This is a genomic window from Pontibacter chitinilyticus, from assembly GCF_039748935.1.
GTDB lineage: Bacteria > Bacteroidota > Bacteroidia > Cytophagales > Hymenobacteraceae > Pontibacter > Pontibacter chitinilyticus.
The window spans coordinates 519,043-749,728 of sequence record NZ_JBDIZJ010000001.1; the positions used below are offsets into that span (position 1 = coordinate 519,043).

The 230,686-nt window shown below is 49.9% G+C and carries 207 protein-coding genes and 1 tRNA gene (1 of these 208 cut by a window edge); 103 read left to right on the forward strand and 105 right to left on the reverse strand.

Annotated features, from left to right (window positions below; genetic code table 11):
• Together ABDW72_RS02185 and ABDW72_RS02190 are read right to left on the reverse strand one after the other, a co-directional pair.
• Positions 1-178, reverse strand: the 5' portion of a protein-coding gene (locus ABDW72_RS02185; protein WP_347156814.1) for a hypothetical protein. 86 nt of this gene lie to the left of the window's left edge; only the first 178 of its 264 coding nucleotides appear in the window; the start codon lies at positions 176-178; its stop codon lies off the left edge, out of view.
• Positions 179-447: 269 nt separating this feature from the next.
• Positions 448-1,476, reverse strand: a complete 1,029-nt coding sequence (locus ABDW72_RS02190; protein ID WP_347156815.1) for an LLM class flavin-dependent oxidoreductase — start codon at positions 1,474-1,476, stop codon at positions 448-450.
• Between the two features lie 232 nt (positions 1,477-1,708).
• Between ABDW72_RS02190 and ABDW72_RS02195 the strand changes: the two genes are divergently transcribed.
• The 13 genes from ABDW72_RS02195 (at position 1,709) to ABDW72_RS02255 (ending at position 14,584) form a co-directional block, all read left to right on the forward strand.
• A complete protein-coding gene (locus ABDW72_RS02195) occupies positions 1,709-2,578 on the forward strand; it encodes an aldo/keto reductase (protein WP_347156816.1) in 870 nt (289 codons plus the stop codon).
• Positions 2,579-2,792: 214 nt separating this feature from the next.
• The gene (locus tag ABDW72_RS02200) at positions 2,793-3,566 is read left to right on the forward strand and encodes an SDR family NAD(P)-dependent oxidoreductase (protein ID WP_347156817.1); all 774 of its coding nucleotides are present in this window, start codon (positions 2,793-2,795) and stop codon (positions 3,564-3,566) included.
• A 322-nt stretch (positions 3,567-3,888) separates the two neighbouring features.
• A complete protein-coding gene (gene paaE, locus ABDW72_RS02205; RefSeq protein ID WP_347156818.1) occupies positions 3,889-4,965 on the forward strand; it encodes a 1,2-phenylacetyl-CoA epoxidase subunit PaaE in 1,077 nt (358 codons plus the stop codon).
• Between the two features lie 50 nt (positions 4,966-5,015).
• On the forward strand, positions 5,016-5,978 hold the full coding sequence (gene paaA / locus ABDW72_RS02210) for a 1,2-phenylacetyl-CoA epoxidase subunit PaaA (RefSeq protein WP_347156819.1): 963 nt from the start codon (positions 5,016-5,018) through the stop codon (positions 5,976-5,978).
• Between the two features lie 202 nt (positions 5,979-6,180).
• Positions 6,181-6,468, forward strand: a complete 288-nt coding sequence (gene paaB / locus ABDW72_RS02215; protein ID WP_347156820.1) for a 1,2-phenylacetyl-CoA epoxidase subunit PaaB — start codon at positions 6,181-6,183, stop codon at positions 6,466-6,468.
• A 2-nt stretch (positions 6,469-6,470) separates the two neighbouring features.
• Positions 6,471-7,301, forward strand: coding sequence for a 1,2-phenylacetyl-CoA epoxidase subunit PaaC (paaC, locus tag ABDW72_RS02220; RefSeq protein ID WP_347156821.1), 831 nt, complete (start codon positions 6,471-6,473; stop codon positions 7,299-7,301).
• A 5-nt stretch (positions 7,302-7,306) separates the two neighbouring features.
• Positions 7,307-7,801, forward strand: a complete 495-nt coding sequence (gene paaD, locus ABDW72_RS02225) for a 1,2-phenylacetyl-CoA epoxidase subunit PaaD (RefSeq protein ID WP_347156822.1) — start codon at positions 7,307-7,309, stop codon at positions 7,799-7,801.
• A 3-nt stretch (positions 7,802-7,804) separates the two neighbouring features.
• Entirely contained in the window at positions 7,805-8,590 is a 786-nt protein-coding gene (locus ABDW72_RS02230) for an enoyl-CoA hydratase-related protein (RefSeq protein ID WP_347156823.1), read from the forward strand.
• On the forward strand, positions 8,587-9,756 hold the full coding sequence (locus tag ABDW72_RS02235) for a 3-hydroxyacyl-CoA dehydrogenase NAD-binding domain-containing protein (RefSeq protein ID WP_347156824.1): 1,170 nt from the start codon (positions 8,587-8,589) through the stop codon (positions 9,754-9,756). Before ABDW72_RS02230 ends, ABDW72_RS02235 begins: the two co-directional genes overlap by 4 nt.
• Positions 9,743-10,174 (forward strand): hydroxyphenylacetyl-CoA thioesterase PaaI, encoded by a 432-nt coding sequence (gene paaI / locus ABDW72_RS02240; protein ID WP_347156825.1) that lies wholly within the window; start codon positions 9,743-9,745, stop codon positions 10,172-10,174. Before ABDW72_RS02235 ends, paaI begins: the two co-directional genes overlap by 14 nt.
• 164 nt (positions 10,175-10,338) lie before the next feature.
• Positions 10,339-11,544, forward strand: a complete 1,206-nt coding sequence (gene pcaF / locus ABDW72_RS02245) for a 3-oxoadipyl-CoA thiolase (protein ID WP_347156826.1) — start codon at positions 10,339-10,341, stop codon at positions 11,542-11,544.
• An 87-nt stretch (positions 11,545-11,631) separates the two neighbouring features.
• Positions 11,632-13,683: a phenylacetic acid degradation bifunctional protein PaaZ gene (paaZ, locus tag ABDW72_RS02250; RefSeq protein WP_347156827.1), complete on the forward strand. Its 2,052-nt coding sequence runs from the start codon at positions 11,632-11,634 to the stop codon at positions 13,681-13,683.
• Between the two features lie 121 nt (positions 13,684-13,804).
• Positions 13,805-14,584 carry an enoyl-CoA hydratase/isomerase family protein gene (locus ABDW72_RS02255; RefSeq protein WP_347156828.1) on the forward strand — a complete coding sequence of 260 codons (780 nt, stop codon included), beginning with the start codon at positions 13,805-13,807 and terminating at the stop codon, positions 14,582-14,584.
• A gap of 78 nt (positions 14,585-14,662) precedes the next feature.
• Here ABDW72_RS02255 and ABDW72_RS02260 read toward each other — a convergent pair whose 3' ends face one another.
• Both ABDW72_RS02260 and ABDW72_RS02265 read right to left on the reverse strand, forming a co-directional pair.
• Positions 14,663-15,181: a DsbA family protein gene (locus tag ABDW72_RS02260; RefSeq protein WP_347156829.1), complete on the reverse strand. Its 519-nt coding sequence runs from the start codon at positions 15,179-15,181 to the stop codon at positions 14,663-14,665.
• Positions 15,182-15,184: 3 nt separating this feature from the next.
• Positions 15,185-15,661, reverse strand: a complete 477-nt coding sequence (locus ABDW72_RS02265; RefSeq protein WP_347156830.1) for a redoxin domain-containing protein — start codon at positions 15,659-15,661, stop codon at positions 15,185-15,187.
• 364 nt (positions 15,662-16,025) lie between these two features.
• Here ABDW72_RS02265 and ABDW72_RS02270 point away from each other — a divergent pair, with 364 nt between their 5' ends.
• The 6 genes from ABDW72_RS02270 to ABDW72_RS02295 all read left to right on the forward strand — a co-directional run bounded on the left by ABDW72_RS02270 (position 16,026) and on the right by ABDW72_RS02295 (position 25,329).
• On the forward strand, positions 16,026-18,797 hold the full coding sequence (locus tag ABDW72_RS02270) for a TonB-dependent receptor (protein WP_347156831.1): 2,772 nt from the start codon (positions 16,026-16,028) through the stop codon (positions 18,795-18,797).
• A 305-nt stretch (positions 18,798-19,102) separates the two neighbouring features.
• Complete coding sequence (locus tag ABDW72_RS02275) at positions 19,103-20,446, forward strand: APC family permease (protein WP_347156832.1); 1,344 nt, start codon at positions 19,103-19,105, stop codon at positions 20,444-20,446.
• Between the two features lie 88 nt (positions 20,447-20,534).
• On the forward strand, positions 20,535-20,849 hold the full coding sequence (locus tag ABDW72_RS02280) for a DUF6660 family protein (RefSeq protein ID WP_347156833.1): 315 nt from the start codon (positions 20,535-20,537) through the stop codon (positions 20,847-20,849).
• A 93-nt stretch (positions 20,850-20,942) separates the two neighbouring features.
• The gene (locus tag ABDW72_RS02285; protein ID WP_347156834.1) at positions 20,943-23,108 is read left to right on the forward strand and encodes a TonB-dependent receptor; all 2,166 of its coding nucleotides are present in this window, start codon (positions 20,943-20,945) and stop codon (positions 23,106-23,108) included.
• Positions 23,109-23,256: 148 nt separating this feature from the next.
• A complete protein-coding gene (locus tag ABDW72_RS02290; protein ID WP_347156835.1) occupies positions 23,257-23,583 on the forward strand; it encodes a DUF7009 family protein in 327 nt (108 codons plus the stop codon).
• A gap of 231 nt (positions 23,584-23,814) precedes the next feature.
• Positions 23,815-25,329: an ATP-binding cassette domain-containing protein gene (locus tag ABDW72_RS02295; RefSeq protein WP_347156836.1), complete on the forward strand. Its 1,515-nt coding sequence runs from the start codon at positions 23,815-23,817 to the stop codon at positions 25,327-25,329.
• 93 nt (positions 25,330-25,422) lie between these two features.
• Here ABDW72_RS02295 and ABDW72_RS02300 read toward each other — a convergent pair whose 3' ends face one another.
• Together ABDW72_RS02300 and ABDW72_RS02305 are read right to left on the reverse strand one after the other, a co-directional pair.
• Complete coding sequence (locus ABDW72_RS02300; protein ID WP_347156837.1) at positions 25,423-26,025, reverse strand: sensor histidine kinase; 603 nt, start codon at positions 26,023-26,025, stop codon at positions 25,423-25,425.
• Positions 25,923-29,354, reverse strand: a complete 3,432-nt coding sequence (locus ABDW72_RS02305; protein WP_347156838.1) for a CheR family methyltransferase — start codon at positions 29,352-29,354, stop codon at positions 25,923-25,925. The genes ABDW72_RS02300 and ABDW72_RS02305 overlap by 103 nt, the downstream gene beginning before the upstream one ends.
• 232 nt (positions 29,355-29,586) lie before the next feature.
• Between ABDW72_RS02305 and ABDW72_RS02310 the strand changes: the two genes are divergently transcribed.
• Both ABDW72_RS02310 and ABDW72_RS02315 read left to right on the forward strand, forming a co-directional pair.
• Positions 29,587-29,838, forward strand: coding sequence for a chemotaxis protein CheB (locus ABDW72_RS02310; protein WP_347157072.1), 252 nt, complete (start codon positions 29,587-29,589; stop codon positions 29,836-29,838).
• 122 nt (positions 29,839-29,960) lie between these two features.
• Positions 29,961-30,356, forward strand: a complete 396-nt coding sequence (locus ABDW72_RS02315; protein WP_347156839.1) for a hypothetical protein — start codon at positions 29,961-29,963, stop codon at positions 30,354-30,356.
• A gap of 129 nt (positions 30,357-30,485) precedes the next feature.
• On the opposite strand, the gene ABDW72_RS02320 is transcribed toward ABDW72_RS02315, so the two are convergent.
• The 7 genes from ABDW72_RS02320 to ABDW72_RS02350 are packed head-to-tail and all read right to left on the reverse strand — an operon-like array spanning position 30,486 to position 36,452.
• Positions 30,486-30,797: a metal-sulfur cluster assembly factor gene (locus ABDW72_RS02320; protein ID WP_347156840.1), complete on the reverse strand. Its 312-nt coding sequence runs from the start codon at positions 30,795-30,797 to the stop codon at positions 30,486-30,488.
• A gap of 3 nt (positions 30,798-30,800) precedes the next feature.
• Entirely contained in the window at positions 30,801-31,232 is a 432-nt protein-coding gene (locus tag ABDW72_RS02325; RefSeq protein ID WP_347156841.1) for a SufE family protein, read from the reverse strand.
• An 11-nt stretch (positions 31,233-31,243) separates the two neighbouring features.
• On the reverse strand, positions 31,244-32,494 hold the full coding sequence (locus ABDW72_RS02330; protein ID WP_347156842.1) for an aminotransferase class V-fold PLP-dependent enzyme: 1,251 nt from the start codon (positions 32,492-32,494) through the stop codon (positions 31,244-31,246).
• 7 nt (positions 32,495-32,501) lie between these two features.
• Positions 32,502-33,848 (reverse strand): Fe-S cluster assembly protein SufD, encoded by a 1,347-nt coding sequence (gene sufD / locus ABDW72_RS02335; RefSeq protein WP_347156843.1) that lies wholly within the window; start codon positions 33,846-33,848, stop codon positions 32,502-32,504.
• 3 nt (positions 33,849-33,851) lie between these two features.
• Positions 33,852-34,619 (reverse strand): Fe-S cluster assembly ATPase SufC, encoded by a 768-nt coding sequence (gene sufC / locus ABDW72_RS02340; RefSeq protein WP_347156844.1) that lies wholly within the window; start codon positions 34,617-34,619, stop codon positions 33,852-33,854.
• 17 nt (positions 34,620-34,636) lie between these two features.
• Positions 34,637-36,091 carry a Fe-S cluster assembly protein SufB gene (gene sufB / locus ABDW72_RS02345; protein ID WP_347156845.1) on the reverse strand — a complete coding sequence of 485 codons (1,455 nt, stop codon included), beginning with the start codon at positions 36,089-36,091 and terminating at the stop codon, positions 34,637-34,639.
• 34 nt (positions 36,092-36,125) lie between these two features.
• Positions 36,126-36,452, reverse strand: coding sequence for a HesB/IscA family protein (locus ABDW72_RS02350; protein ID WP_347156846.1), 327 nt, complete (start codon positions 36,450-36,452; stop codon positions 36,126-36,128).
• Positions 36,453-36,980: 528 nt separating this feature from the next.
• Here ABDW72_RS02350 and ABDW72_RS02355 point away from each other — a divergent pair.
• The 11 genes from ABDW72_RS02355 to ABDW72_RS02405 all read left to right on the forward strand — a co-directional run bounded on the left by ABDW72_RS02355 (position 36,981) and on the right by ABDW72_RS02405 (position 48,660).
• Entirely contained in the window at positions 36,981-37,655 is a 675-nt protein-coding gene (locus ABDW72_RS02355) for a TetR/AcrR family transcriptional regulator (RefSeq protein WP_347156847.1), read from the forward strand.
• Between the two features lie 394 nt (positions 37,656-38,049).
• Positions 38,050-39,294, forward strand: coding sequence for a serine palmitoyltransferase (gene spt, locus ABDW72_RS02360; RefSeq protein WP_347156848.1), 1,245 nt, complete (start codon positions 38,050-38,052; stop codon positions 39,292-39,294).
• Between the two features lie 10 nt (positions 39,295-39,304).
• Positions 39,305-40,393, forward strand: a complete 1,089-nt coding sequence (locus tag ABDW72_RS02365) for a GNAT family N-acetyltransferase (RefSeq protein ID WP_347156849.1) — start codon at positions 39,305-39,307, stop codon at positions 40,391-40,393.
• Positions 40,390-41,382, forward strand: coding sequence for an NAD-dependent epimerase/dehydratase family protein (locus ABDW72_RS02370; protein ID WP_347156850.1), 993 nt, complete (start codon positions 40,390-40,392; stop codon positions 41,380-41,382). The genes ABDW72_RS02365 and ABDW72_RS02370 overlap by 4 nt, the downstream gene beginning before the upstream one ends.
• Before the next feature lie 35 nt (positions 41,383-41,417).
• A complete protein-coding gene (locus ABDW72_RS02375; RefSeq protein WP_347156851.1) occupies positions 41,418-42,746 on the forward strand; it encodes an inositol-3-phosphate synthase in 1,329 nt (442 codons plus the stop codon).
• A gap of 9 nt (positions 42,747-42,755) precedes the next feature.
• Positions 42,756-43,217 carry a phosphatidylglycerophosphatase A family protein gene (locus ABDW72_RS02380; protein ID WP_347156852.1) on the forward strand — a complete coding sequence of 154 codons (462 nt, stop codon included), beginning with the start codon at positions 42,756-42,758 and terminating at the stop codon, positions 43,215-43,217.
• Positions 43,218-43,589, forward strand: coding sequence for a GtrA family protein (locus ABDW72_RS02385; protein ID WP_347156853.1), 372 nt, complete (start codon positions 43,218-43,220; stop codon positions 43,587-43,589).
• Positions 43,590-43,680: 91 nt separating this feature from the next.
• Positions 43,681-46,179 (forward strand): DUF5686 and carboxypeptidase-like regulatory domain-containing protein, encoded by a 2,499-nt coding sequence (locus ABDW72_RS02390; RefSeq protein WP_347156854.1) that lies wholly within the window; start codon positions 43,681-43,683, stop codon positions 46,177-46,179.
• A gap of 17 nt (positions 46,180-46,196) precedes the next feature.
• Positions 46,197-46,913, forward strand: coding sequence for a CDP-alcohol phosphatidyltransferase family protein (locus tag ABDW72_RS02395; protein WP_347156855.1), 717 nt, complete (start codon positions 46,197-46,199; stop codon positions 46,911-46,913).
• Between the two features lie 73 nt (positions 46,914-46,986).
• Complete coding sequence (locus ABDW72_RS02400) at positions 46,987-47,490, forward strand: DUF4833 domain-containing protein (protein ID WP_347156856.1); 504 nt, start codon at positions 46,987-46,989, stop codon at positions 47,488-47,490.
• 222 nt (positions 47,491-47,712) lie between these two features.
• A complete protein-coding gene (locus ABDW72_RS02405; RefSeq protein ID WP_347156857.1) occupies positions 47,713-48,660 on the forward strand; it encodes a phosphatase PAP2 family protein in 948 nt (315 codons plus the stop codon).
• A 114-nt stretch (positions 48,661-48,774) separates the two neighbouring features.
• Here the strand turns inward: ABDW72_RS02405 and ABDW72_RS02410 are convergent, their stop codons facing one another.
• Positions 48,775-49,629, reverse strand: coding sequence for a metallophosphoesterase (locus tag ABDW72_RS02410; RefSeq protein ID WP_347156858.1), 855 nt, complete (start codon positions 49,627-49,629; stop codon positions 48,775-48,777).
• 285 nt (positions 49,630-49,914) lie between these two features.
• Here ABDW72_RS02410 and ABDW72_RS02415 point away from each other — a divergent pair.
• Both ABDW72_RS02415 and cphA read left to right on the forward strand, forming a co-directional pair.
• Positions 49,915-49,988: transfer RNA gene (locus tag ABDW72_RS02415), tRNA-Cys, on the forward strand.
• A 320-nt stretch (positions 49,989-50,308) separates the two neighbouring features.
• Positions 50,309-52,939, forward strand: a complete 2,631-nt coding sequence (cphA, locus tag ABDW72_RS02420) for a cyanophycin synthetase (protein WP_347156859.1) — start codon at positions 50,309-50,311, stop codon at positions 52,937-52,939.
• Between the two features lie 156 nt (positions 52,940-53,095).
• Here cphA and ABDW72_RS02425 read toward each other — a convergent pair whose 3' ends face one another.
• Positions 53,096-54,037 (reverse strand): hypothetical protein, encoded by a 942-nt coding sequence (locus ABDW72_RS02425; RefSeq protein WP_347156860.1) that lies wholly within the window; start codon positions 54,035-54,037, stop codon positions 53,096-53,098.
• Positions 54,038-54,145: 108 nt separating this feature from the next.
• Between ABDW72_RS02425 and ABDW72_RS02430 the strand changes: the two genes are divergently transcribed.
• The 3 genes from ABDW72_RS02430 (at position 54,146) to ABDW72_RS02440 (ending at position 56,502) form a co-directional block, all read left to right on the forward strand.
• Entirely contained in the window at positions 54,146-54,739 is a 594-nt protein-coding gene (locus ABDW72_RS02430) for a methyltransferase (RefSeq protein ID WP_347156861.1), read from the forward strand.
• Between the two features lie 106 nt (positions 54,740-54,845).
• Positions 54,846-55,655, forward strand: a complete 810-nt coding sequence (gene kdsA, locus ABDW72_RS02435) for a 3-deoxy-8-phosphooctulonate synthase (RefSeq protein WP_347156862.1) — start codon at positions 54,846-54,848, stop codon at positions 55,653-55,655.
• Between the two features lie 73 nt (positions 55,656-55,728).
• The gene (locus ABDW72_RS02440; protein WP_347156863.1) at positions 55,729-56,502 is read left to right on the forward strand and encodes a DUF695 domain-containing protein; all 774 of its coding nucleotides are present in this window, start codon (positions 55,729-55,731) and stop codon (positions 56,500-56,502) included.
• Here the strand turns inward: ABDW72_RS02440 and ABDW72_RS02445 are convergent, their stop codons facing one another.
• Both ABDW72_RS02445 and apaG read right to left on the reverse strand, forming a co-directional pair.
• Complete coding sequence (locus ABDW72_RS02445; RefSeq protein ID WP_347156864.1) at positions 56,503-57,288, reverse strand: O-methyltransferase; 786 nt, start codon at positions 57,286-57,288, stop codon at positions 56,503-56,505.
• Positions 57,289-57,381: 93 nt separating this feature from the next.
• Complete coding sequence (gene apaG / locus ABDW72_RS02450; protein ID WP_347156865.1) at positions 57,382-57,768, reverse strand: Co2+/Mg2+ efflux protein ApaG; 387 nt, start codon at positions 57,766-57,768, stop codon at positions 57,382-57,384.
• Positions 57,769-57,870: 102 nt separating this feature from the next.
• Here apaG and ung point away from each other — a divergent pair, with 102 nt between their 5' ends.
• Positions 57,871-58,533 carry a uracil-DNA glycosylase gene (gene ung, locus ABDW72_RS02455; protein ID WP_347156866.1) on the forward strand — a complete coding sequence of 221 codons (663 nt, stop codon included), beginning with the start codon at positions 57,871-57,873 and terminating at the stop codon, positions 58,531-58,533.
• 139 nt (positions 58,534-58,672) lie between these two features.
• Here the strand turns inward: ung and lepB are convergent, their stop codons facing one another.
• Genes lepB through ABDW72_RS02485 form a run of 6 tightly spaced genes read right to left on the reverse strand, consistent with a single transcriptional unit; the run spans position 58,673 to position 63,562 of the window.
• Positions 58,673-59,779 carry a signal peptidase I gene (gene lepB / locus ABDW72_RS02460; RefSeq protein WP_347156867.1) on the reverse strand — a complete coding sequence of 369 codons (1,107 nt, stop codon included), beginning with the start codon at positions 59,777-59,779 and terminating at the stop codon, positions 58,673-58,675.
• A gap of 15 nt (positions 59,780-59,794) precedes the next feature.
• On the reverse strand, positions 59,795-60,511 hold the full coding sequence (dapB, locus tag ABDW72_RS02465) for a 4-hydroxy-tetrahydrodipicolinate reductase (protein WP_347156868.1): 717 nt from the start codon (positions 60,509-60,511) through the stop codon (positions 59,795-59,797).
• Entirely contained in the window at positions 60,508-61,152 is a 645-nt protein-coding gene (locus ABDW72_RS02470; RefSeq protein WP_347156869.1) for a DUF5683 domain-containing protein, read from the reverse strand. Before ABDW72_RS02470 ends, dapB begins: the two co-directional genes overlap by 4 nt.
• Before the next feature lie 6 nt (positions 61,153-61,158).
• Positions 61,159-62,073 carry a ParB/RepB/Spo0J family partition protein gene (locus ABDW72_RS02475; RefSeq protein WP_347156870.1) on the reverse strand — a complete coding sequence of 305 codons (915 nt, stop codon included), beginning with the start codon at positions 62,071-62,073 and terminating at the stop codon, positions 61,159-61,161.
• 14 nt (positions 62,074-62,087) lie between these two features.
• Positions 62,088-62,870 carry a ParA family protein gene (locus ABDW72_RS02480; RefSeq protein WP_347156871.1) on the reverse strand — a complete coding sequence of 261 codons (783 nt, stop codon included), beginning with the start codon at positions 62,868-62,870 and terminating at the stop codon, positions 62,088-62,090.
• Positions 62,871-62,878: 8 nt separating this feature from the next.
• Entirely contained in the window at positions 62,879-63,562 is a 684-nt protein-coding gene (locus ABDW72_RS02485) for a metal-dependent hydrolase (protein ID WP_347156872.1), read from the reverse strand.
• Positions 63,563-63,649: 87 nt separating this feature from the next.
• Between ABDW72_RS02485 and ABDW72_RS02490 the strand changes: the two genes are divergently transcribed.
• Positions 63,650-65,305 (forward strand): ABC transporter substrate-binding protein, encoded by a 1,656-nt coding sequence (locus ABDW72_RS02490; protein ID WP_347156873.1) that lies wholly within the window; start codon positions 63,650-63,652, stop codon positions 65,303-65,305.
• Positions 65,306-65,327: 22 nt separating this feature from the next.
• Here the strand turns inward: ABDW72_RS02490 and ABDW72_RS02495 are convergent, their stop codons facing one another.
• The 11 genes from ABDW72_RS02495 to dctA all read right to left on the reverse strand — a co-directional run bounded on the left by ABDW72_RS02495 (position 65,328) and on the right by dctA (position 78,833).
• The gene (locus tag ABDW72_RS02495; protein ID WP_347156874.1) at positions 65,328-66,980 is read right to left on the reverse strand and encodes a beta-N-acetylhexosaminidase; all 1,653 of its coding nucleotides are present in this window, start codon (positions 66,978-66,980) and stop codon (positions 65,328-65,330) included.
• Between the two features lie 299 nt (positions 66,981-67,279).
• Entirely contained in the window at positions 67,280-68,074 is a 795-nt protein-coding gene (locus ABDW72_RS02500; RefSeq protein ID WP_347156875.1) for a YsnF/AvaK domain-containing protein, read from the reverse strand.
• A gap of 43 nt (positions 68,075-68,117) precedes the next feature.
• Positions 68,118-68,669 (reverse strand): YsnF/AvaK domain-containing protein, encoded by a 552-nt coding sequence (locus tag ABDW72_RS02505; protein ID WP_347156876.1) that lies wholly within the window; start codon positions 68,667-68,669, stop codon positions 68,118-68,120.
• A gap of 454 nt (positions 68,670-69,123) precedes the next feature.
• Positions 69,124-70,197 (reverse strand): 3-oxoacyl-ACP synthase III family protein, encoded by a 1,074-nt coding sequence (locus tag ABDW72_RS02510; RefSeq protein ID WP_347157073.1) that lies wholly within the window; start codon positions 70,195-70,197, stop codon positions 69,124-69,126.
• A 365-nt stretch (positions 70,198-70,562) separates the two neighbouring features.
• Positions 70,563-71,048 carry a cupin domain-containing protein gene (locus tag ABDW72_RS02515; protein ID WP_347156877.1) on the reverse strand — a complete coding sequence of 162 codons (486 nt, stop codon included), beginning with the start codon at positions 71,046-71,048 and terminating at the stop codon, positions 70,563-70,565.
• A 175-nt stretch (positions 71,049-71,223) separates the two neighbouring features.
• Positions 71,224-71,682 carry a DUF6438 domain-containing protein gene (locus tag ABDW72_RS02520; protein WP_347156878.1) on the reverse strand — a complete coding sequence of 153 codons (459 nt, stop codon included), beginning with the start codon at positions 71,680-71,682 and terminating at the stop codon, positions 71,224-71,226.
• 58 nt (positions 71,683-71,740) lie between these two features.
• Positions 71,741-72,334, reverse strand: coding sequence for a hypothetical protein (locus ABDW72_RS02525; RefSeq protein ID WP_347156879.1), 594 nt, complete (start codon positions 72,332-72,334; stop codon positions 71,741-71,743).
• 121 nt (positions 72,335-72,455) lie between these two features.
• On the reverse strand, positions 72,456-74,291 hold the full coding sequence (gene yidC / locus ABDW72_RS02530; protein WP_347156880.1) for a membrane protein insertase YidC: 1,836 nt from the start codon (positions 74,289-74,291) through the stop codon (positions 72,456-72,458).
• Positions 74,292-74,321: 30 nt separating this feature from the next.
• On the reverse strand, positions 74,322-75,935 hold the full coding sequence (gene pyrG / locus ABDW72_RS02535; RefSeq protein ID WP_347156881.1) for a CTP synthase: 1,614 nt from the start codon (positions 75,933-75,935) through the stop codon (positions 74,322-74,324).
• A gap of 270 nt (positions 75,936-76,205) precedes the next feature.
• The gene (gene dinB / locus ABDW72_RS02540) at positions 76,206-77,300 is read right to left on the reverse strand and encodes a DNA polymerase IV (protein ID WP_347157074.1); all 1,095 of its coding nucleotides are present in this window, start codon (positions 77,298-77,300) and stop codon (positions 76,206-76,208) included.
• A gap of 225 nt (positions 77,301-77,525) precedes the next feature.
• Positions 77,526-78,833: a C4-dicarboxylate transporter DctA gene (dctA, locus tag ABDW72_RS02545; RefSeq protein ID WP_347156882.1), complete on the reverse strand. Its 1,308-nt coding sequence runs from the start codon at positions 78,831-78,833 to the stop codon at positions 77,526-77,528.
• A gap of 366 nt (positions 78,834-79,199) precedes the next feature.
• On the opposite strand from dctA, the gene ABDW72_RS02550 reads away from it, so the two are divergent.
• The 4 genes from ABDW72_RS02550 (at position 79,200) to ABDW72_RS02565 (ending at position 83,029) form a co-directional block, all read left to right on the forward strand.
• Positions 79,200-79,880, forward strand: coding sequence for a type 1 glutamine amidotransferase domain-containing protein (locus ABDW72_RS02550; protein ID WP_347156883.1), 681 nt, complete (start codon positions 79,200-79,202; stop codon positions 79,878-79,880).
• A 180-nt stretch (positions 79,881-80,060) separates the two neighbouring features.
• A complete protein-coding gene (gene cysM / locus ABDW72_RS02555) occupies positions 80,061-80,942 on the forward strand; it encodes a cysteine synthase CysM (RefSeq protein ID WP_347156884.1) in 882 nt (293 codons plus the stop codon).
• A 57-nt stretch (positions 80,943-80,999) separates the two neighbouring features.
• The gene (locus tag ABDW72_RS02560; protein ID WP_347156885.1) at positions 81,000-81,854 is read left to right on the forward strand and encodes a pirin family protein; all 855 of its coding nucleotides are present in this window, start codon (positions 81,000-81,002) and stop codon (positions 81,852-81,854) included.
• Between the two features lie 227 nt (positions 81,855-82,081).
• Positions 82,082-83,029 carry a glycoside hydrolase family 5 protein gene (locus tag ABDW72_RS02565; protein WP_347156886.1) on the forward strand — a complete coding sequence of 316 codons (948 nt, stop codon included), beginning with the start codon at positions 82,082-82,084 and terminating at the stop codon, positions 83,027-83,029.
• A gap of 74 nt (positions 83,030-83,103) precedes the next feature.
• Here the strand turns inward: ABDW72_RS02565 and ABDW72_RS02570 are convergent, their stop codons facing one another.
• The 3 genes from ABDW72_RS02570 to ABDW72_RS02580 all read right to left on the reverse strand — a co-directional run bounded on the left by ABDW72_RS02570 (position 83,104) and on the right by ABDW72_RS02580 (position 86,050).
• On the reverse strand, positions 83,104-84,147 hold the full coding sequence (locus ABDW72_RS02570; protein WP_347156887.1) for a pseudouridine synthase: 1,044 nt from the start codon (positions 84,145-84,147) through the stop codon (positions 83,104-83,106).
• Positions 84,148-84,378: 231 nt separating this feature from the next.
• Positions 84,379-85,362, reverse strand: a complete 984-nt coding sequence (gene rluF, locus ABDW72_RS02575; RefSeq protein WP_347156888.1) for a 23S rRNA pseudouridine(2604) synthase RluF — start codon at positions 85,360-85,362, stop codon at positions 84,379-84,381.
• A gap of 238 nt (positions 85,363-85,600) precedes the next feature.
• Positions 85,601-86,050: a DUF1622 domain-containing protein gene (locus ABDW72_RS02580; RefSeq protein ID WP_347156889.1), complete on the reverse strand. Its 450-nt coding sequence runs from the start codon at positions 86,048-86,050 to the stop codon at positions 85,601-85,603.
• A 649-nt stretch (positions 86,051-86,699) separates the two neighbouring features.
• Here ABDW72_RS02580 and ABDW72_RS02585 point away from each other — a divergent pair.
• The 5 genes from ABDW72_RS02585 to ABDW72_RS02605 all read left to right on the forward strand — a co-directional run bounded on the left by ABDW72_RS02585 (position 86,700) and on the right by ABDW72_RS02605 (position 92,694).
• Complete coding sequence (locus ABDW72_RS02585) at positions 86,700-88,565, forward strand: CocE/NonD family hydrolase (protein WP_347156890.1); 1,866 nt, start codon at positions 86,700-86,702, stop codon at positions 88,563-88,565.
• Between the two features lie 461 nt (positions 88,566-89,026).
• Entirely contained in the window at positions 89,027-89,548 is a 522-nt protein-coding gene (locus tag ABDW72_RS02590; RefSeq protein ID WP_347156891.1) for a hypothetical protein, read from the forward strand.
• A 410-nt stretch (positions 89,549-89,958) separates the two neighbouring features.
• A complete protein-coding gene (locus ABDW72_RS02595) occupies positions 89,959-90,216 on the forward strand; it encodes a hypothetical protein (RefSeq protein ID WP_347156892.1) in 258 nt (85 codons plus the stop codon).
• Positions 90,216-90,614: a hypothetical protein gene (locus ABDW72_RS02600; protein ID WP_347156893.1), complete on the forward strand. Its 399-nt coding sequence runs from the start codon at positions 90,216-90,218 to the stop codon at positions 90,612-90,614. The genes ABDW72_RS02595 and ABDW72_RS02600 overlap by 1 nt, the downstream gene beginning before the upstream one ends.
• A gap of 925 nt (positions 90,615-91,539) precedes the next feature.
• The gene (locus ABDW72_RS02605) at positions 91,540-92,694 is read left to right on the forward strand and encodes a parallel beta-helix domain-containing protein (RefSeq protein WP_347156894.1); all 1,155 of its coding nucleotides are present in this window, start codon (positions 91,540-91,542) and stop codon (positions 92,692-92,694) included.
• A 342-nt stretch (positions 92,695-93,036) separates the two neighbouring features.
• On the opposite strand, the gene ABDW72_RS02610 is transcribed toward ABDW72_RS02605, so the two are convergent.
• Complete coding sequence (locus ABDW72_RS02610; RefSeq protein WP_347156895.1) at positions 93,037-95,487, reverse strand: zinc-dependent metalloprotease; 2,451 nt, start codon at positions 95,485-95,487, stop codon at positions 93,037-93,039.
• Positions 95,488-95,824: 337 nt separating this feature from the next.
• Here ABDW72_RS02610 and ABDW72_RS02615 point away from each other — a divergent pair, with 337 nt between their 5' ends.
• From ABDW72_RS02615 to ABDW72_RS02670, 12 genes are all read left to right on the forward strand, one after another.
• The gene (locus ABDW72_RS02615) at positions 95,825-96,370 is read left to right on the forward strand and encodes a c-type cytochrome (protein WP_347156896.1); all 546 of its coding nucleotides are present in this window, start codon (positions 95,825-95,827) and stop codon (positions 96,368-96,370) included.
• A gap of 613 nt (positions 96,371-96,983) precedes the next feature.
• Positions 96,984-98,663, forward strand: a complete 1,680-nt coding sequence (locus ABDW72_RS02620) for a GMC oxidoreductase (RefSeq protein WP_347156897.1) — start codon at positions 96,984-96,986, stop codon at positions 98,661-98,663.
• A 56-nt stretch (positions 98,664-98,719) separates the two neighbouring features.
• Entirely contained in the window at positions 98,720-100,186 is a 1,467-nt protein-coding gene (locus tag ABDW72_RS02625) for a Gfo/Idh/MocA family protein (RefSeq protein ID WP_347156898.1), read from the forward strand.
• A gap of 91 nt (positions 100,187-100,277) precedes the next feature.
• Positions 100,278-100,841 (forward strand): gluconate 2-dehydrogenase subunit 3 family protein, encoded by a 564-nt coding sequence (locus ABDW72_RS02630; protein WP_347156899.1) that lies wholly within the window; start codon positions 100,278-100,280, stop codon positions 100,839-100,841.
• A gap of 132 nt (positions 100,842-100,973) precedes the next feature.
• Positions 100,974-102,131, forward strand: coding sequence for a Gfo/Idh/MocA family protein (locus ABDW72_RS02635; protein WP_347156900.1), 1,158 nt, complete (start codon positions 100,974-100,976; stop codon positions 102,129-102,131).
• Between the two features lie 8 nt (positions 102,132-102,139).
• Entirely contained in the window at positions 102,140-103,192 is a 1,053-nt protein-coding gene (locus ABDW72_RS02640; protein WP_347156901.1) for a sugar phosphate isomerase/epimerase family protein, read from the forward strand.
• A 27-nt stretch (positions 103,193-103,219) separates the two neighbouring features.
• Positions 103,220-103,699 carry a c-type cytochrome gene (locus tag ABDW72_RS02645; protein WP_347156902.1) on the forward strand — a complete coding sequence of 160 codons (480 nt, stop codon included), beginning with the start codon at positions 103,220-103,222 and terminating at the stop codon, positions 103,697-103,699.
• 8 nt (positions 103,700-103,707) lie between these two features.
• Positions 103,708-104,454: a 3-keto-disaccharide hydrolase gene (locus ABDW72_RS02650; RefSeq protein ID WP_347156903.1), complete on the forward strand. Its 747-nt coding sequence runs from the start codon at positions 103,708-103,710 to the stop codon at positions 104,452-104,454.
• Between the two features lie 60 nt (positions 104,455-104,514).
• The gene (locus tag ABDW72_RS02655; protein WP_347156904.1) at positions 104,515-105,807 is read left to right on the forward strand and encodes an MFS transporter; all 1,293 of its coding nucleotides are present in this window, start codon (positions 104,515-104,517) and stop codon (positions 105,805-105,807) included.
• Between the two features lie 18 nt (positions 105,808-105,825).
• A complete protein-coding gene (locus tag ABDW72_RS02660; protein WP_430438138.1) occupies positions 105,826-106,713 on the forward strand; it encodes a hydroxypyruvate isomerase family protein in 888 nt (295 codons plus the stop codon).
• Positions 106,714-106,855: 142 nt separating this feature from the next.
• Positions 106,856-107,719, forward strand: coding sequence for a sugar phosphate isomerase/epimerase family protein (locus tag ABDW72_RS02665; RefSeq protein WP_347156906.1), 864 nt, complete (start codon positions 106,856-106,858; stop codon positions 107,717-107,719).
• Between the two features lie 327 nt (positions 107,720-108,046).
• On the forward strand, positions 108,047-109,093 hold the full coding sequence (locus ABDW72_RS02670; protein WP_347156907.1) for an NAD(P)-dependent alcohol dehydrogenase: 1,047 nt from the start codon (positions 108,047-108,049) through the stop codon (positions 109,091-109,093).
• A gap of 97 nt (positions 109,094-109,190) precedes the next feature.
• Here ABDW72_RS02670 and ABDW72_RS02675 read toward each other — a convergent pair whose 3' ends face one another.
• The 8 genes from ABDW72_RS02675 to ABDW72_RS02710 all read right to left on the reverse strand — a co-directional run bounded on the left by ABDW72_RS02675 (position 109,191) and on the right by ABDW72_RS02710 (position 117,545).
• On the reverse strand, positions 109,191-110,357 hold the full coding sequence (locus ABDW72_RS02675) for a sigma-54-dependent transcriptional regulator (RefSeq protein WP_347156908.1): 1,167 nt from the start codon (positions 110,355-110,357) through the stop codon (positions 109,191-109,193).
• Positions 110,358-110,536: 179 nt separating this feature from the next.
• Complete coding sequence (locus ABDW72_RS02680; protein ID WP_347156909.1) at positions 110,537-111,430, reverse strand: transglutaminase-like domain-containing protein; 894 nt, start codon at positions 111,428-111,430, stop codon at positions 110,537-110,539.
• A 464-nt stretch (positions 111,431-111,894) separates the two neighbouring features.
• Positions 111,895-113,016, reverse strand: a complete 1,122-nt coding sequence (locus ABDW72_RS02685; protein WP_347156910.1) for a hypothetical protein — start codon at positions 113,014-113,016, stop codon at positions 111,895-111,897.
• An 89-nt stretch (positions 113,017-113,105) separates the two neighbouring features.
• Positions 113,106-113,894 carry an FRG domain-containing protein gene (locus tag ABDW72_RS02690; RefSeq protein WP_347156911.1) on the reverse strand — a complete coding sequence of 263 codons (789 nt, stop codon included), beginning with the start codon at positions 113,892-113,894 and terminating at the stop codon, positions 113,106-113,108.
• Positions 113,895-114,176: 282 nt separating this feature from the next.
• A complete protein-coding gene (locus ABDW72_RS02695) occupies positions 114,177-115,238 on the reverse strand; it encodes a PA0069 family radical SAM protein (protein WP_347156912.1) in 1,062 nt (353 codons plus the stop codon).
• Positions 115,239-115,263: 25 nt separating this feature from the next.
• Positions 115,264-115,542, reverse strand: a complete 279-nt coding sequence (locus ABDW72_RS02700) for a hypothetical protein (protein WP_347156913.1) — start codon at positions 115,540-115,542, stop codon at positions 115,264-115,266.
• Between the two features lie 222 nt (positions 115,543-115,764).
• Positions 115,765-117,075, reverse strand: coding sequence for a Y-family DNA polymerase (locus ABDW72_RS02705; protein ID WP_347156914.1), 1,311 nt, complete (start codon positions 117,073-117,075; stop codon positions 115,765-115,767).
• A 2-nt stretch (positions 117,076-117,077) separates the two neighbouring features.
• A complete protein-coding gene (locus ABDW72_RS02710) occupies positions 117,078-117,545 on the reverse strand; it encodes a LexA family protein (RefSeq protein ID WP_347156915.1) in 468 nt (155 codons plus the stop codon).
• Positions 117,546-117,753: 208 nt separating this feature from the next.
• Between ABDW72_RS02710 and ABDW72_RS02715 the strand changes: the two genes are divergently transcribed.
• Positions 117,754-118,614, forward strand: coding sequence for an alpha/beta fold hydrolase (locus tag ABDW72_RS02715; RefSeq protein ID WP_347156916.1), 861 nt, complete (start codon positions 117,754-117,756; stop codon positions 118,612-118,614).
• Between the two features lie 105 nt (positions 118,615-118,719).
• Here ABDW72_RS02715 and ABDW72_RS02720 read toward each other — a convergent pair whose 3' ends face one another.
• Positions 118,720-119,154 (reverse strand): hypothetical protein, encoded by a 435-nt coding sequence (locus ABDW72_RS02720; RefSeq protein ID WP_347156917.1) that lies wholly within the window; start codon positions 119,152-119,154, stop codon positions 118,720-118,722.
• Positions 119,155-119,328: 174 nt separating this feature from the next.
• Between ABDW72_RS02720 and ABDW72_RS02725 the strand changes: the two genes are divergently transcribed.
• Positions 119,329-119,787 carry an AAA family ATPase gene (locus tag ABDW72_RS02725; protein ID WP_347156918.1) on the forward strand — a complete coding sequence of 153 codons (459 nt, stop codon included), beginning with the start codon at positions 119,329-119,331 and terminating at the stop codon, positions 119,785-119,787.
• Positions 119,788-119,834: 47 nt separating this feature from the next.
• Here ABDW72_RS02725 and ABDW72_RS02730 read toward each other — a convergent pair whose 3' ends face one another.
• Positions 119,835-122,243 carry an ABC transporter permease gene (locus ABDW72_RS02730; protein WP_347156919.1) on the reverse strand — a complete coding sequence of 803 codons (2,409 nt, stop codon included), beginning with the start codon at positions 122,241-122,243 and terminating at the stop codon, positions 119,835-119,837.
• 422 nt (positions 122,244-122,665) lie between these two features.
• On the opposite strand from ABDW72_RS02730, the gene ABDW72_RS02735 reads away from it, so the two are divergent.
• Positions 122,666-124,051: a sigma-54-dependent transcriptional regulator gene (locus tag ABDW72_RS02735; RefSeq protein WP_347156920.1), complete on the forward strand. Its 1,386-nt coding sequence runs from the start codon at positions 122,666-122,668 to the stop codon at positions 124,049-124,051.
• Positions 124,041-125,396 (forward strand): sensor histidine kinase, encoded by a 1,356-nt coding sequence (locus ABDW72_RS02740; protein ID WP_347156921.1) that lies wholly within the window; start codon positions 124,041-124,043, stop codon positions 125,394-125,396. Before ABDW72_RS02735 ends, ABDW72_RS02740 begins: the two co-directional genes overlap by 11 nt.
• Before the next feature lie 147 nt (positions 125,397-125,543).
• Here the strand turns inward: ABDW72_RS02740 and ABDW72_RS02745 are convergent, their stop codons facing one another.
• Positions 125,544-127,082 carry an MBL fold metallo-hydrolase gene (locus tag ABDW72_RS02745; protein WP_347156922.1) on the reverse strand — a complete coding sequence of 513 codons (1,539 nt, stop codon included), beginning with the start codon at positions 127,080-127,082 and terminating at the stop codon, positions 125,544-125,546.
• Positions 127,083-127,290: 208 nt separating this feature from the next.
• On the opposite strand from ABDW72_RS02745, the gene ABDW72_RS02750 reads away from it, so the two are divergent.
• The 5 genes from ABDW72_RS02750 to ABDW72_RS02770 all read left to right on the forward strand — a co-directional run bounded on the left by ABDW72_RS02750 (position 127,291) and on the right by ABDW72_RS02770 (position 132,128).
• On the forward strand, positions 127,291-127,740 hold the full coding sequence (locus ABDW72_RS02750; RefSeq protein WP_347156923.1) for an OsmC family protein: 450 nt from the start codon (positions 127,291-127,293) through the stop codon (positions 127,738-127,740).
• A gap of 394 nt (positions 127,741-128,134) precedes the next feature.
• Positions 128,135-129,457: a type IX secretion system plug protein gene (locus ABDW72_RS02755; protein WP_347156924.1), complete on the forward strand. Its 1,323-nt coding sequence runs from the start codon at positions 128,135-128,137 to the stop codon at positions 129,455-129,457.
• Positions 129,458-129,717: 260 nt separating this feature from the next.
• The gene (locus tag ABDW72_RS02760) at positions 129,718-130,029 is read left to right on the forward strand and encodes a hypothetical protein (protein WP_347156925.1); all 312 of its coding nucleotides are present in this window, start codon (positions 129,718-129,720) and stop codon (positions 130,027-130,029) included.
• A 126-nt stretch (positions 130,030-130,155) separates the two neighbouring features.
• A complete protein-coding gene (locus ABDW72_RS02765; RefSeq protein ID WP_347156926.1) occupies positions 130,156-130,869 on the forward strand; it encodes a YqjF family protein in 714 nt (237 codons plus the stop codon).
• A gap of 290 nt (positions 130,870-131,159) precedes the next feature.
• Positions 131,160-132,128: an SMP-30/gluconolactonase/LRE family protein gene (locus tag ABDW72_RS02770; RefSeq protein ID WP_347156927.1), complete on the forward strand. Its 969-nt coding sequence runs from the start codon at positions 131,160-131,162 to the stop codon at positions 132,126-132,128.
• Positions 132,129-132,208: 80 nt separating this feature from the next.
• Here the strand turns inward: ABDW72_RS02770 and ychF are convergent, their stop codons facing one another.
• Together ychF and ABDW72_RS02780 are read right to left on the reverse strand one after the other, a co-directional pair.
• Entirely contained in the window at positions 132,209-133,306 is a 1,098-nt protein-coding gene (gene ychF / locus ABDW72_RS02775) for a redox-regulated ATPase YchF (RefSeq protein WP_347156928.1), read from the reverse strand.
• A gap of 329 nt (positions 133,307-133,635) precedes the next feature.
• The gene (locus ABDW72_RS02780) at positions 133,636-133,995 is read right to left on the reverse strand and encodes a DUF3276 family protein (protein ID WP_347156929.1); all 360 of its coding nucleotides are present in this window, start codon (positions 133,993-133,995) and stop codon (positions 133,636-133,638) included.
• Between the two features lie 130 nt (positions 133,996-134,125).
• Between ABDW72_RS02780 and ABDW72_RS02785 the strand changes: the two genes are divergently transcribed.
• Both ABDW72_RS02785 and ABDW72_RS02790 read left to right on the forward strand, forming a co-directional pair.
• Positions 134,126-134,524 (forward strand): septal ring lytic transglycosylase RlpA family protein, encoded by a 399-nt coding sequence (locus ABDW72_RS02785; protein WP_347156930.1) that lies wholly within the window; start codon positions 134,126-134,128, stop codon positions 134,522-134,524.
• Positions 134,525-134,549: 25 nt separating this feature from the next.
• Entirely contained in the window at positions 134,550-135,461 is a 912-nt protein-coding gene (locus ABDW72_RS02790; RefSeq protein ID WP_347156931.1) for a DUF58 domain-containing protein, read from the forward strand.
• On the opposite strand, the gene ABDW72_RS02795 is transcribed toward ABDW72_RS02790, so the two are convergent.
• From ABDW72_RS02795 to ABDW72_RS02830, 8 genes are all read right to left on the reverse strand, one after another.
• The gene (locus tag ABDW72_RS02795) at positions 135,462-136,826 is read right to left on the reverse strand and encodes a glycoside hydrolase family 140 protein (protein WP_347156932.1); all 1,365 of its coding nucleotides are present in this window, start codon (positions 136,824-136,826) and stop codon (positions 135,462-135,464) included. It lies immediately after the preceding gene.
• A 172-nt stretch (positions 136,827-136,998) separates the two neighbouring features.
• Positions 136,999-137,646, reverse strand: a complete 648-nt coding sequence (locus ABDW72_RS02800; protein WP_347156933.1) for a TMEM175 family protein — start codon at positions 137,644-137,646, stop codon at positions 136,999-137,001.
• Between the two features lie 260 nt (positions 137,647-137,906).
• Positions 137,907-138,911, reverse strand: coding sequence for an alpha/beta hydrolase (locus ABDW72_RS02805; RefSeq protein ID WP_347156934.1), 1,005 nt, complete (start codon positions 138,909-138,911; stop codon positions 137,907-137,909).
• Positions 138,912-139,143: 232 nt separating this feature from the next.
• A complete protein-coding gene (locus tag ABDW72_RS02810) occupies positions 139,144-139,764 on the reverse strand; it encodes a DNA-3-methyladenine glycosylase family protein (protein WP_347156935.1) in 621 nt (206 codons plus the stop codon).
• Positions 139,765-139,946: 182 nt separating this feature from the next.
• Entirely contained in the window at positions 139,947-141,068 is a 1,122-nt protein-coding gene (locus ABDW72_RS02815) for a porin (protein ID WP_347156936.1), read from the reverse strand.
• A 246-nt stretch (positions 141,069-141,314) separates the two neighbouring features.
• Positions 141,315-142,628 carry an ammonium transporter gene (locus tag ABDW72_RS02820; protein ID WP_347156937.1) on the reverse strand — a complete coding sequence of 438 codons (1,314 nt, stop codon included), beginning with the start codon at positions 142,626-142,628 and terminating at the stop codon, positions 141,315-141,317.
• A 58-nt stretch (positions 142,629-142,686) separates the two neighbouring features.
• Positions 142,687-143,025, reverse strand: coding sequence for a P-II family nitrogen regulator (locus tag ABDW72_RS02825; protein WP_347156938.1), 339 nt, complete (start codon positions 143,023-143,025; stop codon positions 142,687-142,689).
• 582 nt (positions 143,026-143,607) lie between these two features.
• A complete protein-coding gene (locus ABDW72_RS02830; protein ID WP_347156939.1) occupies positions 143,608-144,657 on the reverse strand; it encodes a threonine aldolase family protein in 1,050 nt (349 codons plus the stop codon).
• A gap of 76 nt (positions 144,658-144,733) precedes the next feature.
• Between ABDW72_RS02830 and ABDW72_RS02835 the strand changes: the two genes are divergently transcribed.
• On the forward strand, positions 144,734-144,943 hold the full coding sequence (locus ABDW72_RS02835; protein ID WP_347156940.1) for a hypothetical protein: 210 nt from the start codon (positions 144,734-144,736) through the stop codon (positions 144,941-144,943).
• A gap of 111 nt (positions 144,944-145,054) precedes the next feature.
• Here ABDW72_RS02835 and ABDW72_RS02840 read toward each other — a convergent pair whose 3' ends face one another.
• The 3 genes from ABDW72_RS02840 to pyrE all read right to left on the reverse strand — a co-directional run bounded on the left by ABDW72_RS02840 (position 145,055) and on the right by pyrE (position 146,851).
• Entirely contained in the window at positions 145,055-145,552 is a 498-nt protein-coding gene (locus ABDW72_RS02840; RefSeq protein ID WP_347156941.1) for a metallophosphoesterase family protein, read from the reverse strand.
• A 239-nt stretch (positions 145,553-145,791) separates the two neighbouring features.
• Positions 145,792-146,004, reverse strand: coding sequence for a hypothetical protein (locus tag ABDW72_RS02845; protein ID WP_347156942.1), 213 nt, complete (start codon positions 146,002-146,004; stop codon positions 145,792-145,794).
• A 208-nt stretch (positions 146,005-146,212) separates the two neighbouring features.
• Positions 146,213-146,851: an orotate phosphoribosyltransferase gene (pyrE, locus tag ABDW72_RS02850; RefSeq protein WP_347156943.1), complete on the reverse strand. Its 639-nt coding sequence runs from the start codon at positions 146,849-146,851 to the stop codon at positions 146,213-146,215.
• Positions 146,852-146,959: 108 nt separating this feature from the next.
• Here pyrE and ABDW72_RS02855 point away from each other — a divergent pair, with 108 nt between their 5' ends.
• Positions 146,960-147,640 (forward strand): NUDIX hydrolase, encoded by a 681-nt coding sequence (locus tag ABDW72_RS02855; protein ID WP_347156944.1) that lies wholly within the window; start codon positions 146,960-146,962, stop codon positions 147,638-147,640.
• On the opposite strand, the gene coaD is transcribed toward ABDW72_RS02855, so the two are convergent.
• The 3 genes from coaD to ABDW72_RS02870 form a co-directional block, all read right to left on the reverse strand.
• Positions 147,594-148,073, reverse strand: coding sequence for a pantetheine-phosphate adenylyltransferase (coaD, locus tag ABDW72_RS02860; RefSeq protein ID WP_347156945.1), 480 nt, complete (start codon positions 148,071-148,073; stop codon positions 147,594-147,596). The genes ABDW72_RS02855 and coaD overlap by 47 nt on opposite strands.
• 163 nt (positions 148,074-148,236) lie before the next feature.
• Positions 148,237-149,124: a DUF3822 family protein gene (locus tag ABDW72_RS02865; protein WP_347156946.1), complete on the reverse strand. Its 888-nt coding sequence runs from the start codon at positions 149,122-149,124 to the stop codon at positions 148,237-148,239.
• A gap of 79 nt (positions 149,125-149,203) precedes the next feature.
• Complete coding sequence (locus ABDW72_RS02870) at positions 149,204-149,689, reverse strand: NUDIX domain-containing protein (protein WP_347156947.1); 486 nt, start codon at positions 149,687-149,689, stop codon at positions 149,204-149,206.
• A gap of 37 nt (positions 149,690-149,726) precedes the next feature.
• Between ABDW72_RS02870 and ABDW72_RS02875 the strand changes: the two genes are divergently transcribed.
• The 6 genes from ABDW72_RS02875 (at position 149,727) to ABDW72_RS02900 (ending at position 153,363) form a co-directional block, all read left to right on the forward strand.
• Complete coding sequence (locus ABDW72_RS02875; protein WP_347156948.1) at positions 149,727-150,182, forward strand: PaaI family thioesterase; 456 nt, start codon at positions 149,727-149,729, stop codon at positions 150,180-150,182.
• 138 nt (positions 150,183-150,320) lie between these two features.
• Complete coding sequence (locus tag ABDW72_RS02880; protein WP_347156949.1) at positions 150,321-150,512, forward strand: cold-shock protein; 192 nt, start codon at positions 150,321-150,323, stop codon at positions 150,510-150,512.
• A gap of 186 nt (positions 150,513-150,698) precedes the next feature.
• Entirely contained in the window at positions 150,699-152,105 is a 1,407-nt protein-coding gene (locus tag ABDW72_RS02885; RefSeq protein WP_347156950.1) for an ATP-dependent DNA helicase, read from the forward strand.
• 80 nt (positions 152,106-152,185) lie between these two features.
• The gene (locus ABDW72_RS02890) at positions 152,186-152,629 is read left to right on the forward strand and encodes a DUF1573 domain-containing protein (RefSeq protein WP_347156951.1); all 444 of its coding nucleotides are present in this window, start codon (positions 152,186-152,188) and stop codon (positions 152,627-152,629) included.
• A gap of 154 nt (positions 152,630-152,783) precedes the next feature.
• Positions 152,784-153,053 (forward strand): hypothetical protein, encoded by a 270-nt coding sequence (locus ABDW72_RS02895; RefSeq protein ID WP_347156952.1) that lies wholly within the window; start codon positions 152,784-152,786, stop codon positions 153,051-153,053.
• A 7-nt stretch (positions 153,054-153,060) separates the two neighbouring features.
• The gene (locus tag ABDW72_RS02900) at positions 153,061-153,363 is read left to right on the forward strand and encodes a hypothetical protein (RefSeq protein ID WP_347156953.1); all 303 of its coding nucleotides are present in this window, start codon (positions 153,061-153,063) and stop codon (positions 153,361-153,363) included.
• 80 nt (positions 153,364-153,443) lie between these two features.
• Here the strand turns inward: ABDW72_RS02900 and ABDW72_RS02905 are convergent, their stop codons facing one another.
• The 7 genes from ABDW72_RS02905 to ABDW72_RS02935 form a co-directional block, all read right to left on the reverse strand.
• Positions 153,444-153,821, reverse strand: coding sequence for a DUF423 domain-containing protein (locus ABDW72_RS02905; RefSeq protein WP_347156954.1), 378 nt, complete (start codon positions 153,819-153,821; stop codon positions 153,444-153,446).
• A 67-nt stretch (positions 153,822-153,888) separates the two neighbouring features.
• The gene (locus ABDW72_RS02910; protein ID WP_347156955.1) at positions 153,889-154,368 is read right to left on the reverse strand and encodes a DUF2750 domain-containing protein; all 480 of its coding nucleotides are present in this window, start codon (positions 154,366-154,368) and stop codon (positions 153,889-153,891) included.
• A 93-nt stretch (positions 154,369-154,461) separates the two neighbouring features.
• Entirely contained in the window at positions 154,462-155,370 is a 909-nt protein-coding gene (locus tag ABDW72_RS02915; RefSeq protein WP_347156956.1) for a glycerophosphodiester phosphodiesterase family protein, read from the reverse strand.
• 141 nt (positions 155,371-155,511) lie between these two features.
• The gene (locus ABDW72_RS02920) at positions 155,512-156,198 is read right to left on the reverse strand and encodes a YggS family pyridoxal phosphate-dependent enzyme (RefSeq protein WP_347156957.1); all 687 of its coding nucleotides are present in this window, start codon (positions 156,196-156,198) and stop codon (positions 155,512-155,514) included.
• Positions 156,199-156,356: 158 nt separating this feature from the next.
• Positions 156,357-157,409 (reverse strand): vWA domain-containing protein, encoded by a 1,053-nt coding sequence (locus ABDW72_RS02925; RefSeq protein ID WP_347156958.1) that lies wholly within the window; start codon positions 157,407-157,409, stop codon positions 156,357-156,359.
• A complete protein-coding gene (locus ABDW72_RS02930; RefSeq protein WP_347156959.1) occupies positions 157,393-158,304 on the reverse strand; it encodes a hypothetical protein in 912 nt (303 codons plus the stop codon). The genes ABDW72_RS02925 and ABDW72_RS02930 overlap by 17 nt, the downstream gene beginning before the upstream one ends.
• Complete coding sequence (locus ABDW72_RS02935; RefSeq protein WP_347156960.1) at positions 158,297-159,178, reverse strand: DUF58 domain-containing protein; 882 nt, start codon at positions 159,176-159,178, stop codon at positions 158,297-158,299. Before ABDW72_RS02935 ends, ABDW72_RS02930 begins: the two co-directional genes overlap by 8 nt.
• A 136-nt stretch (positions 159,179-159,314) precedes the next feature.
• On the opposite strand from ABDW72_RS02935, the gene ABDW72_RS02940 reads away from it, so the two are divergent.
• Positions 159,315-159,653, forward strand: coding sequence for a DUF4296 domain-containing protein (locus tag ABDW72_RS02940; RefSeq protein WP_347156961.1), 339 nt, complete (start codon positions 159,315-159,317; stop codon positions 159,651-159,653).
• A gap of 18 nt (positions 159,654-159,671) precedes the next feature.
• Here the strand turns inward: ABDW72_RS02940 and ABDW72_RS02945 are convergent, their stop codons facing one another.
• Together ABDW72_RS02945 and ABDW72_RS02950 are read right to left on the reverse strand one after the other, a co-directional pair.
• Entirely contained in the window at positions 159,672-160,007 is a 336-nt protein-coding gene (locus ABDW72_RS02945; RefSeq protein WP_347156962.1) for a tRNA-binding protein, read from the reverse strand.
• A 76-nt stretch (positions 160,008-160,083) separates the two neighbouring features.
• Positions 160,084-160,644 (reverse strand): sugar O-acetyltransferase, encoded by a 561-nt coding sequence (locus tag ABDW72_RS02950; RefSeq protein WP_347156963.1) that lies wholly within the window; start codon positions 160,642-160,644, stop codon positions 160,084-160,086.
• A 274-nt stretch (positions 160,645-160,918) separates the two neighbouring features.
• Between ABDW72_RS02950 and ABDW72_RS02955 the strand changes: the two genes are divergently transcribed.
• Positions 160,919-162,457 carry an FAD-dependent oxidoreductase gene (locus tag ABDW72_RS02955; protein ID WP_347156964.1) on the forward strand — a complete coding sequence of 513 codons (1,539 nt, stop codon included), beginning with the start codon at positions 160,919-160,921 and terminating at the stop codon, positions 162,455-162,457.
• A 70-nt stretch (positions 162,458-162,527) separates the two neighbouring features.
• Here ABDW72_RS02955 and ABDW72_RS02960 read toward each other — a convergent pair whose 3' ends face one another.
• The 5 genes from ABDW72_RS02960 to egtB form a co-directional block, all read right to left on the reverse strand.
• On the reverse strand, positions 162,528-163,127 hold the full coding sequence (locus ABDW72_RS02960) for a DUF922 domain-containing protein (protein WP_347156965.1): 600 nt from the start codon (positions 163,125-163,127) through the stop codon (positions 162,528-162,530).
• 69 nt (positions 163,128-163,196) lie between these two features.
• The gene (locus tag ABDW72_RS02965) at positions 163,197-164,546 is read right to left on the reverse strand and encodes an MATE family efflux transporter (RefSeq protein ID WP_347156966.1); all 1,350 of its coding nucleotides are present in this window, start codon (positions 164,544-164,546) and stop codon (positions 163,197-163,199) included.
• A 795-nt stretch (positions 164,547-165,341) separates the two neighbouring features.
• Positions 165,342-166,436: a pyridoxal phosphate-dependent aminotransferase gene (locus ABDW72_RS02970; RefSeq protein ID WP_347156967.1), complete on the reverse strand. Its 1,095-nt coding sequence runs from the start codon at positions 166,434-166,436 to the stop codon at positions 165,342-165,344.
• Between the two features lie 5 nt (positions 166,437-166,441).
• Positions 166,442-167,449, reverse strand: coding sequence for an L-histidine N(alpha)-methyltransferase (gene egtD, locus ABDW72_RS02975; RefSeq protein ID WP_347156968.1), 1,008 nt, complete (start codon positions 167,447-167,449; stop codon positions 166,442-166,444).
• Between the two features lie 3 nt (positions 167,450-167,452).
• Complete coding sequence (gene egtB, locus ABDW72_RS02980; RefSeq protein ID WP_347156969.1) at positions 167,453-168,721, reverse strand: ergothioneine biosynthesis protein EgtB; 1,269 nt, start codon at positions 168,719-168,721, stop codon at positions 167,453-167,455.
• A 250-nt stretch (positions 168,722-168,971) separates the two neighbouring features.
• On the opposite strand from egtB, the gene ABDW72_RS02985 reads away from it, so the two are divergent.
• A complete protein-coding gene (locus tag ABDW72_RS02985) occupies positions 168,972-170,024 on the forward strand; it encodes an o-succinylbenzoate synthase (protein WP_347156970.1) in 1,053 nt (350 codons plus the stop codon).
• A 155-nt stretch (positions 170,025-170,179) separates the two neighbouring features.
• Complete coding sequence (locus tag ABDW72_RS02990) at positions 170,180-170,485, forward strand: ferritin family protein (protein ID WP_347156971.1); 306 nt, start codon at positions 170,180-170,182, stop codon at positions 170,483-170,485.
• A 180-nt stretch (positions 170,486-170,665) separates the two neighbouring features.
• On the opposite strand, the gene ABDW72_RS02995 is transcribed toward ABDW72_RS02990, so the two are convergent.
• The 3 genes from ABDW72_RS02995 to topA form a co-directional block, all read right to left on the reverse strand.
• Complete coding sequence (locus ABDW72_RS02995; protein WP_347156972.1) at positions 170,666-171,127, reverse strand: DoxX family protein; 462 nt, start codon at positions 171,125-171,127, stop codon at positions 170,666-170,668.
• Positions 171,128-171,346: 219 nt separating this feature from the next.
• Entirely contained in the window at positions 171,347-172,042 is a 696-nt protein-coding gene (locus ABDW72_RS03000) for an SIR2 family NAD-dependent protein deacylase (protein ID WP_347156973.1), read from the reverse strand.
• Between the two features lie 161 nt (positions 172,043-172,203).
• Positions 172,204-174,636, reverse strand: coding sequence for a type I DNA topoisomerase (topA, locus tag ABDW72_RS03005; protein ID WP_347156974.1), 2,433 nt, complete (start codon positions 174,634-174,636; stop codon positions 172,204-172,206).
• A gap of 155 nt (positions 174,637-174,791) precedes the next feature.
• On the opposite strand from topA, the gene ABDW72_RS03010 reads away from it, so the two are divergent.
• From ABDW72_RS03010 to ABDW72_RS03065, 12 genes are all read left to right on the forward strand, one after another.
• Positions 174,792-175,286: a SixA phosphatase family protein gene (locus ABDW72_RS03010; RefSeq protein ID WP_347156975.1), complete on the forward strand. Its 495-nt coding sequence runs from the start codon at positions 174,792-174,794 to the stop codon at positions 175,284-175,286.
• A gap of 245 nt (positions 175,287-175,531) precedes the next feature.
• Positions 175,532-176,278 (forward strand): ParA family protein, encoded by a 747-nt coding sequence (locus ABDW72_RS03015; protein WP_347156976.1) that lies wholly within the window; start codon positions 175,532-175,534, stop codon positions 176,276-176,278.
• Positions 176,279-176,427: 149 nt separating this feature from the next.
• Positions 176,428-180,981 carry a HAMP domain-containing protein gene (locus ABDW72_RS03020; RefSeq protein WP_347156977.1) on the forward strand — a complete coding sequence of 1,518 codons (4,554 nt, stop codon included), beginning with the start codon at positions 176,428-176,430 and terminating at the stop codon, positions 180,979-180,981.
• Positions 180,981-181,565 (forward strand): chemotaxis protein CheW, encoded by a 585-nt coding sequence (locus ABDW72_RS03025; RefSeq protein ID WP_347156978.1) that lies wholly within the window; start codon positions 180,981-180,983, stop codon positions 181,563-181,565. The genes ABDW72_RS03020 and ABDW72_RS03025 overlap by 1 nt, the downstream gene beginning before the upstream one ends.
• A 44-nt stretch (positions 181,566-181,609) precedes the next feature.
• Entirely contained in the window at positions 181,610-181,984 is a 375-nt protein-coding gene (locus ABDW72_RS03030; RefSeq protein WP_347156979.1) for a response regulator, read from the forward strand.
• A 51-nt stretch (positions 181,985-182,035) separates the two neighbouring features.
• Entirely contained in the window at positions 182,036-183,148 is a 1,113-nt protein-coding gene (locus ABDW72_RS03035) for a chemotaxis protein CheB (RefSeq protein ID WP_347156980.1), read from the forward strand.
• Positions 183,145-184,779, forward strand: a complete 1,635-nt coding sequence (locus ABDW72_RS03040; RefSeq protein WP_347156981.1) for a chemotaxis protein CheA — start codon at positions 183,145-183,147, stop codon at positions 184,777-184,779. The genes ABDW72_RS03035 and ABDW72_RS03040 overlap by 4 nt, the downstream gene beginning before the upstream one ends.
• Before the next feature lie 43 nt (positions 184,780-184,822).
• Positions 184,823-185,467 (forward strand): chemotaxis protein CheC, encoded by a 645-nt coding sequence (locus tag ABDW72_RS03045; RefSeq protein ID WP_347156982.1) that lies wholly within the window; start codon positions 184,823-184,825, stop codon positions 185,465-185,467.
• A 50-nt stretch (positions 185,468-185,517) separates the two neighbouring features.
• The gene (locus ABDW72_RS03050) at positions 185,518-186,375 is read left to right on the forward strand and encodes a putative phage abortive infection protein (RefSeq protein ID WP_347156983.1); all 858 of its coding nucleotides are present in this window, start codon (positions 185,518-185,520) and stop codon (positions 186,373-186,375) included.
• A gap of 113 nt (positions 186,376-186,488) precedes the next feature.
• A complete protein-coding gene (gene speE, locus ABDW72_RS03055) occupies positions 186,489-187,793 on the forward strand; it encodes a polyamine aminopropyltransferase (protein ID WP_347156984.1) in 1,305 nt (434 codons plus the stop codon).
• Positions 187,794-187,811: 18 nt separating this feature from the next.
• Positions 187,812-188,882 carry an agmatinase family protein gene (locus ABDW72_RS03060; protein WP_347156985.1) on the forward strand — a complete coding sequence of 357 codons (1,071 nt, stop codon included), beginning with the start codon at positions 187,812-187,814 and terminating at the stop codon, positions 188,880-188,882.
• 160 nt (positions 188,883-189,042) lie between these two features.
• Complete coding sequence (locus ABDW72_RS03065; RefSeq protein ID WP_347156986.1) at positions 189,043-189,375, forward strand: phage holin family protein; 333 nt, start codon at positions 189,043-189,045, stop codon at positions 189,373-189,375.
• A gap of 86 nt (positions 189,376-189,461) precedes the next feature.
• On the opposite strand, the gene ABDW72_RS03070 is transcribed toward ABDW72_RS03065, so the two are convergent.
• Positions 189,462-189,809, reverse strand: coding sequence for a four-helix bundle copper-binding protein (locus ABDW72_RS03070; RefSeq protein ID WP_347156987.1), 348 nt, complete (start codon positions 189,807-189,809; stop codon positions 189,462-189,464).
• A 182-nt stretch (positions 189,810-189,991) separates the two neighbouring features.
• On the opposite strand from ABDW72_RS03070, the gene recQ reads away from it, so the two are divergent.
• A complete protein-coding gene (gene recQ, locus ABDW72_RS03075; protein WP_347156988.1) occupies positions 189,992-192,127 on the forward strand; it encodes a DNA helicase RecQ in 2,136 nt (711 codons plus the stop codon).
• Positions 192,128-192,229: 102 nt separating this feature from the next.
• Here the strand turns inward: recQ and ABDW72_RS03080 are convergent, their stop codons facing one another.
• Positions 192,230-193,603 (reverse strand): S8 family serine peptidase, encoded by a 1,374-nt coding sequence (locus tag ABDW72_RS03080; RefSeq protein ID WP_347156989.1) that lies wholly within the window; start codon positions 193,601-193,603, stop codon positions 192,230-192,232.
• Positions 193,604-194,157: 554 nt separating this feature from the next.
• Here ABDW72_RS03080 and ABDW72_RS03085 point away from each other — a divergent pair.
• Together ABDW72_RS03085 and ABDW72_RS03090 are read left to right on the forward strand one after the other, a co-directional pair.
• Positions 194,158-194,937, forward strand: a complete 780-nt coding sequence (locus ABDW72_RS03085) for an XRE family transcriptional regulator (protein ID WP_347156990.1) — start codon at positions 194,158-194,160, stop codon at positions 194,935-194,937.
• 172 nt (positions 194,938-195,109) lie between these two features.
• Complete coding sequence (locus ABDW72_RS03090) at positions 195,110-195,829, forward strand: pirin family protein (protein ID WP_347156991.1); 720 nt, start codon at positions 195,110-195,112, stop codon at positions 195,827-195,829.
• Between the two features lie 14 nt (positions 195,830-195,843).
• On the opposite strand, the gene ABDW72_RS03095 is transcribed toward ABDW72_RS03090, so the two are convergent.
• The 9 genes from ABDW72_RS03095 to ABDW72_RS03135 all read right to left on the reverse strand — a co-directional run bounded on the left by ABDW72_RS03095 (position 195,844) and on the right by ABDW72_RS03135 (position 210,478).
• On the reverse strand, positions 195,844-197,394 hold the full coding sequence (locus ABDW72_RS03095) for an ArnT family glycosyltransferase (RefSeq protein WP_347156992.1): 1,551 nt from the start codon (positions 197,392-197,394) through the stop codon (positions 195,844-195,846).
• 190 nt (positions 197,395-197,584) lie between these two features.
• Positions 197,585-199,441: a M2 family metallopeptidase gene (locus ABDW72_RS03100; RefSeq protein WP_347156993.1), complete on the reverse strand. Its 1,857-nt coding sequence runs from the start codon at positions 199,439-199,441 to the stop codon at positions 197,585-197,587.
• A gap of 108 nt (positions 199,442-199,549) precedes the next feature.
• A complete protein-coding gene (locus ABDW72_RS03105) occupies positions 199,550-200,875 on the reverse strand; it encodes a DNA recombination protein RmuC (RefSeq protein WP_347156994.1) in 1,326 nt (441 codons plus the stop codon).
• A gap of 216 nt (positions 200,876-201,091) precedes the next feature.
• Positions 201,092-201,946, reverse strand: a complete 855-nt coding sequence (locus ABDW72_RS03110; RefSeq protein ID WP_347156995.1) for a phosphoglycerate mutase family protein — start codon at positions 201,944-201,946, stop codon at positions 201,092-201,094.
• Between the two features lie 258 nt (positions 201,947-202,204).
• Positions 202,205-203,194 carry a zinc dependent phospholipase C family protein gene (locus ABDW72_RS03115; RefSeq protein ID WP_347156996.1) on the reverse strand — a complete coding sequence of 330 codons (990 nt, stop codon included), beginning with the start codon at positions 203,192-203,194 and terminating at the stop codon, positions 202,205-202,207.
• A 226-nt stretch (positions 203,195-203,420) separates the two neighbouring features.
• Positions 203,421-204,812, reverse strand: a complete 1,392-nt coding sequence (locus ABDW72_RS03120; protein ID WP_347156997.1) for a DEAD/DEAH box helicase — start codon at positions 204,810-204,812, stop codon at positions 203,421-203,423.
• A 311-nt stretch (positions 204,813-205,123) separates the two neighbouring features.
• On the reverse strand, positions 205,124-206,281 hold the full coding sequence (locus ABDW72_RS03125) for an acyltransferase family protein (RefSeq protein WP_347156998.1): 1,158 nt from the start codon (positions 206,279-206,281) through the stop codon (positions 205,124-205,126).
• A 77-nt stretch (positions 206,282-206,358) separates the two neighbouring features.
• A complete protein-coding gene (locus ABDW72_RS03130; RefSeq protein ID WP_347156999.1) occupies positions 206,359-207,507 on the reverse strand; it encodes a helix-turn-helix domain-containing protein in 1,149 nt (382 codons plus the stop codon).
• A 169-nt stretch (positions 207,508-207,676) separates the two neighbouring features.
• A complete protein-coding gene (locus ABDW72_RS03135; RefSeq protein WP_347157000.1) occupies positions 207,677-210,478 on the reverse strand; it encodes a TonB-dependent receptor in 2,802 nt (933 codons plus the stop codon).
• A 423-nt stretch (positions 210,479-210,901) separates the two neighbouring features.
• On the opposite strand from ABDW72_RS03135, the gene ABDW72_RS03140 reads away from it, so the two are divergent.
• On the forward strand, positions 210,902-211,372 hold the full coding sequence (locus tag ABDW72_RS03140; RefSeq protein WP_347157001.1) for a DUF2062 domain-containing protein: 471 nt from the start codon (positions 210,902-210,904) through the stop codon (positions 211,370-211,372).
• A gap of 65 nt (positions 211,373-211,437) precedes the next feature.
• Here ABDW72_RS03140 and ABDW72_RS03145 read toward each other — a convergent pair whose 3' ends face one another.
• From ABDW72_RS03145 to ABDW72_RS03155, 3 genes are all read right to left on the reverse strand, one after another.
• A complete protein-coding gene (locus ABDW72_RS03145; protein ID WP_347157002.1) occupies positions 211,438-212,316 on the reverse strand; it encodes an OmpA/MotB family protein in 879 nt (292 codons plus the stop codon).
• A 247-nt stretch (positions 212,317-212,563) separates the two neighbouring features.
• A complete protein-coding gene (locus ABDW72_RS03150) occupies positions 212,564-213,316 on the reverse strand; it encodes a tetratricopeptide repeat protein (protein WP_347157003.1) in 753 nt (250 codons plus the stop codon).
• 81 nt (positions 213,317-213,397) lie between these two features.
• Positions 213,398-214,126, reverse strand: a complete 729-nt coding sequence (locus tag ABDW72_RS03155) for a tetratricopeptide repeat protein (protein WP_347157004.1) — start codon at positions 214,124-214,126, stop codon at positions 213,398-213,400.
• A gap of 178 nt (positions 214,127-214,304) precedes the next feature.
• Here ABDW72_RS03155 and parS point away from each other — a divergent pair, with 178 nt between their 5' ends.
• Positions 214,305-214,727, forward strand: a complete 423-nt coding sequence (parS, locus tag ABDW72_RS03160) for a type II RES/Xre toxin-antitoxin system antitoxin (RefSeq protein ID WP_347157005.1) — start codon at positions 214,305-214,307, stop codon at positions 214,725-214,727.
• Positions 214,724-215,188, forward strand: coding sequence for an RES family NAD+ phosphorylase (locus ABDW72_RS03165; RefSeq protein ID WP_347157006.1), 465 nt, complete (start codon positions 214,724-214,726; stop codon positions 215,186-215,188). Before parS ends, ABDW72_RS03165 begins: the two co-directional genes overlap by 4 nt.
• 103 nt (positions 215,189-215,291) lie before the next feature.
• Here the strand turns inward: ABDW72_RS03165 and ABDW72_RS03170 are convergent, their stop codons facing one another.
• From ABDW72_RS03170 to ABDW72_RS03180, 3 genes are all read right to left on the reverse strand, one after another.
• A complete protein-coding gene (locus tag ABDW72_RS03170; RefSeq protein WP_347157007.1) occupies positions 215,292-217,163 on the reverse strand; it encodes a M1 family metallopeptidase in 1,872 nt (623 codons plus the stop codon).
• Positions 217,164-217,326: 163 nt separating this feature from the next.
• Positions 217,327-218,718, reverse strand: a complete 1,392-nt coding sequence (locus ABDW72_RS03175; RefSeq protein ID WP_347157008.1) for an MBL fold metallo-hydrolase RNA specificity domain-containing protein — start codon at positions 218,716-218,718, stop codon at positions 217,327-217,329.
• A gap of 121 nt (positions 218,719-218,839) precedes the next feature.
• A complete protein-coding gene (locus tag ABDW72_RS03180) occupies positions 218,840-219,439 on the reverse strand; it encodes a hypothetical protein (RefSeq protein ID WP_347157009.1) in 600 nt (199 codons plus the stop codon).
• 292 nt (positions 219,440-219,731) lie between these two features.
• Between ABDW72_RS03180 and ABDW72_RS03185 the strand changes: the two genes are divergently transcribed.
• Positions 219,732-220,262 carry a hypothetical protein gene (locus ABDW72_RS03185; RefSeq protein ID WP_347157010.1) on the forward strand — a complete coding sequence of 177 codons (531 nt, stop codon included), beginning with the start codon at positions 219,732-219,734 and terminating at the stop codon, positions 220,260-220,262.
• 108 nt (positions 220,263-220,370) lie between these two features.
• On the opposite strand, the gene ABDW72_RS03190 is transcribed toward ABDW72_RS03185, so the two are convergent.
• Positions 220,371-221,399 (reverse strand): N-acetylmuramoyl-L-alanine amidase family protein, encoded by a 1,029-nt coding sequence (locus ABDW72_RS03190; protein WP_347157011.1) that lies wholly within the window; start codon positions 221,397-221,399, stop codon positions 220,371-220,373.
• Between the two features lie 163 nt (positions 221,400-221,562).
• Between ABDW72_RS03190 and ABDW72_RS03195 the strand changes: the two genes are divergently transcribed.
• On the forward strand, positions 221,563-222,309 hold the full coding sequence (locus ABDW72_RS03195) for an SDR family NAD(P)-dependent oxidoreductase (protein ID WP_347157012.1): 747 nt from the start codon (positions 221,563-221,565) through the stop codon (positions 222,307-222,309).
• Between the two features lie 110 nt (positions 222,310-222,419).
• On the opposite strand, the gene ABDW72_RS03200 is transcribed toward ABDW72_RS03195, so the two are convergent.
• From ABDW72_RS03200 to ABDW72_RS03220, 5 genes are all read right to left on the reverse strand, one after another.
• Positions 222,420-223,895, reverse strand: coding sequence for a M48 family metalloprotease (locus ABDW72_RS03200; protein WP_347157013.1), 1,476 nt, complete (start codon positions 223,893-223,895; stop codon positions 222,420-222,422).
• Between the two features lie 285 nt (positions 223,896-224,180).
• Positions 224,181-224,792, reverse strand: coding sequence for a hypothetical protein (locus ABDW72_RS03205; RefSeq protein WP_347157014.1), 612 nt, complete (start codon positions 224,790-224,792; stop codon positions 224,181-224,183).
• Between the two features lie 118 nt (positions 224,793-224,910).
• The gene (locus ABDW72_RS03210) at positions 224,911-227,817 is read right to left on the reverse strand and encodes a PD-(D/E)XK nuclease family protein (RefSeq protein WP_347157015.1); all 2,907 of its coding nucleotides are present in this window, start codon (positions 227,815-227,817) and stop codon (positions 224,911-224,913) included.
• Between the two features lie 171 nt (positions 227,818-227,988).
• Positions 227,989-228,417, reverse strand: coding sequence for a VOC family protein (locus ABDW72_RS03215; protein WP_347157016.1), 429 nt, complete (start codon positions 228,415-228,417; stop codon positions 227,989-227,991).
• A 1-nt stretch (position 228,418) separates the two neighbouring features.
• Positions 228,419-230,677 carry an ATP-binding protein gene (locus ABDW72_RS03220; protein WP_347157017.1) on the reverse strand — a complete coding sequence of 753 codons (2,259 nt, stop codon included), beginning with the start codon at positions 230,675-230,677 and terminating at the stop codon, positions 228,419-228,421.
• Between the last annotated feature and the right edge of the window lie 9 nt (positions 230,678-230,686).

Sequence of the window (230,686 nt, forward strand, 5' to 3'; positions counted from 1 at the left end):
TTTTATCTTTGTCCATAATCTTTAATGTCAGCGAAGCGGCAATAGAGCCAAATGCTGCCCAAAGGTATACGTCAGAGGGAATTTTTGCAGTATAATCTTCAATAGCAGTGGCAACAGGCCCTTCTTTATGTTGCGGGTTAAAACGATCTGCTTTTGCTTTTAAGTCTGAAGTTTCCATAGTCAAATTTAAATTTTAATGTCTGAAATTATTCTTTATGAAAACGGACAGAGTAGTTTAATGTTTAAAATTGGCGCAAATTTTTTAAGTACAGCTAGTCCAAACTTCTCTTAAAGATCAGCAGCAGTTTCTTGTTTTGTGCCGCAGCAACGTTCCCTTTCAGCCTTGAAAAAGCTACCAGATATTGCTTTGCTAGACCTGAAATATACTTAACACATCATCCGGGTTCATACAGAAATACAGGATCTTATTTCGTGCAGCTACTGAATTTATTGTGTAGCCTGGTGTCTTTTCATCATATTGGCAAGGAGTGCATAGGAGTGGAGCCGCGCCTGATGTTCGAAGATATGCGAGGCGATCATCAGTTCATTTACCTGGGTATCATCCAAAAAGGATTGCAGTTCTTCTTTCACGGTTTCGGGACCGCCGATAAAAGAATAGCGAAGCATTTGTTGCACCGCATATTTCTCAGCGGCATCCCACCGGTCATTCATACTGGCTACAGGCGGTTGCATCGGCATAGCTGTGCCGCGAATCACATTTAGAAATGAAGTATAAAGGGTGGTCGCCAGATAGTTTGCCTCCTCATCCGTGTCAGCCACCACTGCATTCACGCAGGCCACGGCATACGGCTCCTGCAGGTTTTCAGAAGGCCTGAAAGAATCGCGGTATATTTTAAGTGCAGCTTGCAGACTGGCAGGGGCAAAGTGGCTGGCAAAGGCAAACGGAAGGCCTAAAAGCGCAGCCAGTTGCGCACTGTAAGTGCTGGAGCCTAGCAGCCATATCGGAATATTAAGTCCCTCGCCAGGCACCGCCCGCACACGTGCTGTCGCATTTTCAGCGGATAAATACGTGCGCAGCTCTTCCACATTTTCCGGAAAGTCGGCACCTGCTCCTCGCAGGTCTCGCCGCAGCGCCATGGCCGTCAATTGGTCAGTTCCGGGAGCTCGTCCCAGCCCCAGATCAATTCTGCCCGGGTACAGCGAAGCGAGGGTGCCGAACTGCTCCGCCACAATAAGTGGGGCATGGTTGGGCAGCATGATGCCGCCGGAGCCCACCCGGATACTGGAAGTGCCGCCAGCTACATAGCCGATCAGGATGGAAGTAGCCGAGCTAGCAATGCCGGCCATGTTGTGGTGCTCTGCCATCCAGTAGCGGGTGTATCCCAATTTTTCGACGTGGCGGGCAAGAGCTAAGGTACTGGGGAAAGCGTCTGCCGCTGTTTTATCTTTCAGGATCGGCACCAGGTCCAGGACTGAAAAGGGCGTATCAGCTAATTGTTTCGTAGCGTTGGTCATGCTTATAATTTATGGCTGGTTGCCACGATTTTGCAGTAGTATAAAATTATGGATAAGATTAGATGATGTATACTCAATATTCCTGTTCAGGAAAGCAGTTCTGCCTTATACTTACCGGAACTGTAGGCGGGTATAAACAGCATGAGTTAACAAGCATGCTATACTAACGTACAAATTAACATGACCGATACGCAAACGCGTTAACAACATAATACGAATAAGAAAGCAAACTATGACAAACACAACAACATCATTCTCCCAAACATACACTATTGGCGGCGACCTGACCGTGAACAGAGTTGGCTATGGCGCCATGCGAATAACAGGAAAAGGCATCTGGGGGCCACCGCAGGATAAGGACGAAGCAATTCGGGTTTTGAAAAGGGCGGTGGAGCTCGGAATCAACTTTATAGATACAGCTGACAGCTATGGCCCTTATGTATCAGAAGAGCTAATTGCTGAAGCACTGCACCCTTACCCCAATGATCTGGTAATTGCGACCAAAGGCGGGCTGCTGCGAACTGGCCCTGACCAGTGGCCGATCAACGCACACCCCGACCACTTACGCGAAGCACTGGAAGGAAGCCTCAAACGCCTGAAACTTGACAGCATAGACCTGTACCAGTTGCACCGCGTTGACCCGGAAGTGCCTTTTGAAAAGACGCTCGAGTTTCTGCAACAGGTGCAGGAAGACGGCCTGGTGAAGCATATTGGCTTGTCGGAAGTATCGGTAAAGCAGATCAAGAAGGCGCAGGAGTATGTAAAAATCGTTTCGGTGCAGAACATGTATAGCGTGGACAACCGCAAATGGGAAGCAGAACTGGAGTATTGCCAAGAGCAGGACATGGCCTTTATTCCCTGGTTCCCGCTGAACGCCGGTAATGTGGAAGCACTGGACAAACTGAACCACGTGGCTGAAAGGCACGATGCTACGGCCCACCAAATTGCATTGAGCTGGCTGCTGCATCATGCCCCGAACATTCTGCTCATTCCGGGTACCTCCAAGGTGAGCCATTTGGAAGAAAACTATAAAGCCGGTTCTATCTCGCTAACCGACGATGACATGCAGGAGCTCAACAAACTAAGCTCCCCTAATAAATAAGGGTGCGTACATCCAGTTTAAAGTAAAGCCCGGCCACTGAACCGGGCTTTACTTTGAAGTATAAGTATGAAAATTATATTGAAGGTATAAAAAGCACTGCCGTCCTTCCAGGATGATAATTTTTATTTATTTCTGTCCTCATACTTATACTTGGCAACTCAGTTTTTTATTAGCGGCACCAGAACTGGTTGCCACGTAAATCCAAACTATACCTATGATAAAAGCAAACTTTAATTTAAGTGGTCAGGTGGCCATGATAACGGGTGCCGGGCGCGGCATCGGCAGAACGCTTGCGGAAGGACTGGCAAGCGCTGGAGCTGATGTCGTGCTGCTGGCCCGCACAGAAGTGGAAGTAGCAAAGGCCGCTGAAGAAATAGCCGATACAACCGGAAGCAAAACCCTCGCCCTCGTTTGCGATGTCGCGGACAGCGCCTCTATCCAGCAAGCTGTTGGCCAGGCGGTAGAGCAGTTCGGCCAGATCGATATCCTCCTCAACAATGCCGGTACCAGCGTGAGAGAAACAGCCCTTACGCTTTCTGAAAGCAACTGGGATAAGGTGATGGACGTGAACCTGAAGTCGGTGTTCCTGATGTGCCAGGCGGTAGGGCGGCACATGGTAGAGCGGCAGTACGGGCGGATCGTTAATGTGGCATCGGTTGCTTCCAAACTCACCCTTGCCTCCGGCACGCCTTATGGCCCCAGCAAAGCCGGCGTGGTGCAATTGACCCGCCAGCTTGCCAATGAGTGGGCGCTGCAAGGCATTACCGTCAATGCTATCAGCCCGTGGTTCTTCCGAACTTCCCTGAATGACAAAGCGCTGGACAATGACGACTTCCGCAACCTGCTGGAAAAGCGAACGCCCATGCGCCGGCTCGGCCAATTAGAGGAACTGGTGGCTCCGGTCGTTATGTTCTGCTCCTCCGGTGCCAGTTACATCACCGGGCAAAATCTGTTTATTGACGGCGGCGTAACTAACCTCGCCTTCTAAGTACAGAAGCGGCAGGCACATATAGCAGCAAGATTTCTTGCACAGCCCCATGCGATACAGCTCACGTGGAGCTGTGTCTTTCCTGAGCTTTCCAGATTTGCCTACAATCATACATCGATTAAATTTTGAATGCTGCTATATAAGATCCTTCTACATCCTTAAACTTTTATACCTACCTAACGTTTGTTAGCTACGTATAAATTAGTATATTTGGTAGTGCCGCAGCTGTAAACCTGCCGCTCAACTTTCAAATCATATAAGTATGAGAAAGTTGAGCGGCAGGTTTTAGGCTAACCATGCCAGAAGTAAGATGTAAGAACGAATGAGCCGATTTCATAAAGTAAAGATCAAAAACATCCGGAAGGAGACACACGACTGCGTAACGGTGGAGCTGGACGTGCCCGAGGAACTGCAGGATACGTTCCGCTATACCCAAGGGCAGTACCTCACGTTCCGGCGTCACTTTAATAACGAGGAAATCAGGCGCTCGTATTCCATCTGCTCCAGCCCGTTAGAGAACGAGTGGCGGGTGGCGATCAAAAAAGTACCGGAAGGACGCTTCTCCAGCTACGCCAACGAGGCGCTGCAGGTGGGGGAGGAACTGGAGGTAATGCCACCCATGGGCCGCTTCTATACCGAACTGCACCCCGAAAACAAGAAGCTTTATGTAACCTTTGCAGCGGGAAGCGGCATTACGCCAGTGCTTTCGATCATCAAAACCATTCTGATGACAGAGCCGCAAAGCGAAGTATACCTGATCTATGGTAACCGGGGCCGTAACTCCATCATCTTTAAAGAAGAGATAGAAGGGCTGAAAGATAAGTACCTTGACCGCCTAAGCGTTTACCACATCCTGAGTCGCGAGCATGGTGACTCCGACATCCTTTTTGGCCGTATAGATAAAGAGAAGACAACGCTTTTCCTCCAGAAGATTATTCCGGCAGCGCAGGTGGATGAGTATTTTATCTGCGGACCCGAAGAGATGATATTTGGGGTGAAAGAGGCTTTAGTGGAAGGAGGCGTGGAAGCAGATAAAATCCACTATGAATTATTTACTACGGCAGAGGGCGGCAAAAAAGCTGCGCAGCAGAAAGAGCGGCCGACTGGGGAGGAGGACAAGCAAAGCGAGGTAATCGTGAAACTCGATGGCGTGGAACGGCGACTGAGCATGTCGTACTACGGCAACACCATTCTGGATGCCGCTACGGAGGCGGGGGCAGATTTGCCTTACTCCTGCAAAGGAGGCGTTTGCAGCACTTGCCGGGCACGGGTGGTAGAGGGCCAGGTGGAGATGGACGTCAACTACTCGCTTGAACCCGAAGAGGTTAATGCCGGTTATATATTAACCTGCCAGGCGCGTCCGCTGACAGAAAAGGTAGTGGTTGACTTTGACCAGTAAGAGGATTGATTCAGACGCAAACGCACGAAAGCGATAAAGTATAAAGCATTATGGAAACAGCAGCGATAGGATTAGAAGAACAGTTTGAAGCGAAGATTGCCAACGAAGTGCGCATCGAGCCCAAAGACTGGATGCCGGACAAATACCGCAAAACGCTCATCCGCCAAATATCACAGCATGCGCACTCTGAGATTGTGGGCATGCTGCCGGAAGGCAACTGGATAACGCGCGCGCCTTCGCTCAAGCGCAAAGCCATCCTGCTGGCCAAAGTGCAGGACGAGGCCGGACATGGTTTATACTTGTACAGTGCTGCCGAAACGCTGGGCGCCTCCCGCGACCAGATGATCGAAGACCTGCACAGCGGCAAGGCTAAGTATTCCAGTATCTTCAACTATCCCACGCTTTCCTGGGCCGATATTGGCGCTATTGGCTGGCTGGTGGACGGAGCAGCCATTATGAACCAGGTGCCCTTGTGCCGCACCTCCTATGGGCCTTATGCCCGGGCGATGGTGCGGGTGTGTAAGGAGGAAAGCTTCCATCAGCGCCAGGGATTTGAGATTATGATGACCTTGTGCAACGGCTCGCCGGAGCAGAAGCGTATGGCGCAGGAGGCGTTTAACCGCTGGTGGTGGCCTACGCTGATGATGTTCGGACCAAAAGACGAGGAGTCGCCTAATACGGAGCTGTCGATGCGCTGGAAGATCAAACGTTTTACGAACGATGAGCTGCGCCAACGCTTTGTAGATATGATGGTGCCGCAGGCAGAGTTTCTGGGTCTGACTGTGCCTGACAAAGACCTGACATGGAACGAGGATAAAGGCGGCTACGACTACGGGCAGATCGATTGGGAAGAGTTCTGGAACGTGGTGAAAGGCAATGGCCCCTGCAACAAAGACCGTATCAGCACCCGCCAGAAAGCCTACGAAGAAGGCGCCTGGGTTCGTGAAGCTGCCCTGGCCCATGCCGAAAAGAGAGCCAGCCGTGAAAAAGCCAAATCAGAGCAGGCAGCTTAAATTTTTAAAGCCTCCGCTTGTGTCAACTTAGTGTAAAGCGGTATAAGCCCTGCTAGTGCGAGCTTGTAGCTCGTACTAGTACCAATTTAGAATTTCAAAGCACGAGCTGCAAACTCGCGCCAGCAGCGCTGGAGAATAGGGACAGAAAGTTTTAAGGCAGCTTTATAAATAAACACCATACAGGTTCAAAGTATAAAACCATATGAACAAGCAAGAGTGGCCCCTTTGGGAAGTTTTTATCCGAAGCAAACAAGGTCTGGATCACAAGCATGTCGGTAGCCTGCATGCCGCCGATGCCGCCATGGCGATAGAGAATGCGCGGGATGTGTATACGCGCCGTATGGAAGGCGTAAGCATCTGGGTGGTGGAATCCAAAAATATTCATGCTTCTAACCCTGATGAGGCCACTGCTTTCTTCGATCCGGCCAATGACAAAGTATACCGTCACCCGACCTTTTACTACGTGCCGGAGCAAATTAAAAATATGTAAGCATGCACCACGAAACTCACCATAACGCCGCACTGCAAGCGCAGGAAATCCGGACGCCCCTGCAGGATTATACGCCGGAGCTACGCCAGCAAGTGCTGGAGTATACCCTGCAGCTGGCAGATACCAGCTTCATCCTGGGGCACCGCCTGTCGGAGTGGTGCGGGCATGGGCCTGTGCTGGAACAGGACCTGGCCATGTCGAACACGGCGCTCGACCTGATTGGGGAAGCCCGCAGCCTGTACCAGTATGCTGCCGAGCTGGAGGGGGCGAACCGTTCGGAAGACGACCTGGCTTTTCTGCGCGATGCGGTAGCGTATAAAAATCTCCTGCTGGTAGAGCAGCCCAACGGCGATTTTGCCGATACCGTGCTGCGCCAGTTTATCTTCGATACCTTTCACTACTTTTTTCTGAAAAAACTGCAGCAAAGCTCCGACCTCCGGCTGGCCGCCATTGCTGAAAAGTCGGTGAAGGAGGCGCAGTATCATATGAAATGGAGTTCTGAATGGGTGATTCGCTTAGGAGACGGAACAGAAGAAAGCAGGCAGCGGATTAAAAAAGCCGTAGCGCAACTGTGGCCTTATTCCGGAGAGCCTTTTAAAATGACAGCCACCGAAAAAGCGCTGTTTGCACAGGGAATTGTACCGGATTACAGCCTGGTGCAGCAGGATTGGGACGCACATGTGGCCAAAGTATTTGCCGAAGCAACGTTGCCGGTGCCGCAGGAGGTATGGATGCAGTCAGGCGGAAAAGAGGGGCGGCATACCGAGCACCTGGGCTACATCCTGGCAGAGCTGCAATACTTGCAGCGAGCTTATCCGGGATTAGAATGGTAAAAGGCATGACAGCGGCAACGGAAGCGGAAATCTGGCACTACCTAGAGGATGTATACGACCCGGAAATTCCGGTGCTCAGCGTGGTGGACCTGGGGATTGTGCGTGACGTGCAGGTGCAGGACGAAGACGTACAGGTAACTATCACCCCAACTTACTCCGGCTGCCCCGCCATGAACACCATTGCAGCTGAAATCCGGCTGAAGCTGCTGGCGGAGGGATATCCGCAGGTGCAGGTAAAGACGCAGCTCAGCCCTGCCTGGACGACCGACTGGCTGTCGGAGGCGGGGAAAGAGAAGCTGGAAGCCTATGGCATTGCGCCGCCCGTTACACCAACCGGAGATTCGAATGCCCTCTTTGGGCGGGATGTGACTGTTCGTTGCCCGCTTTGTAAATCAGAAGACACAAAACTTATCAGCCAGTTTGGCTCTACTTCCTGCAAAGCGCTCTACCAGTGCAACAGCTGCATGGAGCCTTTTGACTACTTTAAATGCCTGAAATAAAACATGAACGAATCGAACTACATTCAATTCTCGCTGAGCAATGGCGTGGCCACCATTACCCTGAACCGGCCGGACGTATACAACAGCTTTAACCGGGAAATGGCCCTGGCCCTGCAGGAGCACCTGCAGCATTGCCAGCAGAATGCCGAGGTACGCGCCGTGCTGTTAACAGGTGCAGGCAAGGCCTTTTGCGCCGGTCAGGATCTGGCAGAAGCAACCGGACCGGAACGTATGGAGATATCCGAGCTTGTAATCAGGCACTATAACCCGATTATACTGCAGCTGCGCGAGCTGGATAAGCCGGTAGTGGCAGCCGTAAATGGAGTGGCAGCAGGAGCAGGTGCTAACATTGCCCTGGCCTGCGACATTGTAGTGGCAAGAGAGTCAGCTTCATTTATTCAGGCCTTCAGCAAAATTGGCCTGATTCCGGACAGTGCCGGCACCTATTTCCTGCCTCGCCTGATCGGGCTGCAGCGGGCAAGCGCCCTAATGATGACAGGCGACAAAGTGAGTGCCGCCGAAGCCTTAGCAATGGGGATGATCTATAAAGCATTCGCAGATGAGGCTTTCGACAGTGAAGTACAAAGCCTGGTGCAGCGGCTGGCGCAGATGCCTACCAAAGGCCTCGCTTATACCAAGCAACTGCTCAACTGCACCTTCGACTTTAACCTGAAAGAGCAGCTTCAGAATGAAGCCACCTACCAGCAGAAAGCAGGTCATACGGCAGATTTTGAAGAAGGCGTGCAGGCATTCATTCAAAAGCGGAAACCAAACTTCACAGGCCAATGACAGTCGGGATTATAGGCAGTGGCGCTATGGGCTCGGGCATTGCACAGGTCATTGCCACAGCAGGCCACCAGGTATACCTGCTCGATCAGAACTCCAAGGCGCTGGACCGGGCGGAACAAAGTATAAAAAACGGCTTAGAAAAGTTGGCTACTAAAGGAAAGATTACGGCTGAAAAAGCCGCAGAAATAAGCAGCCGCATTACGTTTACTGAACAGCATCAGAACTTTGGCAGTTGCAGCCTCATACTGGAGGCTGTGGTAGAAGACCTGGAGGTGAAACAAAACCTGTTCCGGGAGATCGAGATGCTGGTATCTGAAGAATGTGTGCTGGCTACCAATACCTCTTCGCTTTCTATTGCCTCCATTGCGGCGGCCTGCCAGCATCCGGAGCGTTTTATCGGCATTCACTTTTTTAACCCGGCCCCCATCATGCAGCTGGTGGAGATCATCCCGGCGGTACAGACAAGAGAAGGACTGGCTGAAGAGATGAAGCAACTGGTTCAGTCGTGGGGCAAGGTGCCGGTGGTTGTAAAAGATACCCCAGGCTTTATTGTGAACCGTGTGGCACGCCCATTTTACGGGGAGGCGATACGACTGCTGGAAGAAGGTATAGCTGATGCCGCTACCATCGACTGGGCTATGACCGAGTTAGGTGGTTTCCGGATGGGGCCTTTCACGCTCATGGACTTCATCGGCCATGATGTGAACTATAGAGTGACTGAATCGGTATTTGCCTCCTTTTTTTACGATCCGAGGTATAAACCTTCTTTTACCCAAAAGCGGCTGTTTGAAGCCGGATACTATGGCCGTAAGTCAGGCCGTGGCTTTTATACTTACGGAGAGGGAGCACAGCTGCCGGAGCCGGTGCGTGATGAGGAACTGGGACAGTACATCCTGAACCGCATCCTCACCATGCTGGTTAACGAAGCGGTGGATGCACTGGCGCTGCGTGTTGCTACCAAAGAAGATCTGGAACTGGCTATGACCAAAGGAGTGAATTACCCCAAAGGATTATTGGCCTGGGCCGATGAGCTAGGTTTAGCGCACGTATTGGAGACATTAGACGGATTGTATGCGGAATACCACGAGGATCGTTACCGGGCCAGCCCCTTGCTCCGCAAAATGGTGAAATCAAACCAAACCTTTTTTCAACATGAGCAAGCCTGAACAAACCAAAAGCAAAGCTGAGGAAGTGTTGGACCTCATGCTGCGCCACGATGCCTTCAGCAAATGGCTTGGCTTGCAAGTAGACGAAGTGCGGGAGGGCTACTGCCGCCTCCACTTTACCGTGCGCCCCGACATGCTGAATGGCTTTAGCAGCCTGCATGGCGGCGTGAGTTACGCGGCTGCCGATAGCGCTTTTGCCTTTGCCTGTAACAGCCACGGCAGGATGAGTGTGGCCCTCAGCACCACCATGGATTACATGGAGGCAGGAAAGGAAGGCGACATCATTACGGTAGAAGCAAAAGAAGAAAGCCTGAAGCACAAGGTGGGGGTGTACCAGATACGTCTCACCAACCAGGACGGGGTACAGCTTGCTCTTTTTAAGGGCACTTCTTACCGCACCAGCCGGGAGCTTTTATAATAAGGAAACATATTAGCTCCTTGGAAGAGGCACCAGCCAAACTGCTAAACGCACGCCCTGATAACAAGCCATACGTATGGCAAAATGCCTGTAAAAAGATCAGGCAAGTATAGATGAATACCGGAAGTACGTAATCTGTTGGGCTTCCTTAACATATAAACAACATGAAAGACGCCTACCTCATAGATGGCATCCGAACCCCAATCGGTAATTTCGGAGGAACCCTAGCTGCCGTACGGCCGGACGACCTGGCTGCTCTGGTGATCAAAGAACTGCTGAAGCGCAACCCGTCTGTAGATGCCGCAGGTATAGCCGATGTGATACTTGGTTGTGCCAACCAGGCTGGTGAAGATAACCGGAATGTGGCCCGCATGGCTTCCCTGCTGGCGGGTTTGCCCTGGTCGGTGCCCGGCGAAACCATCAACCGCCTATGTGCCTCGGGCTTATCGGCGGCTATCGCTGCCAGCCGTGCGATCCAGTGTGGCGACGGCGATTTGTTTGTAGCCGGCGGTGTGGAGAACATGACACGCGGTCCGTGGGTGATCTCCAAAACAAGCACGCCCTATGGCCGCGATGCCCAGATGTTCGACTCCAGTTTCGGATGGCGCTTTGTGAACCCTAAAATGGAGGAGCTTTTCGGCACGCACGGCATGGGAGAGACAGCAGAGAACCTGGTCGAGCGTGATAACATTTCCCGCGAAGACCAGGACCAGTTTGCCCTGCGCTCTCAGCAAAAGGCAGCTGCAGCACAGGAAAGCGGCCGTTTGGCCGAAGAAATTGTACCTATCGAAATTCCGCAGCGCAAAGGCGAACCGATCCTTTTTGAGGAAGATGAGTTTGTAAGACCAACCACCACCCTGGAGGCACTGGCTAAGCTGCGGCCGGCTTTTAAAAAAGGAGGAACCGTTACAGCGGGCAATGCTTCCGGGCTTAATGACGGGGCAGCGGCTTTGCTGTTTGCTTCCGAAGAGGGCGTTCGGAAGTATGAGCTCACACCTAAGGCCCGTATGGTGTCGATGGGTGTAGCCGGTGTAGAGCCGCGCGTGATGGGCATAGGCCCGGTACCCGCCAGCAAGATCGCTTTGAAAAAAGCAGGCTTAACCCTGGACGACATGGATATTATTGAGCTGAACGAAGCCTTTGCCTCGCAAAGCCTGGCCTGCATCAGAGCGTTTGGCCTGGAAGACAACGATCCGCGCATCAACCCGAATGGTGGTGCTATCGCCTTAGGTCATCCGCTGGGTATGAGCGGCGCCAGAATTTTGAATACCGCTGCCATAGAACTACAGAAACAGAACAAGCGCTATGCCCTGGTAACCATGTGCGTGGGCGTAGGGCAGGGCTACGCTGTTGTTATTGAGAAAGTTTAGTATAGCGTCATACAGAAATAATATACAGGCTATACTTTAAAGCGAAAGCGTTCATACTTAAAAAGCAGGACAAACGAAACGAACAATATGAGCACTAAACTGGAAAACTATGCGCTGGGGCAATGGATACCCGGTTCCGGAAAAGAAAGCGAACTGGTAGATGCGGTGACAGGCGAAGTCATTTGCCTCGCCTATAGCGGCGGCCTGGACTTTGATGCCATGATGCAGTATGCCCGGGCGAAAGGAAATCCGGCCCTGCGTAAGATGACGTTCCAGGAACGTGGGCTGATGCTGAAAGCGCTGGCCCTGCACCTTACCTCCAGAAAAGAAGATTTTTATAAGCTCAGTTACCGTACCGGTGCTACCCGCGCCGACAGTTGGGTTGATATTGAAGGAGGCATCGGCAACCTTTTTGCCTATGCTTCGCTGCGCCGTAAATTTCCGGATAAGCCTTTTTTTGTAGAAGATGAGCCTATCGGCCTTTCGAAGGGCGGCACCTTTATCGGCCATCATATTTTAGTGCCGAAAGAAGGCGTTGCCATTCATATAAATGCCTATAATTTCCCGGTATGGGGCATGCTGGAGAAGATTGCCGTTAACCTGCTGGCCGGTATGCCCGCTATTGTAAAACCAGCTCCTATCACGGCTTATTTGACTGAGGCTGTTGTGCGGGAGATCATCGCTTCGGGTATTTTGCCGGAGGGCGCGCTGCAGCTGGTTACCGGTACCGGCGAAGGAATACTAGATCATGTGACCTCGCAGGATGTGGTGACCTTTACCGGCTCAGCCAAAACCGGCCGGATGCTCAAGGCGCATCCCCGGCTGATTCAGGAAGCGGTGCCGTTTACCATGGAAGCCGATTCGCTGAACAGTGCCGTGCTGGGTGAGGATGCTGTACCGGGAACACCGGAATTCGACTTATTCATCAAAGAGATACGCAAGGAAATCACGTCCAAAGCAGGGCAGAAATGTACGGCTATCCGGCGGGCGATTGTGCCGGAGAAACTAGTGGAGGACGTACAGATTGCCTTAGGTCGCGAGCTTTCTAAAACTGCTATTGGCAATCCGCAGGCAGAGGGCGTACGCATGGGCGCTTTGGTGGGGAAAGAACAACTGCAGAAACTGCGGGAGCAGGTAAGCGAACTGGCAAAACAAACGCCTATTGTGTATGGCGATCTGGAGAAGGTAGAGGTGGTAGGGGCAGATGCTGAAAAAGGTGCCTTTATCTCGCCCATTGTGATGCTCAATGCTGATCCGTTCCGATACACCGATACCCATGAAGTGGAAGCCTTCGGACCGGTGGCTACGCTGATGCCGTACCGCACGATTGACGAAGCGGTAGCTATTACTAAAATGGGCAAAGGCTCCCTCGTGTCCTCTATCGCTACCGCCGATCCACGTATTGCGCAGGAGTTTACCTATGGCGCAGCCACCTATCATGGCCGCATCCTTATACTTAACCAGGAGTGTGCAAAGGAGAGCACGGGCCACGGCTCGCCGATGCCGCAGCTGATTCATGGCGGACCAGGCAGAGCAGGAGGCGGCGAAGAAATGGGCGGCATCCGCGGAGTAAAGCATTTTATGCAGCGGGTGGCCATCCAAGGCTCGCCCACCATGGTGACGGCTATTACGGGCGTATACCAGCAGGGGGCAAAACAGATAGAACTGGACGTACACCCGTTCCGCAAGCACTTTGAAGAGCTAGAGATCGGGGAAACCTGGGTAACGCACAGGCATACCGTGACCGAAGCCGATATTACTAATTTTGCCAATGTATCAGGGGATCATTTCTACGCGCATGTGGATGCTACCTCGCTGGAAGGTACCCTGTTTGAAGGCCGGGTGGCGCATGGTTATTATATTCTCTCCAAGGCGGCTGGTATGTTCGTGGACCCGAAGAAAGGACCGGTGCTGTTGAACTACGGATTGGAAGATTGCCGCTTCACCAAACCTGTCTACCCGGGCATGACCTTAGGCGTAAAGCTGACGGTGAAAGAGAAAGTAGGGCAGGAGAAGCGCAGTGAAGAGGACGTTGCCAAAGGCATCGTAAAGTGGCTGGTAGACGTAACCGACGAAACAGGCGAAACTGTTGCCATTGCCACTATTATGACGATGGTAAAAAAGAAAAACCAGGATTAGCTTTAAACGATTCTATAAACCTGAATGGGTATACCTATACTACTACTACCAAAGGTAATCCACCGCTTAACTTTTATTCAAGTAAGTATACCATTAAGAACTGTGAAATAACCCCTCATACATGAGCAAAACCAATTCCATTGCAGCCGGAAAAGTAACTATTGCTACTAACGAACAGGGTGTCAGCACCATTACATTTTTTCACCCTTCTCACAACTCCCTGCCGGGCGCGCTGCTGAACGAGTTGGCTGAGACAATCATTAAAGCCGGGAAGGAGGAGCGCACGCATGTCATCATACTTCAAAGCGAAGGCGACCGCACGTTTTGTGCCGGAGCCAGTTTTGATGAACTGATCGCGATAGAGAATAAAGAGCAGGGACTGGCCTTTTTCTCAGGTTTTGCCAAAGTGATTAATGCCTGCCGCACCTCTTCCAAAATTATTATTGGGCGTGTACAGGGCAAAGCCATTGGCGGGGGGGTAGGCGTTGCTGCCGCTACCGACTATTGCTTTGCTACCCAACATGCCGCTATAAAACTGAGTGAGCTGGCTATCGGCATTGGACCTTTTGTAGTGGGTCCTGCCGTAGAGCGAAAAATAGGTGTGGCTGCTTTCTCTGAGTTGGCGCTGGATGCCACCGAATTCCGCTCCGCTGCCTGGGCGAAAGACAAAGGCCTGTATGCCAGTGTGTTTGATAGTATAGATGAATTGGATGTCGCGGTGCAGGATTTTGCCGTTAAACTGGCTTCGTATAACCTGGAGGCACTGAGTGCGATGAAGCAGATCTTCTGGCAGGGCACGGAGCATTGGGAACAATTACTGTCGGAGCGGGCAGGTATCAGCGGCACCCTGGTGTTGTCCGATTTTACCCGACAGGCGATTCAACAGTTCAAGAGCAAATAAGCAGCATCATAGTATAAGTATAAAGGCCGCCAGCGAATTCCATTGGCGGCCTTTATACTTATACTATGATGCTGGGAGTTAGGAAGAAAGAGCCTGCTTCAGCGATTTATAGCTGCCGTCGTAGGAATTCAGCTTTTCGCCATTGATAAAAAAGGAAGGCGTACCATTTACACCGCTACGGATGCCACTCTCGAAGTCTCTTTCTACTTTCGAGGCAATCTCATCGCTTTTCATATCGCTGGAAAACTGATTCAGGTCTAGTCGCAGCTCACGGGCAAACTGCTCAAAGCTGTCCTCCCTTAGCTCGCGCTGGTGCTCATAAATTTTATCGTGCATTTCCCAAAACTGGTGCTGCTCCCCGGCAGCTTCTGCTGCCCGCGCCGCCAGCTCGGCCAGCGGATGAGACTCCCGCAGGGGAAAATTCCGGAAGATAAACTGGAAATCGTCGCCTTTTTCCTCCAGCAATTGTTTTACGAGGGGGTAGGCGTGCGCACAATGCGAACACTGGTAATCGCCATACTCCACTAGCGTAACTTGTGCATTGTTGTTGCCAGTCTGGTGATCGGATGATTCTACCGGCGGCTTAAGATGTGCCATAGCTTATTTTTCTTTCTGTTGCTTGTCCATTTCATCGAGCGCATCCAGAATGCCGTCTGCTCCGGGGTTTATACTTTCCGGTGACAGGTAGCTCCACTGAATTCTGCCTTCTTCATCCAGTACAAAAAGTGCCCGCTGGCTTACCCCTTTCTCTGCATTATACACACCATATTCCTGCGCCACTTTTCCTTTCGGTTCAAAATCGGCTAGCAGCGGGAAGTGGATATTGCGGTTTTCTTTAAAAGCATTGTGGCACCATTTGCTGTCCACCGAAAGGCCAACCATTTGGGCATTGTGCTTCTCAAAGAATTTCAACGTTTCGTTGTACAACGACATCTGGTCGCCGCAGACAGGGCTCCAGTCAGCAGGGTAGAAGGCAAGTATAACGCGTTTGCCTTTCAAGTCGCTTAACTTTAATTTCTGGTCAGGCGTGGCATTTAGTTCGAAGTCCGGAGCAATGGTCCCTTTTTGTAACAGCATAGTAGATGTATCATTTACTGGAAGATTCTGTAGAAGTTGTACCACATATAAAGCCATTTAGTTGCCATTGTAGCCAAGAGATAGGCAGCAGTACAGGTGTTTCTGCCACTCGTTTTTATCCCTTTTCTAAGTTTCTACGGATACATCCGTTATATTTTCGTATAGCTGTAAAAAGATGTATATACAACGATTCAGGCAAATTCTCCAAAAGCTAAGAGAGCAGCTTTGCCCTCTTAAAGTTATTCATACCAACAATTAAAAAGCTTTTCTGTTTGATTGAAAATTTTGACACCGCAAACCGACAATAAGCACAACCATTAGGCTACTCCAAATCAGTTATTTTAGATCACTTTAATATTTAGCAATGAAAAAACTTTACACACTCCTATTCATTTTGATGCTCTGGTCGCATCAGATGTTTGGGCAAACGATACAAGGAACGGTGCGGGACCGCTTTCAGCCGCTGGCCGGTGCCACGGTCAGAACCCTGGACCAGTCGGCCGGAACGAGTGCCGATGAAAACGGGCAGTATCAGCTGAAACTCACACCGGGCACCTATACGTTGGTGTCCAGCTATATCGGGTATGAGTCAGTGCAAAAGCAGGTAACCGTAGCAGCAGGGCAGACCCTCAACGTTGATTTTGTGCTGAATTCAGCACAAAACCTGAACGAAGTGGTGGTTGTTGGCTCCAGGGGTGCACCCCGTTCGCAGCTCACCACCCCGGTACCGGTAGACGTGATCGACATCCGCGAAATTACACACGATGCGCCGCAGGTAAATCTAAATCAAATTCTCAACTACGTGGCGCCATCCTTTACCTCTAATACCCAGACGCTGGCCGACGGCACCGACCACATTGACCCGGCCTCGCTCCGTGGCCTGGGACCAGACCAGGTGCTGGTGCTCATTAACGGGAAAAGGCGCCATACTTCCTCACTGGTAAACATCAACGGTAGCTTTGGCAAAGGTTCTGTAGGCACCGACCTGAATGCGATTCCGACTGCTGCCATTAAGCGGGTTGAGATTCTGCGCGACGGCGCCTCGGCGCAGTATGGCTCCGATGCGATTGCCGGTGTGATCAACATCATTCTAAACGATGCCGTGAACAAGCTCGACGCGAATGTGACCACAGGTGCGTATGTATCGAAGAATTCGGAGGATGGACTTGACGGTGAGAACGTGCAGGCAAATGCCAGCTATGGCGTGCCGCTGGGAGCCAATGGCGGCTACCTGAACCTGGCCGGCTCCTACGATTACCGCAACTATACGGATCGTGGCGGCGATTATACTGGCACCATCTTCACCGACTACAACAACCCTTTTCCGGGCGAAACACCTACTGGGGTAGATATTACGGAGCAGGAGCTGGCCCGTAGAGGCTTAACGCGCAATGATTTCAGCGGCCGCGTGGGGCAATCAGCCAACCGGGGCGGAAGCCTGTTCTTTAACTCTGCTGTGCCGGTTACCAAAGAAGCCGAAGTATACGCGTTTGGCGGTCTGAACCTGCGCCACGGCGAAGGCGCAGCCTTTTACCGTACGCCCGCGCAGCTCACACAGACCAATGCCGTCATTTACCCCAATGGCTTTCTGCCGCTGATCGTAACCGACAACAGAGATCAGTCTTTGGCAGTGGGTATACGCGGTGCACTGGGAGAGTGGAAGGTCGATTTCAGCAATACGTACGGCCAGAATGCCATCGACTTTTCGGTGGATCATACGATGAATGCTTCGCTGCTTACCGCTTCGCCAACTAGTTTTGAGGCAGGAGGCTACTCATTCACGCAGAACACGACCAACCTTGATTTCAGCCGTTTTTACAAAGATGTGATGAGCGGCATTAACATAGCGTATGGCGCCGAGCACCGTTATGAGAATTACCAGATTATTGCCGGTGAAGAAGCCTCGTATGTGAACTATGGCAAGGCTACGCTGGTAGGTGTTGATGGTGCTGGAAATGACATTCTTATCCCGGACCCGCAGGGAACGGTAAACACGCGCTTTGCGGCGAACGGATCGCCTTTCGCCGGTGGTTCGCAGTCTTTTCCAGGTTTCAGTCCGAAGAATGCCGTGAATGTATCGCGTACGTCAGTGGCCGCTTATGGCGATGTGGAGCTAAACTTTACAAGCCGCTTTATGGTGGATGCCGCCGCCCGGTTCGAAAATTATTCTGACTTTGGCTCTACGCTGAACGGTAAGTTGGCAGGACGGTATATCTTTTCAGATGCTTTTACGCTGCGCGGCGCCATCAGCAACGGCTTCCGGGCACCTTCGCTGCACCAGCAGTACTATAGCGCCACTTCCACCATTTTCACCAGCGGCGTATTTATCGAGTCTGGTACGTTCACAAACCAGAGCCGCGTAGCCAACCTGCTGGGCATCCCTAAGTTAAAAGAGGAAACCTCCTATAACTATAGCGCCGGCTTTACAAGTATATTCGGCAACTTTAAGCTGACCGTGGACGGCTACCTGATCCGCATCAACAACCGCGTAGTTTATACCGGCCAGTTTGGTAAAGTAACAGATAACCCTACGCCGCAGCAGCAGGAAGTGAACCGTTTGCTGGACCAGGCTAATGCTGGTTCTGCCCGCTTCTTTACCAATGCCATTGATACAGAGACAAAAGGAGTAGATGCCGTGCTGACTTACGTTACAGGCTTAGGCGGTGGTCGTTTTTCAGGAAGTCTGGCAGGTACTTTTGCCAAAACGGATCTGGTGGGCGACATTCATTCTTCGCCACTGCTGGCCGGGCGCGAGAGCACGTATTTTGACGAGGCAAGCCGCATTTACCTGGGTTCCGCGGTTCCGCAAACCAAGTTCAACCTCACCTTTAACTATGGGCTTGATAAGTGGGACTTCTTTCTGCGCAATGTATACTTCGGCAAAGTGCAGGAGGCTACCAATACTGTAACGGCGCAGGACTGGTATACCGGCAAAGTGGTGACGGATGTAAGCGTGGGCTATACATTCACCAAGAACCTGAAGCTGACGATAGGTGCCAATAACCTGCTGGATGTGTACCCCGACAGAGTAGCTGCAGCCAACTCCGGAACAGGCCGCTTTGTATATTCGCGCAGTGCGCAGCAGTTCGGGTATAACGGTCGTTTCCTGTTTACCCGCATCACCTTTAATTTATAACCTGGTCCTGACCAGAACAAGTATAAAGGTCCTGCCTCTGCTTGAGGCGGGACCTTTATACTTTTAAAAAACCACTAGGAGCCTGAGCCTGTAAATCGCTGCTTTGCAGGATTATACTTGTTGATCGGGCATAGAGCCACCGGTTGCTGCCCGTGACAGGTGCAGCAGGTCAACCAAAAAAATGTTTATCTTGGAGCAGGAAGCTTTTGCTGATTGAAGAGGGAAGCTTCCCTTTTGTTCGGGAACATCTGGTATATCAAGCGATCATTCACTTCCTTTTACAGGTACGTATGCTATAATTCTACATGACGGAACATACTTTAGAAAGACGCCTCGGACTGGGGCAGGCCACGGCCATCAACATGATCGACATGGTAGGGATCGGGCCATTCATTACGCTCCCGATGGTGATTGGCATGATGAACGGGCCATATTTCTTATATGCCTGGGTAGCCGGGGCGGCTTTGTCTTTTGTAGATGCTATGATCTGGAGCGAGTTGGGCGCTGCTTTCCCCATGGCAGGCGGCAGCTACAACTTCCTGAAAGAAGCGTATGGCAAGAACGGTGCCGGTCGGTTTATGAGCTTCCTGTTCGTGTGGCAAACGATGATACAGGCGCCGCTGGTGATTGCATCTGCTGCGATTGGCTTTGCCTCTTACTTCTCCTACCTGGTGCCGCTCACGCCTCTTACCTCCAAACTGGTGAGCGGTACGGTGGTGGTGTTAATTGTGATCCTGCTTTACCGGAAGATTGAAGCCGTAGGCCGGATTAGTGTCCTGCTGTGGTGCGGCGTAATCGTGACCATGCTCTGGATCATTGGCGGGGGTATTGCACATGGCAATTTTGTACAGCCGGTGCGGGAGATGAACGACGGGCTTACCCTTAACTATGCCTTTGTTACAGCCATTGGTTTTGCCAGCGTGAAGAGCGTGTACAGTTACCTGGGATATTACAATGTGTGCCACCTGGGTGCGGAAATAAAAAACCCAACCAAAAATATACCCCGCAGTATGTTTTTGTCCATTGCCGGTATTGCTGTGCTGTACCTGATGATGAATATCAGCGTGGTGAGCGTAATACCCTGGCAGCAGGCCAAAGACAGCCCGTTTGTGGTGAGCGTATTCATTCAGCAACTGGCCGGAAATACGGCAGCCACCATCGCAACCTGCCTGATCCTGTGGGTAGCCTTTGCATCGGTATTTTCTGCTACCCTGGGCTATAGTCGTATTCCGTATGCAGCGGCGGCAGATGGTGCTTTTTTTAAGGTATTCGCTCGGCTGCATCCCACCAAACACTTCCCGTATGTGTCGCTGCTGTTTTTGGGAGGCGTGGCTTTTGTGTTCAGTATGTTGTTTAAACTAAGCGATGTGATCAGTGCCATATTGGCCATGCGCATCCTCATCCAGTTTATCGGGCAGGCAGTGGGCTTGCTGCTGCTGCGCAGAGCCCGGAGTAGCAGCGCGTTTCCATTCAAAATGCCCTTGTTTCCGCTGCCTGTTATCATCGCCATTGCCATGTGGGTTGGCATTCTGATCTCGACAGGTCTCACCATGGTAGCAGCAGGACTAGCTGTGATCTCAGCAGGCACTGTGGTATACTTTATCAAAGCGAAGCTGAGCAACGAGTGGCCTTTCCGGAGCCATACTTAGCGAAAGATAAACGTACCTGGTGCAGCCTCAGGAAACATCCTTTTACTTTCATCGCCTGATTCTGGCCTGTTTTAGTTATTTTTGCAGCATGAAGTTCCTCGGGCTTATACTTGCTGCTTACGTTCTGCTGCTCACAGCCGTTCCGTGCTGTGCAGGGGAGCGTTGCGACGAAAAGGAGCAGGCAGGAGTAGCCCAGGCGTCTGAAAAGCAGCACCCGCAGGACTGCAAAAGCTGCTCCGCCTTTTTTGCCTGTGGCTCCTGTACCGGCTTTACGCTTTCCGAAAGCCCTTCCTTTTTCGCTAGTATGGCTGTACCTTCTTTGGTTGTTTACCATACTTTGTGCCGGGTAGCTGCTCCTGTTCCAGTTTGCTGCGCTATCTGGCAACCCCCGAAAGTAAGTTAATGCGTCCGTTCCGGTGCGCTCCGCACCAACAGCTGGCTGGCAACCCGGCAGCATTTTAACTGAACATTAGCGACTTCAAACTTGCAAAAATTTGTGCTCTTCGTATTCCTGCTCGGGAGTGCGACGCTGGCTCACGGCCAGCATACTTTCAATGCCCTGATTCGGGCTGCTGACACCCGCGAACCCATGATCGGCGCTACCGCTGTAGTGGCCGGCACCACAACCGGTAGCAGCAGTAATGCCGCCGGCCGTATTACCATACCAAATGTGCCTGATGGAGTGCAGCATATCCTGTTCCGCTATGTGGGGTATGAGCAGCAGGATCTGGCTGTTACTTTCCCGCTGGCTAACCCCGACACCACCTTTACAGTGCTACTGGTCCCGGCAGGCGAGGGGCTGGAGGAAGTGGTGGTGTCGGCTACCCGCAGCAGCCGCACCATCAGCGATATTCCGACGCGGGTGGAGGTGATCTCGGGAGAGGAGCTGGCAGAAAAAGGCAATATGAAACCGGGCGATATCCGGATGATGCTCAACGAGAGTACGGGTATCCAGACGCAGCAAACCTCGGCTACAAGCTACAACTCCAGCATCCGCATTCAGGGTTTGGACGGCAAGTATACGCAGATCATCCGCGACGGCTTTCCGCTCTACTCCGGTTTTTCGGGTGGCTTGGGCCTGCTCCAGATCGCCCCGCTCGACCTGCGGCAGGTGGAGGTGGTTAAAGGATCAGCTTCTACGCTGTATGGCGGTGGCGCCATTGCAGGGCTGGTGAACCTGGTCTCGAAAGTACCGACCGAAGAGCGGCAGCTGGATTTTCTGCTGAACGGCACGTCTGCCCGGGGGCTCGATGTCAGCGGTTTTTATGCTGAGAAGTTTAACAAGGTGGGCACCACGATATTTGCCTCTTACAACCACGGCACGCCCTACGATCCTGCGGGCATCGGCCTTACCGCCATTCCGGAGTTTAACCGCTATACCCTTAACCCGAAGCTGTTCCTTTATCTCACCCCAAAAACCACATTTTATACAGGTTTTAACAGTACGGTAGAGGAAAGAAGGGGCGGCGACATGCAGTACCTGCGCGGAGAGGGCGATGCGCTGCATGCCTATTTTGAGCGGAACAAGACCAACCGCCTGAGCACGCAGGCCGAACTGGACCACCAATTAGGCGAGCACGCGGCTCTTGCGATAAAGAACAGCGTGAGCCACTATGACCGGGTGATCGAATTGCCCGGGTACCGCTTCTCCGGTGCGCAGCTTTCCAGCTTCTCGGAGGCCACGTACCACTACACGTCTGAGAAAGCCGAATGGGTGGCCGGGCTGAACCTGCTGACTGACAAGTTTAAGGAAGATCAGGTGGCGGACGAGGTGGATAGAAGCTACAACTATACCACTCTTGGCGCCTTTGCCCAGAGTACGTGGAATGCATCCGATCAACTTACCCTGGAAGCCGGGCTGCGAGGCGATTATCACTCGGCTTACGGCTTTTTCCTGCTGCCCCGCTTGTCGGCTATGTTTCGCATCGGCCCCAACCTGACCACCCGTTTAGGTGGTGGCCTGGGGTATAAAGCGCCGACTGCGTTTACTGAAGACGCCGAGCGGATACAGTTTCAGAATGTGCTGCCACCGGACGTGCACAACACGAAGGCGGAGCGCTCTTTTGGCGGCAATTATGATGTGAACTACCGCACGGCCTTCTTCAACGATAGGGTGACGCTAAGCCTGAACGGGCTCCTGTTCTATACCCGTGTCAACGATCCGATAGAGCTGATGCCACTGGATAACGGTTACTGGCAATACCAGCAGCCCAGCGGTTTTATAGATACCAAAGGCATCGAAACAAACATTAAACTTACCTACCAAGACTTTAAGCTGTTTGTGGGGTATACGTTGGCCGATGTACACGAGCATTATAACCATAGCCAACAGGTATACCCGCTGGTGCCCCGCCACCGGCTGAACAATGTGCTGATGTATGAGGTGGAAGACAAACTGAAGCTGGGGCTGGAGGGCTATTACATTGGCCCGCAGCAGCTGAACGATGGCACCACCGGTCGCGCCTACTGGCTGGCAGGATTTATGGCCGAAAAGCTGTGGGAGCATTTTTCGCTGTTCATCAACTTTGAAAACCTGCTGGATACGCGGCAAACAGCTTTTGATACCATTTATACCGGCACCATCACCAACCCGGTCTTCAAAGACATCTATGCGCCGGTAGATGGCTTTGTGGTAAATGGCGGTATCAAGATCAAACTGTAAGTGGGCAATGGCAAGTATAAATCAGGCCACTATTTTTCACTTGGTGATAGGCTTTCGACAGTAACCTTCACGCAGCTGCTTATCGTACAAGCAGTGCTACATTGTAGCAGGATTTTACCTAAGCTATACTACAAGCCACGTTTCAGGTATGAAGATCAGAATGCAGGAAAATAACCTCCGCTTGAGGCTTACACAACAGGAGGTTGAACAGTTTTTGAGGGAAGGCAAGGTCACTACCACGACACAGATCGGTCCGTCGCCAGTGCACTCGCTCCGTTACTCCCTAATCCGGGAGGAGGAAGCAGAAGCTGTAACGGCCACATTTATCGCAAACAGCATTAAAGTATACGTGCCGGCTGCGCTCGCAGAAACATGGGCCCGTACCGCTCAAGTCGCTATAGAGGAGCAGATGCCGCTCGGGGATGATGAGGATGAAGAGACATTACAAATCCTTGTAGAAAAGGATTTCAGATAACACCAGTAGCTGTGAGACAAAGATTTATTGAATATTTTCCTGATGCAGCAGCTCAGAAGGGGGTGATACTGCTATAGGCTTGTTCGTGCTTATATTGCGTAATATGATTTCAGTGGCTGCTTGATTCAGGTGCAGAATATGCAGACCTTGCAGGCAGCAGGCTTGCGGGTAAGTATAAGTATAAGTATAAGGAGCTTCCTGGCCAGTGCTTTACGAAACACGAATGCGAACATGAGGAATCAGGTTGTAAAGTATAACGGTATCACGGTGCGTTACCAGCACCATATTTTGCTGGAGAACTTTAGCTTTGCTGTAAGCAGGGGAGAACACTGGGCGCTGGTAGGCCCCAGCGGATCCGGTAAAAGTGTATTGCTGGATGCCCTGGCCGGAAAGCTCCCCATCTCCAAAGGGCAAGCCGCTTATCCGCTGCTGGATGAGGTGGTGCGCGAGCAGCAGCAGGAAGATCCGCTTTTTAACCGGAGCAGGCTCATCGGGTATGTTTCTGCCCGGCATGGCTTCCGCACCCACTCCAATACCACTGAGTTTTACTATCAGCAGCGTTTCGACTCGTCGCATCTGGATGATATTCCGACAGTAGAGGCTTACCTGCAGGCCATTGTGGCGCCTACTGCCTCTGAGGTATGGACCTACGGCTACGTTACGGAACGGCTGCACCTAGAGCACCTGCTTGGCAAGCACCTCATTAAGCTGTCGAATGGCGAGACGCGGCGACTACTAATTGGCGCGGCTTTGCTCCAGAACCCTTTGTTACTATTGCTTGACAACCCCTTTGCCGGGCTTGATGTGGCTGCACGGGAAGAACTAAACCATTTGCTGCAGGAAATCGCCCGCTCCGGTATTACGCTTCTCATGGCTACGTCTCCCGCTGAAGTGCCCGAGGCTGTGACGCATGTGGCTGTGCTGGAGCGGGGCATATTAGTGCAACAAACGAGCAGGGCGAAGTTCATGACATCCGGGTTTAAGTTGCCTGTTCCAGGTGAGATCGCCACAGGAGAGCTGCGCGAACTGCTTTCGTTACGGCCTTATAGTACGTATGAGGTGGTAGTTGGCATGCAGCAGGTAAATATCCGATACGGCGAAAACCTGATTCTGGACAACGTGAACTGGACGGTGCGGCAGGGAGAACGGTGGGCGCTGCTAGGCCACAACGGAGCCGGCAAATCAACGCTGCTGAGCCTTATTAATGGCGACAACCCGCAGGCTTACGCCAACAAGATCGTCCTCTTCGACAAAGTAAAAGGGAAGGGGCTAAGCATCTGGGATATTAAAAAGCAGATCGGCTATGTCTCGCCGGAATTGTTTCAGTACTTTCCGGCGGGCAGCACATGCCTGGAAGTGATTGAGTCCGGCTTCTACGATTCGCTGGGGCTGATGCGTGCGTCTGAAGCTGCCAATGCTGCCCTGGCCCTGCGCTGGATGCACCTGCTGGAGATCGACGCCTACGCAGCCCACCACTTCCGGAGCGTGCCGGCCAGTATACAGCGGCTGTGCCTGCTTGCCCGTGCGCTGGCTAAAAACCCGCCCCTGCTTATACTGGATGAGCCGTGCCAGGGGCTGGACGCCCGGCAGCAGCAACATTTTAAGCAGGTGGTGGAAGCTATCTGTGCCAGCAGCAGGACCACGCTCATCTACGTCAGCCATTACCAGCAGGAACTCCCCGCCAGCATCACGCATACCCTTAAACTGCAAAACGGCAGCGTGCGCAGCAAATTAGTAGTGGCCTGACGGACCTCTACTTTAACGCATACCTTAATGGATGCTGTTGCTGTCTCTTTCCGTCAGGCCTTTATACTTATACTTATACCTCGCACAGAGCGCTTAGTGTTTGAATCTGAACTTGAACACGGTGCCTTTGCCAGGGCCCGACTTTATCTCCATGTTGCCACCCAGCAGATCTACGCGGTTCCGGATGCTGTGCAGACCAAGGCCGGTTATCTTGCCAAGTTCTTTTTCAGCAATGCCAATGCCGTTGTCGCGTACCTCTAAAACGATGAGGTCTTCTTCTGCGGTTAATTCAATGGAGGCTTTTGTAGCTTTTGCGTGCTTGGCCATATTGTTGAGTAACTCCTGTATGATCCGGTACAACGATAGCTCCACAGTAGAATTGATGCGCGCATCAAAGCCACTGACACTGGTGGAAATTTTCAAATGTGAGGTCTTAAATCGCTCCGCCATTTCTTTTATAGCTATTTTAAGGCCGAAGTCCTTCAGAACTGACGGGGATAGTTCTGAAGAAATATCGCGCGTGATATCAATGCTTTCCTTTAACAGTTCGTTTATCTGCGCGACTTCGGTTTTATTTCGCTCTCCGTCCAGCTTTATTGCATTAATGCGCAGCTTTGTAGCATAGAGTACCTGCCCCAAGCCGTTGTGCAGGGCCTCCGAAATGCGTCTGCGCTCTGTCTCCTGTGTCTGCAGCACAGCTGTAAGGATTTCGCGCTGCTGCGACAGCCGGAGCTGAATATTATCTTCCTCTGCTCTTTCTGGTCTTGAATATCGGTGGCGGTGCCAACCCATAAGTTGATCTCGCCCTGCTCGTTTCGGATCGGCACGTCTTTTATCAGGTGCCAGCGATACTCATTGTCTTTATAACTCAGAATGCGAGCCTGTACATTAACGATCTTGCCTTCAGCTAACGAGGCTTCATATCCTGGCAAAAGTGCTTCCAGGTCATCCGGGTGAAACGCTTTGGTCCAGCCCCAGCCAGCTGACTCCTCAACAGTCAGGCCGGTATACTTGTACCACTGGTCGTTGAAAGAATTGTTTTCGCCATTCGGTTTGTTCGTCCACGTAATGTGCGGTACAGCTTCCAGCAATCTGCGGAAACGTTCGGCGCTGGCCTTGATTTCTTCCTGCTGCTGCAGCAGTTGCTGTTCATACTGCTTACGCTTGGTAACATCGTGCAACGTGAGCACCATGCCATCATCAAACTTAATGGCAGTAATCTGCAGCCAGAAATTGTTATTGGTAGTGAGCTGTTTCTCCACGTTCAGTATCTGGCCGGTTTCCACCACCTGCACAAATTCTTCAAACAGGTCCTGCTCCAGTAGCTGCGGCAGCTCTTTCCCAAGGGTTTGGCCTGCCAGGCTCGCATCTGCGCGGTTAAATAATTCCTGTGCCTTTTGGTTGGCTGTGATGATAACAAAATCAACGATTGGGTGCCCATGCCTGCGGATCGCCTTTAGCGCCATAATAGCGTTAGGGGAGCTGTTCAGGATGCCGGTCTGCATCAGGTGCAGGGTCTTCGGTTCGCTTATCTGCACAAAAAGAATGATAGCCCCGTCGATACGGCGCTCCTGTGTTATATAGGGCAGAATGCGCATCTTGTACCAGATGCCGCGTTTGTCCTGTACTTCGCGCTCAACAGTTTTAGTAGATGTGATCACATGGCGGATATCCTCGATCATGTGATTGTAGCGCAGGTTGTTTGATATCTGGTAAATGGAGCGCCCGATGTCGCTCTCGATCAGGTTGATCAGGTGCGTGGCCGCTGGCGTATACTTGCGTATGATGAGTTGCCGGTCTACGAAGATCTGCCCGATATCGGTGCTGCGGAAGTAGTTGTTCAGGTCATCATCCAACTCCATTAAAGCTTTGATCTTGTACTGGTGCTCGGTGTTGATGGTATGCAACTCTTCGTTCAGCGACTGCAGTTCCTCGTTGGTGCTCTGCAGTTCCTCGTTCGCCATTTCTAGTTCCTCTACTACCGCCTGCAGGTCGTCTTTAGTATACTGCAGTTCTATTTCGAGCTCCTGCACCCGGTGTTCGTAGCGGTCGTTGCTCAAAACCGCCACCTGATTTTCCTCGAGGGGTGTGCGCGGCTGGTCTTCGGAGAACAAGACAAGTATAAACCGCTGCTTGGGCTTCTTTTCGGACAGGTATGGCTTGGCTGCCACATTGATGTAGCGGAGCGTATTGCCGTCGCGCACCTGTATGCCGTGCGCCGTTACCTTTTTATTATCGAGTATGACTTTGCTGAGAATGGAACCCAGGCTTACCGCCAGATCCTGCGAAACAAGTTTTAGTAGGTTTAACGTAAAGTTATGATCGGGCAAATCAAGGTAGTGCTTAAACTTACCGGTACCGTGCAGCACATCATAATTTTCGTCGATGTAAACGGCGGCATAGTCATATTCTTCCAGTATAGTCTGGCTGAGCACCTTGATAAAGCTTTGCTGCATTAAGTGCTTGGCCGATAACTCCCGCGGGAAGCTAGCTAAAGGCACGCTGGGGCTTCTCCTGCTCAGCGCGGTGCCAACAAACGTATTGGCGATACCCAACGACTGGGCAGGCTCCAGATTACGGAAGATCTTCCACTCCTTGTTGATCTCTTCGAAGCTCTTCAGGTCTCCGATGCTCTCGCTGGTACCCAGAAACAAGAAGCCGCCCACCAGCAGGGAATAATGAAACTTGTCGATTACCTTCTTCTGCAGCACCGGGTTCATGTAAATGAGCATGTTGCGGCAGCTTACCAGGTCTATTCTGCTAAACGGCGGGTCGTTTGATACGTTATGCGGGGCAAAGATCACCATGCGCTGTACCCGCTGTGTGATGCGGTATTTCCCTTCATCTTTAACAAAGAACCCGTTAAGGCGCTCTTCCGACACTTCTGTCAGGCTGCTCATCGGATAAATGCCTTTGCTGGCAAAATCCAGGGCTTTACGGTCAATGTCGGAGGCGAAGATCTTTACCTCCAGCTCTTTTTTAACCTTATCCATGTACTCCCTTACCAGAATGGCAATGGAATACGGCTCTTCGCCGGAAGAGCAACCGGCCACCCAGATGCGCAGCTGCCCCGAAGGTTTTTTACTATCGACAAGGGCAGGGATAACCTTTGTTGCCAGTACCAGGTAGGCTTCTTCGTCGCGGAAAAACTTGGTGACCCCGATCAGGAATTCCTTGCGCAGGACCTCTACCTCGCTGCTGTGCAGGTTCAGGTACTCCAGGTAATCATCCAGGCGGCTGATATCAATTGCCACCATGCGCCGGCTGATTCGCCGGATAATGGTTGGCCGTTTATAGTTGCTAAAATCAATGCCGGTACGATCGTGCACCATTTCCAGGATCTGGTAGAAAGAAGATTCCGTTTCGCTGTTAATCAGTTCCGTTAACTGATTGGTCAGGGGTTTTACTTTCAGATAATTGAAGATCTCGTTCGGCATTTGCTCCGGTGGCAGTATAAAATCGATGAAGCCGGTATTAATGGCATTCAAGGGCATGCTGTCGAACTTGGCGGTAGTGGGGGCCTGCACGAGCACAATACCGCCCGCTTTTTTGATGGCAACTGCGCCCTCGGTACCATCCGTGCCTGTGCCGGAAAGTATAATGCCTATGGCACGCTCCTTTTTATCTGCGGCAAGGGAGGTAAAAAAAGTATCTACAGTTTTGGAGCGGCCTGTTTCTGTCTTGTCCAGCAGGTGCAGGTGGTTTTCTGTAATGGTGAGCTCCTTGTCGTTGGGGATCACATACACTTTGTTTACCTCTACCGGCATGTTTTGCTCTGCTTCTAACACATCTAAAATGGAGTATTGCTTCAGCAGATCGGTTAAAAGGCTGCGGTGCTCCGAAGACAGGTGCTGCACTATTACATAGGCTACGCCATCATGAGGCACACTGCTAAACAGAGCATCCAGCGCCTGCAAGCCGCCCGCCGACGCGCCAATACCGATCACATTCAATTCGTTCGCTGTCGTTTTGCGGCCCTGGTTCCCCAACGCTTTCTTAGCGCTCTGCTTAGCCGACTTTGCCATACCTTAGTTATACGGAAGAATAATGAATTAACTGCAGACTACAAATCTACCACTTTAGGGCATCATAAGGTTCATTTTGTAGTGCCGGTATCTTTTTCTTTTCTGCTGCGGAGCGGCACGTGCGCCAGCGGGCCGGAGAGTATTCAACAGTGCCGATTAAACTGTGTAAACAATGGTTCAGACACCCTTAAACCGAACATTTTACTGAAAACAACTTTTATATGTTAAAGTAATTGTTACTGGCACTTCCGCCGGCGGTATGCAGGCACTCACTAAACTTTTGTCGAAACTACCCGCTGATCTTCCTGCTGCCATTTTCGTAGTGCAGCATCTCAGTATAGATTCCAACGCGAAATTTCTGGTGGACCGGTTAAACAGGTTTACCGAACTCTCCTGTGAGGTAGCCACGGACCGGCAGGCCTTTGCGGCTGGTTCCGTATACTTAGCTCCGGCGGACATACATTATTTGTCTTATTATTTGTAAGTTAATTACTAATTTTTAGATACTTTTGGCACTTTAAGCGCGTTCTTATTGTATAAGAGGGGAAAGAGACAATAGATTGAGCAGTCATAGAGGGATAAGAAAGCGGATTTAAGTCTAATAAAATGAAAACATTACTGGAAGGCATCAACTTTGTAGATCTGAGAACAGGCTTTATATTGACAGGCTTTGCTGACTTTGAGTCGGCCTTTGCTGCCTCAGAGGAGCTTTGCGGGAAAGGTTTTAAGGTTATCTACCTGAATGAAGCATCTTTTGTGCGGGAGTGCGAAGCAGTGGTATATACCCGCTGCTTCGATGCCGCAGACGCACGACAGTTTCAGAACTATCATCATACTTCTATTACCCAGGCCAAGTCTGATGCTCGCGAAAGCCTGCAAACAGCGCTGGAAGTATTGGAAGAAAAGAACCAGTACAAGGCGAGGTTCATCATGGTGCTTGCCCTCCAAAAGGTAAAATCACAGAAGCTTCAGAAGAATACGCAAAGAGCTGCTATCAGGTAACAGCTTTAAATTATACTATATAAAAGAGGGAACCAGTTGCTGGCTCCCTCTTTTTTTGTGTTTACTTCTTAATAATGGAACAGCCTGGATCGGCTTATAGTTATAGTACAACAAATAGTATAAGCAGTTCTATAAAAAGCCCAGCTCAAGTTTGGCTTCTTCGCTCATCATGTCGCGGGTCCAGGGCGGGTCGAAGGTGAGCATCACATAGGCATCTTCCACACCTTCGATAGCTTCCAGTTTTTGCTGCACTTCAAACATGATCTCGTCGGCCACCGGGCAGGCAGGAGCAGTCAGGGTCATCGTCACACGCACATTTTTGCATTCTTCCACTTTGATTTCATACACCAGTCCCAGGTCGTAAATGTTCACCGGAATCTCAGGATCATGCACCGTGCGGAGCACGTCCTCTACTTTATCTCTTATCTCAGATGCGTTCATACATTATTTATCTTGGAGCGACTGTGCCTGGTAAGCCACCGCATAAAGTTTGATCTGCTTCAGCATGGAGAGCAGGCCATTGGAGCGAGTGGGAGAGAGGTGGCTCTGCAGCCCGATCCGGTCTATAAAGTATAGCTCAGATTCTGCAATGGCCTTAGGTGTCTGGTCAGAGAGTACCTGAACCACCATGCTCACCAGTCCTTTGGTAATCAATGCATCGCTGTCGGCGGTAAAGTGCAGCCTGCCATCGGCATAATCCGCATGCAGCCATACTTTAGACTGGCAGCCTTTAATCAGGTTCTCTTCGGTTTTATACTTCTCGTCTATCAGCGGGAGCTCTTTGCCCAACTGGATGATGTATTCATACTTGTCCATCCAGTCGTCAAACAACTCAAAGTCTTCTATTATCTGGTCTTGTCGCTCTTTTATGGTCATAAATCGGTTGCTTAGCTCAGCAGCAATACTGCCTTTTTAACGGCTGCCACCAGTTTGTCAATTTCATCGGTGGTGTTGTAAAAGGCCAGCGAGGCCCTTACTGTGCCGGGTATTCCAAAGTAGTGCATGATGGGCTCGGTGCAGTGATGGCCGGTGCGTACTGCCACGCCATACTTGTCCAGGATCTCGCCCACATCAAATGGGTGCGTGTTGCCTACCAGAAAAGAAATGGATGCTGCCCTTGTTTCCGCCTCCCCGATAAAACGCAGTTCATCAATCTCCTGCAGCGCATTAACCGCATAGTCAAACAGCTGCTCTTCTGTTTCGCGGATGTTGTGCAGGCCCAGGTGGTTGAGGTAATCGATGGCAGCGCCTAGGCCAATGCCTTCAGCTATACTTGGCGTGCCGGCTTCAAACTTCAGCGGTAGGTCGTTGTAAGTTGTTTTTGAAAAGGAAACCGTCTTGATCATGTCGCCGCCGCCCTGGTAAGGAGGCATCTGGTTCAGCCACTTTTCTTTGCCATACAGCACCCCGATACCGGTTGGGCCATACATCTTATGGCCGGAGAAGGCCACGAAATCTGCATCCAGTTCCTGCACGTCCAGCGGCAGGTGCTGGATGGCCTGCGCCGCATCTACCAGCACCGGTATGTCCTGCGCGTGGGCAGCAGCAATAATCTCTTTCACCGGGTTTACCGTTCCCAGTGTATTGGAGACATAGGTAACAGAGATGAGCTTCACCGTTTCGTCGAGCAGCTGCGCAAACTCGTCCATCAGCAGCTCACCCTTTTCATTCATCGGAATCACTTTCAGTTCGGCGCCATGCGCCTCGCAGGCCATCTGCCAGGGCACAATATTGGAGTGGTGCTCCATGGCCGAAATTAGAATGCTGTCGCCCGCCTTCAGGAAAGCGCGGCCAAAGCAGCTGGCTACCAGGTTTATACTTTCGGTGGTGCCACGTGTAAAGATCACTTCATGCAGGTGTTCGGCATTGATAAAAGCCTGTACCTTTTTGCGCACGATCTCATACTCTGAAGTAGCTTTCTGGCTCAGGTAATGCACCCCCCGGTGAATGTTGCTATTGTAGTCGGTATAGTAATCCTGCATGGCTGCCAGTACCGACTTCGGTTTCTGGGTGGTGGCCGCATTGTCGAGGTATACCAGTGGCTTGCCGTAGACCTGTGTCTGCAGAATAGGGAAATCGGCGCGTAAAGCGACCGTATCCAGTTTGCGGGTTGTTGCTATCGTCGAATTGCCACTCATACTATAATTATACTTTCGCTAACTCCTGGCTGGCAGGAATATGCTGGTTAATGACTTTATTGATATAGGCTTCCAGTGCCGGTATGCCGATCTTCTCTGTTACATCATAGGCAAAGGCGCTCACCAGCATGGCACGGGCCGTAGTTTCGCCGATGCCCCTGGATTGCAGGTAGAACATGGCCTCCTGGCTCAGCTGGCCGGTAGTGGAGCCGTGGCTGCACTTAACGTCGTCGGCATAGATCTCCAGCTGCGGTTTGGAGTTAATGGTCGCCTTGTTGCTTAGCAGCAGGTTGTTGTTTTGCTGGAAAGCGTTTGTTTTTTGAGCATCTTCCTGCACAAATACCTTTCCGTTAAAAACGCCTACGGCATTATCGAGCAGCACGCCTTTATAGATCTCGTTGCTCTCGCAGTGCGGCATCTGGTGATTCATGAACGTATGATTGTCCACCAACTGATGATCGGCTGCCAGGTAGAGGCCAAAAAGATGACTTTCCGTATGCTCGTCGGCCAGGTTTACGTGCAGGTTGTTGCGCAGCAACTGGGCCGCTGGCAGTGAGAAGGTATAGTTGTTATAAACGCTGTCGCGCAGCTGGCATACTTCCGTATGCTGCAGGAGCCGTAACGAGGGAGCAGCCGTTTGCACCATGTAGTGGTGCATGTTGGCATTTTCCTCCAGCGCCACTTCCGTATGGCTGTTGACGAAGATTTTTTCTTCGGTGTGCGCAGATACCACGGTTTCAACCAGGCGCAACGAGGCATTGCGGTGCACCACGATCAGGTGCCGCGGCTGCACCAGTACATTAGTGTCGGTGGCATAGGTATGCACCAGGTGCAGTGGCTTGTCAAGCTGTGCATTGGCGGCAATCTCTATGTATAAGCCGTCTGAAAACAAGGCCGTATTGAGGGCAGCAAAATGGTGCTTGGCTGTATTGGTACTCTTGCCGAAATATTTCTGAAAGGTCGGGTCCTGTACCGCTGCTGCCATAGGACGCACTGCGATGAAAGCCGGTAAATCCAGGTCAGAAGCGCTCTCCTGCAGCTTGCCGTTCAGCAGCGTCAGCTTGTAGCAGTCCATGTCTTCAATATCGGCGGCATGTATGGCCTCCTCTGCTAGCGGGGTACCCACAGGCGCTTTCAGGTTGGTGGCGTAGTCTTCCCGCAGGAAGGGAGCGAGGTTCGTATACTTCCAGTCTTCTACTTTTGTATTGGGAAAGCCGAGCTTCCGGAAATTTTCGATCGCCTCCTGCCTTGCCTCTAGCAGGAATTCAGGCTCCGTCTGCCGGTCAAGGACACGTCTGGCTTCGAACCCATCCAGCAGCTCCTGAAACAGGGGTATGGATATTTGGTTTGCCATGCGTTATTGCGCTGATTCGGTGATAGGATAAGATTCTTTCAGCCAGTCGTAGCCTTTTTCTTCGAGCTCCAGTGCCAGCTCTTTGGTACCGGATTTTACAATGCGGCCATCATAGAGCACATGCACAAAATCAGGTACAATATACTCCAGCAAACGCTGATAGTGCGTGATGAGCACAAACGCATTCTGCTCGTTGCGGAGCTGGTTCACACCGTTCGAAACAATCCGCAGGGCATCGATGTCGAGGCCGGAGTCCGTTTCGTCGAGGATGGCAAGTTTAGGATCCAGCATGGCCAGTTGCAGTATTTCGTTGCGCTTTTTCTCACCACCCGAAAAGCCTTCGTTCAGCGACCGGTTGACCAGTTTAGCGTTAAACTCCACCAGCTTTTGCTTCTCTTTGGTCAGGCGAAGGAATTCTTTTGCTTCCATCGGCGGCAAGCCTCTGTAAGCCCTTATCTCATTCAGCGCAGTGCGCAGAAAGTTGATGTTTGACACGCCCGGAATCTCAATTGGGTACTGAAAAGCAAGAAACAGGCCTTCTCTGGCCCGTATCTCCGGCGCCATGTCCAGCAGGTCTTTGCCTTCAAACAGCACTTCTCCTTCTGTTACCGTATAGTTCTCACGCCCGGCCAGCACAGACGATAGGGTACTTTTGCCGGAGCCGTTCGGCCCCATGATCGCGTGTACCTCGCCGGGGTTTATTTCCAGATCGACTCCTTTCAGAATCTTCTTTCCTTCCACTTCTGCGTGCAGATTTCTTATGCTAAGCATCGTTCTATTATTTTAGTTTAACCTACACTACCTTCCAGTGTAATGGAAAGCAGCTTTTGAGCTTCCACGGCAAATTCCATGGGCAGCTGATTGAGTACCTCTTTAGCATAACCATTAACGATCAGGGCGACGGCTTTCTCCGAGTCGATGCCCCGTTGATTGAGGTAAAAGATCTGATCTTCGCCAATTTTAGAGGTGGTTGCTTCGTGCTCTACCGTGGCGGTACTGTTTTTTGTCTCGATGTAGGGAAATGTATGTGCCCCGCACCGGCTGCCGATCAGCAGCGAATCGCACTGCGTAAAGTTACGGGCATTATCGGCTTTGGCGCCTACGTGCACCAGGCCGCGGTAGCTGTTGTTGCTGAAACCGGCCGAGATACCTTTGGAGATGATGCGGCTTTTGGTATTGCGGCCCAAGTGGTACATCTTGGTTCCGGTATCGGCTACCTGCCGGTTACCTGTTACTGCCACGGAGTAAAATTCACCGCTGGAGTTATCGCCCTGCAAAATCACGCTCGGGTATTTCCAGGTGATGGCTGAGCCGGTCTCTACCTGTGTCCAGGATATCTTTGAATTTACGCCCCGGCAGGCCCCGCGCTTGGTTACAAAGTTATAGATACCACCCTTGCCTTCTTTATCGCCCGGGTACCAGTTCTGAACGGTGGAGTACTTGATCTCGGCATTATCGAGTGCGATGAGTTCCACTACGGCAGCATGCAACTGATTCTCGTCGCGCATGGGGGCAGTGCAGCCTTCCAGGTAGCTCACGTAACTGCCCTCGTCGGCAATAATAAGGGTTCGCTCAAACTGACCGGTTCCCTGCGTGTTGATGCGGAAGTAGGTGGACAGCTCCATCGGGCAGCGCACCCCTTTCGGAATGTATACAAAGGAACCGTCGGAGAACGCGGCGGTGTTCAGCGAGGCAAAGATATTGTCGGAGTGCGGCACCACCGAGCCCAGGTACTTCTTTACCAGTTCCGGGTGCTCCTGTACGGCTTCCCCGATGGAGCAGAAAATAATGCCCAGCTCATGCAGCTTCTCCTTATAAGTTGTTGCCACCGAGATGCTGTCGAACACAGCGTCTACGGCTACGCCAGCCAGGGCTTTCTGCTCGTTCAGCGGAATGCCCAGTTTGGCAAAGGTAGCCAGCAGCTCCGGGTCTACTTCGTCCAGGCTGTTATACTTCTTCTTGTTTTTGGGTGCAGCATAATAGGAGATTGCCTGGAAATCGAGCGGAGGCATTTCGAAGTTCTGCCAGTGCGGCATCTCCTGCTTCAGAAAGGCTTTATACCCCTTCATGCGCCAATCCAACAGCCACTCAGGTTCATTCTTCTTATCAGAGATAAACTTCACGATGTCCTCACTGAGCCCCGCGGGCGCAATGTCCATCTCGATATCCGTCACAAAGCCATACTCGTATTCTTTGTTAGCGAAATCGTTGATTATCTCATTACTATCTACTGTATTTGCCATATTATTTTATACTAGATGAAAATGCAGTATCGTGTTATACTGCAAAGCTTTCCCCGCAACTGCATGTCCGAGAGGCATTGGGGTTGTTGAAGTATAAACCCTTGCCATTCAGGCCATCAGAGTAGTCTAACTCAGTGCCGAACAGGTATAAAAGGCTCTTTCTATCAACCACAACAGTAACCCCATTGTTTTCAAACACCTCGTCGCCCTCTTTCTGCTGCGTGTCAAATGCAAGCTGGTACTCCAGGCCAGAGCAACCGCCACCCTTCACGCCAACACGAACGAAAGTTTCAGGCGCGCACTGCTCTCTTTCCATCTGCTTGCTGATATATCCTTTTGCTTTTTCAGATACCTTAATCATATGTTAGTGCTTTATATCAAAACAAAAAATATCCAAAATAGTGCCCCATTTGCAGCTATACTATAAGCCTTTATAAGAAGTATGGCCCGTTTCAGAAAAGGGGCTGTACCATTTGCGTTTCCTGTAGTATAACATACCGAAATGCAGCAAGTTAGTTGCTGCTTTCAGCTTCAATGTCCTAGTTCGGCTGTGGCAATAAGTATGGCGCCCTGAAATTGTAAACCTGTTGCGTCTTGGAGCAAAAGTATAGCTTCTGTAGCCGCTAAAGCCTTCAGACTAGCAGGGGCAAAGGTAAGGCTAAAAATTTAGAATAGCAGCCTACACGGCGAAAGGCCCTGAATTGCTGCGGAGACGCTGTAAAAGCTGTAAAAGAGGAGAAGGCGGAGCAAGCGTGATGTGCCCGCAAATACAATGCTTTTAGCTGTAACAGGTAGGCGAACCAGTACAGAATATGGGGCAAGACTATTCCGGATAAAGAAGCAGCAACAGACCAGCTGCAGCTGCAATGCGCACAGACGAAAATTATTAATGAATTTATTTGCAAGTGAGATTTACTGCCGTACCTTTGGACCGAAAAACGGATTTGGTCTAGTGATGTTAAGTGAAAAGGACGAGTGTATTAAGACAGACATTCTGAACGAGGCCCAGAAGTTGTTCAGACATTTTGGTTTAACTAAAACCACGATGGAGGACATTGCGAAAGCTGCCGGTAAAGGAAAGAGTACACTTTATTACTACTATAGGAGTAAAGACCAAATTTTTGATGAGGTGGTGATGCGGGAGATGGAAGCTCTCTTCAAGCTGACGAAAGAAGCCGTTAATGCTGCCGATACCGCCGAGGAAAAGCTGAAAGCCTTTTCGGTTACCAAGTTCAAGCACCTGCAGGAGAAAGCAAACTTGTATAAAGTAGTTCGGGGAGATCTGGAACATAACTTCCGCTGTATTCTGGACCTAAAGCACAGGTATGATACCCGCGAGATTAGCCTGCTACGGAATATACTGAAGCATGGCATGGACAAAGGCGAGATCAAGCATTATGCGCTGGCGGAGTTAGATGCAATTGCCTTTGTGCTGGTATGTGCCATCCGTGGCCTGGAGGTAGGGCTCTTTGTTGAAAACAAATTGCCTGAAAGTGAGTTTGATAACCTGGAGAGCCGCATGGATATGATCAATGACATTCTGATGCGGGGCCTTAAATCCTAATTTTTTTGCCCCTTAGCAGACCAAAATACCTTTTTAGTCTATTAGGGATGGCTGATATTTAAACCAATAAGCGCTTTAGCAGCAAAAAAGAGGTAAGAAATGCTAAGAAAAAGGGGGGAACACGATGGTCTATAATTTAAAGCTGCGTAAAAGGAAGGGCAAAGCCTTCTCCTGTTGAAAGAGAAGTTCTTTGTTATTCGGATAAAGAATTGTTTTTATTCTTGAAATATAAAGAAATTTTGATGTAATTCCATGGTGATTTAACAGTGGGTTCTTTCATTATTTCTGTAGTAATCATATATACTACTGTTCTGTTCTGCCAGAAGCCAATTTAAGGTTATTTATACTTCAGGCTCAGACCATTGCAGTACGAGTTTTTAACCTTAATTAACAGATGATGGGCAACAAACTTCGTGAAAAGATCCTGGCCCGCGAGAAAAGTGCTGCATACTATGCAGCGGCAAGGGCGATGGAACAGAATGCCTACCCTTATTTCAGGTCAATAGAGTCGGCGCAGGATACTGAAGTAATCATTGGGGGCAAGAAGGTGCTGATGTTTGGTTCAAATGCCTATCTGGGGCTCACGAATCATCCGAAAGTGAAAGAAGCTGCTGTGAAGGCAATCGAGGTGTATGGTACTGGTTGTGCCGGTTCCAGGTTCCTGAACGGCACGCTGGATATTCACCTGGAGTTGGAAAGGCGGCTGGCGGAGTTTGTAGGCAAAGACGAAGCGATCGTATTCAGCACCGGATTTCAGGTAAACCTGGGCGTTATTTCCAGCCTTACCGGTCGAAACGACTATATCTTACTGGATGAGTATGACCATGCTTCAATTATTGATGGCAGCCGGCTGTCATTCTCTAAGGTGATCAAGTATAGGCACAACGATATGCAGGACCTGGAGCAGAAGCTAAGTAAGCTGCCGGAAGAGGCCATCAAGCTGATCGTGGTGGATGGCGTCTTCAGTATGGAAGGAGACATCGTGAAACTGCCGGAACTCGTGGCGCTTGCTGAGCGCTATGGCGGCTCTATTATGGTAGATGATGCGCATGGTCTGGGCGTAATGGGGAAAAATGGAGCTGGTACGGCTGCCTACTTCAACCTGACAGATAAAGTTGACCTGATCATGGGCACCTTCAGTAAGTCGCTTGCTTCGCTGGGTGGTTTCATTGCCAGCGACAGCGATACCATCCAGTACCTGAAGCATCATGCCCGCTCGCTTATTTTCAGCGCCAGCATGTCGCCGGCGTCGGTAGCCAGCACCATTGCGGCCCTCGATATCATTCAGTCTGAGCCGGAGCGTTTGGAGCAGCTGTGGGCCAACACCCACTATGCAACCAAGCTGCTGCAGGACGAAGGACTGGAACTGGGACCAACCGAATCACCCATCATTCCTATTTATATTAAAGACAACGACAAAACGTTCCAGGTATCGCGGGTGCTGCAGGACAATGGCATTTTTGTGAACCCGGTGGTGGCGCCTGCCGTGCCGGCTGAATCTACCCTTATCCGTCTGTCTGTTATGGCTACGCATACATTTGGGCAGATTGAAGAAGCTGTTGCCAAAATATCCGAAGCATTTAAAATCGTGGGAGTTCCCATTCGCAACACAACATATGAAGCGAGTAACGCAGGTTGATTCAAAGAAAATGTTGAAAGTCTTCATTGACTTTCCCCACGAACTGTACAAGGACGACGCATACTATGTGCCGGAGCTATACATCGCTCAAAAAGATTTGCTAACACCCGGCAAACACCCTTTCCATGAGCATTCGTCGGTGCAGCTGTTTCTGGCTTATGAGGATGAAAAGGTGGTGGGACGTATTGCCGCTATCCTGAACAACAACCATAATGCTTTTAACAACACGCAAGATGGTTTCTTCGGGTTTTTTGATTGTATCAACGATGCCGAAGTAGCGAGTATGCTGGTAGAAGCGGTAGAGAAATGGCTGCTGGATAAAGGCGTAAAAACGATCATTGGCCCTGTCAACTTCTCTACCAATGAAACCTGCGGACTGCTGATCGAAGGCTTTGATAGCTCTCCGATTGCGATGATGACCTATAACTACCCCTACTACCAGCCCTTGCTGGAGCAAATGGGGTTTGAGAAAAAGGTAGACCTGCTGGCCTATCAGTTTCTGGCCGGCGCTTTTAACCAGAAGGCCCGCAAGATGACGGACCTGCTGGTGCAGCGCCTGGAGCAGAAAGGCATCACCTTGCGGAACATCAACATGAAGAAGTTTAAGGAAGAAGCTGCCAGTCTGCGCGAGATCTACAATGCTGCCTGGGATAAGAACCTCGGATTTGTGCCGATGACGCCGCAGGAGTTTGACTATATGGCCAAGGACATGAAGATGATTCTGGACCCCGACTTCTGCATGGTGGCAGAGCACGAAGGCAAGATCGTTGGATTCTCGCTTTGCATTCCGGACATCAACTACATTCTTAAAAAGATTAAAAAAGGACGCCTGCTGCCGACTGGTATTTTCAAGCTGCTGCTACAGAAGAAAAAGATCAACGGCATACGTATCATTGCCCTGGGGGTAGTCGAAGGCTACCGCAAGCTCGGTATAGAGGCCTGCTTTTATGGCTCTATCATGCAAAAGGGGTATGAGAAGAACATTCAGTATGGCGAAGCTTCCTGGATTCTGGAAAATAATGTGCTGATGAACCAGGCGCTGTTGAAGATGGAGGCTACCCCTTACAAGAAGTACCGGATCTACGAAAAGGCACTATGAGGGAAAAAGTACTGATTACAGGAGCCAGCGGCTTTGTGGGATACCACTTAGTAGAAGCTGCGTTGCAAGCCGGTCTGGAGGTGCATGCCGCTGTGCGCCCCTCCAGTGAGGTGGCCCAACTGGCGCCGTTCCCTGTAAAGTACGTTTACCCCGATTTTTCTGATGTGGCCGAGCTGCAGAAGCTGTTGCAAGAACATGAATACCAGTATATTATCCACACAGCCGGTGTGACTAAGGCCAAAACGGCGCTGGCTTATGTGACCGTAAATGCTGGCTATACGAAGAACCTGGCGCTAGCTGCTGTAGCCGTACAACCACGGCTGAAGAAATTCGTGTTTATCAGCAGCCTGGCAGCTCTTGGGCCGATTGCATACACGGATACGGCGCCGATACAAGAGGATAGCCGGGCACAGCCGGTAACAGACTATGGCCGGAGTAAGTTGTTGGCAGAGGAGTACCTTACCGAGATACCGGAACTGCCCCTGGTGGTTTTGCGGCCAACTGCAGTATACGGGCCGCGGGAGAAAGACATCTTTCTGCTCCTGAAAACCCTGAACAGCGGTCTTGACCCTTACATCGGAAGCAAGATGCAGCGGCTAAGTTTTGTGTATGTAAAAGACCTGGCAAAGGTAGCAGTACAGGCGCTGACAACAGTAGAAAGCCAGGGCAGCTACAACGTTTCGGATGGTAACAGCTACGACCGCTATGCTCTGGCTGATATTACCAAGCGCCTGCTGGACAAAAAGGCTATCCGGGTTCATGTACCCTTAAGCCTGGTGAAAATGCTTGCTAAAGTGATGGAAGCTGCTTATGCCCGAAGTGCTGTTGCGCCGGTGCTCAACAAGAACAAACTGCACGAGCTAACCGCTGAGAACTGGAACTGCAGCATCGAACGCCTCCGCCAGGACTTGGGCTATACTCCGGAATATGACCTGGAGAAAGGCCTGGCACAAACGTTACAGTGGTATAAAGAGAATAAGTGGTTATAAACAAGTATAAATTATTATTGATATAAATTCATACAATGGAATATCAAATTAAGAAAGCCGAAGGGCGATTGGGTATCCTGATCCCTGGACTTGGAGCAGTGGCTACCACCTTTATTGCTGGTGTGGAGGCGATCCGTAAAGGAATTTCGCAGCCGGTTGGGTCGCTGACACAGATGGGCAATATTCGCCTGGGCAAGCGTACGGAAAACCGCTACCCGCTCATCAAGGACTTTGTGCCATTGGCAACCCTTGATAACCTGGTGTTTGGTGGCTGGGATGTTTACGAAGACAACGTATACGAGGCCGCTGTAAATGCAAGAGTGCTGGAGCCTGGTCTGCTGCATGCCATCAAGCCGGAGTTGGAAAGCATTGTGCCTATGAAGGCTGTGTTTGATAAAAGTTTCGCCAAAAACCTGTCCGGCACAAACGTAAAAGAAGCTGCTACCAAGTATGAGCTGGCCGAAGCGTTGATGGACGATATCCGCAACTTTAAAGAAGAAAACGGTTGCGACCGCCTGGTAATCGTATGGTGTGGTTCTACGGAGATCTATGCGGAGCCAAGCGAGGTGCACGCTACCGTAGCGAACTTTGAGGAAGGACTTCGCCAGAATGATCCGCGCATTGCGCCAAGTATGATTTATGCGTATGCAGCCGTGAAGCTGGGTGTGCCATTTGCAAACGGAGCGCCGAACCTGACCGTTGACATCCCTGCTATTATCGAGCTCGCCAAGCAGAATGAAGTGGCCATTGCCGGTAAAGATTTCAAAACGGGCCAGACGCTGATGAAGACCATACTTGCGCCGGGCCTGCAGGCCAGGGCGCTGGGCATTAAAGGTTGGTTCTCTTCCAACATTCTGGGCAACCGCGACGGCTTGGTGCTGGATGATCCGGATAACTTTAAGACCAAGGAAGTTTCCAAGTTGGGCGTATTGGAAGATATCCTGCGTCCGGACGATAACCCGGAACTATACGGTGATATCTACCACAAAATACGCATCAATTACTATCCTCCTCACGGCGACAACAAAGAGAGCTGGGATAACATCGACATCTTTGGCTGGCTGGGCTATCAGATGCAGATCAAGATCAACTTCCTGTGCCGCGACTCTATTTTGGCTGCGCCGATTGTGCTGGACCTGGCCTTGTTTATGGACCTAGCGCAACGAGCCAATATGAGTGGTATTCAGGAGTGGCTGTCGTTCTACTTTAAGTCGCCGCAAACGGCTGAAGGACTGCGTCCGGAGCACGATATTTTCAAGCAGTTGATCAAGTTGCAGAACACGTTGCGGCACATGATGGGCGAAGACCTGATCACGCACTTAGGGCTCGACTATTACCAGGAGCTGGTAGAGTCCCTGTCATAAGGGCGGGAAATGATACAAGTACACAAGCTGGTTTCTACCAGCCTGGGCATTGGGTACATCGGCAAAGGAGGGGGCACCGTAGCAGCGGTTGCTACCTGCCTTTGCTGGTACCTGGCGCAGCAGGCAGGAGCCGACCGGCTGGTTATCTGGTACCCTTCTGTTACCCTGCTGCTGACCGTGCTAGGCATCTGGTCGGCAGGTAAGGTAGAGCCTCTGTGGGGCAAAGATGATAAAAAAGTAGTGATAGATGAGGTGGCGGGCATGTGCATCAGCCTCCTGTTTATACCTGTCACCCTTCCTTCCGTTTTGCTGGGCCTGGCCCTGTTTCGATTTTTTGACATTGTGAAGCCACTCTACATCAGAAGGCTGGAAAAAGTAGGTGGTGGCTGGGGCGTGATGCTGGACGACGTAGTGGCAGGAATTTATTCTAATCTTATATTACAACTTTTACTACACTTCAATATACTCTAAATGTTCACCTTCCTAAAGGCACAGGCTGCTTCAATAGTAGCGTCTGCTGTCGATTTTCTGGTGACGATCATCGCTGTTGAACTATTTGGTTGCTGGTATGTGGCAGGTGCCATATTAGGCACTATTTCAGGTGGCGTAATGCACTTCTCCCTCGGCAGAAACTGGGTTTTTGATTCTTCTGACAAAACGATACCGACACAAGCGTTTAAATACTTATTGGTTTGGACCGGCAGCCTGCTGCTAAATGCCTCCGGGGTATACATTATTACGCATTATTTCGGTGTAAACTACATTTTCTCCAAAGTAGGCATCTCTTTGATGGTCGGTTTCTTTTACAACTATATTATACAAAAAAGATATGTATTCAAGTAAGAATATATATGATACATATATAAAATGGCTTTTCCTTATACTGGTTCTTGTTATAAGTATACAGGCGAGCCCTGTGGCGGCACAAAGTGCTGTGACCACAATAAAAGGCACTGTAACTGATGCCATTACACAGGAGCCACTGATTGGCGTTTCGGTTTTTATACCTGGTACCAGCGTAGGCACCAGCACAGATTATGAAGGTAAGTATTTAATTAAAACAAGTCAGGCAGGTACAGTCCTGAAATTCTCATACCTGAGCTACAAAACAGCAACGCTGCCGGTAACAACAGGCCAGGAGCAGGTGCTGAACGTTAAGTTGCAGACAGACGCCAAGCAACTGAGCGAGGTGGTAGTTACGGGTAAAAAGCGGAAGGTAAAGTATAGCAACAAAAACAACCCGGCCGTAGACCTTATCCGCGAGATTGTGGACCACAAAGCGCAGAACCGTCCGGATGCGTATGCCTATGTGCAGTACGAGCAGTACGACAAAATGCAGCTTTCTCTGGTAAGTACCCCCGAGAAGCTCAAGCGCAACATATTCCTGCGCAAGTATGATTTTATCACCAGCAATCTGGATACGACTACGCTGAAAGGAAAGGCTGTATTACCTTTCTTTATACAAGAGGACCTTTCAGAACACTTCTACCGCAAAGCACCTGAAAGCAGGAAGACCATTGTAAAAGCAGAGAAAAAGGTTGATTTCGGTGCTTTTGTAGATAACAAGGGCGTGGGAGCTTACATGCAGCACTTGTACCAGGACGTTGATATTTATGCCAATAACATCACCATCGTCACCAATCAGTTTCTGAGCCCGATCGCCGATATGGCCCCGACCTTCTATAAGTTTTACCTGACCGATACAGTGACAACTGCCGAGGGACAGTCGCTTTCAGAGCTTACGTTTGAACCACGCAACCCGACCGCTTTTATGTTTACGGGCAAGCTGTATGTAACCATGGATGGTAACTATGCCGTGCAGCGCGTAGATATGAAGGTGAATAAAGGCGTAAGCATCAACTGGGTGCGGGACCTGCAAATTAACCTGGACTTTGCGAAGAATACCGATGGCCGGTATCACCTGAGCAAAAGCCAGGTGCGCACAGACTTCGGGATTACTCAAAACAGTAACGCTGGTTTTTATGGCGAACGAGTAGTTTCGTACAAGAACTTTACGATTAATGTGCCGCAGCCTGATACCTTATATCAAGGTACGGCTATAGTACACCAGGACCTTGCCGAAACAAAGGACGAAAGCTACTGGGTAGCAAGCAGGCACGACTCTCTTTCTGCCGTGGAGGCTAATACCTACACCAATATCAACCGGCTTACGCAAATGCGTTCTTATAAAAGAACGATGGACTGGGCCACTGCCCTGATTGCCGGTTATAAGCAACTGGGGCCAAACCTGGAAATCGGCCCGATAAATACATTTTATAGTTTCAACCCTGTAGAAGGATTTCGCCTGAGGCTGGGTGGAAGAACCACAACAACGTTTAGTAAAAGGTTTACAGCGGAGTCGTATGTGGCGTATGGCTTTAAAGATGAGCGGTGGAAAGGCTACTTAGGAGGTACGCTTTCCCTAAGTGATCGATCTATATATGAGTTTCCTGTACGAGCCATCCATGCCAATTACCAGCGCGACACGAAAATTCCGGGGCAAGACTTGGAATTTGTACAGGAAGATAACTTCCTGCTGTCCTTTAAGCGCGGCGAAAATGACAAGTGGCTTTACAACGAAACTTATAACCTGGATTACCTGCACGAGTTTGAGAACCACTTCTCTTATAAGCTAGGCGTACGGAATTGGCGCCAGTCGCCTGCAGGTTCGTTGCAGTACATGACGGGGCAGAAACTGAACAATGACACGCTGCCCCGCAACGTCATGAACCTGACAACATCAGAAGCTACACTCGAGCTGCGCTGGGCTCCGGGAGAGCAGTTTATGCAAGGCAAAATATACCGCACGCCCATTGCTAACCGCTATCCTGTATTTACACTGCGTGCGGCGGCAGGCATCAAGGGCTGGCTGAACGGCGGATACAATTACCAGAAAGTAGCTCTAAACATGTATAAACGCTTTTACCTGTCGCAGTTAGGATACTCTGATGTAGTTGCCGAAGGTGGTTATACATTTGGTCAGGTACCTTTTCCGCTGCTCACCATTCATCGGGCTAACCAGACATACTCTTACCAGATGCAATCTTATAACCTGATGAACTTTCTGGAGTTCGTCAGCGACCAGTATGCCAGCATCAACATCGACCATTGCTTCAACGGGTTTATCTTTAACAAGATCCCGCTGATCAAGAAAACGAAATTCAGGGAGTTTGCCACGCTAAAGGTGCTTTATGGCAAAGTACGGGATGAAAATATGCCAGAAACTAACTCGGACCTTTACCGCTTTCCCGAAAACGCCAATGGGGTGCCTGTTACGTATTCACTGAAAAAAAAGCCTTATGTAGAGGCAAGCGTCGGGGTCGGCAATATCTTCAACTTCTTTCGGATAGATGTGGTAAAACGTCTTACATACCTGGAGCATCCCAATGTATCAGAAATAGGTATAAGGGGTAGGTTTAAATTCGACTTTTAAGCTTTATCATCCAAATTATGAATAAAGAGGCGCTTCGCAATTCGCTGCAGCAGGGCATTTACAAGGTGATAAACCCTGTTGTGAGATTATTGATCAAGATCGGTTTTACGCCGAATGCGGTAACAACCACCGGACTGATCTTAAACATCGGGGTAGCGGCGATATTTATTGTTGGAGGCGAGCGCACCAACAGGGGAGAGCTGGCCTACGTAGGCTGGGCCGGTGCGCTGGTGCTGTTTGCCGGCGTCTTCGATATGCTGGACGGGCAAGTGGCCCGCTTAGGAAAAATGGGTTCTACTTTCGGGGCCTTGTATGATTCGGTGCTGGACCGCTATAGTGAAATGTTCATGTTTCTGGGTATCTGTTATTACCTGATCGCTCATCACTATTTTCTAAGCTCCCTGTTTGCTTTTATCGCCCTGATCGGATCTATGATGGTGAGTTATACCAGAGCCCGCGCGGAGGGACTGGGGGTAGAGTGTAAAGGAGGACTGATGCAGCGCCCGGAACGTGTCGTGCTGATCGGGCTTTCCGGCATCGCTTGTGGCATTACCTCCAGCATCATCGGGGGCGATTATAAGTTGTTTGTGCCCGGTATTCCGTTTCATATCTTTGAGACAATGACTATTTTTACCCTCCCGATTACCGTAATGGCAATATTGACGAACATCACAGCGGTAAGCCGACTAATGGATGCAAAGAAGGCATTGGAGCAAAAGGAAATGGTATTTTAAGGTAAAGAACGGAGTGAAGAGCGCACTACTTTTATTCTGCCTGCTGGCTTTTTGTAGTTTCAGCAGTTTCGCATTGCCCATCCTACCAGCAGATTTTCAAGCGAGCCCGCAAGATAGTTTTCCGGTCCCAAAAGGTATCCGTAATCTGTTGTTCTATGTGCAGCGCGACCCCAATGCCAACACGGTCATATACCAGCTGAACCAGACAGAACAGGGGGGGCTAAATGAACAGGAACCGGTTCATATTTTCTGGATACGCTACGCTGACAAGGGGGAGCGTAAAGAACTCAACTATATTCAGCGGAAGTTTGCCTATGGTTTAAAGTATAAAAAGATAGGCAAGGACAGCTATGAATTGGAGTTTGTAAGTTATCCAAAGCTACCCCTTTATCTCCGGAAGGCAGCAGACGGTAAATACCATGTGTATGCCACCATTAACCAGAAGCAGGCCATTCTGGATCGGATTTTTGTACGGATACAAGGCGGGACATTTTGGGTGCCAAATGTTCTGTATGTAGAATTGAAGGGGAAGGATGCTACAACGGGTAAAGTTGTCATAGAACGCATTAAGCTATAAGAGTAAGTTGTGTTTGTACTTGACTCGGAAGGAGGGTTAAGTATAACAGGAGGGTATAGCTCCTCTATGTTCAATTTCGCTACCGCTCTTTAGCAATTTTCTTCTTCTCATTTTGTCAATGTGATCATAATCTTTATAGCTCAACTGCTATCATTGCCTTAATTTTGGTGCTTACTCCTCCTTCTGAGCCAAGGTGTTCAGGTATAACTCTTATACAATAACATGCGCACAACTACTGCCACAACAGCGGAGAAGAAACGGGTTTTATGGAAAGAAGTGCTGCTGCTAACAGCTTTGTCAGTTGCTTACCTGCTGCTATCTTACTTGCTGGTGGGTTTTAAGCAGGACCAACTGGTGCTTGTGGCGTTAGTGAACGTGCTGTACTTTGCCTCCGGCATCACCCGAAAACTGATCACGGGCTTCTCCATTTTTATCGTTTATTGGGTTTTGTTCGATTACATGAAGGCCGTGCCGAACTACTGGATCAGCCCGGTTCATATTAAGAGCCTGTACCTGGCAGAAAAAGCGCTTTTCGGTATTGGAAGTGGCCCCGTTATACTTACGCCAAACGAATTCTGGGCGCAACACAGCACTAACTTTCTGAACGTGCTTACCGGCATTTTTTACCTGACGTGGGTGCCGGTGCCGCTTGCCTTTGCTGTTTACCTTTTCTTCCGTCGCAGGCAGCAATTCGTTTACTTTGCTTTGACTTTTCTGCTGGTAAATTTACTCGGATTTGTTATTTACTACCTCTATCCTGCGGCTCCTCCCTGGTACATACAACAGTATGGGTTTCAGTTTATACCCAATACCCCAGGCAACACGGCAGGGCTCGCCAGGTTTGATGCTTATTACCACATCAGCGTCTTTGGTTCTATTTATGCGAAGAGCTCCAATGTTTTTGCGGCAATGCCCTCGCTGCATTCATCCTACCCGGTTATTGTGCTTTATTATGCCTGGAAGAATAGGCTGGGCCTGATCTGCGCCTTTTTTGCGATCATCATGGTTGGTATCTGGTTTTCGGCAGTGTACAACTCGCATCATTATGTGCTGGATGTGCTGGCCGGTATACTATGTGCCTGCTGCGGCATAGGGCTGTTTAACTGGCTGCTGGCCCGCAAAGGATGGGTAAGCAGAAGAGTAGAGGCGTTTGTTGCCGCTATCCGATAGCGGCAACTACAGGGGGGTGCGGCAATTCAACAGCATGGTAGCTAAGCTTTCGCAGGAGTTGAGTATAAAAGAAGATTTCAGGCAAAATAATACTGGCAAAGGCAAAGCTTGGATTTATACATAATAGTTGAAAAAGGTCACTTCTGATCGGGCATCAAAGCGGAATGGAACAGAGGAAGTGCCAAAGCCTTTGGACAAGTATAAATAAGGAGGAGAACTGTTGTACCAGCCGTTGATATAGTCACCGGACTTATTAGGAAGCACCGGCACATACCCAGGCAGTCTAACCTGGCCACCATGGTTGTGGCCTGCAAAAATATAATCAAACTTCAGTTGTTCCTCCGGAGCACGTTCATGGTTAATGCGGGCTGTTTCGGCTAAAACTGGTTCCTGCTGCAGCGGGCTGTGGACCAGCAGGAGGTGATGCGCTTCTCTACCGACATGCTGCACGGCTTTTCGCAAACGGCATTTGCCCTCTATAAAATCATCCATACCGGTCACCATAATTCTTTCTCCGCGAAGCGTGTATGCCTTCGATTCATTTATCAAAAAGTCGCAATGGTGCTGCCTGTATACCTCTTTCAGGCTCTGCAGGCTTTTATCTGCCCGATAATCATTATTGCCGGGTATAGCCACTTTCTGTACCTTCTCATCCAGCAGGCGGAAGAACTTAGCCATTGGCATCGTATTGCCGCTCGAGTCAAGGGTATCGCCGGTGATAAGCAGCAGATCTGGCTCCAAGGCGTTTACTTTGCGGGCCAGCTTTCGGTATGGAGGCCATAAATGGTGTTTGAAATGAAGATCAGTCAGCAGGATGAGCTTCAACTTTTTGCCGCTACCTTCCGGAAGGCCGATGTTGAATGTCTTTACCTCGAAAAAGTACTTCTCCAGGAACAGAGCGTCTAGCAATGCAGCAGCAGCGCCAAACGCTACAGCACCTGCCAGCCATTTCAGGGGTTGTGATTTCATGTATAAACTTAATGATTTAGCTATGCTGCAGGTGCGTGACTCTCAACCCTGAATGCCAGCCTACCTGTACTAAATGTTGGATCAACTGATCTATAGAGCAAGTATAACCTAAGGCCAGATGCACCGGATTGATTAACCTACGCTGCCCTGCTGCTTTAGGTTCAAACTGCTTTAGGGGCATGTTTGTGTAGCGTGGGTGTCTTTAAAAGCGTGTTTGCAGCAGAAATTTTGATGCGTAAAGTTTGACAAGTATACTTTTCTGCGTATGTTTGCACTCCCAATCACGGTAACGTGGCCGAGTGGCTAGGCTCAGCTCTGCAAAAGCTGCTACAGCGGTTCGAATCCGCTCGTTACCTCCAAAGCTCCTGCTGCACGCAGGAGCTTTTTTTATTTACGGACTTGCTGTTTCTGAGAAGTTCGCCTGTTTATACTTGTGTCAACGTGCTGCTGCCCCTGCGCGGTCTTATCCCCTGTTTTTGGCACTCATAATCTTTTAGCCGCAGTTTTCGTAATCAACATACTTCATAGGTACAGGCATTTTAAAAGAAGCTCCCCTATGGCAGAGCAGTAGGATATTTAGTTGTGAACAAGTGCTGATTAAGTGTTGCAAGCCAGTAACAACTCGCTTATAAAGATCTGAACCTGAGAAAATTGAATAGCTTACCTGAGTAACCAACAGATGAACATCCTAGATTTGCGCATTATGCGCGGGCCAAATTACTGGTCAGTAAAACACCCAAAACTGATTGTACTAAAGCTAGCGCTGGAGGAACTTTCAGGAACCACTACTAACCAAATACCAAATTTTCTGCGCCAGCTCCGCAAGATGTTTCCGGGTATGGAAAACCACCGGGCTGCCCAGGGAGTAAAAGGTGGCTTCTTCAAAGCCGTTGAAGAAGGTATAAGCTTTGGCCATGTGGTGCAGCACATCGCATTGGAACTGCAAACGATGGCAGGCATGGAATGCGGTTACGGTCGCTGCTACCCTGCCAGAGAAGAAGGAACCATGTTTGTGGTGTTCTCTTATCAGGAGGAGCGTGCCGGCGAATATGCCGCTTATGCCGCCTTACGTGTGACAGATGCCCTTATCAAAGGAGAGAAGTACAAGCTGGATGAGGACATCAACCGCCTGCACGAGATCAGGGAAGACGGTTATTTCGGCCCTAGTACGTACGCTATCGTTTCGGAGGCGGTCAGCCGGGGCATCCCGTACATCCGCTTAAACCGCCATTCGTTAATCCAATTAGGGTATGGTGTAAATCAGAAGCGCATCCAGGCCACTATGACCAGTAGCACGGCTTGCTTTGCTGTGGAGATTGCCGGTGACAAAAACGCGACCAAAGACCTGTTGAGTGAAGCGGGCATTCCGGTTCCCAAAGGAACGACGGTTTATGACATGGAGGAGCTGAAAAAGGCCATTCAGTGGCTCGGCTTTCCTATTGTGACTAAACCGCTGGATGGTAATCACGGCAAAGGAGCTACCATCAATATAAAGGATATGAAAACTGCCCAGAAAGGCTTCAACGAAGCCCGAAGGTATTCGCAGGCCGTAATGGTGGAGCAGTATATCCAGGGAAGTGACTTCCGGCTGCTGGTGATTAACGGTAAATTTATAGCTGCTGCCAAGCGTACACCCGCTATGGTAACAGGCGACGGAACTTCCACCATCAAGCAGCTGATAGATGAAAAGAACCGCGATCCCCGACGTGGTTTCGGACACGAAAAAGTGCTCACCCGTATCACAATCGACAAGCATACACGCAGTATTCTCAAAAGTCTCAACCTCGACTCCCGCTCCGTATTGCCGGCAGGGAAGGAGCTCTACCTGAAGAGTACCGCTAATATCAGCACCGGGGGCACCGCTACCGATGTAACCGATTTGCTGGATCCTTATAACATCTTGATGGCTGAGCGCATTGCAGGGTTGATAGGCCTGGATATCTGCGGCATAGATGTCATGACCAGCGATATTGCCATTCCGCTGCATGAAACACGCGGCGCAGTGCTGGAAGTAAATGCTGCTCCAGGTTTCCGGATGCATATTTCGCCGACTGAAGGGTTGGCCCGCAATGTGGCGGAGCCGGTAATTGACATGTTGTTTCCGCACGGCTGCCCGTCGCGGATTCCGATAATTGCGGTAACCGGCACAAACGGAAAGACTACTACCACCCGCCTTATTGCGCACATGGTCAGGCACAAGGGCTACCAGGTAGGCTACACAACCACTGACGGCATTTACATACAGGATAAAATGCTGGAGAAAGGCGATACGACCGGTTCTTATAGTGCGGAGTTCGTGCTCAAAGATCCTACTGTAAATTTTGCCGTATTGGAGTGCGCCCGCGGAGGCTTGCTTCGCTCCGGCCTTGCCTTTGAGCAGTGCGACATCGGCATTGTGACCAACGTGAGCGCCGACCACTTAGGCCTGCGCGACATCCATACTTTAGAGGAACTGGCGCAGGTAAAAGCCGTAATACCCAGAAGCGTGTGCAAAGAAGGATACGCCATTCTGAATGCGGATGATGACCTCGTGTACCCCATGGCCGAAGGATTGAAATGCAAGGTAGCTTTCTTTAGTATGGATGAGGAAAACCCCCGCATCCTGAAGCATATCGCCAAGGGAGGACTGGCAGCTGTATTTGAGAACGGCTTTATCTCTCTTTTCAAAAACAGCTATAAAGTACGCGTAGACCGGGTAGCCGATGTGCCGATTACCTTTGGTGGGAAAGCCAGGTTTAACATCGAAAATGCGCTGGCAGCAACGCTGGCCGGGTATATCTCTCATTTTGAAATAGAGGACATTAAGACAGCGCTCCGAACGTTTATACCTTCTCCAAACAAAACGCCCGGTCGTATGAACCTCTTTAAATTTCCGAACTTTGAGGTGCTGATTGACTATGCACACAATCCCGGGGGCATGCGGGCCGTTGGAGACTTTATGGGGGCGGTAGATGCCTCGCATAAAGTGGGAATTGTTGCCGGAGTCGGCGACCGCCGGACAGAGGATATTTACGAATTGGGCAAAATAGCTGGCGAAGTATTCGATGAAGTCATTATCCGGCTTGATACGGACCTGCGGGGAAAGAAAGCCGAAGAGATCACAACGCCTCTGATACAAGGTATAAAAGACGCCTCAGCAGAAGAGAAGCCGGTGCGACTGATACCGGAAGAGATGCGCGCGATAGCTTATGCCTTGGAGCATGCAGGACCGGGCAGCTTTGTTGCAATTTTTACAGAGGACATCCAGGAAGCTGTTAAGATGGTTGAAAGTTTTAAAGTTATTCAGGACAGGCAAGAGCTTGTTGATTAAGGTTTTACAAATTTAGAGTTATTATATGTGAACGATGGACTAAAGCCCCTTCCGCAGGATTGGGGCTTTTTTTATACTTGCCCCCATCAATCAGCAGCAACAAAAAAGCCCCTGCAACTTGCAGGGGCTTTCTCAATTCAAACAGGTTTCGTGTTACTACTTCAGCGTGAAAGTAGTTTTACCGATCAGAAAGCCGTCTGTATACAACTCAATGGTATGCTGTCCTTTTTTGTAGGCGGCATCTTTATCATATACAAAGCTCAGCTGCTGCTGGGTATTGTCGAATACAAAATCACGCTTGGCGGTGTAGTACATGTTTTCCCCATCAATCTGGAAAGAACCGGAGCCGGTAGCAAGGTTGTACAGGGCCGCGCCATCAGGTTCTATCAGGCGCATGTATACTGTTTTCGGCTCTTTGGCAGCTACATCGTTCTTTGCGAGCTTGAAGACCACCCGGATCTTGTCTACACGCTTAGCCTTGAACTCATTGTCGTTGTCATCTTTCTCCTTACCGCGTTGGTTGATGATATTTACCTGCAGGTCCTGGGCTTCTAAACGGGAAGCAACGCGTACTTTATTAGACAATTCCTGGTTGGAGGTCTTTACTGTGGTGAGGCTGTCCGTCAGTTTATTCTGCGTAGTTTTCAAGTCTGTGTTCTCAGTAAAAAGCACTTCATTGTCTTCCTTCAGTTTGGCAATCTCCTGGTCTTTCTCCTTCAGCTGCTTCTCAAATGTTTGTGCTCTGTCGCGGAAGCGGCGCTGGTCTGCCAGGCTGTAGCTGCTCTTCCGGAAACCGCGCAATTGCAGCAGATCAGCATTGATCGCAGCAATTTTTGTCTCTAACGAATCGTTCTGCAGGCCCATCGCCTGTAATTCCTGGCTCTGCCGTTCGAAGTCTGATTTCAGGGCTTCGTAAATCTTGATCTGGTTTTCCAGTTCACTGTTCTTCACACGAATTACTTCGGCTTGCTCTTCAGTCTTCTCCTTCTTCTGATAATTCATGTAGATCAGGATACCGTTGATGCTGAGGAGGACAAACAAAAGGCCTCCGATCAACAGTTTGCGGTTGCTTCGATTCTCAGGAGTATTCGCTGACATAAGGTATAAGGTTAGGTGTTGCTTTAGTTGTTAACGGTTAAAAATAAATTGGGAAAAGGATATAGGAACGAATCAAATATAAGACATTTGCTCTATAATAATTAAGATATGCATCAAGAATTTAATGCTGCTTACTGGCAGAAGCGGTACCAGGTTGCCCAGACGGGCTGGGATGTTGGAGCTATAACGACACCATTAAAAGATTATTTTGATCAGCTAACGGATAAAAATAAGCGCATCCTGGTGCCGGGTTGTGGCCATGCATATGAGGCAGAATACCTGTACCGGCATGGTTTTGAGCAGGTATATGTAGCCGATATAGCCGAAGCGCCACTGCAGCAGCTGGCAGCGCGCGTTCCGCAGTTCCCAAAGGAGCAGCTGTTGCAGCAGGATTTCTTCACTCTGCAGGGCACGTATGACCTGATAATTGAGCAGACATTTTTTTGTGCGCTACCGCCGGAACTGCGTCCTGCCTATGCCCGGCAATGTGCCAAGCTGCTGGCACCCGGTGGAAAACTAGTGGGTTTGCTGTTCGACACGACATTTGAGCAGGCGGGGCCACCTTTTGGAGGCAGCAAAGCAGAATATGAAATGTACTTTTCCCCATACTTTGATTTCCTGCATTTCGATTCGGCTTATAACTCCATTAAACCCCGGCAGGGGCGGGAACTGTTTATGGTTTTACAGGTAAAGAGCCGCTGAGCATTGGCAGCTCACTTTGGTTTTTGAATTTGAGTATTCAAAATTTATTATTCCCCTCAGATGCCTACCTTTGTAGCGCCGGCAGGCGTCACCAATGTAAAAAACTATGTTCCAGATCCCAAAAATAAAGTATAGCGACACAGGTAACTTTTTTCTGATGGCCGGCCCATGTGCCATTGAAGGCGAAGAGATGGCCATGCAAATCGCTGCCAGGTTAAAAGACATAACCGACAGGTTGCAGATTCCGTGGATATTCAAAGGATCTTACCGCAAAGCCAACCGCTCACGCCTCGACTCATTTACTGGCATCGGAGATGAGAAGGCGCTGCGCATCCTGCAGAAAGTAAGCCAGACCTTTGATGTACCCACTGTAACAGACATTCACGAGACTACTGAGGCCGCTATGGCCGCTGAATATGTGGACGTGCTACAGATTCCAGCCTTCCTGTGTCGGCAGACAGACCTGCTGATTGCTGCTGCCGAAACGGGCAAAGTAGTGAACATTAAAAAAGGCCAGTTTTTATCCGGCGCAGCCATGCGCTTTGCCGTAGATAAAATCCGGGAGTCCGGCAACGACCAGGTTATCCTGACCGACAGAGGCAATAGCTTTGGCTACTCCGATCTGGTGGTGGATTTTCGTAATCTGCCGGAGATGCAGGCGCACCAGGTGCCGGTGGTGATGGACGTTACCCACTCGCTGCAGCAGCCGAATCAGAGCTCAGGCGTAACGGGGGGTAAGCCTGCGCTCATCGAGACGATTGCCAAAGCAGCCATTGCTGTGGGTGCTGATGGGTTGTTCATTGAAACACACCCGCAACCAAGTATAGCCAAATCAGACGGTGCCAACATGCTGCCCCTGGACCAACTGGAAGAACTGTTGCAGAAACTGCTGCGTATTCGCCAAGCCATCCGCTAAGTATATCCTCAGGCACAGATGCACCGTATGCCTTGGCTGCGGTGCATTTTTTATTTAAAGCGTAAGTATAAGTATGAGTAACAACGATTATAGTCCCGCGTGGGAAGTATACTTTTGTCATATTGAGGAGCAGCCGGCTTTTGTCAGCACCGACCTGGGGCTGGTGGAGGTGGCTCCGATGGAAACCAAGCCAAACCTGATAGAGATCGCCGTAGCACTGCAGACCACGGATGAAACCGGTTTTCCGGAAGCAGCGGAATGGGAGATGCTGGAGAAGATTGAGGATGCCGTGGTGCAACTGCTGGAGGAGAAGATGCTGGCTGTTTTTGTTGGCAAAACGTTACATAACGGCAAGCGCGGCTTATACTTTTATGGCGATCAGGTGCTGCAACTGGAAGACTGTGTGGAAGCTGTCAGGCAGAAATTCCCGGAGTATCTAATCGTATCGCAGGCTACCGAAGACGCTGATTGGGAGATATACTTCAACTTCTTATACCCGGATGATGAAAGTATGCAGCGCATTCAGAACACCCATTTGCTGCAGGAACTGGAGGAGCAGGGCGACCAGGCTTTCGTGCCGCGCAACATCACCCATTTTTTATACTTTAAAACAGCAGCCGACCGGCAAGCCATGATACAAGCGGCAGACCGCCAGGGCTACACGCTGGAGAGCGAAGAGGAAGCTCCGGAAGAAGAAGAATACACGTACAAGCTCCTGCTCATGCGGCCGGACAAAGCCGATGACGAAACGATAAATGTAATCACGTTGGAGTTACTGAACCTAGCCCGGCAGTTTAATGGCGAGTATGATGGTTGGGAAGCGCCGGTAATCTCGGAGAACGCCTGATCAGAAAGCTAAAGTAAAATCCTCTTTTAATTGCGTAGTGCGGAAGAAAACAAGCCCGACAGAAAACAGATCGACGGTTTGGCGCACCTGCGGGTGCCTTTTTATGTCCTGCCACGCCCGTTTCATCTCTGCAGACCAGTAAATATCATCTAACACAAAAACGCTATCTGCATGATGTTTCTGCAAACAGGCTTCAAAATAGCGCATGGTAGGAGCGTAGCGGTGGTTGCCATCAAAAAAAACAAAGTCCAGTTGCTGTATTTGCTGCAGTAGCGCCGAAAGGGTGTCATCCAGGTTCCCCTGAATAAGCCGGATATTCTTTAACCCCAGCTTTTGGAAATTTTTCTGTGCTTCCTGAGCAATGTTGGGGCAACCTTCAAATGTATACACCTGGCCCTGCCGTCTTGCTTCAGCCAGGTACGCTGTAGTAAGGCCCAGCGAAGTGCCCAGCTCAACAATGGTTTGGGGCTGAAAATGATTGACCAGACGGAAAAGCAGCTGCCCGTCTTTAGCTGGTTTAGCCGAAGTGCGGGCAATGTCTTTGATACTACGGCTTCGCTGCTGCGCTAACCGGGAGCCAGCTCCAAAGTCGGTAACCTGTAGCGGACGGTTATCCTGTTGCAGCTTCTTCCGCAACGTTTCTACGCGCTTGTAGGCCGGGAAGAGGCCATCGTGGCGAATAACCGTGTTATAAAGGCCAAATATAAAGGGCGAATGGACGCCATGCAGCTTAAATGCGCGTAGCCGGTAGAGCAGGTAATTAGTGGCAATATGGAAGGACGACACAGTTGTTAGGTTGGCAAGCCGAAAGGACCTGGCAGAAGTTGAGCGCAATTATACTTTCTACGCCATCACCTTAGGGCTTCTTCTTTGTTCAGGCTAGTTTAATTTATAAGGCACGATTAGGGTAAACTCCGGGATAGAAGCATTAAACTGTTTGCCATCCACGAGGCGCTCCATCAGGTACGTACCGCGCATCTTGCCCATACCGGTTTTCAGGTTGCACCCCGACACATACTCATGCGACTCCCCGGGTTCTAGGGTGGGTTGCTGGCCTACTACGCCTTCGCCCTCCACTTCGCGCACCACGCCGGTAGAATCGTGTATGTACCAGTGGCGGCGCAAAAGCTTCACCGTAAATTCGCTGTTATTCTCTATCTTTATTTTATAGGCAAAAACAAAGTGCTGCTGCACCGGGCTGGAGTAATCCGGCAGGTAATTGGTGGTTACCGTTACTTTTACACCTTGCGTTGTTTTTGTATCCATGTTTCGTCAGTTTATGTATAAGAAGGAAACCGGCTGCCTTGCCAAATCAGCAGTCGGAGCGATGGTTTCCGGTAAATAAATTTACTTTTCCCATACTAACTCATGACTGTAAAGATAGAAGAAAGCTGGCAAAAAGTGCTACAAGATGAATTTGAAAAGCCGTATTTCAACAAGCTTGTATCTTTTGTTAAAGACGAATACACTTCTCAAAAAGTTTATCCGGCGGGCAATGAGATCTTCAATGCTTTTATGCTCTGTCCGTTCGATAAAGTAAAGGTAGTGATTCTGGGGCAGGACCCGTATCACGGCCCTAAGCAAGCGAACGGACTGGCCTTTTCAGTCAGCAATGATGTACGTATTCCGCCCTCGCTGCACAACATCTTCAAAGAGATCAAGAGTGACCTGGGCAAAGATATGCCGGCTACCGGTAACCTGGAGCGCTGGGCCGAGCAGGGCGTACTGCTGCTGAATGCCACCTTAACAGTGCGGGCGGGTGATGCCGGGTCGCATCAGAAGAAAGGGTGGGAGGAGTTTACGGATGCCGTGGTGCAAAAGGTAAATGAGCTGAAGGAGCACGTAGTCTTTATGCTGTGGGGGGCTTATGCGCAAAAAAAGGGTGCTTTTATAGACGAAAACAAGCACTTGGTGTTAAAAGCTGCGCATCCTTCGCCCTTCGCAGCCGACAGAGGCTTTTTCGGGAGCCGCCACTTTAGCCAAGCCAATAAGTACCTGAAAGCGCATGGCGAGAAACCAATTGACTGGTGAGTACTGCGTTAGCAGGGTAGCTGTTTTATACAGTGAGATTTAAAAAGGAGAAGTATACTTACTTATACTTGTAACTAACAGAAACAACAAAGCCAGGCCTCAAGTCTGGCTTTGTTGTTTCTGTTAGTTACCTACAGTTTTAGTCAATGGTGTTGAACAACCTGTTCCAGCGGATCTTGTGGAGGAAATCGCCTTCCGGATTTACCGACATCCAAATCATTACAGCTTTACCTACAATGTGATCTTTGGGTACATAGCCCCAAAAGCGGGAGTCAAGGGAGTTGTGGCGGTTATCACCCATCATAAAGTAATAGTCCTGCTTAAAGGTATACTGGTTCACTTCTTTACCATCGATGTATAACTTACCATCCTGTACTTTGGCATTGGCGTTGTGCTCGTAGTCAAGTATAACTTTCTCGTAGAAAGGCAGCGTTTGCGGAGTAATCGCTACTGTAGCGCCTTCTTTCGGAATATAGATCGGGCCATAGTTATCTTTGTTCCAGTCATATACGCTAGGCACATGTGGGAAAACTTCTGGATCAGCATTACCCGGCGTATCTTTCTGCAGCACAACATCTTTGATAAAGTTTAGCTGCTTCATTTCTGCTGCCAGTTCAGGGGTGGCGTCCACCAGATAGCCTTCCTGCGTTGGATAAATGTCGTTCAGGTTGATGTTCCGGTCCTGAAAAAACTTCTGGCCAAGCTGCACGGTGGGCACAATCAGGTACTTATACTGCAGCTTTTCCGGGTTATCGATCGGTTTGCCGTTGATGTAGACCTGCATATCCTTTACTTGCAGCGAATCGCCAGGCAAGCCGATGCACCGCTTGATATAATTGGTGCGCAGGTCGGCCGGGTGCTCTGACTCAGGGGGGAAGTTAAATACTACCACATCAAAGCGCTTCACCTCTGAAAAGCCGGGCAGTCGGTGCGATTTCAACTCAATCGCATCCGAATAAGCGGGGATATTGGTGCCCCAGATGGTCTGGTGCGTAAGCGGCACCTGTAGCGGCGTCATGGGCGTACGCGGACCGTAGTGTAGTTTGCTTACAAATAGAAAATCGCCTACCAGCAACGACTTTTCCATCGAAGGGGTAGGGATGGTGTAGGCTTCAAAGGTAGCCCAACGGATCAGGCTGGCCGCAATAACTGCAAACAGGATGGCATCGCCCCATTCGCGCACAAAGCTTTTCTTCTTTTTGGGCTCTTTGGTTTCAGGCTTGCTGCCCATGAATTTTACTTTCATCAGCTTATACTATGATTACAGGTTTAGCATGTCTTTCATGCCGTAGACGCCCCGGCGGCTTGGTAGCCACTCAGCGGCCATGAGCGCACCTGCTGCAAAACCGGCGCGGCTATGTGCCATATGGCTAAGTTCTATGGTATCTACTTCCGAGCGATAAGTAACAATATGTGTGCCTACCACCTCTGGCTCCCGTTCGGAAGTAATATTTAGTTTATTTTTTTCTTCCGGATTATCACTTACCCAGCCTTTCAAGTTCTTGTAAATGCTCAAGATGCCCTCGGCCGCCGTAATGCCTGTACCGCTGGGCTTGTCCACTTTCTGCAAGTGGTGTACCTCCTTTATCCCTACCTCATACGCCGGATACGCCTGCATTTTGCTGGCAATGTACTCATTAAAATGGAAGAACAGGTTAACCCCTACACTAAAGTTAGAAGCATAGAAAAAAGCCCCCTGGTGCTGCTCACAAAGTATAACCGCTTCCTGAAAACGGTTCAGCCAGCCTGTTGAACCCACCACAACGGGTATCTGCTGCTGCAGGCAGTAAGCAATGTTGCCAAAAGCAGCTTCAGGATGCGTAAATTCAATGGCAACATCTACTTGGGCTGCTGTATACTGTTGCAGTTCCTCCGCATTGGTGTGGTCTACGATACCGGCAATCTGGTGGCCTTTAGCCAAAGCCATTTGCTCAATGGTCTTCCCCATTTTGCCGTAACCGATCAATAAGATTCTCATTCTTTGGTCTTTGGATTGATGTTGTAGAGGGTGAGGGTTACCCCGGGCGTATAGCTGGCCAGTTGTGGCACACGCAACAGGTCGGGCTGCACGCGCAGGCTCAGGTCATCACTGATGTCAAACTGCTTCATATGGGCGTGCACATACGCTTCCGCTATCTGCAGCCCGTATGCTCCGATAGAGAGCAGAATGGTTAGATCGCGGTTACGGCGATAAAAATCGCGGCTATAGCGCAGATTCTTAGTTCCTCGGGGGGTATTGATGCCATAGATCGGATCATTGATATACCTATCTGACGAGTCAGCTCTTTGGATAGTTGCTTTCCGGAAATCCTGGTATTTGTTGTTGTTATCAATCCAGTAGTAGCCCAGCACAGCTGCAGTAGCGTAAATAATGGGCAGCTTCCAGTAGCTTTTGTTGTAGATCTGGCCGCCACCCGGAAAAACTGCAGAGAAGAAGGCTGCTTTCGCAGGCTTGTCCCAACGGCTCAGGAAAAAGCCTTCGTGCAGGTTCAGCGTGTCCGATACCGGCACCACCACAGAATCCAGACCCTCGGTTATGAGCTGCCCAAAAGCGGGAGCAGCGGTAAAGTATAAAGTTATACTTAGCAATAAAGCCGTGGCACCGATCGTCAGCCTCATTTTAGCCTAGTAGTTTAGTATTTCCAGAATTCGGTTCAACTCATCCACCGACACAAATGGTATCTTGATCTCTCCCTTGCCGTCATTATTCGCCTTTACCAGTATTTTCGTGCCGAACTGGGAAGAAAGCTTGGTTTCCACCCCCTTGAGCTCCTCGTCATACTTGTTAAACTGAAGCTTCTGCTGCGGGTCGGGCTTCTTGCCGGCGTTCTGCAGGTTGCGCACCAGTTCTTCCACCTTGCGCACTGATAACTCCTTCGCTACCACTTCCTTAAACACGTCCAGTTGTTTTTCTACTGTATCAATGTTAATCAGGGCGCGGGCATGCCCCATGGTAATGAGGTTGTCGCGTAAAGCGATCTGTATATCCGGCGGCAATTTAAGCAGGCGCAGGTAGTTGGTAACCGTTGTACGCTTTTTACCCACGCGGTCGCCGAGTTCTTCCTGCTTCAGACTGCATTCTGTAAGCAGGCGCTGGTAGGAGAGGGCGATCTCAATAGCATTCAGGTTTTCGCGTTGAATGTTCTCGATCAGCGCCATTTCCAGCATCTGCTGGTCGTCGGCCTTGCGGATGTAAGCGGGTATCACCGTGAGGCCGGCAATTTTAGCGGCCTGGTAACGGCGTTCGCCCGATATCAGCTGGTAGCTGTTCTCCTCCAGCCGTCGTACGGTAATGGGTTGTATGATGCCCTGTATTTTGATGGACTCAGCCAGTTCTTCCAGCGCGGCCTGGTCAAAATGGGTACGCGGCTGGTAAGGGTTCGTCTGGATCTGATCAATAGCTATGTCTGCGATGGTATTGACAGTGTTTAGAGTTTCAGAATCGATTTTGCCGGTATACTTGTTTCCCTCCAGCAGCGAGTTAAGGCCTCTGCCAAGGCCGCCTTTGCGTTTTGCAGCAGAATTCTTGTTATCAGACATGTACCAGGTTAAAATTATTTTGCCAGTGCAACGCTGTTCTTCTCAGCGATCTCGCGGGCAAGGTTCAGGTAGCTCAGGGCACCCTTGCTCTCTGCATCATGCAGCAGGGCCGGTATGCCAAAGCTAGGTGACTCGCTCAACTTCACATTCCGGGGGATAATGGTATCGAACACCATCTGCTGGAAGTGCGTTTTCACTTCTTCCACCACCTGGTTGCTCAGGCGCAGGCGCACATCATACATCGTCAGCAGGATGCCCTCTATAGAAAGCTCAGGGTTCAGGCGCGACTGAATGATCTTGATGGTATTGAGCAGCTTGCCAAGACCTTCCAAGGCAAAGTACTCGCACTGCACCGGAATTGCGACAGAATCAGCAGCGGTCAGGGAGTTGACCGTGATCAGGCCCAGTGAGGGCGAGCAGTCGATGATGATGTAATCATACTGCTGTTTAAGGCTGCTGAGCGCTACCCGCATCTTTTCCTCCCGGTTGGGCAGGTTGATCATCTCTACCTCTGCGCCTACCAGGTCGATATGCGAGGGGATAAGATCGAGGTAATCAATGGAGGGGGACTTCAGGATAATGTCTGCTGCGTTCACATCCTCAACCATGCACTCGTAGATGCTGCTGGTAATGGTCGCGGGGTCAAAGCCCAGCCCCGAGGTGGCATTGGCCTGTGGGTCCGCGTCTACCAGAAGCGTTTTATATTCCAGCGCTGCCAGGCTAGCTGCCAGGTTAATGGCAGTAGTGGTCTTTCCAACTCCACCTTTCTGGTTGGCAACCGCAATTATTTTTCCCATTCTTGACGTTATAGGTTTATAGTTTGACCTATCTCCATTAAAATTAGTTCCTTACCAGCCATTTGTGCTACTTCTTTCACCTCCTGCTTATCAATTTCGATGTAGGGGAAAGTATCATAGTGCATACCGATTACGCGGTCTACCTGCACAAAGTCAGCGGCAACCAGGGCATCGTGGATGTCCATGGTAAAGTTATCTCCGATCGGTAGTAATGCAAAGTCCAGGTCAAACTGCTCCGGAATGAGCTTCATGTCGTAGGTGAGGGCCGTATCGCCGGCAAAGTAAAACGCCTGGTTCTCTGTTTCGATCACAAAGCCCGTGGCCACACCGCCGTATGAACCGTCCGGCATGGAACTGGAGTGTATGGCTGTCACCATTTTAACGGTGCCGAATGGAAGCGTTACTTTACCGCCGGGGTTTAGCGGGCGCGTGTTCTGCAGGCCTTTGTTGCTGAACCAGTTCGCCACCTCAAAGTTTGCCACAATGGTGCAGTTATTGTTATTGCGGGCGATCTGCTCGACATCATGCACGTGGTCCTGGTGGCCGTGAGAGAGCAGGATAAAATCTGCTTTGATGCCATCTACATCAATGTCCTTGGCCAGCTCGTTAGGTGAAATAAACGGATCGAATAGAACCCGGTTTTCTCCTATCTGGAATAGGAAACACGACTGTCCATAGTATGTTATTTGCATATTGTTGCTAGTTTAGTACTTTCCCTACGGCCCGCTTCTGCAGGCATAGGCATTCACAAAGATACATTTTTTTAGCCATTTTAGCTGATGCATTTCAGAACACAGCGCGTATTTTTATCCACACTTCTGGTCCTGCTTGCCGCCTGCTCTGGCGCAGATAACAGAGGAACGGAAAAGAAAGTGTTTCGGTATAATCAGCCCGAAGCACTTACCTCTTTAGACCCTGCTTTTGCCCGGAATCAGGCCAACATCTGGGCCACAACACAGCTCTACAACGGCCTGGTTGAATTGAATGAAAACCTGGAAACCGGCCCGGCGATCGCCAAAAGCTGGGACATATCGGAAGACGGCCGCACGTATACTTTCCATCTGAGAAATGATGTATACTTTCATGATAGCAAGGTTTTCAAGGACGGCAAAGGGCGTAAAGTTACAGCGCAGGATTTTGCCTATAGTTTCAGGCGCATTGTAGATCCTGCTACTGCCAGCACGGGCGCCTGGGTATTTAACGACAAGGTATTGCGCAATGCTGTTGGCGGAATATCAGATACTGCTTTTCAGGCTGTTAACGACAGCACTTTCAATATATACCTGAACCAGCCGTTCATCGCTTTTATGGAGATTCTGACGATGCCGTATGCCTATGTGGTACCGCAGGAGGCTGTGGAGAAGTACGGCAAGGACTTCCGCGCACACCCGGTGGGCACCGGCCCTTTTCAGTTTGAGTTGTGGGATGAAGACAATGCTATTGTGCTGCACCGCAATCCCCGCTACTGGAAACGGGATAAGTTGGGGCAGCAGCTGCCATATTTAGATGCAGTGCAGATCTCGTTCATCACTGATAACAAGTCTGCCTTTCTGACCTTTATGCAGGGCAAGCTCGATTTTCTGTCTGGTATAAAAGAAGGCTCCCGCGACATGATCCTGAACAACGACGGCACCGTGCAGGATGACTTTAAAGATAAGTTTACAGTACAAAAAGTGCCTTACCTGAACACCGAGTACATCGGCTTTCAGCTGGACCCGACGAACCTGCAAAATCCAAATCCGGCACTGCAGGACAAACGTGTACGCAAGGCCCTGAACTATGCGCTGAATAAAAAAGAGATGATCGCTTACTTCCGCAACAACATTGGTATACCCGGTCATTCCGGCATGGTGCCGCCTTCGCTACCCTCTTACAACGACAGCCTGGTGCGCGGGTACAGCTATGATCCCGAACGAGCGGTCGTCCTGCTGCAGGAGGCCGGATACTCCGCGCAGCATCCATTGCAGTTGCGCCTGAGCACCGTGCAGGAAGACAAAGAACAGGCTGAGTATATGCAGAAGAAGTGGGCGGAAGTAGGAGTACAGGTGCAGATCGACATCAACCAGGCACCCGCGCATCAGGAAACAGTGGACAATGGGCGGGCACCCTTCTTTCGTAAATCCTGGCTGGGTGACTACCCGGATGCCGAAAACTACCTGGCACTGTTCTACAGCAAAAACTTCTCGCCGGCAGGGCCTAATAAAACGCATTTTAAGAACGCCCGGTTCGACAGCCTATACGAGCAGGCCAAACTGGAGCGCGATAACCAAAAGCGCTGGCGCCTCTACCAGCAAATGGATCAGATTGTAGTAGACGAGTGCCCGGTGATCGTTCTTTTTTACGACGAAGTTATCCGCCTGACGCAGAACAACATCAAAGGCCTGGAGGCGAATCCCATGAACACGCTGAAGCTGGAGCATGTCCGCAAAGAGTAAGCATACCTGCTGTTCTATGGTCTTACTTAGCGGGAGCTTTGCTGGTAACGGTCCAGTCGGCATACATGTGGCAATAAGCACTGCCCCAGTACTTATACCGTGGGATGATGTTCTGTGCCAGGCGCCGCTTAAAGTCAGCGAAATCTTTTTGGCTGGGGGCCGACCACAAGGCTTCGCTTAGTGCCGTCATTCGCGGAAAGATCATGTATTCTACCTTGGCCGGCGAAGCCATGTATTCGGTCCATACATTAGCCTGTGCACCCAATATATACTTTGCTTCGGGCTTGCCCTTCAAGGACTGCGGAACAGGGGTAAAGGCATACACGGCATCCAACGGGTTATACCCATGTATGGCCAGGCTGTCGTTCGGATCCAGGGTCTGGTAGTTATCAAAGTATAAGGGTTTGCTGGGCGTCATGATTACATAATGATGGGCCATAGCAGCAGCAACAGCTTCTTTATCACCTGCCCAGTCCATGACCACAGTCGAGGAGTCCAGATGACCTTCCAGGAGTTCATGCCAACCAATTACTTTTTTGCCCTGTTGCGCCAGGTAGCCGGAAACCTGCTCCACAAAGTATGTCTGCAGGCCCTTTTCATCTTTTAGGTTGTGTTTCTGGATAAATTCCTGTGCCTGCGGGCTCGCTTTCCACCACATCTTACTGCATTCATCTCCACCGATATGAATATAAGGAGAAGGAAAAAGGCCCGCTACTTCGGCAAAAACTCCTTTCAGAAATTCAAAAGTTTCCGGACGGGGAGCCAGCACGTTGTTCTGCCGGTTATACATGCCCCACGTGGTAGCTACCTGCCAGGTTGTGTCGGGGCGGGTGCTCAGTTCAGGGTAAGCAGCGATAATGGCCCGGCTGTGGCCCGGAATATCGAGCTCCGGTATAATGGTAATACCCCGAACAGCAGCATAGGCAATGATATCTTTGATCTGCTCCTGCGTATAGTAGCCCCCATAGCGGGTAGAATCGTAGCGGACAGGTTTATCGTTGAAGTGGCCGATGAGCGTAGCCTTGCGCCAGGAGCCGATCGTGTTCAGCTTCGGATATTTTTTGCTTTCAATGCGCCAGCCCTGGTCGTCGGTTAGGTGCCAATGAAAGGTGTTAAACTTGTGAAAGGTAAGGTAATCAATGTACTTCTTAATAAAAGCTACCGGAAAGATGTGCCGGCTAACATCCAGGTGCATGCCACGGTAGGCAAATTGCGGAAAGTCCACGATCTGCACCGGCTCCACCTGTAGGCTGCTGGTCTGCTCCAATGGCAGCAGTTGCAGCAGTGTCTGAATGCCATAGACTATGCCGTTTATACTTCGGGCCTTTATCGTTACGGCTCCCTGGCCGGCCTGCAGCAGGTACATCTCTTTTTTTGTAACGGAAACAGTGTCCTGCTCCAAGTAGATACCGTCTTTCGGCGCAGTGCCATTTACCGGAAGTAGAGGCAACCGTAAGCCGGTTTGTGCCTGCAGTTGCTGCTGCAAGTACGCTGCCTGTGGTTTATACATGGCATCATAAAAGATGCGGCTTTTAATGTTGAGCTTTACGGGCTTACCCGGAAGCGTTTTGACCTGATAGGGTTTGGGTATGATATTAGCAGCATCTTGTGCCTGCAAGCGGTAAGGGAGGAAGAAAAGGAGCAGGGCTGCCAGTAAGATGTTCCGGTATTTCATACAAGTTGTAAGTAAAAGGAGAATAATTTTCGGGAAGTAAACAATCGTTAATTTCAAGCCTAAACGGTAGCAAGTTAAGGCAAAACGCTGAATTAATGAATTAAAGCAGCTGTAGGAGGTATAGGCAAACAGTTCATCCGCTCGGAAAACAGTGCAAGTATACAGTATAGGATGAATGCCTTTAAGTTTAGGGATAGTGCGGCCATTACATTACCATATTGGGGCGACAAAAAAAGGGCAGCCGTATTAACAGCTGCCCTTTTGTATTCCGAAGAGTTTTTACGCTCTTAGCTATCCAATTAAATATCGCGCTTGTTACGCATATCATCACGTTGGTCTTTTAACTTATCGATTTCAACGTCCTGCTTGCGTTCCGTACCACGAATGGTTTCATCACGCTCATTGGTTTCTTTGTTGAGTCGTACTTCTTCCACTACACGTGCCTCTTTGTTAACGACAGGCACCTCTGCGTGTTCTGTCATGGTGATCTCTGCGTCTTTGAAGCCGGCCAGGTCCTTCTCATTCGCCGGACGGTTTACCGGGCGACGTTCTACGTTTACGTGTTCTTCACGCAGGCGCAGATGCTCTTCAACCGGGCGCTCCACAATACGGCTTCGCAACTGTACGCCACCGGTTTCTACTTCACGTTTGCCTACCTGTAATTTTTCTTCTACCACAGGTATGGCTGCATTAGAGTTGATCCACTTGGCCCTGTTTTCCTTCGGAACGCTGCGGTATTTCTCCGCCCTGTCGTTCACGTCAATGGCACCACACTTGTCCAGCATTTCAGCTGCGCGCTTTGCCTGATCTTTTGAATCTGCGTGTACTGTTAATACAGCACCGTGCTTTGCCACTTCTGCATACTTGCTGGACTCATCACGGTCGTTAAACAGGGAACCGAAAAAGTTCTCTGTTCCTTGTTCATTTTTAGCGTCCGGAGTATTGCGCAACTCTGCATTAGCTGCTCGTTCCTGAGCGCCATTTACGGCAAGATCAATGTTATTATCAGGGATGCCACTCTTCATTAACTGTTGTGCGGCCATCTGTGCGTCTACTCCATAATCGAAAATTCCTATTACTGTCTGTTTTTCCATAGTTTTAATTAGCTTAGTGTTACAAATTACACAAGTCTGGTTTTCAGACTTGGTTTACAAAATCCGTGTCGTTTGTTTCCCGATTGACATCGATTTCTTCGCGGCGAACGGACACCTGCTGCTGTTCGTGTGTTCGCACAATGCGTTTGGTTACGTGCAGTTCTTCCACTAAAATAAGGCGTTTAACAACCACTGCCTCTTCCCGCATTACGGGAATAATAGTGGTATCACCTTCATAGCGTACTTCAGGGGCGGATTCCACATAGCGATTTACCGCCACCCGCTCCACGTCAATTTCTTCATGAGCGGTAGGAACGTCTACTATCTCCTCAGCAGTATGTACTCTTTTAGAGATGTGTACCCTGCCTGTTTCCACCGTCTGCTTGCTTACGTTTACCTGCTCTTCAATTACCGGAATAACCTCCGTTTCTCTAGGGCTTGTCGCGGCAGAAGCTGCAGGAGCCGGCTTGGCAGCAGTGTTTACTGCATCAGGAACAACCTGCTCATCAGCCGGTATACGTGCCTGCTTTTCGGCCATACTCTCGCGGAGCTTCTGGTCGAATTCTGATTGTATTTTATCTGATGGTTTGCTCATTTTCTTAATTTATTGCCATATTGAAATATAGCTTTTCCGTGTGCGGGCTACTGAAAGCCTTCTCTAATTTGTACGGGTGTGAGAGCTATACGTTTAAAATAATCTAAATTTGTAGGAGCACCCGGCCTGACCTGTTGGGTAACTTAAGGGCCGGCACAAGCTATGCTGAATAAATTGCCTGATAGCACATTTAGGTAGCCCTATAGTATAACAGGAGAATAGTTATACTTGACACGGAAAGCATGCAGGCACGCGGAAGCGGATAGTAAACAGGCAGCTGAGGAATCGACTGCTGTGAGAAAGAGATGGGCAGGAGAAAACATCAGTTAGCCCCAAATTAAGCCGGCCCCATCTGCTCCCGCTTATCAGAATAGCGGGAGCAGATGGGGCCGGAGCTGTTACCTTAATGAGCTTATCAGTAAAGCGCTACTAAAAAGGCGCTATAAGTATGACTTTATACGCGGTAGCAAATGGCATTGATGTTCATACCTGCTCCAACAGAGGCAAACAGCACAACATCTCCCGGCTGTAGCTCATGCTTGTCGTCTTTTCCTTTGTTCACAAGATCGTACAAGGTGGGAATGGTAGCTACCGAACTGTTGCCCAGGTAATGAATGCTCATCGGCATAATATCTTCCGGAATATCCCGCGTGCCGTATAGCTTATAGAAGGCCTGTACCATTCCTTCATCCATTTTTTCGTTTGCCTGGTGCAGGAAAATCTTTTTCAGGTCTGTTATACCTATGCCGCATTTATCCAGGCAACACTTCATGGCTTCTGGCACCATTTTAATAGCGTATTCATACACCTTGCGGCCTTTCATCTTGATGTATCGTACATCAGGGTCACTGTCAGGAGAGTAGGACTTGTCCATGTTGATGAAATAAGCCTCATCATTGCTGTGGCTGAGAGCACTACTGGCCAGGATGCCGCTACCTTCTTGTTCTGCTTCTTTGTACTCCACCACCGTAGCACCAGCTCCGTCACTAAAAATCATGCTATCTCTGTCGTAATCATCAATGACGCGCGACAGTGTCTCTGCACCAATTACCAATGCTCTTTTGGCGATCCCTGCTTTAAAAAAAGCATCTACCTGTATCAGCGCCTGTATCCAGCCCGGGCAGCCAAAAAGAATATCATAAGCAACGCAATTCGGGTTCTTGATCTGCAGGTTGTGCTTTACGCGGCTGGCCAGCGACGGCACGGCATCCGATTGAATGGTGCCTTTGATCACATCACCAAAATTATGCGCAACTACCAGCACATCTAGTGTTTCGGGGTCGATGCCACTATCCTTCAGGGCCTGCTCGGCTGCGATCGTGGCGATGTCGGAAGTGGTGAGGTGTGGGGCTGCATACCGCCGTTCTGCAATGCCGGTGATCTTCTTGAACTTCTCTACTATTACTTCAGCAGGGGAGTCAATCGGTGCGGCGCTCTCTGTGTAAAAGCTATTAGCCGTAAACTCCTGGTTCTTTTTTACTTCGGTTGGTATATAGCTTCCTGTTCCGATAATTACGGTACGCCACATGGTCATATGTCTGTTAATGATGTTCTTGATATAAGTATAACTACGTTCCGGAACTTCGGGAGCCCCTGTTTGTGCTTTCTTCTGCCAAAGGTGCTTCTTGCTCCGCTAATCAGCAACAAATATCGTGTTAAATATTTGTCTGAAACTAGTGTAAACAACACCTGCGCTTACATGTTGTTTAAGCTGTGTTTGATTTCAGCAAAATGCCAACCTAAGCTTACTCAATATACAAATTATTTAATAAAGTGCCTTTTCAGTTCTAAAAAAGTAAAGAGAAGGCAAAGTAAGCTAAAGTATAGCAATAGTTGTACCGCTTTGTTGCAGAATGAGTTAGCGGGCATCCGGCGTGAAAGGTATTTTGCTAGTTAGTTAAGCCTTAAAGGAGGACCAACCACGTGCATGTCGTTTTCAGCAAAGGTTCGTGCAATTTCTTCTGCTGAAGGGGGCGAGGTCCAGGCAGCAGTTTTCCTGAAAAACGCTTCCATTTTACCTGCTGGCTGGTAGATGACCAGTACTTTGCCCTCATCTGAGAGTTGTATAAAGGCATGCGGAACCTGGCGGGGGAGAAAAATAGTATCACCGGTTTTCAGTTCATACTGCTCATCGCCTACCTGAAACAGGTACTCGCCCTGCAGTACATAAAATATTTCATCCTGAAAAGGGTGGATGTGCAAAGGAGGTCCACCATGAGGCGTATGTCCGGTTTGTTCAAATATAGCCAGTTCTCCACCTGTGTCCTCCGGCGAAACTTTCAAGTCAAGCGTGTTCCGCGTTACCCCTTTCATTTCCAAGCTTACGCCATTCCGGCTGCCGGCAGCGTTAACTTTAACACCTTTAGTTGTTCTGGCCATGACTAATCTTTATCGGCAATCACTCCGGGCACATTTATAGTATAAGTCCTTAACAGATCAAGCATTTTCCTCCCATTTGATTAGAAGATAAAGTTTCAGGAGAGTATGTATATAGTTATACAAACGGCCGGACGACTAAGAACTGTATATGTTTTATGTAGTGTACTACCCGATATCACTTCTGTTCCGCTGCAAGCTTTTTTGCTAATAAGTCTGTAAAAAGCTGCTCTACTTTTCCTTTAAACTGGAGCAGCGCTTCCGGCCCACCTTGCTGATGCCTGATGCGCTTTGCCTCGCGGCCTTCCTTGTAAAAAGTAAGATAAGTGGACGGCATATCGGTGCGTTGCGCGCGGTAATTGTCCTGGAGGGAGGTGTAGTGGAGTGCTTCGATATCTTTTTTCAGCTGTTGCAGGTCCTGTTTAGGCAGGCAAAACTGGACGGTATCCTGCACAGGGGCGTACCGGTAACCGGTGTACGTTATACTTCCATTGGCATAGATCATCGCATCGTAGGCAGGGCAGGTACCGTAGCAGGGTGTTTTTTGAAAGAACAACAGCGATTCTGCCGGCTGGCCGGCCGCTGAGGTTTGGCAAACGGCAGAAGTAGTGCACCCGCTCCAGCAGAAAATTCCCATAAGGAGTAGTATAACGGCTTTGAGACAGGTGCGAAGGTGTAGCTGAAACAGATGCATATTACTTTTTAGGTGCTTCTACTTTTCGAAACCTGCCATTTTCAAAAATAAATGCCTGCGGAGAACAGTCGTAGCAATGGTCATAACTAATAGTAGAATCGGGCGGGTTGATGATGAACAAACGGCTATTGGCATTAAACCGGGCGCCTATACTACTCTGCACTTTATCCAGTACTTTACCAGTTTGCCTGTCCACCACATAGTGCGTCTGGCAGCCGGTGCCGCAGCCTATGGTTACTACCGTATACTGCCCGGCAAAATTCACGCCTCCTTTCAGCCCCTGGGCCAGGGCAGTTCTGTACTTGCGGGCTTCGGTACTGCTGCTTTCATCCAACGGGTAAAAGCGGCCGCGGTACATGTCCTGCACGGCATAGTCGCCACTGTTTTCATACTCCTGCAGTGTAATGCGGTACTGGTCATACAGGTCCGGGTTCTCGTTTGAGGAGATAGGCGTCTCCACAGCATCCCGGGCCAGCTGCTTCTCCAGTTTCGGGTGGGTGCTGGCGATACTCTTAGGCTCGTCGGTGCCCGAGTGGCAGGCTGCTGCGGTAAAAACCAGTAGCAGCAGCGTAGATTTTATCAGGATCTTTTTCATACTACACGTGTTGATTTCTCTTACGATTCTACAGCAAGTATAGCCATAAAAAAAAGCCTCCTGGCTGGCAGAGAGGCTTTTTTTATACTTAGATCAGGCCGTGCACAGGCGCGGCAGGGATCTACTTTTTAGCTTTTTTATTCTGCTGCTCTTTCTCCTGTGCAGCACGCATGGCTTCCTGCATCCGCTCGGTAAATGATGGGCCGCCGGTTTTCTTCTTCTCCTTGCGCTTGTGCTTGTTCTCTTCCAGTTTGGCGCGCACCTTGCCTTCGTCCACAAACTTACGGATAAGCGCCTGCTGGCTAAACGTCACCATGTTCGACATGAAATAGTATAAACTCAGGCCGGCAGGGTAGGAGTTCAGCACGAACATGAAGATAAGCGGCATCAGGTAGCTGTAATACTTCATCGGCCCCTGCATGGTGGAGTTTATCTGGTTGTTAGACCAGGTATAAAGTATGGTAGAAGCCGTCATCAGCAAGGTAAACAAACTCACGTGATCGCCATAGAACGGAATCACGAATGGCAGCTTCAGGAACACATCATAGGTAGAGAGGTCAGTCGCCCATAGGAATGACTCCTGGCGCAGTTCAATGGAGTTCGGGAAGAAGTTGAACATCGCAAACAGGATCGGCATCTGCAAGAGCATTGGAATACAGCCGCTCATCGGGTTCACGCCCATCTCCTGGTACAGCTTCATGGTTTCCATCTGCGTCTTCTGCATGTCGCCATCGTTCCGCTCTTTGATGGCGTCAATCTCTGGCTTCAGCACCTTCATCTTCGCCATTGAAGTATACGACTTGTAAGTAAGCGGGAAGAGGATGGTTTTGATGTAGAGCACCAGCAGAATGATGATGATACCATAATTGGCGATGTAGTTCTCCAGGAAGTCGAAGGCCGGGATGATCAGCCAGCGGTTCACGTAAGAGAAAATGCCCCAGCCCAGGTCCAGGTTGCGGTCAAAATCATTGCCCACGTGCTTCAGGATCTGGTAATCGTTCGGGCCAAAGTAGAACATGAACTCGCCTTTGCCACTTAGCACATCCTGCGTCGGTATCAGAATTTTAGAAGAAAAGGCTTTTACCACCGCCGAGTCGGCCGGGTCCAGGGCCGTTGTCATCGTAGCGCCGGAGAAGCTGTTGCCGGCAATAATGCCCGCTGTAAAGAAGTTTTGCTTGTTAGCAACCCACTTGATCGGCTCCTGCACATTCTCCGTCTGTTCCTTGTCTGAGATGCTCAGCTTCTCAAAACCATCGGCAACAGTGTAGTAATTAATCGTGGACTTGCGGCGGTTTTGCTGGATGTCACGCTCCAGTTGCTTCAGGCGGTCGGTCCAGGTAAGCGTCATGTTGTTGCCGCTGATCTGGCCATTGAAGCCGTTGAAATTAAGCTTATAGCCTAGCTGAAAGCTATTATCATACAACGTATACACCTGATCGATGTACTGGCCGTTGCCAATGCTGGCACGATAGGTAATTGTTTTGGCAGGCCCTGTAGTGGCCTGCACGTTCTGGATAGCTGACGGCTTGAAGTATAGATCGGAGAGCTGCACTTGCTTTCCGTCCGAAGTGGTGAAGGAAATATCTGTATCGCTGCTCTTGCTGTCGAACAACACTAGGGGCTCTCCCTGGTAGGTTTTATAGTTCTTTAGGACTACTTTTTTTACCTGGCCACCCTTGCTGCTGAACGTGATCTGTACATTCTCATTCTCGATGGTGGTGCTGGTGGCCTCGCCAGTTGCTGCAGCCCCAAAAACGCCCAGCGCGGTTGCCTTGCGGGCCTGCGTGAGTGAGTCGTTTGCAGCAATTGCGGTTGTGTCAGTAAGGTGTTGTACTCTGGCTGTTTGCTCGGTAGCAGCCTTCGGTGCTGTCTCCTCTTTCTTTCCTGCGAAAAAGAAAGAATATACCAGCAGAAGTGCGGCAATCAATCCAAAGCCAATCGCTTGATTTCTATCCATTTAATACTTGTTGATTTGTGTGTATGTTGCTTATTTAGATTTAGCGAAATTAATGGCCGCTTTTACAAATTTAACAAAGAGCGGATGGGGGTTTAATACCGTGCTTTTGAGTTCCGGATGATACTGCGCCGCAACAAACCACGGGTGTGTGTGCAGCTCGATTACTTCTACCAGTCCGGTGGCCGGGTTAATGCCTGTTGCTAGCATACCCGCCTGCTCAAAGTCAGCTAAGTATTTGTTATTGAACTCATAACGATGGCGATGACGCTCAGATATCTTGGCCTTCCCGTAAATAGAATAAGCCTTGGAGCCTTTTTTTAGTTCACAAGTATAGGCACCTAATCGCATAGTGCCGCCTTTTTGCGTGATTTCTTTTTGATCAGCCATCATATCGATGATCGGGTGCGGCGTGTTCGGGTCCATTTCTGTCGAGGCGGCATCTGCCAGACCCAGCACGTTACGGGCAAACTCTACGGCGGCACATTGCATGCCCAGGCAAATGCCCAGGAATGGAATATTGTTTTCGCGCACAAAACGGATCGCTTCCAGCTTGCCTTTAAAGCCACGCTCGCCAAAACCCGGGGCTACCAGCACGCCATCCATGGTGCCCAGCAGCGCGGCCACATTCTCGCCGTTGATGTTCTCTGACTGAAACCACTTAATATTTACTTTGCACTCGTTGGCTGCACCCGCATGTATAAACGACTCGATGATGGATTTATAAGCATCTGGCAGCTCGACATACTTGCCTACCAACGCGATATTTACTTCTGCTGTCGGGTTTTTAAGGCGTCCCAGAAACTCTTTCCAGCTCTCCAGGTTCGGTTCGGCTTTATGCGTCAGCTTCAATTTGCTGATTACACGTTCGTCCAGCTTTTCTTTGCGCATCAGCAGCGGCACATCGTAAATCGTTTCCGCATCCAGCGACTCGATCACTGAATTAGTCTTTACGTTGCAGAACAGCGCTATTTTCTTACGCATCTCCATCGGAATCGGGTACTCGGAGCGGCATACCAGAATGTCCGGCTGCACCCCCGCCTCCGACAGCGCACGTACGGAGTGCTGGGTCGGTTTGGTCTTTAATTCGCCGGCAGCTTTCAGGTACGGCACCAAGGTCAGGTGAATCACACAGGACTCGTGCACCCCCAGTTCCCAACGGAGCTGACGCACAGCTTCAATAAAGGGGAGTGATTCAATATCGCCCACACAACCTCCGATTTCCGTAATTACGATGTCATATTCGCCTGTTTGGCCCAGCAATAGCAGGCGGCGCTTGATCTCATCGGTAATGTGGGGCACCACCTGCACAGTTTTGCCCAGAAAAGCACCTTCCCGCTCCTGCATGATCACATTATAGTAAATGCGACCCGTAGTTACGTTATTGGCTTGCGAGGTGGGAGTGTTCAGGAAACGCTCATAATGCCCCAGGTCAAGATCTGTTTCGGCACCATCTTCCGTTACAAAGCACTCTCCGTGCTCGTAGGGGTTCAGTGTTCCGGGGTCTATGTTAATGTAAGGATCGAATTTTTGAATAGTTACAGAGTAGCCTCTCGCTTGCAGCAACTTGGCGAGTGAAGCGGAAATGATACCTTTACCGAGGGAGGAGGTCACGCCCCCTGTAACAAATATATATTTAGCAGCCATAAGTTTGGGTTAAGCTTATGGGCTGCAAAGTTACGGTAAATATTTCATTATCCTGACCTCGGCTTCGGAGTTGTGTGCTTGCTTAAGAGAACTTTGTTTATTTTCAAGTGATATGAGGTAATTTCTAGCGTGGTTTACATGAGCATTGTCTTTCTTTGGAGGCAATGTATTCTTATTTGGTTAAAGGGGTTCAGTTATACTTGGGCGTGTAAGTGATTTTTTTCTGATCTGCTGCGCAGGATGGCTGATAGTAGTGCGGCAAGGGGGATGTTAAAACTCCAGCGTAAGCTGATAACCTTCCTGCAGGCGGTCGTGCTGGTAGAGGAGCGAAGAGACACTAATGCCCAGCAGGCGCACCGGATACTGCGGCAGTTGGGGCGCTTGGAGCAATTCACGGGCAATGGTATAGAGGGCATCGGCACTGTTGAATGCGCTGAGGTAGGTCCGGCTGCGGGTGTTCAGCGTAAAATCGAAGTACTTTATTTTAAGCGTCACGGTTTTAGCGGAGGCTTGTAGTCGTGCCATGTCCCCGGCTACTTCCTCGGCCAGGTACTGCAGGCGCTCCAGCATATCAGCTTCTTCTACTAGGTCCACATCAAAGGTGCGCTCTGAGCCAATAGACTTGCGGATGCGGTGCGGTTGCACGTCGCGGTTGTCTTCGGCGCGGGCAATGTGGTAATAGTAGCGGCCTACCTTGCCAAAGTTGCGGATCAGTTCCTCTTCCGATCGTTCGCGCAAATCAGCACCTGTTACGATGCCCATGGCCTGCATCTTTGCTGCCGTTACTTTGCCGATGCCATGAAACTTATCAATCGGCAAGCTGGCTACCAGCGCCTCCGCCTTATCGGGTGTCACCAACGTCAGGCCGTTGGGCTTGTTCATGTCAGAGGCGATCTTAGCCAGGAACTTGTTGAAAGACACGCCTGCCGAAGCGGTTAGACCTGTTTCAGCCAGAATACGAACCTTTATTTCCTTGGCAATGATTGTGGCCGAGGGCATGCCGATCTTGTTTTCAGTTACATCCAGGTAAGCTTCGTCCAGCGACAGCGGCTCTACCAGATCAGTATAAGTATGGAAGATCTCGCGGATCTGGCGCGATACGGCACTGTATACGTCAAAGCGGGGCTTCACAAAGAGGAGGTGGGGGCACCGTTGCGCAGCGATTCTGGAAGCAAGGGCCGAGTACACGCCATACTTGCGGGCTTCGTAGCTGGCAGCAGCCACAACGCCCCGTGCTTTGGAACCACCTACGGCGACAGGTTTTCCGCGCAGCTCCGGGTTATCGCGCTGCTCCACCGACGCAAAAAAAGCGTCCATATCAATGTGGATGATCTTTCGGATAGGCTTGCTGACTAGGTAAACTATACCTGCAATTTACAACTTAGCAGCCATATTCTTCTGCAAAACTATTTGAAGAAGGGTCAACGCTGAGAAAATTATTTAACGCGCTTAAATTTTTTTATCAATCCTATCAAGGACAGTAGGATTTAGCTTTCGCACTGGCTTTAGAGGTTATAAAAGAACGTGAGCCGGTTAAAAGCAATATTGCTGCACAGGAGGAAAATGCTGGCGGCAGACAAGCTCTTACCTTTAGGAATAACGCTCGCTTCTCCCGATGCCTTCTGGTTCTTCTTCGATCAGGTCGAGTGTATTCTGCGGGTTTATGGCTGCTTGGTAAGCCATTTCGCTGAACTCGTCCTCACTTTTAGCGATGATAACGGTTGCAATGCCGTTGCCAATCATGTTGGTAATGGCACGGGCCTCCGACATAAAACGATCTACCCCCAGAAGAATGGCAATGCTCTCTACCGGTATCACCTGTAGCGCCGAAAGGGTAGATGCCAGCACAATGAAGCCGCTTCCGGTAACGCCCGCCGCTCCTTTGGAGGTGATCATCAGCACCCCGATAATGGTGAGTTGCTGCCCCAGCGAAAGGTCAATGTGGTAGACCTGCGCCAGGAAAAGCGTAGCCATAGACAAGTAAATAGCTGTGCCATCCAGGTTAAAAGAATAGCCTGTCGGGATCACAAGTCCCACCACCGATTTTGAGCAGCCGAAGCGCTCCATCTTCGTCATCATACTTGGCAGCACCGATTCTGAGGAGGAGGTACCTAGTACGATCAGAATCTCTTCGCGAATAAATTTCAAGTATTGCCAGATACTGAATTTATAGAAATAGCAGAGCAGGCCCAGTACGCCAAAAATAAAAAGGGCCATCGTCAGGTATACCGACAACATAAGTTTGCCCATGGGCAGCAGTGTCTCCAGGCCATAGGTACCCACCGTGAAAGCCATGCCGCCAAAAGCTCCCACCGGCGCTAAAAGCATCACAAACTTCATGATGTTGAAGAATACTTTGGAGATCTTGTCGAAGGTGACGAGCAGCGAAGCGCCTGCAGCGCCCATGCGGTTCAGGCCGAAGCCAAAGAGCACGGCAAAGAACAGGATTTGCAGGATGTCGCCTTCGGCAAAGGAGGCAAACAGGTTATGCGGCACAATATGCGCCACAAACTCACCCCAGTTAATACCAGCGGCACCTTTTGTAGTATAGGCAGCTACCTCCGCTACGTCGCCGGCAGCTACTGCTACGCCACTGCCAGGGCGCAGCACATTGGCTATAACCACTCCAATGGCAATAGCAAAGGTCGTGACTACCTCAAAGTATAGCAGTGCTTTGCCACCCACTCGCCCTACCTTCCGCATATCACCCATATGGGCAATGCCCAACACGATGGTGAAGAAAATGATGGGCGCAATCAGCATGTTGATCATGTTAATGAACGTCTGGCTGATGAGCTTGGCGGTAGGCGCAAAGCCTGGAAAACTCATGCCAACCAGCACCCCTACTAGTATGGCCACAATTACCTGAAAGGTGAGGTGAGAAACAATTTTCTTCATGCAGTTCTTTTGGTCGGTTAAGCTTGTTGGCTTATGAGAATCTTAACAGGTATAAATTGCAAAATGGGAGTGATGCTTTACGTTTAGCATAACTACTTTCTTTTCATCTTTGAAAAGCTTCTCTCTTGAAAACGGATTACCTGCAAAGTTGAAGATACGATCTTTTACTTAAAAACCTTTGTCGCATTAGGACCGGCTTAAGTTGTTGAACTCATGGCCTGATCTGCACATAAATAGAGCGGAGCAGCAATACATGAGTAGTATAATATGTATTTAGACTCCGTTTTAGGGTACGAACAGCAGGGAAATCCCACTCAAAGCCTGATGCTTCGTACACATAAGCTGAAGCAACCAAAAAGTGTAACTATGAATGTATTATTTGTGCTAACCTCACATGCTAAACTGGGAGATACCGGGCAGCAAACCGGCTTTTGGGTAGAAGAACTTGCCGCTCCTTATTATACCCTGGCTGATGCAGGCGTCAACATTACGTTGGCTTCCCCCAAAGGCGGACAGCCACCTATCGATCCGAAAAGCGAGGCGCTAACGGCCCAGACTTCGGCAACTGAGCGCTTCTACCATGATAAAGAGCTGCTTGATAAACTTGCTAAGACCGTAAAGCTGCACAACGTAAAAGCGGAGGGCTTTGATGCCATCTTCTATCCCGGTGGCCACGGACCACTGTGGGATCTGGCAAACGATCAGGACTCCATTAAGCTGATCGGCGATTTTTATAAGCAGCAGAAGCCCATTGCTGCCGTGTGCCATGGCCCGGCCGTGCTAGCCGAAGCCAAAACCCCCGATGGAGAGCCACTGGTGAAAGGCAAAAAAGTGACGGGCTTTACCAACACCGAAGAGGCTGCTGTTAAACTCACAGATATTGTGCCGTTCCTTGTCGAAAATAAGCTGAAGGAACTCGGCGGGAATTACTCCAAAGTAGAGGATTGGCAGCCCTATGTGGTCACTGATGGGCTGCTGATTACGGGCCAGAATCCGGCCTCATCGGAGCCTGCTGCCGAAGCTTTGTTAAACATGCTGCAGCACTAACTCACAGCCAGCAACAGCAGATGTCCAGTTATGCATATTGTATGGGTGGGATAGTTATGTTAAGTATGAGTATGGCGCTTTAGAAGAATAGGAAATGCCCTGACTTGCGGTATGCGGAGATACAAAAACTAACGCTTACATTTGCTGTTGATACATTAACTGTAACAACAAGAGTTTTTTATGCCCACTGTACTCGATTATATAGGCAATACGCCGCTGGTAGAACTAACGCACATTAATACCAAGCCGGGCGTTCGGCTGTTGGCTAAACTGGAAGGCAATAACCCCGGCGGCAGCGTGAAAGATCGAGCCGCTTATAGTATGATCAAAGGTGCCCTGGACCGCGGCGATTTGAAGCCCGGTGTAAAATTGATAGAGGCCACCAGCGGCAATACCGGCATCGCCCTGGCCATGATTGCGCGGCTTTTCAACGTAGAAATAGAAGTGGTAATGCCCGCCAACGCAACCAAAGAGCGCGTGCTGACCATGGAAGCGTATGGGGCAAAGGTGATCCTAACACCCGCTGAGCATGCGATGGAAGGGGCTATTGATTACGTGCATGCACAGGTGGCAAAAGGCGGTTACCTGGTGCTGGACCAGTTCTCCAACCCAGACAACTACCTGGCCCATGTGCACACCACCGGCCCTGAGATCTGGAATGACACTGAGGGCGCCGTAACGCACTTTGTGTCCTCGATGGGCACGACGGGCACTATCATGGGGGTGTCGCGCTACTTGAAAGCGCAGAACCCGGACGTGCAGATCATAGGGGCGCAACCCCTGGAAGGCTCGCAGATACCTGGCATCCGGCGTTGGCCGCAAGCATACTTGCCAAAGATATTTGAAGCAGAACGGGTAGACCGCACGATAGACGTATCACAGGAGGAGGCAACGGCCATGACCCGGCGGCTGGCCCGCGAGGAAGGCATTTTTGCCGGCATGAGCAGCGGAGGTGCCGTGCATGTCGCCACCAAACTCATCGATGAGCTAACGCAGGGCGTCATTGTCTGCATTATCTGCGATCGCGGCGACCGCTATCTGTCCTCCGACCTGTTCGGGTAAGTATAAGTTTTAGCACCTGATCATATATAGTATAAGCGCAATTATTAACTAGTGACTATGCGAAAAATCAAAAAGCAATACAAAGCCATTTCGGCCCCGGTAGATGATCTGATCACGTATCGGGCATTACCCACACGCGAGGTCGAGTACATCGACCCTTTCCTGTTCCTCAACCACCATGGCCCACAGCAGTATGGCCCCAACAACCGCGGGCTGCCTTTCGGGCCGCACCCGCACAGGGGCTTCGAAACGCTGACCTTTATTCTGGAAGGCGACATCATGCACCAGGATACTGGCGGCGGGCAAAGTGTGATTGAGGCCGGAGGCGTGCAGTGGATGACCGCCGGCCGCGGACTAATTCACGCAGAGATCTCTTCTGATGACTTCAAAAAGAAGGGAGGCAAGCTGGAGATCCTGCAGCTGTGGTTTAACCTGCCGGCAAAATATAAAATGGTGGAGCCCAAGTATGTCGGGCTTCAGAAAGACCAGATTCCAACGGCCACCGAAGATGGTGGAAAGGTGAAGGTCCATGTGGTCTCCGGCACCTGGGGAGATGTGAAAGGCCCCATCGATTCGCTCAGCGACATCAGCATGAGCAGCATCGACATGGAAAAAGGCAGCCGCTTTACTACGCGAGTGGCAGCAGCGCGAAACATCTTCTTTTATGTTGTGCGCGGGGCAGTAAAGGTGAATGGCGAAACAGTAGAGAAACTGCACCTGGTAGAATTTGAAAACGAGGGGGAGGAACTCCAGGTGGAGGCGCTGGAAGATGCCGTGCTCCTTTTCGGACATGCTCAGCCTTTCAACGAGCCGGTCGTATCGCACGGTCCTTTTGTAATGAACACGGAAAATGAGATACGCGAGGCCTTCCGCGATTATCAATTGGGCAAGATGGGGACCTGGGAACATTAACAACACCCAGCATTATAAAAAAGCCCCGGCGCAAATTCGCCGGGGCTTTTTTATAATGCTGCTTTGATCATTTTGCCTTATTAATGATCAGAAGCGAAGCCTGTCAGCTATTTATTGCGGTGCTCGTATAGTTAGTGTTACGCCTTAAAATCTTATACATGGTTACATATTATACTTGTTTACGTGCTTTCGGTAATAGCGCCATCGTTGCACTTTTGGTCTTTTGTATGGGGTGCAGTACTGCCAGGCAAGATTTCAGAACAGGAAAAACGGATACACCTGTGGAGCGGTACGGGCAACTACAGGTGCAGGGGAACAGCATTGTAGATAAAAGAGGTAACCCGGTACAGCTGCGGGGTATGTCTTATTTCTGGAGCCAGTGGCAGGGCAAATATTATAATCCTGAAACGGTGGCCTGGCTTAAGAATGACTGGCGTGCAACCATTGTGCGGGCGGCGATGGGCATTGAATCAGGGGGTTACCTGACCCACCCTGAGGAGGAGCAACGGAAGGTGATGGCTTTAGTAGATGGGGCCATTCGGGAAGGCATGTACGTCATCATCGACTGGCATGATCATCACGCGCAGGATCATACAGAAGAAGCTAAAACGTTCTTTTCAGAGATGGCACGGCGCTACGGTCATCAACCCAATGTCATCTATGAAATCTATAACGAGCCGGTTGATGTGCCCTGGTCGGGGGTGATAAAGCCGTATAGTGAGGCTGTGATTGCCGCTATCCGGGAGCACGACCCGGACAACCTTATTATCTGCGGCACGCCTGAGTGGTCGCAGCGGGTAGATGAGGCTGCTGCCGATCCGATAGCAGACAAGAACGTAGCTTATACATTACACTTTTATGCTGCAACGCACAAAAAGGAGCTGCGGGATATTGCCCAGAAGGCGCTGGACAGTGGCGTGGCGCTGATGGTAACAGAATTTGGCACCTGCGAAGCCAGCGGCGATGGTCCTGTAAATGAAGCGGAAACAAGGGCGTGGTGGCATTTTCTAGACCGGTATCATATTTCGTGGTGCAACTGGTCAGTTGCAGATAAACTGGAATCAGCTTCTGCCCTGAAGCCTGGTGCCAGTACACTCGGGGGTTGGCCCTTGGAAAGCATCACCACCTCGGGCAGGTTAGTGCGCGGTGAGCTGCAAGCTCAAAATCCGAAATAAAGAAGTTGTACCTGACGTATAAAAGCAAAGCGCCTGCACATAATCTTGCAGGCGCTTTGCTTAAATAATTGATGTTAACGTTGCTTGCCGGAGTTTCCGCGGGGAGTACTGCTTTTGCTACCTGAGCGGCCTGCCGGCGTTCTTTTGCCAGGCGTCGCTCCACCGGGTTTACGGCCTCTGCCTGATGAATCTTTAAAGCCTTCACTGGCCGAAGTTTTTCTGCCTGCAGCGCCTGAGCTGCTTTTCGCAGTGTTGTTACGCTTGGAGGTAGTATTTTCAGGCCGGCCTTTACCGGCAGCTCCTGAGCGGTCGGGTTTAGCGCTGGCGCTACGTCCTTTTGAGTGCCCACCCGCAGCTGAGAAGGCTTTCTGGTAAGTGTTTCTTTTTTCAAGCTGTCCATTTAGGGTACCTTTACCGGCTATAGCTACCTGTACCAGTTCCTCTACCTCCTGTGCGGTCAGCTGACGCCAGAAACCGGTGGCGAGCTTTGCCAGTGTTATGTTGTTAATGCGTACGCGCTCCAGGTGCACTACACGATATCCCAGCGACTCACACATTCTTCTGATGTTATGATTCGTACCGGGTTGCAGGATGATTCTAAATCGCGCCGAGCCTTCTTTGGAGATATGATTCTTCTTCTTTGCCTCACCCGCTTCTTCCGCACCACCGCTGCTTAGTTTCTGAATAAAATCAGGCGCAAGCAGCTTGTCTACCGTTACAATATACTCCTTCTCATACCTGTTATCGGCACGTGTCATTTTGCGTACCAACTCGCTGTTGTTGCTCAGGAAAAGGAGCCCTTCAGCCTCTCGTTCCAGGTGGCCGATAGGAAGTATGGAAGCGGGGTAATTGATGGCGCGTACCACGTTGTCGCGTACCCCCGGGTCAGCGTTGGCCGACATGTTGGCGGGCTTGTTGAACACAAGAAAAACGGGTTCCTCCTCCCGCACCTGCAGCAGCTGGTCATCAATCCTTACCTTGTCTTTGGCAGTCACCTTAGTGCCCGGGGCCGGTAGTTTGCCGTTTACCGTCACCCGTTCTTCTTCAATCAGCTTGTCGGCTTCGCGCCTGGAGCAGAAACCGGCATCACTAATAAATTTATTTAATCTTTTTTCCATTCGATGTTGGGGCGAGATATACAAGCTGCTGTTCAGCTGCCTGCTTTCTAAGCGCCTTTTAATAAGATACGAAATTACGAGAATAGGATTGATTAACCTACTGCAGAGATCTTGACAGGTACGTAAGCGCTGAAAGGTATAAAGCTAACAGCACTTTAACCTAAGTCTAGAAAGGTGTTGATGATGAGAACCGTATACTTATACCACTTAGAGAGAACACAGAACTGCCGCTTAACGCCGCTTACCACTTTTAGGCGTGCCACTTCTTCGTCCACCTCCAGCGGAGCTGTTTTTAGCCGCTCCACGCGCCCCTCTGCCGCTTCCGGCGCTGCTCTTCGGCTTGTCGCGCTTCGGCGCAGCATGTCCTTTGGCATTGTTCTTTGGAGTTACGCCAGACCGGGCAGGTCTGTTGGTGGAGGAAGCTTTCGGCGCCTTATTGTTGTTTCTTTTGGCAGGGAGATCGTCAGTATCAGTCCGTTTCTTGCCACCAGAGCCTTCTTCGGTTTTGGTAGAGCCAGCCACTTGTCGTTGCAATTCAGCAACTTCTGCTTCCGTCATGTTGCGCCATTGGCCCAGGGGTAACTTCTTTAGAGACAAATGCATGATGCGCGTGCGCTGCAGGGTTTGCACTTCATAGCCAAGCGCTTCGCACATGCGGCGGATCTGGCGGTTCATGCCTTGAGTAAGTATGATCCTAAACTTGTTAGGGCCTTCCTGCGCTACAAAGCACTTTTTTGTATTTACCCCAAGTATAGCTACGCCATTGCTCATCTTCTCAACAAAGTCCGCGTTGATGGGCTTGTCTACGGTTACTACATACTCCTTTTCATGCCGATTGCCTGCCCGCAGGATCTTATTTACGATGTCACCGTCGTTAGTCAGGATGATGAGACCTTCGGAATCTTTATCAAGGCGGCCAACAGGGAAAATTCGCTCCGGGTAATTTGTAAAGCTGATGATGTTGTCGCGCTGCGAAGTATCGGTGGTGGTCTCAATACCAACGGGCTTGTTTAGGAGCAGGTATATCGGTTCTATGGCATCTACCTCCAGCAAATTGCCATCTACGCGCACTTGATCTTTGGGCTTTACCTTGGCGCCTACTTCGGGTCGTTTGCCATTCACGGTTACGCGGCCTTGTTCAATCAGCCTGTCGGCTTCGCGGCGGGAGCAGGCGCCGGTATCGCTTATAAATTTATTTAATCTGATCGGTTCCATGGCTTGTGTAGGCGCTTAAAGTGGAGGCGCTGTAAAGGGAGCACCAGGCAGAAACGCTTGTAAAGTACACGGCAAAAGTACGAAAAAGAGTTGGATAGCGGTAGCGGCCCTACAGAAGTGGGAGCTGCTAAAAGCTTTTCAGAGTTACGCTTGCTGTAAGTTTCTCTGCCTGTCGCTCCTTTGTAAAGAGCTACAGAACGGGGCTGGCACGAGCTGTTACAAAATCACAGCGAAGCGGTTATTCTTTTACGGGAGGAGAGGAGGGTGCTAAAGTCCGGTCATCACCTTCGCCGGTGGCCTCCCGTTCTTCCTCCATTTCCTTGGTCAGAAAATAATTGAGCATCGTTCGAATCACAGCTATGGCGCCAAGCTTACCTATCTGGTCCCAGGAAGGAGCAATGGCAGTAGAGAGAATATCGGCGCCCAACTGAAACTCCAGCGCCAGCGCCAGGTAACGGGCCAGCACCAGACGTATCTTATTATAACTTTGCACCTGCGGCGGAATAAGGGCTCTTATAAAATAGTAGGCGGCGATCAAAACGCCTAAGCCGATGATCAGGGCGCCGATCGTTTCAACCCCCAGTTTTAGCCATTGTACGGCGCTGATCACAGTATCTTCAACGCCGCTGTGGTGCGTTTCCTGAACGGGTTTGGCAATCTGCTCCTGTATTAAGTAAAATAGCTGCATGTATGATTTTTATAGTTTGAGGAATAGAAATAGTCCGTAATCGATGCTTCATCCAATTACGACAGACTTGCTGTTTCTACGCCGTTAGGCTGGAAAGGTATACATAAGTTTTAGGACGGAAACGAGATTCAGTATTTTGTATTCTCTTAAAGAGGCGAGGAAATTATCAGGCGAACCAGCAGCTTTGAGACAGGGAAGGCGGTACTACCTGCCCTGGTAAGTATGGAATTCTGATTTGTTTTGCCACAATGTTTTTAATTAGCCATCTCTGATAGGTGATGTGCCGTTACAGGATTATTACCGGTCAGTTTACCCCCTGCTTACTTCCTAAGTAATTTCCCAAGAAGCTAGTTGCAACAGCATTTATTTTCTGGGAGCTGTATTTTTCATAATTTGCATAGCAGCAAATTTGGCGGGGAGCGAAAAAGCAGCTTATGGAACAGGCAAGTATAGCCCGAGAATGGCACTGCTAGAGCGGCATACAAGTATAAACAATTATACCTGTCTTCTTCCTGGCCAGTATGTAAACGAATCGTATTCATGCAAATACCTCGCTAATTAGCGGTATGCTCCTGTTTAAGAACAAACGAGCTAAACTGGAGACGCTTTTTATACTATTAAATTTATCACCTAACCTAATAACTCATTAATGAAAAGAAGATATTTACTGTTGTTGCTGGCGCTGCTTTTCTACGGCACCGTATCAGCCCAAAACAACTATGCCCAGGAGCATTATAACAAGCAGGATGTATACATTACCATGCGCGACGGCGTGAAACTGTTCACCTCGATCTATACACCCAAAGACGCATCCAAAAAGCTGAAGTATCCGATGGTGATGCAGCGCACCTGTTACAGCATTGCTCCATATGGCGCAAACAAGTTCCCGGAGCACCTGGGGCCTTCTGAAACGATGATGAAAGAAGGCTACATTTTCGTGTACCAGGACGTACGCGGCCGCTATAAAAGCCAAGGTACCTGGACAAATATGACGCCGATCATCGACAATAAGAAAGGGAAAAAAGACGTAGACGAAGCCTCTGATACCTACGACACCATTGATTGGCTGGTAAAGCACGTGGATAGCAACAATGGCAACGTGGGGCAGTGGGGAATTTCTTATCCGGGTTTCTATGCCGCTGCGGGCATTCTGTCCGGTCACCCGGCGCTGAAGGCTTCTTCGCCACAGGCACCGATCTCGGATTTCTTTTTTGATGATTTTCATCACAATGGCGCTTTCCTGGAGAGCTACTTTTTTACATATCCGGTGTTTGGCGTGCAGAAAACCGATACCACCAGCAAAGCCTGGTACACGACCCAGATGATCAAGCCTGACACTAAAGACGGCTACCAGTTTTTCCTGGACCTGGGCCCGCTGACCAATGCCGACAAGTATTACCACGATAACTTTTACTGGCAGGAAACCATTAATCACCCTAACTATGACGAATTCTGGAAGAAGCGCAGCCTGCCGCCGCATTACGGCAAGGTAAAGCCGGCCATCATGTTTGTGGGCGGCTGGTTTGATGCCGAAGACTTGACAGGCCCACTGAAGCTGTTCAAGACGATCAAGAAGTCAGATCCGCAGGCCTATAACTCTATTGTGATGGGGCCGTTCGGCCACGGCCGTTGGTCGCGCGAAACAGGCCATACCATGCACAGCAATGTATACTTCGGTGATAGCATCGCAACTTTTTATCAGAAGAATATTGAAGCGAAATTCTTCCACCATTTCCTGAAAGGCAACGGCGACAAAAACAGTGACTTACCGGTAGCTTACATGTTTGATACGGGCAAGAAAGAATGGCAAACCTTTGACCAGTGGCCAGCCGCTAATGTGGCGCACCAGCAGTTGTACCTGGGCGCCGATGGCAAAATTAGCATGACGGCGCCTGCTGCTGCCGGTTCTGTTTCTTACCTGAGCGACCCGGACAAGCCCGTGCCCTACACCGAAGACAATACCACCACCATGGGCTTTACGCCGCACAACTATATGAGCGAAGACCAGCGCTTTGCCGGCCGCCGCCCCGACGTGCTGGTGTACCAAACTGATGTGCTGGATAAGGACGTAACACTTGGCGGCGAGATCATGTCGCACCTGAAAGTAGCCTCTACGGGTACGGACTCAGACTTCATCGTGAAGCTCATCGACGTATATCCGGGCGATACGGAGAACAACGACTATATGCCCAACAAGAACATCATCCTGAGCAACTACTGGCAACTGGTGCGCTCCGAGATCATGCCTGCTCGTTTCCGCAATAGCTTTGAAAAGCCGGAGCCATTGGTGCCAAATCAAAAAACGGATGTGAACGTGCGCCTGCAGGACGTGCTGCATACCTTCAAGAAAGGCCACCGCATCATGATTCAGGTGCAAAGCACCGATTTTCCGCTCTTTGCCCGCAACCCGCAGAAGTTCGTGGATAACCCCTACAAAGCCGAGGCAAGTGATTATGTAAAAGCCACCGAAACCATTTTCAACGATAGCTACATTGACGTAGAGGTGCTGAAGTAGTCCGCTTTTATACTTCTAAAGAGCCGCTGTTGGTGCGAAAGCACTGGCAGCGGCTCCTTTTTTAGTAGTAAAACTGGTGCAAATATAGCGAGAAGTGTCACTTGTGCGGGTGCATGGTGGCAAGGCTTCAGACTTGCCGGCATTAAATTCATAAGCCACGTTGCGCTTAAGACTTAAGCCAGGAGGGGCGGAGGTCTACTTTGAAATCGCTAAAGGTAAAGTACTATAAATTCCTTTCTTTTTATGTGACATTTTGTTTTATACACTTGCACACGGCCCCATTTTCCTTACTCTGATGGGTGTTTTACTCTTAAATTTGTTTTATTCAAACCAATTCGGAGTTCATTAACGTAAATATTAATATAGAATGATATTTTGATTAACTTAAAACCCTATTAACTATGAAAACAGGAAATTTAAATTTAATAAAATGTATTGGTACTGGTCTTTGCTTTACACTTATGACAGGTTTAGTATCCTGCGGCGGTGAAGCTACTGAAACAGCCGATGATACGGAGGTAGTCGCAACTACACCCGATACAGAGGTGGCCGACACCTGGGACAATGACAGATTTGGTACAACATTCGCCTCTAACAGAAGCTATGGCGACTGGGACGCAAATGATGATAACCTACTTGATGAGAATGAGTTTGACAACGGTTTCTATAACACCTGGGATACCAATAACGACAACAAAATTGACGAGAATGAGTGGACCACCGCAAACAACGATTATGGTTTAGATGGCCAGAATTGGGCTGATTGGGACACAAATAATGACAAAACGCTGGATGAAAACGAGTTTAAAACCGGATTTGATAAAAGCGGTTACTACAGCAACTGGGACAAAGACGGTGATAAAATGATAGGAGAGCGGGAATACTCCGATGGTTTGTTTGGACTGTGGGATGATAACGGCGACAGCATTTTAGATAACAACGAGTACAACGACCGTTACAACCGTTACTATGGTACAATGTAACATCCAAGCATAGTATACCTTATTATAAATGGCCTGCAGCTAACTGCAGGCCATTTGTTATTAACAACAGGCTGTTGTTTTTCTCTGTAGGCCAGCTATAGTATAAGCTAAACTGAATGGCTAATAAAGGAAAGTGTAGATAATTAAGAAATAATTGTTTGAACTTTGGATTGAAATTTAAATATTAGAATAACAATATTTTGACTTGTCATCATATTGAATTCTGTTTAATCACTAACTAAGCCGATCCAAACTTAATCAACATAAAATCTATTCTCTTACTCGTTGCAGCATTACAACTCTCGCTTTTAGCCACTGCCCAAACACAAAGGTTCTCCAAACTGGAGGTAAAGTCCGGAGAGGTCTTTAAGGTAGAACCAGGAAATGCGTTGCTTGTAAATACCCTTATATTGCACGATAAATCAACCATTGGGTTTACGCCAGAGAGCAAGGCGCTGCTGAGCGCCAAGGTTGCCTATGTTGGGGATAACTGTACCATTGCGGCGAATGGCTCAAAAGGAGAAAATGGGGAGAAAGATACGGATAAGGCAACTGGTGAAGATGGTGGAAACCTGAAAATAGATGTGCATTTCATAGCGCTCGGCTCCCTGACCATTGACACGCGCGGTGGAAATGGCGGCAACGGATACAAGGGTAAAAATGGGTAATGCCAAAGAAAAAAATTTCCTCTTATCAGGTATCCGACGGTAAAGGCGGGACCCGAACAGTCATCAATGTTATTTATGTAAGAATGGGTAGCAAGAGAGAGAGCGGCACATCGGGTGGAACTGGAGGAAACGGTGGCAACCTTATCCTGACCTATAGTACAGATAACTTTCCTTTTAATTTAAACCACAACCCAAGCCGCAAACAGCATGGAAGTACACACCTGATTGAAATTTTGTATAAGGCTGGTAAAGACGGAAAATTTGGAAGAAATGGGGATTCTTATGTGGGCACAGAAGCCATAATAACAAGTATGAAGCGTGGAATGCCGGTTCCCGCTAATCATCCACCGCAACAGGACGGGAAAATAACCTTAATCAATGCGGATAAGCCTTTGTAGGTACTGCTTTAGTGGCTGCTGCTAAAATTTAAAATCATACTTATGGCAGCTATTTCCCAATTATACTTTGCGTTTGATGTTATTGACGTAACCCCTGACTTATACATGAGGGGGTAAAGCTTGCGAAGGTATAATAGGGGTCAATAGAAATGCACATCTAAAGACCTGCTGGCATGTAAAGTTGCCACTTTAGACTTACGTCAGAGGCGATCAGCGCTGTGCTTATACCTGTTAGCAGGCCTGGAGGTAAGCTATAGTAGGAGTAAGGCAAAGTACAGTGACGTAAGTCTAACGTTGAGCTACGCAAGTATACATGCGCTAGCTATGCAAAGTATAGCAGATACCCAGGTGCAGCAGAACATATGTTAGACAACTCTGAAAACTTCCATATTTGTTAAGTCTCAACAAGGGTAGCTACTTTTTAGTTAAATAAATGTATATCAGAATAAGGCAACATATTAGTGGAATAGGAGTAAAAGTATAAATACATTGAGAAGCTATTTAGTTAGCTTAATACCAAATACTCTATTTATAAAATTAGCCTATTAAAAGATCACCCGATTCTTATAGGCAACTAGCTTAAAGCATCTAAAGTAAGCTGGGTAGCACCGTCTCCAATAGCCTTTTTCGGAAAAGTAGCTAAGTAAAAGGCAAACAAGGTTGCCTCTCAGGAGGAGAAACCCTACTATCTTATACGGCTGGCACGTCTAAAATACATAAACCTACTCACACGCCCCGGCACAGATATTCTTGTCTAGCATCGAAGCTAATCACATCATAAAAGTGTTATGGCTATTAATTCTACCTGCTAAAGCAAACAGGTAGAAACGATCTGTCTGCTCCCGCTCGTGAGACATGGAACCTACCACCTAAAAGTATAATAAGGTAAACTGGCCATGTTGTTGATGTATGAGATTAACATTTAATGAAAGCTTTAAAGGTTAGTGTTATGCTTAAACCGTCTATAATTTATGAAAACAACCGGCAGCAGATAGCGAGAACCGGTAAACTGTTATTTTTATTTTTAACCATCGTTCTCACATCCTGTGAAGATGAATCATTTCCTGGAATAGAATGGCCACAGCCAGATATTGTGGTAAATCCCGGGAGTTCTATACAGGAAGCAGTAGATAAAGCCCAACCCGGCGATGTTATCCTGATCAAGTCAGGAACTTACCGGGAAGCCATTAAAGTTGATAAGCCTGATATTACAATAAAAGGCAGCGATAATGTCTTTATAGAAAATCCCGCTGATGAAGAAGATGGAATTCATGTAACTCAAAATGGAGATGGTTTTAAGCTCTATAACGTTACACTGCGTGATTTTGAGGAAAATGGTGTGTTTATGATCAGGGCAGATGATTATGTGCTGAGCCATGTAACCACCATAAACTGCGGCGAGTATGGATTATTCCCTTTAGCATCTAACCGGGGGCTTATCGAGTATTGTGTGGCTAGCGGGCATACGGATACAGGCATTTATGTAGGGCAGTGCGAGGATGCTGAGTTATACCATAACACAGCTTTTGGTAATGTAAATGGCCTGGAAATAGAAAACAGTTCTAAGGTGATAGCCCGCTACAACCACTGCTACGACAACGTAGCAGGTATACTTGCTGTGCTTCTGCCTGGCTTAAAGGTCACCACTTCTTCTGATATTCTAATTGCTGATAACAAAGTGACAGACAACAATCACGAAAATTTTGCTGAGGCTGGTGGTGGCTTTGAAAGTTTTGTGCCGAGTGGTTGCGGCATTTTAGTCGTGGGAACAGATAATACGAAGGTGGAACATAATAACGTCTCCGGGAATGATTTTCTGGGCATTGCTGTGACAAGCACACTCTTACTAGGAAGTCTTGCCGGATTGCCTCCTGAAAAGTTTTCTTCTATAGAACCAAATCCAGATGGAGCACAGGTTGTAAATAATGAGGTGAATGACAATGGTACCGCTCCTCCTGAACTTCCTATACCAGTACCCGGAGTTGATCTATTCTGGGATGGCTCCGGAAGTGATAACTGCTGGCGCAATAACACTTATGCCTCCGCTTATCCGGAAACATTGCCAATATGTCCTAATTAAGGGTTCCATTATCTCTACAAGCTTATCAAAAAAACGGGTTTATGTGATGGAAAAATCTGAACCTATAACTGTTATCCCTATACATATAGCTCAGCCGTTTTTCTCCGATAAGTAAAGTTTATGACTATTGTTGTTGAGTAAATTATTTAAATATGTATAATATTTTGATGTACAACCAAGCTGTAGGCTGATATATGAAATCTAGATAACCTATAAGTTTATAGCTGAGTTTTCTTTCTCTTGTAAGTTAGAGGTATGATTTAAGTTTAATATAATAAGTATAAGAGAGCCCGCTCCGCCAATGATGTCTGGCAGGGGCGGGCTCCTTTCATACCTATACTTCTACTCACACTCCAACTCTTCCCCACTGCCAATCGGCGAGCCCGGCGGCAAGTCCAAGGTATGGCTTGGCTTCAGTTCCTCCTGTTCCGGATGGTTTATCCGCTCAAGCGCGAAGGCCAGGTGATCCTGGTAAGTGTTTTGTCTGCTTTTATAGTGCTTGTTCTCGATAAAAGCTTTTAGGTCAAGCAGCGCGGCGGTGGCTACAGCACGGGCCTGGTACGAGGCGCTTTCGTTGTGGGCCAGCGCCAGCAGGTGTGTTAGCACTAGTTGCTCGGTTTGCAACTGCACCAGTCCCTGCAGTCCGTCTTGGCGGCGGCTCTTCCAGGTGCTGTTTACCAGTTGCTCTACTACCTCCTGAAAGCCCAGGTTGTTGCCGCGGGCACCCAGTTCTACCAGATGCGAAGCCCGCTCCGGGTGCAGCAGCAGCGTGAGGGTAAAATCAGTAGCAGCTTCGGCGGCAGAAAGCGGATCGAAGGTGAGGCCGGTGCGTTTTTCGAAGAGCTCCCGGGTAGTGTGCACGTCCGGTGCCCTCGGCGGAATCATGCTGATGATGTTCTCGGGCAAGGTGAGCACCTCCGGCAAGATGGTTTGCAGCAGCGCATCCAGCGCCTGTTGCTGCGCACGTTTGTCTACTATGGCTGTTACTACCTGTCCATCGCCTCGAACCGCGTAAGTATAGTTCACGCCACCGATTAGCTTGGCTACCGCTTCTGTCTGATAACGGTGGTAGTTGTAAAGCGGCACCAGCACATCCTCCAGCGTACTCATCGCTGCGCCAGGCTTGATGTTCTTCTCCGAGAAATTCTGCAAGGCCTTCTTCCTAATCTTCAGCACATTAAGCAACTCGTCGGTGGCGTTCGGCCCGTTATCCCAGAGGTGAGCCGAAGGGTTGGCGCCTCCGGGAGCACGCGCATCGCGGTCTGAGATGTAGTGCAGGCCCTGTTTTATACTTTGCTGCAGAATGTTGTTCAGTTCCTTGGGTACATCCGTTCCTGCCGGAAAATCCTGGTAGCCGTACGTGATGGCCATTTTGTCCCAGGCGCCGATGCCGGTTTCATAGGCATGGCTCAGGTCGATGTTGCCGGCGCGGTCCAGCTTCACCATTGGGTGCGGATAGTCCATAACGGAAGCATTTTGGTTGGTGCTGGCAGCAAAGTTGTGCATCAGGCCTAACGTATGGCCCAGTTCGTGTGCCGCCAACTGCCGGATGCGCGCCAGCGCCATCTCCATCATGGCCGGGTTCACCGGCTTGCCTGCCTCATACGGGGCCAGTAGTCCTTCGGCAATCAGGTAATCCTGGCGCACGCGCAGGGAGCCCAGCGTTACATGCCCTTTGATGATCTCGCCGGTGCGCGGATCGGTTACGGAGGCCCCATATGACCAGCTGCGGGTGCTGCGGTGCACCCATTGGATCACGTTGTAGCGCACGTCCATGGGGTCGGCCGAATCGGGTAGTATTTTTACCTGAAACGCATTTTTGTAACCTGCTGCTTCAAAAGCCTGGTTCCACCAACTGGCGCCTTCCAGCAACGCTGTGCGGATGGGTTCCGGTGCACCGTTGTCAATATAGTACACGATTGGCTCCACAGCTTCGGATATTTTGGCTGAGGGGTTTTTCTTCTGCAGCCGGTGCCGGGCGATATAATGTTTATCGATGTCCTCGCTTATGGGAGTGGCATAATCAAAGTATGAAATACCGAAATAACCGGCACGTGGGTCCAACGGACGTGGGGTATACTTGTTATTGGGTAGTTGTATAAAGGAGTGATGTTCCCGAACGGTCAGGGCTTGTGCATCCGGGGCCACTTCGCGCACGTATCGGCCGGCATCTTCGCCACCTGTAAACGTGAGTGTCGCTTCAAATTCACTATTTTTTGGAAAATTCTTGATCTTGGGCAGGTATAAGGCCGAGCGGCTGGCATCGAGGTGGTAGCTGCCCTGCTTAGTGCGTTTTATACTTCCGGTTACATCATGCGCATCGCGGAGCAGGAAGTCCGTCGCATCTACCAGCACCTTTCCGTTTTCTTCTGCTTCGGCTTTAAATCCCCAAAGTATGGATTGCGCAAACGACTCTTCCACAGCACGCCGCTCGTTTAAGTTATCAGTTGAGGCGCGGTAAGCAAGATTCGGCTGCACCAGCATCACCTTCGGCCCCTGCTTGCTGAAGTATACTACTTTGGTATCGCCAAGCTGCCCGCGGTCCAGGCCAATGTCGTTGGAGCCGAGCCCTGCCGGCAGCGAGTTCACGTACAGAAACTCCTGGTTCAGCTTGTCAATCTCTAGCCAGATCTTGCCGGTGTTATCATCATAATAAAAAGTAAAATAACCGGGGTACTTTTTCATGCCCGCCGTTTTGGTGCCTATATCAGGCAACTTTTGCGCTACAGCAGCAGCGGACAGCAAGAGCGGCAGCACCAGAAGCCAGAAATATTTTATAGAAGGAGATCTCATGTGTTTGTATCTTGGTAAGTGTACCGATATTAAGGATTTTCACTCGGTTTTGAAAATACTACCTGGAAATGCCACCTGTGCAACCACTTCCTTATAAGTTTAGGGATACTTAGCTGGCTGATTAGGGCACGGTTATGTTTATACTATAAATGCAGCAATTTACTTTATAAAAAAAGAAGAAAAGGGGAGCGGAAAACGAAGCTGCTAAGATAATAAAAGCACTTTTAGAGCTATTGTCGATTGCTGGTGTAACTATATACGCTATTCGAAGTATTTATACTAGCATGACTATGTTTGCATGTCACAGCTGTGCTGTATTTAGAACTCATTTAAAAAGATGATGAAAAAAGTAATGCTTTTTTTGGGCTGTTGTGCCCTGCTTTCTGCCTGCGGCGGTAATAACGAGAATGCAGGGTATGAAAAGTACTATGATTCGGACCGCAAAGTAGACACTGCTGCTTCAGCAGACACGTATGTCACGCCGATTCCGGATGTACCTTCTACAGATGATGCAACGGCTGACACTAAAACTGAAGCAACCGCAACTGCTCCGGCTACAACAGCGGCTGCAACTACAACACCTGAAACTACAACAACGACTGCAGCAGCACAATCATCAGACAACGCGGAAGGCAAAAAGCTGATTGCGCAATCCGATTGCCTTTCCTGCCATCGGGAGCAGGAGAAACTGGTTGGTCCTGCCTATGCCGATGTAGCCAAGAAGTATGAAGCTACAGATAAAAACATCTCCTACCTGGTGCAGAAAATCCAGAAAGGTGGTGCTGGGGTATGGGGGCAAATCCCAATGACGCCGCACCCGGACCTAAGTGATGCTAATGCCAAAGCCATGGTGCAGTATATTCTGTCGCTCAACGGCAAATAAGTTACTCATCTATCCTTCTGTAGCATAAAAAGTATTTTTTGTGGCGGAGGAGAAAGTATAACATAAAAAGCACGGCTTTCACCGTGCTTTTTATGTTATACTTTCTCGTTTCCCCATTAAAATGAGGGAGAATAGCTTTGAAATAAGTTTCTTTTCGACACGTAAAAGGAGCAGCTATCACCAGCCGCTGTTCTGATAATTGAAATTATCGTAAAAAATTTACCAGTTTAAACACTTATTATCGCTTTACACCTGCTATAACGCTTGCTATTGTAAATTCTAAACAATAAATTGGTTTCTGATTGAGTGGGCGCTCACGTCAGCAGTGCAACCAAAGGGCAAATTTTAGGTTAGAAGTCTCTTGCAATTTAGAGGCTTAATCAGAAGTTGTTCAAGGGTTTAGAAGTGGTTTGCCTCTTAACATAGTATAGCTCGGGTATTCCCGTTTTCGTTCTTATACCTGCTGCCAGGCCACTGGTTTATACTTTAAAGCAGCCCTGGCACCAAGCTGAATAGCAGCAGCGCTTTGCCTGTTGCTGTTGCAATACCACGTGCGATCTAACCTTTAAAACATAATTAACCTGTATGGTTTCACCCTTTATTGCTTCTGGTTATGGCCAATAATGTATATGATGCGATTGTAGTTGGTTCAGGTATTTCTGGTGGCTGGGCTGCCAAAGAGCTTACGGAAAAAGGTCTCAAGACCATTATGTTAGAGCGTGGCCGTAACATCGAACACGTGAAAGATTATGTGAATGCCAACAAAGATCCCTGGGAGTTTCAGCATAGGGGAGGGCGGACGCAGCAAATGATAGAAGATCATCCTGTGCTGAAAAGAGATTATGTGCTGAATGAGCAGAACCTGAGTTACTGGGTGAACGAAAAGGAAAGCCCCTATACCGAAGTCAAGCGTTTTGACTGGTTCCGTGGATATCATGTAGGAGGACGCTCCCTGATGTGGGGTCGCCAGAGTTACCGCTGGAGCGACCTGGACTTTGAAGCCAATGCCAAAGACGGCATTGCCGTAGACTGGCCCATCCGTTACAAAGACCTGGCGCCCTGGTATAGCTATGTAGAGAAATTTGCCGGCATCAGCGGCTCTAAAGAGGGCATTTCACACTTGCCCGATGGGGAATTCCTACCTCCAATGGATATGAACTGTGTGGAGAAGGATGTCGCTGCCCGTCTTAAAACGCATTACAAAGGCAACCGCCACATGATCATCGGCCGCACTGCCAATATTACAGTGCCCCTGCAAAGCCGCACCAACTGCCAGTTCCGCGATAAATGCTGGCTTGGTTGCCCTTTTGGCGGCTACTTTAGCACCCAATCTTCTACGTTGCCGGCTGCCATGGCCACAGGTAACCTTACATTGCGTCCTTTCTCCATTGTTACTAAAATCCTGTACGACAAAGACACCAAGAAAGCCCGAGGAGTGGAGGTGCTGGATGCCGAAACAAACCAAACATATGAGTACTTAGCCAAAGTAGTGTTCCTGAATGCCTCTACGCTCAACTCGACCTGGGTATTGATGAACTCGGCTACCGATGTATGGCCAGGCGGTTTGGGAAGCAGCAGCGGAGAACTCGGTCATAACCTGATGGACCACCACCTGAAGATTGGCGCTACCGGCACTGCCGAAGGCTACGAAGACAAATACTACTATGGCCGCCGTCCGAACGGCATCTATATCCCGCGCTACCGCAACATGAACGGTGAGAAGCGCGATTATATCCGAGGCTTTGGCTATCAGGGCCGCGCCGGTCGCGACCGCTGGAGCCGCGAAATTGCAGAAATGAGCATCGGGGGTGATTTCAAAGATGCCTTGAGCGAGCCCGGACAGTGGAACATGGGGATGACAGGGTTCGGCGAAACCCTGCCATACCATGAGAACCAGGTCACGCTGGATAAAAATAAGAAAGACAAGTGGGGGCTTCCGGTATTAGCCATTGATGCGGAGTGGAAGGAAAACGAACGCAACATGCGCCGCGACATGAAAGCAGATGCCATTGAAATGCTGGAGATTGCCGGCCTCAAAAATGTGCAGGGCTACGAAGCCGAAAGCCCGCTCGGCACAGGTATACACGAAATGGGCACCGCCCGCATGGGCCGCGATCCGAAAACATCGGTGCTGAATGCACACAACCAAGTATGGGACGCTAAAAACGTATATGTTACCGATGGTGCTGCCATGACGTCTGCTGCCTGTCAGAATCCATCGCTTACGTACATGGCCCTCACAGCCCGTGCCGTGGATCATGCTGTGGGCGAAATGAAAAAGCAGAATATCTAAGCGCAATGCATCGGTATTCCTAATAACTTTCTGTTTTACTAAATTATTCAGCACTTATGTCAGAGAATAAAAAAGCCCCGCAGGGAGCAGAGAAAACAAGAAGAGACTTTTTAAAAGCAGGTGCAATGGCAGCTGCCGGTTTCATGATTGTGCCGCGCCACGTGCTGGGCGGCAAAGGCTTTATAGCCCCCAGCGATCGCCTGGTAATAGCCGGTGTCGGGGTAGGAGGTAAAGGAGAAAGCGACATCGCCAACTTCTACAAAAGTGGCAAGGCAGATATTGCTTATCTGTGTGATGTAGACGACAGACGTGCGGCCACTACGCTCAAAAACTTTCCCAAAGCAAAGTATTACCACGACTGGCGTGAGCTGTTCGATAAAGAAGGGAAGAAGTTCGATGCTGTCTCCGTATCGACGCCCGATCATAACCATGCCATCATTGCCATGTCGGCCATGCAGATGGGCAAGCACGTGTATGTGCAGAAGCCACTGACACATGATATTTATGAGGCCCGCATGCTGACCGATGCTGCCAAACGCTACAAAGTGGTGACGCAGATGGGCAACCAGGGCGCTTCGAACGATGGCACCCGCCTGATGACAGAATGGTATGACGCCGGCGAAATCGGCGATGTGCATACCGTATACTGCTGGACGGACCGCCCCGTATGGCCGCAGGGAATTCCGTGGCCCGCAAAGGCTGCTGACGTACCGAAAGAACTGGATTGGAACCTGTGGCTGGGCACCGCTCCTTACAAAGACTACGTTGAAAAGCTGGTTCCCTTTAACTGGCGCGGCTGGTGGGATTACGGAACAGGAGCTCTTGGTGATATGGGCTGCCACCTGGTTGAAGTGCCATTCAGGGTGCTGAACCTGAAATCTCCTAAAGATGTACAATGCAGCGTGGGCAGCGTGTATGTGGATGAGTTCAAGCGCGGCTACTTCCCGGAAAGCTGCCCTCCCTCCAGCCATGCCATCCTCACCTTCCCTAAAACAGAAAAGACAAAAGGCGATATCACCCTGCATTGGATGGATGGCGGCATACAGCCGGAGCGTCCGGAAGAACTGGGGCCAAATGAGGTCTTTGGGGATGGTGGAAACGGTGTGCTGCTCATCGGAACAAAAGGAAAGATGATGTGCGGAACCTATAGCGAAAACCCACAGCTGCTGCCGACGTCCAAAACAAACCAGGTGAAAGTGAAGCAGGAATTTGCCCGTGTTCCGGGCGGTGCTGACGGCCATTATGCCCAGTGGGTAGAGGCGGCTATCGCAGGTTACGGTAAAAAAGAGGTAAGCTCTCCTTTCGAGACTGCCGGTCCGTTAACCGAGACGCTCCTGATGGCGAACCTTGCCATCCGTGGCTTCGACATCCGCAACCCGAAAGCAACAGGCAACGGATACGATTTCCCCGGGCGCTACATTAAGCTGCTATGGGATAACCAAAACCTGCGGGTAACCAACTTTGATGCTGTAAACCAGTTTGTGAAGCGCGATTACCGCAAAGGCTGGACCATAGGCGTATAGGTACCGGAATTCCGGAAGTTATCTGCCAGCCTGAAAACTGGCAGATGATTTATACTTAAATAGTCGATTACATACTGTCATTTAATATACTATGAACAGAAGAGAAGCTATTTCGGCGGTAGCGTGGCTGCTGGGCGGAACAGTGGTGGGAGCCGACCTGCTGGTGTCCTGCACGCCAAAGGCCAAAAAGGTAAACGACCTGTTTGATCAGGACCAGGTGGCGCTGCTGGACGAGGTAGGCGATACCATACTTCCTGCCACTAAAACGCCTGGTGCTAAGGCGGCGCATGTCGGTGATTTTATGGCCATGATGGTACAGGACTGCTATCTTCCTGAAGACCAGCAGGTTTTTGCAGATGGCATTAAACAACTCAACAAAGCCAGTAAAAAAGAGTATGACAAGGATTTTATGGCCTTGGATACTAAACAGCGTACCGCCCTGCTGACCAGCCTGGATAAGGAGCAGCGGGATTACATGCAAAATAAAAAGCCGGATGCCCCGAGTCATTATTTTAGAATGATGAAAGAACTCACGTTGCTGGGTTATTTTACTTCGGAAGTAGGCGCTACGCAAGCCTTGCGGTATGTGCCGGTGCCGGGGCGCTACGAAGGCTGCACCGAGTATAAGAAAGGGGAAAGAGCCTGGGCCACCTGATCATTTTAAAATTAAAAGTATATATTAGAGATTCAGAATTGGGAAGGAGCTTCTCGGAGAATGGGAGTAGCATAAGCCGCTACTTCCTGCTTCAAGCACCCTTTTCATGATCCTATCATCTAAAAACGATACATGCACAAAAAACTACGTTTAGGAATGATTGGCGGTGGGCAAGGCGCTTTTATCGGCGCTGTTCATCGCATAGCCGCCCAGTTGGATGGAATGTATGAGCTTGTCTGTGGTGCCTTTAGCAGCAACCCTGAAAAATCGAAAGCCAGTGGCGTGCTGTTGGGACTGCCGGAAGATCGGGTTTATACTTCATACCAGGAGCTATTTGCTCGGGAGCAGCAGTTGCCCGAAGAGAAGCGGGTACAGGTCATTTCTATCGTTACCCCTAATCACGTACATTTCGCGCCTGCCAAGCTGGCCCTGGAGAATGGTTTTCATGTGATCCTCGATAAGCCTATGACCTTCTCGCTGCAGGAGGCCCTGGACCTGCAAAAAGTAGTAGAGCAGACAGGTAAACTCTTCTGCTTGACGCATACTTATACCGGCTACCCGATGGTGAAAGAAGCACGGCAACTGATAGCTGCTGGTAAGCTGGGAAAAGTTCGCAAAGTATACGTAGAGTATCCGCAGGGCTGGCTAAGCACTTTCAAAGAAGGCGGTGATGACAAACAGGCTTCCTGGCGTACAGACCCCAGCCAGAGTGGCATTGCCGGCGCCATGGGGGATATCGGTACCCACGCTTTTAACTTGGCGGAGTATGTAAGCGGGCTGGAAGTAAGCAAGCTCTGCGCTGACATTAATGTGGTAGTGGAAGGCCGGCAGTTGGATGACGACGGCGCTGTACTGCTTAAGTTTGAGAATGGCGCCAGCGGGGTGCTTTTTGCCACACAGATAGCAGCAGGCGAGGAAAACAACATCAAAATTCGGGTATACGGAGAACGTGGCGGAATTGAATGGCAGCAAGCAGATGCTAATTCGCTCCTGCTGAAGTGGCTGGACCGGCCGGCGGAGATCTTGCGCACCGGGGGTGTCTATACCAGTACGTATGCGCAGCACAATACCCGCACCCCGGCAGGTCACCCGGAAGGATACCTAGAGGCATTTGCCAACCTCTACCGCAATTTTGCCCTGAGCGTGCAGGCGCAGGAAGCAGGCAAGCAGCCAGAACCGGAATGGCAGGATTACCCAAGCGTAGAAGAGGGCGTGCGCGGCATGGCCTTTATCGAAAACGTGATCGCCTCAGGCAAATCAGACAAGAAATGGACAGATTTTACCATCTAATATAAACTATGACAACGATACAAGGACCAGCCATCTTTTTAGCTCAGTTTTTAGGAGATCAGCCTCCTTTTGATACCCTGGAGAACATTTGCCGCTGGGCAAAAAGCCTAGGCTATAAAGGGGTGCAGATCCCCACATGGGATACGAATTATTTTGATGTACAAAAAGCGGCTGAAAGCAAGACGTATGCCGATGAGATTAAGGGCATCGTAGAAGGGCAGGGGCTGAAGATTACAGAACTTTCCAGCCATTTACATGGCCAGTTGGTGGCAGTAAATCCAGCTTACGATACACTTTTTGATGGCTTCGCGCCGGAAGCTTACCGCAACAATCCTAAAGCCCGCACCGAATGGGCCGTGCAGCAGCTGAAAAATGCTGCAAAAGCATCCCAGAACCTAGGGCTGAACGCCCACGGCACTTTTAGCGGTGCTTTGCTTTGGCATACGGTATACCCATGGCCGCAACGCCCTGCGGGCTTGGTAGAAGCAGGTTTCAAAGAACTGGCGAATCGCTGGCTGCCGATATTGAATGCTTTTGATGAGGCTGGCGTAGATCTGTGCTACGAAATACACCCGGGAGAGGATCTGCACGACGGGGTGACCTATGAGATGTTCCTGGAGCAGGTCAACAATCATCCCCGTGCCTGCCTGCTCTACGATCCGTCGCATTTTGTGCTGCAGGCAATGGATTACCTGACCTATATCGACTATTACCACGAGCGCATCCGGATGTTCCATGTAAAAGATGCCGAGTTTAACCCAACTGGTAAGCAGGGCGTGTACGGTGGCTACCAGAGCTGGGTAAACCGTGCCGGCCGCTTCCGTTCCTTAGGTGACGGGCAAGTGGATTTTGGTGCCGTTTTCAGCAAATTAACAGCGTATGATTTTAAAGGCTGGGCCGTGCTGGAGTGGGAGTGTGCCCTCAAGCACCCGGAAGATGGTGCCCGCGAGGGAGCTGAATTTATCCAGAATCATATTATCCGTGTAACCGATAAAGCCTTTGACGATTTTGCTTCCTCCGGTACCGACGATTCGCTGAACCGTACATTGCTGGGGCTTTAATATTCCATACTTACTTATCAGAAAATAATGAAAAAGACTATTGCGATACTTAGCTGCTGCGCCGTAATGGTGGCCTGCAACAATGCAACGGAGAACACCGCTGAAAATGAAACAGCGCAGGAAAACACCTATACAGATGCGACTTCAGATGCAGAAGTAAATGCCGCTAGCAGGCAATCGGAGGTAGATACCAGTGTCAATAACATTGGTACCGATCGGAGTAATGTGGCTGAACAGACGACGGACGATTATGAGAAAGGTAAAAAACTGATCGCACAGTCTGATTGCCTTTCCTGCCACCAGGTAGATAAAAAACTGGTTGGCCCTGCTTATGCAGATGTAGCCAAGAAGTATGAAATGAACGAAAAGAACATCGATTACCTCTCCAATAAAATTATACAGGGTGGAGCCGGCGTATGGGGCCAGATACCAATGACACCTCATCCGGACCTGAGCAAAGAGGATGCGGCTGAAATGGCTAAATACGTTTTATCCCTAAATAAATAAGCACCTCTATGAAGCGACACCTGCTCACCTTATTGCCCCTTGCGGCGCTCATGCTAGGCTGCCAGTCAGAGCAGCAGGACACCACGGCCGACAACGCCAACGCGACTGCTCCGACAGAAACGCAGGACGGGTGGATACCACTTTTTAATGGAAAGAACCTGGAAAGCTGGCATTCTTACGGACAAAGTACTGCTGGGAAAGCCTGGGAGGTGGAAGACAGCACCATTCACCTGGCAACCACCAACCCTTCCGGCGGAGAGCCGATCAAAGGCGGCGACCTTGTAACAGACGAGTCATTCGAAGACTTTGATTTGAAACTGGATTGGAAGATCTCGCCCAAAGGCAATAGCGGCATTATCTTTTACGTGCATGAAGATACTGCCAAGTATAAGGAAACCTGGAATACGGGCCTTGAAATGCAAGTGCTGGATAACAATGGCCACCCGGATGCGCAGATTGTGAAGCACCGTGCCGGTGACCTGTACGACCTGATCGCCAGTAGCTCAGAGCCGGTGAAACCGGCAGGAGAGTGGAATCATGCTGAAATCATCAGCAATGACGGCAAACTGGACCTATACCTGAACGGCACAAAGGTAGTAACGACCACCCTTTGGGACGACAATTGGAAAAAAATGGTAGCGGACAGCAAGTTTTCTTCCATGCCTGATTTCGGCACTTTCAAGTCCGGTAAAATTGCGCTGCAGGACCACGGCCACGATGTGTGGTTCCGGAATATCATGATCAAACGCTTATAGCCCCGAAAGAGCAGTTCAAACCCTGTTGTACAACCTTCTACTCTAAACTTTATACTCCTTATGCAAACGATTCAACGCGGCAAACTTTTCTGGGCAAGCTGCTTTGCCCTGCTGGTAACCTCACTATCCTTTGGTATTCGTGCAGGCATCCTGAACCAACTGGGGATTGATTTCCAGTTAAATGCCTCTGAACTGGGTACTATTACAGCAACTGCCTTCTGGGGCTTTCCGCTGGCCATCGTGATCGGTGGTTTTATTGTTGATATCATCGGAATGAAACGGCTGCTGGTGCTGGCCTTCTTCTTTCACCTGGCAGGTATTCTGATGACGGTGTTCGCACAAGGCTACTGGACCCTGTTTCTCTCTACGCTGCTGATCGGCATTGCCAATGGTACAGTAGAGGCGGCGTGTAATCCACTGGTTGCAACACTTTTCCCGGAAGAGAAAACAACACGCCTGAACTATTTCCACCTGTGGTTCCCGGGCGGTATTGTGATCGGTACGCTGCTGGTTTTCCTGTTCAACATGATTGGGCTGGGCTGGCAGATACAAGTTGCTGTGATGATCATTCCGACGCTATTCTACGGCTACCTTTTCCTGAAGTTGGACTTCCCTGTTACCGAGCGCGTAGCTTCCGGTTATACTACTTCGCAGATGTATAGATCCATTTTTACGCCTTTATACCTCTTCATCTTCATTTGTATGTTTGGCACTGCCATTACCGAGCTGTTCACCGGCCAGTGGATTGACGTGCTCCTGAAAAATGTGACAGACAACGCGCTCCTGATTCTGACGCTGACGACAGGCGTACAGGTGCTTGGCCGTGCAATGGCAAAGCCTGTGCTAAGCCGGCTTAGCCCCTCTGGTGTATTGTTTCTCTCTGCTATACTTTCTGCAGCGGGCATTTACCTGCTCAGCACCTTAACCGGCAACACTATTTTCCTGGGCGCTATCATCTTTGGTCTCGGCGTTACCTACTTCTGGCCAACCATGATCGGTTTTGTGGCGGAAAACGTACCCAAGTCCGGTGCTCTTGGCTTGAACCTGTTAGGTGGTGCCGGTATGTTTGCCGTGTCCATCTATACTATTTTCATGGGCGGATATTACGACAGAATTGTAGCCAGTCATTTGCCTGGCGGTGCTAACCTTGAAGAATACGTGGGAGCAACGCCGGGAACAGGGATGGCAGCAGCGCTGGACAATGCTAAGAATCTAGCTGGTCCGGAAGTGTTGCAGGCTACCCTGCTGATCCCCATTTTCCTGAGTGTAGCATTCGGTGGTCTTTTCTTATACATGCGTAGTAGAAAAAAGACACATCCGGAAGGAAACCTCGCTACAGCCTCTCATCATTAATTATTTTTAGACCTTTTCATGACGCAAATGCCCGGCCGAAGAACTGTCCTTAAGAATGTGTTAGCAGGTACTGCTGCGCTAACTACTTCCGGAATGCTGCACCCTTTACTGGCAAGTGCTGATTCCCCTGCAGTGCACAAACTGCGGGGGAACATCAAGCAAGCCGTTTGCCGGTGGTGCTTTGGCGATATACCGCTGGATAAGCTTTGTGCAGCTGCCAAAGAAATGGGCCTTAAAGGGATTGACCTGGTAGGGCCTCAGGATTGGCCAGTATTGCAGAAGTATGGTCTGCACTCATCCATGTGCAACGGTGCGGAAATTAACCTGACCGATGGCTGGAATAATAAGAAATACCACGCCACGCTGATAAAGAACTATACCGACATGATTCCGCTGGTGGCTAAAGCCGGTTATCAGAACCTGATCTGCTTTAGTGGCAGTCGGAATGGAATGGACGATGAAAGGGGTTTGAAAAATTGTCAGGAAGGGCTGCAGCAGGTGTTGCCTCTGGCCGAAAAGCACAAGGTAACCTTGGTGATGGAGCTGCTTAACAGCAAAATCGATCACAAAGATTACCAATGCGATCGCACGCCTTGGGGTGTAGCGCTGGTTAAACGACTAGGCTCTGAAAACTTCAAGCTCCTGTACGACATCTATCACATGCAGATAGACGAAGGCGACGTGATCCGAACCATTAAAGACAATCATCCCTACTTTGCCCACTACCACACCGCAGGTGTGCCGGGGCGGCATGAGTTAGATGAGACACAGGAGCTAAATTACCCGGCCATCATGCAGGCGATTCGCGATACGGGCTTTACAGGATTTGTAGCACAGGAGTTTATCCCCGTACAGCCTGACAAACTTGCATCCCTGCGAAAAGCGGTGCAGCTCTGCGATGTCTGAACGGCCGGTAACTTAATGACGAAACAATTTTTACTATAGAGAAATGAACAATAGACGATCTTTCCTTCAAAAACTGGGGATGCTATCTGCCAGTTTTGCTTTGGGCCCAGTTTTGGTTGCCTGTAACAACGAAAACAAGTCAATGGCAGAAAGCGATACAGCTGCTGCTACTGCTGGTGGTGCCGCTGAGAATAAGCCTACTCCCGTAAATGTCAAAACAGTCGGGCTTCAGCTTTATACTTTGCGCGACGTGATCGGGGACGATGTAAAAGGAGCTTTGTCTAAAGTTTCTCAAGCAGGCTATGCAGATGTGGAAACCTTCGGCTATTCCAAAGACAAAGGTTTCTGGGGACTGGATCCGAAAGCGTTTAAACAGGCGCTGGATAACAGCAACCTTATATCATCCAGCGGCCACTATGGCATGGAAGATTTCCTGGTTAAAGGAGATGAAGACCTGATCAAACATTATGCTGAAGTTGGGAACGCGGTAGGGCAGACGTACATTACATGCCCATGGTTACCGGAGCAATTGCGTCAAACCGCCGCCGATTACAAGGCACTATCTAAAAAGCTGAACCGAGCAGGTGAAATCCTGAAAGATGCCAACCTGCAACTGGCGTACCACAACCATAATTTCGAGTTTCAGAAGGTTGGCGACACGACAGGCTACGACATCATGCTGCAAGAAACTGATCCTGACTTGGTGAAGTTCGAAGCAGATTTGTACTGGGTGGTTAGAGCGGGCAAAGATCCGCTGGCCTTGTTCCAGGAGGCTCCCGGCCGTTTCGTGATGTGGCACGTGAAGGACATGGACAAGAACCAGCAAGACCTGAACACAGAAGTAGGCAATGGCAGTATCGACTACAAAAAGATATTCAACCAGGGCAATGACTCCGGTGTGAAGCGTATTTTTATGGAGCAGGAAAACTTTGCTTCCAACATGGACCCATACAAGAGCATTGCACAGAGTGCCAGCTATATCAAGAACACGCTCTTGCAGGCTTAGCAAAGTATAACATTTTAGCGCCTCTGATGCTGCCGAAAGCAGCAGGCAAGGGCAAAGTATAAAAAGAGCACTTCCCGTTCAGAGAAGTGCTCTTTTTATACTAGTGAAGCTAAAAGATGCTGCTTTGCTTTATCATCTGGGTTGTCGCAGCATACTAACAGTAGGAAAGCAGGTAACTTTGGTTATACTTACACTTTGGGTAAGACAACAAGTGCCGATGTCAGTTACTATCTGATACACAGCAGGACCGGGAAATAACTATTGTGGCACTTTCAGGTTTATGTATGTACATTTGTTCAGTACTTCTTTCATATTAAACCCAAAACCATGCTAGAGACAAAAGGATATGCGGCACACGATGCTGCTTCATTACTGGGGCCGTTTAACTTCGAACGGCGGGAGGTAGGAGCGCATGACGTGCTGATTGATATTTTATACTGCGGGGTTTGCCACTCCGATATTCACCAGGCGCGCAACGAATGGGGAGGTTCTATCTACCCGATGGTACCCGGACACGAGATCGTAGGCCGCATCAGCCGGGTAGGAGAAAAAGTTACCAAGTTCAAGGAAGGCGACCTGGCCGGCGTTGGTTGCTTTGTTGATTCCTGCCGCACCTGCCCGAGCTGCCAGGAAGGGCTTGAGCAGTATTGCGAAGTGCACAACGTGGGCACTTACAACAGCTATGAACTGGATAAAGAAACGCCTACTTACGGCGGTTACTCGAACCAGATTGTAGTAGATGAACAGTATACGCTTAAAGTTTCAGAAAAGCTCGACCTGTCGCGCGTAGCGCCGCTGCTTTGCGCCGGCATTACCACCTACTCGCCACTGATGACCTGGAAAGTAGGAAAAGGACACCGCCTGGCGGTTGTTGGCTTGGGCGGTTTAGGCCACATGGCCGTAAAACTTGGTGCTTCGCTGGGAGCCAATGTAACGGTGCTGAGCACCTCGCCTTCCAAAGAGAAAGACGCCATTGACTTGGGCGCGCACAGCTTCGCCATTACTAAAGACGAGCTGGTGATGCGCGAGTTGCAGGGCTCCTTCGACTTTATACTTGACACGGTGTCGGCACCGCACGACCTGAATCTATACCTGAGCCTGCTGAAGCGGGATGGTACTATGATTTTGGTAGGCGCGCCGCCAGAGCCGGCTGCCGTAGCTGGTTTTAGCCTGATTGCCAAACGCAAACGTTTGGTAGGCTCCATGATCGGCGGTATCAAAGAAACACAGGAGATGTTAGACTATTGTGCTGAGCACAACATCATGTCTGATGTGGAGGTGATTCCGATCCAGGAGATCAACACTGCCTATGAGCGGGTGCTGAAAAGCGATGTAAAGTATAGGTTTGTCATCGATATGGCTTCACTGAACTAAGCTTCGTTGCATGGCCAAGTAAAAGTAAAAAGCCCCGGCAAGTATAGCCGGGGCTTTTTGTTGTGTTAGCATTTCAGATTACCTACACAAGTATACATCAGGCCATTACCGGGCGCGCATAGGCCTTGGCATCTTCCAGTGATATTTCTGGGCCGCTCATGATTACGAGGCGCTCTACCACGTTGCGCAGCTCCCGCACATTGCCGCGCCAATCTAGTTGCTGCAGGTATTGCAATGCCTCTGGTGTAATTACTTTTGGCTTATTACCATAATCGGTGGCTATGTCGTTCAGGAACTTGCCTACTAACTCCGGTATATCTTCGCGTCGCTCATTCAGCGGCGGCACATGAATCAGGATCACGCCCAAACGGTGGTATAGGTCTTCCCGGAAGTTGCGGGCTTCGATCTCTTCCAGCAGGTTTTTGTTGGTGGCCGCTACCACCCGCACATCCACCTGAATGTCTTTGTCGCCGCCTACGCGGGTGATCTTATGCTCCTGCAGCGCGCGTAGCACCTTAGCCTGTGCCGAGAGGCTCATATCACCCACCTCATCGAGAAACAAAGTGCCGCCGGTAGCCTGCTCAAATTTACCGATGCGTTGCTTTACCGCCGAAGTAAACGAACCTTTTTCGTGGCCAAACAGCTCACTTTCGATCAGTTCGCTAGGGATGGCAGCGCAGTTAACTTCTACTAAAGGGCCACTGCTGCGGTTGCTTTGCTCGTGCAGCGCACGCGCCACCAGTTCCTTGCCGGAGCCGTTCGGGCCCGTAATCAGCACCCGTGCATCGGTTGGAGCTACTTTTTCGATGGCCTGTTTCACCCGCAACAGCGCAGGCGAAGTGCCCACCATTTCATACGTTTTGGAGATCTTCTTCTTCAGGATCTTGGTTTCTGTTACCAGGCTCGACTTGTCCAGCGCATTGCGTACTGATACCAGCAGGCGGTTTAGATCCGGTGGTTTCTGCAGAAAATCGTAGGCTCCTTTTTTTGTGGCTTCCACAGCGGTATCAATGGTGCCATGTGCCGAGATCATGATGAAAGGGGTGTCGGGTGCGAGCTCCATCGCTTTTTCCAGCACCTCGATGCCATCCATGCCCGGCATTTTGATATCGCACAGCACGGCATCATACCTGGCTTTGCCCATCAGCTGCAGCGCCTTTTCGCCGTCTGCGGCTTCATCTACATTATAATCTTCAAACTCCAGTATTTCTTTCAGGGTGCTCCGGATGGCACGCTCGTCATCTACAATCAGAATTTTAGGCATAGGTATGCGCTGTTATTTTATGGCGAAGTATAAATAAAATACAGCCGCTTGTCAAGCGGCTGCTGCGTTGTACGGGTAAAATCTGCTGAATGGTTAGATTAACAATGCCCTATCTCACTTTGCGCCTTCGAATGCTCTCTGCTTTTCGCAGGTTAAGCCAATCGACCTGGCTTTGCTGATCATTTATTAAAAGTAATGACACTGTAGAGCTTAGGTTCCAGGAAAGGACCTCCGGGGTAATGGGCCGTATAGTCGAAGTTGATCCAGAGCTCGCCGTTTGTTTCATGGAAGTGGATTTTGTCACCGCTTACCTCATCGGGGAAAAGTGTGCGCACAGCATAGCTGATATTCTCCAGGTCCTCTACTTTGCCTACTTTCACCTCGGTATACATGTGGTTTTCAGTGATCACCACGCGCGCCTCACCACCTACAGCCATTACAGATGAGGCCATCAGGATCGCATAATCGTCACAATCGCCAGCCAGTAAGCCCATACTTTCAATAGGCGGCGCATAATAGTCCATTCCGAGCGGGTCACTCACATACCTCCAGTTGAGGCGGATATGTTTGAAAAGTGAGAAGTAGCGGGTTATTTTGCCAAACTTACGGTAATACTCATCATTAAAGTATCGGGTGGAGTTCTCTACCGCAAAAGCGCGCACTTTTGGATGTGTGGGCTGCATGGCATCTTTCACACGCTGGTTCTGAAAATAAGTGCCCCGTACCGGCTTCAGGTATGACACCTTGTGCGGATTACTTTTCATATTCACCAGCATGGCATTGTAATCACCATAGACGCCTTCCAGCGAAGTATCAGGAAAAGCGGTGTTGAAGAAAAGCACGGTCAGTAACCCGAAAAACATCAGCACAATAAGCCGTGGGCTATACCGGGTAACTACAACGGAAACAGTGGCGGCGAGCATAAGGCACAGCAGAAAGTGCAGCTCATACTCCATGGAGCCATAAGGGGGGATGTAAAAGCTAAGTAATACGGCCATCGGGAACACGATCATGATCTGAATGAACCGCAGGGCGAACTTAGCCAGTTGTAACGAACGTAAAAATTGCGGCATAGCTTCCCATTTAATTTCCTCGCGTAAAAATGTTCCTGCTACTAGCGGCAACACCTACGCTTCTATTAATCTAACGCAATTACCGGACCTTTTTGCTCCTGAATAATCCTGTTTTTTTTATTTTTTTACTGTGCCTTTATTTTTGGAATAGCGGCAAATGATGCGTATATTATTAAGTTTGTTGTTCATCACAGCTATTGCTTTCTCACCTATCATATGGCCGTACTGCTGACGCCCGCTATTGCCTTCTGTTCTATACTTCTTATGAGGGAAAGGAAGTGGTGAGGTGCAGCTATCTGAGACTGGCTTTTGTGAAAACGAAACAGAAACTGGAGCACGGGCAGCATTAGAGGCTATCCCATACTTGCGTAACGGAATAAGCCTGCTACAGACAGAGATTCTTAGAGCTTCTGTTTATAGCAGGCTTATCATTTTAATATCAGGAGTACATCCTGCCAAACCTGTTACTGGTACTGAATGTACAGCGGTGTAGGTGTTAATGCCAGAATCTCTTCCGGTGTCATCAGGCGTGGGCTCTTTTTAAGGTCGTTTTTATAAAACAGCTTAAAGCCTGTAAACTGCACCGGTTCTTTCTGAATGTAGCGGCGGTACGTATCGCGCTTCAAAGTATGATGGCCCCAGCCGTCCATGTGCATCACGATCTCTACTTCTGGCCGTAGTTTAATGTTCTGGTAATTGGTAATCATGTGCTGTGTGAAGCGGTGCACGATCAGGAGCTTGGGAGGGATGTTATTTTCCTTCACCAGGTTCGCCAGAAACTGAGAGGCATAGTTAATATCAGCGGCATCATACGTGCCTATCTTGCGGCCGGGTACGCCGCCTTCTTTCATTGAGAATTCCGGGTCGATACCCAAATGCACCTGCGGCAGCTTAAGATATTCTGTCAGGCGTGGCAGCTCTGCCTGTAGCGTGCTCCTGCCCACCTGTAGGTCCAGGAACACAATAGCATCGCGCTTTGCAGCCATTGCCAGCACATCATCTATCATCTTGTTGCTCATGCGCAGGCTGTAAGTGCCTCCTTTTCCGGGCTGGCCTTGTGCCGTGAGCACAATGGCATGCAGGGCAGGCTGAACGGGCGTCAGCGAGTCTGCTTTGGTCCATTTGGCCACTTCCTCGTCCAACTTGGCCAGCATTTGCTCTGGCGGCAATTCCCCAAGTATACCCATCCGCTTCGACAGCGGGTTGCCATAAAAAGCAACGATACGCTTGCCCGGAAGGATGGCGCCCGGTAAAGGGCGCGGGCCCGGGTACGTCCATTCCGTATTAGCGGGTGCCGGATTTATATGTGCCGAAACAGTAGTAGCCTTTAGCGCGGTGGTGTCTGACGAGGGGAGTGGTGTGACAACGGAATCTGCTGAAACAACCTGCTTAGGATTGGCGGGTACTTCTGCGGTTTGCTGCTCCTGCTGTTGTGTGCAGGCGCTGGTCAGCAGCAGGCCGCAGAGGAGGGCTGTGGCCCTGTGCGCATAATGCTTGTATAAGGGTTGAGGCTTGCGCCCGGATGCTGTGTTTAACGTAGTAAAATGTGAAAGGATGATTTCAACGGGCAGTCTGCGCAATGTCATTCTAGTAAGTATAAAGTATTTGAGCTGCTGAATTTAAGCGTTTCCCCTGATAATAGCAGCTTGCTAGTGGTAGATTTATTTAATTATTTTTATTGATGGGTGTAGTGCCGTTTCAGCCACTGGCTCAAACCGGAGAGACCCGGCATCAGCACCCGCTCGGTAATATTGGCCTGATCCAGCTTGTCCCGGATCTCCCATTTCACCTTTCCCGGTACGATCACCCGGAAGTATAACTCTGTGTGTTTTTTCAGCCACATACTCATGTTGCCCTTAGCCCGCGACATCATGGAGAAGAGTGCGTACTGCTGTACGATGCGGTTGTCGAGTGAAGGCGGCTCTAGGAACAAAACATAATCTTCTTCCTGAAAATCGGCCAGTGTTTTTAAAGAAGGGCAGACCGGCTCTAGCAGCTCAGGGGTGAAAACATTTCCTTCATTTTCCAGTGCTTTTTTAAGCGGCACCGGCAGGTACTCCTTTACCTTTACATAGTCAATGCACCAAACGGCAGCATCTTCATCATACTTCGACAGGTCTTGTGTGGCAAAATGCAGGGCCACAAGTGGCGAGTAGGTCCAGTCGAGGAGGCGGGTGGGCAAGCCATGGTGCTGTGCCACGGCCAGCCAGTTCCAGACCGAATTGCCCGGCGAAGCATTGCTATGCGCATATTTTTTAAAGTTACGCAAAATATGAGGCTCCAGCTGGTCATACTGGCCACCCAGACGGGTAAGGCTGGAGCTCAGGTCGAGGTCTTTGCGCCCAGTGCCCCGGTATACATAATTGGAACGGAAGCGTTGTATGTGCTCGTTCCAGCTGTGGTTGAATAAAGCAGCCTGCGCCTCTTCCCAACTATTTACTACAATATCCTGTCCGGGTTCCATTAGTTTGCTTTGGTAGGTTGTCGGGTGCATGCGTATTCATACTGCCAAAGTGCCGTCAAGTTGCAGCCGCGCTGCAATCAGAGCCTTAAATTTTATGCTTTTCGGCATGGCTCCTCTCGTAACCAGCAGGATTTTTGTTTTTCTTTCTTATTGCCTGGCGGTCATTGTGCCGTTCTGCTTTTATGGCCTGCCAAGTGGTATACAGGGCAGCTTCCGGTGTGCGGCCATGCCGGTATGATTATACTAGAGTAGCAACTATGGCTAATTTTGGTGTAAGCGGCCTTAAAATATACCTAGCTGCTTGCCTGCGCGGGTACAGAAATGGTCGTAGTTATAAGGTCTGCTGCTGCGGCCTGCCATATACTTCTTTTTGCTCATTCGAAACAGGTTGCCGATGATTTCAGCAAACTTGCCTTCGCCACGCATACGGGTGCCAAAGCGGCTGTCGTTTAGCTGGCCGCCGTGGCAGTCGGCAATCTGGTGCAATACTTTCTCGGCTTTGTCAGGAAACGCCTGCCGGATCCAGTCCTCAAAAATAGGTCCGATGCTGCCGTTTAGCCGCACAATGGTATAAGCGGCATTGCAGGCCCCAGCCTCCGCTGCCTTCTGAATAATCTGCGGAATCTCCGAATCATTAAGCCCGGGTATAATCGGCGCGACCATCACGTTCACGTCCAACCCGGCTGCCGCCAATTGCCGCACCACCTCCAGGCGCTTGGCCCCGGAAGCTGTGCGCGGCTCCAGCTTTTGCCGCAGCTTTTCATCCAAAGTGGTAATGCTGATGTTCGTGTGCACCAAATCCAGCTTGTTGAGCTCCTGCAGAATGTCCAGATCACGAAGTATGAGTGCATTTTTCGTGATGATGCTGACCGGGTGGCGGTACTGCAACAGCACTTCCAGGATGCGGCGTGTGAGTTTCTTTTTCGCCTCGATGGGCTGGTAGCAGTCGGTGTTGCCCGCGAGCATCAGCGGCATAACTTTCCAGTTTTTATTCTCCAGTTGCTGGGCCAGTACTTCCGGAGCGTTTTCCTTGATGATGATCTTGCGCTCGAAGTCCAGGCCGGCGCCATAACCCCAGTACTGATGCGAGTTGCGAGCATAGCAGTAAATGCAGCCGTGTTCGCAGCCTTGATACGGGTTCAGCGAGTAGGAGAGGCCGATGTCAGGACTTTCCACTTTGTTTACGATCTTTTTAGGATGCTCTGTAAAGAATTCAGTTCTGGAGTTAGACAGCATTGGTTCATCCAGCCCTTCGATGTGCTCAGCGACGTACTCGTTTTTTAAGTAAGGGTTGGCGGGGTTGTATTGGGCACCGCGGCCTTTCAGGTATTCTTCTGGTTTCATAGTTGCTTGTTGTGAGGTTGTGTTACTAAGGCTTTGTTCCTGCTATGCTTTCTAGCTGCGGTTTGATACTTAGTTTTATACTGCGGCTATACTTGCTAGCTGTTGGTTGATGCTCAGTTTTATACTTGTCTTGTTTCACTTCTTGCTTTGGTGCGCTCTGGCCCGTGAGGGTACGTCCTGGGGGTGCAGGGGCCCCCGACGAGGGCATCGCGCGGTGGCGTGAAGCTGCTCCTCGCTGCGCTTGCGCGCTGCCTTGCAGGCACCGGAACCAGCCAAGGCGCTCCACCCAAGGACTGGAATCCATTCGATAGCACAAGCTTATACTTGTGCTCGAATATAAACTTCATACTTCTACTTCTTCTCTTTCCCATTTTGTCATCCTGAAAGGATCTTAGTAGAAAGGAGCTTAAGCTTTAGCTATACAACCTATACTTTACCTTTCACCCTTAGCCGTATTCCCTTCTTGAGGAGGGTAGGAGGTGTTTATAACCACAAGGCTATACTCCAACCTAAGCAACACCTGAGGCTATACTTGTATGCAAAGCAGCTCCTCCCAATGGGTGGTATAGCGGCTTGACCGGTGTGCTTTGCGCATCTCCCAGGGGTTTACCCGTTTCTTGTTTTCCTTATTCCTATAGCTCACCTCGTCATACACGCCTTGGGCAGCCAGAATAACTGTTTCTTTCCCCCATTTGCTGTTAATTGTATCGAGGGCCTGCATCAGGCGCTGGTGCTTTTCACGGTCTGTGGTATCAAGGAGCGGTAACTGCGCCTGCTGGCTGAGTTCGGCTACGATTACGGCACTTTTTTTATAGCGGTAACCTCTTCGGTAAAGTAGCTCCAATGCTACATTTGCGTAGTGAATCAGCTCCAGGGTGCTGTTGGTGGCAGCCGGCAGGTGCAGTGTCTTGCTGTTGTAATAGGCCTGCCCATTGTTGTGTGGGTATGCCTGCAGGTAAACCGTAATGGCGCTGGCGTAACTCTTCTGGCGGCGAAGCTTGGCAGCACACCGCGAGGCGTACAAGCCGGTAGCTTCTTTCAAGAGTTCCAGGTCGGTAACAGGGTTACCAAACGACCGCGACGTGCAGATGTGCTGCTTTACGGTAGACACTTGCTCTAACTCCAGGCAGGACTCGCCGCGCAGTTCCTTCGCTGTGCGGAGCCCCACCACGGTCAGGTGTTTCCGCACGAAGGAGTCGGAGGCGCGGCTCAGGTCCCAGGCTGTATGAATGCCCAAGAGTTCCAATTTGCTGGCATTCCGGCGCCCGATGCCCCATACCTGGCTTACTTTTGTTTTCTGCAGCACCTCATCTATAAGTTCCTTCTCCTGCAGCAACAGCACGCCTTCCATATTTGAATTCAGGTTCTTTTTAGAGAAGCGGTTGGCAAGCTTTGCCAGAGTTTTAGTCGGCGCAATGCCTACCGACACGGGTATTCCCGTCCACTGCTGCACCGTGGTACGCAGTTGTTGTGCATGCGCCTCTACATGGCTAAGCGGCAGGTGGCTCAGGTCTAAAAATGCCTCATCAATGGAATATACCTCCAGGTGCGGAGAAAAATGCCCGAGCGTTTGCATCACCCGGGCCGACATATCGCCATACAAGGCATAGTTGCTGCTAAATACGTGTACGCCGTTCTGTTTCAGCATTTCCTTTGCCTTAAAAGCTGGTTCGCCCATGGCTATACCCAGTGCCTTGGCTTCTGTAGAGCGGGCAATAATACAGCCATCGTTGTTCGAGAGCACCACAATAGGCTGGTGCTGCAGCTTGGGTGCAAATACCCGCTCGCAGGATGCGTAGAAGTTGTTGCAGTCTACTAAGGCAAAGAGCTTGGCCATGGCTATGATCGTTGAACTTTGTGTAGCGACCATACCACCACGCCCCAAGGCTGGAAATCCATGCCTTCCGTCAGTTCCAGCGGCAGGTACTGGTCGTTGGCGGGTTGCAGGTAGCGTTTGCCTTCCTGGTACACCAGCCGCTTCACCGTAAATTCGCCGTTCACAATGCCGATAATTATGTGTCCTTCCCCTGGTTTCAGAGAGCGGTCTACCACCAGCACATCGCCATCGTAAAGGCGGGCATCTTCCATGGAGTTGCCCTGCACCCGTACCAGGTACGTAGAGGCCGGGTTGTGTATGAGCATGCGTTGCAGGTTCATGGCTTCTACCATGTAATCATCGGCCGGAGAAGGAAAACCCGCTGCCACATAAGACGAAACCAGCGGAACTTCCAGATCAAGGGTGTTGGTGGGTAATACCTCTATAAAGCTGGGCAATATAGTAGGGAGGGGATACAGTACTTCTTCCATCGTTCTATCCTTTCATTTATCTAGTGCCAAATATATAGATTAAACTAATATATTTAGCATTTAATACTAAATTTATTAGTAAATAGTTGTGTGCTGAATGAAATAAAACAGGAAATTGCTACTGCAGGGCAGATAAATCAGCCAAGGGTTAGGATGATTTTAGAAAGACTATGGCATCCGAGTATGCTGATTAGCAGTATGCTAGAGCATGGAGATACAGGAAAAGGAGTACGCTGTAAACGAAGTGACGCTGCACGTTGCTGAAGCGGGACCAGCAGAAGGGAGCACGATCTTGTTTCTGCACGGCTTTCCGGAGTTCTGGTATGGCTGGCAGCAGCAGCTTGCTTATTTTAGCGCCCACGGCTACCGGGCCATAGCACCCGACCAGCGTGGCTACAACCGCAGCAGCAAACCGGCAGGCGTAAAAGCTTATACACTGGAGAAGCTGACAGCCGACATAGCTGCACTTATCCGGCAAATGACGCAAGAGAAAGTATATCTAGTGGGGCACGACTGGGGCGGAGCCGTAGCCTGGGCCGTGGCCCTGCGCTACCCCGAACTGCTGCATCGGCTCATCATTCTCAATATGCCGCACCCGCAGGTAATGGCGCAGTCGATGCGCACTAACCCGAAGCAGATGCTGAAAAGCTGGTATGCCGGCTTCTTTCAGTTGCCCCTGCTGCCGGAGGTAAGCAGCAGTGCCTTCGATTATACCCTGCTGGAGCATAGCCTGCAAACATCCTCTAAAAAGGGCACTTTCCCGAAGGAGAAAATAGCTGTTTACAAAGCTGCCTGGCGGCAGCCGAAGGCGCTGGAAAGCATGATTAACTGGTACCGTGCCTACAAGTATAGCCGGCTGGATTTGTCGGGAGAGATAATAGTGCCCACGCTGTTGATCTGGGGGAGGAAGGATACTTTTCTGGGCCAGGAGATGGCGCCGCCAAGTATAGCCCGCTGCAAACAAGGGCAGCTTAAATTTATAGACAATGCCACGCACTGGCTGCACCACGAGAAACCGGACGAGGTAAACCAGTTGATACACGCCTTTGCGCAGGCAAGCGAAAGCTGAACCGCTATTGCACCGGTTGTACCTGGCATTGCTGTAATAGATAAAAGCCCCGCAGAACTTAGTCCGGTGGGGCTTTTATCTATTGAAATTTAATAGGAATGGCGCTTAGTTGCCTGGCCATGCTTGCCATGGAATACGAATTAATATCAGGATAAGCGCTATACTATAAAAGATGAGAATGTTACGGAAACCGCTGGGGCTGCCGACCGCACGTTTGGCACGGGCATAACCTACTGTGATCAGAATAACGGCAATGATCATGGTAAGCGGGTGCTCCAGGATATAAAGCCGCGACACGCTATCCTTCATGGCCACGCCCGAAAAATTAGAAGCTCCCAGCGGCGAAACAAAGTATAAGATCACACCCACCACCCACTGCAGGTGTGCCGGAATCAGGCCCAGCAGTGCCAGTTTTCGGTTGCTATCGGTAAAAGGCTTTTTGCCAGAGCTGCCGCTGATAGCCCCGATAATGCCTGCTAGTAGCCCCAGCAGTACGAAATAGGCCAGGCCCGAGTGGATTTGTTGCAGTACCGTGTACATGTTGCGTTATGGTTTTAACTGGATGAACAGATAGATCACTGGCAAAAGTACACGTCTTTTTGGGATTGTTCGCTAAAATAGGTTTGATTTTAGGCAGAGCAGGAGTAAACAGCATCTGCTTGCAACACAGGTGCGGCAGCAATGCGTAAGCTTTAAACGACCAGCTAAATACCCATGCAAGCGATTATTTTCTGCGGCATACAGGCCAGCGGCAAGTCCAGCTTTTACAAGGCGCACTTCTTTGATACGCACGTGCGCATCAGCCAGGACTTGCTGCGTACACACCACCGCGAGCGCCTGTTTCTGCAAGCCTGCCTGGCAACTCAGATGCGCTATGTGGTAGATAAAACAAACGCTACGATCGAAAAGCGGCACCTATACATGAAGCAGGCAAAGGCAGCCGGGTACGAAGTGATCGGCTATTTTTTCGATACCGATATCAAAAGTGCATTGCAGCGCAACAGTCGCCGCTCCGGCAAAGCCGTGATTCCGGAGCGGGGTATCTTCGGCACATTGAAAAAGCTGCAGCCGCCAACTTTAGCGGAAGGATTCGATCAGCTTTATACTGTTCGGCTGCTCCCAAACGAAGGGCAGTTTGAGGTGGTACCGCATCTGCCGCAGGCAAACAACTAAACCCGGCAGGTTTTAGAAGCCTGCCGGGTTGCGATGATCAGCAAATGTTATTCTGTCTTCAGCGAGGCAACCGGATTGGCAATAGCAGCCTGTATAGCTTTCGTGCTCATTGTAATAAGCGCTATCAGCAGGGTGGCCACCCCGGCAAGTATAAAGGGCCAGTAGTCGATGTGGATGCGGTAAGTAAAATCCTCGAGCCACAGGCTGATGATGTAGTAGGCGATGGGGGCTGCTACCACAAAAGCGATCAGTACCAGCTTCACGAATTCTTTCGAGAAGAGCACCGTGATGTTGAAGATAGAAGCGCCCATCACCTTGCGAATGCCCACCTCTTTGGTACGCTGCGCCGCCATAAAGGCCACCAAGCCATACAAGCCCAGGCAACCGATGAAGATCGCGATGAAGGAGAAAACCTGGAACAATTTGCTCTGCCGGGCCTCATCTTTGTAAAAGTCAGCAATCGTTTGGTCCAGGAACTCATAGCTGAACACATCATCCGGGTAAGCCATGTTCCATACTTTCTCCAGCTGGTTAATGGCCTCCTGCTTATGGCTCAGGTCTATTTTGGCCGACAGGAACATATACTGCTCCGGGCTAGTCATGATGATGGTCGGGTCGATAGGCTGCTGCAGCGGGTTCTGATGAAAGTCTTCTACCACACCAATAACGGTGGTCTTTAAGCCGCCACCCCACAGCGACAGGCTTTTGCCTACGGCATCTGCCGCTGTCTTCAGGCCCAGCTTACGGCGCATCGTTTCGTTGATGAGCACCACCGCCGAGTCGCTGCGGGTGTAAGCCCGGCCGGCAGCCAACTTGATGTTGTACAGGTCGAGGTAATTTTCATCCGCATACTTCATGTTCGACTGGAAATTAACGTCTTCGCTGGCGTTGTCGAAAGCGAAGTTAGAGCCCCAGGTCATCTGGGCAGAAGGCGGTGCGGCGGCAAGGCTCACGTTACGTATGGCGGGGTCGCGGAGCAGTTCCTCGCGCAATGGCATCATTTTAGAAGCCGCCTGGTTGGGCAGCTGCACCGTCACCACGGCATCCTTGTTAAAACCCAGCGATTTGCTTCGGAAATAGTCCATCTGCTCGTTCACCAGAATGGTACAGATGATGAGTACCTGGCAGATGGTGAACTGCAGCACTACCAGCCCCTGCCGGATGGGCAGGCCGCCCACCTGCTGCGTGTTCAGTCGGCTTTTGAGTGCCGCTATGGGTTGGAAGCGCGACAGGATCATAGCCGGGTACAGCCCTGCAAACAGCGTGACCAGCAGCACCTCTGCCACCAGGAACAGCAGCAACACAGGATCCTGCAAAATGCTGAAGGTGATTTTCAGTTCCAGCAGGTCGTTGAGGTAAGGCAGTGCCAACTCGGCGAGTATGATCGATATAAACGTGGCAAGCAGCGTGATCAGCAGTGTTTCGCCAATAAATTGCAGCATCAGCTGGCTTTTGCTGCTGCCCAGCACCTTGCGTACACCGACTTCTTTGGCCCGCTTCACTGCCTGTGCGGTGGCCAGGTTCACGAAGTTAATGCAAGCCACCAGCACCAGGAAAATGCCGATCAGCGCCATTGACCAGATAATTTCCCGCGAGATAGTACGGTTGCCGTAGTTGCCATAATCGGCATTGAAGTGCAGGTCGCTGAGGGGCTGCAATGTGTAGGTTTCCGTCACTAGTCTATCCTTTTTCTGGTGTCTTGCCAGAAACCTGGTTAGGTCCTCTGCCTTAGCCTCCGGCGACACGCCCTCGGGCAGCAGCACATACAGCTGCTGGTTGCTGGAGAGCGTGTTAAAGTTAGTCAGGTCCAGCGTCGTATAGTTTTTAAAGGAGCTGAAGGAAATCAGCATCGCAAACGGGAAATCAGTGTTGGGCGGAAAGTCAGGCACCACCGCAGTTACCTTGAGTGTGAGGTTGTTGTTAAACTTAATGAGTTTGCCAACGGCTCCTTCTCCGGGGAAATACTTGTCGGCAATACTTTGCGTCAGCACCACATTGTTTGGCTCTGCCAGGCCCGGACGCGGATCCGTCGTGCCGGTTTCAAAATCAAACAGGTCGAAGAACTCGGGCTCGGCAAAGGCAATGTTGCCTTCCTCCAGAAAACGTCTGGGCGCAGCACCATTATCTCCTAAAATATTAATCTGAGCACCTTCCTCCACATATAATTGGGTGATTTTCTCCATGCCCAGGTTGCTGTTGCTGCGGAGCAGCCGTGGTATCGGAAAACGTGTGCCAGGGTTTTGATCTGCACCATCGGCAAACGCCATGCGCGTATCTACCCGGTAAATGCGGTCGGCTTTGCTGTGGAAAGTATCATAGCTCAGTTCATACTTGATCACCAGGAACAGCAGCACACTGCACGTAATGCCCAGCGCCAGGCCGGCAATGTTCAGGAAGCTATAGCTCTTGTTGCGCAGCAGCGACCGGAATGCAGTTAGGAAGTAATTTCGAAGCATAGTTTTATCAGTTTGTAGCGTTGGCAAAGTAGGAATGGCAAAGCTTGAGCCGCCTGTTTATACTTTGCCAGTGGCGTGCCAGAATCAAAAACAGCCTTATCTGCCACTCAAAGCCCTGCGCTGTCCTTTTAAGTGTCCGGCACCGGACAAAAGGTGTCCACGGATGGACAGCCGGCACTACCGTTTATCAACTGAAAAAAGTATATTTATAGCAGGCAATTACAAAAGTATAAAGCCCTGAATATTGGCAAGTGTACAAGTATACGCCACTGAAAGCATATTTTTAAGTGATCGGGAGCTAAACAACACTACCTGCTGCTGCACGGGCAGTACCTTAGTATAGATTTGGCATAATATTTCTGATGTATAGTAGCAAGAGCAGGCAACCTGCTGCTTCAAGGCAATCTCTCACATAACTAACTATGGAAGAACAGAATCTCGGCAGAATTTTAGTTATCGATGATAACGAGGACGTGCTGTTTTCGGCAAAGATGCTGCTGCGCAAGCATGCGGAAGAAGTGGTGATGGAGAAAAACCCGAAGAAGATTCCGTTTCTGCTTTCTAATCAGGAGTTCGACCTTATTTTGCTCGACATGAATTTTACCGAGGATATTTCCAGCGGGCAGGAAGGCTTTTACTGGCTGAAGGAGATCCTCAAGTATGATCCGTCGGCGGTGGTGGTGATGATCACAGCCTTTGGCGATGTAGAGATGGCGGTGCGGGCGCTGAAAGAAGGCGCCACTGACTTTGTGCTGAAGCCCTGGCAAAACGAAAAGCTGCTGGCTACCCTTTCATCAGCGTCTAAGCTACGCCACTCTTACAAAGAAGTAAGCCAGCTGAAAGAGGTGAACCGCACCTTGGCTGCCGAACTGCACCCGGCACAAAACATCATCACCGGCCAGAGCGCTGCCATGCGGCAGTTGTTTTCCATCATCGACAAAGTAGCCAGAACCGACGCTGATATTCTGCTGCTGGGCGAAAACGGAACCGGCAAGGAGGTTATCGCCCGTACCCTACACCAGCGCTCCTCCCGCGCTGACAAAGTGTTCGTGACTGTGGACATGGGTGCCGTGACGGAATCGCTGTTCGAAAGTGAGCTGTTCGGCCATAAAAAAGGCGCTTTTACCGATGCCAAAGAAGACCGAATCGGCCGAATAGAGGCAGCTAATGGCGGCACCTTGTTTCTGGACGAGATCGGCAATCTGTCATTGGCCATGCAAGCCAAATTGCTGACGGTGCTGCAGCGGCGCGAGGTAATCCGGGTAGGGACCAACAAACCCATACCCGTAAATGTACGCCTGATCTGCGCCACCAATATGCCGCTGAAGGAGATGGTGCAGCGTAACGAATTTCGCCAGGACCTACTTTACCGTATCAACACTGTGGAGCTAAACCTGCCGCCGCTCCGCAACCGCCTCGATGATATACCGCTTTTTGCAGAGCACTTCCTGGCCACCTTTGCGCAGAAGTATAAGCAGCCGGTAAAGCGACTGGGCACATCGGGGCTGAAACGCCTGCGCCGCTACAACTGGCCGGGCAACGTGCGGGAGCTGCAGCATGTGCTGGAAAGGGCCTGCATCATGAGTGATAACCGCGAGCTGGAAGCAGACGACTTTTTCTTCCTGGGTGATGAGGAAATTGCCGCCACTACATCCCTGGAGGTGCAAAGCCTGGACCTGGACGGACTGGAGCGCGAAACGGTGCAACGGGCCTTGCAGAAGCATGAAGGGAATATCTCAAAGGCTGCGAAAGAACTGGGGCTGTCGCGCGGCGCCTTGTATAGACGACTGGAGAAGTATGCACTTTAAAACCTACCGCCTGCAGTTGCTGCTACGTGTGCTGCTGTTGGGTGCAAGCATCTATTTCTTTGCCCGCCTCGATTTTAATCCAGCCTACCGGGGTACGCTTTTAGGGTTAGGCCTGTTTATTTTGCTGCAGGTAGGGTTGCTGATGGTGTTACAGGAACGTACCAACAGGCTTTTTCTCCGCTTCCTGAACTCCATCAAGTATGATGATTTTACAGAGCTTTTTCTTGTGAAAGGAGAGGGAAAGCGACAGCAAGAGCTGGCGTTGCGGCTAAACCAGGTGATGGAAAAGTTCCGGGAAGTACGGGCTGAGAAGGAAGCCAACATGCACTACTTCGAAGCAATTGTGCAGCACATCGGTATCGGCATCATCACCTATCAACCGAATGGAAGTATACTGATGCTGAACAATGCCGCCAAAAAGTTGCTGCAGGTAAGCCATGCACAACAAGTGCAGGAGCTGGCAACCGTAAGCCCCGAACTGGCGCTTGGCCTGCAACAACTGGAGCATGGCGAAAAAGTGCTGGTGCCGCTGCGGCAGGACGGGGAACAGGCGAACCTGTCGGTGCATGTTATAGAACTTTCGCTGCTCGGCAACATGGTGCGGCTGGCCTCCCTGCAAAACATTCAGCCGGAGCTGGAGGAGAAAGAAATGGAAGCTTGGCATAACCTGATCAAAGTGCTGACGCATGAGATTATGAACTCCGTGACGCCAATCGCCTCACTGTCGGCCAGCGCTTCAGAAGAGATCAACGGCTACACCGATACCACGGCAGAAGAAGTAACGCTGCTGCGCGAGGAGCTGACAGATATAGGCCAGTGCCTGCAAACCATCAGCCGTCGCTCCGATGGCCTCATCCATTTTGTGCAGGACTTCCGCAACCTGACGACCATCGCCGTGCCGCAACTGAGCCGCTTTAATGTAACCGAGCTGTTGCAGGAAATTAAGATGCTGCTGCGGGAGCAGTTGGCCGCGCGGCAGGTGAAGTTACAGGTAGAGGTGCCCACCGAAAGTCTGCTGCTCTCTGCCGACAGAAGTATGATTGAGCAGGTGCTCATCAACCTGGTGAAAAATGCCATGGAAGCCGTGCAGGAGCAACCTGAAGCCCAGATCATTCTGCGCGCCTTCCTCGATGAGCGCAGCCGCGTCAGTATTGAGGTAGCCGATAACGGCAGCGGCATGACAGAGGAAGCCATGGCCAAAATCTTTATCCCCTTCTACAGCACCAAAAAAACTGGCTCCGGCATCGGGTTGAGCTTATCGCGCCAGATCATGCGCCTGCACAAAGGCACTATTTCCGTGCAATCTGAACTGGGCCAGGGTACGCGCTTTGCGCTGCGGTTTTGATACTGCGGAGCAGGTATCAGCTTGTTCAGTAGAAAGGAACCTAACTAGAGCAGCTTTACTGGCGCAAGCGCTCACTGTAAAGTTATAAATGAAAAGAAGCAGGGTGAATTGTTGTTTATTCCCGGCTCCTTCGCGAAAGCTTATACTTTAATTCTGAACTGAGGCAGTAGTCGGAGCGATGACGGCGGCTTCCTGTAGTTTGGGGTAAGGCAGCAGGCCGGTATGCATGGCAAAGACATTAGCTACCTGCAGGCCCTCGCGTTGTACAGCCGCCACGACTTCGGCAATGTAAGCGGGCTGAAAGAAGCTGCCGTCACGGTTTTGCTGCACTAGGTCGCTGGCGTAGAGCAGGCGGTGCTCCGGAAAGTAGACCATCAGCATGCGCTCACCGCTCTCACCTCGGATGGGGTAGAGTTCCATGTGGTTCGCGCCTTTGCCTACAACCGTCTTCTCCGTCACAGGCTTGATCTTCGCTTTCGTCGGGTGCTGTGCCAGGTTATCGGGTGTGGTGGCGAACGGCGCGGCCACCAGGCGCTGCAACAGCGGCTGGTTCAGAACAAGTGTATACACCGGCAGCTTTTGCGCTACTGCCTCGCGTACACCGGCCACGTGGGGCCAAGCATCCGAGGTACTCACCACAGCTTTTACCTTCAGGTTCGGATAAAGTTCTTTAGCTTTTGCAAGTGCTTTGGCGGTATAACCTGGCGAAATGGGCATTTCCAGCAATACCACGCCATCGTCTTGTTTGATTAACGCCACATTCCAGTAGCCGGGTATCTGCAGCACGCCCGGGGCAAGTTCCTGTGCCAGTTGGTCGGGTCGGCCGAGGGGGAGTTGGTTGTAGTTCTGCACCTGCTGCGCGGCAAAAGCTTTTTGCACCTGCTCTGGTATGGCAAAGGTATCCGCCGGGATAGTGGGGTTTAGCTCGAGTTGCAGGATGGTGAACTCCTGGTAAGGCTGGTTGTTGCGGTACAGATTATACTGTAGCGGGTACTGCACGCCCTCAGGTGTTAGCGACCAATAAGAGAAGAACATATCGCTGCGTACATCTCCCCAAACAGACCAGAACAGCTCCTGAGGGTAAGCACGAGTAGTTTGCAGCAGTGTGGGCAGGTGTGAGTACTTGTTCAGGTACAGCTTTACCTGTGTGGCACCTTGCCTAAAAGCCACGCCGTGGTTCACCACGCCCTGCAGCACGGTATCTTTTAATGCACGTAGACCAGGAGCTTTCAGAGCCAGAAGCAGTACCTGCTCGGGAGCCAGCTGCAGCGTTTCCTCTGCCTCCTCGGCCATGGTTCTGCGGCCGGGCATCAGCTGTCCCGCGGGGGCCAGAATCGCGGCAGCGCCATCGGAATAAACAACTGTTTGCGGCGCCCACTCCGGCTGCTGTGTATTGCGGCTTTCTTTTAAGGTGCGCAGGCGCTGATGCTCATAGTCGCGCAGTTGTTGTACCTGGGTATAGTTCACGACCCAGGGACCCTCCGGCCGCTCCGACTGCTCTAAAAGATACGTATGGCCGATGCCAGTGAGGCGGAGGGTTTTTAGCTGCACCAGCTTTTCCTGTCCGCCCATGGCAGCGATACTTTGGGCGACAAGTTGTTGCGGATTGGCCGGCGTAGGCGTGGTGCCGGCATAGATGAAAGAAGTGTTGCCGATAAATAGCAACAAGGCAAGCGTTTTTTTCATGGTTTTATAGGTTATGGAACAAGGCTGCAAATTGACACAAAAGCTGCCAGTAAATCCAGTGTTTCGACCAAGAGTTGCGCAGCATCTGCTAACATCTTAAAGTTGCCGACCAACAGCACTGCACCCTTTGGAGCCATATTCGTGTAAAACCTTTTCCGGCCGTTTGGCTTATATACTAGAGCCTATTACTATATAGGAGCATCTGGAAATGACGATAACAGAAAAGGAAGGCTTTTTAACAGTGAGTGCCGATAAAGCATCGCCCTATGTTGCCCACATCAGGGCTGGTGGCCAGCAAATGACCATTGATGAGTCGGGCTTGGTAAAAGGAGAGCAGAAAGTGGGGCCAGATCCCTATGATTTTATCTTAAGTGCGCTGGGATCCTGCACCGTGATAACGCTGCACATGTATGCGCAACGAAAGGGCTGGCCCCTCGAGCGGGCGGAAGTAAGCCTGTGGCATGAACGGGTTCACCCTACCGATTGCGACAACTGCGATCAGAAAGATGCTAAACTGAGTTTAGTTACCAAACGCTTGCGGTTAACCGGAGACTTAACACCTGAACAACGGGTACGACTGGAGTCTGTCTCCTCCAAATGTCCGGTACAGAAAACCCTGGAAACAGGCATCTCTATCACGACAATACTGGAAGTATAGCGGCTAAAGTATAAAGGTTATGTTAACAGCACGTCCTGCCGCCATTGTATAACTGGTGCTGCAGCTAGTGCCTGAGTTAACAGCAGTTTCGGTTTTTGTAGATCAGCTCAAGAGGGAAGCTATCTTTTCTGCCTGCCTGTCTAGCACGAATACGGACACAGGAGAAGCTGCTCTTATGCGCAGGGTTGCATTTAGTATAGCGGAGCTCCACAAACGTGCTTTTAAAGTTGTTGCTTGTAGCTGGGGGAACTGCAGGTAGCACGTCAAAGTATATCAACTCAAAGGTGCTTTTCAGCCGTTGTGCTGGTAAAGCTTTTCCGACAGGCATAGGGTATAGTATAATTTGCCTATATTCGCTTTAGCGCCTTCTCAAACCAAGGAACTGATCGTATCCATGCTAAAAAAAACAACCTATACTTACCTGTTAGCCGCCGCTCTGGCTTGTGGCACTGCTGCCTGTGTGCCTGTAGAGCAACAAACACAAAGTGCCGGCAACTCCGGTGCTACGGCCAGCGCTTTGCGCTACGACGACTTTATCTACAATGAAAGTATAAAATCAGTACAGACATACCGGGCGACCGGCTCTCCAGACCAGGTACTAAATCCGCCAATCGTTGCTTTGCGGCAGGCAGAGCCAATTTTGCTGGAGTTTGACCGCCTCAATGTCGGGCCGCAGCGCCTGATAGCAAAGCTGATACACTGCAATGCTGACTGGACTCCTTCAGGACTTAATGAAACACAGTACCTCAACGACTTCAATGAGTTCTTTATAACCGATGTGCAGAGTTCGGTAAACACGCGCATCCCCTATGTGCATTACCGCTTCCGGGTACCGCGGGTAAAACTGAGCGGCAATTACCTGCTTGTTGTAAGCGAGGAAGGAGGTAACCTGTTGCTGACGCGTCGTCTGCTGGTATACCAGAATGCCATTACGGTGACGGCAAAGCTAGGAGCTCCTGTTGGGCCTGGCGGCCGCGAAACACGCCAACCAGTAGAATTTAACGTATTTTATCCCGATTTCCCGATCGTTAACCCGTCTGTGGAAGTGAAGGCCGTCATGCGCCAAAACTATCGCTGGGACAATGCCAGAGCGTACCGCCCCACATATGTGCACGACGACCAGCGCCGCCTGGAGTACCTGTCCTTCGACCCGAAAGACCAGTTTAAAGGCCTGAGCGAGTTCCGGGTTTTCGATACGCGCAGCCTGAACTTCAACGATGTGGGGGTGCAACAAATCAACCTGCAAGAGAGCCCAATAGAAGTGAACCTGCAACCAGACAAAAGCAGGCAGACAGCAGTATACAGCCAGGACCCTGACATAAACGGGCAGCGGATTTTCGGCAATAAGCAATATGGCAATGGGGAAGTAAACGGCGATTATACCTGGGTAGACTTTGAACTGCAAACGCCCGAAGCGGTTCCGGGAGCCGTGTACGTAATGGGCGAACTAACCGACTGGCGCCTGCAAGACCAGGCCAAATTGCTTTACGATACCGAACGAGGCGTTTACTCCGGACGGCTGCTGCTAAAGCAGGGCTACTATAACTATTATTATGCCCTACAACAGAACAATTCTACCGCACCAGATGCCAGCTTCTTTGAGGGCAGCCACTTTGAAACCGACAACGTGTACGACATCCTCATCTACTACCGCCCACCCGGCACCCGCGCCGATTTGCTGGTAGGCTACCAGGAGCTGTTTTATAATAGGAAGTAGGCGAAATATATAGTGCAGCTAATAGGAGGATTACTCCTGTTAGCTGGTAGGAATTAAAGTATGGATAAAAACACTCACCTTTGCGTATTATTACCAGCTTTATTTTCACTCGCGTCTTATCAGCAGACTGACAAGATGAAATCCAAAGAATAAGGAGTAGAGATTCGGACATTCAGTCGTAATACAAATTCGAGGCATTCATGTACAATACTGAATTGGCCGTTTATAACCGCCAGCGCTAAAAAATCAATAATGGCCGCTTGGACGAGAACACACTTTATATTCTTAAGCACCACTCTGAAGAAATTGTTGAGGTTGTTGATACATTGAAGGTGAAATTGCATGATAGCGTAGTGGACTCTCTCTACGATTTGACGCAAACTTACCTGACCACAATTGATATGAATAACGAAGTTGAGGTAGGTAGCCATAATAGACAAAAAGTTGTGGATGGGGCAAACTTCACAGTCACACTCATAAATAATCAAAAGCGATTAGAAGGTTCTCAACGGGGGCTGCAAGGTGCTTGGCGTGCTTCACAGCAGGCTGCTCAGCTCTTCCACTTTTGTTAATAGGAGGCTACCTGAAGAATTTATGCTGTACTAAGAATCTGCCGCTAATACGGCACAGGCACTATGTTCGGCTTTTGCTTCGCCCGTTACCTGTAAATACCATTGTAGTTCTTTTAAATTAATGACATGAGTTTCTTAAAAGCCGAATGGCGGAAATTAGCTATTGCAAACTATGAAGTAGACAGTTCTTTGCTGACTGATTTTCTACCGTATGGGACGGAACTCGATTTTTGGAAGGACAGGTGCTATGTGAGTTTAGTGGGTTTTATGTTTCTGAATACGAGACTGCTCCATTTTAAAGTCCCTTTTCATGTAAATTTCGAAGAGGTTAACCTTCGGTTCTACGTCAGGAGGTTTGAAAACAATGCGTGGAAGCGGGGCGTTGTATTTATCAAGGAGATAGTCCCAAAGCCAGCATTAGCATTGGTTGCGAATACTATCTACAAAGAGAACTATGAAACGCTACCTATGAAACATGCGTGGAGTGAAACTGAAACAGAAAGGCTGGTTGAGTATAGCTGGCAGAAAAATTCAAAGTGGTATACTTTCCGCGTAAAGGCGAGCAGGGATGCAGCAGAGATAGCGCCCGGGTGTGAAACCGAATTTATAACAGAACATTATTGGGGATATGCGAAAGCTGGCAATACCAGGACAAACGAGTATGAAGTAACGCACCCGAGATGGAATGCCTATGAGGTGCTAGACTATACCATAGATGTTGATTTTGAAGATGTTTATGGAGCAGCATTCAGTTTCTTAAATAAACAAACTCTTGTTTCAGTCATGCTTGCTGAAGGTTCTGAAATAACAGTTGAAAACAAGAAGAGTATCCGAAAATGACAAGCAACAGCTTGGCTATAGCTCCGTAAAAGCACCACAACCATTGCCGGATAGCGCCTATTCTTGAAAGTGAGTAAAACTTTAATGAGCATCTTTTGCTTCGCGTTTTACGTGGTAGCCTCTGCTCAGAATGTTGCTGAGAGAATAAAGCTTGAAGTAAAGTAGAGTATCAAAGCAAGAGCAACTGGCGCACGGAAGAGCTTCTCTCAGAATAGTTACTCAAGCAAAATAGAAGTAATGGCTGTCATTTATATTATATAAAAGTCTACAAACTTTAATCTAAGCCTCACATGAAATACCGCAGCACCGCTTGTCTTGGCTTCTTTTTCCTGTCTTTAATTACCGCGTCCTGTAAGTCGGATAAGGCCGCTGTAAACGGAACAGCTGCCGCCGCAAGCAAAGCAAGTATAACCAGAGGCGACAACACCGCGATGGAGAATAACATGATTGCTCCCGGAGCCACGCCCCAACTGATTGCCAGGCAGTTCAGCTTTACCGAAGGCCCGGCGGCCGATAAACAGGGCAACGTTTACTTTACAGACCAGCCCAACGACAAGATCTGGAAGTATGACACCGATGGAAAGCTTTCTGTTTTCATGAACAGCACCCGCCGCGCCAACGGCCTATACTTCGACCGTAATGGCAACCTGCTGGCCTGTGCCGACGAGCAAAACCAGCTTGTGTCAATTTCTCCGCAAGGAGAAGTAACGGTGTTGGTGCAAAATTTTCAGGGACACCGGCTCAATGGTCCGAACGACGTGTGGGCGGCCCCGGACGGCGGCATTTACTTTACGGACCCTTTATATAAGCGCGATTACTGGGATCAACAGCCCGATGTAGCAGGGGAGAAGGTATACTATCTGGCAAAAGGACAAAGCCAGCCTGTTGTTGCAGCAGAAGATCTGGTGAAGCCTAACGGCTTGGTGGGTACCCCCGACGGCAAGTACCTTTACATCGCTGACATAGGCGGCAATAACACCTACAAGTATAAAATTGGACCGGGCGGTAAGCTACAGGACAAGCAACTGTTCGTGGTGCAAGGCGGCGATGGCATGACCATCGACAACAGGGGCAACGTGTACCTGGCTGGTAAGGGCGTGACCGTGTTCAATCCTGCTGGCGAGCAGGTGGCGCACATCGATATTCCGGAGGACTGGACTGCCAACGTATGCTTCGGCGGCAAAAACCACGATCTGCTGTTCATCACCGCCTCAAAGGCTATTTATACTTTGCAGATGAACGTGCAAGGCGTGCAGTAACAAGTATAAATAGCTCTAAAACAGAAAAGGCAGGTACTTATACCTGCCTTTTCTGTTTATAAGTTAGCCGCTGTGTGGCCTTACACGTTAAAGCGGAAGTGCATAATGTCGCCGTCCTGCACCACGTAATCTTTGCCCTCGACAGCCATTTTTCCAGCTTCTTTTATTTTAGCTTCGGTTTTATACTCCTGGTAATCTTTTAATTTGATTACCTCGGCGCGGATAAAGCCTTTTTCAAAATCAGAGTGAATCACGCCGGCAGCTGCAGGCGCTTTCCAGCCTTTGCCAATCGTCCAGGCACGCACTTCTTTTACGCCAGCTGTGAAGTAGGTGATCAGGTTCAGCAGGTCGTAAGAGGCGCGGATCAGCTTGTTCAGGCCAGATTCTTTCAAGCCATACTCGGCCAGGAACATTTCCTTCTCCTCGGGGTCCGTCAGCTCGGCAATCTGCGCTTCAATCGAGGCGGAGATCAGCACCACCTGTGCATTCTCGTTCTGCACATTTTCGGCCAGCGCTTTAGAGAACTGGTTGCCAGTGATCATAGAGTCCTCATCAACATTAGCGGCGTAAATAACAGGCTTCGCCGTCAGCAGTTTCAGATCGTCTACTGCTTCCAGGTCATCTTCGTTCACGTCTAGGCTGCGGGCGCTCTGGCCTGCCTCCAGGTGCGCTTTATACTTCTCTAAGCTGGCCAGCTCCTTTTTCGCTTTTGCATCGCCTGATTTAGCAGCGCGCATGACCTTCTGTATCTTCTTATCGATCGATTCCAGGTCTTTAAGTTGTAGTTCGGTATCGATGATCTCTTTATCAGCAATGGGGTTTACCTTGCCATCTACGTGCACAATGTTTTCGTCTTCAAAGCAGCGCACCACGTGTATAATGGCATCTACTTCGCGGATGTTAGCCAGGAACTTGTTACCTAAACCTTCGCCTTTGCTAGCGCCTTTCACCAGGCCGGCAATATCCACGAACTCAATTACGGTTGGCAACACTCGCTCCGGATGCACCAGTTCTTCCAGAATTTCCAGGCGTTCGTCCGGCACCGTAATTACACCCACGTTGGGCTCAATGGTACAAAAAGGATAGTTGGCAGATTCTGCCTTAGCATTAGAAATAGCGTTAAATAAAGTAGACTTGCCCACATTTGGCAGTCCTACAATTCCGCATCTGAGTCCCATTAATTCTTCTTATTAATTTCAGGGGGCAAAGATACGAATTTTAAGCAGTTGTGGCGAAGGATTGTATTGTTTATAAGAGCAGGGAAGGGGCGTATTGGTTAGTCCTAAGTATAAATATGCATGCAGCACATGCAAAGGAACGGTATAAACGCAAAATCGTGCGTCTGTGCAATCATAAAATCCTGCCGATCCTGAAATCCAGATGCAGGCAAGCGCCGCGGCTCATCCCGATAAAGCAATTACAAGTATGAGCGGCAAGCAGGGCTATAAAAGACAAAAGCCTGTGGAGGGCCACAAGCTTTCTATCTATGCAAAGTAGGAGCTGGGTACTACTCCCACTTTAGCTCTTCGTCGAAAGAAGGTTCTGCTATTACTTCAGCATTGGTCGATACTTCCACTTCAGCAACAGGAGCTTCCAAGGCTGCCAGAGCCTCTTCTGTCAAAAGCTCAGATTTAACGTGGTCTATCGTTCCCTGAAGTGCTTCCATAAATTTGGCGAAATCCTCCTTGTAAAGGAAGATCTTGTGTTTCTCGTATGAGAAGGTCTCGTCGTTAAACTTGCGCTTGCTCTCCGTGATCGTCACGTAGTAGTCGTTCGAACGAGTTGACTTCACATCAAAGAAATACGTTCTCTTCCCGGCTCTTACTCTTTGGGAATAAATTTCTGCTTTTTCGTTGTTCTCTTCCACCGTAATTAGACGTTAAATTCAACTTTGTGAACCTAAAAGTAACATATGCATCCGATATATAAAAATTTTTGAATTTAAATTTAAGTAAATTTTTTCTGATATATTTGCACCCGGACCAATATAGTAAAGTATGAATTTATGTTCACTTTTACTAGTATTCCTTTTCTCGTTCTTTTCGGGTAACCCCACCGCTTATACTGCCCAAGGAAAGGCATCTTACTACGCCGACCGTATGCATGGGCACCGCACCGCCAGCGGCGAACGCTACGACAAAGCGAAGCTCACTGCAGCTCACGCGTCACTGCCGTACAACACCAAAGTGTTGGTAACCAATCTGGAAAACGGCAAAAGCGTGGTAGTTACGATAAATGACCGCATGGCCCGCAGCCGCCACAACATCATCGATCTGTCGAAAGCTGCTGCCAAAGCGCTGGATATTGTGCGGGCCGGCTCCGGGAATGTGCAGCTTAAAGAACTTACTTCTGAGCAGGAGGCGCAACAAGCCTCAACCGAAAGCGTTTCAGAGTAGAGTCTTTCTAAACCGATCAGCTCGCATGAAAACGCCCCTTACCCTTGCCGATGTTCAGAAGTTTGAGAACATGGAGTTCCTGGCCAAGCAACTGGTAGAGGGCTTTATCACGGGGCTGCACCAGTCGCCGTACCATGGCTTTTCGGTGGAGTTTTCGGAGCACCGCCTCTATAACAGTGGCGAGAGTACCCGCCACATCGACTGGAAAGTTTACGCCCGCACCGACAAGCTGTTTGTAAAGCGCTACGAGGAGGAAACCAATTTGCGCTGCCATATGCTGCTGGATGTGTCGCCCTCTATGTATTACCCGACAGAAAACAACGGCAAGCTTACCTTTTCTGCTTTGTGCGCCGCTGCTTTGGCCACGCTGCTGCGCAAACAGCGCGACGCAGTAGGCCTGGTTACTTTCTCCGACAAAATAGAACTACAAACCCCCGTTCGCTCTACGGCTTCGCACCTGCATACTTTGTTGCTGCTGCTGCAAAAGCAGTTGGAAGAAGAGCCGGCAGCCACGGATACCAATGTGGCAGAAGTCGTACACCTCATCGCGCAGCAGATTCCCAAACGTTCACTGGTCATTATCTTCAGCGATATGCTGAGCCGTTATGATGATAGTGAAGCCATTTTCGCTGCCCTGCAACACCTCAAGCATCAGAACCACGAAGTGCTCCTCTTTCATGTGATGGACCGCAAAACGGAGGAGGAGTTTGATTTTGCTGAGCGCCCTTACGTGTTTGTAGATGTGGAGACAGGGCAGGAGCTAAAATTGCAGCCATCGCAGGTGCGCGACCATTACCGCACAGCCGTAGAAACCTACAAACGCGAACTGGCGCTGAAATGCGGGCAGTATAAAATAGACTTTGTGCCCGTAGACATCAGCGAGCCGTTTGACAAAGTATTGTACAGCTATTTGGTGAAGCGGGCCAAAGTGCGCTAACTATACCGGCAGTTTGTAACCTGTGTTCGCAGCCAGCAGCACCAAAACAAAGTCGCTGCCTCTGCCCACAGACCAGGGTTTGAACTCCGGCTTTTCCGTAGCTTTATACTCTCCGATTTTCTTGGAATGCCCGTCTCTGGGGTTGAACCAGAACGCCTGCACAGCATCCGTGTTTAACTTCGACAAGTCTGCTTTGATAGGTTTGCCCATCGGCGTGTAAGCAAGTATAAAGTTATGGTTTTTACCGATGGCGCCGACAATGTAGCTGGAGTCCTGGGGATTAGCATTAAGTATAACTGATTGGTCCTGCGCCATGTCCTGCCACGGAAAAGCCGTCAGCAGTGCCTTCATATACTTTACTTGTGTAGAGCCTGGCAACTGCAGGGCTTCTTTCCAACTGGTTCTGGCTCCGTTTACCGGCGTTACTTTGTTGCTGAACATCTGCCAGATGTCGTGGCAGCCATACGTATAACCGGCTGCGCCCGAGAGCATGGTCCAGTAAGCTGACGTGCGTACATCCGAGGCATCCATCCAGCCATAGATCTCCGGCCTAAACCTGTCGGGGTGATCTTCGTAGCGGGGCTCGCCGTTGATGACCGGCCGTGCAGGTTCTACTGCTCTGGACGCCTGCACAAAGGCATACTCTTTGGCCTGCCGGTCGTGTCCGGTCTGGAGCATATCCACGTCCAGCCATGCTTCATTAAAGAAGTCGGTTGCCTTTTTTGCGCCGGACGGATGATAGGAGACGAGGTGTTCTGTATCAACTTTCCGGATGCCCCGCGCCATCGCCCTGATAATTTCCCTGTCTTCTTCGTTGTCAGGCCAGCGGTCGCCACCCAGAATCCAAATAATGTTCCGTTGGGTTTTATAACGCTTCGCCAGCAGCTCGCCGTAGATTTCTGCGTTTTGCGGTGTAAAGATCTCCGGTCCTTCGCCCCAAGCTTTATTAAATTTATCGCCCCATGTCGGGAGTAAGCCCATGTATAAACCCAGTTGCCCGGCTTGTTTGATAACAGCATCTACATGCTTAAAATATTTCTCATTCAAACGCGTCGGATCATTGTTTAGCAACGGCACATCGCCATAGACATTGGGCGTTTTCAAACCGTCCAGCTCCGCTAAAATAACAGCCTGAATAACGGTGAAGCCTTTTCCGGCGCGGTCCTCGAGGTATGTTTTAGCTTCTTCTTTGGTAAGCCGGTGAAACAACTCCCAGGCAGTTCCGCCCAGCCAGAAGAATGGTTTGTTAGCATCGGTAACAATGTAGTGCTTGTTGTTGCTCACTTTAAGTACCGGCAGTTGCTGGCTAAACACTGACGTATAAACCGTGAGGCTGCTGAGGAAGGCTGTAAGAATCATTTTCATACTTGTTTTCGCTTCGGTTTCATGCTAAGGTATACCGGCATAGCAGAAAGCAGCAGCTGCCTTTCTACTGCTGCTGTGGCTCAGCTGTTGTTAAAAGTAGCAGGGCTGCTCTTTGATAGTTGAGCTGTGCTTTATACTTCAATTTATACTTTGTAGTGCCTACTTTTACGCGTTAAGCATCCTTATTTTTAACAAGTGCCATCGCTACTGGCGTCAGGAACAAGACGAACCTGCCGATAACAGGATCTATAAAAATGGCGGTCAGCAGCGATAGAATAAAGACCAACGGCAGAAGCAGTGATCGGATCTTAGCTTTTTTCAGAAAATCGCCTGCCGGAAAGCTTCCGGTTAAGGCGTGTTTTGGATTGCCGATGTAGCTCCACAGCAGGTAGTTCAGAACTCCCGTGAGGCAGATATTAAAGACATATACCACATACGGTGAAATAAGGCCGATGTACTCCGGAGAGGAATAGTCGCTGTATACCGCTGTAGAAAAGGGCATCAGCACAATCGAAAACAGGAACAGGAGATTCAGCATGATCAAGCCCCTGTTATAGTTGATCACATAGCCAAACATGCGGTGGTGAATAAACCAGTACAGCCCGATAATAAAGAAGCTCAGCACAAATCCTAAGAACTTGGGAAACAAGGAGGCCAGTGCTTCCACAAAGTGCTGCTCAGTTGGCAACACGCCTTCCAGTTCAGGAACTTTGATCTCGATGATCAGCAGCGTAATAGCAATAGCAAATACGGCATCGCTGAAAAACACCAGGCGCTCAACCTGAAACTCTTTCTTGCTGTGGTGGTGAAGGTTTATCATTCGCCTGATTGGGTGGTGGTGAATTCCTGTTGAGGAGGGTCTTAATACTTAAGCTACCATAGTCATTTCTGTATTCAGGAGCTTCAGGGAAAGGTTTATAGTGAAGCCTAACGGGTTAGTGCTTGACAAAGAAGCGGGTTTCCAAGTTTTAATTGTCTGATGCAACTGAGCTCAACGTGGGTTGAATGTTTGTTTATCCACTTTACAGCTTTTTTGACAAGCGTTTGTTGGCTGTTGCCTTTTCTATTCGTAGTTTAACCTTATATTTTTATAGTGGCTTCTTTTGCTATTTGGTTATATAATTCGGTTCTATCCTTTTCATTAAGCGGGCCTGGTATGCAATGAAGCATCCCTTTTACTTCTTTATGTATAGTGGGAACGTTGGCTTCTTTTAATTTTTTTGCATAGTCCCGTCCAGTATCTTTCAAAGGGTCAAATTCACTGGTGATGACAACGGCCGGGGGGAGGTTTGACAAATTATCCGCGTAGTATGGCATCGCTAACGGATTAGTGTAATCAGCCTTGTTGGGCAGATAACTTTCTACGCCGTAAAGCATTTCAGTTTCTTCTAAAAAGTACCCCCGCTTAAACTTATGATAAGCGTCTGTTTCGAAAGGAATATAGGTGACAGGACAATCCAAAAGCTGATATTTAATGTTTGTTAAATTCTCTTTCCTGGCTTTGATGGCTACTGTTGTGGCAAAAGTCGCCCCTGCACTTTCGCCAGCTACAATTATCTGATTAGGATTTCCTTCCCACTTTTCTATGTTTTGTATTGTCCACAGTAAGGTAGCATAGCAATCATCATTCGGTATGGGAAAGGGGTGTTCTGGGGCAACCCGGTAGTCAACGCCAACCACAATGGCATTGAACGCATGCGCCAGGCGCATGGCATAAGTAACTGACAGATTTGTCCAGGGCAAAACAAAGGCCCCGCCATGGTAGTAGACAATCACAGGTTTATTTTTGGATAAATGCTGCGGTTTGAAGACATATATAGTTAGGCTGTCCTTCGTAATTTTAAGCGTGTCAATAGTTAAACCAGTGATATTGAAAGGTACTGCATCTGTGAAATGACTACGTTGCTGAACTGTCATTTTTTTGAGTAGCTCTATTTGTTCATCATTGTCACCCACCAATTTCAAAAATAAAGCTTGCCCCCAATCCAAACGTCCTTCAGGCTGAAATGTCAAAGAGTAGACATATCCAACAAGAAGTGAAAATGCTATCAGGATTACAATGAAAATGGATTTCAGAATTTTCATGATTCTTCTATAAAACCGTGTTCAGATTATCGAAATTAAATTGTTATAAGGTTGAAGCTAACGATTGTATATAAGAAGGACATCCGGTTAACAGTCAAATATAACAAATAACCGGAACAGCTATTTGGCTTATCCGCACTATGTGTGGAGGTGATCAGCTTCTTCCACAACAGGCGTGCTCCTGATTATTAGCTAAATATAGTATAAGTTTAATGCATTTATACTATAAACTTTACTTCGGCGTGTTGTCCAGCGATTGCCATAGGTATTTGCTGGCGATAGTGCGGTAAGGGCGCCAGGATTCGGCAATTTCCTGCATGCGCAGGCGTAAGGTTTTGCCGGTTTCTTCCAGGCCATAGTGGCGCTTCATAGCATTCTGAATACCCAGATCATCTACCGGGAAGACATCCGGCCGCTCCAGGGCAAACATCAGCAGCATCTCCACAGTCCAGCGGCCTACGCCTTTGATCTGCGTCAGGTGCTTGATCAGGTCTTCATCTTCCAGGGCATCAATAGCAGCATGCTCCAGATTGCCGGCAGCTGCAAAAGCGGCTACATTGCGCACATAGCCGATCTTCTGGAACGATAGCCCGGCACCGCGCAGCACCTCGTCCGGTGTTTGCTGCACCAGGTGCGGGTGCGGGTACTGGTCCGCAAACAGCTCTGTAAATCTTCTGAAAATAACGGCTGCTACCTTGGTGCTGAGCTGCTGCGATACGATAGAGCCGAGCAGCTTAAAGTATAGATCCTCCGATCGGGAGCTCTTGAGTGGACTCCCGTTGGCTATGATAGCGGCTAGTACAGCATCCTGCGAAAGGACGGCCATTATTTCGGAGGAGGGGGATAGATGCATTGCTTTCTTTTGCTTGAAACCGCTAAGTAAAGCATATCCCTTGAAAATCAAAAAGAGCAGAACACCACCTGGCGTTTAAGCCAGCGAAGCATTCTGCTCTTGGTTAAAGGAATAAGGTAAATTGAGTGGCAACCAGTAACGGTGGGCCGCCTAATAAGAAAAAGATGTGTAAAGGCGAGCGCCTATTTTGCTGTGAAGGAGTAAATGAAGGCGACACCGACCGTTGGCTGGCTTTTTTTAGTGATGGCGCCCTGCTTATCTTCAAAAAAGTCATCTTGGGTAAAATCTACCCGCACTTCCGGTTTGATGAGCAGGTGATCATCGGCCAGTTTTACATTGCCGGTCAGGGTGAAAGCAGTGGCTTGTATGGGACCGAAATAGCGGATGCCATCCGGGTCTGAAAAGTACTCGCCCCGCAGGCCAATGCCAAACGTAGCGGTGGCATCGTAGTTCAGGTAGAGAGCTGCACCTTGCCAATCAGCATCACTTGACCAGGGGTCGGACGGAATCACTTCTGAGGTGCCGGAGGAGAAGGCGCCATATGCCGCATTTAAGCCCACCTTGAACGCATCATTTACCTGGTAAGTGGTGGTGAGGTCAAATAAACTGGTATAGGATCCATCTGCTGTGCCGAAGTTAGAGAGGGTATTATTCTCATCACCCCCGATCCAGTTCACATATACATCAAACCCGCTGGCCGGTACCACATGCACCTGCGCAGTTACTGATTTCTCTTTGTTAAAGTCCGTCAAGCTATCCCAACCATTCACTACTCCCAGCATCAGCCCCAGGTGGGGACTAAGCGCATAATCCAGTTTGGCGCCAGTATGGTAAAAGGGCCCGTTGCCAAATAAATAGGAGAGGCTGTAGTTAAAGTTCAGCGGGGCATCTACCAACTCATACCCGATATGGGTGCCGTACTGGCCAATGGTGAAAGTCAGCTTATCCGACAGGTCATAAGCAATGTAAGCCTGCTTGATCATTTTGGCAGCTCCTTCGTTGCCGAAATCTGCCAGGTCGGCGTTGGGCCCGAAGATCAGGTCGGCCACTACATGGGCTTTGCCATAGTTGTAGGTAAATTTGGTTTGCACCAGGCCTAAGTAGAAGGTGTTGTGCTTGAGATCGAACACGCGGCCACGGTTGGTGGCGGATTCCGGCCGGTTCAGGTTGTACTGGTAGTAGGTGTCTACGTACCCCGAGATTCCCAGCTCGCCGGGAGGTTTTTCGGTGGAAATGTCCTGTGCAAAAGCTACATTTGCACTTGTAAAGATGGTCGCTGTCGCGAGAGATAAAAACTTTTTCATGCAGGTTTATTTAGCGTTAGAAAACTTTAGAGAAGTGAAAAATAGCAGCCGATCCGTGAAGGCGTCACAAATTGCCGTTTGTGAAGCCGATCAGATTACGGGGAGATAAGCTGCTACTAACAGATTAGACTAGCATCGGAAGCTCTTGAACGCGAACCTTTACAGGTAGTAAAATGAGTGGTAGTGTGGCCAAACACTACCACTCGCTTTTTCTAACCATGTCAATGCTATTTGTCTTGCAGGCAGTTATTCTGCTGCTACAGGTGTATTTTCTACTTTATACTTGCTGGGCTCTTCCATTATTTCCTGCTCCAGTACACTGGGGTCGTATCCGGGTGCAATAAAATCGGGATATGCATGCATTTTGTGTTCGTGCTGATCCAGGCCTTCTATCTCTTCGCGGGCAGTTACCCGGATGCCCATCGTTACTTTTAGTACATACCATAGGACAAAAGCAAAGGCAAAGCTGAAGGCACCGATAGCACCAATCCCAATCAACTGGCTGATCAGTTGACTAGGGCCGGCCAGGTTACCGAACAGGCCAACAGCCAATGTGCCCCACATGCCGCATACCAGGTGTACTGATAAAGCGCCTACCGGGTCATCCAGCTTCAGCTTGTCGAACAGCACCACACCCATAACTACCAGCGCCCCGGCAATAAACCCGATCGCTACCGAATCAACTACGCCCATCTGGTCTGCTCCGGCGGTGATGCCTACCAGGCCAGCCAGTATACCATTCAGGATCATCGTATAGTCGTTGGTCTTGAACATGATCAGCGAGAAAACATAGCCCCCGACCGCACCGGCAGCTGCTGCTAAGCTCGTCATAACCAGTACCCGCGATACTGCACCCGGATCGGCTGAGAGAACAGAGCCACCGTTAAACCCAAACCACCCCAGCCACAGGATAAAAGCGCCAATGGTAGCCAGCGGCATGCTATGGCCGGGGATCGGCTTTATCTTGCCATCCACATACTTTCCTAAACGCGGACCAAGGAGCAGGATGCCTGCCAGCGCGCCCCAGCCCCCAACAGAGTGCACAATGGTGGAGCCGGCAAAGTCATAGAAAGGGGTGGAAAGCGTTTGCAGAAAGCCGCCGCCCCACTTCCACATACCCACCATGGGGTAACAAATGCCAACATAGAAAAGCGTGAAAACGAGGAAAGCTGACAGCTTTATCCGTTCTGCCACAGCACCCGATACAATGGTAGCGGCCGTGGCGGCAAACATGCCTTGGAATAAGAAGTCGGTCCAGAATGTATAGCCTGGGTTGTAGGCAGCTGTTTCGCCTCCGTCCGGCAAGGGGATACCGAATCCGCTGAAGCCGAAAAGTTTACCGGCAAAGCCTGCTCCGGGATACATCATGGAGAAGCCCCATAACGCAAAGGTTAACAGGCCGATCGGCGGTATCATGCTGTTCTTGAACAGGATGTTCACCGTGTTTTTCGAACGCGCCAGACCGGACTCCAGCGTGGCAAACCCAAGGTGCATGACAAATACAAGGAAGATGGAAACCATCATCCAGACGTTGTTAATGACAAATAGATCTTGTGACATGGCATTATAGTTTTAGTTAGAAATAAGAAAAGCCTTTGTTTAAGCGAAAAGATTAAGATCAGAGGGCCAACTCACCGATCTCGCCTGTTCTGATGCGGATCACCTCCTCCACATGCATGATGAAGATCTTTCCGTCACCAACCTTACCCGTATTGGCCACGCGGAGAATGGTGCTCACAACATCGTCTACCTGCTCTTCGGTAGCGATTAGCTCAATTTTAGTTCTGGGAATGAACCCGACGTTGTAGGTGGTGCCCCGGTATACCTGGGTGGAGCTGGCTTCCAGCCCAAACCCCTTCACATCGTAAGTGGACATAAAAGGAACACCAATTTTGGTTAACGCTTCATACACGTCTTCAAATTTGGACGTTCTGACGATGGCTTCAATCTTTTTCATATTACATTTATTTAAGTAGGGGGTGTTTTGAAAGGGGGTATATGCTGTAATTTTGATGAAAGTATAAAACAACCCCCATATAAACAATAGGGGTATGTAAAATAATTATCAATAATTTAAAATTATGGGGTGTATGTTGATAGGTATTTAGTAAAAGTGGGTTTTCGTTAAATATTTGTATTTGGAAAGGGTATGCCTGTAACAAGCTGTTAGTGGTAGCTTCTGCTTGCCGACTGCTGAAACTTAGTCACGCCTTATACCTAAAATCAGTTGTGCATATATTGGCAGCAGGAAAAGAGCATTAATGAAAAGGCGGAAAGCAGATTTGAGCAAAGACAGCATGTTAATTTGCCTTCAAGTAATTACCGGCTATACCTATAGTACCATGTGGCAGGGTTGATGCTGGCCTTAGGATGACATTATGCTGAGAGAAAATAAAAAAGCGCGGGCTGCAGGCCCGCGCTGAAGAAGAGTTGAGTTGTGCTGAGATAACTAAGGCAACAAGCGAAAGCCACCTGCAAACCGTTGTTCAGGAACGGCTTGCAGGTGGCTTTCGCTTTTATATGGGTAGTTTAGAAGCTGCTATGCTGTTGCTACGGCAACCGTGTTCATAGCTTGCAAAACCTGCAGCAGGTGCTGCTGCATCTCGTCTGTTATATCCAGGTGCGTTACAAACCGGATCATCTGCGGGCCAAAGCTGGAAGCCAGGATGTGCTGGTCGGCCAAGGCCTTCACAAAAGCGGCATCCGTATACTTATTGTTTAGCTTGAAGATGACGATGTTGGTTTCGACGGGCAGGATGCTGTCCACGTAATTGGCTTGCCGGAGTACCGCTTCCAGTTGTTTGGCCTTCTGATGGTCGTCCTGCAGGCGTTCGATGTTGTGTTCGAGCGCATAAATACCGGCTGCCGCCAGAAAGCCGGCCTGGCGCATGCCGCCACCAAACACTTTCCGGATGCGGCGGCTTTTATGGATAAACGCTTTGCTGCCCAGCAGCACCGAACCGACAGGGGCGCCCAAACCTTTAGATAGGCATACTGAGATGCTGTCGAAGTATAAGCCATAGTCCTGCGCCTGGTCGCCGGAAGCCACCAAAGCGTTAAACACACGGGCGCCATCGAGGTGCAGGGCCAGGTGGTGGCGCTTGCACACTTCCGAAATTGCTGCGATCTCCTGTAAAGTATAAAAGGAGCCACCTCCTTTGTTGCAGGTGTTTTCTAATGAAACCAGCGTAGTTTCAGGAAAATGCACGTTATCCAGCGGGCGGATATGGGCTTCTACCTGCTCCGGCGTCATTTTGCCGCGCTCCCCGTGTACGAGCGCCGTAGATGCCGCTGAGTTAAAAGCAATACCGCCACCCTCGTACTGGTAAATATGCGACGTAACATCGCAGATCACTTCTGAGAGGGGTGCTGTATGTGCTTTAATGGCGATCTGGTTGGTCATGGTGCCGGAAGGGCAGAAGAGCCCCGCTTCCATGCCGAAAAGGGCCGCCGTTTTTTGCTCCAGCGCATTTACCGTCGGGTCTTCCCCGTATACATCGTCGCCCACAGGCGCGTTCATCATCGCCTCCAGCATGCCAGGCGTGGGTTTGGTTACAGTATCGGAGCGGAGATCAAGTATCTTTGTCATGAATTTGCTTTTGGAAATGCTTTACTTTGTAAAAATAATAACTTACTTTTGCCGTTCAAATTAAAATTTTGCAACGATGGGAGTTACCAGATTAAAACGAAAAGACCGCAGAAATAAGGCAAGAGCAAACAACAGAGTAGCAAGGATTAAGCAACTGTTGTTAACACCTGTTATCAAGAACGTGGACATGGATGAGTTAAGAGCTCAGTTTGGTGAAGCGCCTAAAAACAAGGTAGCTGAAACTGAAGCGCCAGTAGCACAAACAGAAGAAACTTCTGCGGAATAACCTTATCTCGGGTCAGTAAGCCCATCTGTCTGCCGCTGCTGTTTAAGCAAACGGCGGCGGCTTACTAGGTAAAGATTTCAGAGTGTGTTTGCTAGCGCAGGCACACTTTTTTTATGCCCGTTTGCCCAGTTCTATCACCTGCAGATCGCGTACCTGCCCTTCTTCCACGGCAAAGCGCACCATTGTCCGAATTTTATGGAAGCCGTGTTTGCCCGCCGCACCCGGATTGATGTGCAGCAGGGAAGGCCGCTGCTTATCGGGCATGATCTTCAGAATATGGGAGTGGCCTGTGATGTACAGCTGCGGCGGATTGGCTTTGATAAGCTCGCGCACGTCCGGGTGGTACTTGCCGGGGTAGCCGCCGATGTGTGTCATCAGCACATCCAGCCCGTTGGCATCAAAGCGCAGCACCTTCGGGTATACCTGCCGAATGTCCTGCCCATCGATGTTGCCATATACGCCCCGCAGAGGTGCTACTTCACTCAGCCGCTCCGCCACTTGCAGGCTTCCGAAATCGCCCGCATGCCAGATCTCATCCCGATCCGCCAGCATCCGCAGAATCTGGTCGTCCAGGTAAGAGTGGGTGTCGGAGAGAAGGCCTATTTTCATTTTTTCGTTTGTTCTGTGTTGGTTTTTCTACTGGATAAAGTAAACAGGGGTTTTGAACTTGCAGTAGTTTGTGGTACTGAAAGCTGCTGCTTTGCTGCGCTTGTTTCTAGTTATGCTTGCTGTTGGCTGTTTGGCTTTATACTTCCAGTTTATACTTCACCAAGCAGGCGATACTTGCTAGCAGCTGTTTGATGCGCAGTTTTATACTTGTCCTGTTTCATCATATACTTTGGTGCGCTCTAAGCCCGCGAGGGCACGTCCTGGGGGTGCAGGGGCCCCCCGACAAGGGCATCGCGCGGTGCCTGCAAGGCAGCGCGCGATGCCTTGCAGGCACCGCAACCCAAGAACTGGAATCCTTCTAATAGCTCAAGCTCATACTTGTGCTCAAGTATAAATAAGAGTACTGGCACGAATCTCTCCAGATTCGTGGCGGAGATGAAGTCTAATTTCATCGGCCTGAAGGGACAAAGCAGTACTACGAAGCGAAGCTTATACTATAGCACGTACACTTCAACTCGCTTCAGCTACAGAACTCCCCTCCTTAGACATGCGAGAACGCGAATTCGAAGCTTGCGAGCGCAGCTCTGAGGGGCAGGGGTGGTTGGACCCGGAACCGCATTCCGAAAAAAATAAATGGCAGAAAGCTACTTCACACTATTCTCAGGCACTCCAGGTGTCCGGGGATTGCCGCCACTGTGCCAGTGTTTCCATAGCGGAGGCCGGGATGTAGCCTTGTGCGGCAGCGGCTTCCGTCAGAGCATCATAGTGGCTGAGGCAGTGCAGCGGGATACCGGCTTTTTCGAAGTTCTGCTCGGCCAGAGCAAAGCCGTAGGTGAAGATCGCAGCCATGCCGACCACCTCGGCACCGGCCGCTTGTACGGCTTCAGCAGCTTTCAGGGAACTGCCGCCTGTGGAGATCAGGTCCTCTACCAGCACCACTTTCTGGCCGGGCAGCAGGCGGCCTTCAATCTGGTTGCCCATGCCGTGCTTCTTAGGCTCCGGCCGTACATATAGAAAAGGCATTTCCAGCAGGTCAGCTACTAAAGCTCCTTGTGCGATACCAGCTGTTGCTACGCCTGCTATGGCTTCGGCCTGCGGATATTGTTCTTTTACCAGTTCGGCTAACTTTTTTTTGATGTAACTGCGTATATGCGGAAAAGAGAGCGTGACACGGTTATCGCAGTAAATAGGTGAGTTCCAGCCACTGCTCCACTTAAAAGGCTGTGTGGGCTGGAGCTTAACCGCCTCTGTTTCTAGCAGAAAGGAGGCTACCTGATGTGCTGTGTTCGAAGAATCCATGCCCGAAGTTACAGAATTATTCTTCCTTTTTGAGACGCCAGGTTTTCTTTCAGGTGATTTATTTATTGATTTGTATATTCTTTACCCAGAGTTGAAGCACCGAATCCCATGAACGTTTTTATAAACGACATTCCCCTGATCCTGAAAAAAGCCACGGAGAAGGTATACAAGCACCAGTATGACCTCATGCTGAAAGCTTCCGATCACTTTACTTCCAAAGACCTGGTGGGCGATGTGCTGATCAAAGATGCGGATGTCCAGCTAATTGACAGGCTGGTGCGCCTGATGGAGGTAAAGAAGTTAAAAAAGCTGAAGTCGCTGACGTTGGTGACTAATAAGAACAAGAAACTGATAGACCACCTCAAAGATCAGTTCAAGATCGTAAAAGCTGCCGGTGGCCTGGTGCTGAAAGATGGCAAGATCCTGATGATCTACCGTATGGGCGTGTGGGATCTGCCAAAAGGAAAGCTGGAGAAAAAGGAAAAAGTAGAGGCCGGTGCCTTGCGCGAAGTAGAGGAGGAGTGCAACATACAGGTAGAAGTCGTTGAGAAGCTGCCCAAAACCTGGCACTCGTATGCGTTTAAAGGGAAAAAGATCCTAAAGAAAACCAGCTGGTTTGTGATGCATTGCACCGACGACAGCCTGATAAAGCCCCAGGCCGAAGAGTTTATTGAGGAAGTGCGCTGGATGACGCCAGAAGAAGTGATGGAAGTGCTGCCAAAGGCCTATACATCCATTGCCTTTATTGTGCGGCACTATCTGCAATCTCTGAAAACCGGAAAGGTATAAATTCGTCCACATTGCCGCCGAACCGGTGTATCTCGCGGATGATGGACGAGCTGATGGCTGCCAGCTGTGGCGACGTGATCAGAAACACACTTTCCAGGTCGTGGTTCACGTGGCGGTTTGCCTGTGCAATGGTGTTCTCATACTCAAAATCGGTGGTATTGCGCAGCCCTCGCAGTAAAAACTGTGCACCCGACGCACGGGCAAACTCAGCCGTTAAGCCTTTAAACGCCTGCACTTTAATATTAGGTTGCTCCTCAAAAAGGTGTTTGATCACTTCCAGCATCTTATCCACCGGAATGTAGCGCTGCTTGCTGCTGTTGTTGCCGATAGCCACAATTACCTCGTCAAACAGCTTTGCCCCACGCATCACCACATCATAATGCCCGTTGGTAAACGGGTCGAAGGAACCGGGAAACAGCGCTATTCTTTTCATGTACGAGATGGCTTAATGGCTGGGTGGTTAAATGTTTGTTTAAGGTATGGGTAGAACAACAGCTTTCAATTACTTACTGGAGATGGAAGTTAATTGCTATAAATCGGTACTAAATAGTTTTAGAAAAGGCCTATTAGCAATTTAACCATCCAGCAACTTAACCCTACTCGCACAAGTGCAGGCTATAGAGTTCGAAGTAGCGGTGCTCAAAAAGTTCATGAAACTTATAGCTATATTCCACATCGCTTGGCTTTTTGCCCAGTTTTACATGGCGGATGTACCTCTTGAGCATATTAAAGAGGCTGGAATCATGCGTAATATCGCCCCAGAGGGTAATGGTTTCCTGCTCAGGGTTTAGCTTTTGCTCCTGCATCACAAACACGATGTAGTAGATAAAGTCTTCGGGGCTAAGGTAGTGGAACACGTTGCAGAGCTCCAGGCCACCCGGCCCCACCATTAGCAGTGTAACGTAGTCGCGCTCCACAAAAGCATATAGCTGGCGTGTGGCGGGGCGCTCGGTATAATGCAGCACACTGCGGATCAGGGCGCTGGTCTGGTGTACGATCAGTACCGGCTGCTCCGGAAAAATATCCTGCAGCGTGTCGGATAGAACTGTGGCTACCGCGAAAATATTAATAGCTTCCAAACCCGGATGACGGTAGGTCAGCACCACTTCCTGGTGTGTGTTCAGGTTGCTGTGCAGGCGCAGGTAATCGGCTTGGTGAGCGGGATCATATAGCGTTTCCGGCACCAGCGTAAAGTGCAGGTTACTCACCGATACGCGCACCTCCTGCCAGTTGCAAACTTGCAGCAACTGGTTCTCCGCCGCAATCAGCCGCAGCTGCTCGGCTACCTGCAGCGGCGTAAATACAGTCAGCAGCTCATAATCTTCCAGCAGCACAAACTTATGGCGCTCTGCATCAACCACCGTTAGCCGGATGGATTTCTGCGTCAGGGACAAGTATAACTGGCAATGCGGCGACTGCTCCAGGGCAAAAGCTTCATCCTGTATCTTATGCGAAAGCCGGAAATGCGTGCTGATTGTGTTCAAGATATTCTATAGTTAGGCGCGGCATGGCTGCGCTTCTGCAAGTATAAAAAAAATATGGCAAAAGGCCGCGCAGCGGCGCTTATCTCTGCAGGTGATGCGGTAAGCCCAGCAGGTCGTCAAACGAGAAAAGATGTTGTAGCGCCCGGTGCTTATCGGCTGTAGGAATGGCGTGCAATTCTTTAATGCTAAGCCACTTTACCTGCTGGATCAGCTGCTTGTCGGGTGGGCTTTCCGGATCAGTGCCGGTGATCAGGTTACCGCCAAGTATATGCACCTCAAAAAAGAACTCCAGCGCGTGCAGCGGCGGATGCACAAACTCATTTACAAACAGGAAACGGTTAACCGCGACTTGCAGGCCAGTTTCTTCCTGCAGCTCACGCACCAGCGCTTGCTGCAGCGTTTCGCCAAAGGCTACGCCGCCGCCAGGCGGTGCCCAGAAGGCTGTATTTCTCACCGTTTTATCATGCCGCACCAGCAGCAGTTTACCATCCTGCAGGCACACGCCACATACCCGCACGCGCAGCTGCTGGGCATACGGAGCGGCATTGGGGTTAAGGTCTGTCATATTTTGTGAACTGTGGTATTGGTTGTAGTTTTGCCTGATGATACAGACTTTAAATCCTGACTTCGAGCAGGACATACGTGCTAAACTCGGGCGCCAGGAATTTATGAAGCTCCTGGGCTTTCACGTTACAAAGATAACAGCCGGCAGGGTAGAAGGCGAACTAAAGCTGGAAGAAAAGCACAAGCAGCACAAAGGCTTTGCGCATGGAGGTCTTATCGCCACGCTGGCCGACATTGTGGCGGGCTTTGCCGCAGTTAGCCTAGTGCCCAAACACCACCATGTGGTTACCGCCGACCTGAAAGTATCCTACCTGCACCCGGGCGTGGGGGGCAAGCTGGTTGCTATCGGGTACGTGCTGAAGCAGGGACGGAAACTCAGTTTCTGCGAGGCCGAAGTATACGCGGAAAAGGAGGGAGCCGGGCTGCTCCTTATTGCTAAAGCCTCTGCCACAATGGCTACCATAACCCCTGACGATATCCCGCGTAAAGAATAGAAAATAGGTAGATTAAGGCTGAATCAGTGCTGTTTTACCATTTCATTAAGCAGATAAAAACGTAAGATTTCAGAAAATAAGGTTTTACAGTAGTTTTTTCAGTATTAATTTATATTTTTGGCAAACTAAAATAATAGCATGAACACAGGAGTAGTAAAGTTCTTTAATGAATCAAAAGGATTCGGGTTTATTAAGGATGAAAAAACAGGACAAGAGTACTTCGTACACGTTACTGGCCTTGTAGACGAGGTTAGAGAAAATGACGAAGTTACTTATGAGTTGAAAGAAGGAAAAAAAGGTCTGAACGCCGTGAATGTGAAGCGCGTTTAGTCGTGGCATCATACTCGTTTTAACATCATTAAAGCCTTACCTAGTGTAAGGCTTTTTTTTTGCCTGCGGCTGCTTATAAGTATAAAATGGCGTAAATTTGCAGGTATACAGGCGCTTTAGAGTGCCTGAGCACTGCCTGCCCCTTGTCCGGACTGGCGGCTCCGCTTTACCATATGTAGCCTCATCATGCACCCCGTAGAAGCTCTCCGAAATAATTTTCCGTTTGAACCCACCGAAGATCAGGCCCGGCTTTTTGCCCGGCTGGATCAGTTTATACTTGCCAAAGAACAGGAACGGCCAGTCTTCCTGCTGAAAGGCTATGCTGGAACCGGTAAAACCACTGTGGTTACCTCGCTGGTAAAAATACTGAATGCTTTTGGCTACAAGTATGTGCTGCTGGCGCCCACCGGCCGTGCCGCCAAAGTAATGGCCAGCTACAGCAACAGCCCGGCTTTCACCATTCACAAAAAAATCTACAGGCAAACAGCCAACCCATACTCCGAGGGCCTATCGTTTACGCGGCAGCCGAACAAAGCCGATAACACCTTCTATATTGTAGATGAGGCCTCGATGATCTCCGACGAGAGCGGCTTTGGGCAGAACGGCCTCCTGCAGGATTTGATGAGCTTTGTGTTTGATAAAAAGAATAACAAGTTGCTGCTGATCGGCGATACGGCACAGCTGCCGCCGGTGGGGCAGGCGCTCAGCCCCTCGCTGGAAGCGGAGTACCTGCGGCACAACTTTCGGTGCCAGGTACAGGAAACGGAGATGAAGCAGGTAATGCGGCAGGCCGAGTCATCGGGTATTCTGATGAATGCTACCAACCTGCGTAACCAGTTGGGCAACGAGAAGCCCGACATTAAGCTTGCGACCAAAGGCTGGCGCGATATTTACCAGATGACAGGCGAAAAGCTGGAGGATGGGCTGCGCTATGCCTATGATAAATTCGGCATTGAGAACACGACCGTAATCTGCCGCTCCAACAAATCAGCCAACCTGTACAACCAGCATATCCGGCAGCGCATCTTTTTTGCCGAAGATGAACTGGGCGTAAGCGATTACCTGATGATCGTGCGCAACAATTACTTTTGGCTGCCCAAAGATTCTGACATCGGCTTTATGGCCAACGGCGACTTTGTGGAGGTCACCAAGATCATCCGCTACGAAGAGATGTATGGCCTCCGCTTCGCCGACATCCGCATCCGGTTTGTAGATTACCCCAACGCCCCCGAAGAAGAGGTGAAGATCATGCTCGACACCCTGTACTCCGACTCGCCGGCGTTACCGGCCGACCAGAACAAGAAGCTTTATGAAGCGGTGTTGCAGGATTATCTGGATATAAAAACTAAGCGCGACCGCAGCAAAGAAATGAAGAAGAATCCGTACCTTAACGCGCTGCAGGTAAAGTTTGCCTACGCCCTGACCTGCCATAAGGCACAGGGTGGCCAGTGGAAGGCCGTTTTTGTGGATCAGGGCTTTCTGAAAGACGATATGCTGAACGATGAGTTTGCCCGCTGGTTGTATACGGCGCTAACCCGCTCGTCAGAAGAACTTTACCTGCTGAACTTTAGCCAACAATTATTGGTTAGCTGACAAACGATTTTGTAACTTGTATCGTTTTAACGAAAATTAAGTATAATAGCGCAAGCAATCCATTTAACCCTTTTTATCAGATGAAAAAAGTAATTCTTTCCATGGTTTTCGCCGCGCTGGTAGCCGGTGGTGCCAGTGCTCAGACTCAACCGAAGGCGCAGGCGACTGCCCCTCAGGAGCAGGCAAAAAACGGTCCTGCTATTACGTTTGCCGAAACAGAGCACAACTTCGGTGACATTTCGCAAGGCGATGTGGTGGAGTATACCTTTAAGTTCAAGAACACTGGTACCCAGCCACTGGTAATTGACCGCGTGGACGTAACCTGCGGTTGCACAACCCCAAGCTGGACAAAAGAGCCGGTAGCACCAGGAAAATCAGGCGAGATACATGCTAAATTTAACAGCGCCGGTAAAATGGGCCAGCAGAAGAAAGCAATTACCGTGCACTCTAATGCTGCAGGCGGCGATGCATACGTATACATCGTAACCAACGTGAAAGAAAAAGCTACTGCCAGCGCTCAATAAGCTAAGGCTAGTATAGCAAGTATAAATTAAAAGCCCTCCTCACCGGAGGGCTTTTTTTGTGTCCTAATAGTATAAAAAAGAAATAGGCGCACATCTAAGTATAAATAGCTATATTCATTTGCTAACTAGCTAATTGCTAAATTTATACACAGCTATGAACAAACGAATACTTGGAAGCGCCTGTGCCTGCCTGTTCAGCTGCCCGGCGCTGCGGGCGCAGGACCTCTCACAAAGCAGCAGCGCACCTGCTGGTCTACAGGATACCCTTACGACAGCCGTTCCGCGCCCCAGGCATGAACTCTACGCGGCTTATGGGGTGCTTTCCTTTCCTGCATGGATGGAGGCATTGTCCACGATTTTTCGTCCGGCAATTACCGTGTTCGAGGGTATGGGCCGGTGCAGGTGGGATACAACTACCTGCTGAGCGAGAAATGGAGCGTCGGGGTTCTTGGCTCCTTCACCTCTTTTACTGGAAAGTACATGGATACGGGAGAGATAAAAAACGCGACCGCTTCTATTGCCTGCTGCCACGCGTAGATGGCTATTGGGTGCGGCGGCAAAAAATACAGCTCTATTCCGGTATAGCGTTAGGCACCTGTGCTTACCGCTACTATGATGGACGTACAGGTGAAACAGAAAAGTTCTCGACTGTTGCCGGGCACCTGCATGTGATGGGTTTGAGGATCGGAGAACAGCGGACAGCCTATTTTGCTGAATTTGGTTATGGGCTATAACGGGCTTATCAACTTAGGCGCAAGTATACGCTTATAGCTGCGCCCTAAGTCCGGTAGTACTCATTTATACTTGGTTATAATTACAGCGCCTTTGACACGGCGTAGAACAAAGCGCCCCAGCCTACGATCATTAAAGCGCCGCCAATAGGAGTGATGGCGCCTAGCCAGGTGATGCCGGTCATACACAAAGTATAAAGTGAGCCCGAAAAAATCAGGATGCCCAGGAAAAAGCACCAGGCGGCTACTTGTAGCGCCGGCTGCTCTACACGGAATAACAGCAGACCTACGGCTAGCAAGGCCAGCGTATGGTACATCTGGTATTTCACGGCTGTTTCATAGGTGTCGAGGCGGCCGCTGGCTTTTAGCAACGGGCCGAGAGCATGTGCACCAAAAGCACCAAACACAACGCTTAAAGCGCCCAGTAAGCTGGCGATCAGGAGTATATTTTTTTGCGTCAAGGTGTATTAGAAATTATCTGTGATGTATGCTGCGTAGTTGCTGTGTTGCAAAGGGAAAGCTGCTGCCCTATTCTTTATCGTCGTCTGTGTCTTCATCCTCTTCGCCGCCTTCGAGCGCTTCTACTACTTGCTCTTCAAAATCTTCCTGGCTGTCGTACTGCGTAAATTCCAGGGTCTTGTTTTGTGCTTTAAGTTCCTGCACCACGTCCAGGGCTACCTCCAGCGGCTCTGCTTCTTTGCCGGTCAGGTCGGCATCCCAATCGGCACCGAGCAGCAGGGCATCGCCATACATCCCAACACACCAGTTCTCCAGGAACTCTACCAAAGTGATAGATTCTGTTTTATAATCTTTCCAGTCGTCTTCAGCGCAGGCTTTAGCTCCGCTCTCCTCAGACCAGAACAAGATCACTTCGGTTTCTTCGTACTCAGCTGAGCTGGATGTGGCCCAGGTATCGTCCTGCGTGAGGCCCCAAACGCTACCATTGGCAACAATCTGCTGGATAAACGCTTTATACTTACTTTCGAGGGAGGCTGCTTGTTGTGCCATAAGTTGATTTGGTTAAAGGTTCGTCATGCTGCAAAAGCAGGATTATCCTCAAAGATAGCATGAAACGGGATAATCTCTATAACACCTGCTCCCTTACCGGAACAGATTGGGATAGTCGGTAATGATGCCATCTACGCCAATGGCATGGAGTTGTTCTATTTCGGGGAGCTTATTCACCGTCCACGGAATAACTTTCATTCCCTGTTGGTGGCAATCTGCCACCAGCTTATTTGTTACTAATTTGTAATAGGGGCTATAAATAGTAGGAGTGAAGCCTAGTTTGCGCAGGTTCGCCTGCCATCCTGCGCTGTTTTCTACCAGTAAGGCTGTTTTCACCTCCGGGTAAAGTTGGTGCAGCACCTGCAAGGTCCGCACATCAAAGGACTGAATAATGACCCAGGGAGTAATGCCTTTTTGCGCCACCACCAGCATCAGGCGCTGCACAAATTCTTCGGGGGCTGGGTGCAGAATGCTATCCGTTTTCGCGGTCGATTTTGTCTCGATGTTATAAAAGACCTGCGGCAAATGGTGCGCAGCAATATAAGCCTGCACCGTATCGATAACATCGGAGAGAAGCGGCCGATGCACCTTGATCTTTTGCTGTTCCGGAAACTTAGCGTAAAATTTGGAACCTGTGTCAAATTGCCGGATGCTGTCATAGTCCATCTGGTACAATACATACCGGTGTTTGTCAGCTGCCGGAATTTCATCACCGCTAGGTAACAGGTCGTGCTCAGGGTTGAAGTAAGGATCATGCGACAGCACAACCTGCCCGTCGCGGGTGATGTGCGTATCCATCTCCAAAGTGGTGACGCCCAGTTCCAGCGCTTTCAGCATAGCAGGTATGGTGTTTTCCGGCATCAGGCCGCGGGCGCCGCGGTGCCCTTCCACATCGAAAGCCGGAAACGTGCCAGGCGCAGGAGACAGGGCAGAAGTCATAGGATTAGTGGCGGTACAAGCGGTTATAAAAAGTGCCAGCAGCATGAGTTTACAACGCATCATTTATCAGGATGATTTCTGACAAAAATCAGACAAGCTTTTTCCAAATCAAACCCAAAAGGCCAATGGTGATGATTTCTTAATATTTACCCCCGCCGGAACATGGCTCCGCTGCAGGGCAAGTATAACAAGTATAAATTTAGCTTATCTTTTGCTATAGTCCCGCGCACCGAAGATCCCGCTGCCCACCCGGATAAGGGTGCTACCCTCTTCCAGTGCCAGTTTCCAGTCCGACGTCATTCCCATGGATATCTCGCTGAAATCGGGGTTGGCGAAGAAGAACGTGTCGCGCAGCTTTTCATAGCACTCGCGCAGGTAACGGAACTCTCCCCGGAGCTTAGCCTCATCGTCCGTGTTCGTGGCAATGCCCATCACCCCCACAACCCGAATGTACGTCATGTCGCGGTATTCTTCCGACTGCAGCAGTGCCACTGCCTCCTCGTAACTCATGCCATACTTAGTCACTTCATCGGCAATAGAAATCTGCAGCAGGCAGTTGATGGGAAGCGTACGGCCATACATCTCGGCGCGCCTGTTAATCTCTGCTAGCAGCCGCAGGCTATCCACCGACTCGATGGTATTTACAAACTCAGCGATATACTTCACCTTATTGGTTTGCAGGTGCCCGATCAGGTGCCACGTAATATCATGGGGCAACTGGGCATACTTGTCTACAAGTTCCTGCACTTTGTTTTCGCCAAAGAGGCGGTGGCCTACTTCATAGGCTTCTTTTATGGCTTCAATGGGCTGTGTTTTTGATACCGCTACCAGGCGGCAATTCACATGTTTCAGTTGCTCGTCGAAGTATAAAATGTTATCGGCTATGCTCATAGGTGTTGTTATTCGTTTAGCGTTGCTCGTTTTAGAGTAATCTACAAAGTATGGTTACGGAATCAACAGGAAATTCGATTTTCAACTAGTGAAATCAGCGCACAAGTATAAAGCCTCAACGCTTTAACTTTCTAACTCTTTAACTCTCAAACTCAAAATCAATCTTCCAGCACACTGGTAACAAAGGTGTTTTTCAGCAGCATCCAGAGCAGCAGCAGCAGCATGGCCCATTTCAGGTATACCTGGTAATAGTCGCGGGTGTCGCGGAAACGGCTTTCCAGGATTTCAGTTTTCTCCAGGCGATTGATCTGGCGGAACACTTCCTGCAGCGCTACTTTACTATCAGCCCGGTAAAATTGCCCTTGCCCAATCGCGGCGATCTGCCGAAGCGAGGTTTCATCCAGCTTGGTTTCCACGAAAAGCGTTTTGCCGCTCTCATCTATATCGTAAGGTACCTGCCCGTCTTTGCCAATGCCAATGGTGTACAGCTTGATGTTGTAGCCGAACGCCAGTTTGGCAGCCATTTCAGGGTCCAGGCTGCCGGCAGTGTTTTCGCCATCGCTGATGAGGATGATAACCTTACTCCGGGCATCGGAATCGCGCATGCGGTTAACGGCGACAGCCAGGGCGCTGCCGATAGCCGTTCCGTCGTTGGGGATCATCTTAAAGCTTATATTGTTGATACTTTCGCGTAATAGCTCATAATCAGTGGTTAAGGGAGCCAGAGAATAGGCATCTCCGGCGAACACCACCAGCCCGATGCGGTCCTGCACACGGCCATTGATGAAGTTTTTGGCCACCTCTTTGGCGGCATCGAGCCGACTTGGCTTAAAGTCCTGCAACTCCATGGAGCCCGATACGTCCAGCACCAGCACAATGTCAATGCCCTCGGCAGAGAGTTCCACCTGTTCGTTCACCCGCTGCGGGCGGGCCAGCGCCACCAGCACCAGCAGCACAAAAAGGATGAACACCAGCGTCGGAATAAAGCGCAGTACACTGCTCCATTGCCAGCGGGAGCGATGCTCAAACAGGGCCATATCCAGCTTGTTGCGGGTGTTGCGCCGCACTGTATTCTTGAGCAGGAACAGCAAAGGCACAGCGGGCAAAGCGTACAGCACCAGCGGGTATACCCATTCAAACGCGTGAAAGGTGCTATAGCTAAACCAGTCCGGGCTCAGCCATTCCCAGAAATCATCAGGCAAATTTGACATTTTTGGTCATTTCTCGTTGCGTTTTATAGCGGCTTTTGGCAAAGCGCCGCAGCATGCCCAGTGCCAGGTTGGCCTCGCCCTCTGACTCTGATTGCAGGTTGCCATAAATGGCTTTATCCAGAATGCGCAGAGCGGTATTTACCTCTTCATCATTTAGGTAAAACTCTACAATTTCTTTGGTGGTGAAGGAGTTGATGGCGCTGCGCTCCAGCTTGGTTAGGTAGTTTTTCCACAACGCAACAGCTTTTTCTATACTTGCAGGGGCAGCGGTTTTTACAAAGCGGTCCACGTGCGAGCCATAGCGGGAGGCAAAGTATACATGGTCTTTCCGCAGGCGGTATAGCCTATACTTGGTGCGGATCGCCTGCCCGAAAATAAACCAGATCAGCGCCAGGAAAGCGGCACCTGCTACCAGCCACACCAGCAGCACGGGCCAGTTAAAGCGCTCCTCTACAGCAGCCAATCCTGTTTCGGCCTTCAGCCGCAGCGGTTCGTTTACCTGCTCTACCAGTTTTTTTAGCACCACGGCATCAGCGGGAGCATACACGGCAATCGTATCGCTTCCCTGCAGTGCATACACCGGCAGTGCCAGCTGTTGCACCGGCTTGGTTTCGAAGGTGCGCAAAGTATAAATGACACTATCAGTGCTGATGCCACCTTTGGTAAGGGTGGGGAAGAATGTTTTTTGCACAAACTCAAAGGGTGCAAAGGTATAGGCCGAGTCAGGGAGAATGATCTCTTCGGTGGCCGGATGATGATGCACGAGGGTATACGTCAGCGGCTCACCCAGCTTGACTGTATCTGTGCCGAAGCGGCCGGTGGGCGGCGGCACCTGCCGGGCCCAGGTTAGTGCCGGTGACAGGCTGAACAGGAGGAGTAAGGTTAGCTTATGCACTCTTTTTAATCGACTTGTTGCGGAGCCGGAACAGGTTAATCAATTGCGGAACGTAATCCTCGTTGGTTTGAATAGCCAGGTAATTGGCCTGATACTTCTGGCAAATGCGCGCTACAATCTGCCTGTTGGTAGTATACTGTTGCAGGTAACGGCGCTGAAACTCGCTGCCAGATGTGTTCAGCCATAGTATCTTACCTGTTTCTTTATCAAGTATGGGTATAATGCCCATCGACGGCAGCTTCTGCTCCCGCAGGTCCTGCAGCTGAATTACGATAAGGTCGTGCCGCCGAGCCAGCATCGCCAGTTCTTTCTCATAGTGCACATCAATAAAATCGGAGATAAGCAGAATAATGCTTCGCCGTTTGATGATGTCGAGGGTGAGCTTGATGCCCGCTGCCAGGTTGGTTTTACCGGATTTTGGCTGCAGCTCAGTAAGTGCTTTAATGATGGTATAAGCCTGCTGTATACCTTTGGCCGGTTTAATATACTTCTCTTTCACATCTGTGAAGCAGATGATGCCGATCTGGCTCTGCTGCCTGGCCGCCGATAGCGCCAGTACCCCGCAGATCTCTTTGCCCACATCAATCTTCTGCTGCTTGCCGGTACCAATGGCCTGCGACGCGCTTACATCCAGCATCAGGAAGACGGATTGCTCCTTTTCCTCGCGGTAGGTTTTCACAAACACGCCATGGCCTTTTGCCGATACGTTCCAGTCAATGGCCCGCACGTCATCGCCATACTGGTACGCCCGCACGTCATCAAACTCCAGCCCTGTGCCCTTGAACACGGAGTGGAAGTCACCCTGCATCTGCGTGGTGATTGCCTTTCTGATTCGTATCTCGTACTTTCGTAGCTTTTGTACAAGCTCCTTCATAGCTTTGTGCCGTAGCGTCAGACTTTAAAATTAGCACATGTTCTCATACTTTGTATCCGTGAAAAGACTTTTCTGCATACTATTTTGCCTGTGCCTGTTCAGTTGCCAGTCAGAGAACGATCAAAAGCCTGTCGATATGATACCGGAGACAGATATGGTGCGGATCTTAGCGGATGTGCATACCACGGAGGCGCAGATTGAACGCCAGATCATATACCCGGACACGGCGCTGATGAGCTACAACTATATACAGGATGAACTCCTGAAACGACATGGCGTTACGCAGCAGCAGTTTCGCGATACCTACCGCTACTACCTGAACCACCTCAAAGAGATGGATCAACTCTACGAAGAGATTATTGATACCCTTAGCACAAGGGAGAGCAAAGCCAAAGCAGCAGCCGGCATTCAGGAAGATTCGACTCAGTCCCAAACGCCTTCATCACGCCGGCGCTTTATCGATAAACTAAAGTAAGTACGCTGCAACGGCCGCTTACATCAGTTTGCTACCGTTGGGCACCGGGCCAGCAGGTTGCGCCAGCACAATATCTCCGTTTGCATCTGCAAAGCCGGTTACCAGCACTTCCGACATATACTTGCCAATTTGTTTTTTCCCCAGGTTAGTGACGCACAGCACCTGTCGGCCTACCAGTTCTTCTTTGGAGTAGAGCGCTGTGATCTGCGCACTGGATTTCTTCAGGCCCAACGGCCCCAGGTCAACGATTAACTTGTAAGCCGGGCGGCGTGCTTCCGGAAAGTCCGTAGCTTCCACAATGGTTCCGACGCGGATATCTGTCTGTTCGAAATGCTGCCAGCTAATGGTTTCCATAGTTTGAGGAGGAAGATATTTGTTTTGATTTAATTTGAGGAGATAGAGAGTACACTACAGCATGCCTCTTACCTGCTTAGGCTTCCAGTTGCCGGATTACTTTACAGGGGTTGCCGGCGGCAAACACACCGGAGGGGATGTCTTTGGTCACCACGCTTCCTGCTCCAATCACCGTTCTATCACCTATGGTCACGCCCGGACAGATCACCACACTGCCGCCTATCCATACATCTTCTCCAATAGTGATCGGCTTGGCAAACTCCAGCCCTGACGCTCTTTCGCTGTAGTTCATGGGGTGCGTAGCGGTGTACACCTGCACATTTGGTCCGAATAATGTGCGGCTGCCAATGGTTACCTGCATCACATCCAGCACCACACAATTGAAGTTGAAGAATACTTTCTCGCCTATTTTCAGGTTTGTCCCATAGTCGCAGAAGAAGGGCGGCTGTAACCATAGCCCTTCTCCGGCATTCGGAATGAGCGCCTTTAAAATGCGCATCCGATCCTCTGTTTGATCTTCGCTGCTGTCATTGAGTGCCTTCAGCAGAAGTCGTGTACGTAGTCTTTCTGCAGACAGCTCCGCATCGAGGGCGTTATACAATTCGCCTGCCAGCATCTTTTCTTTTTCTGTTTTCATACGTATGCTGTGTTAGCACGTCAGCGTTTTTCAGCACGCCAGGTAAAGTTGTAAAAGCAAGACCAAGGTTCCGTTTTGGTTGAACTATACCTGTCCTTTCCATCTTCACCTACAGCCTTTTCAAAGGCTAATATAGCACTTTTTGTTTATACCTGTAATGGTGCTCTCCGATGCCTTCAGAAACATAAGCCTCACCACTTCGTAATCCTATGCAGACGGCCTTTCTGCCTGTAGCGAGTGCCAGTATCTGAAACAAGTGCTAAAAAGTGTAACTATGAAAAAAGGAACCGGAGCGAGCCTACCTGTTTGGGACCAGGAGGTAACCATGCCCACCACCAACCCCTTGTATGAAAATCAAACCTGTGATGTGTGTGTTGTAGGCGCCGGCCTGGCCGGACTTACGACAGCTTATATGCTGGCAAAGGAGGGGAAAAAGGTTGTGGTGCTTGAAGCCAGGAACATTGGCTCCGGCGAAAGTGGTCGAACGGCCGGGTTCCTGTCTAATACCCTCGCCGGCGATTATACGCAACTCACCAGCCTTTTTGGGAAAGAAAGCGCCCGGCTCATCTACCAAAGCCATAGCAGCGCCATCGATAAGCTGGAGCATCTGGCAGATAAAGCAGACATAGATTGTGACTTTAGCCGTGTAGATGGCTACATAGTTGCGCATAACCGGGAGCAGGAATCACACCTGCTGAATGAACTGGAAGCGCTGCAGGCACTTGGCTGGCATGATGTAGTACTCCGCAAAAGAGGACCGCTAGAGTCGCTCTCGCCCTTACCGGCTCTGCATTTTCCCAATCAGGCACGCTTCAATCCGCCAAAGTACCTTGCCGGTATTGCAAAGGCGTTTATGGATGAAGGCGGCCGTATATTCACAAATTCACGGGCGGTAGATTTTAAGCAAGGCGCAGTTTTAACCGTGATGACAGCTGACGGACATGCCGTATCGGCCAACCACCTGGTGATGGCTACCAACGCGCCGGTGAATGAAAGAGGTGGACTTCAAACTAAACTAGCTCCGTACCGCACCTATATGATCGCTTTTTCGATTCCGGCTGGGGCTGTGCCTGATGCTTTATACTGGGATATAGAGGCGCCTAATCATTACATGCGTCTAATCAAAGGTGAAGCGCAGGACGATAACGCCGCTGCCAATGATATCCTGCTGGTAGGCGGCGCAGATCACAAAACTGGTCAGGCAGAATTTACCGCACGCCATCTGCTGGAATTGGAAGAATGGACACGTCTCCGTTTTCCGATGGTGAAGGAAGCGCTTTACGAATGGTCAGCGCAGGTAACAGAGCCTTTAGATGGCCTGCCATATATTGGCCGAAGCGGAAGTGATGCGGGCAATGAGTACGTAGTAGCCGGCAGCTCAGGACATGGTTCCAGCCATGCTTTTATCGGGGCAATGGTCCTGACGGATCTGATCATGGAACGCACGAACGCCTGGGCAGCACTCTACGACCCATCCCGTCTCAAATTAAAATCAGCTGGCGATTACCTGAAAAAATACCTGAGTACGGCTGCTCAGATGAAGGAGTATGTGACACCGGGCGAAGTTGATGACATGATGGAGGTAATGCCCGGCACGGGAAGGATTATTCGTGATGGGATGAAGAAAATAGCTGTTTACTGCGATCCGGATGGAGCACGGCACCAGAGCTCTGCCACTTGTACCTACATGAGCTGCATCGTGAACTGGAACAGCGTCGAAAACTCCTGGGACTGCCCTTGCCATGGTTGCCGCTACGATCCTTACGGTAAAGTGATCAGCGGACCGGCTACAAAGGATCTCGGGCCAATATAGCGTTATTGGTTACCTGAAGCATAACAACCTTACCTGCACCAAGCAGGTAAGGTTGTTATTTTTTATAGGCTTACTGATAGGCTTTTAATTCCTCCAGCCGCTGTGCTATGTGGGTAGCCCATACTTGCTCCACTTCCTCCTGTAACCCGTGGTTGGATGTTGTATCGAATGCCTCCTGTTCAGCTTTCCATTTGTGGAACGTATCACTCACAGCTATACTTAGCTTTTGATTGAAGTCCGGGCAGGTAGGGGACAGCAGGCGAAGTTTCTTACGCAGCAGGCGGGCATAGATTTCTGTCAGGTCGAAATGCAATTGCTCATGCTGCAGCAGCTTTTCTGACTTGTTGTTCTTCGTCCATGATTCTGAAGGCAGGAAAACACATCTGACATCATAGTCCAACGCATTGTGGCTGCGATGCGCATCTACTGTTAAGTTTGCTGCTGTTAACGCGTGGTGCGGGTTGTCGTGCTGCGGCACTCCTTTAAAATCATTCCAGGAGAGGCGGCGCGAGGGAGACCAGGCCAGTTGTTCTTTAGTTGCCACCGCATGGGCATGGCTGACAGCAGCTTCCATTTCGGGCAGGTGCAGAGAATTGGGCAAAGCTGGCAGGTCGTAAGCGGGTGTAGCTATTCCTGCCCATAAGTAGAGAAGGAGGATAAAGGTAAACATTTATCGTATGGCTAAAAGTAAAAAGCTCCTTTTTTGGCTATTTCAGGGGCACCATATCGCTCCGCTATACTATGCAGTAATCTTTCTATACTTGTTGCTTAACGTTTTGAAACGCAGGAACAAAAGAATAGCGGCAACAGATAGACCCGTTAACAAGCCTGTCCAGATGCCCTCCACACCAATGCCGGCTTTAAAGCAGAGCAGGTACCCGACAGGTAATCCTATTCCCCAATAAGCCAGCAACGAGATCAGGCTCGGGATACGTACGTCCTCCAGGCCCCGCAGGGCACCTAGTCCCACCACCTGCACGCCATCCGAAATCTGGAAAAGCGCTGCGATGATCAGGAGGCCGGCGGCAATCCGTATCACTTCCGGGTCATCAATATACAACATCGGAATGAGTTTATTACCAAGAATCATCAGAAATCCGCTACCGATCATAAAGAGTATACCCATTGTAAAACTGGTATAACCCGCCATGCGCATGTCGTGGAAGTGGCCTAAACCTTTCTGGTTTCCAACCCGGATCGTGGCAGCCGCAGCTATGCCGCTGGCCATCATGTAAGTGACTGAAGCCACATTGATCGCGATCTGATGCGCTGCCAACTGCTTGGCACCCAACCACCCGATCATGATGGCGGAGAAGCTGAAAGCGCCCATTTCAAAGATCATCTGCCCCGAGATAGGTAGCCCTAGTTTAAAGATGCGGTACATGTGGATGAACGAGAGATGCCGCAGGTGCATAAACTTCGTGAACACATAAAACCGCTTGCCATACAGCACCCAGCCGCCCATCATCAGGGCCATCACCACCCGTGAAATGAACGTAGCCCACCCGGCGCCGACCAGTCCCATTGCAGGAAGACCTAGTTTGCCCCAGATAAAAATATAATTCAACACAATGTTCAGGCTGTTGGCGATGATAGAGATATACATGGCCTGCTTAGTAAATGACAATCCCTCCGCAAACTGCCGGAAGGCCTGAAACACCATGAGCGGCACCATTGATAAAAACAGGATATTGATGTAAGGAATAGCCTGTGTTACCACCTCCTGCGGCTGGTGCAACTGCGTAATGTGAGGTGATAGAAAATACCCGGCAATAAAGAGCAAGATGCCCAATAAGATATTCGTAACCAACCCGTTGAGCAGCAGCAGCGAAATACGCGTATAGTTGCGGCGACCGTCTGCCGCGGCAATAAGCGGCGTGATGCTATAGGAAATGCCCAGGCCGAATACCAGCGTAATGGTAAAGATGCTGTTGCCGAGCGAGGCGGCTGCCAGTGGTATAGTGCCTATCTGCCCCACCATCAGGCTATCGAATACGCTTACCATGATATGCCCCAATTGGCTCAGCACCACCGGGTACGCCAGTGTAAAGTTTTTAGAGAAGTGCTGTTTATAGCTGAGCGTGTTCATAGGTATTGCTTCTGAATGGGCCCGCAAAGGTAAAGAATTTCAAAACAAGCCCTTGTGCTCGGTCGTATTCTTTCTTTTGCTGTGCTTGAGGTGGTATTGAGGAGGTTATAGTAGTTGCTTCTGTAATGTAAAGCTGGTTGTTGAGCGAGGATAAGTGCTCCTTGTTTTCTTCTTTGTTACAGTCTCTTGATTATACTTGGTCGCAGCTATTGCTGTCCAGTTATACTTGAGTGCAGCTGTCTATTTCCAATTTATAATTCTGGCTATACTTGGTAGCTGAGGTTTATACTTTAGCAGGCAAGCTATACTTGCTAGTTGTGGTTTGATGCGCAGTTTTATACTTGTCCTGTTGCATCTTTAGCTTTGGTGCGCTCTTGCCCGCGAGGGCACGTCCTCGGGTATCGCGCTGCTTTCGTTTCCTGCCCTCGTGCCTCGGGCTGCCTCGCTAAAAAGCTCGGTACCGGAAACTCTCGAGGCGCTCAACCCAAGGACTGGAATCTTTCTCATAGCTGCTGCTTATACTTGTGCTAGAGTATAAAAAGAGATCTGGCGCAAATCTCCAGATTGGTGACTTACAGCGAAGGTGCAGTTTCTGACTTCACTGACCTGCAAGACCAAAGCACCACCATGAAGCGAAATTTAACTTTAGCTCATATACTTCGACTTTCCGCTTCCTTACAGCTGGTTTCTCTGCCTGAGGAGGGTAGGGAGGTGTTCCTCAACAGCTAAAACATTAATCCCTATACTTTAGCTGTCTGTTGCAAGCATCTCCGCTACACTAACTTCAAAGGCCTGCTATACTAATGTTGCCAAGGCTTGTTTTAAGCGCTGCAGGCCTTCCTGCAGCTGCGGCTTTTCTATCGCGAAGGACATACGGGCATGGCCGGGGGCACCGAAGTAATCGCCGGGGGCGAGGTCCAGGCTAAACTGCTCCCGCAGGAAGTGGCACAAATCAATGCTACTGCTGATTACTTCTCCGGCAGGTGTTTCCCGGTGAAGATAAAAACTTAAATCGGGAAAAAAGTAGTAGGCGCCTTCCGGTAAATAGTAACGAACGTGCGGAATAGCATCCAACCCTTGCTGCATCAACGTGCGGTGTTCCTGCAGAACTGCCAGCATCGGGGGCAGGTCCTGTGGCCAGTTTTGGAGAGCAGCTAGGGCACCGTCCTGCAAAAGCATGCTAACACCAGCCAGCGTGCTTGCCTGGAAATCGAGGCATTGCGCTACTATAGCAGCTGGCCCAGCCAGGTAGCCCAGCCGCCAGCCGGACATGGCAAAAGATTTGGAGAAACCGTTTACGACAAAGCTTCTTTCTTTTGGCGCCCTTTGGCAGGAAAGGAGAGAAGTAAAAGACTGGCCGTAAGTAACAAAGTCATATATTTCATCAGCAATCACATAAAGTTCCGAAAAATTCTCCACCACCTCTAGCAGCGCTTCCAGTTCGGCCTGGCTGTAAAGGCGACCGGTAGGGTTGCCGGGGTTAGTTAGTAGCAGTATACGGCTGCGGCTGTTTAGTGTCTGCCGCAGCATGGCTGGCGTTAAGGCATACTCCTCCTCTAAACTGGTCGGCAGGGTAACAGCGGTGCCCTTGCTATACTTTAGCAGCTCATGAAAACCAAACCAGGCAGGGGTAGGCACCACCACTTCATCGCCATCGCGCAACAGCACCGTAAACAGGTTATGCAAGGCCTGCTTGCTGCCCGGGGTTACAAGCACCTGCTCCGGTTGTAGGTCCGGGTACCTGTCAGCAATGGCTTGCCGCAAGGGCAGCGTGCCTTCGGTAGGGCCATAGTATGTTTTGCCCTCCTGCAGTGCTGCGATGGCAGCAGCGGTAGCAGCACCTGGACTACGGAAGTAGCTGGCGCCGGAAGCGAACGTAATATTTTCCATAACTGCTAAGTTACGGAAAACAGGACATCCGCAAATTGTTTGTTGGTATCGTAGAACACAGTTTCGACGGTAAAGCCGCAGGTGCGACCTATCGCCTCGATCTGGGGTAGCGTATACTTGTGGGAGTTTTCCGTATGTATGGCCTCCCAGGCAGCAAATTTAAACGACCGTCCGGCCTCCCGGATGTATACTTCCTGCTCTGTTTTGCTCACAAGGAAACTGCGCATTACCCCATCGCCCGGGTTATAGAGAGCATAGTGCCGGAACTGATCCAGGTTAAAGGTGCCGCCCAACTCCCGATTAATGCGGGCCAGCAGGTTCAGGTTAAAAGCGGCCGTTACGCCGGCAGCATCGTCGTAGGCCCGCAGGATCTTGTCAGGGTCTTTGCGCAAGTCAATGCCCAGCAGCAGCTTGTCACCGGGCTGCAGGTAACTTCGAACGCTGCAGAGGAAGGTCTCGCTCTCTTTTTCCTTAAAGTTGCCGATGTTAGAGCCCAGGAACAACACCACTTTCCGCTCGGCTTTGTGCTCTTGTAGCCACTTCAGCGCCTGGAAATACTCGCCCACTACGGCTTGCACCTGCAGTTCTGGCATTTCCTGCTGCAGGTCGGCGTTTAGTTGCTGCATGGCATCACCCGAGATATCGACCGGCACATAATCAAAATCAAGTTGCCGTTCTGCCAGTTGCCGAAGCAGAATCTTGGTTTTCAGCGCGTCGCCAGCGCCAAGGTCTATCAGGTGAAAGAAGCCATCTCCGGCAAACTCGCGAGCCATCTGCGCTTTGTTTTCCGTGAGCACCTCGTGCTCACAACGGGTAAGGTAATATTCCGGCAGCTCCATTATTTCCTGAAAAAGCCGGCTGCCTTCACCATCGTAAAAATAGCGGGAGGGGAGTGACTTTGGGTACTGGCTCAGGCCCTGCAGCACATCCTGTGCAAAGGCGTTGGTATCGCTCGTGCCATCTGTTTTCAGGCTAAGGTCTATCACTGTGGGGTGTTCAGATGAAATTCTCATGTCTTATTTTTGAGCGAGGCGGATGCCCGTAAATTGCCAGCGTTTATCCGGATGAAAGAAGTTGCGGTAAGTTGTGCGAATGTGATTTTCGGAGGTGGCGCAGGAGCCGCCGCGCAGCACCATCTGGTTGATCATGAACTTGCCATTATACTCGCCCAAGGCACCCGGCGCTTTCGTGAAACCGGGGTAGGGATGATAGGCGCTGTAGGTCCATTCCCATACATCGCCATACAGCTGCTGCAAGCCTTCCTGTGCCGGATCGGCCGCAGTTGGCTCCAGCAGGCCGTTCTCCACAAAGTTGCCGTGCTGCGGCGGGTATACTTGCGTGGCCGCTTCCCATTCAAATTCGGTGAGTAGGCGCTTGCCAGCCCAGTTGGCATAAGCATCCGCCTCATAGAAGCTCAGGTGGCATACGGGGTCCTGCAGGTTTACTTTCTGTAGCCCGTGCAGCGTAAAGCGGTACCATGTTCCTTCCTGCTGCAGCCAATACAAAGGCGCTTCCAGTTGCTGCGTCCGTACCAGCGCCAGCCCCTCGTCCAGCCAGTGGCGGAAATCACTATAACCCCCATCCTGCATAAACTCCAGGTACTCGCCATTGGTTACCAGCCGGTTCATGATCCGGAAATCCGCTATCTGCACCTCGTGTACTCCTAACTCATTGTCGAAACTAAAGCCTTCTGCCTGGTGGCCGATTGTGTAAGTGCCACCGGGCACTTCCAGGTAGGTTGCGGGCGTAGCAGCCTGCTGTGGCTCCTGCGCCTGTGGCCTGTATACCGGCAGCAGCGGGTTGGTACTCAGAATATACTTGATATCTGTGAGCAGCAGTTCCTGGTGCTGTTGCTCATGCTGCAGGCCTAATTCCAAAACAGGCAGCAGTTCGGCACTACGTTCTTCCGGCAAATCCTGCAGCAGTTGCGCCATGTGGCGATCTACATACCGGCGGTAAGCGTAAATGTCGCGCAGGGGCGGGCGGGTGAGCGTACTGCGCTGGTGGCGCTGCACACGGTTTCCGACGCTGTTATAATACGAGTTAAAAAGGAAGTTATACTTGGGATGATACACCTGGTAGCCGGGTAGGTAAGGCTGTAGCACAAAAGTCTCAAAGAACCAGCTGGAGTGGGCCATGTGCCATTTGGGCGGACTCACATCTACCATAGGCTGCACCACGGTATCTTCCGGCTCAAGAGGTGCACAGATGTGTTCCGTATGGGCGCGAATGGATGTAAAGCGCTGAAGCGCGAGATGTGTTAAGGACAATGTGCGGGTTCTCATAAATTAGAAGCTACAGTGATACGGCCTGGAAGGGCATTTTTTATCAAACAAACGAAGTTGCTCTGGGTTTTGGATTTTGTAAATTCAGGATAAACACCTGGTCCGTCTTCAACACTAGTATAACGCAACAGTTTAAAAGCTGTTTTTAAGGAACTAGCGTTTGGCCGGTGCATGCTATTTACGTCAGTTTTGCGGATAATGGTTTATCTTGCCAGCTGTTATACACCCTATATGTAGCCTCTTCATACTTATGAGTCTGACGCTCACTTTCAACTCCCATACTTTGCAGTTCAAGTTTGATGCCCGTACTTCGCGCGGTGCCCTCTCAGAGCACAAGGTTTACTACCTGCAGTTGGCAGATACGGCACAACCAGGAGTAACCGGAACAGGAGAGTGCGCGCCGCTAAAAGGCTTGAGTATAGACGACCGGCCTGATCTGGAACAAAAGCTGCGGGAGGTGGTGCAGCTCGTAAACGGCGGCACGGTAGCCCTGCAGGCAGGCCAGCCGCTGCCGGAGGCACTGCAGTTGCAGGAATGGCCTTCAGTGTGCTTTGCTCTGGAAACAGCCTTGCTCGACCTGCAACATGGTGGCCGTGGCGTGCTGTTCGATACTACCTTTAGCCGTGGCGAACAGGGCATACCCATCAATGGCCTGATCTGGATGGGCAATAAAGCCTTTATGCAGCAGCAGATAGAGCAGAAGTTAACACAAGGGTATACGTGCCTGAAACTGAAGATTGGCAGCCTGGATTTTACCTCGGAGTTGGAGCTGTTGCAACAGATTCGGGAGGTAGCCAGTGCCAGGGACCTGATGTTGCGCGTGGATGCCAATGGCGCGTTTGCGCCGCAGGAAGCATTTAAAAAGTTGGAGCGCCTGGCAAAGTATGATATTCACTCCATTGAGCAGCCTATACGGCAGGGGCAGCCGGAGCACATGGCACAGTTATGCGCTTATACACCCATCCCCATAGCACTGGATGAAGAACTGATCGGGGTGCAGGCGCAAGAAGCAAAAGAAGCCCTGCTGGCAAGTATAAAACCGCAATATATCATCTTAAAGCCTACACTGTTGGGCGGACTGGCAGCCAGCGCTGCCTGGATAGAACTGGTAGAGAAGCAGCACATCGGCTGGTGGATGACCTCAGCCCTGGAGTCCAACATTGGCCTGAATGCCATCAGCCAGTTTACTGCCACCTATGCGGTTACTTTGCCGCAGGGACTCGGCACCGGCCAGCTTTACCATAACAATATTCCGTCGCCACTTCAAATCGAGCAAGGAAAGTTATGGTTCCGGAACAGGTAGTTGCCGCTCTAAAGTTGGTAAGTATGGAGAGGGTATAGGCAACCTGTATTGGCGGGTGCGCAGCTTGTAAGGGAATGATCCGTTTTTAGTATTGCAACAACCCTACGGAAATAGCCGCGTTTACTCAGTTAGCACTAAATAAAAGAAAGAGTACTATGCCTACAGATCAGTATCACGAACCACCTCAGGAATTATCACAGGAAACGCGCACTTTTGCCCGCATGATCACTTCTGTTATCGAAGAAGCGGAAGCTATCAGTTGGTATGAACAGCGGATTTCGGTAGAAAAAAACGAAGAAGCAAAGGCCATCATGAAAAATGCTCAGAATGAAGAGTTCAAACACTTTGGCATGGACCTGGAGTTTTGCCTGCGACAGAAACCTAAATGGCGCGAGATGATGAAAATAATCCTTTTTACAGAAGGAGATATAGTAGAAAAAGGAGAGCAAGCAGAGGACTAAGAATCAGGAACACGAACGTGTGTGGTAGCCCTGTTTGCTGCCATACCTGTACAACAGAGCTCCTGCTGCCATAGAAACATGGCTGGCAGGAGCTCTGCCGCTTTTAGCTTATCGTATAATTTTAAACCTTTCGGATCAACAGAAACTAACCGGTGAAAGGCAACGGGAGCTGTTGCAGCATTAGAAGGTTCTTTCCGTGTCCGACATGGCCTTGTCGAGGCTGAGGTAGCCGGCGCCGCCTACGACCAATGCCCAGGCCATACCGATCACCAGCAGGTGGTACTCAAATCCTTCGCCTGCCTGGTTGCCGCCCCAGTTCATAAAAAAGCCGTTGCCCATGTGCACTGTCAGGATGATACCTGCAAAAAGGCAGATCATGCAGAAAGCCCAGAAACGGGTAAGGAATCCGAGAATAAGGCAGAGCGCACCAAAAAATTCAATAATAATCACCAGCCAGCCCAGGAAAGCAGGAAGTCCCGTCATATGACCAAAGCCTCCTACAAACCCAGAAGGGCCGGGGCCTCCAAACCAACCCAGCAATTTCTGAGCGCCATGCGGAAAAATGACTATTCCTAAAAAGATCCGGACGATGGTAAGACTCCAGGTACTTGCCGTATTGACTAAGCGGTATTTAAAATCCATTTCCTTGCTGATTAGGTGATAGGATAGTAGGCAATACGGAATTTATGGAATTTTGATGAGGAAGGAAAGAAGCGCGTTGTGGGGAACACTTTTGTCAACTCACGGCAAGTATCAAATAATGCCTGATGCTGCTAGAATGTGTAGAAGTATAAAACCGTATAAAACTCATTTTATGTGGTTTCTATAAGTATGATGAAGAGTAGGGATGATAGTGGGAGGTTAGCTATACTTCTCCCGGAGCAATGCTGCCACTTTCTGCATGCCTGTGCTGGCATTTTCTTCATACAGGTGCAGGTTAGGATGGTGGCGCAACTCTGGCATCTTCGGGTCAATCACAAATACAGGTACCTCATCCGGTACAATGTCCACCAGGCCGGCAGCCGGATACACGACCAGCGAAGTGCCGACCACCATGAAAATATCGGCCTGCAGGGCTTCTTCAATGGCTTTCTCCATCATCGGTACCGGCTCCCCGAACCATACAATATTTGGCCGCAATTGGGAGCCGCGCTCGCACTTATCACCGAGTTTCAGTTCCCAGCCTTCTATCGGGTATACCAGCGTGGGGTCTTGTGTACTGCGGCTCTCGAATAATTTGCCATGCAGGTGCAGCACGTGGCTCGAGCCGGCGCGCTCGTGCAGGTTGTCCACGTTCTGCGTAATGATGCGCACCTCGAAATCTTTCTCCAGGTCGGCCAATGCCAGATGTCCCGCATTAGGCTTTACCTCGTGAGCATTCTTGCGGCGCTGGTTGTAAAAGTCCAGCACCAGCGCGGGGTTCTTACGCCAGCCCTGCGGCGAGGCGACCTCCATCACATCATACCCTTCCCACAAGCCGTTGGCATCCCGAAAGGTGGCAATACCACTTTCGGCGCTGATGCCGGCTCCTGTGAGAACTACCAATTTCTTTTTCATCGGTTGCTTTTCGCTGCTAACATGTATACCTGAGTTTTTACCGATTGGGATACCGCAAGGTTTTAATTAGATGGTTGAGAACTTGAGCGAAGATTATGCACAAGCTTTTTTCACGAATAGAACCAAAAAAAGCCACTCTGCTGAGTGGCTTTTTTTGTAAATTACTTGCTGGCAGGTTTTTTCTTAGCCGGCGCCTTTTTCTTGGCGGGTGCTTTTTTAGTAGCTGCTTTCGCGGCAGGCTTTTTCTCTGCGGCAGGTTCGGCTTTTTTCTTGAAGCCGCCACGTCCTTTCTTCTCCGGCGTTGCTTCGGCCAGATCGAGGCATTCCTGTAAGCTCAGTTCAGCGGGCTCCTTGCCTTTCGGAATTTTTACATTCTTCTTACCAACTACAATGTATGGTCCGTAGCGGCCGTTTAGTACCTGCACCTCCGCATTTTCGGGGAATTCCTTGATCAGCTTCTCCGCATCAGCCTTGCGCTTGGCATTGATGAGTTCTACGGCTTCCTCTGCTGTAACTGTCATCGGATCTAAGGTTTTCGGCAGCGAGTAGAACTTGCTTTCATGGCGGATATAAGGTCCGAAGCGGCCGATGGCCGCCGTCATGTCCTTGTCTTCGTAAGTGCCCACAATGCGGGGAAGCTTGAATAGATCAAGGGCATCTTCCAGGGCAAGGCTCTCGATAAACTGGCCTTTGCGCAGGCTGGCATACACTGGCTTCTCACCGGTCTCCTCATTCTCTTCGCCCAGCTGCACGTAAGGCCCGAAACGTCCCAGCTTTGCAATAATAGGTTTGCCTGTTGCCGGATCTGCTCCCAACGCGCGTGCACCGGAAACATCAGCTCTGGAAATGTTCTCGCTGGACTCGATCCGCTGGTGGAACTTCTGATAGAACTGATCCAGCATAAATTCCCACTCTTTCGTACCCTGCGCGATCTCATCAAATTCAGCTTCTACTCGAGCGGTGAAGGAGTAGTCGATCACGTTCGGGAAATGCTCCACCAGGAAATCATTCACCACCATGGCCATGTCCGTCGGGAAAAGCTTGGCTTTCTCTGCGCCGGTAATTTCCGTTTTTGTTTGGCTGCTGATGTTGTCGTTCTTTAGTGTGAGGACCTGGTACGGCCGCTCTTTTCCTTCGCGGGTATCTTTCTCCACATACCCGCGTTTCTGGATCGTAGAGATAGTAGGCGCATACGTGGACGGCCGGCCGATACCCATTTCTTCCAGCTTCTTCACCAAACTAGCTTCTGTGTAGCGGGCCGCCGGCCGGGTATACCGCTGCGTTGCCAGCATCTGGCGCAGGCCAATTTGCTGGCCAATGCTAAGGGGCGGCAACATCCCTTTTACATCCTGGTCTTCTCCATCGGTTTCCTCTTCGTCTTTCGATTCAATGTATACTTTCAGAAAGCCTTCAAACTTGATCACCTCGCCGGTTGCCTGCAGCTTATGCTCCGGCTGCGAAGAGATGCCGATGGTTACGGTTGTCTTTTCTATTTCTGCATCGGCCATTTGCGAGGCTATAGCACGCTTCCAGATCAACTCATAAAGTCGCTGCTCGTTGCGATCAGAGCTGGCTACCATGCTGGAAAAATCTGTTGGCCGTATGGCCTCATGCGCTTCCTGTGCCGATGCGTTCTTTGTTTTGAAACGTCTGGTCTTAACAAAGCGCTCTCCAAAAGAGGCTTGTATTTCACGGCTCGCTCCCTGTATAGCTTCCTCCGACAAATTCAAAGAGTCTGTACGCATATAGGAGATCTTACCGGCTTCATACAAGCGCTGCGCCACCGTCATGGTTTGTGCCACCGAGAAGTATAACTTGCGGCTCGCTTCCTGCTGCAAGGTAGAGGTAGTGAACGGCGGAGCGGGGCTGCGCTTCAGCGGCTTCTGCTCCAGGTTCTCTATTGTATAGGCTGCTCCAAAACACTTTTGCAGAAAAGCTTCTGCTTCAGCTTCTGTTTTATACTTGGTGGGGAGTTCCGCTTCCAATGTGCGCCCCTGCACATCAAAAGCAGCTGTAATTTTAAAAGATGCTTCAGCTTTGTGGCGATCTATTTCGCGCTCGCGCTCCACCACCAACCGCACTGCCACCGACTGTACCCGGCCGGCTGATAAACCAGTTTTTATCTTCTTCCAAAGCACCGGCGACAACTCAAAACCTACCAGGCGATCCAGGATGCGGCGGGCTTGTTGGGCATTTACCAGGTCCATGTCGATGCCGCGCGGAGTGCTGATCGCATTCAGGATAGCATTTTTGGTGATTTCCCGGAACACGATGCGGCGCGTCTGTTTGTCATTCAGATTCAGGGCTTCGGTCAGGTGCCAGGATATAGCTTCTCCCTCCCGGTCGTCGTCCGATGCAAGCCATACGGTTTCAGCCTCTTTCGCCAGCTTTCGCAACTGGGCCACTACATCTTTTTTATCACTGGAGATAACATAGGTAGGCTTGAAGCCGTGGGCCACATCAATCGCATTGTTATCTTTAGGCAAATCGCGTACGTGGCCGAAACTGGATTTCACCACAAAATCTTTTCCTAAATACCCTTCAATTGTTTTTGCCTTTGCCGGCGACTCGACTATAACTAAGTTTTTTATCATTCTTTATATTTACAGGGGAGTGGGGAGCGAAAATTTGCTCAAAGTTCCAATAATTTTTCTATTAATTACAACCTCATTCGTATAACATAGGTTTAACACGCATAAATCAACCAGTAGTTCACTAAAATAAAGCTATACGGAGCAATTTTATTTATATGCAACGAACGCTACTCATCTGTCGCCATGCAGAAACTTACGACCCTTACCCACTGCAGCCAGACTTTGAACGTGAGTTAACACCAAACGGTCACCTGCAGGCCACCCGCACCGGTCAGTGGATTCGTGATAAATTTTCAAGAGTGGATACCCTACTTGCCAGTCCCGCCCGCCGTGCCAATGACACCGCACGAACTATTGCCAAACGGTTATACTTTGATGAGGAAAAGATCAGCTACCTGCCGGGCCTGTACAACGCCCGTGAAGGGGATCTGCTTCGCTGCCTCGCTGCATTGCCCCAGCACGCAAAAGCGGTCTTGCTTGTAGCACATAATCCGGGCATTACGCGGCTGGCCCGCGACCTGAGTGGTACCCACATCGGTTACCTGGAGCCGGGCAAAGTAGTAGCTGTGAAACTGGAATTTGAGGTTTGGTCGGATATTTATACTGCTACCGGCACCCTGCTGGACGACAACACCAAACAGTTATCCTGAAGCCATACTTGTAAGCCGGATAGTTATTCCGCCAAAACGGTAGCACCGCTGCAGGGAAGTATAAATCAGATCTATTGATCTTCCGTCGTTAGCACATAGCTTTATTTTGTTGTACAGGCCTACCTGCCAAGTATAAGTTACGTCCTGTTGATGTGCTTGCCTGCGAGTTGGTACAGGATTAAACAGAAATTTCGTAGTTTAGAGGCGCTGGTTTTATGCTGGCATTTGCTTTAAAAGCTTTAAGTATGAGAACAACCGTTGTGGCTGTCATTAACCAGAAAGGCGGCACTGGGAAAACCACCACTACTATTAATCTTGGCAGCGCCCTGAGCAAGTTAGGGCATAAGGTAATGCTGTTAGACCTGGATCCGCAAAGCAACCTGTCGTATTCGCTAGCAGCTTCCCGGCCTAATGACACACTAGCTGATGTTTTTACAGGTACCAGAACAATTCAGGATATCCTTGTAGAGAAAGACGGCCTCTGGATTGTGCCTGGCTCCAATGATTTGGTAGATGTAGAAATATCACTGGTGCAGCAGCCGGAGCGGGAGCAGTTCCTCAAAAAAATACTGGCTGACGTAAAGGGTTTCGATTACATTCTCATCGATTGTCCGCCGTCTTTATCTGTGTTAACGCTTAATGCGCTTACTGCCGCACAAGAGGTGCTGATACCATTGCAAATGGAAGTGCTGACGCTGCAGGGGCTTGACCAAATCATGCAAACGGTGCAAAAAGTACGCAAGGCGTTCAATCCAAAACTTAAAATCAGGGGGATCGTAGTTGTCATGTTTGATGTGCGCCGTAAGCTGAGCCAGGAGGTACTGGACTACCTGCAGGAGAACGTAAAAGAAAAGATATTCGACAGCTATATTCGCCTGAATGTCAAGCTGGCAGAGGCTCCTTCTTTTGGTAAAAGTATAATTGACTATGAACCCTCCTCTAACGGGGCGAAAGATTATAGGGCTTTGGCCGAAGAATTTGTCAGTTCCTGATGGGCTGTTATTATCGTTCCTGCTGTTTCAAGCATTCGATTAAAATGATTAAATTGCATTGATTTTGGTGCCTGCCCGTGCGCAATGTTCCTTTTGCATGTGCTTATACATACCAAGCAGATTAAGAAGACCTTACTCAATCAAACCATATGGCCTTAGGTAAAAATTTGAAGTTGAGCAAAGACAAGCTCATCAGTGAAGTAGAAGCCAATCCTGAAAATGCCCCTGCCGCTGCAATCAAGCAGGAGCGGCAGTCCGGCCCTACGTCTGCCGTGGCCGAGGCTCCGGTAAAGACTACTATAAGTGAGAACGGCGATAATAAATCCAAAGAGGTGGCCAAAAAGGCGGCGGCGGCTTCAGCTAAAATTGCCGGAGATGCTCCGGAGAAAGCGACCCAGGACCGCAAACAGATTTTGCCGCAAAGCCCGGAATACATTAGTGAGCAGCTCAACAAAGTTCTCTATGCCTTAGATGCTTTTAAGAAAGGTGACATTTCCGTGCGCCTGACCAAGCAGAATAACGATATTTTCGCTGAGATCGCCGAAGCTTACAATTCTATGGTGGAGATGATCGGCGGTGTAGGAGGCGAGGTGTCCCGTATCTCCAAAGTAGCCGGGGTAGAGGGAAACCTGAAAGCCCGTGCTTCTGCTGAAAATGCTTCCGGTTTCTGGAAGGACATGATCAACAACATCAACGGCCTGGTAGACTCGATTGCGGTGCCGGTATTGGAAGTAGGGAAAGTACTGAAGAACATTTCGCGTGGTAACCTTGGCGAGACATTCCAGATCCCGGTTTCCGGTGACTTCAAAGTCATGGCTGAAACTATCAACCGCACCATCGATAACCTAAACCTGTTTGCTGGGGAGGTAACCCGCGTGGCGCTGGAGGTAGGTACGGAAGGAAAACTGGGTGGCCAGGCCTCGGTACCAAATGTGGCTGGAATCTGGAAAGACCTTACGGACAACGTAAACACCATGGCCAGCAACCTGACTGCCCAGGTGCGGGACATTGCCAATGTAGCCACGGCGGTAGCAAAAGGTGATTTGACACAGAAAGTGTCGGTGGATGTGCGGGGTGAATTTGCCCAGCTGAAGGACAATGTGAACCAGATGGTGGACTCGCTCAACATCTTTGCAGACGAGGTAACCAGAGTGGCCCGTGAAGTGGGTACGGAAGGAAAACTGGGCGGTCAGGCGAATGTGCCGCGCGTAGGTGGTGTTTGGAAAGACCTCACCGATAATGTGAACACAATGGCTAGCAACCTGACTTCGCAGATGCGGGACATTGCCAACGTGGCCACTGCTGTAGCGAAAGGCGACCTGACTCAAAAAATTACGGTAAATGTAAAAGGCGAAATTGCCGAACTCAAAGATATCATCAACCAGATGGTGGACTCATTGAATGTGTTCGCCGGCGAAGTAACCCGCGTGGCTCGTGAGGTGGGTACAGAGGGTAAACTGGGTGGCCAGGCGACTGTGCCACGAGTAGAAGGTACCTGGAAAGAGCTGACGGATAATGTGAACCTGATGACCAGCAACCTAACCTCTCAGGTACGTGACATTGCCAACGTTGCAACTGCTGTGGCTAAGGGTGACCTGACGCAGAAGGTATCAGTGGATGTAAAAGGGGAACTCGGAGACCTGAAAGACATTCTGAATGACATGGTGGATCGCCTCAACGTGTTTGGCGCAGAAGTAACGCGTGTAGCACGGGAGGTAGGCACCGAAGGTATACTCGGCGGTCAGGCCAATGTGCCGAACGTGGCGGGCATCTGGAAAGAACTGACCGACAACGTGAACAATATGGCCAGCAACCTGACCAGTCAGGTGCGGGATATTGCTAACGTTGCGACGGCGGTTGCAAAAGGCGACTTAACGCAGAAGATCACAGTAAATGTAAAAGGCGAACTGGCAGAGTTGAAGGTGAACATCAACCAAATGGTGGACTCACTCAACATCTTTGCTGACGAAGTAACGCGCGTAGCACGCGAAGTGGGTACCGAAGGTAAGCTTGGCGGCCAGGCAACTGTGCCAAATGTAGGCGGAGTTTGGAAGGAACTGACGGACAATGTGAACACCATGGCTTCCAACCTCACCTCACAGGTACGTGATATCGCTAAGGTATCTACGGCGGTAGCCAAAGGTGATCTGGCGCAGAAAGTGTCTGTGGATGTGAAAGGTGAAATGGCGGAGCTCAAGGAGAACATCAACCGCATGGTGGACTCACTGAACGTGTTTGCCGGCGAAGTAACCCGTGTGGCGCTGGAGGTAGGTACTGAAGGTAGACTGGGCGGACAGGCCAACGTGCCAAACGTAGCCGGTGTGTGGAAGGACCTGACTGATAATGTAAATACGATGGCTTCTAACCTGACCATTCAGGTGCGGGGTATTGCCAAAGTAGCTACCGGCGTAGCCAAAGGCGACCTGACCCAGAAGATCACAGTAGAGGCGCGCGGTGAAATAGCTGAGTTAAAAGAGAACATCAACTTCATGGTGGACTCCCTGAATATATTCGGTGATGAAGTAACCCGTGTAGCCCGCGAAGTGGGTACAGAGGGTAAACTGGGTGGCCAAGCTAATGTGCCAAACGTTGGTGGCACCTGGAAAGACCTCACCGACAACGTGAACTCGATGGCCAGCAACCTGACCAGTCAGGTGCGGGACATTGCCAAGGTAGCCACTGCCGTAGCCAAAGGTGACTTAACCCAGAAAGTGTCAGTGGAGGCCCGTGGGGAGATACTAGACCTGAAGGAGAACCTGAACCAAATGGTGGACTCACTCAACATCTTCGCTGACGAGGTAACCAGGGTGGCCCGTGAGGTTGGTACCGAGGGGAAACTGGGCGGCCAGGCGAATGTGCCGAAAGTAAGAGGCACCTGGAAAGAGCTCACCGATAATGTGAACACCATGGCTTCCAACCTGACACTGCAGGTAAGGGATATTGCCAAGGTATCTACGGCGGTAGCCAAAGGTGACCTGACGCAGAAAGTGTCTGTGGATGTGAAAGGTGAAATGGCGGAGCTCAAGGAGAACATCAACCGCATGGTGGACTCACTGAACGTGTTTGCCGGCGAAGTAACCCGTGTGGCGCTGGAGGTAGGTACTGAAGGTAGACTGGGCGGACAGGCCAACGTGCCAAACGTAGCCGGTGTGTGGAAGGACCTGACTGATAATGTAAATACGATGGCCTCTAACCTGACCATTCAGGTGCGGGGTATTGTGAAAGTAGTAACAGCCGTTTCGAAAGGAGACCTGACCCAGAAATTAACGCTTGAAGCCAAGGGAGAAGTAGCCGAACTGGCTGAAACCATCAACACGATGGTGGTAGACCTAAACCGCCTGGCGGGTGAAGTAAGCCGTGTGGCCAGGGTAGCCGGTGTGGAAGGTAAACTAACCGAGCGTGCCACCCTGCAAGGTGTAGGAGGCAGCTGGAAAGAACTGGTAGACACGCTTAACGACCTGCTGGAGTCCATTGTGACGCCGGTGCTGGAAGTGTCGCGCGTAGTACGAGCCATATCGGAAGGCGACCTGACACAGCAGGTGGAAATACAGACAGCAGGTGATATCCTGGATATGGCTAATGCGCTAAACTTGGCGGTAGAAAACCTGAATGCGCTTCTGGGAGAGATCAACGATTCTTCGCTAGTAGTGGGTGGCTCATCGGAAGAGATGGCCGGTAAGGGACTGGAGATGAACAAAGTGACCCTGGATGTGGCGCTTGCCATGCAGCAAATGGCGGAGGGAGCCCAGAATCAGGCTCTTAAAACAGACCAGGCCTTTAAGCTGATCGAAGAGATCATGAAAGCGACGAAGGAAACTGCCAACCGTGCCGAAGTGGTGAACAAATCAGCCAAAGTGGGTGAAGAAACTTCACAGTTGGGCTTGAAAACAGTGGCAGAAGTGGTGAAGAACATGGAAGAAATTTCCAGCTCTGCAGCCTTGACCGCTAAAACCATTGAAGTACTAAGCACCCGTTCGCAGGAAATTTCCAAATCACTTGGTGTTATCACGGATATTGCTTCTCAGACAAACCTGCTGGCTCTTAATGCTGCCATTGAGGCGGCTCGTGCAGGAGAAGCTGGCCGTGGTTTTGCGGTAGTAGCGGAAGAGATTCGCAAGTTGGCGGAAGGATCGCGCAAATCAGCAAACGAGATCGCGACGCTGGTTGACGACGTGAAGAAAGATACAGCCTCTGCGGCAACAGCGATTTCGACGATGGAAGGCCGAGTTTTGAAAGGAAAGAATGCCACCTTCGAGGCTTCCGGTGCTTTCAAGAACATTGCAGCCTCCAGTGGTGAAACCCTGCGTACAGCACAGGATATCTTAACTGCTACTGAAGTCCAGAAATCATCTATTGGTGACGTGGTGAAGTATGTGGAAGAAGTGGTTGCGATTGCCGAGCAGACAGCCTCTGGCACGCAGCAGGTAGCCAGCACGGCCAAACACCTGTCAGCGTCGATGCAGGAATTGACGTCTTCTTCGCAAAACCTTAATGATATTGCAGCCGACCTGCAGATCAGTATCTCTGCCTTTAACCTGGTAGATGGTAACCTGGTATTTAACAACGGTAAAAACCGGCGGCTGACTTCAAACCCTGTAGCGATGCAGAAGCAGTTGAAATCTTCTTCGGGCAACACCCGGCTTTCTACCAATTCCCGGATCAGGGGAGCGGCAAAATCATCAGGTGACGAAAAGACGAAGTAATGCCAAAGCAGAAAGATAAAGAGGAGACTAGCACAGCCTTCCAGGACACCGCTACCGAAAAAGCAACCGCCTCCGCTGGAGAATCTTCCGTTGAGGCGGCGAAGCAGACGATGGCAGAAGAAATGATCCACCTGATCGTTTTTAAGCTGGGCACGGAAGAGTATGGCATCAAGATAGAGCAGGTGAAGGAAGTTACAGTAACCCCTGGGATTACACGTATGCCGCGTACACCTGATTTTGTGAAAGGAGTAGCCAACATTCGGGGTGATATTATTGCCATTATGGATTTGGAGGACCGCTTCGGCATTCCGCCAGCACCTCCCTCCGAAGAATTCAATCCGGCTATAACTTATACGCTGGTAATTGAAGCAAGCGAGTATAAAATAGGCGTTGTGGTGAAGGAAGTGCCGCAGTCGCTGAACCTTTCCATGTCAAGGATCGACAGAACCCCGGCTTTCCTGCAGGACATCAACATTCAGGACAATTACATTGAAGGCATTGCAAAAATAGGGGAACGCCTGATCATTGTATTGGATATGTTGAAAATACTCACCAGCGATGAAGTACAACAACTTAAGCAGTAAATAATTGCAGGCTTGAATTTAAATTTATACTTATACTTTATAGTATGAAAAGAATATTGATAGTAGATGATTCTTTTTACATGCGTACCATGTTAAAGAATATGCTAACAGATGCAGGCTACGATGTAGTAGGAGAGGCGCCTAATGGGCAGACAGCCCTGGAACTGGCCAAGACTACATCGCCAGACCTTATTACGCTTGACGTAATCCTGCCTGACAACACCGGACTAGACGTGCTGAAAGGCATAAAGGCGGACCAGCCTGACATGAAAGTGATTATTGTAAGTGCAGTGGGCCAGGAGGTGATCGTAAATGAGGCCATGGAGTATGGTGCCCTGTCTTATATCGTGAAGCCTTTCTCGGAGGAGAAGGTACTGGAGGTGGTCAGTAAAGCACTAGCAGGCGAATCTCAGCCTTGATTCTGAACGCGCTATATCATTAAACTCCGAAAGGAAGAGAGCAGGAGTATCGTGCACGAGCAGGCAACCTTGATTCAGGTGGTAGTAGCCGTGGGGACGAGCTATAGCAGGCTGGTACTCGACGACATACTGAATGCAGAAACGGATATCCATTCGGCAGCCCTGCTGACGGAAGCGGATACTTTGTTGCAAACCTTACGGGAGCAGCAGCCTGATGTGGTGCTGGTAGATTATGAACTGCCACAGAACCGCGATATGCTGCTGTTGAAGCAAATATTTAGTGAGGTGCCTACACCGGTTATACTGCTGCTGGAGCCGGAAAAGTTAACGCTGGAACTGGTAAAGGAAGCAACGGCACTCGGCGTATATGCTATAGTTTTTAAACCGGGAGCAAAGCCATATCCTGACTACAGAAGCATTACCAGCGAGTTGTGTTACAAAATCAGGGCTGTACGCCAGACGCAACATTGGGATACCCGGCAGCGCTTGGCTTATCTAAAGCAGGAACTTTTTGCATCGCCGCCTATCCGCAACAAGAAGGCGGTGATGCCAGCTACGGTGATACTGATCGGAGCTTCAACAGGAGGAGCCCAGGCGATTGAAACAATTATAAAAGAATTGTCGCCAACTTTTAAAGCATGTGTGCTGGTCGTAATGCATCTGCCGCAGAATTTTACACACTCGTTTGCCCGAAGGCTGCAGGAACTGACACCATTGCAGGTGCAGGAAGGACGGGAAGGAATGCTACTAAAACCTGGAAGAATCATTATTGCACCGGGTGGCAGAGATATGCTGGTGGTGCCGGTGCTGGGAAACAGGAACAACCTGAAAATCAGTTTTTCTACAGTGCCAACCGGTTCCTTCGATCAGCCAAGTATAGACTTGTTGATGCAATCCGTGGCGCAGAGTGCTATAAAGCAGGTGATTGGAGTTATATTGACGGGTATGGGAAACGACGGAACCTTAGGTGCCAGCCACATCCGGAGCCGGGGCGGGTTTGTTATCGCCCAGGATGAAGCATCATCCCTTATTTTCGGGATGGCCAGATCCGCCATCAACAGCGGGTTTACCGATACGGTGCTGCCTTTAACTGAAATACCGGCCTTACTGAACCGGTTAGCGGAACAGCAGCCCGCAGTCAGTGCAACTGACACAAGAATATGAAATCGAGAGAACAGGAATACAAGGAAATATTTATAGCTGAAGCGCTCGAGTACTACGATGCGCTGAACAGGCACATCAGTGCGCTGGAGAAGCAGCCCCAGGACGAGGGGACGCTGGCGGAGATATTTCGATTGCTGCACAACCTGAAAGCGAATGCAAAAGCAATCGGTTACCTGCAGATCTCTGATGTATCGCACAAACTGGAGACAGCCTTTAGCCTGATTCGTAACAGGGAGCTGAACTTTAGTGATGAAGTAGTAACCGTGCTTTTTGATGGGATCGACATGCTAGGCGATCTCATCCACAACATCGATAGCACCAACGTAACCGAACCAGATCCAGTGCTGCTGCGCAACCTCGATATTATTGTGGACAGCCTGTCTGACAGCACGATAGAACTGGCAAAGGTGCAGAAGTATCATACTTCTAAAAACCTTTCGCTTTCGGATCTGATCTACATCCAAATCAAAAAGCTTGACCACCTCATGAATTTGGTGGGGGAACTGATCATCGACCGTGACCGGATTCTTTCAATTAGCAGAGAACTTGAAAGCGATGAACTGAAGAGCGTGAGCTCCCACTTATATCGCATCACAGATGAACTGCAGTATAGCGTGATGAATGCGCGGCTGGTGAGCATCGGAACTTTGTTCAACAAGTTTCCACGGGTAGTGCGCGATGTAGCCGTAGCAGAGAAAAAAGAAGTAAACCTGCAACTGATTGGCCAGGATATACAGATTGACCGTAATATCCTGCAGATCATTACTGATTCGCTGCTGCACCTGGTGCGGAACGCGATTACGCACGGAATAGAGACCCCGGAAGAACGGGAGAAAAATGGCAAGCCTGCTGTCGGAAACCTGAAGCTGGTAGCCCAGAACGACCGTGAGAATGTGGTGTTGACGCTGTCGGATGATGGAAAGGGCATTGATTTGAAGCAGGTGAGACGAGCTGCTGTCGACCGGCAGCTGGTATCGGCAGAGACCGCTGACGGATTGTCGGAAACGGAGGTGCTGTCCTTTTTGTTTGAGCCTGGTTTTTCCATGGCTAAAAAGGTAACAGAGTTTTCCGGAAGGGGCGTTGGGCTGGACGTGGTCAAAAATGCCATCGATTCAATTGGTGGCCGCTTGCAGGTAGATTCTACAAAGAACAAGGGAACAACATTCACCTTGCGCCTTCCGACCTCCATTGCCGTAAAAGGGGCATTGCTATTCGAGGTGGATAATATCTACTTTGGCATACCGCTCATACATACCGACCAGGTGGTAGCCTTGGATACAGACGAGCTACACGAAGTTGGTGATGTACTAGTAGCAGATATCAAAGGTGAGACAGTGACTGTTGTTTACCTGCATGAATTGTTGAATGCCAAAGAAACAAAGATGCGTCTTGGTGATAAATCTAAGTTAAAAGGGTTGGTACAAAACATTATTGTTGTATCGTATAATAACAGAAAGCTGGGGCTGATAGTAGATAAGCTATACAGGCAGCAGGATATTGTGGTAAAGCCCCTGAGCAAACCGCTTGATACGCTGGACCTGTACGGCGGGGTAACCCTGTTGGGCACAGGAAAGGTTTGCCTGGTGCTGGATGTGCCTGCACTCACCCGAACTTTTATGAATAGAAAATAAAACGACAGCGGCGATGGGAAAGGAAACTAAAAACTTAATAGGTATGATGGAACCTCAGATTACAGAGCTAGAGCGCGATATCATCAAGGAAATACTGAACATCGGGCTGGCGCGTGCCGCAGATTCCTTTGCAGTGGTAGCCCGGGACCGGGTGCTGCTAAAGGTGCCTGATATCCAGCTTATTGAAGTAAAAGACCTGCTGCTGCTCGTTACACGGTATGAAGATACCCATACTATCATCCAGTCAGACATCAAAGGTGATCTTAATGGCGCTACTTTAATGCTCTTCTCAGAGGATCATATCATACGGCTTTCCGAAGTATGCCTGAGTATGCTGGATGTGCAGAAGGGAGAACTCTCTGTAATGCAAGAGTCTCTGTTGCTCGAGATCAGCAATATTATTACTGGCGCTTTGGTTACGCAACTGGCTAACATTCTCAAATCCGACATCTACGGTTCTCCTCCTAAAATCCCTAAAAGCCACATAGCTGATTCGCTGAAAGACATTCTGGTGCAGCACCCGCTTTTTCAACCGCTGGTTTTTACTGTGATTACCCAGTTCAAGCACAATTTTAAAAGTGTAGAGCTGCCGTTGCTGTTGTTTTTCGATACTAATACGCTTCTGAAAATGCTGGAGATCATCCGGTCGTTCGGCAACAATAAAAACGCCATATTGGAAACCGACTAACCCCAAACACAGTACATGTAGCGAACCATTACGTAGCGCAGCATTTGCTCATGTCCGGACCCAAATTTAAACTCAGCGCCTATGAGCTAACCGGTTACCTATTAATCATAGCCGGCGCCATTGTACTTGTCTGGGGTACCATCAAATTTAACCTGCTGCAGGAGCTTTACCTGGAGCCGGAGCAGCGCAAAGGCAATGTGTTCGGCGAGTATGGCGAGTTTATCGGCGGCATTGTCGGCTCGCTTTGGGCACTAGCCGGTGTATTTCTCTTCTTTGCCACTTTAACGTACCAGAAGCGGGAATTTGAGCTGCAACGCATTGAGCTCCGGAAAACGCAACTCATCAACCAGCAGCAGAATTTCTCTACGCTGTTCATCAGCTTCATCAGCAAGCATAACGAAATTCTTAACGCGCTGCAGGCCTTCGATATCAACGAAAGTGTCTGGAAAGGTATAAATTTCTTCGTTTTTATACAGGAAAAAGTGCTTTCGTCTTTTGTGCAGCGCGCCCGCAGTCTGCCACCTACTGACAAGTCTTACGAGCAACTCTGCCAGATCTTTCAGGATTATTTCATCTACCATTTCAAGTTTTACCAGTCCAGCCTGAATCCCTACCTCATCAACCTGAGCGTGGTGTTTAAACTCATACAGCGCTACCGCGCCGAGGCACAGGAGGAGGACGAGTATTACAGCCTGATCACCAAAGCCAGTTTTACGCAATCAGAGCTGTTCCTGATCTATCATGTCGTCAAGTTCAACCTGCTCAAGGAATTTCAGAATTTCAACAACACCTTTAATGTATTTGAGGACTTAGTGGAAGAGTATAAAGTAGATTACCTGGTGCGGCAGGAGATGAAGTATGAAGCAGGCCAGGCCGATGTGCTGGCAAAGGACAGTCATAATATTTAACATACTAATATTTAGGATGTTAGCGTATAAAGGACGGCTTTAGCTTTTGATTATAGCTATAGTTTTCGTTTTTTTGCTGCCAATACATCTTGTCACCTTTCTTAAATTACTGAATGAACGCTTTAGGCAGACACATTTTAGTTGAATTTTATGATTGCTCGCCTGAGCTCATGAACGATGTTGTTCATATCGAAACCAGCATGGTTGCTGCGGCCGAAACTGCTGGTGCAACGGTCATTAACAGTACTTTTCACCACTTTTCTCCTTACGGCGTTTCCGGTGTAGTCGTCATTCAGGAAAGCCACTTAGCCATTCATACCTGGCCCGAGTATGGCTATGCTGCCGTTGACCTCTTTACCTGCGGTGATTCTGTTGATCCCTGGGTTTCTTACAATTACCTGAAAGATGCTTTTGAGGCCGGTCATGGCTCCTCGATGGAGTTACGTCGCGGACAGCTCAGCCTGCTCAAGCGCACAGATTTTAACCTGGATGCGCTGCGTAATTTACATCCAAAAACAGTAGAGACAGATGGTGTTATTTCGCGCGATGTGTGGTTTACGGAGCGGGACGAGAACATTGCACTTTCCCTGAAACACTCCGGTAAGCAATTGTACAAAAAAGACTCGCCTTACCAGCGTGTGGAGATATACGAAACACTGGCTTATGGCAACATGCTTACCTTGGATGGGATGGTGATGTGCACCCAAAAGGACGAATATGTGTACCACGAGATGATCACGCATGTGCCAATGTTCAGCCATACTCAGGCGAAGCGGGCACTAGTAATTGGCGGCGGCGACGGCGGCACGGTGCGCGAACTGCTGCGCCACAAGCAACTTGAAGAAGTAACGCTGGTAGAAATTGACGAACTGGTGATCGAGGCCTGCAAGCTGCACCTGCCGGAAACGGCCATCGCTTTTGGTAATCCGCGCCTCAACCTGCTGGTGGAAGACGGCATTAAGTATATCAACGCATGCGCCGACGGTCGTTATGACCTGATTATTGTGGATTCGGCCGATCCGGTAGGTCCCGGAGAAGGGCTTTTTACGACCGAATTCTACAGCCAGGTATACCGATGCCTTACCCCGGATGGTGTGATGATCACGCAATCTGAGTCGCCTCGCTTTAACAGCGGGGTGTTTGTGGAAATATACGATACCTATAAGCAGATCTTCGGTAAGGATAAAGTGCATTGCTACCTGGCTGCCATTCCTACTTACCCAACCGGTACCTGGAGCTTCTCTTATTCCTCCAAAGGCGACGCGCACCCGCTCCACTATAACCGCGATGCCGCTGCCCTTTTTTCAAAAACTCAGGGGCTGAAGTACTATAACGAACAAATGCATACAGCAGCTTTTGCGCTACCTAATTTTGTGCAGGCGCTGTTGCAGCATCAGACAGAAACTATATCGAACTAACCTGCTTCGGCAACTTATATGAACAGTAAAGAACAGAAAATCGCCAACTTCGATCCGAATGGCGTAGGCGATGTGAGCGGGGGCGTGTTTGGCCTTCCATTCTCCATCGAAGAAGCAGAGGTTGTGATTATACCTACTCCTTGGGAGGTGACGGTGTCCTACAGTGCCGGCACGGCGCAGGGGCCGCAGGCTATAAAAGATGCTTCTCCGCAGCTCGACCTATTTGAACCAAACATCAAAGATGCCTGGAAACTTGGTATCGCTATGGAGGAGATTTCGGAAGAATGGGCTGCCACTAGTGATGACCTGCGCCAACAAGCGGAGCGTTATATCACCTGGTTGGAAGAAGGAAAGCCGGAAGCGGGAAGAGCAGAGTTTGAGCAATTGCCAGCGAAGATTACGGATAAAGGTACTGAGATGCTGCAGTGGCTGAAGCAAAAAGCATTGGGCTACCTGGAGCAAGGCAAAATTGTCGGAGTGCTGGGCGGCGACCACAGCACCCCACTTGGTTTAATGCACGCATTGGCCGAAAAGCACGAAGAATTTGGCATTCTGCAGGTAGATGCGCATGCCGACTTACGCGAAGCGTACGAAGGCTTTGAGTTCTCCCACGCATCCATCATGTATAATGCTTTGAAACTGCCGCAGGTCAAAAAGCTGGTGCAGGTCGGCATCCGAGATCTGTGCCAGGCAGAAGCAGAACTGGCGGAGCAGTCGAATGGCCGTGTTACTATTTTCTATGATGCTACGCTGAAGGAAAACATGTATGGCGGCGATAGTTGGAAGAAGGAATGCAAGAAGATCATCGCACAGCTGCCGCAGAAAGTATACATCAGCTTTGATATCGATGGGCTGGACCCGAAACTTTGCCCCGGCACCGGCACCCCTGTACCCGGCGGATTGGAGTTTGAACAGGCGGTGTTCCTGATAAAGCAACTGGTAAAATCCGGCCGTGAAATTATTGGCTTTGACCTATGCGAAGTAGCGCCGGGTGAGACAGAGTGGAACGGTAATGTAGGCGCTCGCATGTTACTCAAACTCTGCAACTGGACAGCTGCCTCGCAGCAGAAATTAGTAGCCCAGTTGTAGCAAGTATAAATCAGCTTTATGAAGCCGCACCACCACTGGTGCGGCTTTTTTATGCTTCAGCAAGTGCGCAGGAGAAGCCGGTTTATCTTTCTTTAAGTGGTTGCGTATGTATGGGCTACAGAAAATTAATGAAAATACGATACACCTAAAAAACGAAACTATGGGATTTATTATCAGATTATTGATTGTGGGCGCTGCAGCTATGCTGTCTGCTTATTTCCTGCCCGGGGTATCCATTGATGGCTTTGTAACGGCAATTATTCTGGCATTGGTGCTGGCTGTTCTGAATGCTATTGTGCGCCCTATACTTGTTTTTCTCACCATTCCGGTCACCATACTTACACTTGGTCTTTTCCTGTTAGTGATCAATGCGCTCATCATACTACTGGCCGACTGGCTGATTGCCGGCTTCCAGGTAGATGGTTTCTTGTGGGCGCTGATCTTCAGCCTGGTGCTTTCACTCATCACCGCTATACTTGATGCTATTTTTTAAAGCTGATAGCAATAGCTATTATTAAACTGAAAAAGCCCCTGTTGCAAACATTGCAGCAGGGGCTTTTCTTATGAACTACAGCTATCTTACAGCTTAGATTGTTTGTTGCTGATCCATTCTTCGCAGGCTTTCGCCGTTTCTTCACAAATATCAGCGCAGTGCTGGCAATGGTCGGTGTCGTGCTTGCGACATTCCTGCTCACATTTACGGCAGATCTCGATACACTCCTTCATCACATGTACGGCATGAGCTGAGTTGCGCGCCACAAATTGTGCGGTAAGAATGCAGATATCGGCGCAGTCGCGATCTATTCTGATGCAGTCGGCCATCATTTTTACATTGTCCTCTTCCAGGCAAAGGGTGGCGCAGGTTTCGCAGGCAGTCATGCATTTAACTAATTGATGCTCCAGGTTATCTGTTATCTCTGATTTCATAGCGTATAAGTATAGTTTTATTTTGGATAATGTCTTATAAGGTACGGGAGCCATTTCACATAGTTATTTGTTAGGCACGTGAGCATGCTTAAACCCGGCCGGTTGCTGAATTTATACTTATCTTTGTAGCAGAGAACAGGAAACAGGAAGCAGGTATGCCTGCGCAGCGAAAGAGAGAAAACATGGATATTCGAGCAGCACGCGAAGCACTGAAGTTATACTTCGGATACGACCAGTTCCGGCCTATGCAGGAGCAGATTATCGGCAGTGTGTTGCAGAAAAAAGATGTGGTGGTGTTGATGCCTACCGGCGGCGGAAAATCTGTCTGTTACCAGGTGCCGGCCGTGGTGCTACCTGGTATTTGTGTGGTCGTGTCGCCGCTGATAGCGCTGATGAAGGACCAGGTAGAGGCGCTGCAGGCCAACGGCATTCCGGCGGCTTATATGAACAGCTCGCTCTCCGGCGAAGAACAGTATGACATTGAGAATAAGTGTCTTGGAAATGAGCTGAAGCTGCTCTATGTGTCGCCGGAGAAGCTTTTATCAGCAGGATTTATCTCGTTCCTGAAACGACTGAACATTTCGCTGTTTGCAATTGATGAGGCGCACTGTATTTCGGCCTGGGGCCACGATTTCCGACCCGAGTACACACAGCTGAAAGCGCTGAAGCAGCAGTTTACGCACGTGCCGGTAATTGCCCTGACTGCCACGGCTGATAAACTCACGCAGAAAGATATACTGGAACAGCTTTACCTGCAGAATCCGCAGGTATACATCTCTTCCTTCGACCGCCCTAACATAAACCTGATGGTACGGCCGGGGCAGAACCGCTTTAACCGCATCCTTGATTTTTTGGAGCGGCGAAAGGGACAGCCCGGCATTGTGTACTGCCTCAGCCGAAAAGGAACAGAGTCGCTGGCAGAAAAGCTGAAAAGCAGCGGCTATAAAACTACCTACTACCATGCCGGTATGAACCCGCAGCTGCGCGCTAAAGCGCAGGAGCAGTTCTTGCGCGATGATGTACAGATCGTCTGTGCCACTGTTGCCTTTGGCATGGGCATCGACAAATCCAATGTGCGCTGGGTAATCCACTACAACCTGCCGAAAAATATTGAAAGTTATTACCAGGAAATAGGCCGCGCCGGTCGGGATGGGGCAAAATCAGATGCATTGTTGTTTTACAGCTTTGCTGATGTGATGAACATGCGCAACATGCTTGCGGAAGGCGAAGGCAACAAAAACCAGACAGAGCTGCAGTTGGTGAAGCTGGAGCGGATGCAGCAGTTTGCCGAAGCCTCGGCCTGCCGCCGCCGTATTCTGCTGCAGTATTTTGGTGAACAGATGAAGAAAGATTGCGGCAATTGCGATATCTGCCGCAACCCGCCCTCTACTTTCGACGGCACGCTGTTGGTTCAAAAGGCTCTCTCCGCCATTGCTCGTACGCAGGAGCAGGTCACGATGGGGTTGCTAGTCGATGTGCTGCGTGGTTCCCGTAACAGCCAGGTGCTACAGGGAGGCTTCGATAAAATTAAAACGTACGGGGCCGGCCGCGACATTGGGCCGCTGGACTGGAACCGTTACCTGCACCAGATGCTGAACGCTGGCCTGATTGAGCTGGCCTACGACCAGAATTATACTTTAAAGCTGACAGAGCAGAGTCGGCAGGTACTCTTCGAAAACCGGAAGGTACAGCTGGTGAAGTTTGAGGAAGTAAAGCAAAAAGAAGAGGAGCAGCGCATCAAGGCACGTCCGAAGAAGGAACTGATCAAAGATGCTTTGTTTGAGCGCCTCCGTGCTTTGCGTAAGCGCATTGCTGATGCCGCCAACGTGCCGCCCTACGTGGTGTTTACCGATAGCACTTTACTGGAAATGGCAGCCGAAAAGCCCACTAATAAGATTGCAATGCTGGCGATCTCGGGTGTAGGCAAACTCAAGTATGAGCACTATGGCGATGCCTTCATCAACGAGATCATCGACTTTGTGACCGAGGAGCAGGCAAAAGGCAACAAGCTGAAAGGGGCCACGCACCTGGTCACGCTGGAAGCTTTCCAGAAAGGCCATACGCCTGACCAGATTGCAAAGCAGCGCAATCTAAACCCAGTAACCATCTACTCACACTTGGCTACACTCTACGAGCAGGGCTATGCCATACCGATAGAGCAGTACCTCACCAAAGCCGAGTACAAGGTGATCGCGAAAGTGATTGAAAAGCATGGCACAGAGGGCAAGTTGAAGGAAATGTTTGAGGAGTTGGAGGGCAAGTATGAGTACTATAAAATTCGCCTGGCCGTATCAGTTTACAAAAAGGAAAACAGTTGATGACCGGGTGCGGTAGCAATGTGTGCCCGTTAAATATAAAAAGAAAAGGCTGCCTGATATGGGCAGCCTTTCTTGTATACATGTGAACGATGGAATATTATTCTAGTTCAAGGAGGCAATCGGGTCAGGTGTGCCGTCTTTGTCGCCCGTAATGGTTCCCTGCGATAGTACCATGCCTCTTAGCAGCAGAATGCCCGCCACATGTGGGGCAGCAAAGGAGGTACCAGACCAGCCACCGCTGTTAGCACCCGTTTTGCTGGTGGTGGTAATATTCACGCCGGGAGCTGCGAAATCAACGGTGGCGCCAAAATTTGAGTTTGCCCACATGTTCCCGTTCTCATCCATGGCTGAAATAGTATAAACACCTGTTGCATTTACGCGGGCAGGAGAAGAGCCGTAACAGTCTACGTTGCTGTTGCCAGCTGCAATTGCAAACAGAATACCCTTAGCTGCGGCATCCAGCACTGCTTGGTCCAGGGTTGATGAGGCTCCACTGCCCAAGCTCATATTTACCACATCACCTGGCTTCGCATTATTATACACGTAATTTACAGCAGCAATTACCCTCGATATACTTCCCTGGCCCGCATCGTCAAATATGCGCAACGCAACGACAGTCGCATTTGAGGCAACTCCCAGAACGCCTGCGCCATTATTTTTGGCAGCTATAACACCAGCAACGGCTGTACCATGCCCTAAACCATCTTCAACGGAGGTAATGCCATAAATAAAAGACATACTACGTGTCAGGTCAATATTCAGGTCCGGGTTATCTGTATCAATACCTGAGTCAATTATAAAAACTGTTTTGCCGGTACCATCGCCATAGCCTACCCGCGCAACGTTCCAGGGCACCAGTTCGCCTGTCAATGGTGTAACAGGCAGGTAAGCTGGCACACTTGGAGCCGGTTCAGGAGTAGGTACAGGTGCTGGCTCCGGTGTTGGAGTAGGTGTCGGCTCTGGAGCAGGAGTAGGCTCAGGAGTAGGAGCAGGTGCTGGCTCTGGTGTAGGAGCTAGTATAGGCGAGAACTTGCCCCCACCTTTACCTGTTGTTCCGATTTTCTGAACTTCTTTTTTGATGGAGATAAATTTATCCTGTTCTATGTAAGCAATTGCAGGGTTGTCGCGCAGCAAGTCAAGCTGTGCTGGTGTTAACTTAGCAGCGAAACCATTTACCACGCCATTAAAGATTTGCTGCAGATCAGCTGAATTGATATGCGCCTGGTTAAGCACTGTTTGTCTGATCGTACTGTTAACCGCTGAGTTTCCTCCATGCAAGGCATTTCCACTCTTATTAGCTTCTTTAAAAACAATAATGTATTGTCCTTCAATAGCTAAACCATTCTGTGCATCGTCAGCAGAAACAGGCGAGGGGAGCAGATCTCCCGCCGAATCCTCTTTCTGGCAACCTGTTATGCTAATGGCACTCGCCAGTGCCACACAGGATATAATTTTCCTAAAAGCGCTTGATTTCATTATGAAATAATAAGGGTGAAAATTTAAGTATAATAAGGTGATAACTGTGGCGATATTCCTAATGTAGTTGCTTTAGTCGTAGCAAAATACCTTTTTTTGCCATTTATATTGTAGGCTTGTGTTCGTAAAGTATAAATTATATACAACAGGTGCAGCAACTAACAAAGGCATGTGTAAGCATTAATTATCATAAAATACTTAACAGGACGTTGAGATCAAGCAAGGTTAAAGAGCCGTCTGGTTTCTTCATTATTTCTTTTGTCCAGTTTTAATTTTTTATAAATGTAGGAGAAAGCTAATAATAAATCCAAATTATTGTTATACAAGAATGAAGGAAAAATTTGTACTTATTAAATATTGTTAAATATTCATATTCATGTTATATTCTTTACTGTTTTTGTTCAACAATAAGGCTAAATTTTAAACTAAAAATCTGCTTATGAAACTTTTATGCTAAAAATATTAGTTTTGTTAATAATAATTAGTAAATTTACATAGGTAAACTCCAGATAAAGTTGTAAGAGAGTTTCTACACTAAACAAATTGGCAAAACCGTGCAAAATGTAACTTCAAATATTAGGTTTCTGCGCAAAAAAGCAGGCTATACGCAAGCGCAATTGGCTGAAAAGCTGGATATTAAACGATCGTTGGTTGGGGCGTATGAAGAAGGTAGGGCAGAGCCAAAGCTTAGCACCCTGGTGAATATTGCTCAGCTCTTCGGTATTTCGCTCGATAAACTGATCACTTTGGACCTTGGTACAGGTAAAGGTGATGCGGCAGGACAGCCCCTTGCTACAGACGGCAAGCTGCGGGTACTCGCTATTACGGTAGATGAGGAGCAGCGTGAAAATATTGAACTGGTGCCACTGAAAGCAAGTGCCGGTTACCTGAATGGCTATGCCGATCCGGAATTTATAGAGGAACTGCCCCGGTTTCGCTTGCCTATGCTGGGCAACAGCGGTACATTCCGTGCCTTTGAAATAAGTGGTGATTCTATGTTACCTATAGCCTCTGGTACTGTAATTGTTGGGCGCTATATTGAAGAATGGGGAACAATAAAAGACGGTACACCTTGTATTATAGTTAGCCAGAAAGAGGGCGTTGTATTCAAGCGCATTTATAATAAAATACAAGAGGCATCGGTGCTTCGCCTGCACTCTGATAACCCGATCTATACGCCCTACGAACTGCATGTAGAAGATGTGCTGGAGATCTGGGAAGCCAAATCTTACATCAGTTCTACTTTCCCAATCGCAGATCTGTCACTCGATAAGCTGTCTTCTATTGTGCTGGACCTGCAGAAAGAAGTACAGAAGCTCAAAAAGGTCGATTAGATCATCTGTACACCATTGGTAAAACCTGCCCGGTCGGTAGCCGGGGCAGGTTTTCCTGTTTATAGCCTAAGCACATGTGTGCAGTGGTTACGTTAACAACAACCGCGCTATATGCGTAAAGGTGTACAGGCAGCCCCGCATGCTGCTAAAGTATAAACTTAAACTCTGCGCAATGATAAAAATTATTCCCGCTACCGAACGCCACGAAGCCAAAATTGAAGACTGGCTCACTTCGCATTATTTGTTCTCTTTTGCAGATTACTATGATCCCGGTAACGTTCAGTTTGGACCATTGCGTGTATTTAACGATGATTGGATCGGCCCTAAAAAAGGATTCCCGTCGCACCCGCACACCGATATGGAGATCATTACCATTGTACTGGATGGGGCAATCAAACACACCGATAGTTTGGGAAATGAAGCAACCATACCGGCGGGGCAGGTGCAGCGTATGAGTGCCGGTACGGGTATTACGCACTCCGAGACCAATGATGGGGAAGAGGCTGCCCACTTGTACCAGCTGTGGTTTCTAACAAATAAGAAGGGATTGGCACCATCCTATGAGCAGATGGCTGTAGATTTCCTGGATACCAAAGGCAAGTTAGTACCTCTTGCTACTGGTCAGAAGGTATTGGAGGATGTCGTTTTTATGAACTCCAACTCCACGGTATACTATGGTAATCTTTCAGAAGGCAATGAATATGACTTTCAGACTTTTAAGATTCGGAAAACATTAGTGTATGTGACATCGGGTGCCCTGCTGGTGAATAATGTGGAACTAGAGCAGTATGATCAGATCCGTCTGGAGGAAATGGATGTGGTACGCCTGCATGCCTCTGCAGATACTACCTTCATCCTGATCGATGTACCTGCTGCCGAAGCTAACTATTAAGAGCAACAGCAAATCTATCTGCCTTCTTCCCTTTGCCAGGCAGCTTTCCAGAGCACGTTAAAGTTCTGAAGTGGATAGCTGCACAGGTACACGGCGGTGCCATACTCGCGGGCATTCGGGTTGGAAATTTTGCCGATAAGCTGTACATGCCCAAATGCCTGCTTCACATCATCACCTAAAACATCATTGATATAGATGAGGTGCGTGACTTCAGGCTTAAACTCTCGCGGACTCCAGTACCGGAAGCTTTCATTGAAGCTGACCGGCTGCGGGAGTCCGTATTTATTTCCAATAATATAAATAGCTCCTGCCTGTCCGTAATTCTCGCAGTAAATGACGCATCGCTGTTTGTCTGGCACCTGCTGATAGGCTTTGTTTGTAAGGGATGCTAATTCTTCCCAGCCCAGCATATCTGCATAGTCCTGCGGAAGCGAGTGCACTGTTCCGTCTTCAAAGCGCCTGCCTAAATCCAGCTTATACTTAGTTTCAAGTGTATTGAAGTAGCGTACCAAGCCTTTAGGTTTTAGTACTGGTAAGCCAAACGGCAGCAACGGGAGCATCAACATTGCGACAAGAATAGGAAGGGCAACACGAAAAACTATACGTTGAAGTAGGTTTTCATAACAAACAGCACCGGCAGCAATCAACATCGGGAAAATACCCATTGTATAATAACTTTTGCCATGTAGCAGCAACAAGGCAACTACTACAAACACGGTCAGGTAGCCAAGCAACCGGTAGCGTTGCATGCGCGGGTGAAGCAGCAAGAAAAGCATGCCCGGTAACGTAAGCAGGCTAGCGCCCATGGCAATTTCTAACTGGCCGGTCAGAAAGACTGCAGGGTTAACATGTACCAGTTGTGTATTGTTGAGCTCCTGCATGTGATGAAAAACGGGCAGCCCCATAGCAAGCTGCCACAGCAGGTTGGGCAAAAAAATCAGCATTGCTGCGGCGATGCCCCAGTAGAATTTTTTACGGGTAAATACTTTCCGGTGCTTTGTGACGGCCAGCAATAGTACCAAGCCCAGCACCAGCAGGCCAACCAGGTACTTGTTGAGTAAAGCAAAGCCCAGCACAATGCCAAAGTATAAAAGGTACTTCTCCTCGGATGTTTGCAGGTAGCGGGTGAGCAGGTATAAAAGTAAGGTCCAGAACAGCACATCTAACGCTACCGGTTGATAAAGGAAATAAGCACGCAAGGAAAGTGGCGTGAAAATGAGCGCAATGGCGGCCAGTATTTGGGCATACCCTTTGCCGCCGAGCACCCGGGCAATGGCGCTGGTAAGTATAATCAACACCCCACTAAGTATGGCTGGCAGAATTCGTACAGCTAACAAAGAATAACCAAACAAAAATTGCAGTCCTGTTGCCAGCCAAGCTATCAGTGGAGGAGCACTTGCATAGCCAAAAGCTGGGTGACGCCCGAAGGAGAAGTATAGCAATTCGTCGCGGTGAAACTCCAGGTTATTATAGAATAGTAGGTGCAGCACTACGTTGCACAAGGCAAGCAGGGCAATAACTCCTTTTGCCGATTTTAATACCTGAATAGCTGATGTGTTTTCCATAGCTTCATAAGCTTTCTTCAGAAAAGGTAAGTATTTATTTAGATAAATTGACTTTCCACATCAGCCTTAAATCTGCAGCCAATTTAAACTGCTCACCAACATCTTATATATGGATTACTTGCAGAAGAGGCGGCACAAGCTAATGCCTGTGCCGCCTCTTCTGCAAGTATGATACTAGAACGAGCTGATTTTATAAAGTATACTTGCGGCCTTTGTTCTGCTCTTTCAGGTAGTCCATCAACGGCTGAAAGTAAGCGACCATGGCGCGGGCACTTAGTTCTTCTCCGGTTTTGTCTTTCAGCATCTGGCGCCAGTCAGCCGAAGCTCCCGGATACATGATGTCGTGGAGAAACTTACCGACTTCTTTGTTGCCGTAATAGTTAGTGGCGTGCGGATCCTGGTGCAAAATCTCGCGTGCAATATGATCATGCAACTGAAACAGGATCACGTAAGACAAGGCATAGTCATAGTACTGAGCCGGGTCGTCGTTGATGTGGGTTTTGGTAGCCGGGTCCAGGTATTCTTCGCCGCGCTCTGTTGGCGGCACAATACCCTGGTACTTCTTAGCCAGTTCCCACCAGCGCTTGTTCAGTTGATCTGCCGGCAGGTTTTCGGCGTAAAAATCATTTTCCCACTCGCTCATTACACCCGAAGAGAAAGGAATAAATACCACATAGTTCAGCGCCTCTTTTAGCAGCGACTGCACTTCATCAGTTTGTGTGTTCTTATCAATGAGATTCAGGTTTTCCAGGAACGGCTTCTGCATGGCGGCCAGGCCCATCAGGCTGCCCATGGCTTCGTGGTAGGCACGGTTAGCGCCAGAGCGCAGCAGCACCGGCACATCCGGGTTGGTGTAGGTCAGGTAATAATAAATATGGCCTAGTTCATGGTGTGTGGTTTCATACCATTCTGCATTAGGCTCTACGCTCATGAGGCTGCGTACGTCCTGGTTCAGGTCAATGTGCCAGGCTGAGGCGTGGTTGTTTTTCTTGTAATCAGCACCAACAGGAGCAGGGTATAAGCTTGACTTTTCCCAGAACGTTTGTGGCAGTTGCGGAAAGCCCAGGCTTTGGTAAAAGCGTTCTGCCTGCTTCACTTCCCACTCCGCGCCTTTCGGTTTCAGGGCAGCATCCAGGTCAATGCCTTTTACATTCACCATCGGGCTCCAATCCTGGCCCCAACGGTTAGGCAGCCAATGCGCCGGCAGGTAATCGGGCACCTGTTTTACGCCATACTTCTTGGCTAGTTCATAGCGGGCGTACGTATGCAGTTCGCGGTAAAGCGGGCGAAGCTCCTCGTTTATCTGCTTCATCAGGTCCAGCATCTCGGCACGTGTCATGCCATAATCAGAGGCTTGGTAAGTATAATAATCGTCGTAGCCGAGGCTCTGCACTGTTTTATTGCGTAAGTCGCGCAGGTTCAGCAGCCCTTTTTTTAGCCCTTTGCCTACTTCTTTGCTGGCATTCCAGGCTGCGAGCCGCTTCTTCAGGTCTGTTTCCTTCTTAAGAATATCATCGATCTGATTTGTACTCACCGACTTATTATAAAGCCGATAATCAAAGCCATAGAGGTCCTCCGTCTGCTTCGTTTCCGCTTTAATACGGGTCTTTACCACATCCGGAATGATCTGCGGGTTGTTTGCTCCTGAATAGAGAATAGCCTGAAACTGCTTTGCCTGCAGCGGCGTCAGTTGGTCTTTTTTCGCCAGCATTGCTTTCGCGGTGTTGATGTTTTCAGCGCTGCCGGTAAAAGCGGCAAACGCCTCATTTGCCTGGCGCGTCGCAACGGCATTGGTCGAATCGCCCTCTACAATGTGAGTGTTGGAGCGCCACTCTGCCTCGGACGAAGCCGTGTATAGTTGCTGGTATGTTTTAGAATACTGATTCAAGAAAACCTGGGCTTCCTGCTGTAAGTTTGGGGCTGCCGTAGCAGTTGGTTCTGCTGTTGCCGTAGCATTTGCCGTCGCCGTCGTAGCAGCAGGCTTCTGTGTAGAGCAGGCAGATAGAAGTATAGCGGCGGTGAAACCGCTGTAGATCATTTTTTTCATATTTAAATCTGTTCTTGAGATATGGCTAGCTAGGTTATTATGGTTCTTAGATTTAAAAGTGAATCAATATAGTCACTTTTAAGAAGACATACAGGGCGAGGCATCCGTTTAATGCAGTTCCTCGGGCAGCTGCGCCTCCTGTAACAGGTTATCATCTAAAGTCTTGCTTGTTTTGGCGCCAAGTTCTTTCAGAATTTCCACGCGCCGGATAAGATTGCCCTTGCCTTCTGTGAGCTTGTTCATAGCAGCATTGTACGTACTCTGGCTGTTTTCGAGGTGCTTGCCAATCATTTTAAGGTCGTCTACAAAGCCAACGAATTTGTCGTATAACTTACCGCTTTCTTCGGCTATGCGCAGCACATTTCGTTTCTGGTCTTCCTGTCGCCAAACGCCCGCCACAGTTCGCAATGTCGCCAACAGGGTAGAGGTGGTTACCAGCACAATGTTTCGGTCAAAGGCATCGGTAAAGAGGTCGTGGTCGTGCTGCACGGCCAGGGTAAAAGCAGGCTCCAGCGGAATATACATCATCACGAAGTCCGGGGAGTTGATGCCGTTGAGGCGGTGATAGTTCTTGCGGCCAAGGTCGGTGAAGTGGGTGCGCACCGAGTTGATGTGGCTGCGCAGAAATACTTCCTGCTGGTTTTCCTCTTCACAGCTGCAGTAGGCCTCGTACGCTACCAATGACATTTTGGAGTCAATGATCAGGTGCTTTCCTTCTGGCAACCGTATGATCACATCAGGGCGGTATACTTGCTTTTCGTCGTTCTGCCGTACCTCTTCACGCTCGTAATGCACCCCTTTGCGCAAGCCCGATTTCTCCAGCAGGCTTTCCAGCAGGTATTCGCCCCAGTTGCCTTGGGTTTTACTTTCTCCTTTCAGCGCACGAGTCAGGTTCAGCGCATCCTGGCTCATCTGCTGGTTGAGGCTGGCAAGCTGCGTAATTTGTTCTTTTAAGGAGATGCTGTCTTTCAGTGTCTTCTCATACGTTTGTTCTACCTTCGCTTCAAATTCTTTGATGCGCTCTTTCAAGGGGGAGAGCACACGCTCCAGCGTTTCGGAAGAGGCTTTATTGAAATGTTCGGCATTGGTCATTAATACCTGGTTGGAGATGCTCTGGAACTGCTGCAGAAATTTTTCACGGAGTTGCTCCAATTCACGGCCTTGTTCCTGCAGGCGCCCTTGCAGGTGCTCATAGTCGGTTTCGGTTTTGGTGAGTGCATTGGTAAGTTCCATCGTTTCGGTCTGGGCCTCCCGCAGCTGCGCCTTCAACTGTTCTGCCTCCTGTGTACGCTGCTGCGCCTGTCCTTCTAACACTCCCTGCCTTACCTGTGCCTGCGTAAGGCTTTGTTGCAGGGTACTTTGCCTGCTCTTCAGCGCCAGGAAGGCGACCACCAATCCTCCCAGGAAGGCGGCTATTCCTATGAGTATCTCCATAAAGTAAAGGTAAAGTATTTTAGTAAACGATGCTAAACAAATTAGTCAGCCGCCGGAATAGCTCTTTGGATTAGCTATAAAGTGCCGGAAAGAGATAAAGAAGGTATAAGTTTGTTGCTGCGGTGCCGGAAAGCCACGCCAAAGTATAAAATGGACACACAGGTGCTTCAACCGGAAATTAAGTATGGAATGCTGCACGAAAGCAATAGGAGTGGGTTAACGACTGCCTTCAGATGTGGAGCCTAAAGAGATGTTATGTTCTTTCTGCTCTTTTTTGTCTTCGATTTTAACTAGAATGGTAGTGGCAAAATAGTTGCTGCCGCCATCGCGTACCACCTGCCAGCCCAGCTTTTGCAGGTCTTCTTTGATGTAGCGGTTCAGAAAACCATGAGCGACAAGAATTACTTTCGGCTTTTCTTCTGTGGCTTTTGCCAGCAGTACCGCTGCTTTGCGGGCCCTTTTGCGGGCGGCGGCAAAGCTCTCTATCCCATGGCTATCGATACCCAGCATCCATTTAATGCGTGCACTGGTAGTCCAGAGTTTGATCGGCATTCGTAGTTTCAGGTAATGCCGGCCAACGTTAGTTTCAAACTCCCTGAAGTCTGGCGAAACAGTCATCTGCGCAGAGTCGCCGAAAAGGTACTTTGCAGTAGCTTGGGCTCGGTTAATAGAACTGGTGAATATGGCTACCTGGTCCGGGGCCTTGATGTGAAAGAAAGGTTTATCAGGTACTATGATCCCAACACTGTCATAGTTCAGCAGGAATTTTCTGGCTTCTCTGTAAGAGAACTTGCCTGTTTTCACCAGGTCCGGCTCTCCATGGCGGACCAAAGCGATCTGGTGCAGCTGACTATAATCCGGAACAAGCTTATCTTCTGGCTGAATAAAGCGTGTTGCCTTGGCGACCGGAACACCATTCGCCTTAACATAAGCCGCTTTTGCATTCAATGCTTTATACTTGCGGATGATGTTTTCAATCGTCTGGTTGAGTCGTTTCTTCTTCTTTTGTGCCTGGGCTGGTATAACAGCCAGCAGCCCCAAAAAAAGCGATAGCAGCAACAGTATTCTCATAGTTTTTTTCCAGTCAGTGCAGCATGGCAGTCCTGCTGCTTTTAGGTAAATTGTATTCATATTGATTGCACCTTGCATCTAATTCATACTTGTTAAAAGTTTTATAAAGCTGATAAGCAATGTTATACGGAGTATGATATCATGAAAAGGTTCTTGTAAGTATAAACGGCAGTTTTGATGCGTGGGTTAGCAAAAAAGCGGCTGTACATGCTTTAGCATGTACAGCCGCTTTCCTGAAAAACAGCGAAGGATCGGATCCTACTTCGATGGCTTTTTAGCAGCAATTACCAGATTTCTGGTAAATAGCTGCCCTTTGCGGTAAGCTTTTTTTTCGAGCTTCAGCTGCTTCTTTTCTGTTTTGGTCAGGGGCTTGAACATTAGCTTGTCCATATCTGGCTTGCCGCCATCTACCCAGCAGGTGTACCAAAAATTAGCAACTTCCTGCGCCGCAGCATTCAGGCGCTGTTCCACCATAGGGCCGAGCTTTTCCTGGTAAGCTGTAGCGAAGGCGTCAGAATAATACTGGCGCATTTTGCCATTGCGTTCTACGCGGTCATACTTGGTCTGATCTGTAAAGTTCTTACTGGCTTCGCGCTCCAGTTCCAGTGTTTGGGGCGTAAGGGCAAAAGAGGAACGCACCACTTTCCATATCTCTTTTTCTACATCCGGCAGGTAGTGTGCTTTGGCGGCATGCAGCTTATAATTCTGGGCAAATTGCTCAGGCACTTTAGACTCCCACAGCCCATGAAGGCCAGGCTGTCCTGTCATTTGGCCATCGTAGTTCTCCGTGGTGTGCAGCGGCACATGCGCATCTGCTATGTAGTGGCCAAGATCAGCGGAGTAGTATAAGATGCTGTCTACATTCTGCTGCCGGAAGGCATTGGTTAGGCGCTCCTTCATTTCCACAACATACCAGGGCACAATGCCATACTTCTTTAGCGTATCAGCACTATAGCGGGCGGCAGCGGCTTGCCAGGCTTCCGGCATGGTCGTCACCGCATCAGCACCATACACATCAATGTCAATGTAGTGGCGTGGTGCTTCTGTCGGATCATCGTTGCGTCGCTCATCGGGTCGTGTAGATTTGGAAACGATATAGTCCTGGTGTTTGAAATAGAAGCCCTGCAACGGCTTCGGCAAATTATAGATAGCCAGCTGGTGCACAAGTTTGTGTCCGAAAAAGCCCCAGCCATAAGAGAGAGCACTGCAGGCCAATAAAATGGCTGCAACAAGCGATAGTTTTTTCATGAAAAGTGAAAGTGTTGAATCGGGTGCAAAAATAGGTAAATCTGCAGCAGTAGCAAGCAAAAGCCGTGCTGGAAACCCGCAGGCGTTTTTACCATCAAAGTATAGTACCTTGCTGTACTATCAGGTATAATTATAATGTTGTTACGGAATGTATAGTATGGCTTTATGCTATTGGTTATATGCAGATAACATTACTTGTTATAAAGAATTGCATGAAGCTGAAGCTCTATTTGGAAGCCATGTAATCCACCAGGCTAACTTTATACCTGCGCCCCTTGATCTTGCCGCTGCTGAGTTGTTCGGCTATCTGCTTTGCCTGTGCTTGGGGCACAGCTACAAAACAGTTGCGGTCCAGCACTTCTATTTTACCGATCTGATCGGCTTTTAAACCTGCTTCAGCAATGAGCGCTCCCACAATGTCGCGCGGACTGATCTTATCTTTGCGGCCCCCGGCAATGTATAGCGTGGCAAAAGCAGAGGCTGGTGCCGGAGCGGTTGTAGCCATCTTTACCAGCGCACCAGCCTGCAGCCATTCATCCATGTATACCTGTTGCCACTCGTGCAGCTTTTGCTCATCGCGTGGGGAAACCAAGGTATACACAGTGCCACTTTTGCCGGCCCGGCCCGTACGGCCGCTACGGTGCAGGTAGGCGGCCATATCATCCGGCAGCTCATAATGCACGATATGCCGGAGTTTGTCAATGTCCAGGCCCCGGGCAGCCAAGTCGGTTGCAATTAACACAGGGATGGTGCCATTCCGGAAGAGCGTCATTGTTTTGTCGCGGTCCGGCTGCTCCATGCCGCCATGCAAGGCCTTGGCAGCCACTCTGTTTTCCTGCAGGAAGGCTGTTAAAGTATCGGCGGCAGCGCGGGTATTGCAGAACACAACGGTACCTGCCGAAGCTTTACTTTGTATCAGGTTCAGAACCGCCTGCGACCGTTGCGGGTGCTCCACCTTAATGCCGATCAGCTTTAGCTGGTCCGGAATGGCATTGGCGGTGGCTTTAACAAATACGGGGTCCTGAAGTGAATTGGCGATCAACTCTTTAACTTTATCGGGCATGGTGGCTGAAAAAAGCACGGTCTGGCGCTTTCGCGGCAGCGCTTCCAGCACACGGTCAAGCTCTTCCTGGAAACCCATTTCCAGTAACTTATCTGCTTCATCCAAAACTATTTGAACCACATGGCTTAAATCAATGGTTCGGCGGGAGAGATGATCTGTGAGTCGGCCAGGCGTACCTACCAGCACCTGCGGTGGATGAGCCAAGGAAGCCCGCTCCTGCGAAAAAGAGTGCCCGCCATAGAAAGCGCTTATCTTTAGCTGGGGCAGCTGCTTCGCCAGTTTTTTGAGTTCCTGACGCACCTGCACAGCCAACTCGCGGGTAGGCACAGTTACCAGCGCCTGCACCTGTTGTAGTTCCGGGTTAATGCCCTGTAGCAGGGGCAACCCGAAAGCAGCCGTTTTGCCGCTACCTGTTTCAGCCTGGCCTGCTACATCCCGCCCCTGCAGCAGCAACGGAATAGCTTCTTCCTGTATGGGCGTGGGTTGCGTGTAGTTTAGTTCCTGCAGGCTTCGCACAAGGGCAGGGTGCAGGTGCAGATCGTGGAAAGTCGTCATGTAAAGAAGTATAAAAGGCAAAGATACCGAATTCGGCTGTAAGTTCGGGTTAAGCTTTCGCTTGCACGGCAATGCACGAACACAAGAACACTTCCTTTCGACTGAATCAAGTGCTCGCGCTGAAAGGCAAGTGTATCATTCCGGAATCTTAGCCTCAAGTGTAAAAGGTATTCTCCTCTCTGTCGCTCTACACCATTTTGTTGAAGGACTACTAGCAGAGCACAATGCTTTGCAAGTAGAACAATTATACTTTAAAGAGTAAAAGTAAGGGAAGCAGTTGCCGTTAGCTATACTTGATTATTGAAGGCAAATCATACTTTGTTTAACACCAGCGGCACTTGTAGAGGTTGAGGCCGTGGCACCGCTTTCAATCCAAATGGAACGCGCAGGAAGTTGATCGGCATGATCACATAGCGCACCAGCACAAAACAGAGAATAAAGGTGCTCAGGGAGATGAAGCCAAACTTGACGCCGACAACCAGCGGCAGGTTGCGCATGTAATATCCCAGTGCTACAATGATGGGCTGGTGCAGGATATAGAAGGGGTATACCATTTCGTTGGCAAGCGGCAGGTATCTTGATCTGATTTTGAGGTGCTGCAGCGCAAAGCCAAGTATAGCCAGCAGCCAGAACCAGCGGTTGCAGGATTTTAGTATAAAGTAAAGGTTCAACTTAGATCCCGTCGCTTCGTTGTCTTTCAGCCAATAAAGGGTGTACAGCACTGTAACAGTAACCAGCGCAGCAACCAAGCTATACCAGCGTACGCGGCGGATGCGCTCCTGCAGCACCGGGAATTTCATCAGCAGAAAACCGATCAGGAACATGCTGGTATACATAAAGTGATTGGCCCAGTCGTGGATTAGGTCGTTGGTGCCGGGGAAACGTGCATTTAGCAGCACTGCCCCAAAGCTGAACCACAACGCCGGAAGTACGAGCAGCATCCAACCTTTCACTTTTTGTAAGCCTATACTGGTGCGGCGCAGATAAGTGAGAAGTGGCAGAAACAGCAGGCTATAGACCAAAATATAAGCCAGGTACCAGAGGTGGTGCCAACTGAAGTTGCCTTTGGGGTATGGTTCGAAATCAAATACAGAAGGTAGAAAATTGAAGTAGCTGCCAGTAAAGCCCTGCGTTAGTCGCTCAAAGTATACCTGCGGCGGCACAACCAATAGCATCCCAACGATAAGCGGCACAAAGATTCGCTTCAGGCGCTCCAGTGCAAAGGTGCCGGCGCTGCGGTAGCCCAGCGCAAAGTATACGCCTACCCCCGAGATGATGAAGATGAGTGACATGCGCCACTGGCTCAGAAAGAGCATCGGAAGCTCCATCGTCGGGCTAAGTATACTGTTCTTCACGTGCCAGTTCCAGCGCACGAAAAACATGCCGGTGTGAAAGAAGATGAGGAGCGAGAAAGCCAGCACCCGCAGCCAGTCGAACTCGTAACGTCTGATTTTTTCCTGATTTTTCATATGGATGTTGTGGTGCTGCAAACATCAGTATGAAAAGCCATAGTTTGGGTATTTGCCTGTAGGGCGGGCGTGCTGGCTTATAGGGAAGCACGCATTTGGCTGTTGTTTTTCCGAAACTCTCCTGGCGTCTGGCCAGTCTGCTTTTTAAAAGCTGCACTAAATGCAGATTTGGAGAGATAACCCGTTTGCTCGGCCACTTCTTCTATTTTCAGATGCTGCTGCGCGGGGTCGGCAAGTATGGCCCGGGCTTCCTGGATCCGCAGTTCCGCCAGGTACTCAAAGAAGCTTTTGCCCAGGCACTCGTTCAGGCTCTGCGAAAGGTAGTGCGGGGATGTGTGTAGCTGTTTGGCCAGGGAGGGGAGCGAGGCCGAAGGCTGGGCATAAAACTTTGCATTTTCTGCCATTTTCAGCTTCCGGAGCAGGTCCTGCTTGGCTTCGGCATTTAAAGCTGATTTCTCATACTTTGCCGGCACCACGGGCTGAAAAAAAGCAGAGGCTGTGAGCACTTTGTAGGAGATGAAGAACAGCTGCATCGTCAGGAACATGGCCATGAAGTGGTCGCCCAAATCACTTTTATAGTATAGCTTGATGAACAACAACAGCGCCAGCGAACAGGCATAAAAGTACAGCAGCAGCTTTGCCCAGGAGTAGAAGTAATTGTTTACCTGCTGTGCATTGCGCTGTTGCAGCACAATGGTATACGTTGCCAGAATATAGATGCTAATGTGCACGATCGTCAGGAAGTTGACGTGCTCGGCCAGGTGCAGCAGGTCTGGCGGAAAAGGGTACGCGACAGCCAATTGCGCCGCATCCGGAAAGTAGGCGTTCAGGTAGGCGTTATACTTTACCGCTTCCGGCTGCAGCATAAACTGCAGGTGGTAAATAGCATACAGCCCTAAAGGTATGAAATGCAGCCACAGTTTTGGTTTCCAGTTTTTACCGCAAAGGCTGCGCACCAGCAGGAACGTCAGCGGCCCGATAGCAAAGTTCAGAGCTTCGGAAAAATCGACAAGCGCCAAGGTGCGGAACATCAGCCCGGAGTAGCACAGGAAGATCTCCAGCACCACGCAGGCAAACGTAAAGCAGAGAGCAGCCAGCAGTAGATGATGGAACGGCTGGCGATGTGGTCTGCGCGCTAAAAGTAGCAGCGACAGGAAGAACCCCTGCGCAACGCCTATCAGCAGTAATGCGGCGTATAGATCGAACCGTAAAAAGCCTTTGTCCATGACAAGGCTAATATAAGCAAGTATAAAGACAAAAGATAGTACCTTGCTGCGGTAAAAATAAACAAAAGCTGACTGCTGCTTTTGCGCATAAACGGCCGGGCTTTGCAATGCCCGCAGTATCAAAAAAGGCCTGCCATTTGGCAGGCCTTTTCAGCAAAAGTGCAACTTATTAGTGGCGCGGACCGCCCCAGTTACCACGTCGTCCATTTTCCTCCTCATCGGGCGCCTGTCCGGCATAGTTGCGGATGTTGTAGGTGAACGTAAGCATAAAAAAGCGCTGCAGCACACTGGACTGCACATCTTCCACATACGAATCGGTAATGTTGCGGTCAATACTGACGTTTTGCTTTAGCAGGTCGTTCACGCTCAGGCTTACCTCGCCACGCTCGTTCTTAAACAGTTTCTTACCCACACTCATATTCCAGAGCAGGTAGCTGTTATCTACCCCGGCCGATAATCCAGAATTATACTGGTGTTCCAGTTCCGTGCGGTATACCAGTCCTTTCCACATGATCCAGTTCAGGCGCAGGTTAGAGTTCTGGGTGTAATAGTTATTATTAGTGTTCTGCGAGTTCGACAGTGTATTTTGTATGATATTATAATTGCCCCGGGTAGAAATATTGAAATCCACGTTCTCGCTGATGTTGCTGCTCAGGTTCACGCCAAGACCGAAGTTGCTGTTGTTGGCATAGTTTACCTGGTTGTTGATCATACCTGGTGTTCTGGAAAAGCCTACAGAGCCATTGAAATTAATATTAGAGCTGATGAAGTTAATCGGTTGCCCATAGTTGAAGAAGGATCGCACATTCCAGTAGCCATTCATGTTGACAGGACGATAGAGCCGGGCACCACTGCGCAAAGTATAGCCTTGTATAAATTCAGCCGGCACAAATGCATCAGTATAAACGCTGTTGGCCACATAATTCTGTGTCATGGTGCCGAACACGCCGAGGAAGAACACCTTATTTGTCTCGGCATTAAAGTTTCTGTAGCGCATAAACAGCCTGTGCTGGTAATCCTGGTCCAGGTTGGCATTGCCGATGCTCAGCTGCAGCGGGTTAGAGACGTCCAGCACTTCCTGCAGCTCGTCAGCCGAGGGCACGTTAGTGCCCGTGCGGTAATGAATGTTAAGGCTGCGCGATTCCGTAAATTTATACTCTACTTCGGCGGAAGGCAGCACATCGTTAAAGCTGCGCTTTAGGTCCAGGTTCTCCGGATATACGTTGTGGCTCTGCAAGGTGGCATACTGGTAGCGGGCGTTAAGTTGCACACGGGCTTTATCGGTTCGGTACTGGTAGCTTGGCCCAATGCTTTGGGAGAGATAGTCGCTGTTAAAGGTGTTGCTTAGCGGCACGTTCAGCTGGGTATACGCCAGGGAGCTTTCATCGTAATCGTAGGCACGTTTGTCGGCATCGTTGCTTTGGTTGCCAATGCTATAGTTGAGCAGCACCAAAGCATTTTCACCGGCTTTTTCAGACATAGACGCGTCAGCAGACCAGCCGAAGTTTTTGGCATACCTGTCGATGTACTGATTGCGGCTGGCATTTTTTTCGGGGTCCTGCAGGTCGTTTGTTGTTTCCAGTTCATAGCGGTCGCTGTTGCTGTTGTAGTAGCTGGTATTAAAATTCGCTGTGAACACCCGGCCCGGTTTGGAAAAACGGTGTGAGAACAGGATGTTGTTGTTAAAGTTAAACGACGTGTTGTCTGTGTTGGTGCTATTGTTGGAGCGCGCCAGCGTATCACCGGTATTGTTCAGCGTAAGTGCAAAACGATCAACATACGACTTGTTATGCTGCAACTCCATGGAAGGCGTTATCAGCAACCGGTTATTTTCATTGATGTTATACTGCAAACGGAACCTCAGGCGGTGACTATCTTCCGTGTTGTGATTGTAGCTGTTTTCAGTATACACATCGGCATCTTCAGGGCCATTTTGCTGCGAGGTATAGTCTCTGAACCGGTATTGGTTGTTAGCGATGCCCCGGTTAGTATAATTATAGTTGCTGCTGATGTCTATTTTTTTAGCCAACACATCGTTGTAGTTAGCGCCCAAAGTAGTGGTGGTGATGATGCCGTTTGGTGTTTGGCGCCCCCAGCCGCCTCTGCGCCCGCGCATACTGCCACCAGGTGTTTCACCGATTGAGAAATCCAGCATGTTGATGTTATTCGTCAGGCCTGTGAGCGTAATTTTGCGGTCGTTGTTAAAGATGTTGAGCGCTGCGCCCACCATATACCGGTCATCGGTACCATAGCCGGCAGAGACTTTGCCTCTCTGGCCTTGGCGACGGTCTTTTCGGGTCACAAAGTTCAGGGTCTTGGCTTTTTCGCCTGTCTCAAACCCACTGAAAGCGGCCTGGTCACTTTGCCGGTCATATACCTGCACGTTATCAATGGCATCGGCCGGCAGGTTGCGGAGCGCCGCGTTCACATCATCTCCCCCAAAACGCTTTCCATCAACCAGGATCTGTTTTACGTCTTCGCCTTGCGCCTGAATGGTTCCATTTTGTATTGTCACCCCGGGCATCTTCGTCACCAGGTCTTCCGCGCTGGCATCTTTTGTTGTTTTAAAAGCCTTGGCATTAAACTGGGTTGTATCACCTTTCTGTTCCCCCAGCGGTGCCAGGCCCACGATCTGTACTTCTTTGATGGCAGTTGTTTCATCCTGCAGAGACAGAACGCCCAGGTCTATAGAACTGTTTTGCACCTGTATGTTTCTGGAGAATGGTTTAAAGCCCAGGTATTTTACCTCTAGTGTATACTGTCCCGGCGTTACATTATCAAAACGGAATTTACCCTGTGCATCTGTCATCTGCCCCACAGTGGCAGTACCCGCCTTGGTGAGTAATACATTGGCGCCCGGTAATGCGCTTTGATCACTGGCATTCTGAACAGTTCCGGTGATGGCTATTTGCTGGGCGAATGCCTGCGTACCTAATGTCAGTAGCAGAAAGAGGAGTAATATTTTTTGCATGAGAGTAGCTAATTATGCTGATTAACTACGTTTGGACACAGAACATACAGGATGGTTTAATGCGCCCCTGAAACTTTGCCGCAATTTACCTATATGTAGCCTTGGCAACGAAGTGCTCCGCATAGCTTTAAAAGGAAGCTTCTCCGCTTTATTGTAGAATGCCATAGGTCGTGCTTCACAAAGCTGTGCTGGTACTCAATGGGTTCGCTGTCACTGGGCTTTTTAGTGGTAAATTCAGTTCGCCTATAGGTTACTTTCTGCCTGCTACAAGTATAAAGAGACATACATCCGAAATTATTGCTTGATATTTGTCGGGCCAATGCAACCATTTGTATACTTCGGAGTCTTCTGCAAGGGAGGGTTCCCTTCTGTCACAGATCAATCTTACTTACTTCCTTGAAATCGAATAGTGTCATACGTTTTATGAAACAGCGCCTGCTGCAGCCTGTCCTCAACTTGCTAAAGCAAGGTATGACACCGCATAAACTCGCCGTAACCGTAGCGTTGGGTACAGTGGTAGGCACTGTGCCGGCAATTGGTATCACCACCATGATGGGAACGGCACTGGCTGCCAGGTTCCGGCTGAACATTGCTGCAACAGTGCTGGTTAGCTACTTGGTGCAGCCCTTGCAACTCCTGCTGGCACTTCCTTTTATCCGGGCAGGAATTGCTTTGTTTGGGTTAGAAGAGTTGCGCCTGTCGCTGCACGAGATCACAGCTATGTTTAAAGAAGATTGGCTGAACGCGTTGCACAAGCTGTGGCTTGCTAACCTGGCGGGTGTGTCGGCATGGGCATTGATGGCTATACCGGGTGGTATCGTTTTATACTTGCTCATGCTGCCTATCTTCAAGTTGGTGCTTCCCAAAAAAGAGGCAGCCGCTACAGTATCTTAATAAAACAAAAAGCAGCCGCTATAATAGCGGCTGCTTTCTTTTTAAATCTAAAAGTACCTAAGCGTTTAGGTTGTTTCCAGTATCTGGAACAGTTCGTCAAGCTTCGGCGTCAGGATGATCTCGGTACGGCGATTTTTCTGGCGCGCCTCTTTTGTTTTGCTATCATCCAGCGGTACGTATTTGGAGCGGCCGGATGGGGTTACACGGGTAGGATCTACCCCAGCGTTGGTGAGAATACGCGTGATCTCTGTGGCTCGAAGTACACTTAAGTCCCAGTTGTCCTGCATGCCCGGAGTTCCTTTGGCAATCGGCACATCATCAGTATGGCCTTCTACCAATACGTTCACATCCTTCTGCTCTTTCAGCACCGCGGCCAGCTTTCTCAAAGCATCTACGCCCTTGGGATCTACTTTAGTGGAACCGGAATTGAACAGCAGCTGCTCAGCCAGCGATACATATACTTTGCCGTTGCGCACGTCAATAGTCAGGTCTTTGTCATTAAAGCCGAGCAAGGCATCGCTCACATGCTTGCGCAGGTTAGCTACTGCTTTCTCTTTTTCATCCAGTACACGCTGCAACTCGGTCAGGCGCTGCTCGCGGGCTTTCAGGTCGGCATTCAGGCGGTCTATCTGCGACTTGCTCATGTTCAGGCTCTCGCCCAGGCTCTTACCTTCTTTTAAGGCCTTGGCCAGGTTTTCCTGGTATTCATTTTTCTGTTGCTCCAGCTCGGCTCGTTCCTGCTCCAATTGTGCTTTGGCATCTTCGAGCGATGCCTTTTGCTGCTCGAGGGTGGCTTTCTGCTGCTCCAGATCAGCTTTATCTACTTCCAGGGTGTTTTTGCGCGACAGCAGATCGTCGTATTTTTTCTTGGATACCACGCACGACGAGAGTGCCATACTTCCTGCCAGCAGGTATACAGAGGCTCGGAGTAAATTCTTCTTCATAAATATACTTTGGCTAAAGGTGTACTAGGTTGATGAACAAATATAGCAAAATATGATTTATAGCAGCTGCCAGGGAGCGATTTTATACTTATACCTGCCAACAATTGCCCGGACCAGCTGCCGGCTGCCGAGCGGAGCAGGAGGGAAGCGGATCCCGCAATTGCCTACACCTATCGGAAATCAGGCACAAAAAATCCCTGCCTTTGCCAGATCGCAAAAGCAGGGATTTTTCTCTGGTATGTCTTTATTAATTGCTTTTAGCGCTCGCGCCGGTTGTTGCCGGAGCGGCAGGCACAGTCGACTTGAAGAAGCCTTGTGGGTCCGGCATCTTGGTCAGCAGTTCTGCAATATACTCGTAATCGATCAGCGCCAGGTTCAGGCTACGGCTTTTGTGCAGGTAGTTCCAGGCATCCGCATACTCCTTCTCATAGTACTTGGCTTTCGACTCAGAATAAAGCGCATAGGCATTGCTGGAGTCAGAGCTGATGGATTTGGACAGGTATTCCTGCGCTTTTTTCAGCGTCTTTTTCTTTTCTTTCTGCTTGTATGCCTCCAGGTAAGAGGCGCCCAGGTCAGAAAGCAGCAGCGAGTTGTTCGGGTCGTACTGCAGGGCTTTTTCGTAGAGGGTAATAGCCTCCTCCGGCTGTCCTTTACGGGCTGTTACCAGGCCAAAGGCCCAATAAGTATCTTTGTTATCCGGGTTCAGCAGCCAGGCCAGGTTAAAGCGGTACATGGCTGTGTCCACCTGTCCTTCGTTGAAGTACTCCCAGCCACGCTCCATAAAAAATTTACTGGCTTCCTGGCGGTTCGTAAAGCTCTTGTCGCAGCTCGACAGAAATTTCTCATCCTGGCGTTGCTGTTTTTCTGTTTTAGGCTGTTTGCCAAACATCGGCAGCACCGTTGGGCTGGCAGGTGCCTGCTGCGGGGCGGGTTGCTCCTGTGCAAAGCCAAGCGTGGTGGCAAACACAAAAGCAAGGGTGGCTACTAGTACTCTTTTCATTTTAAAGTTGGATTGGTTTTTTCCGCGTACAATCGAGCTGCGGGTTGCTAAAAATAAGTTTAACCGGTTTAAATAGCAAGTTTATTGCACATTAGCCCCGGTATAGATGCCCTGTGGGTCCTGCTGCTTCTCCAGCAAAGCTGAAATAAAGCTTTGGTCTTCCAGATCCTTGTTCTCCTGCAGGCTTTCATGCAGGTATTCCCATGCTTTGCTGTAATCTTTCAGGTAGTAATTGTTGATGGCCAGTTTGTAATAGATGTCTGCCTTATCGGGCGTTAGAGTGAGTGCCTGCTCCAGCAACTTTTTACTTTGCTGCAGGTCATCAGGGTTGCTGGTATCATAAAAGCGGCCAAGGTGGCTGGTAGCGATATCAGTGAGCAGCTGCGGGTCGTTCGGAGCAGCTTCTAAGGCGTGGTAAAGTATAAACAGGGCTTTATCGTATTGCTTTTGCTGCCCATACACACGGCCGTACCCCTGATAAACATCGCTGTTGGTGCTGTCCATGAGCCAGGCTTGGCCAAAAAGTATAGCCGCCGAATCAGATTTCTGCTCGTTAAAAGCGCGCTTTGCCTGCTCTATAAAATACGCTGACGCCAGCTTCTTCGATTTAAACCGCTTAGTACTGGCTTCCAAAAACGCTTGTTGTGCAGCTTTTTGTTCCGGTGATTCGGGGTGCATCACGGGCACCACGTCCGCTAAAGTTAAGGTTGGTGCTTCTGTGGCCTGCGCGCTGTCGAGCATGTTCTCCGACGTATTGCAGGCCGTCATGCCTATAGTTAAAGCAGCTGCCGCTGCGATCCATTTCTGCATTTCGATATTTTAGGTACAGCTGCTATAACGCTCCCAAGTATAAAATAGTGCATCTGCTATAAATGGAAGGGACCTGAGTAGGCTACATTCCGGTTCTTCCAGCTTTACTAAAAACTAATTCACGACATTTGGCGTTTTTATAAAGACAGATTTCGTATGTTTGATAAAAGTAACGCATATGGCAGAAGCATTAAGTATAAACCTCAGTTATAACCAGATCGATGACCGGGATGTGTTTATGCTCATCAGCTCGGTGCGCGAAGGGGTAAAGTATGCCTTGTTCCAGAGTATAGCGGATAAAAGCTCCTTTAGCACCAGCGAGTGGTCAAATTACCTGCATTTATCGGAACGCACGTTTCAGCGCTACAAAAAGGAGAAGCGCACCTTCGAACCGCTGCACTCCGAGAAGATACTGGAGATCACTTTAGTCTATAACAAAGGCATGGAGGTATTTGGCGATAAAGCCAACTTTGATGCCTGGCTACAGGCGAAGAATGTGGCATTAGGCGGCATCAAACCCAAAGAACTGCTGGACAGTACTTTTGGTATAGGGCTGCTCCGCGACGAACTGACGCGCATAGAACACGGGGTGTTGGCATGATCGTTTATCGCCTCAGCAGGGGCAAGTTCCGCAATGACTTGTCAGGGAAAGGGGCGGAGCTGGCAGGTGGGCGCTGGAACAGCAAAGGCGTAGCCCTGCTTTATACCAGCGAATCCATTGCCCTGTGCACTGTAGAAATTGCTGTGCACATGCCCCTCGGCATCATTCCGGCCGATTATTACCTGATTCGTATTTCGTTTCCGGACGACACAAGTATAAAAGAACTCGCCCCGGAAATGCTGCCGGCAGACTGGCAGTCGTTTCCGCACGCCAACTCCACCCAGGACATTGGCGATGCCTTTGTTTTCGAAAATGAATACCTCGTTTTTAAAGTGCCTTCCGCCTCAGTACAAGGCACCTACAACTACCTACTTAACCCCCGCCATCACGATTTCCAAAAAGTAAATATACTCGATGCTGTTCCATTTGAGTTCGACAAGCGGCTGTTTGTGAAGGAGTAGGCTTTTGATCGCGCCCAGCTAAAGATTTACGCAAGGCGCGCTAAACAACAGCGCCGCCCAAGTATAAACTTAGGCGGCGCTGCTCCTATAAACGCTTTAGCTGTTATTTCACATCATACACGTTGTTCGACTTATCGCTGTCGGGCACATAAGTGCTGCCTAAGGCAAGGCGCTTCACTGATTTTTCGGGCTTAAAGCTTAACAGCGTGGTTTTGTTGCCCTGCTCCCAAACCGATACATCTTTGTGAATCTTCTGCGTGGTGTTATCAGCATAGGTGATCGTTAAATCTACCGGTACGGGTTTGGAGCCTACAGATGTGACAGTTACCTGGTACTGCCCGCCCTGCTGACTTACGTTGCTTATTGCCAGATCCGGATAGCCGTCGTCGAAGAACCAGCGCTGCCAGAACCAGTTGAGGTTGCGGCCCGCGCCCTGGTTCATCGAGAAGAAGAAGTCGTAGGGCATCGGGTGCTTGCCATGCCAGTTGTTGATGTAGTTGTGCAGCGCTTTGGTAAACAGCTCGTCGCCCAGCATGTCGCGCACATATAAGTAGCCGAGGCCAGGTTTCGGGTAGGAGTTGAGGTAAAAAGCAGAACCGGATTGCTGTGTCGTCAGGGTAGTAACCGGCACATCGGCATCACCGCCTGCCATCATACTATAAGGCTTAACGCCATACTCATCGGTTAAAGACGGGTCGATGATGGGGGAGATGATCCACTCGCCGATGGTAGCCCAGCCTTCGTCCATCCAGCCATACTTGGTCTCGTTCACGCCCATGTAAAAAGGAAACATGCTGTGGAAGATTTCATGGTCTGTCAGTTCGATGCTGGCTTCACGGTCCTCCAGCGGGTTGTCGTTCACCATCATCGGGTATTCCATCTGATCAAGGCCGTCGAATATGGTTTCGTGTGGGAACGGGAAAGGCCATTTCGGGAAAGTATAGCTCATGGCTTCTACCGTTTTGCGGGCAAAGTTGATCACTTCAAAGAAGTCTTTGTGCACCGGGTTAAAGGCAGCGTCAACACGGGTGCGGCGTTTCGTCTTAGGATCAACCACCAAACTGGTAGACTTCCACATGTAGTGATCGCTGGTGGCGAATACAAAATCAGTTACATCTTTGGCTTCAAACTTCCAGGTGTTGCTGGCGTTGTCAGTCGTAATGTCCTGTTGCTTCAGGTCTGTGCTGTCAATGATGGTGATGATGGCATCCTTTTTTTCGGCTTGCTCCAGACGCTTTACATATTTCTTGTTCAGCACCTGTGAGGCATTTTGCAAGTTGCCTGTAGCCCAAACCACGTAATTTTTCGGCACTGTGATCTCTGCATTGAAATTGCAGAAATCGTTGTAGAACTCGGCGCTTCCTAAGTATGGATAACGGTTCCAGCCATCCACATCATCGTAAACGGCAATGCGCGGGAAAAAGTAAGCCACAAAGTCAGAGCCTTGGTCTACCTGGCCGGTGCGGTTGTGGGAGCCGGCATTCAGCACATAAGCGTAGGTGATGGTGAAATGTGCTTTTTGCTTTGGAGCCAGCGGAGTAATGCGCACCGACATGTTGGTGGCATCAATGTGCAACTGCTGCATGTCATAGGGCTGATTGTTTATGCTGAATTTCTCGATCTGCACACCTTCGCCCACATCCGCCGGGTCAATGCTGTTATCACGTGGAGCTCCTTTCTGGTAGTAGTTGGGGTAAAGTTTAAACAGCACCTGCTTCAGGGTATCAGGGCTGTTGTTGCTGTAATCAATATCAACCGTGCCGGCCAGCTTACGGGTAGCAGGATCCAAGTTGACCTTTATAGTATAGTCGGCAGAATTCTGCCAGTAGTTTTTGCCCGGCGTGCCGTCTTTGGAGCGGGTGTCCTTCTGATAGGTTTGCTCAATGGTGCGTGGTATGGGCAACGTTTGCTGCGCATAGCTGTTCATACCAATAGCCAGCAGGGCAGCCGTAAGTATCGTTTTGGAGTTGATCATGAAAGATGAAGTTTAACTGAATGTCGTACAGGCAGAAATGCAAATAAGATGCCTGCTTCTTTACCGCTAGTACACTACAATGCCGGAAAGATAAGGCAAAGCTGCCATAAATCGTAAAAACCTTTGCGGTGCAGCCACTCTCCTCCGAAACGTTAATTTACCTTTATAGGTCATATACTTTGTCCATCTCCGCAACAGTCACAGGCCAGTGATACTTCTCTTCAATCTTCTTTTTCAACTCCTGTGCAGGCGCTTCTTCACCGTGGTTCAGAAAAATATTCTTTGGGGCTTGTTGCAGGTTGCCCAGCCACCACAACAGGTCGTTCTGGTCAGCGTGTGCCGAAAGAGAGCCGATCTGCTGGATACCGGCCCGTACGTCGTAGTCTTTATCGTCAATGTTGATAGAGGGAGCGCCGCTAGCGAGTTGATTGCCGCGGGTGCCTTTGGCCTGGTAGCCGACCAGCAGGATGGTGTTTTTCTCATCACTCACCATCTTTTTCAGGTAATAAAGCACACGACCACCAGTGGCCATGCCGCTGCCGGCAATAATGATTTTGTTCCTCGGGCCATCTTCATCCAGCACATGCAAGGTATCTTCAAAGCTTTTGATGATGTGCACATTCTCTGTTAAGCTGTTGCATTCTTCCTCCGTGAGGTTGTGCCAGGCACGGTGCTTCTGAAACAACTCTGTGACATCGATCCCCATGGGCGAGTCGAGGTAGATGGGAAGGGTCGGAATGCTTTTTTCGCGCATCAGGTTATTGAGCAGCATAATGATTTCCTGGGCGCGCTCCACGGCAAAGCTGGGGATGATTAAAGAACCTCCTTTCTCGAAGGTTTGGTTCACCACGTCCTGTAAGGCCTGGTAAGGCGAAACAGAAGTGTCGTGCAGTTTATCGCCATACGTAGATTCCATCACAATGTAGTCGGCCGCGTCTGGACGGGTGGGGGAATCCAGGATAAGCGGGGCCCGCTGCCCGATGTCGCCGGAGAAAACCAGCCGCTCATTCTGGCACTCCAGCTCGATACTGGCAGAGCCCAGTATATGCCCGCTCTTGATGAACCGGAACTTCAGAGTGCCTTCCAGTTCCTGCCATTTCTTTTCCGGAACAGTTTCGAACAGGGCCATGGTGCGGCGTACGTGTTTGGTGCGGTACAGCGGTTTGATGGGGTTCTTGCCGGCACTTTTGCGTTTTTCATTCAGCTCCCGCGCATCTTCTTCCTGTATATGGGCACTGTCGTTAAGTATAATCTCGGTAATATCTTTAGAGGGAGCAGTGGCATAGATTGGGCCCGAAAAGCCCTGCTTCACCAGCACCGGCAGGTAGCCGCTGTGGTCCAGGTGCCCGTGCGTCAGAATCACGGCCGTCAACTCGGAAGGGTTGAATGGGAGCTTCTTTTTCTTGTTGAGTTTGCGTTCGGATTTATCGCCCTGAAAAAGGCCACAGTCAATCAGAAAGAGTTTATCATTTACTTTTAGTAATGATTTGGAGCCTGTTACAATGCCTGCAGCACCTAAAAACTGCAGTTGAAGCGGCGTATGCGGATGTGCCATTTTGTAGTGTTAGCGTGTAAGAAATAGGTTAACGGTGCTGGTTTGGGTGCGGTGGTAATACGCAGATGCAAAAAAGCCGCCCGATGAGCGAGCGGCTTTTGGAAGATCTTTTCTGGGAAATTTACTTGTTTCGGCCGGGCAGATAAACCTGCAAGCCCACACCAACAGACAAGCCGGATTCTCCGGAGCCTACATCAATATCGGCGTGTGTACGGGTCCAGCGCAAGACGCCCTCCAAGGCTACGTTTTGGGCTATAAAGTGTGCGTAACCAGCGCCTAAACCAAACACGGAAGAAAATACTGCATCCTCGTCGCTGTCTTTCGTGGAGCTACCTGCCAAACCTACACGCGCCTCGCCAAACCAGCGGTGTGTGGGTGCTGCTCCCTCAGGGAAATAATAGCGTGCCAGCGGGGTGATGCCGTAGCGGAAGTTAGCACCGCCATCGTAGGCTGTGAAGCCAAGCTGTACCTCTGCACCAAGAGCGGCATTATCGCTGACGAAATAAGCCGCGTCCGGTGCTAGATCCAAACTAAATTGATCTGTTTTAAAATTAAAGCCGATGTTGCCGATATTAGCCCCAACAATCCAGTTGCCTTTTTGTATTGCATCAGATGCTGTGGCAGCAGTAGTTTGCGGTCTTGGTAAATCACTAAGGTCTTGTGCCGAAGCACTGAAAGTTAAACCCGCCAGTAAAGCGGAAAGTAAAATCAAGCGTTTCATAGTTTTGGTGTTTGATGTAAAATTGCACTAATTTAATTTAGCGTTATTTTAGATAACGCGAATAAAGTGCCTTTGTTTAGAAATTATGGCAAATTGTTCCTGTAATACCCTGTAGGCTGCCGATATGAATTGGACTGTTACGTGTCTGTTTTGAGGTACGGTGAGCGCCCGTAAGTAGTACAAAAGGCGTGATGTGCAGGAGCATATACAAGGCGACACATACTTATGCAGGAGCGATGCGTAGAACAAAACACATCAAAAATTAACCGCCTCACCAAGGTGAGCTTTAACTATGAGTAATAAAAAACTGATCGAACAAAACGCAAAGAAGAGAAAACAAACATCAGAATTCGGGCACATGGCCGGCGCTATCGGCCGCGGAATTGTAGCAGGTTTAGCTGGTACCGCAGCCATGACAATCGCGCAGCTGATCGAGATGCGCATAACAGGCCGCAAAGGGAGCGATACGCCTTATAAAGCAGCAAGTAAAGTGTTGGGCTTTGAAGCGAAAAGTGATGCAGATAAGGAAAAGCTGTCGAATCTCATTCATTGGACCTATGGTGCCAGTTGGGGCATTCCGCGGGGGCTGCTGGCTGAGTTCGGGGCAAACGGCGCGGCGGGCACTGGCGCGCACTTTGCAGCTGTCTGGGGAACAGAAGTAGTGATGTTGCCCTCTCTGGGTGTAGCAGAGCCGATAACAACATGGGGCGCCAAAGCCATTGCGCAGGATGTGCTATTTCACGGCATTTATGCGCTAGCCACTGGTCTGGTAGCCGATGCACTGACCAGCCATTCATCTGTCAAGAAAAAGAAAAGAAAATAGCAGAAGCATTTCTTTCGGTATCTGTCAAGTATCAGGCAGCCAGATAAACCGCTATTCAAAAGTAGAACCGCGTGGTAGTATTTTACTGCAAAGTGCCTTTCTATCCCGTTAGCGTGAGTGATAGTCTTTGATGATGCCATCGCAGATCCAGTTCGCCAATGCCTGGCGGTTGTTCGCAATTACGAAACGACGCTGGTCCAGGTCGTTGCGGATATTACCCAGCTCAATAAACACGGTAGGCGGGGTGCTATACTTAACCACATACAGGCTGCTGCGCTGCGATACATTGCCGAAATACTCACGGTTTGGCTGGTACCGCTTATACTTGGAGGTAAAGGTATGGTGGATACTTTTGGCTAGTTTCTCACCTTCTGGGCTGTTTTCATGGTGATAAAAAAACACGTCGATGTTCTGGCTTTTGCTGCGGCTGTCAACATGGATGGCCAGCATGCGCTGGTAAGCACTGCGATGCCTGCTGTAGATCTTGTTCACGGCATTGGTGCGTTGCCGGAGACGTTTGGTCTGGTTACAGGGGAGCCGCTCACCAAAGTAACTTTCTTCGTCGGTGTCCATGGCCAGGATGCTCTGGTCCCGAATACCATCATTGGCATCCTGAATGATCATGTATACGGTAGCGCCATGCTCCATCAGCACATGAGCCAGCCGGATGGTTACATCGTAGGCATACTCGTCCTCAGCCAACTGATAAGGCCCATACTTGCCCACAGCCCCCGGATCGGGACCACCATGGCCGGCAAGCAGATAATACACGGCGCCTTTTAGTTTCTGATCTTTGAGGTTGATGCGGGCGTATGTTTTACCAAACAAAGCGGCATTGCTGAGCGATGTCGCTTCAGCGGGTGCGGTGGCAATGGGAGCAGCGGTGGTGGTTTTAGAAAAGGGCAATAGGTATGTTCTGCCGGCATACAGGCTGTTCGCTTCGCCTAATTTGTCTTTGTTGAGCTCCAGGAAATCGCTCAGATAGGAGGCATCCAGGCCGTGGCGTCGCAGCAGGGTATACACCCCATCTCCCTTTTTAGCAACAGCTTCTGAATAGGAGCTCTGGCCATAAGCCAGATGGCAGGAGAGGGCAAGAAAAAGAAGGAAGCAAAACGTTCTTAATAAGGCAGCGTTCATCAGCACAAAACATCATTTGGTGCCATTTTACAAAAATTATCTCTGGCATGAAAGCCAGCCATACACCGCACATATAACAGGGAGCTCCCGACAGTAGTGGCACGGCTTGTATAACTCCTGCTAAATCAATAAATTGTATTGGAATTCAACCAAATCGCTCTGAATGAAAAAGCTTGAAAACAAAGTTGTGTTTATTACCGGCGGCAACTCCGGTGTTGGAAAGGCCTGTGCCCTGGAAGCAGCACGAGAAGGTGCCAAAGTAGTAGTAGCCGATCTTGGCAGCACGGCACATGAGCAAACAATACAGGAGCTGAAAAGCCTGGGTGCCGAAGCGTATTTTGTACCGGTTGATGTATCGGATGCCCAAAGCGTAAAAGCGGCTGTAGCCAGTACGGTACAGCAATTCGGCCGCTTGGATATTGCCCTGAACAATGCCGGCATTGCGGCTGCATATTCAGGCATACATGATATGGAGGAGAAAGTATGGGAGAAGATCATCAGTGTGAACCTGACCGGACAATTTTACTGTGTCAAGTATGAGTTACAGCAGTTCCTGAAGCAGGGCGGCGGCGTGATCGTTAATATGTCGTCGCTGGCCGGACTAGTGGCAGAGCCCGGTCTGGCACCCTACACGGCAGCCAAGCACGGCTTGCTGGGGCTCACCAAAAACATAGCGGTGCAGTATGCCGATAAGAACATCCGGGCCAACGCCATTTGCCCCTACTATATCGATACGCCCCTGCTGAGCGCCATACCGGACCAGATACGACAAAAATGGGTGACCGGCACGCCGGCTAAACGCCTGGGCAGTGCAGCAGAAGTTGCCAAAGCATTCCTTTTCTTTGCTTCCGATGACTCGACCTACTGCAATGGCACGCACCTGGCGGTAGATGGAGGCGCATTAGCTTGATATGTCGCGTTTGCGCTAGCTTTAAATTGCCGCATTAGGTTCAATAGAATAGTTACAAAAAAAGGCGCCTCCATAATTATGGAAGCGCCTTTTTTTGTAGCAGAAATATACTAATAGTTTTCCAATACCTTGATCAGCGTGCCTTTCTCTACCTGATCGGTAAGTTGCATGCCATTTAAAATAGCCAGCTCCTCCATCCGTTTTTCCGGCACATTATACTTTTGAAAAGCATTGCCAAGCGTAGTTGTCTGCGCAATGGTTTTGATGTCGATGCGTTCAGGTTTTCTGTTTAATTTATCAGGATCGCTCAGCACACTGAAGTTCTGCATGGTGTTGCTAAACATCGGGAAATAATTCGTAAAATTTTCGGCAGCACTGATGCCTATCATGCTATAGATGTTATCGCCATATTTGATCAGGTAGATGAGCGTGCGGATAGCTTGTTGCTGCTGCTGTTGTTGCTGTTGAGCTTGTTGTTGCGGCTGCTGGTCAGCGATGATTGCGAGGGCAGGCAAACCGTTAACCGTAACACTTTTTGATTCTACAGGCTGCAACTGGTATTGCTGCAGGAGCTGTTTGGCGGCCGCTTCCAGGGTTTCGCCGGGTGCCAGCGAGAGCGACATCATTGCTTTCCCGTCTTTGGGCGCCATTTGGAATTGTTGCGGGGAGTTCATGTAAGCCCAACCGTTCGGAATCGGAAATTTGAATTTGAGTTCCGGGTGATAGAAAACAAAGTTCTCTACAAAGCCTTGTCTCGGGTCTTCGCCATATACCAGGCCATCGATCAGCCGCAGGTATTCAGCACGGTCTACTTTGGCGTGCGTTAATTTCAGTTTCTTTTTCCAGTCGAAGGCCAGCTTATTCACAGCCTCATACCTGTCTTCGGGGTTCGGGTGTGTAGATAAGAAATCAGGAATTTCCTCAGCGCCGCTTTGCTTTGACTGGCGTGAAAGCGTCAGGAAGAAGTCTGCCATTTCTTCGGCGTCATAACCTATTTTAGACGAATACTCAACCCCTAACTTATCAGCTTGCCGCTCATCATCGCGGCCAAACTTCAGAAACAATAATCCTAAGCCTTGTGAGGCCGCATCACCCAACTGGGATGCTACATTAGGCGCCAACACCATACCCGCGAGGAGCCCCACCTGCGCCAGCGTTGATTTGGTTTGCTGCTGCACAGAATGCCGCGCGGCTATGTGTCCGATCTCATGGCCCAATACACCGGCAAACTGCGCTTCGTTATTGAAATACGCCATAATACCGCGCGTAAAGTATACGTAACCCCCCGGAACAGCAAAGGCGTTCACCACGGGAGAATCCACAATTCTAAAATGATATTCAAGATTGCTGCGGTGCGAGATGGCAGCCATTGCCTGTCCTTTTTGCTGTATAAAGTTTTGCAGTTTAGGTGCATCATACAAGCCAAACTGTGCTATAACCGCCGGATCTGATTGCTGGCCCATCGCTATTTCCTGCTCCTCAGACATGAGTACCAGGTTTCTTTTGCCCGTGACCGGATTGGTGGCACAGGAGTTAAACAGGAGCAGTATAGAAGCTGTAAAGCAAGTAATATATGTCTTTTTCATAGTAGAGCTGTTTGTGTGACCTAAATACCTTCCTTACAAAGTGCAACGAAAGTCTATTGTGTACAACGGCGAAGGAAAGTTTGTAGTTGCAGAACAGCGGACAGCATCTAGCCTTTGTACTTTTAGAGTACAAAGGCTAGATGTGAATGAAAAAATGTGTAGGGCTTGTGTTAGTGCCTACAGGTTCTGCAGAGAGGCTGGCAAACCGGGCGCTCCCGGATATTGCTATACTTACCTCTGTTCTCTGTAGATTTTAGCTTGGCCTTTTAGCAGGCTGGCAGCGTTTTACTGCAGGCGGTAACTTACCAACTCCTGGCGGCGGAACAGGTTATCAGAATCGGCATAGTACAAATCAGAGCGCACTATTCCCTTCTCTGGCGCTACATAGTTCTTCTCCTTTACTGTGAAAGCCAGCTTACCGTCACGCGTATATTGCTTTTCGATAGCATATTCGTAGCAGGTGAAATTGCCGGCGATGTTTGCTACCGGTGCAGCCTGGCTGGTTCTGGTCGTTAGCACCCACAGTAGAAAATCAGTATACCTATAGGAATAGCCAATGCCGCCATACGTGGCATTCGGGTACAGGATAACTGGCTCATGGCCTGCTCTGTTGTAATAAACGTACCCTTGATCGCTATTCTGCACAAGGGTATTGTCGTTTAGCAGGTACCAGGTGCTGCCGTTGATGAGGGTATCACGGAGTACAGACCGAGTAAACCGATAGGTGCTGAGCACCTGTCCTTGTCCGTCATAATCCGAGACCTCGTACAACCACTGGTTGCCAACCTGCAACGGAATGATGCGCTCTATGGGAGCTACTTCGGTTTCAGGGTCTTGGCAGGAAAAGAGCAGGGGCTGCAGCAGGAGGCAGGCAAGTACCAGCAAAGGTCTGTTCATAGGGCGGTGCTTTAGGTGGCTTTTTAGAGGAGAGCCACAAAGGACCTAAAAGGTTGCATTCCCCGGGCTTCATAACGAGCAGTAAATACCCTATAGCTTCTATCCTTAGCCAATAACTTTAGCGGGCGCAGATGCCTCTGTACGGGCAGTACTGGCATACATCCAGATCGTTTGTTTTGCGGATCGGTTCAGCAGGGTCCAGCATGCGCTGCACGAAACGGGTGAGCAGTTCTTCCGAAGCAGTTAAGAAGTCTTTCGGCGTAGTTTCATCCGCTTCCAGAAAGTTAAACTCCGACGACAGCACCCCCGCATCCAGGTTGCGGAACGACAGAATGCCAGACCTGGGCGTTATACTTTGTACAGACACATGGCTGGCGTTTTTAAGTATAAGCTCCGGTTGCTCCTGCAGGCTGCGTTGCAGAATATACTGGTACAGCCATAGCTGGCGGGCCTTATCATTCTTGCTATCGGTGGTGAAATGCAGTGCTACTTCTTCCGATTTTACCACCAGTTGGTTACGCTCCACTTTGCCGGTTTTGTAGTCGATCACGCGCAGCTCATGCCCAGTCAGGTCAATGCGGTCGGCTTTGCCGGCGATGCGCACCTGAATTTCTTCGTCGCCCACCTGTACAGGTAGGATGGCTGCCAGGGTATCCTCCAGGCGCAGCACGTACAGCGGCAATTCATCCGATGCTTTGAGGGTGGTTAAGTACTTCTCCAGCACCTGCACGGCCACTTTATACAACAGGTAATTCATGCCGCGTTCGGGTGAGGCACCCCGCGTCGTTTTCTTAAATTCTGCTTTTACCTGTTCAGGTAGTTCCTGCAGCATCTTGTCTACATCGGCCACCCGGATAGGAGCGCCGCTTTGCTCAAAGGGACGGAAGAAGTCCTCCAGTACCTGGTGCACCAGCGTGCCAAACTTATCAGTGCCAAGCTGCTCTTCCACTTCGTCCATTTCCTGAATCTTGGCTATGCGGCTGAAATAATATTGCAACGAGCAGTTGATATACATGTTCAGGTGCGAAGGGTACAAGCCTTTCTGCAGCTCTTTTTTGAGCTGTTCTAGCGTTTGCGCATCTTTTTCGATCAGGAGATCTTCGTCATACTTTCTGGTTTCCTGCTGCTCTACGGCGGCTGTCAGATCACGGAAACGGATGTTTGTGTTACGGAGCGCCAAATCGTTTTGCAGCTGCAGTATAAAACGGCTTTTCTCGCCGGAGCCATAGGTATCGGAGGGCAGCACATACAGCAGGTTGATGCGCTTGGCGCGTTGCAGCAAGCGGTAAAAGTTATAGGCCATCGCCCCCTCGCTTTCGGCATAGGTAGGCAGCCCGAACTCCCGCAGTACGTCATACGGCATCAGCGATTCGTGGCGTTTGGGAGCCGGCAAGGTGTTCTCGTTCACCGACAGGATGATCACATTCTCAAAGTCCAGGGCGCGCGTCTCCAGCATACCCATGATCTGCACCTCCGAGATGGGTTCGCCGCTGAAGGGCAGGCGGGTAGAGCCGATCAGCTCATACAGGAACTTCCGGAAGCTACGTACGCCGATTTTGTGCTCGCGGCAGTCAAATATGGAATCCAGCCGCTTCACCAACGTATAAAAAATGTAGAGGTACTCCGTTTCGATAGCGTTAGGCTGGTGGCTGTATACTTCCCGCAGCATCTCGATCAGGTTATACATGGCCGTGATGATGTCGTCACAGTCGCGCCAGGTTTTAAAAAGCGTTTCAAAGAGTGGGTGCTGCTGCCCGAATTTGAGTAGATCCTGCGCTGATACCAGCACTCGGTTATCTGTCACAATCTTGTCAATCACCTGCTGGATAAAACCGTGGTATTTGGCCTGCTTCGGCTGGTCGTTCAGGTATAGCTCATACCTGCGGATAAAAGGGTGGGTGAGCAGCTTGGTGACGGACAGGTGGTGGTACTGGTATACTTTATAGCCACTTTCCTGCAGCTGCGTGACGCCGGTCAGGTGTACTTCAAACAACAGGTCGATGAGGTTGAACAGCGGCGTACCCTTGAAACTCAGGCCCATGGTCACGTTGTAGTTGGGCACCTCTTCCGGAATGGAATGGAGTACCGGCAGGAGCAGGGTTTCATCGGGCAGGATAATGGCTGTTTGCGCGTGTTTGTCCTGCTGCCTTATCTCCTGCAGCAGCTGGCCCGCCAGTTTGCCCTGCATACTTGCATTTGCGACGCCTATAACGGTGATATCTTTTTCGTCGGTGAGCAGCATATTCTGCTGCCAGCGCCACTCCGGCAGCTTCCAGGTGCTTTTATAGGTGCGCAGAAAAGTGCCGGCCCGGTTTGGCGTTCCTTCCTCCATGTAAAAGTCATCGCTATCGAATAGTACCTCTGCTTTGTCGTGCTTCAGCAACGCTTTAATGATGACTTCTTCGGATTTGGTGAGCGCATTTAGGCCAATGAAAATAAACTGCTGGCAATCAGAGGACTTGGCAATGCGGTGGATGTTCTCGGCCACCTTCCGGAAAGCCATACCCGTATACGCCTGCTTGTTTTTTAACAGGCGCTTTTGCAGCTGATGGTACGTCTTGTCGATGTTATCCCAGAGGCTGAAGTATTTCTTCATGGTGGGGGAGATCACCTTGCCCAGGAACTTCGGGTCCCAGCGCTCCAGCGCTTTCGCCTCCGACAGGTATTCAAATAGCTTCCGCACATCCACCATGTTCTGGTCCATGCGGCTGAAGTCGTCCAGCAGGGTACCGCCCCAGGTCACAAACTGGTCAAAGTCCAGCAGCGGGTCCTGCTCGCGCATGAGATCAAATAGCTCCAGTTGTAGATTGATCGGCTCCAACACATCCGTGTTGGCCAGGCGCGTGATAAAATCTTCCATGCCCGACACTTCCGGCGACCAGATCGGCTCGGTGGCCGCCTGTGCCAGCGCATTCTTGAAAAAGAAACTGGCGCGGCGGGAAGGCAGCACGATGCACAAGTCGCTGATGTTCTCTTTATACTTCTCGTAAACGTATTTGGCGGCAAGCTCCAGAAATGTCTGCACTAGTTGTTTATTGCTCGTGATTAGTTAATTGCTCTTAAGGCTGCACAGGGCAGCATTTTTATACTTCATGGGACTAGATGCACCGGCACACGTAACACCTATACTTACCTAACACGCAGTGGTATTAGTATAAACCGGAACCGCCGTTTATACTTGCACCAGGGTGGGCAGCTAATGTATGCTGGCAAATGCTTCGCCGGGTTCGGGCAGCAGAAACGGATTATAGGCGATCTCCCACAGGTTATCATCCGGGTCAGCTATATAGCCGCTGTAACCGCCCCAGAATACTTTTTCCGGGCGCTTCAGCACACGTGCTCCTTTGCTTTCCAGTGCCGAAACCAGGTCATCTACTTCCTTCTCTGATTGCATGTTGTGGGCCAGCGAAAATCCACGGAAGCCTTTGCCATCGGCCTGCACGCCGGCATCATCAGCCAGCGACTCCTGCGGGAAAAGCGCCAGCTGAATGCCGTTGAGCTGAAAGAAAATAATGCCTTCGGTGCTGCTCGGCAGGGGCTGCCAGCCGAACGTATTTTGATAAAAATCCCGCGAGCGCTGCAGGTTCTTAACGCCCAGCGTAATAAGTGTGATCCGTTGTTCCATGTTATTCCGTTTTGTCGTGGCTCTTGTACATCTGCGCCATGTCGAAAGTCACAGTAAAGGTAGTGCCTTTATCCGGTTTGCTTTCTACAGAAATGTTGCCGCCCAGCGATGCCACCTGCATCCGGGTGAGGTAAAGGCCAAAGCCCTTAGAATCCTTGTTCCGATGGAAAGTTTTATACAAGCCAAACACTTTTTCTCCCACCTTTTGCAGGTCCATACCCAAACCATTATCATTTACAGATAGGTTAAACCGGTTGTGGTCGTGCCAGGTGCGGATATTAATTTCGGGCTTTCTGCTATCAGAGCGGTATTTGAGCGCGTTGGATAGCAGGTTGTGCAGAATGCTTTCGAGGTAAATTTTCGGCATGGTGATAGAAGGGGCCAGCAGCTCTGTACGGATGTTGGCCTGCGTCTGAGTAATGATCGCTTCCAAGTTCTGCTTCTCCTTTTCGATAATACCGGCAATAGCAACTGCCTGCTGCGGCAGCTGTGGCTCTATGGTGGTGCGCAGGATCTGGTTCAGGTCATCCACCGTGGCAGACATGTTATCCGTCACCTTACTTATCCTGTCCAGCACCTCAGGTCCGGAATCCGGTTCGGCCTGATACAAGGCATACAGGCCCTGAATGTTGCTCATCGGCGAGCGCAGGTTGTGGGAAATAATGTGTGCGAAATCTTCGAGGCGGCTGTTCTTGTGGCGCAGTTCCTCGGCAGTAGCTTGCAGCTCCTGATTCAGCGTATCCAGCTGGGCAGCCTGGTTGCGCAACAGAATAGCAATCACATCTTTTAGCAGCACCTGTGCTATCTCCAATTCATTCGCTTTCCAGGGCAGCGACTTGCCTTTCACCACTTCTTCCCACTTTTCAAAAGATTTACGCGGGTGAATGCGCTGGTCTGGTCCCGTTGAAACAGGTTTTTCAGGGTTGCCCGCCCAGATCCGGGTCTCCCTGATCTCCGGTTTAAAGTATAAAATGTACTCTTTGTTATACCGTGAGATCTCCAGCGCCAGCAGCCCGCTGGCAACGGCGTTATAGGCAGCGGCCGGCGCAAACTGCTTCGATAACGCGCGGGTATGAAAGATACGGTCAGAGCTGTGCGCTGCCAGCCAGTCTACCAGTTCCCGAAGCTGTGCTTTGTTGGGTACATGGCGGACAGTGTAGAATTTGTTCTGAATGAAAATCGCGGCTCCGCTGGCTTCGGTTAGGTCAAGCAGCGTCTGCTGTTGGCCGCATAAGCTTTCGCCCAGCTCCCCGGCAACATCCACCTGCGCCATCAAGGCTTCTTCTATCGCTTTATACTTTCCGAGCGTACCCAGATCCCGTTTCTCCTGGCTGGCAAGCACGGCATTCGCAAATGATTTGGCCATCAGGTTGCAAGACTGTCTGATCCAGTAATTGATAAAAACAGGCGCTTCGTTATGGCACGTAATCAGGCCCCACAGCTTGTCGCGCACTATAATGGAAATAGAGAGCGTTGCGCCGGCACCCATGTTCTGCAGATACTCCAGGTGAATCTCGGAAGGGTTGCGCAGTTCCGATTGTATGATGTTGGAAGGCGCACCGGTGGTGGGGTTGAAGTAAGGGATAATAGGTACGGCAGTAGCCAAAACATCGGGTATCTGCCGCACATGTTTTTTCTCGAGCAAGGCCCTGGCCGGCGCCGGAATGTCGGTAGATGGAAAATGGTGGTACAGATAAGAGCGAACGCCCGGCTTTATTTTTTCTGCGATCACTTCCCCATTCCACTCCTGGTCAAACACGTACAACATCACCCGGTCATAATCCAGCAGCTGCTGCACAAATTTCATCAGGAGCTGCGCTTGTTCTTCAAGTGATTCCAGGCTATTGAGTTCCGACTGAAACTGCGAGTACAGGTAATTTTGCTTCAGCCGCTCCTGGTCAGCAGTAGGCGTGTAGGGCTCCACTTCAAGTATGATCTTGTCTTCCGACTCATGCACAAAACCGAAAAACTGCTGCCCCTGTAAAATCAGCAACTGCGGGTTCATCAGGTTGGCATTTTGCAGCTGCCATTTCAGGTGGGTATACTCATCCGGTTTGCTCAGCGCCGCCAGGGTTTTGCCCAGCACTTGCTCCGGTGCTACACCCAGGTAGTGCCGGATGTTATCGCTTACCTGCTCTACCACAAAAGCGCTGTTGCTTAACACGATCAGAAAGCCATGTGGCTGCACCTGTCCAATAAGGTGGATCGGCTCAGAATCGCAGTTGGAAAGGTTAACGTGTAGGTTACTATAATTTTTCATGTAAATGAC

What these genes read in the sequence shown, in the direction of transcription:
- ABDW72_RS02190 (WP_347156815.1), bottom strand. Translation starts at nt 1,476, where the DNA reads ATGACCAACGCTACGAAACAATTAGCTGATACGCCCTTTTCAGTCCTG.
- ABDW72_RS02195 (WP_347156816.1), top strand. Translation starts at nt 1,709, where the DNA reads ATGACAAACACAACAACATCATTCTCCCAAACATACACTATTGGCGGC.
- ABDW72_RS02200 (WP_347156817.1), top strand. Translation starts at nt 2,793, where the DNA reads ATGATAAAAGCAAACTTTAATTTAAGTGGTCAGGTGGCCATGATAACG.
- paaE (WP_347156818.1), top strand. Translation starts at nt 3,889, where the DNA reads ATGAGCCGATTTCATAAAGTAAAGATCAAAAACATCCGGAAGGAGACA.
- paaA (WP_347156819.1), top strand. Translation starts at nt 5,016, where the DNA reads ATGGAAACAGCAGCGATAGGATTAGAAGAACAGTTTGAAGCGAAGATT.
- paaB (WP_347156820.1), top strand. Translation starts at nt 6,181, where the DNA reads ATGAACAAGCAAGAGTGGCCCCTTTGGGAAGTTTTTATCCGAAGCAAA.
- paaC (WP_347156821.1), top strand. Translation starts at nt 6,471, where the DNA reads ATGCACCACGAAACTCACCATAACGCCGCACTGCAAGCGCAGGAAATC.
- paaD (WP_347156822.1), top strand. Translation starts at nt 7,307, where the DNA reads ATGACAGCGGCAACGGAAGCGGAAATCTGGCACTACCTAGAGGATGTA.
- ABDW72_RS02230 (WP_347156823.1), top strand. Translation starts at nt 7,805, where the DNA reads ATGAACGAATCGAACTACATTCAATTCTCGCTGAGCAATGGCGTGGCC.
- ABDW72_RS02235 (WP_347156824.1), top strand. Translation starts at nt 8,587, where the DNA reads ATGACAGTCGGGATTATAGGCAGTGGCGCTATGGGCTCGGGCATTGCA.
- paaI (WP_347156825.1), top strand. Translation starts at nt 9,743, where the DNA reads ATGAGCAAGCCTGAACAAACCAAAAGCAAAGCTGAGGAAGTGTTGGAC.
- pcaF (WP_347156826.1), top strand. Translation starts at nt 10,339, where the DNA reads ATGAAAGACGCCTACCTCATAGATGGCATCCGAACCCCAATCGGTAAT.
- paaZ (WP_347156827.1), top strand. Translation starts at nt 11,632, where the DNA reads ATGAGCACTAAACTGGAAAACTATGCGCTGGGGCAATGGATACCCGGT.
- ABDW72_RS02255 (WP_347156828.1), top strand. Translation starts at nt 13,805, where the DNA reads ATGAGCAAAACCAATTCCATTGCAGCCGGAAAAGTAACTATTGCTACT.
- ABDW72_RS02260 (WP_347156829.1), bottom strand. Translation starts at nt 15,181, where the DNA reads ATGGCACATCTTAAGCCGCCGGTAGAATCATCCGATCACCAGACTGGC.
- ABDW72_RS02265 (WP_347156830.1), bottom strand. Translation starts at nt 15,661, where the DNA reads ATGCTGTTACAAAAAGGGACCATTGCTCCGGACTTCGAACTAAATGCC.
- ABDW72_RS02270 (WP_347156831.1), top strand. Translation starts at nt 16,026, where the DNA reads ATGAAAAAACTTTACACACTCCTATTCATTTTGATGCTCTGGTCGCAT.
- ABDW72_RS02275 (WP_347156832.1), top strand. Translation starts at nt 19,103, where the DNA reads ATGACGGAACATACTTTAGAAAGACGCCTCGGACTGGGGCAGGCCACG.
- ABDW72_RS02280 (WP_347156833.1), top strand. Translation starts at nt 20,535, where the DNA reads ATGAAGTTCCTCGGGCTTATACTTGCTGCTTACGTTCTGCTGCTCACA.
- ABDW72_RS02290 (WP_347156835.1), top strand. Translation starts at nt 23,257, where the DNA reads ATGAAGATCAGAATGCAGGAAAATAACCTCCGCTTGAGGCTTACACAA.
- ABDW72_RS02295 (WP_347156836.1), top strand. Translation starts at nt 23,815, where the DNA reads ATGAGGAATCAGGTTGTAAAGTATAACGGTATCACGGTGCGTTACCAG.
- ABDW72_RS02305 (WP_347156838.1), bottom strand. Translation starts at nt 29,354, where the DNA reads ATGGCAAAGTCGGCTAAGCAGAGCGCTAAGAAAGCGTTGGGGAACCAG.
- ABDW72_RS02315 (WP_347156839.1), top strand. Translation starts at nt 29,961, where the DNA reads ATGAAAACATTACTGGAAGGCATCAACTTTGTAGATCTGAGAACAGGC.
- ABDW72_RS02320 (WP_347156840.1), bottom strand. Translation starts at nt 30,797, where the DNA reads ATGAACGCATCTGAGATAAGAGATAAAGTAGAGGACGTGCTCCGCACG.
- ABDW72_RS02325 (WP_347156841.1), bottom strand. Translation starts at nt 31,232, where the DNA reads ATGACCATAAAAGAGCGACAAGACCAGATAATAGAAGACTTTGAGTTG.
- ABDW72_RS02330 (WP_347156842.1), bottom strand. Translation starts at nt 32,494, where the DNA reads ATGAGTGGCAATTCGACGATAGCAACAACCCGCAAACTGGATACGGTC.
- sufD (WP_347156843.1), bottom strand. Translation starts at nt 33,848, where the DNA reads ATGGCAAACCAAATATCCATACCCCTGTTTCAGGAGCTGCTGGATGGG.
- sufC (WP_347156844.1), bottom strand. Translation starts at nt 34,619, where the DNA reads ATGCTTAGCATAAGAAATCTGCACGCAGAAGTGGAAGGAAAGAAGATT.
- sufB (WP_347156845.1), bottom strand. Translation starts at nt 36,091, where the DNA reads ATGGCAAATACAGTAGATAGTAATGAGATAATCAACGATTTCGCTAAC.
- ABDW72_RS02350 (WP_347156846.1), bottom strand. Translation starts at nt 36,452, where the DNA reads ATGATTAAGGTATCTGAAAAAGCAAAAGGATATATCAGCAAGCAGATG.
- ABDW72_RS02355 (WP_347156847.1), top strand. Translation starts at nt 36,981, where the DNA reads ATGAATTTATTTGCAAGTGAGATTTACTGCCGTACCTTTGGACCGAAA.
- spt (WP_347156848.1), top strand. Translation starts at nt 38,050, where the DNA reads ATGATGGGCAACAAACTTCGTGAAAAGATCCTGGCCCGCGAGAAAAGT.
- ABDW72_RS02365 (WP_347156849.1), top strand. Translation starts at nt 39,305, where the DNA reads ATGTTGAAAGTCTTCATTGACTTTCCCCACGAACTGTACAAGGACGAC.
- ABDW72_RS02370 (WP_347156850.1), top strand. Translation starts at nt 40,390, where the DNA reads ATGAGGGAAAAAGTACTGATTACAGGAGCCAGCGGCTTTGTGGGATAC.
- ABDW72_RS02375 (WP_347156851.1), top strand. Translation starts at nt 41,418, where the DNA reads ATGGAATATCAAATTAAGAAAGCCGAAGGGCGATTGGGTATCCTGATC.
- ABDW72_RS02380 (WP_347156852.1), top strand. Translation starts at nt 42,756, where the DNA reads ATGATACAAGTACACAAGCTGGTTTCTACCAGCCTGGGCATTGGGTAC.
- ABDW72_RS02385 (WP_347156853.1), top strand. Translation starts at nt 43,218, where the DNA reads ATGTTCACCTTCCTAAAGGCACAGGCTGCTTCAATAGTAGCGTCTGCT.
- ABDW72_RS02395 (WP_347156855.1), top strand. Translation starts at nt 46,197, where the DNA reads ATGAATAAAGAGGCGCTTCGCAATTCGCTGCAGCAGGGCATTTACAAG.
- ABDW72_RS02405 (WP_347156857.1), top strand. Translation starts at nt 47,713, where the DNA reads ATGCGCACAACTACTGCCACAACAGCGGAGAAGAAACGGGTTTTATGG.
- ABDW72_RS02410 (WP_347156858.1), bottom strand. Translation starts at nt 49,629, where the DNA reads ATGAAATCACAACCCCTGAAATGGCTGGCAGGTGCTGTAGCGTTTGGC.
- cphA (WP_347156859.1), top strand. Translation starts at nt 50,309, where the DNA reads ATGAACATCCTAGATTTGCGCATTATGCGCGGGCCAAATTACTGGTCA.
- ABDW72_RS02425 (WP_347156860.1), bottom strand. Translation starts at nt 54,037, where the DNA reads ATGTCAGCGAATACTCCTGAGAATCGAAGCAACCGCAAACTGTTGATC.
- ABDW72_RS02430 (WP_347156861.1), top strand. Translation starts at nt 54,146, where the DNA reads ATGCATCAAGAATTTAATGCTGCTTACTGGCAGAAGCGGTACCAGGTT.
- kdsA (WP_347156862.1), top strand. Translation starts at nt 54,846, where the DNA reads ATGTTCCAGATCCCAAAAATAAAGTATAGCGACACAGGTAACTTTTTT.
- ABDW72_RS02440 (WP_347156863.1), top strand. Translation starts at nt 55,729, where the DNA reads ATGAGTAACAACGATTATAGTCCCGCGTGGGAAGTATACTTTTGTCAT.
- apaG (WP_347156865.1), bottom strand. Translation starts at nt 57,768, where the DNA reads ATGGATACAAAAACAACGCAAGGTGTAAAAGTAACGGTAACCACCAAT.
- ung (WP_347156866.1), top strand. Translation starts at nt 57,871, where the DNA reads ATGACTGTAAAGATAGAAGAAAGCTGGCAAAAAGTGCTACAAGATGAA.
- lepB (WP_347156867.1), bottom strand. Translation starts at nt 59,779, where the DNA reads ATGAAAGTAAAATTCATGGGCAGCAAGCCTGAAACCAAAGAGCCCAAA.
- dapB (WP_347156868.1), bottom strand. Translation starts at nt 60,511, where the DNA reads ATGAGAATCTTATTGATCGGTTACGGCAAAATGGGGAAGACCATTGAG.
- ABDW72_RS02470 (WP_347156869.1), bottom strand. Translation starts at nt 61,152, where the DNA reads ATGAGGCTGACGATCGGTGCCACGGCTTTATTGCTAAGTATAACTTTA.
- ABDW72_RS02475 (WP_347156870.1), bottom strand. Translation starts at nt 62,073, where the DNA reads ATGTCTGATAACAAGAATTCTGCTGCAAAACGCAAAGGCGGCCTTGGC.
- ABDW72_RS02480 (WP_347156871.1), bottom strand. Translation starts at nt 62,870, where the DNA reads ATGGGAAAAATAATTGCGGTTGCCAACCAGAAAGGTGGAGTTGGAAAG.
- ABDW72_RS02485 (WP_347156872.1), bottom strand. Translation starts at nt 63,562, where the DNA reads ATGCAAATAACATACTATGGACAGTCGTGTTTCCTATTCCAGATAGGA.
- ABDW72_RS02490 (WP_347156873.1), top strand. Translation starts at nt 63,650, where the DNA reads ATGCATTTCAGAACACAGCGCGTATTTTTATCCACACTTCTGGTCCTG.
- ABDW72_RS02495 (WP_347156874.1), bottom strand. Translation starts at nt 66,980, where the DNA reads ATGAAATACCGGAACATCTTACTGGCAGCCCTGCTCCTTTTCTTCCTC.
- ABDW72_RS02500 (WP_347156875.1), bottom strand. Translation starts at nt 68,074, where the DNA reads ATGGAAAAACAGACAGTAATAGGAATTTTCGATTATGGAGTAGACGCA.
- ABDW72_RS02505 (WP_347156876.1), bottom strand. Translation starts at nt 68,669, where the DNA reads ATGAGCAAACCATCAGATAAAATACAATCAGAATTCGACCAGAAGCTC.
- ABDW72_RS02510 (WP_347157073.1), bottom strand. Translation starts at nt 70,197, where the DNA reads ATGTGGCGTACCGTAATTATCGGAACAGGAAGCTATATACCAACCGAA.
- ABDW72_RS02515 (WP_347156877.1), bottom strand. Translation starts at nt 71,048, where the DNA reads ATGGCCAGAACAACTAAAGGTGTTAAAGTTAACGCTGCCGGCAGCCGG.
- ABDW72_RS02520 (WP_347156878.1), bottom strand. Translation starts at nt 71,682, where the DNA reads ATGGGAATTTTCTGCTGGAGCGGGTGCACTACTTCTGCCGTTTGCCAA.
- ABDW72_RS02525 (WP_347156879.1), bottom strand. Translation starts at nt 72,334, where the DNA reads ATGAAAAAGATCCTGATAAAATCTACGCTGCTGCTACTGGTTTTTACC.
- yidC (WP_347156880.1), bottom strand. Translation starts at nt 74,291, where the DNA reads ATGGATAGAAATCAAGCGATTGGCTTTGGATTGATTGCCGCACTTCTG.
- pyrG (WP_347156881.1), bottom strand. Translation starts at nt 75,935, where the DNA reads ATGGCTGCTAAATATATATTTGTTACAGGGGGCGTGACCTCCTCCCTC.
- dctA (WP_347156882.1), bottom strand. Translation starts at nt 78,833, where the DNA reads ATGAAGAAAATTGTTTCTCACCTCACCTTTCAGGTAATTGTGGCCATA.
- ABDW72_RS02550 (WP_347156883.1), top strand. Translation starts at nt 79,200, where the DNA reads ATGAATGTATTATTTGTGCTAACCTCACATGCTAAACTGGGAGATACC.
- cysM (WP_347156884.1), top strand. Translation starts at nt 80,061, where the DNA reads ATGCCCACTGTACTCGATTATATAGGCAATACGCCGCTGGTAGAACTA.
- ABDW72_RS02560 (WP_347156885.1), top strand. Translation starts at nt 81,000, where the DNA reads ATGCGAAAAATCAAAAAGCAATACAAAGCCATTTCGGCCCCGGTAGAT.
- ABDW72_RS02565 (WP_347156886.1), top strand. Translation starts at nt 82,082, where the DNA reads ATGGGGTGCAGTACTGCCAGGCAAGATTTCAGAACAGGAAAAACGGAT.
- ABDW72_RS02570 (WP_347156887.1), bottom strand. Translation starts at nt 84,147, where the DNA reads ATGGAAAAAAGATTAAATAAATTTATTAGTGATGCCGGTTTCTGCTCC.
- rluF (WP_347156888.1), bottom strand. Translation starts at nt 85,362, where the DNA reads ATGGAACCGATCAGATTAAATAAATTTATAAGCGATACCGGCGCCTGC.
- ABDW72_RS02580 (WP_347156889.1), bottom strand. Translation starts at nt 86,050, where the DNA reads ATGCAGCTATTTTACTTAATACAGGAGCAGATTGCCAAACCCGTTCAG.
- ABDW72_RS02585 (WP_347156890.1), top strand. Translation starts at nt 86,700, where the DNA reads ATGAAAAGAAGATATTTACTGTTGTTGCTGGCGCTGCTTTTCTACGGC.
- ABDW72_RS02590 (WP_347156891.1), top strand. Translation starts at nt 89,027, where the DNA reads ATGACAGGTTTAGTATCCTGCGGCGGTGAAGCTACTGAAACAGCCGAT.
- ABDW72_RS02600 (WP_347156893.1), top strand. Translation starts at nt 90,216, where the DNA reads ATGCCAAAGAAAAAAATTTCCTCTTATCAGGTATCCGACGGTAAAGGC.
- ABDW72_RS02605 (WP_347156894.1), top strand. Translation starts at nt 91,540, where the DNA reads ATGAAAGCTTTAAAGGTTAGTGTTATGCTTAAACCGTCTATAATTTAT.
- ABDW72_RS02610 (WP_347156895.1), bottom strand. Translation starts at nt 95,487, where the DNA reads ATGAGATCTCCTTCTATAAAATATTTCTGGCTTCTGGTGCTGCCGCTC.
- ABDW72_RS02615 (WP_347156896.1), top strand. Translation starts at nt 95,825, where the DNA reads ATGATGAAAAAAGTAATGCTTTTTTTGGGCTGTTGTGCCCTGCTTTCT.
- ABDW72_RS02620 (WP_347156897.1), top strand. Translation starts at nt 96,984, where the DNA reads ATGGCCAATAATGTATATGATGCGATTGTAGTTGGTTCAGGTATTTCT.
- ABDW72_RS02625 (WP_347156898.1), top strand. Translation starts at nt 98,720, where the DNA reads ATGTCAGAGAATAAAAAAGCCCCGCAGGGAGCAGAGAAAACAAGAAGA.
- ABDW72_RS02630 (WP_347156899.1), top strand. Translation starts at nt 100,278, where the DNA reads ATGAACAGAAGAGAAGCTATTTCGGCGGTAGCGTGGCTGCTGGGCGGA.
- ABDW72_RS02635 (WP_347156900.1), top strand. Translation starts at nt 100,974, where the DNA reads ATGCACAAAAAACTACGTTTAGGAATGATTGGCGGTGGGCAAGGCGCT.
- ABDW72_RS02640 (WP_347156901.1), top strand. Translation starts at nt 102,140, where the DNA reads ATGACAACGATACAAGGACCAGCCATCTTTTTAGCTCAGTTTTTAGGA.
- ABDW72_RS02645 (WP_347156902.1), top strand. Translation starts at nt 103,220, where the DNA reads ATGAAAAAGACTATTGCGATACTTAGCTGCTGCGCCGTAATGGTGGCC.
- ABDW72_RS02650 (WP_347156903.1), top strand. Translation starts at nt 103,708, where the DNA reads ATGAAGCGACACCTGCTCACCTTATTGCCCCTTGCGGCGCTCATGCTA.
- ABDW72_RS02655 (WP_347156904.1), top strand. Translation starts at nt 104,515, where the DNA reads ATGCAAACGATTCAACGCGGCAAACTTTTCTGGGCAAGCTGCTTTGCC.
- ABDW72_RS02660 (WP_430438138.1), top strand. Translation starts at nt 105,826, where the DNA reads ATGACGCAAATGCCCGGCCGAAGAACTGTCCTTAAGAATGTGTTAGCA.
- ABDW72_RS02665 (WP_347156906.1), top strand. Translation starts at nt 106,856, where the DNA reads ATGGCAGAAAGCGATACAGCTGCTGCTACTGCTGGTGGTGCCGCTGAG.
- ABDW72_RS02670 (WP_347156907.1), top strand. Translation starts at nt 108,047, where the DNA reads ATGCTAGAGACAAAAGGATATGCGGCACACGATGCTGCTTCATTACTG.
- ABDW72_RS02675 (WP_347156908.1), bottom strand. Translation starts at nt 110,357, where the DNA reads ATGCCTAAAATTCTGATTGTAGATGACGAGCGTGCCATCCGGAGCACC.
- ABDW72_RS02680 (WP_347156909.1), bottom strand. Translation starts at nt 111,430, where the DNA reads ATGCCGCAATTTTTACGTTCGTTACAACTGGCTAAGTTCGCCCTGCGG.
- ABDW72_RS02685 (WP_347156910.1), bottom strand. Translation starts at nt 113,016, where the DNA reads ATGACATTGCGCAGACTGCCCGTTGAAATCATCCTTTCACATTTTACT.
- ABDW72_RS02690 (WP_347156911.1), bottom strand. Translation starts at nt 113,894, where the DNA reads ATGGAACCCGGACAGGATATTGTAGTAAATAGTTGGGAAGAGGCGCAG.
- ABDW72_RS02695 (WP_347156912.1), bottom strand. Translation starts at nt 115,238, where the DNA reads ATGAAACCAGAAGAATACCTGAAAGGCCGCGGTGCCCAATACAACCCC.
- ABDW72_RS02700 (WP_347156913.1), bottom strand. Translation starts at nt 115,542, where the DNA reads ATGGATTCCAGTCCTTGGGTGGAGCGCCTTGGCTGGTTCCGGTGCCTG.
- ABDW72_RS02705 (WP_347156914.1), bottom strand. Translation starts at nt 117,075, where the DNA reads ATGGCCAAGCTCTTTGCCTTAGTAGACTGCAACAACTTCTACGCATCC.
- ABDW72_RS02710 (WP_347156915.1), bottom strand. Translation starts at nt 117,545, where the DNA reads ATGGAAGAAGTACTGTATCCCCTCCCTACTATATTGCCCAGCTTTATA.
- ABDW72_RS02715 (WP_347156916.1), top strand. Translation starts at nt 117,754, where the DNA reads ATGGAGATACAGGAAAAGGAGTACGCTGTAAACGAAGTGACGCTGCAC.
- ABDW72_RS02720 (WP_347156917.1), bottom strand. Translation starts at nt 119,154, where the DNA reads ATGTACACGGTACTGCAACAAATCCACTCGGGCCTGGCCTATTTCGTA.
- ABDW72_RS02725 (WP_347156918.1), top strand. Translation starts at nt 119,329, where the DNA reads ATGCAAGCGATTATTTTCTGCGGCATACAGGCCAGCGGCAAGTCCAGC.
- ABDW72_RS02730 (WP_347156919.1), bottom strand. Translation starts at nt 122,243, where the DNA reads ATGCTTCGAAATTACTTCCTAACTGCATTCCGGTCGCTGCTGCGCAAC.
- ABDW72_RS02735 (WP_347156920.1), top strand. Translation starts at nt 122,666, where the DNA reads ATGGAAGAACAGAATCTCGGCAGAATTTTAGTTATCGATGATAACGAG.
- ABDW72_RS02740 (WP_347156921.1), top strand. Translation starts at nt 124,041, where the DNA reads ATGCACTTTAAAACCTACCGCCTGCAGTTGCTGCTACGTGTGCTGCTG.
- ABDW72_RS02745 (WP_347156922.1), bottom strand. Translation starts at nt 127,082, where the DNA reads ATGAAAAAAACGCTTGCCTTGTTGCTATTTATCGGCAACACTTCTTTC.
- ABDW72_RS02750 (WP_347156923.1), top strand. Translation starts at nt 127,291, where the DNA reads ATGACGATAACAGAAAAGGAAGGCTTTTTAACAGTGAGTGCCGATAAA.
- ABDW72_RS02755 (WP_347156924.1), top strand. Translation starts at nt 128,135, where the DNA reads ATGCTAAAAAAAACAACCTATACTTACCTGTTAGCCGCCGCTCTGGCT.
- ABDW72_RS02765 (WP_347156926.1), top strand. Translation starts at nt 130,156, where the DNA reads ATGAGTTTCTTAAAAGCCGAATGGCGGAAATTAGCTATTGCAAACTAT.
- ABDW72_RS02770 (WP_347156927.1), top strand. Translation starts at nt 131,160, where the DNA reads ATGAAATACCGCAGCACCGCTTGTCTTGGCTTCTTTTTCCTGTCTTTA.
- ychF (WP_347156928.1), bottom strand. Translation starts at nt 133,306, where the DNA reads ATGGGACTCAGATGCGGAATTGTAGGACTGCCAAATGTGGGCAAGTCT.
- ABDW72_RS02785 (WP_347156930.1), top strand. Translation starts at nt 134,126, where the DNA reads ATGAATTTATGTTCACTTTTACTAGTATTCCTTTTCTCGTTCTTTTCG.
- ABDW72_RS02790 (WP_347156931.1), top strand. Translation starts at nt 134,550, where the DNA reads ATGAAAACGCCCCTTACCCTTGCCGATGTTCAGAAGTTTGAGAACATG.
- ABDW72_RS02795 (WP_347156932.1), bottom strand. Translation starts at nt 136,826, where the DNA reads ATGAAAATGATTCTTACAGCCTTCCTCAGCAGCCTCACGGTTTATACG.
- ABDW72_RS02800 (WP_347156933.1), bottom strand. Translation starts at nt 137,646, where the DNA reads ATGATAAACCTTCACCACCACAGCAAGAAAGAGTTTCAGGTTGAGCGC.
- ABDW72_RS02805 (WP_347156934.1), bottom strand. Translation starts at nt 138,911, where the DNA reads ATGAAAATTCTGAAATCCATTTTCATTGTAATCCTGATAGCATTTTCA.
- ABDW72_RS02810 (WP_347156935.1), bottom strand. Translation starts at nt 139,764, where the DNA reads ATGCATCTATCCCCCTCCTCCGAAATAATGGCCGTCCTTTCGCAGGAT.
- ABDW72_RS02815 (WP_347156936.1), bottom strand. Translation starts at nt 141,068, where the DNA reads ATGAAAAAGTTTTTATCTCTCGCGACAGCGACCATCTTTACAAGTGCA.
- ABDW72_RS02820 (WP_347156937.1), bottom strand. Translation starts at nt 142,628, where the DNA reads ATGTCACAAGATCTATTTGTCATTAACAACGTCTGGATGATGGTTTCC.
- ABDW72_RS02825 (WP_347156938.1), bottom strand. Translation starts at nt 143,025, where the DNA reads ATGAAAAAGATTGAAGCCATCGTCAGAACGTCCAAATTTGAAGACGTG.
- ABDW72_RS02830 (WP_347156939.1), bottom strand. Translation starts at nt 144,657, where the DNA reads ATGACAAAGATACTTGATCTCCGCTCCGATACTGTAACCAAACCCACG.
- ABDW72_RS02835 (WP_347156940.1), top strand. Translation starts at nt 144,734, where the DNA reads ATGGGAGTTACCAGATTAAAACGAAAAGACCGCAGAAATAAGGCAAGA.
- ABDW72_RS02840 (WP_347156941.1), bottom strand. Translation starts at nt 145,552, where the DNA reads ATGAAAATAGGCCTTCTCTCCGACACCCACTCTTACCTGGACGACCAG.
- ABDW72_RS02845 (WP_347156942.1), bottom strand. Translation starts at nt 146,004, where the DNA reads ATGAAATTAGACTTCATCTCCGCCACGAATCTGGAGAGATTCGTGCCA.
- pyrE (WP_347156943.1), bottom strand. Translation starts at nt 146,851, where the DNA reads ATGGATTCTTCGAACACAGCACATCAGGTAGCCTCCTTTCTGCTAGAA.
- ABDW72_RS02855 (WP_347156944.1), top strand. Translation starts at nt 146,960, where the DNA reads ATGAACGTTTTTATAAACGACATTCCCCTGATCCTGAAAAAAGCCACG.
- coaD (WP_347156945.1), bottom strand. Translation starts at nt 148,073, where the DNA reads ATGAAAAGAATAGCGCTGTTTCCCGGTTCCTTCGACCCGTTTACCAAC.
- ABDW72_RS02870 (WP_347156947.1), bottom strand. Translation starts at nt 149,689, where the DNA reads ATGACAGACCTTAACCCCAATGCCGCTCCGTATGCCCAGCAGCTGCGC.
- ABDW72_RS02875 (WP_347156948.1), top strand. Translation starts at nt 149,727, where the DNA reads ATGATACAGACTTTAAATCCTGACTTCGAGCAGGACATACGTGCTAAA.
- ABDW72_RS02880 (WP_347156949.1), top strand. Translation starts at nt 150,321, where the DNA reads ATGAACACAGGAGTAGTAAAGTTCTTTAATGAATCAAAAGGATTCGGG.
- ABDW72_RS02885 (WP_347156950.1), top strand. Translation starts at nt 150,699, where the DNA reads ATGCACCCCGTAGAAGCTCTCCGAAATAATTTTCCGTTTGAACCCACC.
- ABDW72_RS02890 (WP_347156951.1), top strand. Translation starts at nt 152,186, where the DNA reads ATGAAAAAAGTAATTCTTTCCATGGTTTTCGCCGCGCTGGTAGCCGGT.
- ABDW72_RS02895 (WP_347156952.1), top strand. Translation starts at nt 152,784, where the DNA reads ATGAACAAACGAATACTTGGAAGCGCCTGTGCCTGCCTGTTCAGCTGC.
- ABDW72_RS02900 (WP_347156953.1), top strand. Translation starts at nt 153,061, where the DNA reads ATGGAGCGTCGGGGTTCTTGGCTCCTTCACCTCTTTTACTGGAAAGTA.
- ABDW72_RS02910 (WP_347156955.1), bottom strand. Translation starts at nt 154,368, where the DNA reads ATGGCACAACAAGCAGCCTCCCTCGAAAGTAAGTATAAAGCGTTTATC.
- ABDW72_RS02915 (WP_347156956.1), bottom strand. Translation starts at nt 155,370, where the DNA reads ATGATGCGTTGTAAACTCATGCTGCTGGCACTTTTTATAACCGCTTGT.
- ABDW72_RS02920 (WP_347156957.1), bottom strand. Translation starts at nt 156,198, where the DNA reads ATGAGCATAGCCGATAACATTTTATACTTCGACGAGCAACTGAAACAT.
- ABDW72_RS02925 (WP_347156958.1), bottom strand. Translation starts at nt 157,409, where the DNA reads ATGTCAAATTTGCCTGATGATTTCTGGGAATGGCTGAGCCCGGACTGG.
- ABDW72_RS02935 (WP_347156960.1), bottom strand. Translation starts at nt 159,178, where the DNA reads ATGAAGGAGCTTGTACAAAAGCTACGAAAGTACGAGATACGAATCAGA.
- ABDW72_RS02940 (WP_347156961.1), top strand. Translation starts at nt 159,315, where the DNA reads ATGATACCGGAGACAGATATGGTGCGGATCTTAGCGGATGTGCATACC.
- ABDW72_RS02945 (WP_347156962.1), bottom strand. Translation starts at nt 160,007, where the DNA reads ATGGAAACCATTAGCTGGCAGCATTTCGAACAGACAGATATCCGCGTC.
- ABDW72_RS02950 (WP_347156963.1), bottom strand. Translation starts at nt 160,644, where the DNA reads ATGAAAACAGAAAAAGAAAAGATGCTGGCAGGCGAATTGTATAACGCC.
- ABDW72_RS02955 (WP_347156964.1), top strand. Translation starts at nt 160,919, where the DNA reads ATGAAAAAAGGAACCGGAGCGAGCCTACCTGTTTGGGACCAGGAGGTA.
- ABDW72_RS02960 (WP_347156965.1), bottom strand. Translation starts at nt 163,127, where the DNA reads ATGTTTACCTTTATCCTCCTTCTCTACTTATGGGCAGGAATAGCTACA.
- ABDW72_RS02965 (WP_347156966.1), bottom strand. Translation starts at nt 164,546, where the DNA reads ATGAACACGCTCAGCTATAAACAGCACTTCTCTAAAAACTTTACACTG.
- ABDW72_RS02970 (WP_347156967.1), bottom strand. Translation starts at nt 166,436, where the DNA reads ATGGAAAATATTACGTTCGCTTCCGGCGCCAGCTACTTCCGTAGTCCA.
- egtD (WP_347156968.1), bottom strand. Translation starts at nt 167,449, where the DNA reads ATGAGAATTTCATCTGAACACCCCACAGTGATAGACCTTAGCCTGAAA.
- egtB (WP_347156969.1), bottom strand. Translation starts at nt 168,721, where the DNA reads ATGAGAACCCGCACATTGTCCTTAACACATCTCGCGCTTCAGCGCTTT.
- ABDW72_RS02985 (WP_347156970.1), top strand. Translation starts at nt 168,972, where the DNA reads ATGAGTCTGACGCTCACTTTCAACTCCCATACTTTGCAGTTCAAGTTT.
- ABDW72_RS02990 (WP_347156971.1), top strand. Translation starts at nt 170,180, where the DNA reads ATGCCTACAGATCAGTATCACGAACCACCTCAGGAATTATCACAGGAA.
- ABDW72_RS02995 (WP_347156972.1), bottom strand. Translation starts at nt 171,127, where the DNA reads ATGGATTTTAAATACCGCTTAGTCAATACGGCAAGTACCTGGAGTCTT.
- ABDW72_RS03000 (WP_347156973.1), bottom strand. Translation starts at nt 172,042, where the DNA reads ATGAAAAAGAAATTGGTAGTTCTCACAGGAGCCGGCATCAGCGCCGAA.
- topA (WP_347156974.1), bottom strand. Translation starts at nt 174,636, where the DNA reads ATGATAAAAAACTTAGTTATAGTCGAGTCGCCGGCAAAGGCAAAAACA.
- ABDW72_RS03010 (WP_347156975.1), top strand. Translation starts at nt 174,792, where the DNA reads ATGCAACGAACGCTACTCATCTGTCGCCATGCAGAAACTTACGACCCT.
- ABDW72_RS03015 (WP_347156976.1), top strand. Translation starts at nt 175,532, where the DNA reads ATGAGAACAACCGTTGTGGCTGTCATTAACCAGAAAGGCGGCACTGGG.
- ABDW72_RS03020 (WP_347156977.1), top strand. Translation starts at nt 176,428, where the DNA reads ATGGCCTTAGGTAAAAATTTGAAGTTGAGCAAAGACAAGCTCATCAGT.
- ABDW72_RS03025 (WP_347156978.1), top strand. Translation starts at nt 180,981, where the DNA reads ATGCCAAAGCAGAAAGATAAAGAGGAGACTAGCACAGCCTTCCAGGAC.
- ABDW72_RS03030 (WP_347156979.1), top strand. Translation starts at nt 181,610, where the DNA reads ATGAAAAGAATATTGATAGTAGATGATTCTTTTTACATGCGTACCATG.
- ABDW72_RS03040 (WP_347156981.1), top strand. Translation starts at nt 183,145, where the DNA reads ATGAAATCGAGAGAACAGGAATACAAGGAAATATTTATAGCTGAAGCG.
- ABDW72_RS03045 (WP_347156982.1), top strand. Translation starts at nt 184,823, where the DNA reads ATGATGGAACCTCAGATTACAGAGCTAGAGCGCGATATCATCAAGGAA.
- ABDW72_RS03050 (WP_347156983.1), top strand. Translation starts at nt 185,518, where the DNA reads ATGTCCGGACCCAAATTTAAACTCAGCGCCTATGAGCTAACCGGTTAC.
- speE (WP_347156984.1), top strand. Translation starts at nt 186,489, where the DNA reads ATGAACGCTTTAGGCAGACACATTTTAGTTGAATTTTATGATTGCTCG.
- ABDW72_RS03060 (WP_347156985.1), top strand. Translation starts at nt 187,812, where the DNA reads ATGAACAGTAAAGAACAGAAAATCGCCAACTTCGATCCGAATGGCGTA.
- ABDW72_RS03065 (WP_347156986.1), top strand. Translation starts at nt 189,043, where the DNA reads ATGGGATTTATTATCAGATTATTGATTGTGGGCGCTGCAGCTATGCTG.
- ABDW72_RS03070 (WP_347156987.1), bottom strand. Translation starts at nt 189,809, where the DNA reads ATGAAATCAGAGATAACAGATAACCTGGAGCATCAATTAGTTAAATGC.
- recQ (WP_347156988.1), top strand. Translation starts at nt 189,992, where the DNA reads ATGGATATTCGAGCAGCACGCGAAGCACTGAAGTTATACTTCGGATAC.
- ABDW72_RS03080 (WP_347156989.1), bottom strand. Translation starts at nt 193,603, where the DNA reads ATGAAATCAAGCGCTTTTAGGAAAATTATATCCTGTGTGGCACTGGCG.
- ABDW72_RS03090 (WP_347156991.1), top strand. Translation starts at nt 195,110, where the DNA reads ATGATAAAAATTATTCCCGCTACCGAACGCCACGAAGCCAAAATTGAA.
- ABDW72_RS03095 (WP_347156992.1), bottom strand. Translation starts at nt 197,394, where the DNA reads ATGGAAAACACATCAGCTATTCAGGTATTAAAATCGGCAAAAGGAGTT.
- ABDW72_RS03100 (WP_347156993.1), bottom strand. Translation starts at nt 199,441, where the DNA reads ATGAAAAAAATGATCTACAGCGGTTTCACCGCCGCTATACTTCTATCT.
- ABDW72_RS03105 (WP_347156994.1), bottom strand. Translation starts at nt 200,875, where the DNA reads ATGGAGATACTCATAGGAATAGCCGCCTTCCTGGGAGGATTGGTGGTC.
- ABDW72_RS03110 (WP_347156995.1), bottom strand. Translation starts at nt 201,946, where the DNA reads ATGAGAATACTGTTGCTGCTATCGCTTTTTTTGGGGCTGCTGGCTGTT.
- ABDW72_RS03115 (WP_347156996.1), bottom strand. Translation starts at nt 203,194, where the DNA reads ATGAAAAAACTATCGCTTGTTGCAGCCATTTTATTGGCCTGCAGTGCT.
- ABDW72_RS03120 (WP_347156997.1), bottom strand. Translation starts at nt 204,812, where the DNA reads ATGACGACTTTCCACGATCTGCACCTGCACCCTGCCCTTGTGCGAAGC.
- ABDW72_RS03125 (WP_347156998.1), bottom strand. Translation starts at nt 206,281, where the DNA reads ATGAAAAATCAGGAAAAAATCAGACGTTACGAGTTCGACTGGCTGCGG.
- ABDW72_RS03130 (WP_347156999.1), bottom strand. Translation starts at nt 207,507, where the DNA reads ATGGACAAAGGCTTTTTACGGTTCGATCTATACGCCGCATTACTGCTG.
- ABDW72_RS03135 (WP_347157000.1), bottom strand. Translation starts at nt 210,478, where the DNA reads ATGCAAAAAATATTACTCCTCTTTCTGCTACTGACATTAGGTACGCAG.
- ABDW72_RS03140 (WP_347157001.1), top strand. Translation starts at nt 210,902, where the DNA reads ATGAAACAGCGCCTGCTGCAGCCTGTCCTCAACTTGCTAAAGCAAGGT.
- ABDW72_RS03145 (WP_347157002.1), bottom strand. Translation starts at nt 212,316, where the DNA reads ATGAAGAAGAATTTACTCCGAGCCTCTGTATACCTGCTGGCAGGAAGT.
- ABDW72_RS03150 (WP_347157003.1), bottom strand. Translation starts at nt 213,316, where the DNA reads ATGAAAAGAGTACTAGTAGCCACCCTTGCTTTTGTGTTTGCCACCACG.
- ABDW72_RS03155 (WP_347157004.1), bottom strand. Translation starts at nt 214,126, where the DNA reads ATGCAGAAATGGATCGCAGCGGCAGCTGCTTTAACTATAGGCATGACG.
- parS (WP_347157005.1), top strand. Translation starts at nt 214,305, where the DNA reads ATGGCAGAAGCATTAAGTATAAACCTCAGTTATAACCAGATCGATGAC.
- ABDW72_RS03165 (WP_347157006.1), top strand. Translation starts at nt 214,724, where the DNA reads ATGATCGTTTATCGCCTCAGCAGGGGCAAGTTCCGCAATGACTTGTCA.
- ABDW72_RS03170 (WP_347157007.1), bottom strand. Translation starts at nt 217,163, where the DNA reads ATGATCAACTCCAAAACGATACTTACGGCTGCCCTGCTGGCTATTGGT.
- ABDW72_RS03175 (WP_347157008.1), bottom strand. Translation starts at nt 218,718, where the DNA reads ATGGCACATCCGCATACGCCGCTTCAACTGCAGTTTTTAGGTGCTGCA.
- ABDW72_RS03180 (WP_347157009.1), bottom strand. Translation starts at nt 219,439, where the DNA reads ATGAAACGCTTGATTTTACTTTCCGCTTTACTGGCGGGTTTAACTTTC.
- ABDW72_RS03185 (WP_347157010.1), top strand. Translation starts at nt 219,732, where the DNA reads ATGAGTAATAAAAAACTGATCGAACAAAACGCAAAGAAGAGAAAACAA.
- ABDW72_RS03190 (WP_347157011.1), bottom strand. Translation starts at nt 221,399, where the DNA reads ATGAACGCTGCCTTATTAAGAACGTTTTGCTTCCTTCTTTTTCTTGCC.
- ABDW72_RS03195 (WP_347157012.1), top strand. Translation starts at nt 221,563, where the DNA reads ATGAAAAAGCTTGAAAACAAAGTTGTGTTTATTACCGGCGGCAACTCC.
- ABDW72_RS03200 (WP_347157013.1), bottom strand. Translation starts at nt 223,895, where the DNA reads ATGAAAAAGACATATATTACTTGCTTTACAGCTTCTATACTGCTCCTG.
- ABDW72_RS03205 (WP_347157014.1), bottom strand. Translation starts at nt 224,792, where the DNA reads ATGAACAGACCTTTGCTGGTACTTGCCTGCCTCCTGCTGCAGCCCCTG.
- ABDW72_RS03215 (WP_347157016.1), bottom strand. Translation starts at nt 228,417, where the DNA reads ATGGAACAACGGATCACACTTATTACGCTGGGCGTTAAGAACCTGCAG.
- ABDW72_RS03220 (WP_347157017.1), bottom strand. Translation starts at nt 230,677, where the DNA reads ATGAAAAATTATAGTAACCTACACGTTAACCTTTCCAACTGCGATTCT.